217 protein-coding genes, 3 tRNA genes and 1 pseudogene (1 of these 221 running past the window's edge) are annotated in these 215,226 nt (G+C 68.5%); 122 read left to right on the top strand and 99 right to left on the bottom strand.

Annotation, left to right across the window (positions count from 1 at the left end; translation table 11 throughout):
- Nucleotides 1-466: 466 nt before the first annotated feature.
- From ACIQTT_RS10825 to rpmH, 7 genes are all read right to left on the bottom strand, one after another.
- Nucleotides 467-907 (bottom strand): GNAT family N-acetyltransferase, encoded by a 441-nt coding sequence (locus ACIQTT_RS10825; protein ID WP_402789453.1) that lies wholly within the window; start codon nt 905-907, stop codon nt 467-469.
- Nucleotides 908-1,036: 129 nt separating this feature from the next.
- Nucleotides 1,037-1,663, bottom strand: a complete 627-nt coding sequence (rsmG, locus tag ACIQTT_RS10820; RefSeq protein WP_402789450.1) for a 16S rRNA (guanine(527)-N(7))-methyltransferase RsmG — start codon at nt 1,661-1,663, stop codon at nt 1,037-1,039.
- Nucleotides 1,664-1,694: 31 nt separating this feature from the next.
- Nucleotides 1,695-2,186: a protein jag gene (locus ACIQTT_RS10815; RefSeq protein ID WP_402789447.1), complete on the bottom strand. Its 492-nt coding sequence runs from the start codon at nt 2,184-2,186 to the stop codon at nt 1,695-1,697.
- Nucleotides 2,186-3,250, bottom strand: a complete 1,065-nt coding sequence (gene yidC, locus ACIQTT_RS10810) for a membrane protein insertase YidC (RefSeq protein ID WP_402789445.1) — start codon at nt 3,248-3,250, stop codon at nt 2,186-2,188. The genes ACIQTT_RS10815 and yidC overlap by 1 nt, the downstream gene beginning before the upstream one ends.
- A gap of 3 nt (nt 3,251-3,253) precedes the next feature.
- Nucleotides 3,254-3,604: a membrane protein insertion efficiency factor YidD gene (yidD, locus tag ACIQTT_RS10805; RefSeq protein ID WP_247624055.1), complete on the bottom strand. Its 351-nt coding sequence runs from the start codon at nt 3,602-3,604 to the stop codon at nt 3,254-3,256.
- Nucleotides 3,601-3,948, bottom strand: a complete 348-nt coding sequence (gene rnpA, locus ACIQTT_RS10800) for a ribonuclease P protein component (protein ID WP_402789441.1) — start codon at nt 3,946-3,948, stop codon at nt 3,601-3,603. Before rnpA ends, yidD begins: the two co-directional genes overlap by 4 nt.
- A 6-nt stretch (nt 3,949-3,954) precedes the next feature.
- On the bottom strand, nt 3,955-4,092 hold the full coding sequence (rpmH, locus tag ACIQTT_RS10795; protein ID WP_013584598.1) for a 50S ribosomal protein L34: 138 nt from the start codon (nt 4,090-4,092) through the stop codon (nt 3,955-3,957).
- A gap of 239 nt (nt 4,093-4,331) precedes the next feature.
- Between rpmH and dnaA the strand changes: the two genes are divergently transcribed.
- From dnaA to ACIQTT_RS10720, 15 genes are all read left to right on the top strand, one after another.
- The gene (dnaA, locus tag ACIQTT_RS10790; RefSeq protein ID WP_402789438.1) at nt 4,332-5,804 is read left to right on the top strand and encodes a chromosomal replication initiator protein DnaA; all 1,473 of its coding nucleotides are present in this window, start codon (nt 4,332-4,334) and stop codon (nt 5,802-5,804) included.
- Nucleotides 5,805-6,318: 514 nt separating this feature from the next.
- A complete protein-coding gene (dnaN, locus tag ACIQTT_RS10785) occupies nt 6,319-7,464 on the top strand; it encodes a DNA polymerase III subunit beta (protein ID WP_402789435.1) in 1,146 nt (381 codons plus the stop codon).
- Nucleotides 7,465-7,624: 160 nt separating this feature from the next.
- Nucleotides 7,625-8,401: a cohesin domain-containing protein gene (locus tag ACIQTT_RS10780; protein WP_402789433.1), complete on the top strand. Its 777-nt coding sequence runs from the start codon at nt 7,625-7,627 to the stop codon at nt 8,399-8,401.
- 50 nt (nt 8,402-8,451) lie between these two features.
- Complete coding sequence (locus ACIQTT_RS10775) at nt 8,452-10,263, top strand: amidase family protein (RefSeq protein ID WP_402789431.1); 1,812 nt, start codon at nt 8,452-8,454, stop codon at nt 10,261-10,263.
- 90 nt (nt 10,264-10,353) lie between these two features.
- Complete coding sequence (gene recF / locus ACIQTT_RS10770) at nt 10,354-11,529, top strand: DNA replication/repair protein RecF (protein ID WP_402789428.1); 1,176 nt, start codon at nt 10,354-10,356, stop codon at nt 11,527-11,529.
- Nucleotides 11,526-12,053 carry a DUF721 domain-containing protein gene (locus ACIQTT_RS10765; RefSeq protein WP_402789425.1) on the top strand — a complete coding sequence of 176 codons (528 nt, stop codon included), beginning with the start codon at nt 11,526-11,528 and terminating at the stop codon, nt 12,051-12,053. The genes recF and ACIQTT_RS10765 overlap by 4 nt, the downstream gene beginning before the upstream one ends.
- Before the next feature lie 118 nt (nt 12,054-12,171).
- Nucleotides 12,172-14,256, top strand: a complete 2,085-nt coding sequence (gyrB, locus tag ACIQTT_RS10760) for a DNA topoisomerase (ATP-hydrolyzing) subunit B (RefSeq protein WP_402789423.1) — start codon at nt 12,172-12,174, stop codon at nt 14,254-14,256.
- A 74-nt stretch (nt 14,257-14,330) separates the two neighbouring features.
- Nucleotides 14,331-16,889 carry a DNA gyrase subunit A gene (gene gyrA, locus ACIQTT_RS10755; protein WP_402789420.1) on the top strand — a complete coding sequence of 853 codons (2,559 nt, stop codon included), beginning with the start codon at nt 14,331-14,333 and terminating at the stop codon, nt 16,887-16,889.
- Nucleotides 16,886-17,290: a DUF3566 domain-containing protein gene (locus ACIQTT_RS10750; protein ID WP_402789417.1), complete on the top strand. Its 405-nt coding sequence runs from the start codon at nt 16,886-16,888 to the stop codon at nt 17,288-17,290. The genes gyrA and ACIQTT_RS10750 overlap by 4 nt, the downstream gene beginning before the upstream one ends.
- 128 nt (nt 17,291-17,418) lie before the next feature.
- Entirely contained in the window at nt 17,419-18,687 is a 1,269-nt protein-coding gene (locus ACIQTT_RS10745) for a histidine kinase (RefSeq protein ID WP_402789414.1), read from the top strand.
- Nucleotides 18,675-19,364, top strand: coding sequence for a response regulator transcription factor (locus ACIQTT_RS10740; RefSeq protein ID WP_247624043.1), 690 nt, complete (start codon nt 18,675-18,677; stop codon nt 19,362-19,364). Before ACIQTT_RS10745 ends, ACIQTT_RS10740 begins: the two co-directional genes overlap by 13 nt.
- Nucleotides 19,361-20,302 carry a hypothetical protein gene (locus ACIQTT_RS10735; RefSeq protein ID WP_402789411.1) on the top strand — a complete coding sequence of 314 codons (942 nt, stop codon included), beginning with the start codon at nt 19,361-19,363 and terminating at the stop codon, nt 20,300-20,302. The genes ACIQTT_RS10740 and ACIQTT_RS10735 overlap by 4 nt, the downstream gene beginning before the upstream one ends.
- A gap of 85 nt (nt 20,303-20,387) precedes the next feature.
- Nucleotides 20,388-20,461, top strand: a tRNA-Ile gene (locus ACIQTT_RS10730).
- A gap of 25 nt (nt 20,462-20,486) precedes the next feature.
- Nucleotides 20,487-20,559: transfer RNA gene (locus ACIQTT_RS10725), tRNA-Ala, on the top strand.
- Nucleotides 20,560-20,798: 239 nt separating this feature from the next.
- Nucleotides 20,799-21,332, top strand: coding sequence for a hypothetical protein (locus tag ACIQTT_RS10720; protein ID WP_402789408.1), 534 nt, complete (start codon nt 20,799-20,801; stop codon nt 21,330-21,332).
- A 13-nt stretch (nt 21,333-21,345) separates the two neighbouring features.
- On the opposite strand, the gene ACIQTT_RS10715 is transcribed toward ACIQTT_RS10720, so the two are convergent.
- Nucleotides 21,346-21,843, bottom strand: a complete 498-nt coding sequence (locus ACIQTT_RS10715; protein WP_402789405.1) for a DUF3253 domain-containing protein — start codon at nt 21,841-21,843, stop codon at nt 21,346-21,348.
- A 169-nt stretch (nt 21,844-22,012) separates the two neighbouring features.
- On the opposite strand from ACIQTT_RS10715, the gene ACIQTT_RS10710 reads away from it, so the two are divergent.
- The gene (locus ACIQTT_RS10710; RefSeq protein WP_402789402.1) at nt 22,013-22,291 is read left to right on the top strand and encodes a hypothetical protein; all 279 of its coding nucleotides are present in this window, start codon (nt 22,013-22,015) and stop codon (nt 22,289-22,291) included.
- A gap of 83 nt (nt 22,292-22,374) precedes the next feature.
- Here the strand turns inward: ACIQTT_RS10710 and ACIQTT_RS10705 are convergent, their stop codons facing one another.
- A complete protein-coding gene (locus ACIQTT_RS10705; RefSeq protein WP_402791168.1) occupies nt 22,375-23,199 on the bottom strand; it encodes a helix-turn-helix transcriptional regulator in 825 nt (274 codons plus the stop codon).
- 82 nt (nt 23,200-23,281) lie between these two features.
- Here ACIQTT_RS10705 and ilvD point away from each other — a divergent pair, with 82 nt between their 5' ends.
- Entirely contained in the window at nt 23,282-25,186 is a 1,905-nt protein-coding gene (gene ilvD / locus ACIQTT_RS10700) for a dihydroxy-acid dehydratase (RefSeq protein ID WP_402789400.1), read from the top strand.
- Between the two features lie 64 nt (nt 25,187-25,250).
- Here the strand turns inward: ilvD and ACIQTT_RS10695 are convergent, their stop codons facing one another.
- Nucleotides 25,251-25,826 carry a helix-turn-helix domain-containing protein gene (locus ACIQTT_RS10695; protein WP_402789397.1) on the bottom strand — a complete coding sequence of 192 codons (576 nt, stop codon included), beginning with the start codon at nt 25,824-25,826 and terminating at the stop codon, nt 25,251-25,253.
- 120 nt (nt 25,827-25,946) lie between these two features.
- Between ACIQTT_RS10695 and ACIQTT_RS10690 the strand changes: the two genes are divergently transcribed.
- Nucleotides 25,947-26,873 (top strand): hypothetical protein, encoded by a 927-nt coding sequence (locus ACIQTT_RS10690; protein WP_402789394.1) that lies wholly within the window; start codon nt 25,947-25,949, stop codon nt 26,871-26,873.
- 59 nt (nt 26,874-26,932) lie between these two features.
- Here ACIQTT_RS10690 and ACIQTT_RS10685 read toward each other — a convergent pair whose 3' ends face one another.
- The gene (locus ACIQTT_RS10685) at nt 26,933-27,943 is read right to left on the bottom strand and encodes a LacI family DNA-binding transcriptional regulator (protein ID WP_402789392.1); all 1,011 of its coding nucleotides are present in this window, start codon (nt 27,941-27,943) and stop codon (nt 26,933-26,935) included.
- A gap of 191 nt (nt 27,944-28,134) precedes the next feature.
- Here ACIQTT_RS10685 and ACIQTT_RS10680 point away from each other — a divergent pair, with 191 nt between their 5' ends.
- On the top strand, nt 28,135-34,176 hold the full coding sequence (locus tag ACIQTT_RS10680; protein WP_402789389.1) for a GH92 family glycosyl hydrolase: 6,042 nt from the start codon (nt 28,135-28,137) through the stop codon (nt 34,174-34,176).
- Nucleotides 34,177-34,366: 190 nt separating this feature from the next.
- Complete coding sequence (locus tag ACIQTT_RS10675) at nt 34,367-34,816, top strand: NUDIX hydrolase (protein ID WP_402789386.1); 450 nt, start codon at nt 34,367-34,369, stop codon at nt 34,814-34,816.
- A gap of 124 nt (nt 34,817-34,940) precedes the next feature.
- Here ACIQTT_RS10675 and ACIQTT_RS10670 read toward each other — a convergent pair whose 3' ends face one another.
- Nucleotides 34,941-36,056, bottom strand: a complete 1,116-nt coding sequence (locus ACIQTT_RS10670) for a M24 family metallopeptidase (RefSeq protein ID WP_402789384.1) — start codon at nt 36,054-36,056, stop codon at nt 34,941-34,943.
- A 27-nt stretch (nt 36,057-36,083) separates the two neighbouring features.
- Nucleotides 36,084-36,545 carry a hypothetical protein gene (locus ACIQTT_RS10665; RefSeq protein WP_402789381.1) on the bottom strand — a complete coding sequence of 154 codons (462 nt, stop codon included), beginning with the start codon at nt 36,543-36,545 and terminating at the stop codon, nt 36,084-36,086.
- Nucleotides 36,546-36,681: 136 nt separating this feature from the next.
- Here ACIQTT_RS10665 and ACIQTT_RS10660 point away from each other — a divergent pair, with 136 nt between their 5' ends.
- Nucleotides 36,682-37,104: an NUDIX hydrolase gene (locus ACIQTT_RS10660; RefSeq protein WP_402789378.1), complete on the top strand. Its 423-nt coding sequence runs from the start codon at nt 36,682-36,684 to the stop codon at nt 37,102-37,104.
- Nucleotides 37,105-37,142: 38 nt separating this feature from the next.
- Here the strand turns inward: ACIQTT_RS10660 and ACIQTT_RS10655 are convergent, their stop codons facing one another.
- Nucleotides 37,143-37,571: a YbaK/EbsC family protein gene (locus ACIQTT_RS10655; RefSeq protein ID WP_336641871.1), complete on the bottom strand. Its 429-nt coding sequence runs from the start codon at nt 37,569-37,571 to the stop codon at nt 37,143-37,145.
- 65 nt (nt 37,572-37,636) lie between these two features.
- Complete coding sequence (locus ACIQTT_RS10650; protein ID WP_402789375.1) at nt 37,637-38,161, bottom strand: DNA helicase; 525 nt, start codon at nt 38,159-38,161, stop codon at nt 37,637-37,639.
- A gap of 146 nt (nt 38,162-38,307) precedes the next feature.
- Between ACIQTT_RS10650 and ACIQTT_RS10645 the strand changes: the two genes are divergently transcribed.
- Entirely contained in the window at nt 38,308-38,865 is a 558-nt protein-coding gene (locus ACIQTT_RS10645) for a peptidylprolyl isomerase (RefSeq protein WP_402789372.1), read from the top strand.
- Nucleotides 38,866-38,886: 21 nt separating this feature from the next.
- Entirely contained in the window at nt 38,887-39,792 is a 906-nt protein-coding gene (locus tag ACIQTT_RS10640) for a rhomboid family intramembrane serine protease (protein ID WP_402789369.1), read from the top strand.
- Nucleotides 39,793-39,975: 183 nt separating this feature from the next.
- Here ACIQTT_RS10640 and ACIQTT_RS10635 read toward each other — a convergent pair whose 3' ends face one another.
- Nucleotides 39,976-40,215 carry a cell division protein CrgA gene (locus tag ACIQTT_RS10635; RefSeq protein WP_247624028.1) on the bottom strand — a complete coding sequence of 80 codons (240 nt, stop codon included), beginning with the start codon at nt 40,213-40,215 and terminating at the stop codon, nt 39,976-39,978.
- Between the two features lie 102 nt (nt 40,216-40,317).
- Here ACIQTT_RS10635 and ACIQTT_RS10630 point away from each other — a divergent pair, with 102 nt between their 5' ends.
- Genes ACIQTT_RS10630 through ACIQTT_RS10620 form a run of 3 tightly spaced genes read left to right on the top strand, consistent with a single transcriptional unit; the run spans nt 40,318 to nt 41,910 of the window.
- A complete protein-coding gene (locus tag ACIQTT_RS10630) occupies nt 40,318-41,112 on the top strand; it encodes a class E sortase (protein WP_402789366.1) in 795 nt (264 codons plus the stop codon).
- 16 nt (nt 41,113-41,128) lie between these two features.
- On the top strand, nt 41,129-41,284 hold the full coding sequence (locus tag ACIQTT_RS10625) for a hypothetical protein (protein ID WP_391479659.1): 156 nt from the start codon (nt 41,129-41,131) through the stop codon (nt 41,282-41,284).
- On the top strand, nt 41,281-41,910 hold the full coding sequence (locus ACIQTT_RS10620; RefSeq protein WP_402789363.1) for an anthranilate synthase component II: 630 nt from the start codon (nt 41,281-41,283) through the stop codon (nt 41,908-41,910). The genes ACIQTT_RS10625 and ACIQTT_RS10620 overlap by 4 nt, the downstream gene beginning before the upstream one ends.
- Before the next feature lie 61 nt (nt 41,911-41,971).
- Here the strand turns inward: ACIQTT_RS10620 and pknB are convergent, their stop codons facing one another.
- The 7 genes from pknB to ACIQTT_RS10585 form a co-directional block, all read right to left on the bottom strand.
- Nucleotides 41,972-43,666 carry a Stk1 family PASTA domain-containing Ser/Thr kinase gene (pknB, locus tag ACIQTT_RS10615; RefSeq protein ID WP_402789361.1) on the bottom strand — a complete coding sequence of 565 codons (1,695 nt, stop codon included), beginning with the start codon at nt 43,664-43,666 and terminating at the stop codon, nt 41,972-41,974.
- A gap of 54 nt (nt 43,667-43,720) precedes the next feature.
- Entirely contained in the window at nt 43,721-45,493 is a 1,773-nt protein-coding gene (locus ACIQTT_RS10610) for a protein kinase (protein WP_402789358.1), read from the bottom strand.
- Complete coding sequence (locus ACIQTT_RS10605; protein ID WP_402789356.1) at nt 45,490-46,944, bottom strand: penicillin-binding transpeptidase domain-containing protein; 1,455 nt, start codon at nt 46,942-46,944, stop codon at nt 45,490-45,492. Before ACIQTT_RS10605 ends, ACIQTT_RS10610 begins: the two co-directional genes overlap by 4 nt.
- A 73-nt stretch (nt 46,945-47,017) precedes the next feature.
- Nucleotides 47,018-48,403 (bottom strand): FtsW/RodA/SpoVE family cell cycle protein, encoded by a 1,386-nt coding sequence (locus ACIQTT_RS10600; protein ID WP_402789353.1) that lies wholly within the window; start codon nt 48,401-48,403, stop codon nt 47,018-47,020.
- Entirely contained in the window at nt 48,400-49,701 is a 1,302-nt protein-coding gene (locus ACIQTT_RS10595; protein ID WP_402789350.1) for a PP2C family protein-serine/threonine phosphatase, read from the bottom strand. Before ACIQTT_RS10595 ends, ACIQTT_RS10600 begins: the two co-directional genes overlap by 4 nt.
- Before the next feature lie 7 nt (nt 49,702-49,708).
- Nucleotides 49,709-50,245: an FHA domain-containing protein gene (locus ACIQTT_RS10590; RefSeq protein ID WP_402789347.1), complete on the bottom strand. Its 537-nt coding sequence runs from the start codon at nt 50,243-50,245 to the stop codon at nt 49,709-49,711.
- Entirely contained in the window at nt 50,238-50,954 is a 717-nt protein-coding gene (locus tag ACIQTT_RS10585) for an FhaA domain-containing protein (protein ID WP_402789344.1), read from the bottom strand. Before ACIQTT_RS10585 ends, ACIQTT_RS10590 begins: the two co-directional genes overlap by 8 nt.
- Nucleotides 50,955-51,132: 178 nt before the next feature.
- On the opposite strand from ACIQTT_RS10585, the gene ACIQTT_RS10580 reads away from it, so the two are divergent.
- The 3 genes from ACIQTT_RS10580 (at nt 51,133) to ACIQTT_RS10570 (ending at nt 53,122) form a co-directional block, all read left to right on the top strand.
- Nucleotides 51,133-51,215, top strand: a tRNA-Leu gene (locus ACIQTT_RS10580).
- 189 nt (nt 51,216-51,404) lie between these two features.
- On the top strand, nt 51,405-51,791 hold the full coding sequence (locus tag ACIQTT_RS10575; RefSeq protein WP_402789341.1) for a hypothetical protein: 387 nt from the start codon (nt 51,405-51,407) through the stop codon (nt 51,789-51,791).
- Nucleotides 51,792-51,859: 68 nt separating this feature from the next.
- Nucleotides 51,860-53,122 carry a helix-turn-helix domain-containing protein gene (locus ACIQTT_RS10570; RefSeq protein ID WP_402789338.1) on the top strand — a complete coding sequence of 421 codons (1,263 nt, stop codon included), beginning with the start codon at nt 51,860-51,862 and terminating at the stop codon, nt 53,120-53,122.
- Between the two features lie 114 nt (nt 53,123-53,236).
- Here the strand turns inward: ACIQTT_RS10570 and ACIQTT_RS10565 are convergent, their stop codons facing one another.
- The 6 genes from ACIQTT_RS10565 to ACIQTT_RS10540 form a co-directional block, all read right to left on the bottom strand.
- Nucleotides 53,237-54,280, bottom strand: coding sequence for a hypothetical protein (locus ACIQTT_RS10565; RefSeq protein WP_402789335.1), 1,044 nt, complete (start codon nt 54,278-54,280; stop codon nt 53,237-53,239).
- A 333-nt stretch (nt 54,281-54,613) separates the two neighbouring features.
- The gene (locus ACIQTT_RS10560) at nt 54,614-54,973 is read right to left on the bottom strand and encodes a hypothetical protein (RefSeq protein ID WP_402789332.1); all 360 of its coding nucleotides are present in this window, start codon (nt 54,971-54,973) and stop codon (nt 54,614-54,616) included.
- Nucleotides 54,973-55,653, bottom strand: a complete 681-nt coding sequence (locus ACIQTT_RS10555) for a recombinase family protein (protein ID WP_402789330.1) — start codon at nt 55,651-55,653, stop codon at nt 54,973-54,975. Before ACIQTT_RS10555 ends, ACIQTT_RS10560 begins: the two co-directional genes overlap by 1 nt.
- Nucleotides 55,654-55,676: 23 nt before the next feature.
- Nucleotides 55,677-57,476, bottom strand: coding sequence for a hypothetical protein (locus tag ACIQTT_RS10550; protein ID WP_402789328.1), 1,800 nt, complete (start codon nt 57,474-57,476; stop codon nt 55,677-55,679).
- Nucleotides 57,473-57,931: a hypothetical protein gene (locus tag ACIQTT_RS10545; RefSeq protein WP_402789325.1), complete on the bottom strand. Its 459-nt coding sequence runs from the start codon at nt 57,929-57,931 to the stop codon at nt 57,473-57,475. The genes ACIQTT_RS10550 and ACIQTT_RS10545 overlap by 4 nt, the downstream gene beginning before the upstream one ends.
- Before the next feature lie 36 nt (nt 57,932-57,967).
- Nucleotides 57,968-58,387, bottom strand: a complete 420-nt coding sequence (locus ACIQTT_RS10540; RefSeq protein ID WP_402789322.1) for a hypothetical protein — start codon at nt 58,385-58,387, stop codon at nt 57,968-57,970.
- A 12-nt stretch (nt 58,388-58,399) separates the two neighbouring features.
- Between ACIQTT_RS10540 and ACIQTT_RS10535 the strand changes: the two genes are divergently transcribed.
- From ACIQTT_RS10535 to ACIQTT_RS10525, 3 genes are all read left to right on the top strand, one after another.
- Nucleotides 58,400-58,669, top strand: a complete 270-nt coding sequence (locus ACIQTT_RS10535; RefSeq protein ID WP_402789319.1) for a hypothetical protein — start codon at nt 58,400-58,402, stop codon at nt 58,667-58,669.
- A 133-nt stretch (nt 58,670-58,802) separates the two neighbouring features.
- Nucleotides 58,803-59,387 (top strand): hypothetical protein, encoded by a 585-nt coding sequence (locus ACIQTT_RS10530; protein WP_402789316.1) that lies wholly within the window; start codon nt 58,803-58,805, stop codon nt 59,385-59,387.
- Nucleotides 59,388-59,420: 33 nt separating this feature from the next.
- The gene (locus tag ACIQTT_RS10525) at nt 59,421-60,281 is read left to right on the top strand and encodes a hypothetical protein (RefSeq protein ID WP_402789313.1); all 861 of its coding nucleotides are present in this window, start codon (nt 59,421-59,423) and stop codon (nt 60,279-60,281) included.
- Here the strand turns inward: ACIQTT_RS10525 and ACIQTT_RS10520 are convergent.
- Complete coding sequence (locus ACIQTT_RS10520; protein ID WP_402789310.1) at nt 60,250-60,849, bottom strand: hypothetical protein; 600 nt, start codon at nt 60,847-60,849, stop codon at nt 60,250-60,252. The genes ACIQTT_RS10525 and ACIQTT_RS10520 overlap by 32 nt on opposite strands.
- Nucleotides 60,850-60,935: 86 nt before the next feature.
- Here ACIQTT_RS10520 and ACIQTT_RS10515 point away from each other — a divergent pair, with 86 nt between their 5' ends.
- From ACIQTT_RS10515 to ACIQTT_RS10500, 4 genes are all read left to right on the top strand, one after another.
- Nucleotides 60,936-61,697, top strand: a complete 762-nt coding sequence (locus ACIQTT_RS10515; RefSeq protein WP_402789307.1) for a metallophosphoesterase — start codon at nt 60,936-60,938, stop codon at nt 61,695-61,697.
- Nucleotides 61,690-61,890 (top strand): antitoxin VbhA family protein, encoded by a 201-nt coding sequence (locus ACIQTT_RS10510; RefSeq protein ID WP_402789305.1) that lies wholly within the window; start codon nt 61,690-61,692, stop codon nt 61,888-61,890. Before ACIQTT_RS10515 ends, ACIQTT_RS10510 begins: the two co-directional genes overlap by 8 nt.
- Nucleotides 61,887-62,303 carry a hypothetical protein gene (locus tag ACIQTT_RS10505; protein WP_402789302.1) on the top strand — a complete coding sequence of 139 codons (417 nt, stop codon included), beginning with the start codon at nt 61,887-61,889 and terminating at the stop codon, nt 62,301-62,303. Before ACIQTT_RS10510 ends, ACIQTT_RS10505 begins: the two co-directional genes overlap by 4 nt.
- A gap of 65 nt (nt 62,304-62,368) precedes the next feature.
- Nucleotides 62,369-62,686, top strand: a complete 318-nt coding sequence (locus tag ACIQTT_RS10500) for a hypothetical protein (RefSeq protein ID WP_402789300.1) — start codon at nt 62,369-62,371, stop codon at nt 62,684-62,686.
- A gap of 48 nt (nt 62,687-62,734) precedes the next feature.
- Here the strand turns inward: ACIQTT_RS10500 and ACIQTT_RS10495 are convergent, their stop codons facing one another.
- Entirely contained in the window at nt 62,735-63,031 is a 297-nt protein-coding gene (locus tag ACIQTT_RS10495) for a histone-like nucleoid-structuring protein Lsr2 (RefSeq protein WP_402789297.1), read from the bottom strand.
- Nucleotides 63,032-63,040: 9 nt separating this feature from the next.
- Here ACIQTT_RS10495 and ACIQTT_RS10490 point away from each other — a divergent pair, with 9 nt between their 5' ends.
- Genes ACIQTT_RS10490 through ACIQTT_RS10480 form a run of 3 tightly spaced genes read left to right on the top strand, consistent with a single transcriptional unit; the run spans nt 63,041 to nt 65,740 of the window.
- The gene (locus tag ACIQTT_RS10490) at nt 63,041-63,622 is read left to right on the top strand and encodes an HIT family protein (RefSeq protein WP_402789294.1); all 582 of its coding nucleotides are present in this window, start codon (nt 63,041-63,043) and stop codon (nt 63,620-63,622) included.
- On the top strand, nt 63,622-63,906 hold the full coding sequence (locus ACIQTT_RS10485) for a hypothetical protein (protein ID WP_402789291.1): 285 nt from the start codon (nt 63,622-63,624) through the stop codon (nt 63,904-63,906). Before ACIQTT_RS10490 ends, ACIQTT_RS10485 begins: the two co-directional genes overlap by 1 nt.
- Entirely contained in the window at nt 63,869-65,740 is a 1,872-nt protein-coding gene (locus ACIQTT_RS10480) for a DUF262 domain-containing protein (protein WP_402789288.1), read from the top strand. Before ACIQTT_RS10485 ends, ACIQTT_RS10480 begins: the two co-directional genes overlap by 38 nt.
- Nucleotides 65,741-65,743: 3 nt before the next feature.
- On the opposite strand, the gene ACIQTT_RS10475 is transcribed toward ACIQTT_RS10480, so the two are convergent.
- Complete coding sequence (locus tag ACIQTT_RS10475; RefSeq protein WP_402789285.1) at nt 65,744-66,874, bottom strand: aminotransferase class V-fold PLP-dependent enzyme; 1,131 nt, start codon at nt 66,872-66,874, stop codon at nt 65,744-65,746.
- Between the two features lie 127 nt (nt 66,875-67,001).
- Here ACIQTT_RS10475 and dndB point away from each other — a divergent pair, with 127 nt between their 5' ends.
- The 4 genes from dndB to dndE are packed head-to-tail and all read left to right on the top strand — an operon-like array spanning nt 67,002 to nt 72,005.
- Complete coding sequence (gene dndB / locus ACIQTT_RS10470; protein WP_402789283.1) at nt 67,002-68,117, top strand: DNA sulfur modification protein DndB; 1,116 nt, start codon at nt 67,002-67,004, stop codon at nt 68,115-68,117.
- Nucleotides 68,114-69,643: a DNA phosphorothioation system sulfurtransferase DndC gene (gene dndC, locus ACIQTT_RS10465; RefSeq protein WP_402789281.1), complete on the top strand. Its 1,530-nt coding sequence runs from the start codon at nt 68,114-68,116 to the stop codon at nt 69,641-69,643. Before dndB ends, dndC begins: the two co-directional genes overlap by 4 nt.
- Nucleotides 69,640-71,619 (top strand): DNA sulfur modification protein DndD, encoded by a 1,980-nt coding sequence (dndD, locus tag ACIQTT_RS10460; protein WP_402789279.1) that lies wholly within the window; start codon nt 69,640-69,642, stop codon nt 71,617-71,619. The genes dndC and dndD overlap by 4 nt, the downstream gene beginning before the upstream one ends.
- A complete protein-coding gene (dndE, locus tag ACIQTT_RS10455) occupies nt 71,616-72,005 on the top strand; it encodes a DNA sulfur modification protein DndE (protein ID WP_402789277.1) in 390 nt (129 codons plus the stop codon). Before dndD ends, dndE begins: the two co-directional genes overlap by 4 nt.
- 113 nt (nt 72,006-72,118) lie before the next feature.
- Here dndE and ACIQTT_RS10450 read toward each other — a convergent pair whose 3' ends face one another.
- Complete coding sequence (locus ACIQTT_RS10450) at nt 72,119-72,400, bottom strand: hypothetical protein (protein WP_402789275.1); 282 nt, start codon at nt 72,398-72,400, stop codon at nt 72,119-72,121.
- A gap of 142 nt (nt 72,401-72,542) precedes the next feature.
- Between ACIQTT_RS10450 and ACIQTT_RS10445 the strand changes: the two genes are divergently transcribed.
- The 6 genes from ACIQTT_RS10445 to ACIQTT_RS10420 all read left to right on the top strand — a co-directional run bounded on the left by ACIQTT_RS10445 (nt 72,543) and on the right by ACIQTT_RS10420 (nt 77,915).
- Nucleotides 72,543-74,015: a DNA phosphorothioation-associated putative methyltransferase gene (locus tag ACIQTT_RS10445; protein WP_402789272.1), complete on the top strand. Its 1,473-nt coding sequence runs from the start codon at nt 72,543-72,545 to the stop codon at nt 74,013-74,015.
- Between the two features lie 21 nt (nt 74,016-74,036).
- Nucleotides 74,037-74,678 carry a hypothetical protein gene (locus tag ACIQTT_RS10440; protein ID WP_402789269.1) on the top strand — a complete coding sequence of 214 codons (642 nt, stop codon included), beginning with the start codon at nt 74,037-74,039 and terminating at the stop codon, nt 74,676-74,678.
- Nucleotides 74,675-75,064, top strand: a complete 390-nt coding sequence (locus tag ACIQTT_RS10435; RefSeq protein WP_402789266.1) for an HIT family protein — start codon at nt 74,675-74,677, stop codon at nt 75,062-75,064. Before ACIQTT_RS10440 ends, ACIQTT_RS10435 begins: the two co-directional genes overlap by 4 nt.
- A 235-nt stretch (nt 75,065-75,299) precedes the next feature.
- Nucleotides 75,300-75,743, top strand: a complete 444-nt coding sequence (locus ACIQTT_RS10430; protein WP_402789263.1) for a hypothetical protein — start codon at nt 75,300-75,302, stop codon at nt 75,741-75,743.
- Nucleotides 75,740-76,162 carry a hypothetical protein gene (locus tag ACIQTT_RS10425; protein ID WP_402789260.1) on the top strand — a complete coding sequence of 141 codons (423 nt, stop codon included), beginning with the start codon at nt 75,740-75,742 and terminating at the stop codon, nt 76,160-76,162. Before ACIQTT_RS10430 ends, ACIQTT_RS10425 begins: the two co-directional genes overlap by 4 nt.
- A complete protein-coding gene (locus ACIQTT_RS10420) occupies nt 76,155-77,915 on the top strand; it encodes an ATP-binding protein (protein WP_402789257.1) in 1,761 nt (586 codons plus the stop codon). The genes ACIQTT_RS10425 and ACIQTT_RS10420 overlap by 8 nt, the downstream gene beginning before the upstream one ends.
- A gap of 113 nt (nt 77,916-78,028) precedes the next feature.
- Here ACIQTT_RS10420 and ACIQTT_RS10415 read toward each other — a convergent pair whose 3' ends face one another.
- The 3 genes from ACIQTT_RS10415 to ACIQTT_RS10405 all read right to left on the bottom strand — a co-directional run bounded on the left by ACIQTT_RS10415 (nt 78,029) and on the right by ACIQTT_RS10405 (nt 80,576).
- Nucleotides 78,029-79,156 carry a DUF5979 domain-containing protein gene (locus ACIQTT_RS10415; RefSeq protein ID WP_402789254.1) on the bottom strand — a complete coding sequence of 376 codons (1,128 nt, stop codon included), beginning with the start codon at nt 79,154-79,156 and terminating at the stop codon, nt 78,029-78,031.
- Nucleotides 79,157-79,685: 529 nt separating this feature from the next.
- Entirely contained in the window at nt 79,686-79,997 is a 312-nt protein-coding gene (locus ACIQTT_RS10410; RefSeq protein ID WP_402789251.1) for a hypothetical protein, read from the bottom strand.
- 93 nt (nt 79,998-80,090) lie between these two features.
- Nucleotides 80,091-80,576: a MarR family winged helix-turn-helix transcriptional regulator gene (locus ACIQTT_RS10405; RefSeq protein WP_402789248.1), complete on the bottom strand. Its 486-nt coding sequence runs from the start codon at nt 80,574-80,576 to the stop codon at nt 80,091-80,093.
- Nucleotides 80,577-80,661: 85 nt separating this feature from the next.
- Between ACIQTT_RS10405 and ACIQTT_RS10400 the strand changes: the two genes are divergently transcribed.
- On the top strand, nt 80,662-81,462 hold the full coding sequence (locus ACIQTT_RS10400) for an SDR family NAD(P)-dependent oxidoreductase (protein WP_402789245.1): 801 nt from the start codon (nt 80,662-80,664) through the stop codon (nt 81,460-81,462).
- A 56-nt stretch (nt 81,463-81,518) separates the two neighbouring features.
- On the opposite strand, the gene ACIQTT_RS10395 is transcribed toward ACIQTT_RS10400, so the two are convergent.
- The gene (locus ACIQTT_RS10395) at nt 81,519-82,076 is read right to left on the bottom strand and encodes a TetR family transcriptional regulator (protein WP_402789243.1); all 558 of its coding nucleotides are present in this window, start codon (nt 82,074-82,076) and stop codon (nt 81,519-81,521) included.
- An 87-nt stretch (nt 82,077-82,163) separates the two neighbouring features.
- Here ACIQTT_RS10395 and ACIQTT_RS10390 point away from each other — a divergent pair, with 87 nt between their 5' ends.
- The 6 genes from ACIQTT_RS10390 to ACIQTT_RS10365 all read left to right on the top strand — a co-directional run bounded on the left by ACIQTT_RS10390 (nt 82,164) and on the right by ACIQTT_RS10365 (nt 86,941).
- Nucleotides 82,164-82,922 (top strand): SDR family NAD(P)-dependent oxidoreductase, encoded by a 759-nt coding sequence (locus tag ACIQTT_RS10390; RefSeq protein WP_402789240.1) that lies wholly within the window; start codon nt 82,164-82,166, stop codon nt 82,920-82,922.
- Nucleotides 82,919-83,557, top strand: a complete 639-nt coding sequence (locus tag ACIQTT_RS10385; RefSeq protein ID WP_402789237.1) for an NAD(P)-binding oxidoreductase — start codon at nt 82,919-82,921, stop codon at nt 83,555-83,557. The genes ACIQTT_RS10390 and ACIQTT_RS10385 overlap by 4 nt, the downstream gene beginning before the upstream one ends.
- Before the next feature lie 74 nt (nt 83,558-83,631).
- Nucleotides 83,632-84,429: a siderophore-interacting protein gene (locus ACIQTT_RS10380; RefSeq protein WP_402789234.1), complete on the top strand. Its 798-nt coding sequence runs from the start codon at nt 83,632-83,634 to the stop codon at nt 84,427-84,429.
- 45 nt (nt 84,430-84,474) lie between these two features.
- Complete coding sequence (locus ACIQTT_RS10375; RefSeq protein WP_402789231.1) at nt 84,475-85,464, top strand: aldo/keto reductase; 990 nt, start codon at nt 84,475-84,477, stop codon at nt 85,462-85,464.
- Between the two features lie 65 nt (nt 85,465-85,529).
- Entirely contained in the window at nt 85,530-86,180 is a 651-nt protein-coding gene (locus ACIQTT_RS10370) for a hypothetical protein (protein ID WP_402789228.1), read from the top strand.
- Nucleotides 86,177-86,941 carry a hypothetical protein gene (locus ACIQTT_RS10365; RefSeq protein WP_402789225.1) on the top strand — a complete coding sequence of 255 codons (765 nt, stop codon included), beginning with the start codon at nt 86,177-86,179 and terminating at the stop codon, nt 86,939-86,941. The genes ACIQTT_RS10370 and ACIQTT_RS10365 overlap by 4 nt, the downstream gene beginning before the upstream one ends.
- Before the next feature lie 150 nt (nt 86,942-87,091).
- Here ACIQTT_RS10365 and ACIQTT_RS10360 read toward each other — a convergent pair whose 3' ends face one another.
- The 4 genes from ACIQTT_RS10360 to ACIQTT_RS10345 all read right to left on the bottom strand — a co-directional run bounded on the left by ACIQTT_RS10360 (nt 87,092) and on the right by ACIQTT_RS10345 (nt 90,726).
- The gene (locus ACIQTT_RS10360; RefSeq protein ID WP_402789222.1) at nt 87,092-88,666 is read right to left on the bottom strand and encodes a hypothetical protein; all 1,575 of its coding nucleotides are present in this window, start codon (nt 88,664-88,666) and stop codon (nt 87,092-87,094) included.
- A 37-nt stretch (nt 88,667-88,703) separates the two neighbouring features.
- Complete coding sequence (locus ACIQTT_RS10355; protein ID WP_402789219.1) at nt 88,704-89,690, bottom strand: hypothetical protein; 987 nt, start codon at nt 89,688-89,690, stop codon at nt 88,704-88,706.
- Nucleotides 89,687-90,325 carry an RNA polymerase sigma factor gene (locus ACIQTT_RS10350; protein ID WP_402791164.1) on the bottom strand — a complete coding sequence of 213 codons (639 nt, stop codon included), beginning with the start codon at nt 90,323-90,325 and terminating at the stop codon, nt 89,687-89,689. The genes ACIQTT_RS10355 and ACIQTT_RS10350 overlap by 4 nt, the downstream gene beginning before the upstream one ends.
- Before the next feature lie 188 nt (nt 90,326-90,513).
- Nucleotides 90,514-90,726 carry a hypothetical protein gene (locus ACIQTT_RS10345; protein ID WP_402789216.1) on the bottom strand — a complete coding sequence of 71 codons (213 nt, stop codon included), beginning with the start codon at nt 90,724-90,726 and terminating at the stop codon, nt 90,514-90,516.
- Between the two features lie 195 nt (nt 90,727-90,921).
- Here ACIQTT_RS10345 and ACIQTT_RS10340 point away from each other — a divergent pair, with 195 nt between their 5' ends.
- From ACIQTT_RS10340 to ACIQTT_RS10325, 4 genes are read left to right on the top strand one after another with little or no spacing between them, the layout of a single operon-like run.
- On the top strand, nt 90,922-91,833 hold the full coding sequence (locus ACIQTT_RS10340) for an ABC transporter ATP-binding protein (protein ID WP_402789213.1): 912 nt from the start codon (nt 90,922-90,924) through the stop codon (nt 91,831-91,833).
- Complete coding sequence (locus tag ACIQTT_RS10335) at nt 91,830-92,648, top strand: ABC transporter permease (RefSeq protein WP_402789210.1); 819 nt, start codon at nt 91,830-91,832, stop codon at nt 92,646-92,648. Before ACIQTT_RS10340 ends, ACIQTT_RS10335 begins: the two co-directional genes overlap by 4 nt.
- A gap of 10 nt (nt 92,649-92,658) precedes the next feature.
- Complete coding sequence (locus ACIQTT_RS10330; protein ID WP_402789207.1) at nt 92,659-94,011, top strand: sensor histidine kinase; 1,353 nt, start codon at nt 92,659-92,661, stop codon at nt 94,009-94,011.
- Nucleotides 94,008-94,715 carry a response regulator gene (locus ACIQTT_RS10325; protein ID WP_402789204.1) on the top strand — a complete coding sequence of 236 codons (708 nt, stop codon included), beginning with the start codon at nt 94,008-94,010 and terminating at the stop codon, nt 94,713-94,715. The genes ACIQTT_RS10330 and ACIQTT_RS10325 overlap by 4 nt, the downstream gene beginning before the upstream one ends.
- Nucleotides 94,716-94,834: 119 nt before the next feature.
- Here the strand turns inward: ACIQTT_RS10325 and ACIQTT_RS10320 are convergent, their stop codons facing one another.
- A complete protein-coding gene (locus tag ACIQTT_RS10320; protein WP_402789202.1) occupies nt 94,835-96,283 on the bottom strand; it encodes an HNH endonuclease in 1,449 nt (482 codons plus the stop codon).
- Between the two features lie 90 nt (nt 96,284-96,373).
- On the opposite strand from ACIQTT_RS10320, the gene ACIQTT_RS10315 reads away from it, so the two are divergent.
- The 3 genes from ACIQTT_RS10315 (at nt 96,374) to trxA (ending at nt 98,343) form a co-directional block, all read left to right on the top strand.
- Nucleotides 96,374-96,550, top strand: coding sequence for a hypothetical protein (locus tag ACIQTT_RS10315; protein WP_402789200.1), 177 nt, complete (start codon nt 96,374-96,376; stop codon nt 96,548-96,550).
- 62 nt (nt 96,551-96,612) lie between these two features.
- A complete protein-coding gene (gene nhaA / locus ACIQTT_RS10310) occupies nt 96,613-97,935 on the top strand; it encodes a Na+/H+ antiporter NhaA (protein ID WP_402789198.1) in 1,323 nt (440 codons plus the stop codon).
- Nucleotides 97,936-97,971: 36 nt separating this feature from the next.
- Nucleotides 97,972-98,343: a thioredoxin gene (gene trxA / locus ACIQTT_RS10305; protein WP_247623998.1), complete on the top strand. Its 372-nt coding sequence runs from the start codon at nt 97,972-97,974 to the stop codon at nt 98,341-98,343.
- 16 nt (nt 98,344-98,359) lie between these two features.
- Here the strand turns inward: trxA and ACIQTT_RS10300 are convergent, their stop codons facing one another.
- Entirely contained in the window at nt 98,360-98,680 is a 321-nt protein-coding gene (locus ACIQTT_RS10300; protein WP_402789195.1) for a DUF952 domain-containing protein, read from the bottom strand.
- Between the two features lie 51 nt (nt 98,681-98,731).
- Here ACIQTT_RS10300 and ACIQTT_RS10295 point away from each other — a divergent pair, with 51 nt between their 5' ends.
- Nucleotides 98,732-99,292: a TetR/AcrR family transcriptional regulator gene (locus tag ACIQTT_RS10295; RefSeq protein WP_402789193.1), complete on the top strand. Its 561-nt coding sequence runs from the start codon at nt 98,732-98,734 to the stop codon at nt 99,290-99,292.
- 53 nt (nt 99,293-99,345) lie between these two features.
- On the opposite strand, the gene ACIQTT_RS10290 is transcribed toward ACIQTT_RS10295, so the two are convergent.
- Nucleotides 99,346-99,696: a nuclear transport factor 2 family protein gene (locus tag ACIQTT_RS10290; RefSeq protein ID WP_402789191.1), complete on the bottom strand. Its 351-nt coding sequence runs from the start codon at nt 99,694-99,696 to the stop codon at nt 99,346-99,348.
- A 216-nt stretch (nt 99,697-99,912) separates the two neighbouring features.
- Between ACIQTT_RS10290 and ACIQTT_RS10285 the strand changes: the two genes are divergently transcribed.
- Entirely contained in the window at nt 99,913-100,239 is a 327-nt protein-coding gene (locus ACIQTT_RS10285; RefSeq protein ID WP_402789188.1) for a hypothetical protein, read from the top strand.
- 38 nt (nt 100,240-100,277) lie between these two features.
- Here ACIQTT_RS10285 and ACIQTT_RS10280 read toward each other — a convergent pair whose 3' ends face one another.
- Nucleotides 100,278-101,747 carry a leucine-rich repeat domain-containing protein gene (locus ACIQTT_RS10280; protein WP_402789185.1) on the bottom strand — a complete coding sequence of 490 codons (1,470 nt, stop codon included), beginning with the start codon at nt 101,745-101,747 and terminating at the stop codon, nt 100,278-100,280.
- A gap of 303 nt (nt 101,748-102,050) precedes the next feature.
- Between ACIQTT_RS10280 and ACIQTT_RS10275 the strand changes: the two genes are divergently transcribed.
- The 6 genes from ACIQTT_RS10275 to ACIQTT_RS10250 all read left to right on the top strand — a co-directional run bounded on the left by ACIQTT_RS10275 (nt 102,051) and on the right by ACIQTT_RS10250 (nt 108,921).
- A complete protein-coding gene (locus ACIQTT_RS10275) occupies nt 102,051-102,740 on the top strand; it encodes a GntR family transcriptional regulator (RefSeq protein ID WP_402789182.1) in 690 nt (229 codons plus the stop codon).
- 94 nt (nt 102,741-102,834) lie between these two features.
- On the top strand, nt 102,835-104,235 hold the full coding sequence (locus ACIQTT_RS10270; protein ID WP_402789179.1) for a hypothetical protein: 1,401 nt from the start codon (nt 102,835-102,837) through the stop codon (nt 104,233-104,235).
- 589 nt (nt 104,236-104,824) lie between these two features.
- Nucleotides 104,825-106,810 (top strand): hypothetical protein, encoded by a 1,986-nt coding sequence (locus ACIQTT_RS10265; protein WP_402789176.1) that lies wholly within the window; start codon nt 104,825-104,827, stop codon nt 106,808-106,810.
- Nucleotides 106,811-106,916: 106 nt separating this feature from the next.
- Nucleotides 106,917-108,323 (top strand): sigma-70 family RNA polymerase sigma factor, encoded by a 1,407-nt coding sequence (locus tag ACIQTT_RS10260; protein ID WP_402789174.1) that lies wholly within the window; start codon nt 106,917-106,919, stop codon nt 108,321-108,323.
- A 104-nt stretch (nt 108,324-108,427) separates the two neighbouring features.
- Complete coding sequence (locus ACIQTT_RS10255; protein ID WP_402789171.1) at nt 108,428-108,664, top strand: hypothetical protein; 237 nt, start codon at nt 108,428-108,430, stop codon at nt 108,662-108,664.
- A complete protein-coding gene (locus tag ACIQTT_RS10250) occupies nt 108,661-108,921 on the top strand; it encodes a hypothetical protein (protein ID WP_402789168.1) in 261 nt (86 codons plus the stop codon). Before ACIQTT_RS10255 ends, ACIQTT_RS10250 begins: the two co-directional genes overlap by 4 nt.
- Before the next feature lie 25 nt (nt 108,922-108,946).
- On the opposite strand, the gene ACIQTT_RS10245 is transcribed toward ACIQTT_RS10250, so the two are convergent.
- Nucleotides 108,947-110,131 (bottom strand): alcohol dehydrogenase catalytic domain-containing protein, encoded by a 1,185-nt coding sequence (locus tag ACIQTT_RS10245; RefSeq protein WP_402789165.1) that lies wholly within the window; start codon nt 110,129-110,131, stop codon nt 108,947-108,949.
- 130 nt (nt 110,132-110,261) lie between these two features.
- Here ACIQTT_RS10245 and ACIQTT_RS10240 point away from each other — a divergent pair, with 130 nt between their 5' ends.
- Nucleotides 110,262-111,149 carry a dihydrodipicolinate synthase family protein gene (locus ACIQTT_RS10240; protein ID WP_402789162.1) on the top strand — a complete coding sequence of 296 codons (888 nt, stop codon included), beginning with the start codon at nt 110,262-110,264 and terminating at the stop codon, nt 111,147-111,149.
- Between the two features lie 101 nt (nt 111,150-111,250).
- On the opposite strand, the gene ACIQTT_RS10235 is transcribed toward ACIQTT_RS10240, so the two are convergent.
- Nucleotides 111,251-111,361: a MarR family transcriptional regulator gene (locus tag ACIQTT_RS10235; protein WP_402789159.1), complete on the bottom strand. Its 111-nt coding sequence runs from the start codon at nt 111,359-111,361 to the stop codon at nt 111,251-111,253.
- Between the two features lie 18 nt (nt 111,362-111,379).
- Here ACIQTT_RS10235 and ACIQTT_RS10230 point away from each other — a divergent pair, with 18 nt between their 5' ends.
- Entirely contained in the window at nt 111,380-112,423 is a 1,044-nt protein-coding gene (locus tag ACIQTT_RS10230; protein WP_402789157.1) for a zinc-binding alcohol dehydrogenase family protein, read from the top strand.
- A gap of 5 nt (nt 112,424-112,428) precedes the next feature.
- Here ACIQTT_RS10230 and ACIQTT_RS10225 read toward each other — a convergent pair whose 3' ends face one another.
- Entirely contained in the window at nt 112,429-113,121 is a 693-nt protein-coding gene (locus tag ACIQTT_RS10225; protein ID WP_402789154.1) for an aspartate/glutamate racemase family protein, read from the bottom strand.
- 73 nt (nt 113,122-113,194) lie between these two features.
- A complete protein-coding gene (locus ACIQTT_RS10220; protein ID WP_402789151.1) occupies nt 113,195-113,644 on the bottom strand; it encodes a MarR family winged helix-turn-helix transcriptional regulator in 450 nt (149 codons plus the stop codon).
- Nucleotides 113,645-113,758: 114 nt separating this feature from the next.
- Here ACIQTT_RS10220 and ACIQTT_RS10215 point away from each other — a divergent pair, with 114 nt between their 5' ends.
- Nucleotides 113,759-114,943, top strand: a complete 1,185-nt coding sequence (locus ACIQTT_RS10215) for an MFS transporter (protein WP_402789148.1) — start codon at nt 113,759-113,761, stop codon at nt 114,941-114,943.
- A gap of 94 nt (nt 114,944-115,037) precedes the next feature.
- Here the strand turns inward: ACIQTT_RS10215 and ACIQTT_RS10210 are convergent, their stop codons facing one another.
- Nucleotides 115,038-115,856: a shikimate 5-dehydrogenase gene (locus tag ACIQTT_RS10210; RefSeq protein WP_402789145.1), complete on the bottom strand. Its 819-nt coding sequence runs from the start codon at nt 115,854-115,856 to the stop codon at nt 115,038-115,040.
- A 643-nt stretch (nt 115,857-116,499) separates the two neighbouring features.
- On the opposite strand from ACIQTT_RS10210, the gene ACIQTT_RS10205 reads away from it, so the two are divergent.
- Nucleotides 116,500-116,706: a cold-shock protein gene (locus ACIQTT_RS10205; RefSeq protein ID WP_247623963.1), complete on the top strand. Its 207-nt coding sequence runs from the start codon at nt 116,500-116,502 to the stop codon at nt 116,704-116,706.
- Between the two features lie 209 nt (nt 116,707-116,915).
- Here ACIQTT_RS10205 and ACIQTT_RS10200 read toward each other — a convergent pair whose 3' ends face one another.
- The 3 genes from ACIQTT_RS10200 to ACIQTT_RS10190 all read right to left on the bottom strand — a co-directional run bounded on the left by ACIQTT_RS10200 (nt 116,916) and on the right by ACIQTT_RS10190 (nt 119,836).
- Entirely contained in the window at nt 116,916-117,584 is a 669-nt protein-coding gene (locus tag ACIQTT_RS10200; protein WP_402789142.1) for an HAD hydrolase-like protein, read from the bottom strand.
- Nucleotides 117,585-117,751: 167 nt separating this feature from the next.
- Complete coding sequence (gene nucS / locus ACIQTT_RS10195) at nt 117,752-118,447, bottom strand: endonuclease NucS (RefSeq protein WP_400442431.1); 696 nt, start codon at nt 118,445-118,447, stop codon at nt 117,752-117,754.
- A gap of 162 nt (nt 118,448-118,609) precedes the next feature.
- Entirely contained in the window at nt 118,610-119,836 is a 1,227-nt protein-coding gene (locus tag ACIQTT_RS10190; RefSeq protein WP_402789140.1) for an MFS transporter, read from the bottom strand.
- Nucleotides 119,837-119,896: 60 nt separating this feature from the next.
- On the opposite strand from ACIQTT_RS10190, the gene ACIQTT_RS10185 reads away from it, so the two are divergent.
- Nucleotides 119,897-120,961 carry a LacI family DNA-binding transcriptional regulator gene (locus ACIQTT_RS10185; RefSeq protein ID WP_402789137.1) on the top strand — a complete coding sequence of 355 codons (1,065 nt, stop codon included), beginning with the start codon at nt 119,897-119,899 and terminating at the stop codon, nt 120,959-120,961.
- Between the two features lie 127 nt (nt 120,962-121,088).
- Here the strand turns inward: ACIQTT_RS10185 and ACIQTT_RS10180 are convergent, their stop codons facing one another.
- Entirely contained in the window at nt 121,089-122,585 is a 1,497-nt protein-coding gene (locus tag ACIQTT_RS10180) for a hypothetical protein (protein ID WP_402789134.1), read from the bottom strand.
- 173 nt (nt 122,586-122,758) lie between these two features.
- Here ACIQTT_RS10180 and ACIQTT_RS10175 point away from each other — a divergent pair, with 173 nt between their 5' ends.
- The 5 genes from ACIQTT_RS10175 to ACIQTT_RS10155 all read left to right on the top strand — a co-directional run bounded on the left by ACIQTT_RS10175 (nt 122,759) and on the right by ACIQTT_RS10155 (nt 124,516).
- Nucleotides 122,759-123,232, top strand: coding sequence for a hypothetical protein (locus tag ACIQTT_RS10175; RefSeq protein WP_402789131.1), 474 nt, complete (start codon nt 122,759-122,761; stop codon nt 123,230-123,232).
- A 106-nt stretch (nt 123,233-123,338) separates the two neighbouring features.
- Nucleotides 123,339-123,776 carry a hypothetical protein gene (locus ACIQTT_RS10170; protein ID WP_402789128.1) on the top strand — a complete coding sequence of 146 codons (438 nt, stop codon included), beginning with the start codon at nt 123,339-123,341 and terminating at the stop codon, nt 123,774-123,776.
- On the top strand, nt 123,773-124,045 hold the full coding sequence (locus ACIQTT_RS10165; RefSeq protein WP_402789125.1) for a hypothetical protein: 273 nt from the start codon (nt 123,773-123,775) through the stop codon (nt 124,043-124,045). The genes ACIQTT_RS10170 and ACIQTT_RS10165 overlap by 4 nt, the downstream gene beginning before the upstream one ends.
- A gap of 10 nt (nt 124,046-124,055) precedes the next feature.
- Nucleotides 124,056-124,289, top strand: a complete 234-nt coding sequence (locus tag ACIQTT_RS10160) for a hypothetical protein (RefSeq protein WP_402789123.1) — start codon at nt 124,056-124,058, stop codon at nt 124,287-124,289.
- An 8-nt stretch (nt 124,290-124,297) separates the two neighbouring features.
- Entirely contained in the window at nt 124,298-124,516 is a 219-nt protein-coding gene (locus ACIQTT_RS10155) for a hypothetical protein (protein WP_402789121.1), read from the top strand.
- Nucleotides 124,517-124,671: 155 nt separating this feature from the next.
- On the opposite strand, the gene ACIQTT_RS10150 is transcribed toward ACIQTT_RS10155, so the two are convergent.
- Together ACIQTT_RS10150 and ACIQTT_RS10145 are read right to left on the bottom strand one after the other, a co-directional pair.
- Nucleotides 124,672-124,998 carry an L-rhamnose mutarotase gene (locus ACIQTT_RS10150; protein ID WP_402789118.1) on the bottom strand — a complete coding sequence of 109 codons (327 nt, stop codon included), beginning with the start codon at nt 124,996-124,998 and terminating at the stop codon, nt 124,672-124,674.
- Nucleotides 124,999-125,012: 14 nt separating this feature from the next.
- A complete protein-coding gene (locus tag ACIQTT_RS10145; RefSeq protein ID WP_402789115.1) occupies nt 125,013-126,341 on the bottom strand; it encodes an alpha-L-fucosidase in 1,329 nt (442 codons plus the stop codon).
- 85 nt (nt 126,342-126,426) lie between these two features.
- On the opposite strand from ACIQTT_RS10145, the gene ACIQTT_RS10140 reads away from it, so the two are divergent.
- From ACIQTT_RS10140 to ACIQTT_RS10075, 14 genes and pseudogenes are all read left to right on the top strand, one after another.
- Nucleotides 126,427-127,785 (top strand): alpha-L-fucosidase, encoded by a 1,359-nt coding sequence (locus ACIQTT_RS10140; RefSeq protein WP_402789113.1) that lies wholly within the window; start codon nt 126,427-126,429, stop codon nt 127,783-127,785.
- Nucleotides 127,786-127,851: 66 nt separating this feature from the next.
- The gene (locus ACIQTT_RS10135) at nt 127,852-129,111 is read left to right on the top strand and encodes an ABC transporter substrate-binding protein (RefSeq protein WP_402789111.1); all 1,260 of its coding nucleotides are present in this window, start codon (nt 127,852-127,854) and stop codon (nt 129,109-129,111) included.
- A 13-nt stretch (nt 129,112-129,124) separates the two neighbouring features.
- Nucleotides 129,125-130,087, top strand: a complete 963-nt coding sequence (locus tag ACIQTT_RS10130; RefSeq protein WP_402789109.1) for a carbohydrate ABC transporter permease — start codon at nt 129,125-129,127, stop codon at nt 130,085-130,087.
- Nucleotides 130,080-130,964 carry a carbohydrate ABC transporter permease gene (locus ACIQTT_RS10125; RefSeq protein ID WP_402789107.1) on the top strand — a complete coding sequence of 295 codons (885 nt, stop codon included), beginning with the start codon at nt 130,080-130,082 and terminating at the stop codon, nt 130,962-130,964. The genes ACIQTT_RS10130 and ACIQTT_RS10125 overlap by 8 nt, the downstream gene beginning before the upstream one ends.
- Nucleotides 130,964-132,133 (top strand): mandelate racemase/muconate lactonizing enzyme family protein, encoded by a 1,170-nt coding sequence (locus ACIQTT_RS10120; protein WP_402789105.1) that lies wholly within the window; start codon nt 130,964-130,966, stop codon nt 132,131-132,133. Before ACIQTT_RS10125 ends, ACIQTT_RS10120 begins: the two co-directional genes overlap by 1 nt.
- A complete protein-coding gene (locus tag ACIQTT_RS10115) occupies nt 132,130-133,158 on the top strand; it encodes an aldo/keto reductase (RefSeq protein WP_402789103.1) in 1,029 nt (342 codons plus the stop codon). The genes ACIQTT_RS10120 and ACIQTT_RS10115 overlap by 4 nt, the downstream gene beginning before the upstream one ends.
- A 5-nt stretch (nt 133,159-133,163) precedes the next feature.
- Entirely contained in the window at nt 133,164-133,880 is a 717-nt protein-coding gene (locus ACIQTT_RS10110) for a GntR family transcriptional regulator (RefSeq protein ID WP_402789101.1), read from the top strand.
- A gap of 280 nt (nt 133,881-134,160) precedes the next feature.
- A complete protein-coding gene (locus ACIQTT_RS10105; RefSeq protein ID WP_402789099.1) occupies nt 134,161-137,124 on the top strand; it encodes a Na+/H+ antiporter subunit A in 2,964 nt (987 codons plus the stop codon).
- Nucleotides 137,124-137,619: pseudogene (locus ACIQTT_RS10100) on the top strand (Na(+)/H(+) antiporter subunit C); the annotation flags it as partial. The gene ACIQTT_RS10105 and the pseudogene ACIQTT_RS10100, both read left to right, overlap by 1 nt.
- A gap of 157 nt (nt 137,620-137,776) precedes the next feature.
- Nucleotides 137,777-139,333 (top strand): Na+/H+ antiporter subunit D, encoded by a 1,557-nt coding sequence (locus tag ACIQTT_RS10095; RefSeq protein WP_402789097.1) that lies wholly within the window; start codon nt 137,777-137,779, stop codon nt 139,331-139,333.
- A complete protein-coding gene (locus ACIQTT_RS10090) occupies nt 139,330-139,932 on the top strand; it encodes a Na+/H+ antiporter subunit E (protein ID WP_402789094.1) in 603 nt (200 codons plus the stop codon). Before ACIQTT_RS10095 ends, ACIQTT_RS10090 begins: the two co-directional genes overlap by 4 nt.
- Nucleotides 139,929-140,198, top strand: a complete 270-nt coding sequence (locus ACIQTT_RS10085; RefSeq protein WP_247623942.1) for a monovalent cation/H+ antiporter complex subunit F — start codon at nt 139,929-139,931, stop codon at nt 140,196-140,198. Before ACIQTT_RS10090 ends, ACIQTT_RS10085 begins: the two co-directional genes overlap by 4 nt.
- Nucleotides 140,195-140,584 carry a monovalent cation/H(+) antiporter subunit G gene (gene mnhG, locus ACIQTT_RS10080; RefSeq protein ID WP_402789092.1) on the top strand — a complete coding sequence of 130 codons (390 nt, stop codon included), beginning with the start codon at nt 140,195-140,197 and terminating at the stop codon, nt 140,582-140,584. Before ACIQTT_RS10085 ends, mnhG begins: the two co-directional genes overlap by 4 nt.
- Before the next feature lie 212 nt (nt 140,585-140,796).
- A complete protein-coding gene (locus tag ACIQTT_RS10075) occupies nt 140,797-141,711 on the top strand; it encodes an endonuclease domain-containing protein (RefSeq protein WP_402789090.1) in 915 nt (304 codons plus the stop codon).
- 50 nt (nt 141,712-141,761) lie between these two features.
- Here the strand turns inward: ACIQTT_RS10075 and ACIQTT_RS10070 are convergent, their stop codons facing one another.
- The 5 genes from ACIQTT_RS10070 to argG all read right to left on the bottom strand — a co-directional run bounded on the left by ACIQTT_RS10070 (nt 141,762) and on the right by argG (nt 147,605).
- Nucleotides 141,762-142,523: an alpha/beta fold hydrolase gene (locus ACIQTT_RS10070; RefSeq protein ID WP_402789088.1), complete on the bottom strand. Its 762-nt coding sequence runs from the start codon at nt 142,521-142,523 to the stop codon at nt 141,762-141,764.
- 55 nt (nt 142,524-142,578) lie between these two features.
- Entirely contained in the window at nt 142,579-144,450 is a 1,872-nt protein-coding gene (locus ACIQTT_RS10065; protein ID WP_402789086.1) for a YhgE/Pip family protein, read from the bottom strand.
- A complete protein-coding gene (locus ACIQTT_RS10060) occupies nt 144,447-145,343 on the bottom strand; it encodes a hypothetical protein (protein ID WP_402789084.1) in 897 nt (298 codons plus the stop codon). Before ACIQTT_RS10060 ends, ACIQTT_RS10065 begins: the two co-directional genes overlap by 4 nt.
- Entirely contained in the window at nt 145,340-145,966 is a 627-nt protein-coding gene (locus ACIQTT_RS10055; protein WP_402789082.1) for a TetR/AcrR family transcriptional regulator, read from the bottom strand. The genes ACIQTT_RS10060 and ACIQTT_RS10055 overlap by 4 nt, the downstream gene beginning before the upstream one ends.
- 205 nt (nt 145,967-146,171) lie before the next feature.
- A complete protein-coding gene (gene argG / locus ACIQTT_RS10050; protein WP_247633329.1) occupies nt 146,172-147,605 on the bottom strand; it encodes an argininosuccinate synthase in 1,434 nt (477 codons plus the stop codon).
- Between the two features lie 122 nt (nt 147,606-147,727).
- On the opposite strand from argG, the gene ACIQTT_RS10045 reads away from it, so the two are divergent.
- Complete coding sequence (locus tag ACIQTT_RS10045; RefSeq protein ID WP_402789080.1) at nt 147,728-148,435, top strand: ZIP family metal transporter; 708 nt, start codon at nt 147,728-147,730, stop codon at nt 148,433-148,435.
- Nucleotides 148,436-148,641: 206 nt separating this feature from the next.
- On the opposite strand, the gene ACIQTT_RS10040 is transcribed toward ACIQTT_RS10045, so the two are convergent.
- From ACIQTT_RS10040 to ACIQTT_RS10005, 8 genes are all read right to left on the bottom strand, one after another.
- Nucleotides 148,642-149,745 carry a DUF4064 domain-containing protein gene (locus ACIQTT_RS10040; protein WP_402789079.1) on the bottom strand — a complete coding sequence of 368 codons (1,104 nt, stop codon included), beginning with the start codon at nt 149,743-149,745 and terminating at the stop codon, nt 148,642-148,644.
- On the bottom strand, nt 149,745-150,500 hold the full coding sequence (locus ACIQTT_RS10035) for a tetratricopeptide repeat protein (protein WP_402789078.1): 756 nt from the start codon (nt 150,498-150,500) through the stop codon (nt 149,745-149,747). Before ACIQTT_RS10035 ends, ACIQTT_RS10040 begins: the two co-directional genes overlap by 1 nt.
- Nucleotides 150,493-151,575 carry a VWA domain-containing protein gene (locus ACIQTT_RS10030; protein WP_402789077.1) on the bottom strand — a complete coding sequence of 361 codons (1,083 nt, stop codon included), beginning with the start codon at nt 151,573-151,575 and terminating at the stop codon, nt 150,493-150,495. Before ACIQTT_RS10030 ends, ACIQTT_RS10035 begins: the two co-directional genes overlap by 8 nt.
- Nucleotides 151,572-152,558: a VWA domain-containing protein gene (locus tag ACIQTT_RS10025; protein ID WP_402789076.1), complete on the bottom strand. Its 987-nt coding sequence runs from the start codon at nt 152,556-152,558 to the stop codon at nt 151,572-151,574. Before ACIQTT_RS10025 ends, ACIQTT_RS10030 begins: the two co-directional genes overlap by 4 nt.
- Nucleotides 152,549-153,037, bottom strand: coding sequence for a hypothetical protein (locus ACIQTT_RS10020; RefSeq protein WP_402789075.1), 489 nt, complete (start codon nt 153,035-153,037; stop codon nt 152,549-152,551). Before ACIQTT_RS10020 ends, ACIQTT_RS10025 begins: the two co-directional genes overlap by 10 nt.
- Nucleotides 153,024-153,932: a DUF58 domain-containing protein gene (locus ACIQTT_RS10015; RefSeq protein ID WP_402789074.1), complete on the bottom strand. Its 909-nt coding sequence runs from the start codon at nt 153,930-153,932 to the stop codon at nt 153,024-153,026. Before ACIQTT_RS10015 ends, ACIQTT_RS10020 begins: the two co-directional genes overlap by 14 nt.
- A gap of 48 nt (nt 153,933-153,980) precedes the next feature.
- Nucleotides 153,981-155,144: an AAA family ATPase gene (locus ACIQTT_RS10010; protein ID WP_402789073.1), complete on the bottom strand. Its 1,164-nt coding sequence runs from the start codon at nt 155,142-155,144 to the stop codon at nt 153,981-153,983.
- Between the two features lie 124 nt (nt 155,145-155,268).
- Nucleotides 155,269-155,958, bottom strand: coding sequence for a Pr6Pr family membrane protein (locus tag ACIQTT_RS10005; protein ID WP_402789071.1), 690 nt, complete (start codon nt 155,956-155,958; stop codon nt 155,269-155,271).
- Between the two features lie 127 nt (nt 155,959-156,085).
- Here ACIQTT_RS10005 and ACIQTT_RS10000 point away from each other — a divergent pair, with 127 nt between their 5' ends.
- Both ACIQTT_RS10000 and ACIQTT_RS09995 read left to right on the top strand, forming a co-directional pair.
- Nucleotides 156,086-158,239 (top strand): adenylate/guanylate cyclase domain-containing protein, encoded by a 2,154-nt coding sequence (locus ACIQTT_RS10000; protein ID WP_402789069.1) that lies wholly within the window; start codon nt 156,086-156,088, stop codon nt 158,237-158,239.
- A 1-nt stretch (nt 158,240) separates the two neighbouring features.
- Nucleotides 158,241-159,668 (top strand): mechanosensitive ion channel domain-containing protein, encoded by a 1,428-nt coding sequence (locus tag ACIQTT_RS09995; RefSeq protein WP_402789067.1) that lies wholly within the window; start codon nt 158,241-158,243, stop codon nt 159,666-159,668.
- A gap of 146 nt (nt 159,669-159,814) precedes the next feature.
- On the opposite strand, the gene ACIQTT_RS09990 is transcribed toward ACIQTT_RS09995, so the two are convergent.
- Together ACIQTT_RS09990 and ACIQTT_RS09985 are read right to left on the bottom strand one after the other, a co-directional pair.
- The gene (locus ACIQTT_RS09990) at nt 159,815-160,504 is read right to left on the bottom strand and encodes a Pr6Pr family membrane protein (RefSeq protein WP_402789065.1); all 690 of its coding nucleotides are present in this window, start codon (nt 160,502-160,504) and stop codon (nt 159,815-159,817) included.
- A 190-nt stretch (nt 160,505-160,694) separates the two neighbouring features.
- Nucleotides 160,695-161,627, bottom strand: coding sequence for a DMT family transporter (locus ACIQTT_RS09985; RefSeq protein WP_402789063.1), 933 nt, complete (start codon nt 161,625-161,627; stop codon nt 160,695-160,697).
- A gap of 176 nt (nt 161,628-161,803) precedes the next feature.
- Between ACIQTT_RS09985 and ACIQTT_RS09980 the strand changes: the two genes are divergently transcribed.
- The 8 genes from ACIQTT_RS09980 to ACIQTT_RS09945 all read left to right on the top strand — a co-directional run bounded on the left by ACIQTT_RS09980 (nt 161,804) and on the right by ACIQTT_RS09945 (nt 170,041).
- A complete protein-coding gene (locus tag ACIQTT_RS09980; RefSeq protein ID WP_402789061.1) occupies nt 161,804-163,090 on the top strand; it encodes an adenylosuccinate synthase in 1,287 nt (428 codons plus the stop codon).
- A gap of 4 nt (nt 163,091-163,094) precedes the next feature.
- Complete coding sequence (locus ACIQTT_RS09975) at nt 163,095-164,198, top strand: lactonase family protein (RefSeq protein ID WP_402789059.1); 1,104 nt, start codon at nt 163,095-163,097, stop codon at nt 164,196-164,198.
- A gap of 493 nt (nt 164,199-164,691) precedes the next feature.
- Nucleotides 164,692-166,125, top strand: coding sequence for a dihydrolipoyl dehydrogenase family protein (locus ACIQTT_RS09970; protein WP_402789057.1), 1,434 nt, complete (start codon nt 164,692-164,694; stop codon nt 166,123-166,125).
- Between the two features lie 190 nt (nt 166,126-166,315).
- On the top strand, nt 166,316-166,618 hold the full coding sequence (locus ACIQTT_RS09965; RefSeq protein WP_402789055.1) for a DUF427 domain-containing protein: 303 nt from the start codon (nt 166,316-166,318) through the stop codon (nt 166,616-166,618).
- Nucleotides 166,619-166,711: 93 nt separating this feature from the next.
- Nucleotides 166,712-167,599, top strand: coding sequence for an ABC transporter ATP-binding protein (locus ACIQTT_RS09960; RefSeq protein WP_402789053.1), 888 nt, complete (start codon nt 166,712-166,714; stop codon nt 167,597-167,599).
- Nucleotides 167,596-168,276 carry an ABC transporter permease subunit gene (locus tag ACIQTT_RS09955; protein WP_247623916.1) on the top strand — a complete coding sequence of 227 codons (681 nt, stop codon included), beginning with the start codon at nt 167,596-167,598 and terminating at the stop codon, nt 168,274-168,276. The genes ACIQTT_RS09960 and ACIQTT_RS09955 overlap by 4 nt, the downstream gene beginning before the upstream one ends.
- Nucleotides 168,273-169,046, top strand: a complete 774-nt coding sequence (locus ACIQTT_RS09950) for an ABC transporter permease (protein WP_402789051.1) — start codon at nt 168,273-168,275, stop codon at nt 169,044-169,046. Before ACIQTT_RS09955 ends, ACIQTT_RS09950 begins: the two co-directional genes overlap by 4 nt.
- Nucleotides 169,047-169,120: 74 nt before the next feature.
- The gene (locus ACIQTT_RS09945; protein ID WP_402789049.1) at nt 169,121-170,041 is read left to right on the top strand and encodes an ABC transporter substrate-binding protein; all 921 of its coding nucleotides are present in this window, start codon (nt 169,121-169,123) and stop codon (nt 170,039-170,041) included.
- Between the two features lie 147 nt (nt 170,042-170,188).
- Here ACIQTT_RS09945 and ACIQTT_RS09940 read toward each other — a convergent pair whose 3' ends face one another.
- Nucleotides 170,189-171,409 (bottom strand): AI-2E family transporter, encoded by a 1,221-nt coding sequence (locus tag ACIQTT_RS09940; protein WP_402789047.1) that lies wholly within the window; start codon nt 171,407-171,409, stop codon nt 170,189-170,191.
- 64 nt (nt 171,410-171,473) lie between these two features.
- On the opposite strand from ACIQTT_RS09940, the gene ACIQTT_RS09935 reads away from it, so the two are divergent.
- Nucleotides 171,474-171,773 (top strand): chorismate mutase, encoded by a 300-nt coding sequence (locus ACIQTT_RS09935; protein ID WP_402789045.1) that lies wholly within the window; start codon nt 171,474-171,476, stop codon nt 171,771-171,773.
- Between the two features lie 117 nt (nt 171,774-171,890).
- Here ACIQTT_RS09935 and ACIQTT_RS09930 read toward each other — a convergent pair whose 3' ends face one another.
- The 5 genes from ACIQTT_RS09930 to ACIQTT_RS09910 all read right to left on the bottom strand — a co-directional run bounded on the left by ACIQTT_RS09930 (nt 171,891) and on the right by ACIQTT_RS09910 (nt 178,215).
- Nucleotides 171,891-172,484, bottom strand: coding sequence for a short chain dehydrogenase (locus ACIQTT_RS09930; protein ID WP_402789043.1), 594 nt, complete (start codon nt 172,482-172,484; stop codon nt 171,891-171,893).
- 332 nt (nt 172,485-172,816) lie between these two features.
- Entirely contained in the window at nt 172,817-175,285 is a 2,469-nt protein-coding gene (locus ACIQTT_RS09925) for a CHAT domain-containing protein (protein WP_402789041.1), read from the bottom strand.
- 149 nt (nt 175,286-175,434) lie between these two features.
- A complete protein-coding gene (locus ACIQTT_RS09920; protein WP_402789039.1) occupies nt 175,435-176,991 on the bottom strand; it encodes a S8 family peptidase in 1,557 nt (518 codons plus the stop codon).
- 136 nt (nt 176,992-177,127) lie between these two features.
- Entirely contained in the window at nt 177,128-177,598 is a 471-nt protein-coding gene (locus ACIQTT_RS09915; RefSeq protein ID WP_402789037.1) for a hypothetical protein, read from the bottom strand.
- A complete protein-coding gene (locus ACIQTT_RS09910; RefSeq protein ID WP_402789035.1) occupies nt 177,595-178,215 on the bottom strand; it encodes an RNA polymerase sigma factor in 621 nt (206 codons plus the stop codon). The genes ACIQTT_RS09915 and ACIQTT_RS09910 overlap by 4 nt, the downstream gene beginning before the upstream one ends.
- A 122-nt stretch (nt 178,216-178,337) precedes the next feature.
- Here ACIQTT_RS09910 and ACIQTT_RS09905 point away from each other — a divergent pair, with 122 nt between their 5' ends.
- Nucleotides 178,338-178,556 carry an SCO4848 family membrane protein gene (locus ACIQTT_RS09905; protein WP_247623906.1) on the top strand — a complete coding sequence of 73 codons (219 nt, stop codon included), beginning with the start codon at nt 178,338-178,340 and terminating at the stop codon, nt 178,554-178,556.
- A gap of 207 nt (nt 178,557-178,763) precedes the next feature.
- On the opposite strand, the gene ACIQTT_RS09900 is transcribed toward ACIQTT_RS09905, so the two are convergent.
- On the bottom strand, nt 178,764-180,086 hold the full coding sequence (locus ACIQTT_RS09900) for an MFS transporter (protein WP_402789033.1): 1,323 nt from the start codon (nt 180,084-180,086) through the stop codon (nt 178,764-178,766).
- Nucleotides 180,087-180,160: 74 nt separating this feature from the next.
- Here ACIQTT_RS09900 and ACIQTT_RS09895 point away from each other — a divergent pair, with 74 nt between their 5' ends.
- Complete coding sequence (locus tag ACIQTT_RS09895; protein WP_402789031.1) at nt 180,161-180,742, top strand: ArsR/SmtB family transcription factor; 582 nt, start codon at nt 180,161-180,163, stop codon at nt 180,740-180,742.
- 105 nt (nt 180,743-180,847) lie between these two features.
- Here ACIQTT_RS09895 and ACIQTT_RS09890 read toward each other — a convergent pair whose 3' ends face one another.
- The 3 genes from ACIQTT_RS09890 to ACIQTT_RS09880 are packed head-to-tail and all read right to left on the bottom strand — an operon-like array spanning nt 180,848 to nt 182,825.
- On the bottom strand, nt 180,848-181,534 hold the full coding sequence (locus ACIQTT_RS09890) for a hypothetical protein (protein WP_402789029.1): 687 nt from the start codon (nt 181,532-181,534) through the stop codon (nt 180,848-180,850).
- Entirely contained in the window at nt 181,534-182,436 is a 903-nt protein-coding gene (locus ACIQTT_RS09885) for an ABC transporter ATP-binding protein (RefSeq protein WP_402789027.1), read from the bottom strand. Before ACIQTT_RS09885 ends, ACIQTT_RS09890 begins: the two co-directional genes overlap by 1 nt.
- Entirely contained in the window at nt 182,433-182,825 is a 393-nt protein-coding gene (locus ACIQTT_RS09880; protein WP_402789025.1) for a GntR family transcriptional regulator, read from the bottom strand. Before ACIQTT_RS09880 ends, ACIQTT_RS09885 begins: the two co-directional genes overlap by 4 nt.
- 135 nt (nt 182,826-182,960) lie before the next feature.
- On the opposite strand from ACIQTT_RS09880, the gene ACIQTT_RS09875 reads away from it, so the two are divergent.
- Entirely contained in the window at nt 182,961-184,235 is a 1,275-nt protein-coding gene (locus ACIQTT_RS09875) for a hypothetical protein (RefSeq protein WP_402789023.1), read from the top strand.
- Between the two features lie 137 nt (nt 184,236-184,372).
- Here the strand turns inward: ACIQTT_RS09875 and ACIQTT_RS09870 are convergent, their stop codons facing one another.
- From ACIQTT_RS09870 to ACIQTT_RS09860, 3 genes are all read right to left on the bottom strand, one after another.
- Entirely contained in the window at nt 184,373-184,693 is a 321-nt protein-coding gene (locus ACIQTT_RS09870; protein ID WP_402789021.1) for a hypothetical protein, read from the bottom strand.
- An 81-nt stretch (nt 184,694-184,774) separates the two neighbouring features.
- Nucleotides 184,775-185,575: an ABC transporter permease subunit gene (locus tag ACIQTT_RS09865; RefSeq protein ID WP_402789019.1), complete on the bottom strand. Its 801-nt coding sequence runs from the start codon at nt 185,573-185,575 to the stop codon at nt 184,775-184,777.
- Nucleotides 185,568-186,572 carry an ABC transporter ATP-binding protein gene (locus tag ACIQTT_RS09860; RefSeq protein ID WP_402789017.1) on the bottom strand — a complete coding sequence of 335 codons (1,005 nt, stop codon included), beginning with the start codon at nt 186,570-186,572 and terminating at the stop codon, nt 185,568-185,570. Before ACIQTT_RS09860 ends, ACIQTT_RS09865 begins: the two co-directional genes overlap by 8 nt.
- Nucleotides 186,573-186,744: 172 nt before the next feature.
- Between ACIQTT_RS09860 and ACIQTT_RS09855 the strand changes: the two genes are divergently transcribed.
- From ACIQTT_RS09855 to ACIQTT_RS09840, 4 genes are all read left to right on the top strand, one after another.
- Nucleotides 186,745-187,995, top strand: a complete 1,251-nt coding sequence (locus ACIQTT_RS09855) for a class I SAM-dependent methyltransferase (protein WP_402789015.1) — start codon at nt 186,745-186,747, stop codon at nt 187,993-187,995.
- A gap of 409 nt (nt 187,996-188,404) precedes the next feature.
- Nucleotides 188,405-189,715, top strand: coding sequence for a glycine betaine/L-proline ABC transporter ATP-binding protein (locus ACIQTT_RS09850; protein WP_402789013.1), 1,311 nt, complete (start codon nt 188,405-188,407; stop codon nt 189,713-189,715).
- Nucleotides 189,715-190,704 carry an ABC transporter permease gene (locus ACIQTT_RS09845; RefSeq protein WP_402789011.1) on the top strand — a complete coding sequence of 330 codons (990 nt, stop codon included), beginning with the start codon at nt 189,715-189,717 and terminating at the stop codon, nt 190,702-190,704. Before ACIQTT_RS09850 ends, ACIQTT_RS09845 begins: the two co-directional genes overlap by 1 nt.
- 106 nt (nt 190,705-190,810) lie before the next feature.
- Complete coding sequence (locus ACIQTT_RS09840; protein WP_402789009.1) at nt 190,811-191,728, top strand: glycine betaine ABC transporter substrate-binding protein; 918 nt, start codon at nt 190,811-190,813, stop codon at nt 191,726-191,728.
- 404 nt (nt 191,729-192,132) lie between these two features.
- Here the strand turns inward: ACIQTT_RS09840 and ACIQTT_RS09835 are convergent, their stop codons facing one another.
- The 8 genes from ACIQTT_RS09835 to ACIQTT_RS09800 form a co-directional block, all read right to left on the bottom strand.
- Nucleotides 192,133-192,900: an ABC transporter permease gene (locus ACIQTT_RS09835; RefSeq protein ID WP_402789007.1), complete on the bottom strand. Its 768-nt coding sequence runs from the start codon at nt 192,898-192,900 to the stop codon at nt 192,133-192,135.
- Nucleotides 192,897-193,718 carry an ABC transporter ATP-binding protein gene (locus tag ACIQTT_RS09830; protein ID WP_402789005.1) on the bottom strand — a complete coding sequence of 274 codons (822 nt, stop codon included), beginning with the start codon at nt 193,716-193,718 and terminating at the stop codon, nt 192,897-192,899. Before ACIQTT_RS09830 ends, ACIQTT_RS09835 begins: the two co-directional genes overlap by 4 nt.
- The gene (locus ACIQTT_RS09825; RefSeq protein WP_402789003.1) at nt 193,715-194,086 is read right to left on the bottom strand and encodes a DUF1048 domain-containing protein; all 372 of its coding nucleotides are present in this window, start codon (nt 194,084-194,086) and stop codon (nt 193,715-193,717) included. The genes ACIQTT_RS09830 and ACIQTT_RS09825 overlap by 4 nt, the downstream gene beginning before the upstream one ends.
- Nucleotide 194,087: 1 nt before the next feature.
- Complete coding sequence (locus ACIQTT_RS09820; RefSeq protein ID WP_402789001.1) at nt 194,088-194,429, bottom strand: PadR family transcriptional regulator; 342 nt, start codon at nt 194,427-194,429, stop codon at nt 194,088-194,090.
- A 139-nt stretch (nt 194,430-194,568) separates the two neighbouring features.
- A complete protein-coding gene (locus tag ACIQTT_RS09815; RefSeq protein WP_402788999.1) occupies nt 194,569-195,876 on the bottom strand; it encodes a threonine/serine exporter ThrE family protein in 1,308 nt (435 codons plus the stop codon).
- A gap of 33 nt (nt 195,877-195,909) precedes the next feature.
- Nucleotides 195,910-197,265: an anaerobic C4-dicarboxylate transporter family protein gene (locus ACIQTT_RS09810; RefSeq protein WP_402788997.1), complete on the bottom strand. Its 1,356-nt coding sequence runs from the start codon at nt 197,263-197,265 to the stop codon at nt 195,910-195,912.
- Entirely contained in the window at nt 197,262-197,990 is a 729-nt protein-coding gene (locus ACIQTT_RS09805; protein ID WP_402788995.1) for a Type 1 glutamine amidotransferase-like domain-containing protein, read from the bottom strand. Before ACIQTT_RS09805 ends, ACIQTT_RS09810 begins: the two co-directional genes overlap by 4 nt.
- A gap of 104 nt (nt 197,991-198,094) precedes the next feature.
- Nucleotides 198,095-198,694 (bottom strand): TetR/AcrR family transcriptional regulator, encoded by a 600-nt coding sequence (locus ACIQTT_RS09800; protein WP_402788993.1) that lies wholly within the window; start codon nt 198,692-198,694, stop codon nt 198,095-198,097.
- A gap of 108 nt (nt 198,695-198,802) precedes the next feature.
- Between ACIQTT_RS09800 and ACIQTT_RS09795 the strand changes: the two genes are divergently transcribed.
- Entirely contained in the window at nt 198,803-199,513 is a 711-nt protein-coding gene (locus tag ACIQTT_RS09795) for an SDR family oxidoreductase (protein WP_402788991.1), read from the top strand.
- Nucleotides 199,514-199,532: 19 nt separating this feature from the next.
- On the opposite strand, the gene ACIQTT_RS09790 is transcribed toward ACIQTT_RS09795, so the two are convergent.
- Both ACIQTT_RS09790 and ACIQTT_RS09785 read right to left on the bottom strand, forming a co-directional pair.
- Entirely contained in the window at nt 199,533-200,540 is a 1,008-nt protein-coding gene (locus ACIQTT_RS09790) for an NADP-dependent oxidoreductase (RefSeq protein ID WP_402788989.1), read from the bottom strand.
- Nucleotides 200,541-200,739: 199 nt separating this feature from the next.
- Nucleotides 200,740-202,893 carry an alpha-galactosidase gene (locus tag ACIQTT_RS09785; RefSeq protein WP_402788987.1) on the bottom strand — a complete coding sequence of 718 codons (2,154 nt, stop codon included), beginning with the start codon at nt 202,891-202,893 and terminating at the stop codon, nt 200,740-200,742.
- Between the two features lie 51 nt (nt 202,894-202,944).
- On the opposite strand from ACIQTT_RS09785, the gene ACIQTT_RS09780 reads away from it, so the two are divergent.
- Nucleotides 202,945-203,475 (top strand): cytochrome C5, encoded by a 531-nt coding sequence (locus tag ACIQTT_RS09780; RefSeq protein WP_402788985.1) that lies wholly within the window; start codon nt 202,945-202,947, stop codon nt 203,473-203,475.
- A gap of 127 nt (nt 203,476-203,602) precedes the next feature.
- Here ACIQTT_RS09780 and ACIQTT_RS09775 read toward each other — a convergent pair whose 3' ends face one another.
- The 5 genes from ACIQTT_RS09775 to ACIQTT_RS09755 all read right to left on the bottom strand — a co-directional run bounded on the left by ACIQTT_RS09775 (nt 203,603) and on the right by ACIQTT_RS09755 (nt 209,185).
- Complete coding sequence (locus tag ACIQTT_RS09775) at nt 203,603-204,331, bottom strand: SGNH/GDSL hydrolase family protein (protein ID WP_402788983.1); 729 nt, start codon at nt 204,329-204,331, stop codon at nt 203,603-203,605.
- A gap of 138 nt (nt 204,332-204,469) precedes the next feature.
- Nucleotides 204,470-205,471: a magnesium/cobalt transporter CorA gene (corA, locus tag ACIQTT_RS09770; protein WP_402788981.1), complete on the bottom strand. Its 1,002-nt coding sequence runs from the start codon at nt 205,469-205,471 to the stop codon at nt 204,470-204,472.
- A 533-nt stretch (nt 205,472-206,004) separates the two neighbouring features.
- Nucleotides 206,005-207,021 (bottom strand): Gfo/Idh/MocA family protein, encoded by a 1,017-nt coding sequence (locus ACIQTT_RS09765; RefSeq protein ID WP_402788979.1) that lies wholly within the window; start codon nt 207,019-207,021, stop codon nt 206,005-206,007.
- Nucleotides 207,018-208,022 carry a Gfo/Idh/MocA family protein gene (locus tag ACIQTT_RS09760; protein ID WP_402788977.1) on the bottom strand — a complete coding sequence of 335 codons (1,005 nt, stop codon included), beginning with the start codon at nt 208,020-208,022 and terminating at the stop codon, nt 207,018-207,020. Before ACIQTT_RS09760 ends, ACIQTT_RS09765 begins: the two co-directional genes overlap by 4 nt.
- Nucleotides 208,019-209,185, bottom strand: coding sequence for an ROK family protein (locus tag ACIQTT_RS09755; RefSeq protein ID WP_402788975.1), 1,167 nt, complete (start codon nt 209,183-209,185; stop codon nt 208,019-208,021). The genes ACIQTT_RS09760 and ACIQTT_RS09755 overlap by 4 nt, the downstream gene beginning before the upstream one ends.
- Before the next feature lie 190 nt (nt 209,186-209,375).
- Here ACIQTT_RS09755 and ACIQTT_RS09750 point away from each other — a divergent pair, with 190 nt between their 5' ends.
- From ACIQTT_RS09750 to ACIQTT_RS09725, 6 genes are all read left to right on the top strand, one after another.
- Complete coding sequence (locus ACIQTT_RS09750) at nt 209,376-210,611, top strand: ABC transporter substrate-binding protein (RefSeq protein WP_402788973.1); 1,236 nt, start codon at nt 209,376-209,378, stop codon at nt 210,609-210,611.
- A gap of 69 nt (nt 210,612-210,680) precedes the next feature.
- Nucleotides 210,681-211,586 (top strand): carbohydrate ABC transporter permease, encoded by a 906-nt coding sequence (locus ACIQTT_RS09745; RefSeq protein WP_402788971.1) that lies wholly within the window; start codon nt 210,681-210,683, stop codon nt 211,584-211,586.
- Complete coding sequence (locus ACIQTT_RS09740) at nt 211,583-212,497, top strand: carbohydrate ABC transporter permease (protein ID WP_402788969.1); 915 nt, start codon at nt 211,583-211,585, stop codon at nt 212,495-212,497. The genes ACIQTT_RS09745 and ACIQTT_RS09740 overlap by 4 nt, the downstream gene beginning before the upstream one ends.
- Nucleotides 212,498-212,540: 43 nt before the next feature.
- Nucleotides 212,541-213,575 carry an NAD-dependent epimerase/dehydratase family protein gene (locus tag ACIQTT_RS09735; RefSeq protein ID WP_402788967.1) on the top strand — a complete coding sequence of 345 codons (1,035 nt, stop codon included), beginning with the start codon at nt 212,541-212,543 and terminating at the stop codon, nt 213,573-213,575.
- On the top strand, nt 213,575-214,660 hold the full coding sequence (locus ACIQTT_RS09730) for a dihydrodipicolinate synthase family protein (protein ID WP_402788965.1): 1,086 nt from the start codon (nt 213,575-213,577) through the stop codon (nt 214,658-214,660). Before ACIQTT_RS09735 ends, ACIQTT_RS09730 begins: the two co-directional genes overlap by 1 nt.
- Nucleotides 214,657-215,226, top strand: the 5' portion of a protein-coding gene (locus ACIQTT_RS09725) for a hydroxyacid dehydrogenase (RefSeq protein WP_402788963.1). The gene runs 429 nt beyond the window's last position; only the first 570 of its 999 coding nucleotides appear in the window; its start codon is at nt 214,657-214,659; its stop codon lies off the right edge, out of view. Before ACIQTT_RS09730 ends, ACIQTT_RS09725 begins: the two co-directional genes overlap by 4 nt.

Below are 215,226 nucleotides of genomic sequence, written 5' to 3'. Positions count from 1 at the left end.
ACCCGGGAGTGAGCATCGGGAGGGGCCCACGAAGTGGGAGGGTACCCGTTCTGCGAACGAAGGGAGCACCCACCCCACACCCCCACGACACCAAAGCCCTTTACTGAGAACGGCAGACGGCAACAACACATGTTTCACGTGAAACACCCACCGAGCGACACCGATGCTCAATAGCTGGCACCCAGCTACAGCACCTGCAAGAAACCGTGTGGAGGTGGTGTGCTCCCGGGAGTGAGCATCGGGAGGGGCCCACGAAGTGGGAGGGTACCCGTTCTGCGAACGAAGGGAGCACCCACCCCACACCCCCACGACACCAAAGTCCTTCACTAATGACACAGTCCGGAACACCACATGTTTCACGTGAAACACACATCAGCCAACACCGACGGTCACGTCCCTGACACCCACCTCCACACCTGCGAGACACCAAAGGCCACTCACGTATGTTTCACGTGAAACAGCAGGACTAGGACTCCACCCGGCTGCGAACCATGAAGACGTCGACAGCATCCTCGCTCTCGAGCGTGAATCCATGACGCTCATAGAGTCGATGTGCCGCACTCCCCTGCAGCACGTTCAAGCGGAATGACGCGCCAGTGTCCCACTTCTCCAGCACATGCGTCAGCACCGCACCGCCGAGACCCTTCCCTTGCACACTCGGGTCCAGGTAGAAGTGCTCGATCCACACGGCATCGGGCTCCTCGCGCACCGCAACGGACCCGACATCCTGTCCGTCGACGACAATCACCCAGGTATTCTCCGACACGAACGCCCGCAAGAACCGCTCACGAACCCAGGTGGGGTCGTACCTGTGGAGTCGTTCGAGGTCAGGTCGCATGACCACGGCGCGCAACTCGGCAATCCACACCGCATCAGGTGTCGTACTCGGACGCAGCTTCCACCCCATGTAGCTACCTCCTCCGGCTGCGCACGGCGCGACCCATGACGAATCCATGCGGCGTTTCACGTGAAACATCGAAGATCACGAGCGCGACCACACGGCAGGAAGCGGATGTTTCACGTGAAACATCGACCGTCAGGCGCGAACAGAGGCCCGCACGACGCGGGTGATCTCCGGGAGGACACCCTCACCGAGAACCTCGACCCGGACATCGCTGACCTTGTACTTCTTGATCTGCTTCTGGGCGGCCTCGATCTCATTCGCCGCGTTCATCCCCTTGAGGAGAGCGAGCTCTCCCCCATCGCGCACGAGCGGCGCCGTCAGAGGAAGCAGGGTGCGTAGAGCACTGACGGCACGAGCCGTGACCACATCGAAGGCACCGGCGCGGCCCACTTCTTCGGCGCGAGCGCGTAGGATCTCGACGTTGTCGAGGCTGAGCTCGGTGACCTGCTCGGTCAACCACGTGACTCGTCGTTCCATCGGCTCGACAAGGGTCCAGTGCACATCCGGTCGGGCGATCGCCAGCACCAGACCCGGAAGTCCGGCACCGGATCCGATGTCCGCGACTTTGCCGTGGAACAGCGGTGCAGCGATCACGCTGTTGAGAATGTGGCGGGTCCACAGTCGCGGAAGCTCCAGCGGACCGATAAGTCCGCGCTGCTCTCCCTCACGGGCGAGAGCTTCGGTGAACGCGCGTGCGGTGTCGATCCGATCTCCGAAGAGAGTGGCGGCGACCGCCGGTTCTGTCTCGAGACCACTCATGCCGCGTACTCCCGCAATAGATCGAACGGGGTCAACGACGGCGCAGGACCGTGTGACGGTCTGCACCCTCGCCGTACGACTCCGAGACGAGTCCGCGTTCCGCCGCGATGTCGTGCACGAGCTTGCGCTCGTAGCTCGACATCGAGGGCAGTGATGCCTGCGACGCGCCTTCATCGAGCTTCGCCGCCGCAGCATCCACCAGGGTCTCGAGCTGACGACGACGCGTGTCGCGGGAACCGCCGATGTCGAGGATCAGGCGGGAGAACGATCCGGTCTTGCTCTGCACGGCGAGACGCGTCAGCTCCTGCAGCGCCTGCACCGTGTCGGGAGCCGAAAGGAGGCTGAGTCCATCGCCTTCGGCCTCGACGGAGACATAGGCGCGTCCTTGACGAACATCGAGGTTCAGGTCGCCATCGATGTCGGCGATGTCGAGCAGCTCCTCCAGGTAGTCCGCCGCGATGTCGCCCTCGTTCTCGAGCTCGGCCACCGTGGGCTCGACGCTCTCGGTCACGCTCTCGGTCATCAGGAGCCCTTCTTCTTCGCGCGCTTCTTACCCACAGGCTGCTGACGCTTCGGAGCCTCGGCCTTGGCCTTCTCGGCCTCATCGAACAGACGCTTCTGCTCGGCCTCGTAGGCGGCCATCGGAACGACCTTGCCCGAGGAATCGATCGCCTTGCCCTTGCGAGCGAGGCGCTCTTCACGGGCCTTGGCGGCCTCGGAACCAGGGGTCGGCATCTCACGGATGACGAGGAACTGCTGCCCCATGGTCCACAGGTTCGAGATGAACCAGTACACGACGACACCGAGCGGGAAGAAGATGCCCGAGAAGATGAAGCCCAGCGGCAGAACGTAGAGCATGATCTTCTGCATCTGGTACGCCTGGCCCGTCTTGGCCTCGGGCGACAGATTCTTCGAGATGATCTGCAGCTGGGTGAAGAACTGCGAACCGATCATGAGCACGACGAGCGTGACCAGGATGATGATTGCCGTGGTGTTGCCGGCGTCGACCGCGTTGCCGAGCGTCTCGTGCAGCGAGGCGACACCGAAGAGCTTGGCGTCGTAGAACTGTTCGGTGAGCTCGGCGTTGAGCAGGCCCACACCGCCGATGCCGGCCGCGTGGTGCTTGGTGACATCGCTGAGCACGCTGAAGAGCGAGAAGAAGACCGGCATCTGCACGAGGAGCGGGAGACAGCTCGACATCGGCGTCGTGCCGTGCTTCTTGTACAGCGCCATGGTCTCGCGACTCATCGCCTCGCGGCTGAGCTGGTCGCGCTTGCCCTTGTACTTCTCCTGGACTTTCCGCAGTTCAGGAGCGATTTCCATCATCTTTCGCTGGCTCTTGATCTGCTTCACGAAGAGCGGAATCAGAGCAGCGCGAACCACGACTACGAGCCCGACGATCGACAGCACCCAGGTGATGCCCGACGCGGCCGGAAGACCGACGGCGGTCAGCAGCCAGTGCCAGGCGACGAGCACCAGCTCGACCAGCCACTTGAGCGGCCAGAGGATGGTTCCGATCAGATCGAAACCTCCGGAGGAGGGGGCCGGCGACGGTGAGACGCTGGCGAGCAGAAGGTCGAGACCCACCGGTCAGTCCTTTCGAGCGGGAACGACGAAACCATGGGCGGTCAGGTCGTGGCGGAAGTGTTCGTGCGGTTTCACGTCGTCAACGCCCCCGCGGGTCCAGGGATTGCAACGGAGGATGCGCCATGCCGAGAGCAGTGTTCCCCGCACGGCACCGTGCTGTTGCACCGCACCTACAGCGTAAGCCGAACAGGAGGGGTAGTACGCACAGACATCTCCATACATCGGCGAGATCACCTTGCGGTACCCGGTGAGGAACCCGAGCACGAGATTGCGCGGGATCAGCGGGATGCTCCGCATCAGGTCACCCGTGTGCAGGTGTCCGGTGCCGATGGAGGATGCCGGTAGCGCGGTCATCGTGCGCCCGCCGGTGCGAGTCGAGCGAGGCAACGGTCGACATCGGCCTGGAGCTCGGCGTAGGTCGCGGTCGCAGACGAAGGAAGGGCACGGATGACGACATCCGTGCCCTGGGGTACGCGAGACAGCGCTTCGGCGCACACAGCTTTGAGTCGACGTCGGACGGTGTTTCGAACCACCGCCCCACCGACCTGCTTGCTGATGATGAAGCCGAAACGTGCGGCCCTGCTCTCATCCGTCGTCATCATCGAGGTGATGACGCGCGCCCCGCCACAGCGTGAACCGCGACGAACGACCAACCGGTAGTCGCTCCCGCGGGTCAGCCGATAGGCGCGGGCGAGCACAGCGGATTACGCGGAGAGCTCGGTGCGGCCCTTCGCACGACGCGCGGCGAGGATGCCACGACCCGCACGGGTACGCATACGGGCGCGGAAGCCGTGCTTCTTGGCGCGACGACGGTTGTTGGGCTGGAAGGTGCGCTTGCTCATAAGATCACTCCGGGAATGCTGCCACCGGATTCACTGCGACCGGAGACAATTTAGGGAACTGCCGAAAAGGCATAAGTCAACCGACTAAGGGTACGTCGCGACGGCGCACAGAGCAAATCTGCGCGCTTCGCCGCGGTGGATCGGTGAGTACCGCACAGCCATTATCCACAACCTCGAACGCAGGGCGCGGCACAACACGCGCGTTGATTTTCCAGGGCAGGTTGCCGTTCCCGGCTGCGATGACTACCGTTGGCATCCGTAGTTATCCACAGGGGCGAACCGCGTTTCGCAGCCCCTCACCGATCCCCGCCCGGAGCGTCATGTCCTCACCTGCCCAGCCCGACGTCCCGATCTGGACCACGGTGCAGGAGCTGCTGGTCGACGACGATCGCGTGACGCCGCAGTTGCAGGGCTTCCTGAGTCTCGCCGTGCCGGCGGGCGTCATGTCGGCCACTCTCTATCTCGAGGTTCCCAACGACCTCACGGCCGCGCAGATCAACAAACGTCTCCGGTTGCCGATCATGGAGGCCCTCACCCACATCGGTGAAGAGGTCACCTCCTTCCGCGTCGTGGTGAACCACGAACTCGCCGAGCAGCCGACCGCTCCGATCGCCGTCGCCGACTTCGGGCGTCAGGAGAACGTCCGCGTCGATTCCCCGATGGAGCAGCCCACCCCGCTGCGCCACGAGTCCCGCCTCAACCCCAAGTACACGTTCGACAACTTCGTCATCGGCCAGTCCAATCGTTTCGCGCACGCGGCGGCGGTCGCCGTGGCCGAGGCGCCGGCCAAGGCGTACAACCCGCTCTTCATCTATGGCGACTCCGGACTGGGCAAGACCCACCTCCTCCACGCGATCGGCGACTACGCGCAGTCCCTCTACGCGGGGGTCAAGGTGCGCTACGTCTCGAGCGAGGAGTTCACGAACGACTTCATCAACTCGATCGCGAACAACCGCGGCGCCGCGTTCCAGGCGCGCTACCGCGAGGTCGACATCCTGCTCATCGACGACATCCAGTTCCTGCAGGGTCGCGCCGAGACGCAGGAGGCCTTCTTCCACACCTTCAACACCCTCCACGATCACAACAAGCAGGTGGTGATCACGAGCGATGTCGCGCCCAAGCACCTCACCGGCTTCGAGGACCGCATGCGCAGCCGCTTCGAGTGGGGTCTGATCACCGACGTGCAGGCACCCGACCTCGAGACCCGCATCGCGATCCTGCGCAAGAAGGCGCAGAGCGAGGCCCTCCACATCCCGGACGAGGTGCTGGAGTACATCGCGACCGTGGTGTCGTCGAACATCCGCGAGCTCGAGGGCGCACTCATCCGCGTCTCGGCCTTCGCGAGCCTGAACCGCTCGGCGCTCGACATCTCCCTCGCCCAGACCGTGCTGCGCGACATCGTCGACACGGCCGAGGACAACATCATCTCGCCGACCGACATCATCACGGCGACCGCGCAGTACTTCAAGCTCACCGTCGATGACCTGTACGGATCGAGCCGCTCTCAGCAGATCGCGACGGCGCGTCAGATCGCCATGTACCTCTGCCGGGAGCGCACGAGCCTCTCCCTTCCCAAGATCGGTCAGCTGTTCGGCAACCGCGACCACACCACGGTGATGTACGCGTACAAGAAGATCAGCGACCTGATGAAGGAGCGTCGCTCCATCTACAACCAGGTGACCGAGATCACCACGCAGCTCGGTCGACGCTGACGACACACACGCAGTCACGGCCTCGACAAGGGGGACACGGCATCCGTTCGCGGGCCGTGTCCCCCTTTTTTCCTACTTGACGACGATCCGCGGCATCCGATAAATGCCTCTATGCACATGTGGATAACTTGTGGATGGATGTGAATCACATCGGGATGAATGAGGTCGGAAGGACCAAACCTGTGGATAACTTCGGTGGACGGGCCGGAGGGTCGGATGCCCCGAACCCGCGGTTTCCTCAGGGATTCCACAACTGACAAGCGTGTAGTTCCCTACTCGCGACTACTATCCACCGAGTTATCCACAGTATCCACAGCTGTTAACACCGTTAAGGAGTTAACCCGGTTAAGGCGCGATCCGATCACCAGACGGTGGGGAGAACCACCCGGAACGACAGATTCCCGTCGGCGTAGGGATCCGAAGGACTGTGGGGCTAGCATGGGAAGCCCTGCGGTGGGCCCACCTCGCAGCAGTACCGACGACACCGTCCTAGATCGACGACAAGGGAGCACCCGTGAGGTTTCAGGTCAACCGCGATGTCTTCAGCGAGGCTGTGTCGTTCGTCGTCAAGCTGCTGCCGCAGCGCAACCCGCAGCCGATCCTCGCCGGAGTGCTGATCGAGGCGGACGGTTCAGGTCTGACCCTGTCGGCCTTCGACTACGAGGCATCCGCCCGCACCACGATCGAGGCCACCGTCGACACCCCCGGCACGATCCTCGTGCACGGCCGTTTGCTCTCGGACATCGCCAGCCGTCTGCCGAACGCTCCGATCGAGATCGCGGTCGAAGAGGACGGCGGCATCACTGTCACCTGCGGTTCCGCACGTTTCACCCTCGCCGCCATGCCCGTCGAGGAGTACCCGTCGATCCCCGAGGTCGCCGGCTCCTCCGGTGTCGTCCCGGCCGACGACTTCGGCACCGCGATCGCGCAGGTCGGCTTCGCCGCTTCGCGTGACGACGTCACTCCCGTGCTCACGGGCGTGCAGCTCGAGGTGTCGGGCCAGAGCCTGAGCCTCGTCGCGACCGACCGCTACCGCGTCTCGCTCCGCGATGTTCCGTGGGACGGCGAAGCCGCTGCCGATCAGACCGCGCTCGTTCCCGCACGCACGCTCGTCGAGGTCGGAAAGACCTTCGGCCACGCCGGAACCATCCAGATCGCGTTCTCGGGTGCCGGCGACCGCGAGATCATCGCGTTCACGGCGGGCAACAAGACCGTGACCTCGCTGCTGATCAAGGGCAACTTCCCGCCGGTGCGCCGTCTGTTCCCGGAGCAGACCGACCACTACGCGGTCGTCAACACCGCCGACCTCATCGAGGCCGTTCGTCGCGTCGCCCTCGTGCTCGATCGCGCTGCTCCGCTGCGGTTCACCTTCTCGAGCGACAGCGTGACGATGGATGCGTCGGGCAGCGAGCACGCCCGCGCCTCCGAGTCGGTCGACGCGATCCTCTCGGGTGGCGACGAGGTCGTGCTCGGCCTCAACCCGCAGTACCTGATCGAGGCCCTCGGCGCTGTGAAGAGCGAGTTCGTGCGCGTCACGTTCACCTCGAGCGACAACGCCAACAAGCTCAGCCCGGTTCTGATCACGAGCCAGACCTCGGTCGATCAGGCGGGTCTCGACTCGTTCAAGTACCTGCTCCAGCCGAACCTCCTGCTGCGCTGAGCCCCCTTCCCTGAGCCCTGCCTCCGGCCGTTACGCGCCGGAAACCGCACCGCTCAGAGCGCGAAACACCCGACTGCGAGAGTCAGCCGTACCCCCAGAGCACGGCTGCTCCGAACAGCCGTGCAGCCGAGCTCGTCTCTCCAGACGAAAGACGCTCCGCATGCAAGAAATCCCCCCTACCCGATTCCGCCGGTTGCGAGCGCTCGCATCCGGCGTCGCCTTCACAGCCGCGACGTTGCTCGCGTTCGGTACGGCATCCCCGGCCTCGGCCGTGGTGGTCCCGATCGCCTATGAGACCGCGACCCTGACAGCGACTCCGACCTCGGTCTCCGTCGGCGACACCATCACGGTCAGCGCGGTCCTCACCGGGCTCACCGACGCCTATGCGTACGAACTCGACATCGCTTACGACCCCGAACTGCTCGCGTTCGTCGCCGACAGCGAGATCTTCCCGACCGGCGGCTTCGGATCGGCGACCGACTCGGGCAGTGAGATCGCGGTCGCCGCGACCCGGCTCGGCACCTCCCCCGGTCTGACCGGCACGCAGACCCTGGTCACGCTCACCTTCACTGCACTCGAGGCGGGCGACGCCTCGATCGACATCGCGAACGGACGCATCGTCGACTCGAGCACCGCATCGTCGGCGGTCGATTCCGATGCGCCGGGCACGTCGACGACGGTGGAGATCACCGCCGATGAGGACACCGAGCCGGGGCCCGGTGACGGAGGCTCCGGTGGTGGCTCCGATGGCGGCGATCCCGACACCGGTTCGGGTTCGGGTTCGGGTTCGGGTTCCGGTTCCGGATCGGGGACGACGACGGACGGCTCGCTCGCCGTCACGGGCGCGGATGCCGCACCCTGGCTGATCCTCGGTGCGGGAGCCATCGCCGCCATCGCGGCGGGCACCGTCATCGCCGTTCGACGGAGGACCCGATGACCGCGCACGACACCCGAGCAGAGAAGCCGAGAACCAGGAGAGACACCACTGTGAAGAAGACCACCCTGCGGATCGTCGCCGCCGTCTCGGTCGCGGGTTCCACGATCGTCGCGGCCGGGATGGCGAGCGGAGCAGCGACGGCGGCGGCACCGGCCACCGTCAGCCTCCCGCCGTACTACAGCGAGCTCGACGTGACCGGTGACGAGATGGTGACGGCCGCGGACCTGTCCGTCGCCGCCGAATCCCTCGGTCTCACGGCGTCGTCGCCGGACTGGTCCCGAGTGGCCGTCCTCGATACCGATGCCGACGGCGAGCTCACGATCCTCGATCTCGCCGACCTCTCGCAGCGGATCATCTACGATGACGGCCCCTTCGAGCTCGTCGAAGCATCCGTGATCGACATGCAGGCGGCGATGAATGCGGGAGTCGAGACCTCGCAGAGCATCACCCAGGAGTACCTCGACCGCATCGCCGCCTACGACCGCACGGTCGTGCCCGGCGGCAGCCGTGCTCTCAACTCGATCATCACGGTGAACCAGAAGGCGCTGGCCGATGCCGCAGCGGCGGATGAGATCCGTGCATCCGAGGGCATGACGAGCATGCTCCTGGGCGTGCCGATCGCGTTGAAGGACAACTACGACACGGTCGACATGGTCACCACTGGCGGTTGCGCCTGCTGGAACGAGAACCAGACCGCGACCGACGCGTCGATGGTCAGCGGCCTGCGCAGCGACGGCGCCGTGATCCTCGCGAAGGCCAGCCTGGACGAGTTCGCCTACGGATTCGTCTCCGAGTTCTCCTCGTTCCAGGAGCCGGGTGCGACGACTCTCGTCGCGAGCCCGTACAACACGGACAGGACGGCCGGCGGCTCCAGCGGTGGCACGGGTGCGGCGATCTCGGCGAATCTTGCCGGCATCGGCTTCGGTACCGACACGGGTGGGTCGATCCGCGTGCCGTCGTCGTACAACCAGCTCGTGGGCATCCGCCCCACGGTGGGTCTGGCCAGCCGTGACGGCATCATTCCACTGGCACTCTCGCAGGACACCGGTGGGCCGATGGCTCGCTCCGTCATCGATGCCGCCGTCGCTCTCGACGCGGTGGTGGGAGTCGACGAGGCGGATCCGGTGACCGCTCGACAGCAGGGCCTCGTTCCCGAGTCGTACACCTCGTTCCTCGACGAGGATGCTCTGCAGGGCGCGCGCATCGGTTACGTCTCCTCGATGGTGGGGACCAACGCCGGCACCGTGCGGCTCTTCTCGGAGGCGACCGCGGCGCTGACCGCACAGGGCGCGACCGTGGTGCCGGTGACACCTCCGTCCGGGTTCGCCGCCGTTCTGAACGAGGGATCCGGGTCGACGAACGAGTTCCTCCACGATCTCGACGAGTACATCGCCACCCACCTCGGGCCGGACGTCGAGGCGCGGACCCTGACCGACATCCTCGCGACGAACAGCTTCGTGACGTCGCGGCGGTCGATCTACGTCTCGCGAAACGCGGTCACGGACGCGACCTACCAGGGGTGGGCCGGCGAGACCGGTACCCACACCGTTCAGCTCGCGGCCGGTAAGACGCTCGTGACCCAGATGATGGACGATCTCGATCTCGACGCGATCATCTATCCGAGCACGAATGCGTACAGCACCCAGGGAACCAACATGCGGCTGAGTCCCAACACCGGGATGCCATCGGTCACTGTGCCGATGGGGCAGACGGTCGCGGGTGAGACACTGCCCGGCAGCGGCGTGAACCTCGAGTTCCTCGGACGCGACTTCGACGAGGGAACGCTCCTCGGCCTGGCGTACGCGTTCGAGCAGACGGCGGAGGCCCGTACGGCTCCGTCGCTCTACGGCCCGCTTCCGTGAACCACGACCGGCGACTGCTCGATCCCCTTCGAGCAGTCGCCGGTCCGGTGCCGGCGGGGAGATGTCGTACCCCGAAGGTAGGCTGACTCCGTGATCGTGGAGCATCTGAGTCTGGTGGATTTTCGCAATTACGCGACCGCCGAACTCGCTCTGCACCGCGGACCGAACGTCCTCGTCGGTCGAAACGGCCAAGGCAAGACCAACCTCGCCGAGGCCGTGGTGTTCCTCGCCACCCTGGGATCCCACCGTGTCTCGTCCGATGCACCGATGGTGCGCGATGGGCAGGAGTTCGCGATCATCCGCGCGCGACTCTCGCACGGAGAGCGCAAGGTGCTCGCCGAGGTGCAGGTCAACCGGCAGGGGTCGAACAAGGCGCGCATCAACGGTTCCCCCTCGAAGACCAACGAGCTGCCGCGCTATGCGCATGTGGTGCTGTTCGCTCCGGAAGATCTTCAGATCGTGCGCGGCGACCCGTCGTCGCGCCGCCGCTTCGTCGACCAGCTGCTCATCCAGCGCACCCCGCGTCTCGCTGCGGTCCTGGCCGACTACGACCGTGTGCTCAAGCAGCGCAACGCACTGCTGAAGTCGGCCAGGGCGCGCGGCATCCGGGGTGAGGGCCTCAGTACTCTCGACGTCTGGGACGACAAGCTCGTCGCCCTCGGCTCGGAGATCATCGTCGCGCGCCAGCGTTTGGCCAATGACCTGCAGCAGCCGGTCGCCGATGCCTACGCCGCGATCGCCGGTGCCGATCATCGGCCTCAGCTCGAGTGGGCGCTATCGATCCGCGGCGGAGATCCCGAAGAAGACGAAGACACCGCCGCCGCGCCCGAGGACGCCGTGACCCCGGCGGCCGTCGCCGACCAGTTCCGCGCGTCGCTCGCGTCGAAGCGGTCGAGCGAACTCGATCGGGGTCTGACGCTGACGGGTCCGCACCGCGACGATCTGGTGCTGCGCGTCCGGTCGCTCCCGGTGAAGGGCTACGCCTCGCACGGCGAATCCTGGTCCGTCGCGCTCGCGCTGCGTCTCGCATCGGCCGAGCTGCTGCGCAGCGAGTCTCCCGCCGGCGACCCGGTGCTGATCCTCGACGACGTCTTCGCCGAGCTCGATGCCGACCGTCGCCAGCGGCTCGCGGCGCTCACCGCAGGCTACGAGCAGGTGGTGGTGACCGCCGCGGTGGAGGAGGATATCCCCGAGGTGCTGCATGCGCACGTCGTGCGGATCACCGCCGGAACCATCAGTGATGAGCGTGCAGGGGGCGACGAATGAACGACATCGTGAATCCGGCATCCGTTCCGGCATCCGAAGCCTCTGCTCCCGAAGCCCCCGAGACCGTCGCGACCTACCTGCGTCTGCGGGGACTCAAGCCCAGCGCCAAGAACTGGCGCAAGAAGAAGCGCGTCGCGATCGACGATGAGAACGCGCCCTTCGCCCCGGGTCGCGACCCCGGTGCCCTCGGTGCCGTGCTCGACAAGCTCAGCCGCGACTCCGGTTGGCAGATCACCCTCGCCCGTGAAGACCTCGTGCGTCAGTGGGCCGATCTCGCCGGCGCCGACACCGCGAAGCACTCGGAACCGGTATCGCTCGAGCGCGGGCTGCTGACGGTGAAGTGCGATTCCACGGCGTGGGCGAAGAACCTGCAGTACATGCGGGCGACCATCCTCACCGAGATCGGGCGACGGTATCCGGATGCCGGAGTCGAGAACCTCCGCTTCATCGGACCGGACGTCCCCTCCTGGAAATGGGGTCCCAGAGTCGTTCCAGGGCGGGGTCCGCGCGATACCTACGGGTAGGGCACCATGCAAGGGGGTAAAACCTCTCAGAGGGCCACACGCGGCCGTTGAGCGATATTTCGAGAGAAAACCCGGCTAGACTGGGAGTTCGCAATATCGATGTGGAGAATGTCTTCTGATGACGCCTGAATCCCCCGCCGACGAGTCCGAATCGACCACCGGGGGAACCCCCGACCCTTCGACGGGTGCGACCGGAGAAACATCGAACGCACCCGCGAACGAGCTCCCCGAATACGGGGCCGACTCGATCCAGATCCTCGAGGGACTCGAGGCCGTGCGCAAGCGCCCGGGTATGTACATCGGATCCACCGGTCCGCGCGGTCTGCACCACCTCGTCTACGAGATCGTCGACAACTCGGTCGATGAGGCACTGGCCGGCTACGCCGACACGATCCTCGTGACCCTCCTCGCCGACGGCGGCGTGCGCGTGGTCGACAACGGCCGCGGCATCCCCGTCGATCCGCACTCCTCCGACCCGACCAAGTCGACCGTCGAGGTCGTGCTCACGATCCTGCACGCGGGTGGCAAGTTCGGCGGCGGCGCCTACGCCGTCTCGGGCGGTCTGCACGGCGTCGGCTCCTCGGTCGTGAATGCTCTGTCGACGCGCTTCGAGGTCGAGGTCAAGCAGAAGGGCTTCGTCTGGCGGCACAGCTTCGCCGACGGTGGCGCCCCGCAGCAGCAGCTCGAAAAGGGCGAGGCGACCGACGAGACCGGAACGGCGATCACCTTCTGGGCCGACGGATCGATCTTCACCGAGACGACCGAGTACGACTACGACACCCTGCGCACCCGCTTCCAGCAGATGGCGTTCCTCAACAAGGGGCTCCGCATCGAGTTGAGCGACGAGCGTCCCTCCTCGACCTACGAGATCGAGGAGGCCGGGCAGACGATCGAGAAGCAGCCCGGTGACGTCTTCTTCTACGAGCGCGGACTCGTCGACTACGTCGAGTACCTCAACAAGGTTCGTCACGCCGAGGTCGTCACCGAGGAGATCATCGCGTTCGAGTCGGAAGACACCGATCGCAAGATCTCGCTCGAGGTCGCGATGCAGTGGACCACCTCGTACACCGAGAACGTCTTCACCTACGCGAACACCATCAACACCCACGAGGGTGGAACCCACGAAGAGGGCTTCCGCGCCGCGCTGACCACCCTGGTCAACAAGTACGCGCGCGCGAACAACCTGCTCAAGGAGAAGGACGACAACCTCTCGGGCGACGACGTGCGCGAGGGACTGACCGCCGTCATCTCGATCAAGCTCGGCGAGCCGCAGTTCGAGGGACAGACCAAGACGAAGCTCGGCAACACCGAGGCGAAGGCGTTCGTCCAGAAGGTCGTCGGCGATCAGCTCGGCGACTGGTTCGACCGCAACCCGAGCCAGGCGAAGAATGTCATCCGCAAGGCGATCGACGCCGCGACCGCTCGCATGGCCGCGCGCAAGGCACGCGAGACCGCACGTCGCAAGAGCGTGTTCGAGTCGGCCGCGATGCCCGACAAGCTCAAGGACTGCACGAGCAAGGACCCGTCGATCAGCGAGATCTTCCTCGTCGAGGGTGACTCAGCCGGCGGCTCCGCGGTGCAGGGTCGCGACCCGCACACGCAGGCGATCCTGGCGCTCCGCGGCAAGATCCTCAACGTCGAGCGCGCGCGCCTCGACAAGGCCCTCGGCAACAAAGAGGTCCAGGCGATGATCCAGGCCTTCGGCACGGGTATCGGCGAGGACTTCGACATCGAGAAGGCCCGCTATCACAAGATCGTCCTGATGGCGGATGCCGACGTCGACGGCCAGCACATCACGACGCTGTTGCTCACGCTGCTGTTCCGCTACATGCGCGGACTCATCGAGGCCGGTTTCGTGTACCTCGCGATGCCGCCGCTGTACCGCCTGAAGTGGTCGAACTCGCCGCACGAGTACGTGTTCAGCGACGACGAGCGCGACGCGCTGCTCAAGTACGGCCTCGACAACGGCAAGCGCATCCCGAAGGATGCGGGCATCCAGCGTTACAAGGGTCTCGGCGAGATGAACGCCAAGGAGCTGTGGGAGACCACGATGGATCACTCCACCCGCACCCTCCGTCAGGTGACGATCGAGGATGCCGCGGCCGCCGACGAGATCTTCAGCGTGCTGATGGGTGAGGACGTCGAGTCGCGTCGTACCTTCATCCAGCGCAACGCCAAGGACGTCCGCTTCCTCGACATCTAGCGCCACCCTGGGTCCCTGAGCTTGTCGAAGGGTCCCGGATGCTTCGACAAGCTCAGCAACCCAGGAAATGACACATGACTGACGAAGAACGCCCCGTCCCCGAGCACGACCACGGCCGGATCGACCAGGTCGATCTGCAGTCCGAGATGCAGCGCAGCTACCTCGACTACGCGATGGCCGTGATCGTCGGTCGCGCGCTGCCGGATGTACGAGACGGCCTCAAGCCGGTGCACCGCCGCGTGATCTACGGCATGTACGACGGTGGGTTCCGCCCCGACAAGTCGTTCTCGAAGTGCGCCCGCGTCGTCGGCGAGGTCATGGGTCAGTACCACCCGCACGGTGACTCGGCGATCTACGACGCCCTCGTGCGTCTCGTTCAGCCGTGGTCGCTGCGCTACCCGCTGGCGCTCGGTCAGGGCAACTTCGGCTCGCCCGGCAACATGGGTGCCGCCGCCCCTCGGTACACCGAGACCAAGATGGCTCCCCTCGCGCTCGAGATGGTGCGCGACATCGAAGAAGACACCGTCGACTTCACCGACAACTACGACGGTCAGACCCAGGAGCCGACGGTCCTCCCGGCCCGATTCCCGAACCTGCTGGTCAACGGTTCCGTCGGCATCGCGGTCGGTATGGCCACCAACATCCCGCCGCACAACCTGCGCGAGGTCTCGGAGGCCGCTCTCTGGGCGCTCGACAACCCCGGCATCACCCGTGAAGAGCTGCTCGACGGCCTGATCCAGCGCGTTCCCGGCCCGGACTTCCCGACCGGCGCACAGATCCTCGGCACCAAGGGCATCCACGAGGCGTACCGCACCGGCCGCGGATCGATCACGATGCGCGCCGTCGTCAGCGTCGAGGAGATCCAGGGCCGCACGTGCCTCGTCATCACCGAGCTGCCGTACCAGGTGAACCCCGACAACGTCGCGGTCAAGATCGGCGATCTCGCCCGTGACGGCAAGATCACCGGCATCGCCGACATCCGCGACGAGTCGTCCGACCGCACGGGTCAGCGCCTGGTCGTCGTGCTCAAGCGCGATGCCGTCGCGAAGGTCGTGCTGAACAACCTCTACAAGCACACGCAGCTGCAGGAGAACTTCGGCGCGAACATGCTCGCGATCGTCGACGGTGTGCCCCGCACCCTCGCGATCGACGGGTTCATCAGCCACTGGATCGCGCACCAGATCGAAGTGATCGTGCGCCGCACGCAGTTCCGCCTCAACGAGGCCGAGAAGCGGATGCACATCCTGCGCGGTTACCTCAAGGCGCTCGACGCCCTCGACGAGGTCATCGCACTCATCCGTCGATCGCAGACCACGCAGGAAGCGAACGAGGGACTCCAGAAGCTCCTCGACATCGACGAGATCCAGGCCGACGCGATCCTGCAGATGCAGCTGCGCCGCCTGGCCGCGCTCGAGCGTCAGAAGATCATCGACCAGGCGACCGAGCTCGAAGCGCTCATCACGGACTACAAGGCGATCCTCGCCGATGAGGGTCGTCAGCGCACGATCATCCGTGAGGAGCTCACCGGGATCGTCGACAAGTTCGGCGACGAGCGCCGCACGCACATCCTGCACGGCTACGACGGCGACGTCTCGATGGAAGATCTCATCGCCGAGGAGGAGATGGTCGTCACCGTCACGCGCGATGGTTACATCAAGCGCACGCGCAGCGACAACTACCGCTCCCAGCACCGCGGCGGCAAGGGCATCAAGGGCGCCCAGCTGCGCGCGGATGACATCGTCGAGCACTTCTTCGTCACGACGACGCACCACTGGCTGCTGTTCTTCACCGACAAGGGTCGCGTCTACCGCGCCAAGACCTACGAGGTGCCCGAGGCCGGCCGCGACGCGAAGGGCACGCACGTCGCCAACCTGCTGGCGATGCAGCCCGACGAGAGCATCGCGCAGATCCTCGACATCCGCGACTACGCGGTCGCCGAGTACCTGGTGCTCGCCACGCACAACGGTCTCGTCAAGAAGACCCGTCTCGAGGCGTACGACACCAACCGTCAGGGCGGCGTCATCGCGATCCGTCTGAACGACGACGATGCGCTGGTCGGCGCTCTGCTCGTCGATGCCGAGGACGATATCCTCCTCATCAGCCGCAAGGGCATGTCGGTGCGCTTCCAGGCCACCGATGAGGCGCTGCGCCCGATGGGTCGCGCGACCGCGGGTGTGAAGGGCATGAAGTTCCGCGAGGGTGACAGTCTGCTCTCGGCATCCGTCGCCGCCCCCGGCAAGTTCGTGTTCGTGGTCACCGACGGCGGGTACGCCAAGCGCACCGCCGTCGAGGAATACCGCGTCCAGGGACGCGGCGGATTCGGCATCAAGGTGGCCAAGCTGCATGACGATCGGGGCACTCTCGCGGGCGGTCTGATCGTCTCCGCAGACGACGAGGTCCTTGTGGTTCTGTCCAGCGGCAAGGTGGTACGCTCTGCCGTGGCCGAGGTGCCCGCCAAGGGCCGAGACACCATGGGAGTGGTGTTCGCCCGGACGACGGAAGCCGACCGGATCCTCGCGATCGCCCGCAACGGCGAACGTGGCCTCTCCGACGAAGACGAAACGGATGAGGCGGATGCCGCAGCAGACGTCACCGAGACGACAGAGACCCCCGAGGAGAGCACGGACGCATGAGCACGGTAGCCGACAAGCTCGCGAAGAAATCCACCCGTAAGACCGGTGGCAAGCAGGTTCGCCTGCGCCTGGTCTACGTCGACTTCTGGTCGGCCGTGAAGCTCTCGTTCCTCGGAGCGGTGGCCCTCGCGGTCGTCACGATGGTGTCGTTCTTCCTGGTCTTCCTGGTGCTGCAGGCGACGAACGTGATGTCGACCGCTGAGGACTTCATCGCGAGCCTCACCGACAACGCGTTCATCCTCACCGAGGTCGTCGGTCTTCCGCAGGTCATGGCGTTCGCGGCCGTCGTCGCGATCCTCAATCTCATCGTCTTCACGGTGCTCGGCGCCGTGATCGCGGGTATCTACAACCTCGCGGTCAAGGTCACCGGCGGCCTGCTCGTCGGCTTCATGTCGAACTGACCGATTTTCATGGAGGGGCGGATGCTGCGGCATCCGCCCCTCCGTCGTCCCTGGGGTAGGGAAAACCCGAACCCAGGTGTCCGGGTTCCTCGGTGTCCGCGCGATCTGCGCGCCCGTACCTTGGAATCATGACGACACAGACTGCGACCCCGCCGCAGGCGACGGCCGTGAAGCCGCCGCTGAGGATCCCGCTCACCATCCTGCATCTCGCGGGAGTGGGCGTCATCGGCGGCATCATCAACGCGACCCTCATCGGGATACTCGGAACCGGCCTCGGGCTGCTCTTCGCCTTCGGGATCGGAGTGGTCTTCCTCGTCGGCCTGGTCTACGCGCTGTTCGGCGTCGGTTGGTTCGAGGTCGCCCGTGTCGGTGCTCTCTACCGGGTGCCGATCTCCCCCCTCCGTCTGCGGCCTCGCGAACGGCCCGGTTTCGGCGGGTGGCTTCGTGCTCTCGGACGCCAGACGATCGACGGACGCATGTGGCGGGCACTGGCGAACTTCGCCATCGCGGTGATCCTCGGGTTCATCGTGCTGCGTCTCGCCGCCGCGTTCGCGTGGTCGGTCGTGATCTCGTTCGCGCCCCTCACCTCCGCGGAATCGGTGGTCGGCCCGTTCGGCGGTGGCGCTCTGCTCGTCGCCTGGGCCCCGCTCGTCGGCATCCTCGGGATCGCCGCGTCGCTCGCCGGCATGATCGGGCTCGCCCTTCTCCACCGCACGCTGTCGCTCGCCATCGTGGTGCGCAGCCGTGAGGCCGAGCTCACCGAGCAGGTACGCGCGACCACCGCACAGCGTGAGGGAGCCGTGCGCGCCGCCGATGTCGAACGCACGCGCATCGAACGCGACCTGCACGACGGCGTCCAGCCCCGACTCGTCTCGGTCGGCATGACGCTCGGGCTCGCCCAGCAGAAGATCGAGACGGATCCCGATGCGGCGAAGGACCTGATCGCCGAGGCGCACACGTCCACGAAGGCCGCCATCACCGAACTCCGACAGCTCGCCCGCGGCATCCATGCCTCGGTGCTCGATGACCGGGGACTCGACGCGGCCCTGTCGGCACTCGCCGGTCGCTCGCACATCCCGGTATCGCTCGACGTCCGCATGGACGGTCGATGCAGTCGTGAGGCGGAGGCAGCGGTGTACTTCTCGATCGCCGAGTCGCTGACCAACGCGGCGAAGCACTCGCGGGCCAGCGAAGCGCGAGTGACGGTGCGCATCCGCGAGGGCAACACCCTCTGGGCCCGCGTCGAGGACAACGGCATGGGTGGCGCTCAGGTGCAGCCCGGTGGCGGACTCGACGGCATCGCCAACCGCGTGCTCGCCGCGGGAGGGACCTTCCGCCTCGAGAGCCCGCAGGGCGGCCCGACCAGCCTGGAGGTGAACGTGCCATGCGCATCCTGATCTGCGAGGACTCGGTCCTGCTGCGCGAAGGTCTCGTGCGTCTGCTCGAGGACGCCGGCCACGAGGTGGTCGCGGCGCTCCCCGACACCTCGGGGCTGACCGAGGCGGTCGCCACGACGGATCCGGAACTCTGCATCCTCGACGTGCGCCTGCCCCCGACGTTCACCGACGAGGGCATCCGTGCGGCGCTGGGACTGCGGTCGACGCATCCGTCGCTCGCGCTCCTCGTGCTCTCGCAGTACGTCGAGGAGCGCTACGCCTCGGATCTGATCGCCGCACAGGGCGGCCCGCTGGGGTACCTGCTCAAGGACCGGGTCGCCGACGTCGCCGAGTTCCTGCAGTCGGTGCAGCGCATCGCCGAGGGGGCGACCGTGCTCGATCCCGAGGTGGTGGCGCAGTTGCTCACGCGGCGCAATCGCGACGACCGGATGCTGCGGCTCACCGAGCGCGAACGCACCGTGCTGGCGCTGATCGCGGAGGGCAAGTCGAACCAGGCGATCGCCGGACTCCTCTTCGTCTCGGAGGCGAGCGTCGAGAAGCACATCACCTCCATCTTCCAGAAGCTCGGGTTCGAGCAGGACGAGTCGGGAAACCGCCGCGTGCTCGCCGCCCTCGCCCACATCGAGAACACCGGCGGTCCCATCCCGCCGGCCACCCAGAACGGAGCGGCGCGATGAGCACCGACCAGAACGACTACCAGGGCGGACACACCCCGCTCACTCCCCCGCCGGCGTCGGTGCCGGCCCAGCCGACGGCATCCGTCACGCCCCCGAGTGCTCCGTCGGGACCCACCGGTTCGGGTGCACGCTCGGGCGGGGTCACCGCGATCGCGATCATCACCGCGGTGGTCGGCGGGATCGCTCTCGTCGGTACGGCGGGTACCGCGGCGATCGCGGCCACGAGCAACATCAGTGTGGCGAGCAACGCGGGCGGAGACACCGTCCAGGGCATCGACGTCGACGGGATCGAATCCCTCACCGTCGACGCCGATGCCAGCAGCCTGCGCGTGGAGTTCGGTGACGTCGACCAGGCCGAGCTCGCCATCTCGAACCGCCGTGGCCCGGACTGGACCATCGAGCGCGACGGCGACGAACTGGTGGTGCGCAGTCCCGACAATCGTTGGGACTGGTGGTTCGGTGACTGGGGCGGTCGGGGTGAGGTCGCCGTGCTGACCCTGCCCGAGAGCCTGCGGGCCGATGCGATCGACGCGGACCTGACGCTCGACGCCGGGGGCCTCGACGTCGTCGGCGACTTCGGTGCTCTCGACATCGACGTGAGCGCGGGGGCGCTCGACGTCGAAGGGTCGGCGACCGCGTTGGCGGTCGACATGAGCGCGGGCCGTGCCGACATCGTCCTCGCCGACGTCGACGACGCGTCGCTGAGCGTCTCGGCGGGAGATCTCACTGTCGAACTGACCGGAACCGCGCCGACGCGCACGACGGTCGAGGTGAGCGCGGGGTCGGTCGACCTCACCGTGCCGGACGTCGCGTACGACATCACCCAGAGCGTGGATGCCGGATCCCTCGATGCTCGGGTCGAGCAATCCGCGAGCGCCCGACGCAGCATCGAGGTCTCGCTCTCGGCCGGTGGCGTGACCATTCGCCCGGGCCGCTGATCGCCCACGAGCGCGGGGACTCGCCCGGGTCCCCGCGCTCGATTGGGAGTTTCGGCGAATCTCCGGTAAAGTTTCGGAGGTTGACGGGCCCATAGCTCAGGTGGTTAGAGCGCTTCACTGATAATGAAGAGGTCCCAGGTTCAAGTCCTGGTGGGCCCACACATCAACTCAAGAAATACCCCTCGGGGCCTTAGCTCAGTTGGTAGAGCGCCTGCTTTGCAAGCAGGATGTCAGGAGTTCGAATCTCCTAGGCTCCACACTGTGTTGAGACAGTTCGAGAAGGCCCCGCCATGTGCGGGGCCTTCTCGTTTCCACAGGTGTTAACAACTCTGTTAAGAACTTTTCGGGCGTCTGCTGCCGGATTCTGAGTACACCGATACATCGCCGCTCTTCCCGCCTCCGCCCGCACCCTGAGCGTCGGACCGAACCTCCGTACCTCCTCCGAGTGCGGGTGATCGACTCGATCCCGTGGGTCGGCCTCCGTAGCGTGGGACGTATGGACATCAGACGAGGACTCACCATCGGGGCGGTGCTGACGGTCGGCATCGCCCTCACCGGGTGCACGGGTGCGCCGACGGATGTCGAGACGCCTGCACCCTCGACATCCGCTTCGGCCGCCCCGACCCCGACGCCCGCCCCGACCGCGGATGCCGACACCGACGCGGCCCTGCTGCCGATTCCCGTCGACGACATCAAGGACTGGGCGGACACCGCCATCATCTGGGCCGACGACGCCCAGGGGACCGGCACGTTCTCGGGGTGGCTGGGCGAGCACGCCTCCGCGCACCACCTGACGAGCTTCACGTCGGTGCCCGCCGGCACGTACCAGGGGCAGATCGCCTGCCGCGGTGACGGCACGATCACCCTCCAGGCGGGCGAGCTCGAGAGCGACCCGAGCACCGACCCGATCGAGTGCACGAACGCCACCATCGCCTTCGACCTCACCACGACGGGAACCGGGATGAGCGTGGTGCTCGATCTCGACGGAGCCCCCACCGTCTACGCCGTCGCCCTCCAGCGGGTCGAGTGACAGGTCTGCCCTCTCAGTGGATGGCGCTGATCCGCACCGGTCCGCGTACGTGATCGATGCGCACGGGCTCGCCCTTCTGCGTGACGACGATGTCGCCCTGTGCGGCGAGGGAGCCGGCGATCCGGCGCACGTCGTCCATGGAGTCACGCCACGTGTCGCCTCCGACGGTGCGGGCGACATCGCTCGGGCAGATCGACGAGCCCTCCCGTCGACGCGTGAGAGTGCGGATGGCGGCGGCGATCCTCTCGTCGTATCCGCTGCCGGTTCGTTGCTCCCACCACGGGTGCCCGCGCTCGCCGAGCGCGACCTTCGCGTCCTGCACGCGCCCCCGAGCATCCGCCTCCCCGGCTTTGACCGCGCGGCGCGCGGCCATCAGCTCGTCGACCAGCTCCTGCCGGAACGAGTCGGGGATCGTCGGATCCGTCGCGCGCCAGCGTCGCCCGTCGATCACGAAGTGATGGCCGTCCGGGGTGCGCTCGGGCTCGGTGCGGTGGTCGGTGAAGGTGCCCATGGGGTCACTCTGCGCGGAGCTTCAGCCGAGGTGAAGGGTCTTGACGCGCGGGTGGAAAGGCGTCCATCCCCGCTGAGGGGTCAAGACACGCCGTCATCGTCCGCCGGGCACGGCGTGTTCTGACCCCTCGCGAGGATGACACGCAGGTACCGGGACTAGCCTGGCGCGCATGACCGAGAAAAGCGACCTGACCGACGCGAGCACCTTCGACCTGGCCGAGCTCTCGATCGGATTCCTCGCCCCGCCCGAGGTCTTCGACGAACTGCACCGCCGCGTGCAGGAGATGCTCGAGACGGATTTCGAGAACGTCGTGTGGGAGATGCGCATCCGCGAGAACCTCACCGACGACCCCGACCACCGCGATAACTACGCCGGCCTCTACGAGCAGGTCGAGATCGAATCGACGCACGGGCTGCTGGGCAAGCGGATCGAGCCGGGCGAGGGCTGAGTTCCTCGGGACGGGACCCTTCGACAAGCTCAGGGACCCAGTTGCTTGGCTCGCTGAGCCTGTCGAAGCGTCTCAACACGACCTCAGTCGCGGCGACGGAAGAACCTCGCGCGGGCCGCCGCATCCGCGGGGGTGTAGACGACGAGCTGGATGTCGGTCTGGTCGGACGGCCGCAGCTGGTGATGCTCGAACACGAGCCGGCCCAGTGACGGATGCCGGAACACGCGCTCGCGCGATTCGAACCCGCGCACGTCGTGGCTCTCCCAGCGCTCGCGGAACTCCGGGCTCGCCTCCATCAGGCGTCCGACGAGGTCGCGATAGCGCGGATCGCCGAGTCGCGGCCCCGCCTCGGCGCGGAACTCGGCGAGGAAGCGGCGGCTGGTGTCGTCCCAATCGTCGAGCAGGTCGCGCACGGCGGGGTCGGTGAAGATCAGCCAGAGCAGGTTGCGCTTCTCGGGCGGGGTGGTGGCGACGTTCGGATAGAGCGCCTCGTAGGCGGCATTCCACCCGGCGACGCCCCAGTCGGGCGCGAGCGCGTAGGCCGGGTGCTCCTCCAGCGCATCGAGGAAGCGCTGCACGTGGGCCGGTGCGGTTTCGACCGCCTCGCCCGTCCCCGGTCGTGCGGGCGCGAACCCCGCCAGGCGCAGCGCGTAGTCGTGTTCGGCCACGGTCAGGTGCAGCGCGGTGGCGACGGCATCCAGTACCTGCCGCGAGGGATTGATGTCGCGACCCTGCTCGAGCCAGGTGTACCAGGTGACGCTGACGCCCGAGAGGTACGAGATCTCCTCGCGGCGCAGACCGATCGTGCGGCCGCGACCGGCGGGCGGCAAGCCGTAGGCGCTGCGGTCGAGCTGCTCGCGCCGGGCGCGCAGGAACGCCCCCAGCTCCTTGCGCTGCTCCTCGTCCACGGCCACAGAACAAACCTAGTGCTCTCACTACTAGTGTCAGCGCCGTCTTCCGGCATCCGTCCCGTCCCACGAAGGTGGAACCATGCCCACCCCTCTTCGTTCCCGCACCGTCACGCATGGCCGCAACGCCGCCGGAGCCCGTGCCCTCTTCCGCGCCGCCGGCGTCAACGCCGCCGACTTCGGCAAGCCGATGATCGCCGTGGCGAACAGCTTCACCGAGTTCGTGCCCGGCCACACGCACCTGCAGCCGGTCGGACGCATCGTCTCCGACGCGATCTCGGCGGCGGGCGGCATCCCCCGCGAGTTCAACACCATCGCCGTCGACGACGGCATCGCCATGGGCCACGGCGGCATGCTCTACTCGCTGCCCTCGCGCGACCTGATCGCAGACTCGGTCGAGTACATGGTCAACGCGCACCAGGCCGACGCGCTCGTGTGCATTTCGAACTGCGACAAGATCACGCCCGGCATGCTCATGGCGGCGCTGCGTCTGAACATCCCGACGGTGTTCGTGTCGGGTGGTCCGATGGAGGCCGGTCGCGCGACGCTCGTCGATGGCAGCGTGCGCACCCTCGATCTGGTCGACGCGATCTCCGAGGCGGCGAACGACACGGTGTCGGATGCCGACATCCAGCGCATCGAGGAGAACGCCTGCCCGACCTGCGGGTCGTGCTCGGGCATGTTCACCGCCAACTCGATGAACTGCCTCGTCGAGGCGCTGGGACTCGCCCTGCCGGGCAACGGTTCGGTGCTCGCCACCCACACTGCTCGTCGCGCGCTGTACGAGAAGGCCGGCGAGGTCGCGGTGCAGATCACCCGTCGCTTCTACGACGAGGACGACCGTTCGGTGCTGCCGCGTGAGGTCGCGAGCTTCGCCGCGTTCGAGAACGCGATGGCGCTCGACATCGCGATGGGCGGATCGACGAACACGATCCTGCACCTGCTCGCCGCCGCCCACGAGGCCGGGATCGACTTCGGCCTCGACGAGATCGATGCGATCTCGCGTCGCGTGCCCTGCCTCGCCAAGATCGCCCCGAACCCGGCCTACGGCCGCATGTACTACATGGAGGATGTGCATCGCGCGGGCGGCATCCCCGCCGTGCTCGGTGAACTGCGTCGCGGCGGTCTGCTGAAGGAAGACGTCAGCACCATCCACTCGGAGTCGTTCGCGTCGTGGCTCGATGACTGGGACATCCGTGGCGGCAAGGCCACCGACGTCGCGAAGGACCTGTGGTTCGCGGCTCCCGGTGGCGTGCGCTCGTCGAGCGCGTTCTCGCAGTCGGAGCGCTGGGCGGCTCTCGATGAGGACGGCGAGAACGGATGCATCCGCGACGTCGACCACGCCTACTCGGTCGACGGTGGTCTGGCCGTGCTGCGTGGCAACCTGGCCGTCGACGGCGCCGTCGTGAAGACCGCGGGTGTCGACCCGTCGATCCTGGTGTTCTCGGGGCCGGCGGTCGTGTGCGAGTCGCAGGAGGAGGCGGTCGCGAAGATCCTCGGCAAGAAGATCCAGCCGGGCGACGTGGTCGTCATCCGCTACGAGGGCCCGAAGGGTGGCCCGGGCATGCAGGAGATGCTGCATCCGACCTCGTTCCTCAAGGGCCGTGGACTCGGCAAGGTGTGCGCGCTGATCACCGACGGCCGATTCTCGGGCGGCACCTCGGGTCTGTCGATCGGACACGTCTCGCCCGAGGCGGCATCCGGCGGTGTGATCGCGCTCGTCGAGGACGGCGACGTCATCTCGATCGACATCCCCACCCGCGGCATGACCCTCGAGGTCAGCGAGCCCGAGCTCGAGCAGCGCCGTGCGCGCCTGCTGGATGCCGGTGGCTACCGCCCCGTCGACCGGCAGCGCCCCGTCTCGCTGGCGCTGCGCGCCTACGCGGCGATGGCGACGTCGGCCGACCGCGGCGCCGTGCGCGACGTCGAGGCCGTCGAGAACGCCCTGCGCGAGCAGGAGATCCGGCGGGCGTCCACGCTCGTCTGAACCCGACGATGAGGGGTCAGAACACGCCGCGACCCGACCCGGGCGTGCAGCGTGTCTTGACCCCTCACGGGTGGGAGAAGAGGTCGCGCGCCACGGGCCGCTCGCCCTCCGGCCCGAACAGGTGCAGGATCTCGACCGACAGGCCGTCGGCCGGCCCGAACCAGTGCGGTGTCGCGGCGTCGAACTCGACGATCTCGCCCGGGTCCACCTCGTGCTCTTCCGCTCCGAGGATCAGTCGTAGCGTGCCGGCGAGCACGTAGATCCAGGCGTGCCCACGATGTGTCACGAGCGCGGGCTCGCGGGGGCCGAGCACGTGCTTGAACACCTGCACGCGTCCCGGATGCTGCGTCAGCGGTACGGCCACTCCTCCGGCGATCAGCCGCTGGGGTTCGAGGTGTACGCGCGGGTCACCGGTCTCGGGTGCGCCGATCAGCCGGTCGAGCGACACCTCGTAGGCGCGCGCGAGCGGGATCAGCAGATCGAGGGTCGGATGCCGGTGGCCGGTCTCGAGTCGCGACAGCACGCTGATCGAGAGGCCGGCGAGCTCGCCGAGTGACGTGAGGGTGAGTCCGCGTGCCCGCCGGAGGGCGCGCAGGCGCGGGCCGATCGCGGCGAGAATGTCAGCGGTATCGGCATCCATCCCCTCATCTTTGCAGGAACCGCAAACCGTCTGGCTCTCGCCACCGGATGCAACCGACCATGGAGATCCCGCCGAACGAAGGAGCACCATGTCCGCCCTCCCCTCCCACCCCCGCATCCGATGAGGGCCCTGCTCCTCGGCGCCCGCGGTGCCGTCGGCACCGTCGTCCGCCGAGACCTGGAACGCGACGGGCACCGCGTCACCGCCGCCAGCCGTGCCGAGTCCGACGGTGCCCGCATCGATCTGCGCGGCGACCTCTCCCCGCTGGCCGCGCTCGCCGCCGAGCACGACGTGGTGGTGAACGCCTCGGGCATCGAGCGCGCCGACCTCGCATCCGCGACCGGTGCCACGCCCCTCGTCGACATCTCCGCCACCGGCTCCTATCTCGAGGCGCTGCGGCTGACGGCATCCGGACCGGTCGTTCTCGGAGCCGGACTCGTGCCCGGTCTCAGCACGGTGCTCGCGGGATCCCTCGGCACTCGCACGGGCGACGACGTCGATGTGCTCGTGATGCTCGGCAGCGGCGAGCAGCACGGACCCGCCGCGGTCGCGTGGACGGCCGGACTCGTCGGCACCGATCTGCATCGCCCGCCCGAGGGCGGCATGGTGCGCAACTTCCACGAGAGCATCCGTGCGCTCGGGCCGGATGGTCGGGCCCGTCGCTACCTGCGCGCAGACTTCCCCGATCACGTTCTGCTCGGGGGGCCGCATGCCCCAAGCATCCGCTCCTACCTGACCCTCGGATCGGCCGTGATGACCGGTGCGCTCGAGCTGGTCGGGCGGATGCCGGCGTTCCGCGGCGCCCTCACGATGGCGCCCCACGTGGGAACGGATGCCTGGCACGTCGTCGCGCGGAACCGCCGCACGGGCGAGCGGAACGAGGCCTCGGGCCGCGGGCAGTCCGAGGCGACCGGGCGCCTGACGGCGCTCGCCGCCGTGCGCGTGGTCGAGGCGCAGCCACCGCGGCCGGTGACGATGGCCGATCTCGTTCCCCTGGCCGATGCGCTCGCCGCGACAACGCACGCCACCGCCCCTGTTCACCCGTGAGGGGTCACGACATGCCGCACGCGACTGCGCGCCCGAGGCGTGTCTTGACTCTCAGTGAATCACTGCGAGCGGGTCGACGTCCGCTCGATGAGGCGCATCGGCACGACCACGCTCTCAGGTTTGCGGGTGCGGTCGCCGAGGCGTGCGAGAGCCAGGCGCGCGGCCGACCGCCCGAGTTCCTCGACGTCGCCGGTCACGACGCTGATGCCGAGCACCGTCGCCCACTCCGGGTCGTCGAAGCCGATCACGGCGGGCGGGGCATCGGTCGCCGCGATCTCCTCCATGACACCGAGAAGGACGCGGTTGTTGCCGGCCACGATCGCGGTCGGAGGTTCGTCGAGGGCGAGCAGTTCGCGCACGCACTCCCGTGACGATGCGACGTCGTGCGCGTCGGTGCGCAGCAGCTCGCGCCAGGCGACCGGGGACCCGTCGAGCACGTCGCCCATGCCGGCGAGGCGGGCGCGGTACGTGGGCAGCCAGGCGTAGTCGCCGATGAACGCGATGCGTCGGTGTCCGCGATCGATCAGGTGCTGGGCGACGAGGCGCCCGCCTTCGCGGTTGTCGAACACGACGGAGTCGGCGGCGAGATTCTCGGCCGGGCGGTCGACGAAGACGACCGGGATGCCGCGGGCCTGCAGCGTCGCGTAGTCGGCGTGGTCGGTCATCGCCGAGACCGTGATGACCGCCTTGGTCTGCCGGTCGGCGAGGTCGTGCGCGACGCGCTTCTCCTGCTCGGCGGACTCGCGCGAGTTCGCCACCGACAGGTGCATGCCGCGGGGGCGGATCTCGTCTTCGACGGCCTGGGCGAGGGCCGAGTAGAACGGGTTGGTGAAGTCTCCGGTGATGAGTCCGAGCGAATCCGCGAGGCGTCCGCTGGCGAGGAGGCTCGCGGCGGCGTTGCGCTGGTAGTCGAGTTCGGCGGCCGCGGCGAGCACGCTCGTGAGCGTCTTCTCGCTGACGTACGACTCGCCTCCGAGTGCACGCGATGCCGTCTTCAGGCTCACGCCGGCGCGCGCGGCGACCTGCGCGAGCGTGGGGCGGGGTGCGGCCCCGTCTTCCTGTGGTGTCATCTGTTCCTCTGTCGCCTCGAGCGATCTGCTCATTATGACGGGTCATCCGATGGGGGATGCATCTTCCGCCCACGGCATCCGCTGTGTTAGTGTCTCGATCTATGACAGCGATGTCATAAACGTCGCGCAGCCCGCCCCCCGGTATCTGCGACAGGCGAACGACACACCGCAGTGGAGTTTGAGGAGCAACCATGACTGTTCCCCGTAAGAGGAACGAACGACCCGCAGGTCGCATCTGGGCGGCCGCCGGCGCCGCCCTGACGGTGACCCTGGCCATGCTGACGCCGCTCCCCGCGGCGGCTGCAGCAGGAGGGACGTTCTCGTCGTCCTTCGAATCGACGGATGCCGTGCCCGCGCTCGCGGGCACCGGTGAAGCCGTCAACATCACCGGCGACCGCTTCGCCCCGGGCAGCATGCTTCCCGCGATCGCGCCGAACGGCGTCACGGCCTCGGCGCAGAACGCGCCGAACGAAGCCGCCGTGTTCGCCGCCGACGCCAACGCCTCGACCAAGTGGCTCGCCTTCGTGAACAAGGGGTGGCTGCAGTACCAGCTCACCGCCGCTCAGCCGCTGCAGAAGTACACGCTCACCTCGGGTGGCGACGCGCAGGAGCGCGACCCCAAGAACTTCCGCGTGCTGGGCTCGAACAACGGCACCGATTGGACCCCGGTCGACGAGCGGACCGGCGAGATGTTCACCGCGCGCGGCCAGACCCGCACGTTCGAACTGGCTGCGCCGAGCGCGCCGTTCCTCTACTACCGTCTCGACATCACCGAGAACCGCACTCCCACCACGAACCTCATCCAGCTCGCCGACTTCGAGCCCATCGCGGTGAGCAATGGAGCACCCGCCGCGAGCGACCTGCGTCTCGTCGTCGGCAACGGCCCCACGGCATCCGACACCGCCAAGACCGGAGTCGGATTCACCGGCACCAAGGCCGTGCAGTACTCGGGCCGTCACCTCGACGCCGGCGCAGCATCGTCGACCACCACCCTCTACGAGAACGTCGATGTGACCGTCGACGGCGACAGCCAGCTGTCGTACCTCGTCTTCCCCGTGCTCGACGGCGAGCAGACGTATGCGGCCACCTTCGTGGCCGTCGATCTCGCCTTCGACGACGGCACCACCCTCGCCGCCACCCCCGGCGTGACCGACTCGTACGGCTACCCCGTCACCGCCACCGAGCAGGGCCGCTCGAACAGGCTCTGGCCCAACCAGTGGAACAAGGTCACCGTCGACCTCGGAGCCTTCGAGGGCCGCACCGTCGAAGACATCCGCTTCACGTACTCCCACCCGGGCGCGGACGTGAAGAACATCGAGGCGCCGACCGCGGCCACCGCGTTCACCGGCTGGCTCGACGACGTCGAGATCGACGCCGCGACCCCGCTCGACGACTCCGACGGACTCGTGTCGTACGTCGACACCCGCCGCGGCACGAACTCGACCGGCGGCTTCTCCCGCGGCAACAACCTGCCCGCGACGGCATGGCCCAACGGCTTCAACTTCATCACCCCGATGACGAACGCCGACAACACCGGCACGATCTACCAGTACCAGCGCGCCAACAACGCGCAGAACAAGCCCGGCCTCAACGGCATCGGCTTCTCGCACCAGCCGAGCATCTGGATGGGTGACCGCAACCAGCTCGCCGTGCTCCCCGCCGCGAACGCCAACCCGACCTCGAACCTGAACGACCGCAAGCTCACGTTCACGCACGAGAACGAGATCGCGCGGCCCGACATCTACGACGTCACCTTCGACAACGGCATCCGCACCGAGGTGACCGCCACCGACCACGGCGCGATCTACCGCTTCGAGTTCGCCGGTAACGCCAGCTCGATCCTCATCGATCAGCTCGTGAACTCGTCGAAGCTGTCGATCACGGGCGACACGGTCAGCGGCTGGGTCGACGGCGGCTCCGGCTGGCCCGGACGCACCCGCATGTTCGTCTACGGCACCTTCGACCGCGCACCCGCGACGGCCGGCCCGACGACCGTCGGCGACCGCAACGGCACCGCCCGCTACGCCTCGTTCGACACGACCGGTGACCGCTCGGTCGAGCTGCGCATCTCGTCGTCGTTCATCTCGCAGGACCAGGCGAAGAAGAACCACGCCTTCGAGCTCGAGGGCGTCTCGTTCGACGACGCCCACACTGCGGTGAAGGATGCCTGGAACGAGCGCCTCTCCGTCGTCGACGAAGTGCAGGGGGCGACCGACACGCAGCTCATCACGCTCTACTCGAGCCTGTACCGGCTCAACCTCTACCCGAACTCGCAGTTCGAGAACACGGGCACCGAGGCCGACCCGGTCTACCAGTACGCGAGCCCCGTGGCCGGCACGACCGGCTCGGCGAGCGACACCCAGACCAACGCCAAGATCGTCGACGGCAAGATCTACGTCAACAACGGCTTCTGGGACACGTACCGCACCGCCTGGCCGCTGTACTCGATGCTCTACCCCGACGTGACCGAAGAGCTCGTCGACGGCTTCGTGCAGCAGTACCGCGACAGCGGATGGATCGCGCGCTGGTCGTCTCCCGGCTACGCCGACCTGATGACCGGCACGAGCTCCGACGTCGCGTTCGCCGAGGCGTACCTCGCCGGTGCGCTGAGCACCGACACGGCACTCGAGGCCTATGACGCCGCGGTCAAGAACGCGACCGTGCTGCCGGCATCCAACGCCGTCGGCCGCAAAGGACTCGGGCAGTCGATCTTCCTCGGTTACACCGAGGCCACCACCCACGAGAGCGCGTCGTGGGGTCTCGAGGGATACATCAACGACTTCGGTATCGCCGAGATGGCGAAAGCCCTGTCGGAGGACCCGAACACCCCCGCCGACCGCGTCGCTCAGCTGAAGGAGGAGGCGACGTACTTCGAGGCGCGCGCCGAGCACTACGGCGAGATGTTCAACCCGGAGGCGGGCACGTTCACCTCGCGCAACGCAGACGGCTCGTGGACCTCGGGCGCCGACTTCGACAAGAAGGCGTGGGGCGGTGCCTTCACCGAGGCGAGCGCCTGGACCTTCGGCTTCCACGCGCCGCACGACGTCGACGGCCTGGCCGCGCTCTACGGCGGACGCCAGGGCCTGGTCGACGTCATGCACGACTTCCTCACCGTGCGCGAGAAGGCCGACTACTCCGGCATCCACGAGGCGCGCGAGGCGCGTGACGTGCGACTGGGCATGCTCGGCATGTCGAACCAGATCGCGCACCACATCCCCTACGTGCTCGCCGAGGCGGGCGACCCCTCGGGTGCGCAGGAGCTGATCCGCGACATCCAGGACCGCCTCTTCATCGGCGACGACATCGGCCAGGGCTACCCGGGCGATGAGGACAACGGCGAGTTCTCGGCCTGGTACGTGTTCTCGGCCCTCGGCTTCTACCCGCTCGAGGTCGGCTCCGGCGACTACACGATCGGCACCCCGCTGTTCGACAGCGCGACGCTGAACATCGGCGGCAAGAAGCTCGTCATCAACGCCCCCGGGGCGTCCGCGGGCAAGGACTACGTGGCGGGCGCCAGCATCAACGGCACCCCGATCACCGAGACCACCTTCGACGGCGACCTCGTCCGCGCGGGCGGAACGCTCGACTTCACGATGAGCGACACCCCCTCGGCGTGGGGTGCGAAGGACCTCGGTGAGGAGCTCGACGTACCCACGACCCTGGTCGACGCGACGAAGGCCGGACGCGGCGTGCTGAAGGCCACCGACGGAACCCCCGTCGGGTCGCTCGTCGACGACAACATGAGCTCGAACGTGGCGTTCACGGGCGACACCGCCGAACTCGTCTGGACCTCGCAGTCCGGTCCGGTCTCGATCGGCCAGTACACGCTCACGAGTGCGAACAGGGCGAACGCGCCGTCGAGCTGGACGCTCGAGGGCTCGGTCGACGGCACCACCTGGACCGAGATCGACAGCCGCACGGCGCAGTCCTTCACCTGGGACACGCAGACCCGACCGTTCACGACCGCGAACCAGGACGGCTTCACGAGCGTGAGGCTGACGCTGAAGACGGATGCCGCGACGCTCGCGCTCTCGGAGGTCGAGCTGTTCGCCTCGGCATCCGCCGCCGACGGTCTCGCGATCTCGGCGGGCTCGCCGCAGCGCGTCGCCGTCGACACCGAGTTCACGGGAACCCTCGCCACGATCGTCGGGACCGAGACGGATGCCTCCGGCTACACCGTCACGGTCGACTACGGCGACGGTGTCGCGGTGACCGACGTGAAGCTGACGCGCGACGACCTGGGTGGCTGGAAGGTGAGCGCCCCGCACACCTTCACGACGCCCGGAACGTACTCGGCAGCCGTCACGGTGCGGGACTCGGCCGGAGCGGTGGCGCAGACCACCGCGACGGTGACCGCGTTCCGCGACGAGACGCTGGTGGGCGCCTTCAACAACGTCTGCATCGGTGACCTCAACGTCACGGCCGCGAACTGCGACTCGCAGGGTCACGGCTACTTCCGCGACAAGATCAACGCCGACGGCTTCGTGCAGGGTCAGACCCTGACGATCCCGAACACGACGCTGACCTACGACCTGCCCGCGATCCCGGCCGGCCAGCCCGACAACATCACGGGCGAGGGTCAGACGGTCAAGGTGTCGCTCGGCGCCGGTGCCACGCAGATCGCGTTCATCGGAACCGCCACCGAGAGCAACCGCGACTCGGTCGCGACGCTGCACTTCACCGACGGCACGACGCAGCAGGTGACGATCAGCCTCGGCGACTGGGTCGGAGCATCCGGAAACCCCTACAAGGGCAACACGGTGCTGACGATCTCGGAAGGCCGCCTCTCGGGCACGGGCCCCGAGGGCTCGGTGAAGAACACCGCGATCTACGCCACCGCCGGCATCCCGCTCGCGGTCGACGGAGACGGTGCACCGAAGGTCGTCGAGTCGCTCACGATGCCGAAGGAGGCGGGTTCGCTCAACGACGGACGCGTGCACATCTTCGCCCTCGCCTCGGACGGCGACCGTACGGCAGCCGCTCCCCTGAGCGTCACGGCCGGAACGGTCGACGGTCAGGTCACCGACGAGGAGTTCGACGCGACGCTCGCGACGGTCGCCGGTGGTCAGGGCGAGACGTCGGCTCTCGTCAACTGGGGTGACGGAACCCCCGTCGCCGAGGTGACGATCGCCGACGGCGCGGTCACGGGAACGCACACCTACGCCACCGCCGGTACCTACACGGTGACGGTCACGGCTGACGACGGCGTGCGGTCGGCCGATGCGCGGCTCGAGATCGGGGTCGTCGACCCCGAGCCCGAGTACGCTCCCGAGATCCAGGTGCCCGATGGCACGGTGGCCCCTGGTGACCGGGTGACCGTCACGGGTTCGGGCTTCGCCGCCGAGGAGAACGTGTCGGTGCGCATCGACTCGGAGACCCCGGTCGTCGTGAAGTCCGATGTGAACGGTGCGATCAACGCCGAGATCACGGTTCCGGTGGATGCCATCGACGGTGCCCACCCGGTGGTGGCGCTCGGCGACGTCTCGAAGGTCGAGGCTCGCGGAACGCTGCAGGTGGCGGTCGACTCGACCGTCCCGCGCAACACCTCGGTCTCGCTGGCTGCCGGATCGGACGACCCGGTCGCGGGCGAGTCGATCCCGCTGATCGCGACGGTGAAGCCCGCGGGCGCCGCCGGCAAGGTCGACTTCTTCGAGGGCGACGAGATCGTCGGCTCGGCGGAGGTCACCGGTGGCACGGCCACGGCCGACGTCACCATCGCGACCTCGGGTGCGCACACCTACGTCGCCCGGTTCGTGCCGTCCGACGACACGGCGTTCCGCGCCTCGGAGTCTGCGCCGCTCACGATCGACGTGCGAGACACCCCGGTGCTCGAGGCCGAGCTCGTGATCGGAGCGTCGACCGTGCAGCAGGGTGGCACGGTGGAGGTCACCGGTCGTGGGTTCGCGTCGGGTGAGATCGTCTCGCTGACGCTGCACTCCGATCCGATCCACCTGACGGATGCCGTCGCCGACGAGTCCGGAGCATTCCGACTCCAGGTGACCATCCCGGCGAACGCGGAGGTCGGCGCCCACACGCTGATCGCCGTCGGAGCGGACTCGGGCCTCACCGCGGAGGGTGCCCTCACGGTCACCGCCGCCCCGGTCGGTGGCGGTGGTGGCGGAGACGGCCTCGCCGGAACCGGTGGAACCGTGCCGATCGCCGCGATCGCGGTGCTGCTGCTCCTGCTCGCCGCCGGTGGCGTGCTGGTGCTCCGCCGCCGCGTGGAGTCGTAACCCCCGCTCCACTCCCCACAGAAGCCGTCCTCCCCACCCCCGGGGGAGGGCGGCTTCGCCTTTCCTGCCCATGCGGTGGGGCCCTTCGACAGGCTCAGGGACCCAGTTGCTCCTGGGTGCTGAGCTGGTTCCGTGGGTCGCTGAGCCTGTCGAAGCGCCCCTCCACGAGACCGCCCGATACGCTCACGGGATGGATGCCGAGCACGAGACCGTCGTCCGCGTGACGGCGGACGCCCCGTGGCTCCCGCCGGGCGGCCGGGCCGAAGTCGTGCGGCGAGACAGTCCGCCGCGACCGATGTCGATGGTGAGGCTGCTCCTCCGTCGCGGTGACGAGGTCTACTGCGTCCCCCGCTCGGAGACGGGAAAGCTCGACCTCCCGACACGGTCGACGGACGGCGACGACCTCGACGGCTCGGTCACGATCCGCGCGCTCGCCGCGGAGGTCGTCGGTGCCCCCACGGAGACCCGGTTCCTCGGAGCCGTGCGCAACGTCGTCGAGCGCCCGGGAAGCGACTACCCCTGGCCGACCCCGCTCGCGCACTTCGGCGTGTGGGCGTCTCCGGATGCCCCGATCATCGACGGCACCTGGGCCGATCTCTCGACCCTGACCGAGCGCCACTGGCACCCGCTCGTCGTCTGAGCTCTCGTGCGGGACCCTTCGACAGGCTCAGGGACCCAGTGTCGCGCGTGGGACCCTTCGACAGGCTCAGGGACCCGATAAGACTGGGTCGCTGAGCCTGTCGAAGCGTCCCTCCCCGAGACGCTCAGACCGAGCGCAGGGAGTGCTCGGAGGTGTTGAGGCGCTCGCAGCCGTCGGCGGTGAGCACCACGATGTCTTCGATGCGGGCGCCCCACTCCCCGGCGAAGTAGATGCCCGGTTCGACGCTGAACGCCATGCCCTCGCGCAGCACCAGGTCGTTGCCGGGCGCGATGTACGGCTCCTCGTGCACGGAGACGCCGATGCCGTGGCCCGTGCGGTGCAGGAAAGCCTGGCCCAGCCCGGCATCCGTCAGCATCTGCCGGGCGGCGGCGTCGACCTCGGATGCCGTGGCCCCGGGCCGCGCGGCATCCACTGCCGCCTGCTGCGCGCGCACGAGCACGGCGATGCGCTCGGCCGCCTCGGGGTCGGGCGCGCCCACCGCATAGGTGCGCGTGCTGTCGGAGTTGTACCCGCTGGGCACCGCTCCCCCGATGTCGACGACCACGATGTCGCCGTCTTCGATCACGCGATCCGACACCTCGTGATGCGGGTCCGCGCCGTTCGGCCCCGACCCGACGATCACGAACTCGACGGTCTCGTGGCCCTCGGCGACGATGGCGTCGGCGATGTCGGCGGCGACCTCGCGCTCGGTGCGACCGGCGCGCAGCCACTCGGGCACGCGGCGGTGCACGGCGTCGATCGCATCGCCCGCGCGACGCAGCTCGGCGACCTCGGCGGCATCCTTGATCATGCGACCCTCGCGCAGCACGGGCGTCGCGAGCTCGAGACGCACGCCCAGCCGCTCCCCGATCGGGATCACGTGCAGGGCCGGCAGGGCATCCGACACCCCGACCCGCGCCACCGAACCGACGGCGGTCGCGACCAGGTCGTACGGGTTCTCGCCGTCGACCCAATCCGACACCGCGAGTCCGAGCGTGCCGACCGCCGTGCTACGCACCTTCGCGAGCTCCATGCGGGGCACGACCACGGTCGGTGCGACACCGGGACCGATCACGAGCGCGGTCAACCGCTCGATCGTGTCGCCCTCGACCCCGACCAGGTACTTCAGGTCGGGCCCGGGGCCGACGACCACGGCGTCGAGTCCCGCCTCGGCGGCGAGAGCGGATGCCCGATCCAGGCGGGCGGAGTACACGGCTGAGGAGAAGGGGGGAGTGCTCACCCCGCCCACGCTACTCCGCCGCGGGGCTCAGCTGATGGCGAGACGGATGCGCTCGGTGAGCAGTTTCCTGTTCGCCGCGGTGAGCTCGAGCAGCGCGTAGGCGGTCGGCCACATCGTGCCCTCGTCGAGGTTCGAGATGGGCTCGAACCCGAAGGTGCCGTAGCGCACCTTGAACTTGCTCGCGGGCTGGAAGAAGCAGAGCACCTTGCCGTCCTTCCCCCACCCGGGCATGCCGTAGTAGGTGCGGGGCATGAGGTCGGGCGCGACCTCCATCACGAGTTCGTGCAGTGCGGTGGCGAGCTTCTTATCGGTCTCGTCGGGCAGCTTGGCGATCGCCTCCTTGAGGTCGGCCTCCCCCGCCGCGCGCTGCTCCTCGGGCGTCTTCTTCGCGCGGGAGCGCTTCGCCTTCGCCTCTTTCGCGGCGGCCTGCATGGCCTCGCGTTCTTCGGCGGTGAAGTTCTTCGTGTCGCTCTTCGTGTCCTCGGCCATGACGGCTCCTCTCGTCGTTGCGGTGATCTCAGCGTAAGGATGCCGGGGCCCGCGTGGCTTCTCGATTCGTGATCGATCTGCCGAGGCGTTCGAAACACTCGCAGATGACCCGGTGAGGGCCGGTTAGTGTGGGGAGATGGACCTGCGTGTGGCGGCATACGCGGTCGTCACGGACGACGACGACCGCCTGCTCCTCGCGCGCTGGATCGAGGGTCGCCGTGTCGCATGGACGATGCCCGGTGGCGGTCTCGAAGCCGGGGAGTCGCCCGAAGACGCGGTGCGCCGCGAACTCCGCGAGGAGACCGGGTACACGGTGAAGGTCGGCGAGCTGCTCGGCATCCACTCCCGGGTCATCCCCGCGAGCCAGCGCGTGCACAAGGCGGATCAACCGCTGCACACGCTCCGCATCGTCTACCGGGCGACCGTGACGGGCGGCAAGCTACGCTACGAGACCGATGGGTCGACCGACATGGCGGCATGGTTCACGCGCTCGGCGGTGGCCGAGCTGCAGCGGGTCAAGCTCGTCGACATCTCGCTGCGCATGGCCGGGATCTTCTGACCGCAAGCCGCCTCACCGGGCGACGAGCGAGCGGATGCTCAGGCCCGGGGTTCCTCGGGAACCGAGATGTCGGCGACGGTCGCGCCGTAGGCGGCGATGAGGTCGTCGGCCTCGACGAACAGGCTGTACCCGTGCGCTCCCGCTCCCATGGCGATGCGCTGCCCGACGATCGACTCGTCGGCGAAGACGGGCCAGTCGGTGGTGCTGCCGATCGGGACGATGGTGCCCCGTTCGTACCCGGTGGCGGCGAGGGCAAGGTCCGCCTCGGGGAGCCGCAGCTTGTTCACGCCGACGACGGCGCGCAGCTTGGGCCACGAGATCGAGCGTCCGCCGGGGATCAGAGCGAACAGGTAGGTGTCGTCGGCTCGCTTGACCACGAGGGTCTTCACGATGCCGGACGGGTCGAGCCCGAGGAGCTCGGCTGCCTCGAAGAGGCTCCGCGCCTCCGGCCGCTCGCGGATCTCGATGTCGAGACCGCGAGCGGCGGCGGCGTCGGTGACCCGCGCGTGCGGGTCGGTGGAGGATTCGGCGCTCACGCGTCGGGTGCGGAGAGCGGGTCGTCGGCGACCCAGAGCTCGTCGTCCGCACGCAGCGCGGTCCATGCGGCGTAGAGCACCGCGGCTGCCGCGGCTGCGCCGAGGATCAGCGCGACGATCGAGCCGAGGCCCGAGCTCGGCTGCTGCTTCTTCTGGTGCGCCTTCTGCGCCTTCTTGATCTTCTTCGAGACCGGGGCGACGATGCCGTGACGCTTGTTGTTCGCGACGTCCCAGGCGCTGAGGGCAGTGCCCACGACGCCTCCGACGATCGGAACGACCTTGTCGTCGACGACGTGCTTACCGATCTTCACGCCACGGTCGACCACGGGGGCGACACGACGGTTGTAGGTGTCCTGCACGACCGGCACGACCTGCTCCCGGTAGGAATGGCCGAGCTGGTGGCTGGCCTCGCGGGCGACGCCGGCGGCGTGGCCGACGAGCTCCTGCTGCGCCTCCCAGAGCTGGGTCGCGTCCTTCTGAAGACGACGCAGTTGCTTCTTCCGCTTGCGGCTGAGGCTCACGATGCTCTCCTGTCGATGTGGAGTACGGGTTCCCCATCCTGCCAGACAAGTCTGTACAGGGGGAGGGAATCGCCCACCCCTTGACTTATCCCGAGATGTGCAGGAGAACCCGGCTCACACACGGGAAGCTCTGCGAGAATGGACGTATGCCTCACGCTTCCCATGTCGCAACCCTGCACACCAACCACGGTGACATCGTCATCAACCTCTTCGGCGACCAGGCCCCGAAGACGGTCAAGAACTTCGTCGGTCTCGCCGACGGCACCCAGGAGTGGACGCACCCCGCGACCGGCAAGCCGGGCGAGGGTCCCCTCTACAAGGACGTCATCTTCCACCGCATCATCCCGAACTTCATGATCCAGGGCGGTGACCCGCTCGGTCAGGGCGTCGGCGGTCCGGGCTACAACTTCAACGACGAGATCAACGCCGAGCTCAACTTCGACCAGCCGTACATCCTCGCCATGGCGAACGCCGGCCTGCGCCGCAACGCCATCACGGGCGACGTCGAGGGCACGAACGGTTCGCAGTTCTTCATCACCACCGACCCGACCCCGTGGCTCAAGGGCAAGCACACGATCTTCGGCGAGGTCGCCGATGACGCGTCGAAGGCCGTCGTCGACAAGATCGGTGCGGTTCCGACCGCCGCCGGCGACCGTCCGATCGAGCCCGTCGTGCTCCAGTCGATCGACATCGTCGCGGCCTGACGACAGCGATCGCCGATCCGGATGTCGACGCCTGAGTTCGCGAGCAATCGCGACAACTTCTGTTACCGGCATCCGGATCGGCAGAGCTTCGTGCTCTGCCAGCGCTGCCTGCGCACGATCTGCGGCGAGTGCCAGACGCCCGCCGCGGTCGGGGTGATCTGCCCCGAGTGCATGAAGGCCGAGCGCAAGAACCGCACCCCCGCCCAGAAGCGCGCTGAGCGCCGCTGGGGAAGCGGCGGCCGAGGACCGGCCATGGCGATCACCCGCAGCGGGCGCCCGGTCGTGACGTACACGCTCCTCGCGATCACGTCGTTCATCGGGCTGCTGATGCTCATCCCCGACGTCGGGTTGCAGCTCAAGAACATCCTCCAGTTCGCGACGCCGTACCTCTATCCCCAGATCTGGGGATTCCCGTTCGAACCCTGGCGCCTCCTCACCTCGGTGTTCGCGCACGGCGGCTTCATCCATCTCGCGCTGAACATGCTCGCGCTCTGGCTCATCGGTCAGAACCTCGAGGCCATGCTCGGGCGTGCCCGCTTCCTCGCCCTCTATCTGATCAGCGGGCTCGGCGGGTCCGTGATGGTCGCGCTCATCGGCAACCCGATGGTTCCCGTGGTCGGCGCATCCGGAGCGCTCTTCGGCATGATGGCCGCGCTGCTCATCATCGGCCGCCACATCGGGGCGAACGTCACCGGCCTGCTCGTCATCCTCGGGATCAACTTCGTCTACGGGCTCTTCGTCGGCGGGATCTCCTGGCAGGCGCACCTCGGCGGTCTGCTCGTGGGCGCTCTCGTCTCCTTCATCTTCATCAAGACGAAGGAGCGTGCGCGGCGGAGACTGCAGATCGCGGCTCTCGTCGGGGTCGTCGTCGCCCTGCTGGTGATCGTCGCCTTCGTCCCACCGCTCTACATCGCGAGTTGGGCCTGATGAGCGGTTGTTAACAACTCTGTTAACACCTGTGAATAACACCCGTGTAATTCTCCCCAGGTGTGGATAGACCTGTGGATAACTCTGTGGGCTGCTTGTGAGTTCCTGGGGATACAGCACCGCCGGAAACGACGAAGGCCCCTCGCCGGAGCGAGAGGCCTTCGGAAGAAGTGGGTGCTGAGGTCAGCGCCAGCGGGTGGTCATGAGGAAACCGATCAGCGCGATGCCCAGGCCGATGCCGAGGTTCCAGTTGCCGAGACCCGGAATCGGGAACTGCTGGCCCGAGATGTAGAACACGAGGATCCACGCGAGGCCCAGCAGCATGAAGCCGATCATCACCGGCTTGAACCACACGGCGTTGGGAGCGGCGTCGCCTTCGGCGCGCTCGACAGCGGGTTCTTCGGTCTTTCGGTCTCGTGCCATTCCAGCATTGTACCGAAATCAGGTGACGATCCCGAGTGCGGATGCTCGGGAACGCCCCGAAGCTCGCGGCGCGCCCACAGCACGACCGGATAGGATCGCGCCATGACTGCATCCGTCGTGCCTGGGGGGCGACGCGCGCGACGGTCCCGCCGACGTTCGCGCGCCACATTCGCGAGCGTTCTCGGTGAGCTGCTGCTCACCGCCGGAGTGCTCGTTCTGCTGTTCGTCGCCTGGCAGATGTGGATCGGCGATATCATCATCGCCGCCCAGAAGAACGACGAGGGTGCGGCCGTCTCGGCCGAGTGGGCCGCAGGTCCCACGCCCGAGCTTCCGCCACTCGTCGAGGGCGATGACGGGTCGACGTACTACGAGCCGGTGATCCCCGCCGCACCCGCCGACACCGAGCAGCTCGGCCAGATGCACATTCCGCGCTTCGGTGCCGACTACAACTACGGCATCTACGGCGGCACGACGCGCGCCCGCACGCTCGACAACCTCGGCATCGGCGTCTACACGAACTCGAAGATGCCCGGCGAGGTCGGTAACTTCGCGATGGCGGGGCACCGCACCACCTGGGGCAAGCCGTTCAACCAGCTCGACAAGCTGCAGATCGGCGACGCGATCGTCGTCGAGACGAAGGACGGCTGGTTCACCTACCGCTTCCGCACCCTCGAGTACGTCAAGCCGACGCAGACCGACGTGCTCGCGGACGTGCCCCAGATGCCCGAGGTCGCGACCGGTGAGCGTTACATCACGCTGACCGCGTGCTCTCCGCTGTACTCGCTGGCCGAGCGCATCGTCGCGTACGGGGTCTTCGAGAGCTTCCAGCCGCGCGCCGAGGGTCCGCCCCCGGCACTGACCGACCCGCCGCCGCCCCCGGCCGCACCGTCCATCTAGAGGCACGAGGAGAAACATGTACGCCGCAATCTGGCGCCTGCTGCCCGGCCCCTGGTGGATCCGCCTGCTCATCGTGCTCGTCGTCGTCGGAGCGATACTCTACGGGCTGTTCTGGTACGTCTTCCCCTGGATCAGCCCCATCATCAACCCGGGCGAGGTCGACCTCGAATGACCCGGGTGCTCGTGGTCGACAACCACGACAGCTTCGTGCACACCCTGGTCGGCTACCTCCACGAGCTCGGCGCCGAGACCTCGATGATCGAGGCGGATGCCGTCGACGCCCCCGCGCTCGACACGATCCTTCCGGCGTTCGACGCCGTGCTCCTCTCCCCCGGCCCCGGCGCCCCCGCTGACGCCGGAGTCTCTATCGACGCCGTGCGACTCGCGGTCGAACGACGGATGCCGCTGCTCGGCGTCTGCCTCGGGCACCAGGCGATCGCCGAGGCCTTCGGCGCGCCCGTGACCGCAGCGCCCGAGCTCATGCACGGCATGGTGTCGGCGGTAGCTCATGACGGATCGGCACTGTTCGACGGCATCCGCTCCCCCTTCGACGTCGGGCGGTACCACTCGCTCGGGGTCGCGGCATCCGATCTTCCCGACGCGCTGCGCGTGACCGCGCACACCGAATCGGGCACCGTCATGGGCATCGCGCATCGTGAGCTGCCCATCGTGGGCGTGCAGTTCCACCCCGAGAGCGTGCTCACCGAGAGCGGCTACCGCCTGCTGGCGAACTGGCTCGCGATGGCGGGCGATGCGGATGCCGTGGCGCGATCCGAGGGCCTCGACCCGCTGGTCTAGCGCCCTTCGTCTCGCGGCGCTCGCTCAGGGACCGGGGGCTGCGCTCGCTCAGGGACCGTGCTCAGCCGGCGGGGGCGGCCGAGCAGAAGCGCAGCTCGATCGTCGACCCGACCGGCACGTCGCCGGGCGCCGCCGACATCGAGACCACCGTGTTCGGCGCGACACCCGCGGCGCACTCGCCCTGGTCGATCGGACTCGCGACGAGTCCGAGACCCTCGAGCTCGGCCTTTGCGGCATCGATCGTGAAACCGCTGAGGTTGCGCAGCGTGACCTTGCCGCTCGCAACGACGAGGTTGACCACGGTTCCGGGCGCGACCTCGGTATCGGCGGGTTGGCTCGACTCGATCACCGTGTCGCCCGCGATCTCGGGATCATTCCTCTGGATGACCGTGCCGAGCTGGAGCCCGGCATCCGTCAATGCCTGGCGGGCGGCATCGAGAGCCATGCCCTCGATGGCCGGGACGGTGACCGTCTCCTGACCCGTCGAGACGTAGATGGTGACCAGGTCGCCCTTCTCGATGGCGACACCGGCCTGCGGATCGGTGCGGGTGACGTTGCCCTCGGCGATGTCGGAGCTCGTCTCGAGCACCAGCTTCGCCTCGAGATCGAGCTCGGCGAGATCGGCCTGGGCGCGGTCGGAGGCGACGTCGACGAGATCGGGCACGACGCGCGCGGTCTGCGGCACCTCGGGCGGACGCATCGTGACGACCCAGAAGAGCACCGAGGCGATGAGCACGGCGAGCAGGGCCACGCCGGCCCAGATCCACGCCACGGGCGGGCCGGACTGCGTGCGCGCCATCGTCGTGTCGGTGCTGAGCTGACGCAGCGACCGAGCCGTCTCCTGCGCCTGGCGCGGGTTGGCGCCGTAGAGCTCACTCGTGAGTGCGCCCAGCTGTTTGCGGGTCGGGGCCTCGCCCGCGACGGCGGCGTCGAGAGCTGCGCGGAAGTGCGCGGCATCCGGGTACCGCTGGTACGGGTCCTTGGCGAGGGCCCGCAGCACGATCGGATCGAGGGCACCCGGGGAGTCCTCGTTGAGCTCGGTGGGCGGCACCGGGGTCTCGCTGACGTGCTGGTAGGCGACGGCCACGGGCGATTCGCCGCGGAATGGCTGACGCCCCGTGAGCAGCTCGTACAGCACCACGCCGGTGGAGTACAGGTCGGCGCGGGCGTCGACCGGCTCGCCCTTGGCCTGCTCGGGCGAGAAGTACGCGGCCGTTCCGATGATCTGGGTGGTCTCGGCGACCGTCGACGACGAGTCGGAGACGGCCCGGGCGATGCCGAAATCCATCACCTTGACCTTGCCGTCGGGCGTGACCATGACGTTGCCCGGCTTGATGTCGCGGTGCACGACGCCGGCGCGGTGCGAGTAGTTCAGGGCCTCGAGGATGCCGTCGACGTATCGGATCGTGTCGTCGAGGGGCACGGGTCCCGCCGCGATGATGTCTTTCAGCAGCGCGCCCTTGACGAGCTCCATCACGATGTAGGGAGGGTCATCGGACGAGGCATCCGCAGCGGAGTCGCCCGCGTCGAACACGCGCACGATCGAGGGGTGCGACATGCGCGACGCCGCCTGCGCCTCAAGCCGGAACCGGGTGCGGAACGCGGTGTCGCGCGCCAGGTCGGGGTCGAGGATCTTGATCGCGACTTCACGCCCGAGGGTCAGGTCGTACCCGCGGTAGACCTTCGCCATGCCGCCGTGCCCGATGAGCTCGTCGACGCGGTACCTACCCGCGAGAACGCGTGGCTCTGTGGACACGGATGACCCCCCTGGGACAACTGGACGTGATGTGTTGTGGGGTAAAGGCTACCCTCAGTTGCCTGTATTCCCGCCGTCACCGTCGTCGTCGCCGTTGCCCGGGTCGACGACCGCTCCCTGGATCGCGGTGGACTGTCCCTGAGGGGAGGTTCCGGACTCGCGATCGCCGCAGAACGCCTTGTAGGTACCGGTCACGACCTGCCCGGCGGTGCCGGTGTTGATCGAGATTCCCGCGCCCGTCTCGCCGGGTCCGAAGCTCTTCGTGGTCACGGCCGGCTGGCCGGGACCCGCGAACGAGGCGTTCGTGATCGTGACCTCGTACGACGAGAGGGTTCCGGTGCCGTTCGGGCAGGAGAACGCCGTCCAGTTGATGTTCGCCGAGCCGCCTTCGAGGAACGTGCCCGAGAACGTCGGAGCGTTGGTCGGAGCGCCGACTGCAGCCTGATCGGCGTACAGGATCAGAGTGATGTCGCTGCCCACATCGACCGAACCGCGCGGCTCGACGCGCTCGACGGCGCCGACGAGGTCGGCGGACGGCGCGACGGTCGTTCCGGTGACGCAGTTCGGCACGAGGCCAGCATCGCGTGCAGCGGCCAGAGCCGCGTCGCACGACATGCCCGGCAGCTGCAGGGCGTCGACGTCGACCGGTTCGGGATCGGGCGTCTCGCTCTGCGTAGGACTCGGCTTGGGTGTCGGGGTGTTCGAGGTCGACGTGCTCGGAGTCGGGTCGGCGTCTCCGCCTCCCTGGTTCATGAGCGCGAAGACGGTTCCGCCGAGCACGATCACCAGCAGGGCGATCAGTGCGACCAGCGGCCACGTCCAGGGACTGCGCTTCTTCTTCTTCGCGCCGTCGGCCGCTTCGTCGTCGCCGGCTCCGGTGGGGAGCTGCGCCGTGGTCGGCAGCACGCGGGTGGCCCCGTCGTCGCCGTTCGCGGTGAGGATGCGGGTCGCGTCGTCGGCGACTCCGCCCGTCGCGATGGCCGGCACGGCGATCGCCGCGGAGTTCAGGTCGCCGCGGCGCAGCGCCTGGGCGGCGCGCGCGACGGTCGCCGACGACGACGGACGGTCGCTCGGCTTCTTCGCGATCATCGCCATGACGAGGTTCTGCACGGGGATCGGCACGGTCGGCGGCAGCGGCGGCGGCTGCTCGTTGATCTGCGCCATCGCGATCGCCACCTGCGACTCGCCCGTGAAGGGGCGCTTGCCGGCGAGGCATTCGTAGGCCACGATGCCGAGCGAGTACGTGTCGGTCGCGGGGGAGGCCGGGTGACCCGACGCCTGCTCCGGCGACAGGTACTGCACGGTTCCCATGACCTGACCGGTGGCCGTGAGCGGCACCTGGTCGGCGATGCGCGCGATCCCGAAATCGGTGATCTTGACGCGGCCGTCGGGCGTGATCAGCAGGTTTCCCGGCTTGATGTCGCGGTGCACGAGGCCGGCCGCGTGCGCGGCCTGCAGAGCGGATGCCGTCTGAGCGACGATGTCGAGGGTCTTGTCGGCGCTCAGCGCACCGTCGCGCTCGAGCACGGTCGACAGCGCCTCGCCGGGCACGAGCTCCATGACGAGATAGGCGCTGCCGTTCTCCTCGCCGTAGTCGAACACGCTCGCGATGCCCTCATGGTTGACGAGTGCGGCGTGACGGGCCTCGGCGCGGAAGCGCTCGAGGAACCCGGGGTCACCCATGTACTCGTCCTTGAGGATCTTGATCGCGACGGTACGTCCGATGACGTGATCCGTCGCCTCCCAGACCTCACCCATGCCACCGATCGCGATACGCGACTGCAGCTCGTAACGACCACCGAACGACACACCCTGCGTCGGTCTCATCTGCCCAGCACCGCCTCTATGACCTTCTTCGCAATCGGAGCGGCGATCGTGTCGCCGGATCCGGATTGACCCTGTCCTCCGCCGTCTTCGACGACGACTGCCACCGCCACAGCGGGGTCGTCCGCCGGCGCGAAGCCGGTGAACCACAACGTGTGCGGCTTGTTTCCGTTCTCAGCGGTGCCGGTCTTACCGGCCACGTCGATCCCGTCTATTCTTGCACCCTGCGCAGCGCCCGTTGAGACGCTCGCGACCATGGCATCCGTCACCTCGTCGGCGACGTCGGCGTCGAGCGCCCGGCCGAACTCGGTGTCGTCGTAGGAACGCACCACCGACAGGTCGTTGCCGATCACCTGGTCGACCATCCGCGGGTTCATCACGAGGCCGTCGTTCGCGATTCCGGCCGAGATCATCGCGACCTGCAACGGCGTCGCGGTGACCTGCCCCTGCCCGAAACCGGTGAGAGCGGTCTGCGCGTCGTCGAGCGCGCGCGGGTAGCTCGAGGCCGTCGACACGAGCGGCGTCTCGAAGCTCTGGTTGTACCCGAACTTCTCGGCCATCTCGCGGATCGCGTCGTCGCCGAGCTCGACCGCGAGTTCGGCCATCGGGATGTTGCAGCTGAGGCGGATCGCCTCGGCGATCGTGACGGTCTCGCCGCCGCCGCAGGTGCCTCCCCACGCATTCGAGACGCGGTTGCTCGACCCGGGAAGCGTGTATGACGCGGGGTTCGGGAGCGTGGAGTCGGGCGTGAAGTCACCGCTCGCGTAGGCCGCGGCCGCCACGACGAGCTTGAACGTCGAGCCCGGCGGGTTGAGGTCGCCGGCGATCGCACGGTTGGAGAGCGGCTTGAGCGGGTCCTGCACCAGTTGGTCGTACGTCGCGTTCGCGGCATCCGCGTCGTGCGTGGCGAGCAGGTTCGTGTCGAAGCCGGGCGTCGAGACCATCGCGAGGATGCGACCCGTGCTGGGTTCGATGGCGACGACGGCGCCCTGCAGCCCGTCGAGTGCGTCGTAGGCGGCCTTCTGGGCCGCGGCGTCGAGGGAGAGCTCGACGCTGAAGCCGGTCTGCGGCTGCCCGGAGAGGATGCGCTCGATCTCGGAGAAGAACGCGCTCGACCCGGTACCCGAGAGATCGGCGTTCATCGCCTGCTCGATGCCGGTTCGGGAATCCAGCGCGGCGTTGAAGTAGCCGGTGACCGGCGCCCACATGCCGGCATCGGCATACACGCGCTGGAACTGGTAGCGATCGTCGGACGGCACGGAAGTGGCGACGTTCGTGCCGTCGATGATGATCGAGCCGCGCTGGATCTCGTAGCTGTCGAGGCGCGTGCGCTGGTTGTTGTCGTTCTGGGCCAGCGCATCGGCGTCGACGACCTGGATCCAGCTGGTGGCGGCGAACAGCGCGATGAACATGAAGAGCATCACGATGCTCAGGCGACGCAGTTCACGAGTCATACGGCACCCCCTCGGGGTGACGTGCAGCGCGGTTCCTGAGCAAGGAGCGCAGCGACGCGTCGAAGGGCACGAGTCATCCGATCACCACCCTCGGTTGGCGGCGGACGCCGTCGGAGATGCGCAGCAGCAGTGCCACGATGAGCCAGTTGGCGACGAGCGACGAACCGCCCGCGGCGAGGAACGGCGTGGTCAGACCCGTCAGCGGGATGAGGCGGGTGACACCGCCGACCATGATGAAGACCTGCAGGGCGATCGTGAACGAGAAACCGATCGCGAGCAGCTTGCCGAAGTCGTCCTGACCGGCGAGACCGATGCGCACCCCGCGACTGACGAACACCATGTACAGGCAGAGGATCGCGAACAGGCCGATCAGGCCGATCTCCTCACCGAGGCTGGTGATGATGTAGTCGCTGTGGGCGAGGGGAGTGACCCATGGGCGGCCCTGTCCCCAGCCGGTTCCGAGCATCCCGCCGTGCGCGAGGCCGAAGAGCCCCTGCATGGGCTGGTAGCCGGCACGTTCGGGGTCGACCTGGTTCGGGTCGAACAGGAACAGCCAGTTGATGAAGCGCCCGCGCACGTAGCTGAGGATCTGCGTCGCGAGCGCGACACCCGCGGCCACGAGTCCGAGACCGATGACGACCCAGCTGGTCTTGCCGGTGGCGACGTACAGCATCGCCACGAACATGCCGAAGATCAGGGTTCCGGTACCGAGGTCGCGCTGCAGCACGATGATCCCGAGCGAGATGAGCCACACCACCAACACCGGACCCAGCTCGCGCATGCGCGGCCAGGTCATGCCGAGGAAGCGCGTGCCCACCGAGGTGAGGCTCTCACGTGTGCGCACGAGGTAGCCCGCGAAGAAGATCGCGAGGCAGATCTTCGCGATCTCACCCGGCTGGAATGCGAACGCCCCGCCGAGCGACACCCACACGGCCGCATTCGCGTCGGGGATGCGCAGACCCGGCACGAACGGCAGCAGCAGGAACACGATGCCGACGAAACCGAAGATATACGTGTAACGGAAGAGGACGCGGTAGTTGCGAAGCAGGATCACCACGGCGATCGCGCCCGCCAGCGAGATGCCGGTCCAGGCGAGCTGCTTCGTCGAATAGGCATCCCAACCGGTGAACGACTTGGCGATGTCGATCCGGTAGATCATCGCGATGCCGAGCCCCGTGAGCAGGGTGGCGATGGGGACGACGAACGGATCGGCATCCGAGGCCACGACCCGCAGCACGATGTGCAGGGCGAACGCGAGCACGGCGAGACCGCCGCCGATCGCCAGAATGGCCGGGTCGACCGTGCCGAGGGCGCCGAGCTGTACGAGCGTGAGCGCGGAGCCCGCGATCAGCACGGCGAACAGCAGCAGCCAGAACTCGCGGTTGCGCTGCTTCTGCGGGGTGCGGATGCGCTTGAGCGCCTTGATGACGGCGGTGTCGGCGGAGACGTCGGTGCTCATCCGTCACCTCCGTCTTCGGCGGGCGTCTCGGTCGGCGTCGGAGTCGGGAGCGGGGTCGGCAGCGCGTTGGCATCGGCACCCGCCCGCAGACGGTCGACGATGGCCATGGCATCCGACAGCGATCGGGCCGTGATCGTGCGCTCGACCGACGCGCGCTGGTACTCCGGCAGGTTCGCGAGCAGGATGTCGGTGTCTTCGACAGGTGTCGACAGGGTGATCGGGCCGATGTTCTGCTGCACGCCCTGGAAGATCACCACGCTGTCGTCGTCGGCGCCGATGAAGTAGCGGGTCTGCGTCCAGCTGTAGGCCGCGAAGGCGGCGAATCCGAGCATCGCGAGCACCAGGAGCATCGCGGCGATCCATCCGACCCGCCGACGGGTCGCGCGCCGGCGGTCCTCCTCGATGAGCTCTTCGAGGTACTCGGCGGCCGGCTCGAAGTGGCTGGGATCGTTGGCCGCCTGGCGCACGGGGTGCAGCCAGTTGCCGCGCGGGGAGCGCACGGGCGGCACGATGATGCCCGAGGGGTTCGAGGCCGCGCCGACGATCGTGGGCGTGCCGGACGAGAGCGGATGCTGTCCGCCGACGTCGACGAGCACGATGGTGACGTTGTCGGGGGCACCGCCGTCGAGGGCTTGCTTGAGCAGGTTGTCGGCGGTGCGGCCCGGCGCGAGGCCGAGGCGCATCGCCTTGAGGATGCGGTTCTCGTCGACGACCCCGGAGAGGCCGTCGGAGCAGAGCAGCCAGCGGTCGCCCGGCTGCGTCGGCATGACGAACATGTCGAGCTCGGGATCGGAGTCCATGTCGCTGAGCACGCGCATGAGCACCGAGCGGCGCGGGTGGTAGCGGGCCTCCTCGGGCGTGATGCGGCCCGAGTCCACGAGCCGCTGCACGAAGGTGTGGTCGGCGGTGATCTGCGTCAGAGCGTCGTCACGGTAGAGGTAGATGCGCGAGTCGCCGATGTGGCCGATGACCGCGTACTCGTCGACCATGATGATCGCGCTGACCGTGGTGCCGAGGCCTGCGAGTTCGGGGCGATCCTTCGCGGCCCGGATGAGGTCGCCGGCCGCGGTCGTCGCGGCGGCCTGCAGCGATGCCTGCGCGTCGTCGGTCGAGGCGTACGCCTGGTCGAGCGGTTCGAGGCGCTGGATCGCGAGGCTCGAGGCGACGTCACCACCGGCGTGACCGCCCATGCCGTCGGCGACGACGAACAGGTTGGCTCCGGAGTACCCGGAGTCCTGGTTGTTGGAGCGGATCTTGCCCGTATGGGAGATCGCGGCGCTCGAGCCCTCGAAGACCATGCCGGCGTCAGGCTCGCAGCTCGAAGGTCGTGGCGCCCACCTTGATGGGGGTGCCGAGCGACAGCGAGACGGGGGAGTTGCCGACGCGCTGGCCCGCGACGAACGTGCCGTTGGTGGAGTCGAGGTCCTGCACGGCCCACGCGTCTCCGCGCAGGATCAGGCGGGCGTGGTGGCTGGACGTGTAGTCGTCACGGATCACGAGGGCGGACTCGCTCGAGCGCCCGATCGTGAGGGTGTCGTTGCCGAGGGGGAGTTCGAGCCCCGCCTTCGGGCCGGAGGTGATGACGAGGCGCTGCGCGGTCGCGATCGTGGCCGGACCCGTGGACGGCTTGGCGGATGCGGGCTTCGCCGAGGCCGGCTTCGCGAGCGGGGCGGCCGGAGCGGCGGTGCCGGATGCCGGGGCACCCGCAGCGGCTTCGGCCGGGAGCTTGCGCACCTTCACGCCGAAGAGGTCGGCGCGCAGCGAGTAGACCACCCCGAACACGAAGAACCACAGCAGCACCAGGAAACCGATGCGCAGGAGCAGGAGGACCAGTTCACTCATGGATGCCTCCGAACGCGCGGGTGGCGTCGCTGACACGCGCCGGTACCGTCTGCGGCACCACGCGGAAGACGAGATCGGTGCGACCGATCGTGATCGTGGTGTCGGAGGGGAGGGCCGCTTCGCGCAGCTTCTGCCCGTTGACCTTGGTACCGTTGGTGGAGCCGAGGTCGCGCATCATGGCGCGCTCGCCGTCCCAGAGGATCTCGGCGTGCTTACGGCTCGATCCGGCATCCGCGATGGTGATGTCGGCATCCGTTCCGCGTCCGATGACCGTGCGCGCGCTGGTGATGCGGTGACGGCGTCCGTCGACGTCGACCACGGCCTCCCAGCTCACGCGGCCCTCGACCGTTCCGGAGCTGACGCGCACTGTTCCCGTCGACACCTTCTCGTCGGGTTCGAGCGCGATCGAGAGCGGGCCGGCGAAGCTGTAGCCCTGCGACTTCGAGTGCTTCGTGAGGAGGGCGTGCAACTCGTCGGTCAGTGCGCCACCGAGGCCGCGCATGCGCTCGGCGTCGTCGGCGCTGAGGCGCACGACGTAGTTGTTGGGCGCGATGATGCGGTCGCGGCTGACGACCGCCGCCTTCGTATCGGCCTCGCGCCGCAGCGCCGAAGCGATCTCCACCGGCTGGATGCCGCTGCGGAAGGTCTTCGCGAACGCGCCGTTCACGGCGCGCTCGAGACCCTTCTCAAAGCTGTCAAGTAGTCCCACTGGGCTCCTCTGGCATGCCAACTGGTAGGGACATCGTAGCCAGGTGTGCTGAAGATCCGCCCCGCGACGGGCTCGGAGTCGCGGATTTCCGGGGTTTTCTGGGGTGCGCGGGGAGTTTCTCGTGGGGTCACGACGCGTGATAGCCTTACGAGGTTGAGTTCTTCGGAACGAGACACTCGCGCGAGTGGCGGAATGGTAGACGCGCTGGCTTCAGGTGCCAGTGTCCTTGCGGGCGTGGGGGTTCGAGTCCCCCCTCGCGCACAGCGGGTGCGTTTAGGTTATGCACCCGATCTGTTTATGAAAATGGCCCGGTTCCTTTTAGGAAACCGGGTCATTTTCGCTTTCATCAGGGATTTCTGGCCGGACCTCGGTACACGCCGGTCCTCGCGAGGTAGCTGCGGGGACCCCACGTGGTTCGAATCCCGCACGGCTCACATCTATCGTCGAAGCATGTCCTTCTCAAAAGCCAGGCAGCAGACCATCGTGGGTGAAGGCTTGGCCCTGGGCGCGTTGATGCTTGACGTGGAGCAGGTGCACGGGCGGAAGCAGACGCTCGAGTTCGACTTCAGGCGTGCCTGGCGGGACTGGCCGTATCGTCACCTGTTCCCTGTCGTGAAGGCTGGGCCGCACTACGACGACGTGATCCACATCCTGATGGACTCCGCAGGGCGCCGTAGTACCCGCGCAACCTATTGGGAAGGCTCGTGGCAGTTCATCCCGATGGCAAGGTTCGACTGGACCGCTGAAGAGGTCGCGGAACATCTGGAGGAGGAGATCCCGGCGGACGCCTGGTGTGACCTCGCCAGGGCGTGGTTGCAGCCTGAGGGTCGGCGCTAGAGCAGAGCGAGAGCGCAACACTCAGAGAGGTGAGACCCGGCAGCGGTCGACTGTCGTACGGTGTCCCTGTGTTGAGTAACGAGCAGCTGGCGGCGAGTGTCGAACTCGGAGTTGAGACGCGGGCCGTCGAATTCAAGGGAGCAGGGTCGACGGGCTCGAAAGAGTTCGTCGCGACCGTCGCGCGTGCGTGTATCGCGCTGGCCAACCAGCGTGAGGGTGGGCACGTGGTCATCGGCGTGGTCGACAGTGACCCCGGTGGCGCGAGCGGCGGACTCGATGCGGATCAGCTCGCCGAGTGGCTCAACGCAGACAATGTGCTGTCCAAGATCAACACGTATGCTGACCCGCCACTCGTTCTCCGCATCGAGAAGCGCGAGCTCCCCTCGGGTGCCGCTGTCGTCGTCATCGAGGTTGCCGAGTTCGACCAAGTGCCGGTGCTGGCTGCTCGAGATTTCGGGGGCAAGATCACCAAAGGCCAGCTGTACACGAGGTCGATGGCGAAGCCGGAGAGCACCCCATTCCATTCCCAGAATGAACTGAGAGAGGTGTTGCAGCTCGCTACGGAGAAGCAGCTGCAGTCCTTCCTTCGTACCGCGCGTCAGGCTGGTCTCCGGGTGGAACCGGAGGCCGACGATGAGGTTCTCTACCAGGGCGAACTGCGTGCGTTCCTCGAGGACCCCATCACGAGCGGTATTCCTGACGTCCCGCACCTGCAGTTCAGCATTCGCCCTCGTCGGTATGACGGTGACCGGGTACCTTACGAGTCGCTGGGTGCTCTCGTTCGAGATAACGTCGTTCGCAAGCGCGGCTGGCCGTTCCCCTGGTACCAGAGTCCCCAGAGCGGAGCGGAGTGGATCGCCGAGACTCAGGTTGAGGCGTATCCGGAGACGTGGTCGCTGCACCGTTCGGGGCAGTTCGTCGATCTGCATGCGCTTCCGACGGGATTCGAAGCGGATCGAGACGGGTTCAACGGCGACGGCCCCTACCTGCCGATCTGGGCGCCCGTGTTGACTATTGCGGAAGCGGCGATCTTCGCCAGCCGCTTGCAGACGAGTATCGAACGCGGTGAAGAGTTCGAGTTCACGATCTCGCTGCAGGGTGCGCGCGGGTGGGAGCTGGTCGCCGCGGATCCTTCACGAAGTGGTTTCCACCGCCGCTACGCGTTCACCTCGGAATCCTGGTCTCGCACTGTGACGTTCCCGGGCGGTACCGGGGAAGAGGAGGCCAAAGAAATTGCCGCAGGTCTCTCGCGCGAGCTCCTGCTGCGTTTCGGCTGGAGCGGTGTGACCCTGGATATCGTCCGCGGCATCTATCGGCAGGGAAGCCTGTAGCCCCGGCTCGGAGTTCGGGACGGTCTAGCGAGCGGGTAGGACGGGTTGTCGTCAGGGCTTTCATCCTCCCGGGTATGGTCGGCTCCACGCTCTGGGAGGCGTCAGAGGCTACGACTACTTTCCGCGCATGATGTCGATCTGCCGCTGGATGAAGGTGTCGATGTCAATCACCATGTCGATGACCTTCCTCTCGACTGGTTCGAACTCCGTCTCGAACTGGGCGAGGGAGTGGAATGCGCCAACGGGATCGGTGAACTCGCGGATGCGCGCGTGCCAGGTGCACCACTCATCGAGTTTGGCCTTGGTCACGGGAACTCCGCGGGCGGGCGCCTGGCGGAGGTCTTCCGGCCATTCCTCCGCGTAGAGCAGACGAATGATCTGCATAGGTGTGAGTGGCTTCTCATCACTCGGCTTGGCGAACATCTCACCGATGTACGTTAGACGCTGGTGCAGGTCCTCCATCCGGGACTCCACGTAGTCCGCGAGAAGAGCGGGAACACCATCGAGGCGTAGCCCGTCACGTAGCGCTGTGGCCATCAGCGCCTGGAGCCCGCGTCCGGCGGACGTCACCTCCCCCTGGGGAACCGGGATGCCGATGCGCTCGTAGATCCGGGTCGGCAGGTCATCAGGGTCTGCGCTGCTGTGTGCGACCCACGCGGGTGGGAGACGTTCGAGGAGGTCGGCGACCAGCCAGGCATAGAGATGTGTGACCGTCTGCAGCGTCTTTGGTCGGGACTCCTCCCGGTGGTAGAGCTCGTTGCGGTACGCGTGTAGTCGCGAGAGGACGGGAATGTAGTCTGCGGGGATCGTGCCGAGCCAGACAAGCAATCGGAGCTTGGTGTCGAAGTCTCGTGCGATGTCTTTCTTCTGCGTGGATGAGAGTCGGAGCAACACGGCCGCGCCCTTGTCCTCCTGCTCCCTGACCCGTTGACCGAAGTCGTGAAGATCAACGGACACCACTGGCACGCCGTACTCCTCCATGACGGGCCACATGTCGAACCGCCACTCGTTGACGTCGTGCTGAGTGCGCCGAACCAGCAGCGTCTCTACCGCGCTGTCGAACAGCAGGAACGCGACCCGGAGGTCTTCGGGGGTGTCGCGGAGCAGAGCATCCCGGGCGGTGAACACTTGGGCGGCGATCTCTGCGGCACGTCTCATCGCTCGACCGTATCTAACGCTGGCCACGCGAGCTGTCATCATCACGGCACCAGTTCGTCCAGATGATGACACACGCGTGTTGCACTGGAACGGGCACGTCGACTTCCTCGGAGGCTACGCCGCTGCGATCTCCGTCGGCTCTGGCGTCTCCAGCACTTCGTCGACGAGCGTGATGCCGCCGGTCGAGCTCGCGGACTGCATGAGCGTCTCGATCCATCGTGCGTTCAGCTCGGGGTCTGCTCTTCACTCGCCAGGATCCCGCGTCGGTCGAGCCACCTCATCCCCCGCGACAATGCCGCCGTGACTGGCATCACGGCGGCATTGTCAGAAACCCTACGAGGCGTTGCGCTGAGTAGCGTGGAGGAGCTGTGTGGCACTCACGAGGGTCCGCAGCATCAGCACTCCGAGGTCGTCTGCGAGGTCGAACAGGTAGTTGCCGATGCGGACGTTGACCTGGCGGCGGCGGACCCACTCGACGAACCGTTCGATGTCGCCGGGGAGCGGGCCGAGGTCCCACACGGAGTGGAGCACGACCGTGTCTCCAGCCTCGAGGATGCCGACGGCCCGGTACAGCTCGACAGAGTGGTGTCGGCGGAAGTCGGTAAAGATGGCCTCGTCCGGGACCCCCTGCGCGTGCAACGCCTGGCGGGGAACGGTTCCGAGGTCGCTGGTGCGGTAGTAGCCGGTGAGCATCAGGCCGCCTCCACCCACTCCAGGCCGACACTGCCGACTTCGACCAGGACCGACTTCTTCGCGAGCTGTGCCAGGATACGTGCGCGGTCGTCGGGGCCCGTGTAGAGGTCGCCGAGGTCCAGCACGACCAGGCATCCCCGCGTGGCGACGTGGTCGATGGCACAGCCGCGGTCCCCGACGATGATGTTGCGTCCGAGGATGCCCAGGCGGTGCAGAGCGTCGACCTCGCCGTGCTCTGCCGTGGGCGTGTAGCCCACACGCCGCTGGCCGTCAGCCTTGTCGGTGACCTTCATCCCGCTCGCGAGTCCCCGCTCTTCGAGCCCCAACCTCGTCTCACCGGCGTCGACGGCCGTGAGCAGCGCTTCGGTGATGAACGTCGACACGGGCTGGCCGGGCTCGATGGCGAAGTCGCCGATGTGGAGGGTCGCACCCCTCCTGTGCAGCTCGTCGAGGTTCGCTCGCCCTTCCTCGGAGGTCGGCGCGAAGTGGGTGAAGTCGACGATGGCGAGTACGTCGCCGGGCTCCACCGACTTCAGGAGGCGGCGGAGCTGGTTATCGGAGCCGATGTCGAACACGACGTTCTCGGCGTCGACGCCGTAGTCGTAGAGGTCGTCCATGCGGTAGTCGAGCGCGTCGTCGTTGCGCTCAGCGAAGCGGATGTAGCCGTGGATGGTGTGCATGTGTGAGTTCTTTCTCTGGTGGGTCAGCTGGCGAGGTCGCCGGGGAGGGTGATGGTGCCGTCGGGGTTGAGCATCGGGCCGCGTGGGCGGTAGTTGTCGAGGCTGATGGGGGTGAACGACTTCTTGCGGGGGCGGAGGTCCAGCACTTCGCGTTCGGCGTTCTTGCGGACCCAGGCGGCGGTCTGGCGCCGGTTCGCGGAGACGAGCGTGAGAGCGGTGAACACTGCGGCGGCCGCGAAGCCACGGGTGAGGCGGATGGCGGTGTTCTCGAGGTTCTCCTTGCCGCGGTCCTTGACGATGGAGTTCATCCGCTCGATGGTCGCGCGGTCGAACCCGTACACGCGCTTCCACTCAGCGCTGCCGTACCGCAGCGGCTGGAGGTAGCGGGTGGTGTCGTCGGGGACGACCTTCACGCTCGTCTGCGTGCAGATGCGGTCCCTCAGGTGTTCGGCCGGTGCGGTGACGTGCGGCCGGGACTTCTTGGCAGCATCGGGGTGCAGGTCGCGGATGCTGCAGGTGACGCTGGGGGACAGACCCAGCGCCGGGCACTGGATGGCGTAGGTGCCGTCGGGCTTCGGGAGGCCCTTGCGGTGCACCTGGTAGAGGGGCCGCTGCTTTTCGATACGGGCTTCGTAGGTCTCGTCGTCGATGGCTCCGGCGTTGTGTTCGACGGATGCATTGATGAGGCCTTTCTTCATCATCGGGCAGTAGCACTGGCCTTCCACCTGGATGGCACCGCCGATGTTCCCGTTCAACCCGAGCTGCGGGGTGCGGTAGTCGGTGACCGGGTAGTAGCCGAGCGCCTGGGCGGGGAACAGGAGGTTCTCCGGCAGCTGCTGCGCGAAGTACTCCTTGTCTCCGGTGATGCGGCCGGCGGGGTGGCCCCGTTCCTGGAGCGACTGCAGCACTTGGACGGTGTCGTGGGCGACGAGGTCCTTGATGGGGGTGGAGAGCTTCATCCCGATGGCGAGCAGCGGGTGAGGCAGGGCGGCGTCATGGATGCCGGTGGGGTCGGGCGGGATCATGACGGCGAAGTTGGCGGCGTAGCCCCAGGTGAACGCGCGGGCCTTCTTATCGTCACGTCCGCGGAACTCGGGGGCGTGGTTGTACCAGTCGGCTTCCATCTCCATGACGAGGGAGTCCGGCTCGTTCTTCACCTCGCGCTGGCCGGCCTTGCGGTTGAGCTTTGCCCGGCCCCGCTTGCTGACTGCGGGCACCTTCGTCTGGTCTACGGAGATGTCGCCCTTCCACTGCGCCTGGACCTCGACCGGGAGCTCACGGAACGTCATCTCCAGCAGGGCGTTGCACACCCAGTCCAGGCGTGCCCGCTTGATGAGCGACAGCGTCTCGTCCTGCTTCGCCGTCTCGTAGGCACGCTCGGCGGCGTTCATGACCTGCCTGCGGGCCGGCCACGGCTCGAGGAGTTCGAGGAAGCGCTGCATGCAGCGGGTGGTGCGGTTGTACCAGCGCCGCCAGTTCTGGACGTGGGTGTCGGCCGGGCGGATGTGTGCGATGCCGAGAAGCTGGGCAGCCTCGGGGGTGAGGCGCTGGTAGAAGATGTTCGCGACCTCGGTCATCAGCTGGGGGGCGTTCTCGGGCCGCAACAGCAGCATCGCGACGAGCAGCGCCTCGAAGGACAGGTCGGCCTTGCGTCCGCCGGAGCCGTTGTCCTGCTCCTGCCACTGGGTGAGGCGGTCGAGGATGGGCATCAGCCGCAGCGACTGCTGGGCCCGGATGACGTCGTCCGCGGTGAACTTGCTGGTGCGGGTGGACCTGGCGTACTTGGAGGCGTCGCCGTTGATGGGGGTGATGATGGCGGTCATGCGTTGTTCTCCTTGAAGAGCTGGTCGAAAGTGGTGACGATGTCGGTGGAACGGTCGGGGAGGAAGTCGCGGTACTGGTTGAGGGCGCCAGCGGCCTCACGTCCGGTGACGGCGACGAAGTCCTGGGCGCTGATGCCAGCGGCGAGGATGGTGACGAGGTAGGTGGAGCGCAGCCGACGGGGGACAGGACGCGGGGCCGGGAACATGCCGAGGAACTCGCCCACGGCCTTCGCGTGCGGTCCTTCACGCAGAGCGTCAGGAACCACGACGTACGAGTCCGGGTCGCCGTCGAGCACCAGCTCCTCCCGCCACTCGTGCAGGATGGGGGCGACGCGCGCATGCTCGCCCTGCACCGTGACGTGAGTGCCGTGCAGGTCCCGGTAGCGGACCTCCTGGATTTCTAGAGGGGTGAGGCCCGCGCCGACGGCCAGCGCGAAGATGCGGCGTCCGTTCACGCGGCGCCACGCCGTACTGCCAGAGGTGACCGTGGATCAGACCTCCGCCAGCTCCTTGGCGCTGTACGGGGAGGGGCCGAGCTGTTCCCGGGGCCTCAGGGTGGGCCGCTTCCCGGTGACGGCGAGCACCATCTTCGACAGCGACGCGGTGCGACTCATCTCCGCGCTGTGCGCACCCGCGGACGGTGCCTGGGTGAGGTACACCCGCACGTTCGGCTCGGTGAATATGTCTTCCAGCGTGAGTTCGCAGCTGGCTTCCTTCCACGCCCAGAGGATGAAGTCGCGGGCGAAGCGGATGTGCATCTGCACCTGCGTGTGCCTACGCTTCTGCGTGAGGGCGACGATGTGGAGGACCAACGGCCGAATCTCCGTCCAGTACTTGGGGTACCGCGGGCGGTACTGCTCGAGCTCGTCCCGCAGCAGGTGGTTGAAAAGATAACCACTAGGGTCGCACATAGCATTGGATTCATGGTCGGCGTCACCAGAAAGAGCCCCGCTGAGCTCAGCTCGGCTTGGCCCGACGGCGAGAGCGACGACCGGGCCGGAGAGGTCGCCCGGCGCATCGTTCTGGTCCTGCGTGAAGGGGTCGATGAGCATGGTCTGCGAGGGTTCGCGAAGCTCGTCGGCGTGAACCACTCCACCCTTCTCGGCGTACTGGAAGGGCGGACGTGGCCGAGTGTTCAGCTCGTCTCCGGCGCTGAACTTGCCTTGGGTCGTCGGGTCTGGCCCGAGCTGTGATGTGGTTGACATGTAGTTGTCTTGAAAAGGTCCGACCGGATGCGTGAACCACGGGCTGTTCACCCGCGGAATTCCGCGGATCTTCACTAGTACAGCTGTGCTAGCTTTAGCACAGCTGTACTAGAATCAGCCCATGTCGACCCGGTCCAGGCAGTACGCACGCATCCTTGCGGCAACTCGTGAGCGTGTGGAGAGCGGTGGGGGAATTCCGGCGCTCACTCTTCGCGAGGTTGCAGCGACCGCCGAGCTTCCCCTCGGTTCAGTGCGCCACGTGTACCCGTCGAAGGACGCTCTGCTTGAGGCGCTCGCTGAAGACGTCATCGACGTGGCGCGAGAGCACCAGCGACGGGCGATGAGCGAGAAGAACGTCCTCGACAGGGTCGTGATGCTCCTCCCGCAGGATGAGCAGGAGCGGCAGCAGGCACGCCTGGAGGTGAGAATGGGGCTCCATGTTGCGGATGCAACCTTGAGTGAGCCTGCGCGACGGGCGTTCGCTGCGGCGTCTATCGAATCGGCACGGCTCCTGCAGGCGACCTGCGAGCAGGTGATTGAGATCGTCGCCCGTGAGCCTGCTGGCTTCGGCAACCGCATCGACCAAGTCGGCCTCTACGGCCTCGTGGAAGGGCTCCGGCTCCAGATGCTCCGCGGCACCGTCACACTGCCGGAGGTGTTCGGGGCGATCCGATGGCATCTACAGATGCTCGCCCGTAAGCGCTAGACAGATGCAGGTGGTTATGACTATAACCGTTACATGTCTTCTGCGGAGATAGTGAGCGCGCTCGTCGAACAGTGCGTCGAGCTCGGACGCGCCACGCCCTACAAGGAGAGTGACACCCGCTTCGCGACCGAGCCGTTCATCCGATGGAGCCTGCTGACCGCAGCGCTGGATCCTGATCTGGAGGAGATGTTCACCACCCGCAACATCGAGATGTTCATCCAGCAGGCCAAGACGACGTACGCCGCCGGCAGTCTCGGTAACATCCGCTCACGGCTGTTCCGCATCGCGGAACGAATCGCTGACCCACACGACCGCAGACCACCGGTCGTGGCCCTCCCGCCGGCGAATCCCGCGAAGCCATACACGCCACAGGAGGTGGCGACGATGATGTCGTGGGCGAACACCCGTGCGACCGCGAAGCGGCGCGATAGCGCGCTCAACCTTCTGTCGCTCGGGCTAGGCGGAGGACTCTCGACCAACGAGATCGGCAATCTCCGTCACGGCGACGTCTCGGTGGTTGACGGCGCGACCTGGCTTCATGTGCCCGGGCAGCGTGAGCGCGACGTGGTCCTAGTGCAGAGGTGGGCGGACTCGCTGATACTGCACCCTGGTGCCGATCCTGACCAGTTCGTGTTCCGCCCGGACCGCGCGACCAACTGGCGCAACGTCGTCTCCAACTTCGTCAACGGTGTCCCTCACGAGGTGCGCCCGCAGCCCCAACGACTGCGTGCGACGTGGATCGTGGGGCATCTGAGTAGGGGAGTGAACGTGGTCGTTCTCCTGAGGGCTGCGGGCGTGGACTCGCTGGAAGCATTCACGCGGTATCTCAGTTTCGTTCAGGAGCCTGAGCGAGATGTCGCCGTCACCAGCCTCCGCGGTAGTTCGCGTCCATGAAGTCTTCGAGCCTGAGAGTCATGTACTCCGGGTCGAGAGCGGCCTTGTGCGGGCTGACGTAGGGGTAGTGATGAGGGTCGTCAGAGGTGAGGGAGCCGTCCGTGAAAGCCGACGGGCCCGTGATGCCCATGTTGTGCGCGAGTCGGGCGAGGATATCCCCGGGCCGGGTCCTCAGGTCCTGGGCCGCGCCCACGATGGCCGAGATCTGCGACGTCGTCAGAGGGAACGTGTGCGTGACACCTTCGGCGTCCGCGACCTTGTACTCGGTGACGGTGACCTCAGGTACCTCGAACTCCGCGTCGAGGTCGGGGTGCCCCTCCAGCCATTGTTCGACGTGGTCGGTGCGGAACATCGTCTCCGTTCCCAGGGCTGTCGCCTCCGGGAACCCGTGAGCCGCGGTCAGCGACGGCAGAGCATCCCGGATCTCGTGTTCCGTGAGGAACGTGAAGTCCGCGCCCAACGGCAGTTCCGCACGCTGCGGCAGCGGTACCTCCGGGGGCGTATGGAAACGCGAGGCGAACTGCCCGTCGTCGGCTCGGGGGTGCTGGGTCGGATCGAAACCGGTCATGGCAATCATGTACGCGGCACACGAGGAGAACCATGAAGGCGCTGGAACACGCCACCACCATCACGCTCCCAGACACCAGGGTCGCCGTGCTCGGCGACGTGCACGGCAACGTCGGATGGTTGCGGACGATCGCCTTGTCCCTACGCGCCCTCGCCCCGGACATCACGACCATCCTGCAGCTCGGCGACTGGTGGATGGACCACGTCGCTGTCGATGATGTCTTCGCCGACACCAGCATCACGCGGGTCTATGTCACACTCGGCAACCATGAGCCGTGGGACATGGTCACACCGATCCAGAACGCACATCCCGGTGCCGCGGTGCGTGTCTCGGAGGTCACCTGGCTGCTGCCCCGTCCGGCACGCCTGTCCATCGGCGGGCGTACCGTCCTCTCCCTCGGCGGGGCGGCCTCCGTGGACCGGCTGTGGCGGATCGAGGGCGCGGGATGGTGGGCGGATGAACGGATCACGGATGCTCACGTGGATGCGGCCATCGCGGGCGGACCCGCTGACCTGATGCTGACGCATGAGTCACCCGCGCGGACGCCCGTCCGAGCTGTGCGGGAAGTGCTCCGCACGAACCCGATGGGGTTCCCGGACGAGACGCTTGCGGAGTCGAAGGCGTCTCGTGCCCGCGTCGCTCAGGTGTGGGACGCGGTGCGCCCGGATCTGCTGATGCACGGCCACATGCACGTCGTCGGCGGTGGCGTGACCGATGACGGGCGACGTGTAGCTAGCCTCGGGCGTGACGTACGCGAGGGCAATCTCGGGTTTCTGGACCTGCGAACCCTCCGGATGGAGACACCGAGTGTCCGCCAGATTCGAGCGGCGGCGTACCCCGATGAGTGAGAGCAGGTCGCGGGAGGAGCGTCTCGCGGGTGTCCTCGAGGCGTTCCACTCGTGCCGCCTCGACGCCCTGAAGCCGTCGCGTGCGGCGATCCGCGATGGCTGGGACTACATCGAAGGCCGCCGCACCCTCGACGAGATCATCGACGACGTCGTCCGCCGCCATACCCGCGACACCGACCAGGAGCAGCCGTGACCGAGGAGGAGCCGACCGCGTGGGCCGAGCACCTCGGCCCGTGCTACACGGCGGCGGGTATGGCCCGGAGACTGGGGTGGACGGAGACCGATGTGCGGGAGGGCGGTAACGATCTCACCCTCCTCATGCTCCCCACCGACGACGAGGACGTCTACCTGTTCCCAGTGCTCCAGTTCAGGGACGGGAAGTTCTGGGACCGCTTGGACGAGATACTCATCATCTTCCAGACCATGACCGACGACCGCTGGATGTGGGCGTTCTGGCTGACCCCCGCGTTACCCGGAGAGCGCTCGCCCGAGGAGATCGAACGGATCCGTGACGTGAGCACCGAGGTCGCGTTCCACGGGATGCCTCACAACTGGTGGTGGATCACGGAAGCGGAGACCGCAGGGGCCGAAGACAGGGACGGTTGATGACCGAAAGTGAGAACACGAACCCCTGGGCGGAGATCCTCGGTCCCTGCTACACGGTGGCGAGCATGGCGCGCACGCTCGGCTGGACGGAGGCAGAGGTCGTTGAAGCCGGCGACGTTCTCCGCCTACTGATGCTCCGCACTAGTGACGACGTCGTACTCCTCCCAGCCTTCCAGCTGCAGGACGGGCACGTCGTTGACGGGCTGACGGAGGTCCTCCGCATCCTCGAGACGGGAACGAAAGGCCGATGGACCTGGGCTCAGTGGCTGAACACGGAAGTTCCTGATGCGAACCCGCGCCGCAATATCGACTACCTCAGAGCCGGTCGGCTGGAGGAGGCGATCCGCGATGCACGGCACGACGCTTGGGCCTGGAACAGCTGAGGAGTCTCAGATGGCGCGGCCGTCTCCCGGGACGCGGCCTAGGTCTTGTCATGCCTCCCTGTAAGCGGCGACGACGTTCGCGGCGATGCGTCCGCGGTCGCTGACGGTGTAACCGTTGTCGCGGGCCCATTGACGAATCGCGTTGAGGTCCTCGGTCGAGCGGCCACTGGAGCGTGATGACGACCGTGTCTGTCGAACTCGGCGACTGACAGGGGACGCCAGGCGTGCACTCGACGCACATGCTGGGCGCACTGACCATCGACCATGTCGGGCGAGCGAGAACAACACGAGGCTGAGACCCGTCCAGGGGTGTCGTGTCGCATCAACCGCGCGAGCACCGCGCATAGACACCGCATGACCCGCTACACCCTGAGCCGCGACGGCGAACGAACGATACGCAACGACGGCGGCGACACCATTGGCACCTACTTCGAGGAGAAGCGCGGCTTCACTCGCCAGTGGTTCACGTCGTGCGTCGCCTGCCCCTGGGAGAGCGATATCACCTCAGGATTCGACCGCGCCGCCACCGACCTCCTCGACCATTGGGGCGAAGCACATGCCTGCCGCTTCTGCCACCTCGCCGCGCAAGAGGACGTTCGCCGGATCGGATCCGTCGCCGTGTTCGAGGACGGCTATCCGGTGACGCCCGGCCACACGCTCATCATCCCCATCGCCCATCGCCGCACGTACTTCGACCTCACCGCTCGGGAGCTCCGTGACACCCACCTCGCGCTGGCGACGCTTCATGACGAGTTCGGGCACGAGGGTGTCACCGACTTCAACGTCGGGTGGAATGCAGGCATCGCTGCAGGTCAGACCGTGGCCCACGCTCACTGCCACCTCATCCCCCGTCGGCCCGGTGACGTCGAGGACCCGACCGGTGGTGTCCGTGGAGTCATCCCGGAGAAGCGCACGTACGTCAGGAAGGAACGCTGATGCTGCACTCAGACCGCCTCGGCGTCGTGGAGCCAGATCAGTGGAACCTGCCTGCGGACGTCGACAAGCTGGCCCGCCACGTGTTCAACACTGACCCGGAGAACATCTTCTACGGCCGCGACTATGACGACGCGCACCCGCGCAACAGCATGCAGGCCGAGTACCGAGAACGCGCCATCCTGCATGCGATGGCACTGCTGGCTCTCTCGGCTCCTCTACCCTGTACCCAGACGCAGGAGGATGCAGATGAATACGGTGGGGAAGGTCGGGACGGCGTCCGTTGACGCGCTCAACGTGACGCTGGAACAGGTGCTGAATCGGCACGCGCCGTTGAGCGTCCCGCGGTATCAGCGTGGGTACGCCTGGGAAGACAAGGCTGTGGACGCGTTCATCGACGACATCCAGGTCATGCTCGACAGCACCGACCCGAACGCGAGTCACTTCTTTGGCAGCGCCGTGTACATGCAGACGACGGACGAGTCGCAGGCGCAGAGAGTTCGATACGAGGTCATCGACGGTCAGCAGCGCCTGGCGACTCTGATGCTGGCGCTGTCCTGCGTCGTCGACGCGGCAGAGCTGTTGCTCGACGACTGTGACGGCAACGCCGACCTTGAGACGAAGGTCGAGGAGTTCCGCCGGGTCACCCAGGAGGAGACGCTCTGCTGGACCGACGAAGACGTACTCGGACGAACCATCCTTCGCCCACGGCTCACCCTCTCTGAAGCCGACGAAGAGCTGTTCGAGGCCATCATCATGCGCACCGAGCTACCCGAAGACCTCCCGCGTGAGAGCCACGCCTTCCTGCTGAATTCACGTTCGCGACTGCGCGCAGCCATCAATCTCTTCGTCGGAGAGGGCGACGACCTCGAAGAGCGCCTCGCCCGACTGGACAGCTACAAGCACGCGCTCGTTCGCCGCTCACACCTCATCCGGATCATCGCGCATCAGCGCACGCAGGCGTACCGACTGTTCTCTGTCCTCAACAACCGGGGCAAGGTGCTGTCCATCGCGGATCTGCTGCGTAGCCAGACCATGGAGCTCGTCGTCGATCACGAAGAGCAACATGAGGAGCTCGCGAAAATCTGGGATGGGATGTTCGCACACCCCAGCAAGCGGGTCGGGGAGTTCTTGAAGGCATACTTCGCCTCGAGGTTCGGGTACCGCCCACAGAAGCAGCATCTGCTGGATGAGCTGACGTCGAATCTGGACCTCAATGACCCCGCGACGACGGCCGCCGCAGCCAAGCAGGTGGTGAAGACGGTCAAGACGCTCAGCTCCGAGCTGACGACATATGACCAGCTGGCGAGGGGCGAGTGGCCGGCGGGTATCTCCAAGCGCCCCAACAAGCCTGTCTCCGACTGGTACCGGGGACGCCTTGCTCGAGTGATGGGCCCGGTCAAGCACAAGCTCGCCCTCCCCGTCCTTCTCGCGGCGGCGCGCACCCTCGACGAAGTCGACTTCGGTGAGGTCGTCTACATGATTGAGGTGTTCGCGTTCCGCTACAAGATCATCAGCGGAGGCCACGCAGGCCCTCCCGGCGGGGTCTACGTTCGCGAAGCCCAGTTGATGCGGGAGGCGGCCGCGACCTCTACGAAGTACAAGATGACCGGTCTCCGCAACAGCCTGAGGGAGCTCATCGCCGAGAAGGCAGACGACGACCGCTTCGGCGCCGGTCTTGCTCGGCTCACGTACGACAAGCCGACGGATAGGGCCGCGTTGTCCGAGCTCCTCACGGTTCTCGAGGATCTGCACCCGTGGTGGAAGCGAACCGGCCAGAAGAACCCGAACTCCAACCCGAAGCCCGGCGTGGGGGTGAAAGCCGTGGTCTCATCTGAGATCTCTCTCGACCACATCTACCTTCACAACACGCCACCGGCCAAACAGGTGCCGGAGTTGGAGGAGGTGAAGCATCACCTCGGGAACCTCGCATTGATGAGTAGGCAACATAACAACGACGCGGGTAGCGCCTCGCACGCGGTGAAGACCAAGGTGCACTACGCCGCGAGCGACGTCACGATGACGAGAGAACTCGCCGACACACTCGTCTGGGACCGTGCTGCGGTCGACGAGAGGCAGTCTGCCCTCATCGCGATGGCCTGCAGGGTGTTCACTTTCTGAGGGTCAACGGACGAGGTCCCGAAGTCGGCTGACGACTGCGTCGATGGGAATATCCGCCTGCTCGTACCCCCAGGACAGGCGCAGGGCGCCGGCGACCCGCGCGTCGTCGAAGCCGCCGGCCGTCAACACATGGCTGGGCTCGTAGCTCTGGGAGGTGCATGCAGAGCCGTTCGAGATCGCCGCGACATCCTTCAAGGCGACGATGGCCGCTTCGGAGTCGATGCCAGGCACCGAGAAGTTGAGGGTGGTGTCGACGGTTCGCTCGAGGTCGCCGTTGTACTGCGGGTTCAGCGGAGCAAGCGCACCCATGATGATCTCGCGCACCACGAGCGCACGGGCGTGGCGCTCGTCTGACTCTTTCAATGCGAGCGTGGAGGCAAGTCCGAGCCCAGCGATGAGGGCCACCGGTAGTGTCCCGGGGCGCAGGCCACGCTCCTGGCCGCCACCGAACATCAGAGGCTTGAGGGGCGGACGCTTGTAGCCCCGGCGCCGGGTCAACAATGCGCCTACGCCTTTCGGCGCGCCGATCTTGTGACCAGAGAGAGCGATGAGGTCGATGCGGCGGTTGCGCAAAGGTTCGATGACCTTCCCGAACGACTGGGCAGCGTCCACATGGAACAGGGCGTCGTGGTCACCCAGAACTTCGGCGATCTCGTCGAGAGGCTGAATGACGCCGGTCTCGTTGTTCACGGCCATCGTCGACACGAGGAGCGTGTCGGGACGCAGCGCCCCGCGGATGCTGTCCGGGTCTACCCACCCTCCCGCGGTGGGCGCGATGAGTTCAACCTCGAAACCGCGGGCCGCGAGCACTTCCAGAGGCTCCAGGACCGCCTTGTGCTCGATCTGCGTTGAGATGATGTGTATCTTGCCGACCTTCACACCGTGCTCCGCAAGACCGAGGATGGCGAGGTTGTTGCTCTCGGTCGCTCCGCTGGTGAAGATGACCTCGCTCGGGTCGGCGGCGAGGACGGCGGCGACCTCGGTGCGTGCCAGCTGGACCCGTTCTTTCGCGGACTGACCGAAGACATGGGTGCGACTACCGGAGTTGCCGAACTCCAACACCATGAACCGCATGACTTCCTCAGCGACGCGAGGGTCCACGGGCGACGTTGCGTTGTAGTCGAGGTAGGTCACGCGGCGACCGTCAGCCCCGTCGGAGGAGTGCTCTGGCATAGACTGATTCTAGGTTGTACGGAAGTGAGTATGGACTGTTCCCGATACATGTTTGGAGAGTGTCCTCCGTACATGCTTGAATGAGGGTATGGCCACCATCGAGCTCCCTGAAGCGCCTTCGACGACCGCGCGAGCGGGTGAGTTCGAGTACAACTTCCCGGCCATCCGCGGCGTCCAAGCCGGACGCGAGTACTACATCACGATGTGCCCGCTGCGCCTGATCCCGCGGCTGTTCCTCTTCGACGAAGACGAGCTTCCCGCGGAGATGAGAGCACAGCGCACCCTCAACCGCTCGCGCGTCCCCGAGATGGCCCGGTACATCACTGAGAATCCCGACAACTACATCTTCTCTGCCCTCACCGCGTCCGTGGACGCAGACGTCACGTTCCGCTCACTGATGCCGGAGCAGTCGGGGCCGGCAGAGCGAGTGGGAACCCTCTCCATTCCAATGGAAGCCAAGTTTGTCATCAACGACGGACAGCACCGCCGCGCCGCCATCCAGCAGGCCCTGTCGGAGAACTCCGCGCTCGGTGACGAGACCATCGCGATTGTGATGTTCATGGACGTCGGGTTGGAACGCTGCCAGCAGATGTTCGCGGACCTGAACCGGTACGCCATCCGGCCATCGAAATCTATCGGCGTTCTCTATGACCACCGAGACCCGATGGCCGCGGTCACCCGCCTCGTCATCGACCAGATCCCGCTGTTCAAGGATCTGACGGAGACAGAGTCGAACAACCTCTCCCCTCGTTCCCGGAAGCTGTTCACACTCTCCGCGCTGCACACGGCGACGGGTGCGCTCCTTGAAGGAGTGGAGGCGGAGACGCTCACCGAGCGGGTGGATCTGGCGGTCCGCTTCTGGAAGGCTGTTGCCGACCAATTCCCGCTGTGGAAACAGGTGCTGCGCGGTGACGTGACTGCCGGCGAGGTCCGAAAAGACTTCATCCACACGCACAGTGTCGTCCTCCACGCACTCGGCATCGTCGGGAACACCCTCCTCATCGAGCACCGCGACGAGGACTGGGCGGAGCTCCTCGCTGGACTTCAAGGATTGGACTGGCACCGTAGCGCCGAAGATCCGTGGGAAGGCCGCGCAACGACTGGCGGACGAGTCACGAAAAGCCGCGCGAACGTGCAGCTCACCAGTGAGTACATCGCCCAGGTTCTCGGCCTGGAAGAAAAGAACGACGGAGATAGCGCATGACCATCCAGCTCCCCATCCGACCAAAGTCCGCATTCGACGACCTCGGTTTCGCCGGCACTGTTGACTCGCTCGTCGCGCAAACCCGGGAACTGTACCTCGCTGACGCGGTCCCGTGGGTTGTCGGCTACTCCGGTGGGAAAGACTCCACCGCCGTGCTGCAGCTGGTGTGGCTGGCGTTGAAGTCGCTGCCCGAAGAGCAGCGCATCAAGCCCGTCCACGTCATCAGCACGGACACCCTCGTCGAGAACCCGGTCGTGGCCGCGTGGGTCACCCACTCTCTTGACCAGATGGCGGAGCAGGCACGCTCTCAGGGCCTGCCCATCACACCGCACCGGCTTACCCCGGCCGTCACCGACACCTTCTGGGTGAACCTCATCGGCCGCGGCTACCCGGCGCCTCGACCGAAGTTCCGCTGGTGCACGGAGCGGTTGAAGATCAAGCCGTCGAACACCTTCATCCGCGAGATGGTGAAGTCCCACGGTGAAGCAATCCTTGTCCTCGGAACGAGGAAGGCAGAGAGTTCGGGACGTGCGGCACGGATGAAGGCTCTCGAGTCGCAGCGCGTACGCGACCTGCTGAGCCCGAACGCGTCCCTGCCGAACTGCCTGGTGTACTCCCCCGTGGAGAACTGGTCGAACGATGACGTGTGGACGTTCCTCATGCAGGCCGGAAACCCGTGGGGGTACTCCAACAAGGAGCTGCTGACGATGTACCAGGGCGCCTCCCAGGACGGCGAGTGCCCGCTGGTCGTCGACTCGAGCACACCCAGCTGCGGTGACAGCCGGTTCGGCTGCTGGACGTGCACGCTGGTCGAGAAGGACAAGTCGATGTCTGCGATGATCCAGAACGACGAGGAGAAGGAGTGGATGCTCCCGCTCCTCGAACTCCGCAACGCCCTCGACGTCGCCGATGACCGGGACCTGCGCGATTTCCGCCGGATGAACGGTTCCGTGCAGCTGTTCCACGACCGTCCGATCCCCGGGCCGTACACGCAGAACGCCCGTGAGGACTGGCTGACTCGTCTCCTGGACGCGCAGACCTGGATTCGCGAGAACGGCCCGGACTACGTCCGAGACCTGGAGCTGGTCACGCTCGCAGAGCTGGAAGAGATCCGCCGCCTCTGGGTCGTTGAGAAGCACGAGTTCGAAGACCGCGTGCCTCGCATCTACCAGGCGACCGTCGGAGAGCCCTACCCCGGGCGTCCACTCGACGAGCACCTCCCCCTTGGCGAGGACATGATTGCGGCTCTCGAAGAGGTCGCAGGTGAGGACCGCATCCACTTCGAGATGGTGCGCGAGCTTCTCGACATCGAACAGCGTCACCGCGCCCAGGTGCGCCGTGCCGGGCTGTTCGACTCCCTGGATAAGGCCATCCGTCGTGGCTTCTTCGACAACGAAGAGGACGCCGTCGACCGTGCCCGCCAGCGCAAGGCACCGGCAGCAGGCGATGACGCTCCCGCGGGCCCGGACCCCGTGGACCTTGCAGACGGCTACGTCCGCAAGGTGACGGTGGACGCACCCGCGTGATCCTCAACACCCTCACCCTGACCAACTTCGGCACGTTCGCAGGTACGCAGACACTCGACCTCACGCCTCCGGACCGTGAGCACCCCATCGTCCTCGTCGGTGGCCTGAACGGCGCCGGCAAGACCACCGTGCTCGAAGCCATCCAGCTTGCCCTGTACGGGCCGCTGATGCAGACGACCGCGCGCGGGAAAGGTAGCTACGACAACTACCTGCGCGGACTCATTCACCGAGGCCCCGACGTCGAGGAGGGCGCTGCCGTCGAGCTGGAGTTCACGGCCTACCAGCAGGGGGAAGAGCGCCGGTACTGGATCCGCCGCAGCTGGAAGCCCGCGGGTGCGTCCTTGCGCACCATCCTCCTCGTTTCCGTCAACGGCCGGCATGACCGCGTCCTGACGGAGACATGGCAGGAGTATGTGGAGACGTTTCTGCCCCGAGGAATCGCAGGACTGTTCTTCTTCGACGGCGAGCAGATCGAGGCGCTGGCCAGCGGTGAACGATCCCGTGAGGTCCTGCGCTCGGCCCTGGACGCGCTCCTGGGCTTGGACCTGGTCACCCGCCTCAGTACCGACCTCGGTGTTCTCCGTCGTCGGCAGCAGACCGAGCAGCTGTCGCCGGAAGCGACCACTGCAGTCACCGAACTGGAAGCGGCGGTCACCGACGCCCGGAAGGCGGAGGACGCCGCCACGCAGGCTGTCGCCCGGCTGCGCAACGATGCAGAACGGGCTCGAACGTCCTACCAGCGCGCCGACGAGGCGTATCGCGCCGCCGGCGGCCAGCTCGCTGAGAAGCGCGCGGATGCCGAGCTGGCAGCCGAGCAGAGCATCGCTCATCGGACGTTCGTCGAAGGGGAGCTACGCGCCACGCTCAGCGGTGAGGCACCGCTCCTGCTCGTGTGGGACGCGCTTCGCGACCTGCGAGAACAAGCGCTCACTGAGTCGCAGGCCACGCAGGACGAGCTGTTGCTGAGCGCTTTGGACGAGCGTGATGCGACGGTTCTCTCCTGGTTGGGTGAGATCGGTGCACACGGTGACGTCGTCGCTGAGCTTCGCGGGCGGCTGGACTCCGACCGCGCGGGACGTGTGCGTAGAACGACGACCGAGTCTTTCACCGGCGTTCGCGACACTGACGGCCTCACCGCTCTCGTCACGCACAGCCTCCCGACGGCGCAGGCTCGAATCCACGAGTTGCTCGAGACCCATCAGACGGCGGTCACCGCCGTCGATGAGGCTGAAGCACGCTTGGTTTCCATCCCGCACCCGGATGCGATTGCGCCGGTCGTCACCGCCAGAGAGGAGGCGTCTGCTGCCTTGGGTCGCGCGGACAGCGCGTTGTCGGTGGCGGAGGATGCTGCACAGCGCGCGGCTCTCGACCGTGAACGAGCAACAGCGTCGCACCTGAAGGCCATAGAGCAGATGTCGAGTGCGGACCTCGCGGCCGATGACGGGCGCCGCATCGTTGACCATGTGACGCGTGCGCAGGAAACTCTCGACCGTGTCCGAGTCGCGGCGACCCGACGACAGCTAAACCGTATCTCCAGCCTCATCCACGAGGCGCTGCAGGTTCTCCTGCGCAAGGACAAACTCATCACCGAGGTGTCCATCGACGCGGAGACGACCTCTGTACAGCTCCTCGGGTCGGACGGCTCCCCGTTGCCTTCGAGCGACCTTTCCGCTGGCGAGCGACAGCTGCTTGCCGTCTCGCTGCTGTGGGGCCTCGCACGAGCCGCCGGACAGCCGCTGCCCGTCGTCATTGACACCCCGCTGGGTCGACTGGATCGCTCACACCGCGGCCGCCTCCTTGAGCGCTACTTCCCGAATGCCAGCCACCAGGTGATTCTGTTGTCCACGGACACGGAGATCAACGAACGCTCGCACGAGCAACTCTCACCATTCATCGGACGGGAGTATCGCCTCGAGTTCGATGCGGCCACCAGTTCGACATCGGTTGCCTCCGGCTACTTCTGGGAGGAACGATGACTATCGACAACATCCGCGTCACTCAGCAGGCGCGCGACCAGCTCATCACGTTGAAGCGGCGTACCGGCATCGGTCAGTGGAACGTACTGTGTCGATGGGCGCTCTGCCGTTCCCTGGCAGAGCCCGCGACACCTCCGAACGTGAAACTGGTCTTCGATAGCAACGTCGAAATGACCTGGAGGACGTTCGCCGGCGACCAGGGTGAGATCTACTGGGGTCTGCTGCGGATGCGCGCTCACCGAGACGGCCTGGAGCTGGACGAGGAGACCCTCGCACAGCAATTCCGTCTGCACCTGCACCGTGGGATCGGGTACCTCGTCGGGGACGCCTCGTTGAAGGACCTGACGGCGCTGGCTCGAATGGGTGACAGCGGACAGTTGGCGTAAGCGGCGGCGGCAGCCTGTTCAGGGCCTCAAGCTTCTGTCCATTGCCCGAGGCCAGTTGTAGGGTCTTCGTGCAAGCGGAAGGGGATGCGGTGTATTCGCTGGCGACGGATCTGTCAGAGAGCCGAGTAGAGTTCCTGATTCGCTCTCCGTGGCCTGACGATGTCGGCGAGGTTGCGGCTTGGCTTCGTGCGGCACCCGTCGGGCGCTTCACGGATGATCCAGAAGGGGGTGACATCACCCCAGCGACTTTCGCCACTCATGAGGACCGAGTCGCCGGTTTCAGCTGGTTCGTGACCTATCCCGATGCCGTCCGCCTCCTCGACGCGTTCGACAGTCTCGGTGACCTCGTTAGTACCCTCCTCGGTGTGCCCGGGGATCAAGAACGGGGGCTTCATCGCTCTGGTTACTGGCTGACAACTCGGTTCGCCATTGAGACATATGCACATGACGTCCACAGTCCAGGACGTGGCCAGCCGTTGAGACCGACTCTGCAGGTCTACGTCGCCGATGCCGCGATAGCTGCCGTACAGGAAGCGATTGCGAAAGGGCACGCCGACGACTGACATCCAGATCCAGAGGTCTCGGACGGCGTTAGCTCGTACTGCGCTGTCCCGGCCCGTGGCCGGTGCTCTCGCTGACCAACTCATACCGGAGGGGTCTACCGTCTTCGACTACGGGTGCGGACGCGGTGACGACGTCGTCCGGCTCCGTGCATTGGGCGTGGATGCTGACGGGTGGGATCCCGCGTTCCGGCCGAACGCGGTGAGACGGCCGGCTGATGTCGTGAACCTCGGGTACGTCGTGAACGTCATCGAGGACATCGACGAGCGCCGGGCGGCGCTACTCGCGGCCTGGGCGCTGGCGACGCGTGTGCTCATCGTTTCCGGACGCACGTTCGGCGAGGACCGTGCTCCGGCAGGCGTGAGCCACGGGGATGGACTGCTGACCGGGCGCCGCACGTTCCAAAAGCTCTACACGCACACCGAGCTCGGGGAGTGGGTAGAACAGGTCACCGGTGAGCGGGCGTATGCGGCGGCACCTGGCGTTTTCTACCTTTTCCGAGACCTGGACGATGCGCAGGCGTACGTGCGCTCGCGGGTCGCGATCTACCGTCCCCGTCGACAGATCGACACCCTGGCCCTGTATGAGACGCACCGCGACGCCCTCGAGCCGCTCTTCACGTTCATGACCGTGCACGCCAGAGCACCTCGTGCTCATGAACTCCCGGATGCGGACACGGCAGGGGTCACGGACGCCGTGGGCAGCCTGGCTCGTGGCACTCGAATCATCCGTTCGGTGACCTCCGCGGCCTATTGGGAAGACGTCTCCACACAGCGGCGGAACGAACTGCTGGTCATGCTGGCCCTGGGCCGGTTCAGGCAGGAGGATCTGTTGCGCGATGCGACCACGCGCACCGATGTGAGGGCCCTGTTTCCGTCGGCAGACGGCGCGCGCAGAGATGCTGACCGATTGCTTCTGGCGTGCAGCGACCCGGCGCTTCGACAGGTGAACGCGCTGGCATCTAAGGTCGGCAGGATCAGTCCCACCTCGCTGTATGTCCACGCCCCAGCTCTCGCCGAACTTCCACCGATTCTTCAGGTGTTCGAGGTGTGCGCCAGGCTTCTCTCCGGTGCGAGCATCGGAGTGAACATCATCCGGCTGTCCTACGTCGCCGATGAGGTCGAGTACCGGGCATACGAGCGATTCGAGGAGACAGCGCACCCGCCACTGAGCTTCTCCGCACGAGTTCGGATCGGGAAGCTCGATGTGCGCTGGATAGCGCCGGAGGCGGTGGGGGAGCGGCCGGTCCTTCATCAGAAGGAACAGTTCGTCAGCCCTGAGCACTCACGTCGCGAGCTGTACGCAGCATTGTCACGAGCGGAGCAACGAGCGGGACTATACGACGAGCCGGACCGGATCCGCACAGAAGCGGGTTGGGCGAAGACGCTGAGGGAGCGGGGGCTGATGGTCGCGGGTCATCGTCTTCGCCGGGTTCGGGGTGATGTCTGACCCGAGAGGTAGCCTGCCTGTATGCAGCAGATCATCGCGGGAGTGGCGGAGTTCGTCTGGGCAGCGAGCCCCACGCCCACACCGACGCCCGTGGACGAGGTGAAGCTCTCCGTGTCGCTGGACGCCTTCACCTGGCTGGGCCTGCTCGTGGGCCCGGCGGTGACTGCCGCCATCATTGGGCTTGTCAGCTTGTGGCCGGCCAGTGGCCTCCGTAGGAAGGAGACCGTTGCCGCGGCCGGTAGAGAGTTCCAGACCCGGGCATTGAACGAGTTCTACTCACCCATCTGCGAGATGCTCGATGAGGTTCGGATTCTCCGGGATGCGTTGAAATCCCGAATGAACGGGGGAGAGGACTGGCACCTCCTTGACAACGTTGAGGACATTCGCCAGAACCCGGGATCGTGGTCACTGTTCGACTCGATTGTGAAGACCAATCGCCGTATCCGGAAGATCTTGGACGAGAAGTCCGGTCTGGCACTGGACGATGTCACGGAGTCCGGTCGGTGGCGAGTGCACCAGACCATGCTCGAGGGTGCTTTCGGAGATCCGGAGTATGTCGCCGACGCGAAGCTCAGCTACTTCCCGAAAGAGTTCGAGGCACAGCTCCGCACCGGACGGCAGAAGCTCACCGCGCAGCTGCGCCCCGAGGAGAAGAAGAAATGACGACAACATCCTGCCGGTTCTGCGACATGCAGAAAACGGAGACCGTGCGTGACTTCGGGACCGTCTACGCGGTGCTCGATGGATACCCCGTCTCGCCAGGGCACCACCTCATCATCCCGTTCCGCCACTGCCGCGAAGTCTTCGACTTGACCGAGCAGGAGATGCTGGACACCCGCACCGCGCTGAACACCCTGCGCGAAGAGCTTGTCCTCGACGGGTGGGAGGCGTTCAACGTCGGGTGGAACGCGGGCGCTGCGGCCGGGCAGACCGTCGGTCACGCACACTGTCACCTGATCCCCCGCCAGGCGGGGGACGTTGCCGATCCAGTGGGCGGCATCCGCGGGGTCGTTCCCTCTCGCCGGAACTACTTGGCGAACGCCGGGTGACAAGACCTGTGCAAGGATCGCCGTCCTCGCACCCCCTATACATTCAGGAGGCCTCGCGCTTCTCCTGAACCCAGCAGTATGCTGGACAGCACAACTGAACAGACCATCAACGGAACTACCGACCGTGAACGCCGTAGGCGACCACAGTCAGACCAGTAGGGACACGAAAATGATTAGCCCCCAGGCAGGGGCTGCTGTCGCATATCTTCAGCAGCTCACCTTTAGACCCACCGGCGTGGATGTCTTCGACCTCGACCGTATCGACCGAGCTCTCGACCAGATCCTGGCTCATCCCGCCAATGACGCTCCCGCCGCCTTTCAGGTGCGCGACGCCCGTGCGAACGCGGCGAAGGTGCTCAAGAAGCGTCAGACGTACACCGTCTACGCTCTCGACGATGACAATCTGCACGTCGCGGACCGAGCATCCGTGGAGTACGCGGCGCGGCGCCACACTGACGTCGGCTCCGAAACCGAGACGTTCAACATCCACTGGTGGATGGCCACGACCACCGCGCTGACGGACGACCAGCGCTCCATCATCTTCCTTCTCGCAGACGGTGAAGATGCGGAGTCTCTGGCGGCTCGCGCCGGAATCCCCGTCGCACGGATGAGAGAGCAGATCTCACGTGCCCGCCGCGTTGCTCGTCTTGCGTACGATGCGGAGGTGCGGTTCGCATGAATCCCCGCCGCATGCTCCTCACCCCCTGGCTCATCCGCGCTTGCATTCCCGACGGGACCGTCGGCACGTACACCCTCTGGGACAGCGCCGGACCCGTCTACATCGGACGTAGCGACACGTGCCTGCGCCGCCGTCTCCTCGAGCACGCCGCCAAGTGGCCCGTTGGCATCTACTTCACGTTCGATGTCTCCCACTCCGTCCATGACGCGTTCACGATGGAGTGCAGCCTCTTTCATGCGCTCGGCGACACGACCACGAACATCGACCACCCGCCGCGGCCACGGCTGGGAGACCCGCCTTGCCCGTTCTGCGCGAGCTCCTTCCACGCCACCCGCGGCAACCGGCTGCAGATGGCACCCACCAAGACACCTATCCAGACTCTCTCGACCACCAGCTCAGAAGGACACAGCCATGACTGACCTCCAGATCGCCGATGCCCCGTTCACCTCCGACTTCATCGAAGTCGACAAGGCCCTCGAAAGCATGCGTGACTCCGGGTTCGACCTCACCGCAGCCGTCGGTGAGCCCGTCGACAACTCGATTGAGGCACACGCCACCATCGTGCGCATCGAACCGCGGTACTCCGCGAACAAGTCGCACATCACGGACCTCGCGTTCGCGGACAACGGCCGCGGCATCGAAGGGGACGGTCTCGCTCGTGTGCTGAAGATGGGCTACTCCACTCGGTATGGTCAGCGCGCCGGACTCGGACGATTCGGTGTCGGTCTGAAGCTCGCCGCCCTCAGCGTCGGACGTCGCATCGAGGTGTACACGAAGCCGGTCGGGCAGGAGAAGTACTTCCACGCGTACATGGACCTGGACGACATCGGGACCGGGGAACAGACGCAGATCGAGTCGGAAGAGGTCGACGCCTGGCCGTCCGAGTACGCCGACCTCATGCAGAACGCGAACGGTGAACCTTTCGAGAGCGGCACGCTCGTCCTGTGGCGGAAGATCGACCGCCTCAGCAGCGGCGGTACCTACGGCGAGTCCCTGGACAAGAAGCTGGCGGACCTGCGGAAGTTCATCTCCCGTGCCTACCGTCGGTTCATCGACCAGGGCCTCCAGGTCTACCTTCTCGGGAAGCCCGTCACGCTCCACGACCCGACCTTCCTCCTCGACGACCCGCGCATCATCAAGCAGTACGCGAAGCGTGAGGACATCTCCGCCGACCAGACGCGTGGCGTGGTCATCGAAGAGACCGATCTCAAGATCGACGGTCACGATGTCCACGTCGTGGTCACCGTGGTCCCCGAGATCTTCCGTCACCGCTCCGGTACCGGTGGTGACACGGACCTCGACAACCGCGACATCCGTGAGTTCCAGATCAATCAGGACAACGAGGGTCGCATCAGCATCCTCCGCAACGGCCGGGAGATCTACTACGACATCGTTCCGCGGATGCTGCCGGCAGGTGTCAGCCGGGGAGACCGCTACATCGGTGTCGAGGTGTCGTTCCCGGCGGAACTTGATGAGTACTTCCAGGTGCGTCATGTGAAGCGCGGCACCGAGCCCGTGGACAAGCTCCGCAACGCCCTGCGCACCTGGCTGCAGCGGCCGATCCGGGCGGCTCGGAAGGAGATCCGCAAGCACTGGTCGGACGTGGAAGTTGCCGAGCATGCCGTGGAGCTCAGCCGTCGCTCCGCCGCTGTTCAGCAGGCTGTGGATCAGGCGGAGCAGACGTCACCGCGGGGTCAGGCTGGGCTGAACCTGACGCCCGCTCAGGAGTCGGAGGTCGTTGAGAAGATCATCGAGGACCTCGACATCGCCGACGCTGACGCAGATGGCGCAGAGGTGAAGGAGCGCGTCCGCACCCAGATCGCGTCTCAGGCCATCACGCTGCTCGACGGGAACTGGCCGGGCAAGGAACTCATCGAGCTCGACCACCTGAACGGTAAGGTCGTGCTCCGCATGAACCAGCGGCACCCGTTCTTCGCCCACATCTACGGCCCGCTTCGCGACGCAGTCGCCAAGCCCGCAGACGAGCTCGACGCGTCCGAACTGCACAGCCTGCTCCGGCGTGCGGTGGATGGCCTCGACGTGCTGTTCTTCGCCTACGCGAAGGCCGAGAATATGCAGCGCGACCCTGAGCAGTTCGACGACCTCCGCACGTACTGGGGCCAGCACGCACACGCGTACATCAAGGGCCTCATGCGGATCGAAGACATCTAAACCCGCGCGAGAGATGGCGGGCGAACAGAACCCGCGACGGTGTCAGGGGCTGACTACAACGGGGCGGCCCCGTCGAGAACTGAATCTCGACGGGGCCGCCTCGTGTTGCTCAGTCAGCGCGTCAGCTTAGCCGACGGCGACGCAGCGTGAAGACCACACCGAGGGCCACGAGCGCAGCTCCCAGCGGTGCCAGAACGAACACCCAGGGCCCGAGAGCCGTGCTCGGGAGGGTTCCGTCGCCGCCTGTTGCCGGGTCGGGATCCTTCAAAGTTGATGCGGTACGACTTGATGTCGAGCGGGACTCCGTCGGGGTTGTCGACGACCTTCGAAGCCACGATCTGCCCGGTGCGCAGGTCAGCGCGGTTGACGAGCTGGATCTGTGCGATATGTCCGAGGTTGCCGTTCTCTGCGGAGAAGGTCAGCTCGGAGACAGGGTTACCGTCGGCGTCGAGGAAGACCGGCTCCGACCACGCGACGTTGTCCGGCCCGGTCGACTGAATCTCCGACAGGACGATGCGGGTGCCCCTGAAGTACTCGTTGCTCGTGTACGACTGGCCGCTACGGATGTCGAAGGTGCCTTCGTCGATGAGCGTGTCACCGTCGTAGGCCTGGTAGTTGATGGTGAAGGTCGGGTTCAGGACGGTGTTGCCCTGAAGGTCCTTCGTGACCTGGAAACGTCCGAAGTTCTGGCCCACGACGTTCGCACCTCCTGAGTAGCGGGTTGCGGAGCCGTTGGTGGACCCCGACTCTTCACCGTCGATGGTGTAGTTTGCGGAGTTCGTGTAGGTGCGCGCCTTGCCCTGGTCGAGGACGTTCACACGCCACTGCACCAGGTAGAACGAGCCGTCCGTTCCGCGTGACCCTTCACCGAGCTCAGCGTCCTGCCCAGCCCCCGCGACGGACGTGAACGTGGCGGTCAGAGAGTCCGCACTCCACGTCACCTCGTCGGCGGGCTTGGTGTTGTAGTTGACGACCTCACGGTCCCACTCGTTGTAGCTGAGCGATCCGCCTTCGAGAACCTTAGGGAACCCGTTTCCGTTGACGACCTCGAACTGGATGGTGTCGAGAACGTCGGTGACGGTGATCAGCTTTCCGGCTTCGATGCCCTGCTCGCCGGCCGGAACGCGGACGGTCCAGATGATGGTGTCGGTGGCGTTGTCGTAGCTGCCCCACTTCGCGAGGCTCTCACCGGTGAACGCGCAGTTGTCGGTGCACCACGCCCGGTTCGGATCGACGACCACGGTCTGGCTGAAGCCGCCGGAGTCGAAGGTGTGCTCCTCGGACTCCTTGTTCTTCAGCTGCGAGGAGACGTCGAACCAGAAATCCCCACGAACCAGTTCGACTGACCGAGACTGCTCAACGCGGCCTCGTTCTTTGTCGCGTCGGATGTGCTCACTGTGCCCCCTGGAATCGTTCAGGATCCATCATGCCGAAAGACGACATCATCGTCGCTCGCGGTCACGCCTGTCGGAAGTGCGACAACCAGCGGAACCGAATGTTTCCGGGGGCTCAGGCAGAGGTAGAGAAAACCGCGCTGGGGTCGAGGAGAAAAGGCCGAAGAAGGCGAGAGAAAAGGGGCGCTGAGGCTGAAGCAGTGAGCCGCGGGATCGCGCGGCTGTCAGAGGTAAGCGAAACGCACCACAGCGAGTTGAAAGGCCCGGTTCCTGTGGAACCGGGCCTTTTTCGTTCCCACGGGGCGTTCTCGTCGGGTGCGAACTTCTCCCTCGAAGACCGTCGTCCAAGACGGCGGCGACGCCCTCGGCGGCGGGCCTAGCGTGCGCTCAGCGTGAACGCCAGCACTGTGCCCAGAATCGTGCCGATCAGCAGCGCGACCCCCGCCCAGCCGACGATCACGGCGCGTTCTCGGGAGTGCCGAGAGGCATGGAAGCCTGCTCCGATCCCGCCCGCGAGTGCTGTCGCCATGGTGACGAAAGCCACCGCAGCCTGCACGCCGTAGTCGGGAGGGGGCGGCGCGGGGTCGATGAGGGGAATCGCGAACCGGAACGTCGCCACCAGTGCGAGTATGAGCAACGAGACGATCGTCATCGCCGCGATCAGAACCCATGCTGTTGCGGAGCGCATCCTCCCATCATGCCTATGAGCGTGTCGGAGAGTTTCTGCGCGTCTTCGAACAGGGGTCGCCTCGGCGGCGTCACGTGAGAGCTCCGCGTCTTCCTACGCCGGGCTCCACACGCCCCCGGGACCGATCCCTTCCGCGACCTTGCGGCTGATCGTGCCGAGCTGTCGGGCCTGAGCATCCGTGAGCGTGTCGAACACGAGGCGGCGAATGAGGGCCTGGTGGGCGGGCGTCGACTGGACGACCACCTGCGCGCCGGCGTCGGTGAGGATGCCGAGGGTGAAGCGTCCGTCGCTCGGGTCGATCTCGCGGCGCACCCACCCCTTCGTCTCGAGTCGGGAGACCGCGCGCGACAGGCGCGACAGCGTGCAGCTGGCGTAGGCGGCGAGGACGCTGAGCCGCAGGGTGCGCTCGGGTGCGCTGTGCAACGCGAAGAGGATGCCGTGCTCGAAGTGTGTGAGCCCGCTGTCGCGCTGCAACTGGGCGTCGAGGGCGGTGGGCAGGCGCTCGAGCAGTGTGGCGAGCGAGGCCCAGATCGCGAGCTCGTCGGTGCTCAGTCCCGCATCGGCGTTCGTCTTCGGCATGGCCTCAGGCTATCCCGAAGTGACTTGCTTGAGCAAGTGAAAACCAGTAGCGTCACTTGCTCAAGCAAGTGAAAGGACATCGAACATGGATCTGCGACTCGCAGGCAAGAAGGCATTCGTCAGCGGCTCGACCCAGGGGATCGGCTACGCCATCGCCGCAGCGCTCGCTGCGGAAGGCGTGCAGGTGACGCTCAACGGTCGCGACGCCGAGCGCCTCGACAGCGCCGTCGCGCGGCTCGGGGCGGAGCATCCGGAATCCCACCCGACCGGTCTCGTCGCCGACTTCGCGAAGCCCGACGAGGTCGCGCGCCTTCTCGCCGACCTCGCCGACCTCGGAGACGTCGACATCCTCGTCAACAACGTCGGACTGTTCGGTCTGGCCGACTTCTCGGCGACCTCCGACGACGACTGGTCGCGCTACCTCGACGTGAACGTCATGAGCGCCGTGCGCCTGTCGCGACAGGTGCTCGGAGGCATGCTCGAGCGCAGGTGGGGGCGCATCATCTCGATCAGCAGCGAGTCCGGTGTGAACGTTCCCGCCGACATGGTGCACTACGGCGTGACCAAGGCGGCGATGATCGCCCTGAACAACGGTCTCGCCAAGCTGACGCGCGGCACCGAGGTCACCGTCAACACGGTGCTCGGCGGACCGACGTACTCCGACGGCGTCGCCGCGACCGTGGCGGCGGTGGCCGAGGCCCAGTCGCTGCCGGCCGACGCCATGAAGCAGGCGATCATCGGCCAGAACGCCACGACGCTGCTCGAGCGCTTCCTCGACCCGACCGAGATCGCGAGCCTCGTCACGTACCTCGCGAGCCCCCTGGCCTCGGCGACCAACGGTGCGGCGGTTCGAGCCGACGGGGGAGTGCTCACCGCGATGCTGTGACACACGAACCTCGACCCGCCTTCGCGCGCTCTCTCGAGCGCCGGGGGCGGTTCGCGCTACTCGGGACGCAGCATCCGCTCCACCGCGGTGACGACGGCGACCCGATGGGCAGCCAGGCGCTGAGCATCGTTCGGATCGCCGTCGATCGCCGTGAGACCGACGGGCGAGAGGAACCACGCCTGCGCGAGCGCGTACACCAGAACGAGCGCGTCGACGGGCGTGAACGGAGCGGGGGCGGACGCCTCGACGAGGTCGACCTTGTCGGCGTAGGTGTCGAGCGGCTCGCTGGTGGCGCCGGGGCGTTCCAGCTGCGCCCACATGCTCAGGCGCAACACGTCGGGGTGCCGTCGATGGTGGTCGAAGACGTCTCCCGCCCAGCCCGGAAGGTCGTCCGGCCGCGGAGGCACGTCGTCTGCGAGCGAGCGCAGCGCCGTGCGCAAAGCGATATCGAACAGGCCGCTCTTGTCGCCGAAGTACGCATAGATCATGCGCACGTTGCTACTCGCGGCCTGCGCGATGCGATCGACCCGCGCGCCGGCGAGGCCCCGCTCCGCGAACTCCTCGATCGCGGCTGCGAGGATGCGTGCCCTTGTGGCTTCGGAATCTCGTGCCATCGGAACCTCCGGTCAGGGCCGTTTGACCCACTTACTGGTCCAGGGCTAGCCTACAAGTAAGTAGTTATTTACTTATGGAGGAATGAGATGTCGACATCAGGAATCGCCGTCGTGACCGGCGCGGGTCGCGGACTCGGCCAGGCCACGGCACGCGCCCTCGCCGAGCGGGAGTACCGCGTGGTCGTGGCCGCACGGAGTCTCGAGGCCGCTCAACCGGTCGTCGATGCGATCGTCGCGAACGCGGGAGAAGCCCTTCCGCTCGCTCTCGACGTCGCCGATCCCGCCTCGATCGATGCCGCGCGCGACGAGCTCCTCGCGGGGATATCCGAGGCGTGGCCCGACGCGAAGATCGAGGTGCTCGTGAACAACGCGGGTATCGGGCTCTTCGCGCCGCTCGAGGGGATCACCGCCGACGACGTCGATCGCACGTTCGCGGTGAACGTGCGCGGCCCGCTCCTGCTGATCCAGGCACTCGTCCCGCACATGCCGCCCGGGGCGCGGATCGTGAACCTGTCGAGTTCGCTCAGCCGTCACGTCAGCCCCGCCACCGCCGTGTACGCCGCGTCGAAAGCGGCGATCGAAGCACTCTCGCGCAGCCTCGCGTCGGAACTCGGCCCTCGCGGCATCCGCATCAACACGATCGCGCCCGGGCCGACCGCCACCGACTTCAACGGCGGCGCGATGCGCGACAACGCCGAGATGCGGCACGGCCTCGGGCAGCAGACCGCCCTCGGCCGCGTCGGCGAGCCCGACGAGATCGCGCACGCGGTCGCGGCCTTCGTGTCGTCGGATCTGCGCTGGGTCACCGGCGAGCGGCTCGAGGTCTCGGGCGGGGTACTGCTGTGAGCACGGTCGCCGTGTTCGGGGCATCCGGTCAGACCGGCAGTCGCATCGTCGACCGCCTCGCCGGCGACGGTCGGCACGTGCTCGCGATCGGACGACGGATGCCGACCGTCGGACGCGAGGAGAAGGTGCAGACCGCGAGCGCCGACCTCACCCGCACCGGGGTCGCCGAACTCGCCGCCCTGCTCACGGGCGTCGATGCCGTCGTGTTCGCCGCTGCCGGAGATCCTCTCCGCGTGGATCGCGACGGAGCGCTCCGGGTGATCGAGGCGGCGGAGCGCGCGGGAGTGCGACGGTTCGTGCTGATCAGCGGCATGGGGGTCGGTCGCGATCGCCCGGCGGAATACTACGGCGGGTTCTGGAGCACGTACTTCGGGGCGAAGGAGGCGTCCGAGCACGGTCTGCGCGCATCCGGCCTGGAGTGGACCATCCTCCAGCCGGGCGAGTTGCTGAACCGCGCGGCGACCGGGCGCGTCGCACTCGCCGCCACCGGCACGCTGCCCATCGGCGCGGTGACGCGGGACGACGTCGCGCACGTCGTCGTCGCCGTCATCGACGACGACGACGCGGTCGGGCGCACGTGGGAGCTCGTGGAGGGGCGGCATCCGATCTCCGAGGCCGTCGCTCGGGCGATCTGACCTCGCTCACCCGCCCCTCACCCCTCGCATCCCGGGCAGACTGGAGGGAACGTTCGACACACCGGGAGATGTAGATGACCGACCAGCCTCGCAAGGCACCCACCCAGGCCGTCCTCACCGTGCAGGAGGTCGAACAGATCAGTCCCGATCTGATCCGCATCACGGCCGGCGGCGAGGGCTATGCGGACTTCAACGACAACGTCTACTCCGACAAGTACGTGAAGATCCTCTTCGCCGATCCTCGCCACGGCCTCGTGCCGCCGTACGACCTGGCGCAACTGCGCGAGGAGAGCCCCGAGAAGCTCCCGACGCGGCGCACCTACACTGTCCGCTCGGCCGATCCCGTAGAGCAGAAGCTCGTGATCGACTTCGTCGTGCACGGCGACGAGGGCGTCGCGGGTCCGTGGGCGCGTCGGGCGCAGCCGGGCGACACCCTCGTCGTGAGCGGTGCCGGCGGCGGGTATCGGCCCGAGCCGTCGATGCCCTGGCATCTTCTCGTCGGCGACCACACGGCGCTGCCGGCGATCTCCTCGGCGATCGAAGCGATGGATGCGGATGCCGTCGGCCACGTGCTCCTGACGGTCTCCGACCCGTCGGACCGCGTGCTTCCCGCGGCGCCGGCGGGCGTGAGCGTGCGCTGGACCGAGACCGACGAGGAACTTCTCGCAGCCCTCGCCGACCTGCCCTGGGCCGACGGGACTCCCGGGGTCTTCGCGCACGGGGAGCGCGGCACGATCAAGGAGGTGCGCGCACTGCTGAAGCAGCGCGAGGTGCCCCGCGAGTCGCTCTCGATCTCGGCGTACTGGGCGCGGGGTCGCGCCGAGGACCAGTTCCAGGCCGAGAAGCGCGAGCCGATCGGGCAGATCGAGTAATCGCCGTCCCGGCATCCGTCCACACCCACGAGAAGGAAGAACCTCATGATCGAGCCCGGTGACCACGTGCGACTCGGGCGATCGGGGCTGCGCATCTCGCCCGTCGTGCTCGGATGCATGAGCTTCGGCGCCCCGGATCGCGGCGCGCACGGCTGGTCGCTCGACGAGGAGTCGAGTCGCCCCCTCATCCGCCAGGCCCTTGAAGCCGGGATCACGACCTTCGACACCGCCGATGTCTACTCCGACGGCACGAGCGAGGAGTTCGTCGGCCGCGCGCTCGGTGACTTCGCCCGCCGCGACGAGATCGTGCTCGCCACCAAGGTGCACGGGCGCATGGGCCCCGGCGCGAATCAGGCCGGCCTCAGCCGCGCACACATCCTCTCGGGCATCGACGCGAGCCTGCGGCGCCTCGGCACCGACTACGTCGACCTGTACCAGATCCACCGGTGGGACCCCGAGGTGCCGATCGAGGAGACGATGGAGGCGCTGCACGACATCGTGCGCTCGGGCAAGGCGCGGTACATCGGCGCCTCGTCGATGTGGGCGTGGCAGTTCGCGAAGGCGCAGCACGTCGCGGTGCAGAACGGATGGACCTCGTTCGTGTCGATGCAGGACCAGTACAACCTGCTGCAGCGCGAGGAGGAGCGCGAGATGCATCCGTTCTGCCTCGACTCCGGCGTCGGAGTGCTGCCGTGGTCGCCGCTCGCGCGCGGTCGGCTGACCCGCGACTGGGACGAGACGACGAACCGCACCGCCAAGGATGCCTTCGGCGCGACGCTCTATCACCGCGAGGAGGAGTCCAACCGAGCGATCGTCGAGGCCGTCGCCCGCGTGGCATCCGATCGGGGCGTCTCCCGCGCGCAGATCGCGCTCGCCTGGGTCCCGCAGCAGTCGGCGGTCACCGCGCCGATCGTCGGCGCCACCCGCGCGGCCCACATCGACGACGCGGTGGCGGCCGCCGGCATCCGCCTCGAACCCGCCGAGATCGACGCGCTCGAAAGCGCCTACACGCCCCGCGAGGCCGAAGGGTTCTGAGACGGCGGATCGGTACTCTCGACAGATCCCCTCGAGGGTGACGTGACCAAGGACGGTGATACCCGATGACGGAGTCGGATGCTTCGCAGATCGCCGTGCATCGAGCACCGGCCCGGTGGGAGCCCTGGTGGGCGGCCTCGAGCGCCCTGTTCATCCTCGCGACGCTCACGGCGGCGTTCCGCTCCATGCCCGGAAACCTCAGCGGTACCGTGCTCCAGGCGACGAACGGGATCGTCACCGTCGCCTTCACCGCCGCGCTTATCTGCGCAGCGGTGGCGTTGTCGGTGCATCCCTGGGCCGTGCGCGCCCGCCGGTCGGTCTCTATAGCGCTCGTCATCCTCGCGATATGGGTCGTCGTGGGACCGCCGCTGCTGCTTCTGATGTTCGGTGACTCCAATGCCGTGCCGATGTTCGCCGACGCTCTCGTGAAGCTCGTCCTCGGGGGAGTGGCCGTGTCGGGGCTCCTGCGCAGCACGCTCGCGGCGCCGTGGCGGTCGGTGCCCGCGATCGCGCTCGCCGCGGTCGTGCTTGCCGGCCTCATGGGGTACTTCATGCTGTCGGGAGCGGTCGACGACATGAACGCGATCTTCGTCGTGATCAACGTCGCCGACCTGACCCGCACGATCGCCACGGGCGCTCTGGCCGCTGTGTCGCTGCACGCCGCTCGATCGCGTGCCGATTCGGTCGTCGTGTTCGGAGGCGAGGATGACGTGTGAGCGATGACGACGAGCTCCGAGCGCTGCGCGCGCGGGCGTACGGACGGGACGCCGACATCGACGGCGATCCTGCAGCACTCGCCCGATTGCGGGCGCTGGAGGCGGATGCCGTGCCGGTTGGGGTGATGCCGCAGCGGGCCGTCGAGCCATCGCCGGTGGCGGAGGTCGCCGTGGTTCCTCCCCCCGCTGCTCCCCCTGCCGCTCCTGAGGACATAGACGCACCGCCGCGCGCCGATGACGCGAGCGCGGAGCCCGAGCATCCGTCGCCCTCCCGCCTGCGCACCCTCTTCACGCCGCGACCGTCGGCACCCTGGCTGTGGCTCGGGGCGGCGTGCATCGCGCTCGCCGCGTTCGGATCGGCGGCCATCGCGGTGGCCGTGCGCTCGGCCGACCCGCGTTTGGTGGCCGAGATCGCGGTCGACCCGGATGCCTCGTGGCCGGAGTCCTTCGGCGAGACCGGCCCGGACTTCGCGCTGTTCGAGGAGTTCGCCGGTCTCACCATCGTTCGGGGGCTGGAATGGCTGCCGACGGATGAGTCGGATGCGAGCTGCATCGTCGCCATCGACACGACCGAACTGTTGAACGATTCCGGGGGCTTCCAGATAGCCGGGTGGGCATGCGAGGCCGGCTCCTTCCCCGCCACGTTGCGCTTCGAGGTCAGCCCGTCTCAGCCGCAGGAGCTGCGCGACCGGTTCGGCGACGGCACGGGTCTCGAACTGATCATGCGCGGCGATCGCATCGAGGTCTTCGCCGATCGGTAGAGGCGACGGAGTGTGTCGGGGTGGGGCCCTTCGACAGGCTCAGGGACCCAGTCGTGTGTGGGGTCCTGTAACGGCTGGGACCCTTCGACAGGCTCAGGGACCCGGTTGGTACCTGCGTCACATTTATCCGCCGAGCAGGACGACCGCCGCTCAGAGCGTTCTGAACTCGATCGATCGGGTGCGGCTGCGCATGCGGCGGATCGTGAAGACGCGGTTCTCGCGCACCCAGCGTCCGGGACCCTCGGTCGGTCCCAGCGCCTCCGTCAGGTACTGCTCCACCGACGCCAAGCGCGCGTCGTCATCGTCCGGCCGGGTGCCCGGCGCGCGCGTGCCCGCCGCCATGAAGAACGTTGCGCGCGGGCCGGGCGACGCGTCGAGGTGCACACGCACCGCCGAGGGGAAGAAGCGCGGCGGCGAGTCCGCGGCCCTGTCGAGCGGGGAGCGATCGTCGAGGTAGCGGTGGCGAGTCGCCCAGGCGGTGGCCTCCGCGCCCTGGAGCCAGTCGGCCGCGGCGTCGCGCAGCTCTGTCGCCGAGTACTCCGGCGACAGGCTCAGGCCGAGACTGCGGTTCGTGGCGGTGACCGCGGCGGTGAGGTGCCCGAGGTTCCAGTGCTTGTCAGTGCCGGACGGCTTGCCGACCCGCTTCGTGACCGCGGCGCGCAGACGCCGCTCGAACCCGGCATCCGGTTCGGCGGTGAAGACGAGATGGACGTACGGATGCCGCTCCGCGAGTTCCGGTCGCACGTCGTCGCCGGCCAGGCCGTTCGCCTCGAAAGCCGCGAGGATCGCGTCGGCGTCGCGCGATTCCCGTCGCCAGAGATCGTCGATCAGGGCGGGGATCGCGGTCAGCAGGTGGTCGGGGGAGTACTCCGGCGCTTTCGGTCGCAGTGCCTCCGGCGCGGTCGCCGGGGTTGTGTCGCTCGTCGCCGGGGTTGCCGTGCCCACCGGCGCCGCCGGGCCCGCCGTGGCGAACGCGGCATCGATGTAGGGGCGTCGACTCGTCGGGGCGCCGGGTCGAAGGGTGAACTCGCGGACGCCGCGCGACCATCGCCCCTCCTCCGTGGCGGGGCCGAGCGCCTCCGCGACGTAGCTCTCGATGTCGGCGAGACGACCCGCATCATCGCCGGCACGGGAGCCGGGCGCACGCGTGGTGGAGGGGAGGAGAAGCGTGACGCGCGGGCTCTCCTCGTCGTCGAGGTCGAAATACGAGCGGGGCACGAAGTGCTCACGCGAGGCGTCGGCCGCCTGCTCCGACGGCGACCGACCATCGATGAAGCGGTGACGGAGCGCCCAGTCCTCGGCATCCGTTCCCTCGAGCCAGTCGACCGCCGCCGCACGCATCTCGGTCACCGCGTACACGGCGAACAGTCGCACCTCCACGCGCGTCGCCGAGGCGATCAGTCCGGCACGGAAGCGGCCGATGTTCCAGGCGCGGTCGTCGCCCGATGCCTTGCCCAGGCGCTTCGTGACGGCGGCCCTCAGCTTGCGTTCGAGCGTCGCCTCTCCCGCCTCCGCGAGCCGGAACCGAAAAGGTGCAGCCGGCCGTACCGCGGCGACACGGGCGTCGTCGTCGACCATCAGGCCCACCGCGGAGACCGCGGCGAGAAGGTCGTCGGGCCGCCGCGAGTCCCGACGCCAGACCTCTTCGAGGAAGTCGGGCAGCGCCGTCATCAGGAACTCGGCGGAGTAGAGAGGGGCCTCGTCGATCGCTCGCGTATCGCTCATAACCCCACCAGGCTAACGGCGTGCCTGCCGGCGCGCGCTACCCCTCGTCCCAGAGCGTGTACCCGGTCACGCCCGCGGGGATGAAGTCGAGGGGCTCGGTGAGCTCGTCTTCGGTGCCGACGATGCGCCCGGTGTCGCGTGAAACGAGGACGGTGATCCGGTAGAGGGAGTTGAGCGGTGCGGTGACTTCGAGGCCCACGACGTCGCGGCCGAGCCGATCGGTCGTCCGGCCGAGAACCGTCACGCCGCCGGCGTCGACGAGCATGTCGAGGAGGGTCGCGTGCTGCTCGTCGGTGAGGGTCCACTGCCACAGCAGCGAGACGATGCCCGTCGCGATCTCTCCCGACGTCGGATCCGGGTCGCCGCTCAGGTACGGGGCCACCGCGGCCTCCAGCTCGTCGCGACTCGATCCGTCGAGGGCGGCCGTGGCGGGTGGGATGTTGAACTGCTCGGGCGTCATCGTGACGCGGTCGATCAACTCGCCCGGCTCGTACGGGCTCTCGCCGAGGCCGGCGGGTCGCTCGCCGTCTTCCCAGTAGGGTTCGCCGGCGACGATCGTCGTGACACCGCCCTCGTCGAGCGTCCAGTCCATCGTGATGTCCTGGGGGATCACCTCGATGTTCTTCTCCGACATGTCGATGCTCCAGCCCCACGTCACGACCTCCACGTGCGGTGCCTGGGCCGGGCCGTCACCGTCCGCGAGCGCCGCGTGCGCATCGGCGACCACGGCGTCGAGCGGCTCGGCATCCGTATAGACGAGGGGCGGAGGGGTGAGGGCGACCGCCCGCTGGTCAGGGGCGAGCACGTTCACGGCGATGAGCGCGATGATCGCGCAGCTCGCGACCGCCGTCGTCAGACCCGCGGCCCAGAAACCACGCCGGTGCGGCGCGGGCCGCGGGGCGACGTCGCCGCGGATGATCCGCTCCCGCAGCGCGATGTCCTGAGCGCGTAGCGCGGTGTCGCGGGCGGGCGAGGGGTGCGCGAGCGCGAAGAGCTCGTCGAGCCGGTCGTCGGTGAGGGTCATGCGTCGACCTCTTTCGCTTCGAGCTGCCGGCGCAGTTTGGCGCGCGCCCGGGTGAGCGTCGTCCAGACCGCGGCCGCGCTGCACCGGAGCACCTGCGCCACCTCCCCGGCGCTGAGCTCGTCCCAATAGGTGAGAACGACGACCTGGCGTTCGCGCGCACTCAGCGTGACGATCGCCTCTCGCAGGGCGAGGGCCTCGAGCGGATGCAGCGCGTCGGAGGTGTCCTGCAGACCACGGGTGAGCGCGTCGATCGCCCGGCGCTTCGACCGATCGCGTCGCGCGGCATCGCGCAGCTTGTTGTCGGCCGTGCGGAGCAGCCAGGCGATGCCCATCGGGTTCTCGGGTCGGAGCTTCTTCCACGCCACCACGAAGACGTCGGCGGCGATCTCCTCGACCTCGCTGCGGTCGTCGAGGAAGCACGAGAGATGGCGCCGCACCCGGGGCAGGTGCTCGTCGAACAGGATGCGGAAGGCGACGGCCTTGCTCCGCGGTGCCGGTGCGCCGGGTGCGCCGGGTACGCCGGTCGTTCCTGTCGCGCCCGTGCGAAGGGCGTGCGCACGCTCGTGCGCGATCCGACCGTCGACCTCGGCGAGCACGACGCTCAGGCGCGCGCGAGGGTCCGACCGCAGACGCATCGCCACCCCGCTCCGTCTCTTCCCTGCTCCCTCACGGTACCGGGAGGAAGCACTCGTGCGCCCCGTGTCAGCCCCTCGACGGGGCGCACGAGCCGGCCCCCCGACCCTCAGTATCGAACGGGGGCGCGGAGTCGCGGCATCCGCTCTTTGGCTCGAACGGACGATTCCTTACACACTTCTCTTCGGGGTCATGCGCGCCGATCGATCGCCGTGAGCACGACGTTTCCGATCGTCGCGACGACGACGATCGCGAGGCCGAGGAAGAAGACGGCGACCAGCAGGGTGGGCACCGGTTCGGCGTCGATCAGCGGATGCCGGAGGGTCCACAGCCGCACGACCACGGCGGTCGCCACCGCCGCGAGACCCAGCACCAGCAGCATCACCCACACGAGTCTTTGCACGGTCTCCCTCTCCGCGAGCGACGCTATCGCGCGGGTCGTGCGCTCTCGCGCCGCGCTCTTTGCACGAGTGACGGATTCCTGACAGGCGCGGCGGGAGGGTGCCACGGCATCCTCCGCAGGTCGTACGCCCGTCATCCGCAAGACGGTACCTGCGGCGGATGCGCTGGGGTCGCCGCCGCTCGTAGCGTGGAGCACATGATCACAGCAGAAGGCCTCACGAAGAGGTTCGGAGACAAGACGGCCGTCGACGACGTGTCGTTCACGATCAAGCCCGGAACCGTCACGGGCTTCCTCGGCCCCAATGGCGCGGGCAAGTCGACGACGATGCGGATGATCGTCGGCCTCGACCGCCCCACGTCGGGCCGCACGACCGTCGGCGGCCGCGAGTACCGCAAGCTGCGGGCACCGCTGACCGAGGTGGGTGTACTGCTCGACGCGAAGGCCGTGCACACCGGCCGCACCGCCCGCAACCACCTGCGTGCGATGGCGGCGACCCACGGCATCCCCGCGTCCCGTGTGGACGAGGTCATCGACCTCGCCGGCATCGGATCGGTCGCCCGCAAGCGCGCCGGCAAGTTCTCGCTCGGAATGGGTCAGCGCCTCGGCATCGCGTCGGCGCTGCTCGGCGACCCGCACACGCTCATCCTCGACGAGCCGGTCAACGGCCTCGACCCCGAGGGTGTGCGCTGGGTGCGCCAGTTCGTGCGTCACGCGGCATCCGAGGGGCGCACCGTGCTTCTCTCTAGCCACCTGATGAGCGAGATGGCGCAGACCGCCGATCACGTCATCGTGATGGGGCGCGGCAAGGTGCTGGCGGATGCTCCGCTCGAAGACCTCGTGCGGGCGTGGACCACGAACCGCGTGCGCGTGCGCACCCCGCACGGTGCCGCGCTCGCGCAGCTCGTCGCGGGACCGGACGTCGAGATCGTGAGCACCGCTCCCGACCTGTTCGACATCACGGGTCTGCCCGCCTCGCGCATCGGCGACCTCGCCGCCGAGCGCGGCGTCGCCCTGCATGAACTCACCCCGACCACCGGATCGCTGGAGGACGCGTACCTCGCGCTCACCGGCGAGGCCGTCGAGTACCGGACGAAGGAGATCGCATGACCGCCCCGGCCCTCACCCAGCCCCGCGCCGCCGTGCCGCACCAGGTCGATCGCCGTTACCGCCTGACCTTCGTACGCGCGCTGCGCGGCGAGTGGATCAAGCTCACCACCGTGCGCTCCACCTGGTGGTCGATCGCGATCGCCGCGGCGCTCACCATCGGCATCGCGGTGCTCTTCGCCTCGGCCGTCGACATGCCCGGCTTCGATCCGATCCAGGCGGTCGTCTCGCCGATCCAGTTCACGATGCTGCTCGCCGGCATCCTCGGTGCGATCGCCGTCACCGGTGAGTACTCGACGGGCATGATCCGGTCGACGCTCACCGCCAACCCGGGCCGCGGCTCGGTGCTGGCCGCCAAGTCGGTCGTGCTCGCGATATTCCTCTTCGTGTCGTCGCTGATCATCTTCGGCATCACAGCGGCTGCCGTGTCGGCCGTCGTGGCCGGTCGCGACCAGAGCATCGACTGGTCGGACTTCGACCTGTCGTTCGGGCCGATCCTCACGGCGTCGCTGTCGATGGCCGTGTTCGCGCTCATCGGTGTCGCCTTCGGCTTCATCCTGCGCTCGGGCGCCGGGGCGATCGCCGCGACCGTCGGGCTGCTGTTCGTGCTGCCGATCGTCGCGAGCATGTTCTCGATCGCCGGCGAGGCCTGGAAGTGGGTGTCGGATGCCGGGATGTACTTGCCCTCCGCGGCCGCGCAGAGCCTCATCCTCTCTGGCGGACCGCTCGAGACCCCCGTCGCGTACCTGACGCTCGGCGCCTGGGTCGTGGCGACGTTGCTCACCGCGTGGGCCGTGCTGCGCACCCGCGACGCGTAGAGTCTGGCGAGTGATCACGACGCGCAGCCGCAGCGCCTCGGTCCGGGCCTCTGTCCGGGACGACGAGGAGCTGCGGCTGCCGCGTCCGCCCGGGGTGTTCCGGCGCTTCTGGGCGCGGCATCCGCGCGTCGCGGACGTGCTGATCACCCTGATCTGCCTGTTCCTGTCGCTCACGCCGGCCAATCGGATCGATCCGTCGCTCCCCTCGCCGATCGGGCAGATCCTCGCGGTTCTCGTGCCGGTGTCGGTGGTTTTCGCGTGCGCGACGCTGATGTGGCGTCGGCGGTTGCCGCTGCTCCCCTTCATCGCTTCGTTCGCAGTCGAGGTGCTGTTCCTCTTCGGCACCCTCCCCGGCGGCACGCCGCTCGCCCTCGTCACCAGCTACTCGCTCGCCGTCTACGTCTCGGCGCGCGCCGCCTGGACCGGGTTCGGGATCGGCGTGGGCGCTTTGGCGGTGCTGGCCGGGCTGCTGAGCTTCTCGGGCGCGATCACGTTCCAGGTGGCGATCAATCCGGTCATCAACGTGCTCGTTTTGGGACTCATCGGCACCCTGATCGGCGTGAACGTCGGGGGACGCAAGCGCTACCTCGCGGCCGTCATCGACCGGTCGCGGCAGTTGCTCGTCGAGCGCGACCAGCAGGCGCAGCTCGCGGCGGCAGCCGAGCGGGCGCGCATCGCCCGCGAGATGCACGACATCGTCTCGCACTCGCTCACCGTGATCGTCGCGCTGTCGGAGGGGGCGGCCGCGACCCCCGATCAGGAGCAGGCGCGGGCGGCGGCGACCGCGACCGCCGAGACCGCGCGCGGGGCGCTCACCGAGATGCGGGCGATGCTGGGGGTGCTGCGCGAAGACGCGAGTCCTCTGCCGTTGGCTCCGCTCTCGGCTCCGGCGCCCGAGGAGACGGTGGCCGCGGCGCAGCGCGCCGGGTATCCGGCCACTCTCGCCACGGTCGGGACTCCCTCGCCCCTCCCTGCGGTCGTCGCGCACGCGGTGTCGCGCATCGTGCAGGAGGGTGTCACGAACGCCATGCGGCACGCGCCCGGGGCGAGCATGATCGCTGTGCGTGTCGTGCATGCCGTCGACGCTGTGCGGATCGAGATCTCGAACGATGGGGTGGTTGGTGCGGGTGCGGGTGCGGGTGCGGGTGCGGTGGCGGGCTCGGGCGGGGTGGCGGGCTCGGGCGGGGTGACCGGCACCGGCGGATCCGCCGGCTTCGGACTGCGCGGCCTCGACGAGCGCGTCGCGCACGTGCGGGGGACGATCGCGCATGGGTCCGCCGACGGAGGACGATGGATGTTGCGGGCCGAACTGCCTCTCGATGAAGTGCGCACGGCTCCGAACACTGCGGGGGAGGAAGCATGACCGAGAAGATCAGGGTGCTGCTGGTCGATGATCAGCAGCTCATCCGCCTCGGCTTCCGAATGGTGCTGGAGGCCGAGGAAGACATCGAGGTGGTCGGCGAGGCAGGCGACGGCGAGGTGGCGATCGCGCAGGCGGCGGCGCTGCAACCCGACCTCGTGCTCATGGACATTCGGATGCCCGGCCTCGACGGCATCGCCGCGACCGAGCAGATCGTGCAGCGGCATCCGCAGACCCGCGTTCTCGTGCTGACGACCTTCGACCTCGACGAGTACGCGTTCGGCGCGATCAGGGCGGGAGCGAGCGGATTCCTGCTCAAGGACGTGCAGCGGCACGAGTTGCTCTCGGCGCTGCGCGCGGTGCATCGCGGCGACGCGGCCCTGTCGCCACGGATCACGCGGATGCTGCTGCAGCACGTGACTCAGACATGGGGTGCTTCGTCCGCCGCGCCCGCCTCGGCGGCGGAGCCTTCCGTCAACGCGACAGATGCGGCCGCATCTCTTCTCGCGTCGCTCACCGACCGAGAGCGCGATGTCTTCCTGGCACTCGCCCGCGGTCTCAGCAATGCCGAGATCGGTGACAGCCTCTTCGTCACGGAGTCGACGGTCAAGACGCATGTCGGTCGAGTGCTCGCCAAGCTTGGCGCTCGCGACCGGATCCACGCCGTGATCCTCGCGCACCGAGCCGGGCTCGTCGTCGGCGACTGATCGAGAGTCGCGGCGGATTGACGCCCCGCGACGTCGATTGGACGTGCGACGTCGACGAGACGTGCGACGTCGACGAGGCGCAGCTGGGAATGACGGGGTGACACGGCGCGCAGCACGCGTCAGACGAACATGACCCGTCGCGGAGCGCGGTCCGAATGGATGCGGCCGAGAGGGCTGGTCCATTCGATGGTGCCGTCGGGTCTGGAGCGCGCGGTCCAGCGGTGGTCGGGGTCGATGTCGGGGTGTTTGAGTTGGTGGTGACTCGTACAGAAGTGGGCGAGGTTGTCGATCCTGGTTCTGCCGCCCTTGGCGTGGTCGTGGTTGTGGTCGATCTCGCACCGGTGGACGGGCATCCGGCATCCGGGGAAGCGGCAGTGCTGATCCCGCGCGCGGAGGTGCCGGCGCATGCCCTCGGTAGGGGTGTAGGTGTCGGTTTCAGTGACCATGCCGCCGGGGTCGAGGAAGAGCCGGCTCCAGCCGTTGTTGCGGCCGGCGAGGGTGCGGGCGATGGTGGGGTCGAGGGGGCCGTAGCCGTCGAGTTCGGCGGGCTGGTCGTCGATACCGGCGAGGGTGGTCGCGGCGATCGTCACCTGGATGCGCGCTTGGATCCCGGCGAGGTCGTTGCCGAGCGCGGGGCTGGGGGAGGCTGCGAGCAGGAGGTCGCTGAACAGGTCGGCCCGGACCTGATCGATGGTCCGCTCGTCATCAGCAACGGTATTGCCAGCAACGCCGATGCTCTCGGGAGCCGCCGGGGATGCGAGCGGATCGCCGGCGAGCGGGTCGGTGGTGAAGGTGGAGTCCTCTCCGAAGATGACGCCGGCGAGAGGGTCCTCGGGGTCGATGTGTTCGGGCAGGATCACGTCTTCCGGGTCTTCGCCGTCGAGGAACATCGGTGAGGGAGCGTCACCGCGGGCCCGGATCACCTCTCGTGCCATGCGCGTGATGCGGTCTTGAATCGCCACGGCGAGCGTCTCGGGCAGTACCGCGGTGAGCAGTGCGAGCCCGTCGTCGAGCGAGCGCACGGAGACACTGCGTTCGGAGGCTGCACGTCGGTGCCGTTCGAGCAGCGTCTCGCCGGCTAGGGCCGCGGCGACCTGCCGGGCGTGCGCGCGTGTGCGGGCGGGAGAGTCGGCCTCGGCGACCACGAGCACCGCGGTCTCGTAGAGGCCCAGCACCGCGGCATCCACCCGACCGTTGCGCACCGCCTCACGCACCACCGACGCCGCCCGCACCATCTCGCGCACATGCGCGGCCGTCACTCGCCCCGCCCCGAACGCTGCGGTGAGCGTGGGCATGGCCTGCAGGGCGAGCGCGTCGGCGAACGCGAACTCCACCGAGCCGCGCGACAGGCGCCCCGCCGCCGAGTACTCCGCGATCATCGACCGGTAGATCGCATCGCGGTGGTACGGATGCTCCGCGACCTCGGCATCGTGCTCACCGATCCGCTCGCTCAGCAACGCCGCAGCCTGCGCCTCGAGCTGCGCGATCCGCCGCCGCACGTCCACCCATGCATCGAGCAGACGACCGCGCTCGACCCTGTCGAGAGGAGTCGCGGCATCCGATGTCATGCTCTGAGTGTAGTACATATGTTCGAATCAATCAAGCATTCACGTACCGCGAACCGGGTATCGCTCAGGCCCGACCGATACCCTGGCCCCATGCCCTCCCTCCTCGTCGCCGGTTCGACGCGCGCTCCGCGCCGCCTGGCGTCGGCGACCCCGATGGGGGAGTGGATGCGTGTCGTGATGCACCCCGGCACCAACGGGTGGACCAGCGTCTGGGGAACGATCTCGCACGGCGAGATCGCCGGCTGCCCGCCACCCCGTCGACCCTAGGCCGCGCCTCACCGGGGCGGCCGAGCGTTTCGTCGACCATCCCCACTTCTCGAGGTACTCCCATGTCTTCTTCCCGTCTTCGTCTCGCCCCGCACGAGCTGTGGCGCGGCATCCGCTCGACCGCGCGCAGCGACGTCCTCGGCGGCGCGCTGCTGCTCGCCGCAACCGTCGTCGCTGTCGTGCTCGCGAACTCGCCGGCCGCGCCCTGGTACGAGGGGGTCCGCGACTTCACCTTCGGCATCCCCGAGCTCCATCTCGATCTGAGCGTCGGCGCCTGGGCCGCCGACGGTCTGCTGGCGATCTTCTTCTTCGTCGTCGGTCTCGAGCTGAAGGAGGAGTTCGTCGCGGGCAGGCTGCGCGACCCCCGGCGAGCGGCACTCCCGATCGCTGCCGCGGTCGGAGGCGTCGCGGTTCCCGCGCTGTTCTTCGTGATCGTCAACGCGTCGAGCGGTGCGGAAGTGCTGCGCGGTTGGGCCATCCCCACCGCGACCGACATCGCCTTCGCGGTCGCGGTGATCGCCGTGGTCGGAAAGTTCCTGCCGCCGGCTCTCCGCGTCTTCCTGCTCACGCTGGCCATCGTCGACGACCTCATCGCGATCACGATCATCGCCACCTTCTACACCGAGAGCATCAGTCTGCCGCTGCTCGTGCTCGCCATCCTTCCCCTCGCAGGCTTCGCTCTGGCCGTGCAGAAGGGAATCCGCGCCTGGTGGATCCTGCTGCCCCTCGCCGTCGCCGTGTGGGCGCTCGTGCATGCGGCCGGTGTGCACGCCACAGTGGCGGGTGTGCTGCTGGGCTTCGTCGTGCCGGTGCTGCCGACCGAGCGCGCCCGAGTGGTCGTCGCCGGCGATCCCGGCAAGATCCCCTCGGGCGAGCCGGAGTACAACGGCATGGCCGCGCACTTCGCCGACCGATGGGGAGTCGTCGCGACGCTCTTCGCGGTGCCCGTGTTCGCCTTCTTCGCGGCAGGCGTGCACATCGGCGGCTGGGCGGGGCTCACCTCCGCCCTGCGCGACCCGATCACGATCGGCATCATCGTCGGCCTCGTCGTCGGCAAGCCCGTCGGCATCCTCATCACGACGTTCCTGCTGAGCCGCATCCCCGCGCTCCGTCTCGACGTGTCGCTGCGGTGGCCCGACCTCGCCGGGATGTCGTTCCTCGCGGGTATCGGATTCACCGTCTCGCTGCTCGTCGGCGAACTCGCGTACGGCTCGTCGTCGGTCGCCGACGAGCACGTCAAGATCGGTGTGCTGCTCGGGTCGTTCCTGGCCGCAGTCGTCGGCGGTGCGGTGCTGGCCGTTCGGAACTCTCGTGCGCGTGCGGAGCTGGATGCCGCAGGCGGTCGAGCGGACGCCGACGGCCCCCGCGCGCCGGAGCATCCGTAGGCTGGTCGGAAGCCACCCGACGAAAAGGACATCCTCATGGCAACGACAGCGCTCAGTAGTGCGGACTTCGCGCAGACGGTCGAGAAGGACGGCATCGTGCTCGTCGACTTCTGGGCGGAGTGGTGCGGCCCCTGCCGCATGTTCGGCCCGATCTTCGAGGGGGCGTCGGAGCAGCACCCCGACATCACCTTCGCGAAGGTCGACACCGAGGCCAACCAGGACCTCTCGCGCGCCGCGGGCATCGTCTCGATCCCGACGCTGATGGCTTTCCGCGACAACATCCTGGTCTTCTCGCAGGCCGGCGCCCTGCCCGCCCCGGCTCTCGAGAACCTCATCGGCCAGGTGCGTGCCCTCGACATGGACGCCGTTCGCGCTCAGATCGCCGAGGCGGAGGCGGCGGCCGAGTAGTCGCGAGGCGCATCCCTCACCGCACGATCGGGGTCTCGGCGACGATCACCTCGATCGACATCGGCAACTCGCCCAGGATGCGGGGTGCGCCGTCGACCCATTCGACCCGCACGCCCTGTACCTCGAGCGCTTCGACGTCGATCTCGATGTCGAGGAGTGGAAGGCGGAGATCGCCGAACCGTCGCGCGACCACCTCCGTCACTCGATCGGCCGTGGTCGCGTGGATGAATCCCACGTCGTCGAGATGCGTCCCGCGCGTCGAGACGACGTACTCACCGAATCCGCGACTCATCTCCCAGTCGTCCTGGATGGCGATGTGATGGATGTGATTGCCCAATGCTCCTCCTTAATGAAACCCAACCGTTGCATTAAACGCTAGGCTACTCCCATGACAGGAAAGCGCGGACGCCCCTCGGCCGCCGAGAGGCTCCAACGTCACGAGCGGATCGTCGAGCTCGTCGTCTCGCTCCTCGCGTCGGAAGGGTACGACGCCGTGACCTTCGACCGCATCGCCGCCGACGCGCACGTCGCCAAGCGCACTCTCTACACCGAGTACGGTGACCGGCTCGGACTGATGCGCGCAGCGGTGCGCCGACAGCACGCCTATCCCGATGTGGCATGGCGGTCGGTGGGCGGGGTGCGCGAAGCATCCGTCGCCGTGGTGAGCCACCTCCTGGCCGACGATGCGATCGCCGTCCATCGCGCGCTGATCGGCGCGGCAGGAGCCGACGCGACGCTCGCCGCGGAGTTCAACGACGAGGGGCCGGGTCGGGCGCAGCGATTCCTCGGCGAGTACCTGCCGCCGGATGCCGTCGTCCCCGCCGACCTCCTCTTCTCCGCGCTGCTCGGCGAACTGCACCGCCGGCGCCTGCTCGGGCTCGATGCGGCACCGTCGACCGCGACGATCTCATCGCACGTCGACCGCACGCTCACCGCTCTCGGGCTCTGACGACGGGCGCTCGGGGCGTCCCCGCCATCACATCCCGCGCACGCGACCCGCGATCACCCGCCGGCGTGCCCGATGGCCCCGCCGAAGTACACCTCGACGGCGTGCACGCGGCCGTCGCGTACCTCGAGCGACTCGACGTTGCGCCACAGTATGCCTTCGACGGCATATTCGTAACGGTGCAGCACGAGACCATCGATCGGGATGATCTGGAGGGTCTGCGCCGGTGAGCTGAAGTGTCCGGCGGTCGGGAAGCACCGCTCCAGCCAGGTCGCCTTGTCGATGTGGTCGTCCTGAGGGCTGGTGAACACGAAGTCATCTGCCATGATGCGCTCCGCCGCCGCACGATCCTGCTCGCGGAATGCCCGCATGAACTCCTGGACGACCTCGACGGCGCTGCTCGACATGTCGCGAGCGTAAGGTGCGACGCATGCCGTCGCAAGAGGATGCGGAGGTGACGTCTCGCGAAAGAACAGGTGCCTCGGCGCGATGACGACGCCGACCGCATCACCGGATCGGCTAGAGTTACGCTGCCTCTCCACTCCTCGGGCGGAGTCGAGGTGATGGGGGATGTACGCCCGGTATCCGTCCGGCTTTACCCGAAGCCATGAAGGAGAACCCCGGTGGGGAACACTCGCGTTCGCGCGCGCCTTTCGCGCACCCTTTCGATCCTTACCCTGGCGGCTGCGCTCGCCGCAGGACCGATATTCGTCGCGCCCGCCGAACCCGCAGCCGCGGCATCCGCCTTCACGCATGTCGCCACCGATCGAGCCCTGACGGGCGAGACGCCCTCGCCACACACCGAGGTGAGCGACAGTACCGGGCTGACGCCCGCACATCTCGCCATCGGCGGCCTGAGCGCGGTACTGCTGCTCGCCGTGATGGGTGGTCTCGTGCTCGACGTGCGTCGTCGCCGCCCGTCGCGGCGCCATCGGATGCCGGGGGTCTGAACGCCCGGCATCCGATTCCGCGGGACTGACCCGGCCACTCAGGCCGCGTCGTCCTCTCGATGACGGCGAAGCCGCGAGAGCGGCAGGAGTGTCGCACCGATCAGGAGGATGCCGAGGCCGACGAGCGCCAGGGTGACCGGCGCATCGGATCCCGTGGCGGCGAGGTTGGTCGCACGGCCGGCCTGAGCGCTCGTGCCGCCGGCAGCGGGAGGTTCGCTACCCTCGGCGACTCCACCTCCACCTTCACCTCCACCGTTGCCGCCGTCGCCTGCCCCGTCGTCGGCAGGAATGACACGGATGTGGATGGAGGCCGACGAAACGACGCCGTTCACGTTCGTCACCTCGTACTCGACGGGATCGACGTCGCCGGCGAAGCCTGCGGACGGGGTGAAGGTGATGGTGCCGTCGTTCAGGACGAACACGCCCTGCGGCGTGGTCACGATATCGGTGGTGGCGCCGGACGAGTCGCGAAGATGAAGTGTCGTCGGATCGAGCGCGGGCTCGCCCTCCGCAACGTCGTTGTCGAGGGGGTGGACGTCCACGGCAGCCCCCATCGCGGTGATCGCGCTGTCGTCGACGAGCGTCGACGGCGTGGTGTCGACGGAGGACTCCTGCAGGATGTCGCCGGAGAAGGTCAGCATCCCTGCACCGGTGCCGGGGTCGGCGGCCGTCCAGGAGAAGGCGCTCGTACCGGCCGCGGTGAAAGTCCAGGAGCGTCCGTCGCTCGCGACGGTCGCCGGACCGAAGACATGGGCGACGGGGGCGATGCCAGCGTCGAACCCGCGAACGGGGGAGGGCTGCGTCGATCCTGCGGTGACCGCGGGAAGCGCGACGGACTGGCGGCCCGCGTCGATGTACTGGTCGGGCGCGTCCAGCGATCCGGCGATGCCGGAGAGCGACGAGACGTCGGCGATCCGATTGCTCACCAGGAGCAGGTACCTCATCGATGAGAGCCCTGCGAGGGCCGTGACATCCGAGATGCGGTTGAAGTGCAGGTGGAGGCGCTCGAGCGAGGTGAGGCCGGCAAGCGCGGTCACGTCGGTGATCTGGTTGCTCGCGAGATCGAGGAACGACAGGTTCGTGAGGGGGGCGAGCGGGGACAGGTCGGTGATCCGGTTGCCGGTGAGCAGCAACGTCGACAGAGAGGTGAGGGGAGACAGTGCCGAGAGGTCGTCGATCCCCGTGCCGGAGAGGTTGAGCTGCACCAGTGTCGTGACGAGGCCGAGCTCGCCGATGTTCACGAGATCGTTTCCGTTGAGGTCGAGGTACTGGAGGCTGGTCAGCTGTCGGATGCCGTCCAGGTCGGTGATGCCCGCGCCGATGCACGACAGCGTTGAGATCGAGGACGCCTGCGTGTCGGTGATCGGATCGGTTGCTCCCTGCCCGAGTGCGCCGTTCACGCACGCCGTCAGGTTCGGGTCGGCGAAGGTCGCGTCGGCGGCGACCGCCGGCGCTGCCGCGCCGCCTATCACGAGCGAAAGTGAGAGCGCGACAGCTCCCCAGGCCATTGCGCCATTCCGATGCGAGTTCTCCGTCATGTGCGTCCCCAAGATTCCGGGCCGCATGGAAGCGATCGTTGACGAGGCGACCCCCACTCATCACGAAAATGATACATCAATATTGCAAATATTAAAATATCAATGTACGGTTCTTGTGTCGGAAGCACCCCGCTCTCCGGCCTCCGGGGTGAAGGCGACTCCCCATTCCCCACGCGGCCGCTCGGGGGCCGCGGCCTTCACCCCATCCCGGGAGCCTTCGTCCGCTCGCACATAGATGTACTAGTGGGCTAATCTTCATCTCGGAGGTGCACCATGCCCGTGCCCCGGTCAGCCGGTCCGAAACCCGAGCGGCGTTTGTACCGCGACGAGGCTCACGATCGCATCCGCAACGCCATCCTCGACGGCACCCTCAAGCCGGGGGAGGCCCTCGATGACAAAGAGCTGCAGGCGTGGCTCGGACTCTCGCGAACTCCTATCCGCGATGCTCTCCTTGCCCTGCAGATCGAGGGTCTGGTCGAGATCCACGCACAGAGTCGAACGCGGGTCGTGCAGCCCGAACCCGGCGAGGTGGAGGACAGCGTGCAAGCGCTCGGCGCCATCATGGGCGGTGTCATGCGCGTGACCGTCCCCGCGTTGACCGATGAAGCCCGAGAGCGTCTGATCGCTCAGACGGAGATCGCCTCGACAGCCGTCAGAGCGCAAGATGCCGGGGCTCACCTCGACGCCGCGCTCGACGTGTACGAGGCCCTCATCGACCACTGCCCGAACCCGACGTTGGTCAGGATCGCGCGCGCATCGCTCGTTCCGCTCACTTTCCGCTACCGGGCGGCGTTGGGCATCCGCACTCCCAATTGGGAGTTGCTCGATGCCACGTGGGCCAAGGTGCGCGAGGGCTTCATCGCCGGCGACAACGTGCTCGCCGAACTCGCGTTCGAGGAGATGCACCGACTTCCACTGCCGACCAGAGCGTGGGCGCCGGCGGAGTGGAAGCAGACGGAGTAGCCACCGCGACGACGGCCATCACTCTTCTTCGACCTCTCGCCATCGCTAGAGTGTGCGCGGGGAAGACCGCGAAAGCGATGAGGGGATTCACGGGATGACGGTTTCGACGCGCAGGATTCGTGGTGCACGAGGGTGGGCTCTCGCAGCCCTCGGCGGGGTGTTCGCGCTCACCCTGGCAGTGGGAGCGGCAGCGGGGCCGGCGCAGGCCGCGGAGGTTCCGCTCGCGGTGGCCCCCGGGACGTGCGTGCCCGCCGACGTCTACGTGAACAGTGGCGAAGATCCGCTCGCGCTGCAGCGCTACGGCGCGGATGCCGTGACCGGCGCCCTCGCGCTCGAGGCGAGCGTCGCGCTCGACCGCTCGTTCGGCGACATCGCCTGGAACGCCGACGAGACCGTACTCTACGGGGTCGACTGGACGGACCCGCAGCACCTCTTCACGATCGATGCGGCGACGGGCGTCTCGACGGACGTCGGCGAGATCCTGTTCGACGATGGCAGTGCCCCCTTCGAGGACAACTGGCTCAACTCGCTCTCCGCCACCACTGACGGCCGGCTCCTCGCGGCGGGGTATCTGTACACGAGCATCTGGTTCCTCGACCCGGTGACCGCACGCCTCACCGATGCCCCGGTGAGTTTCCCGACGCTGGCCGACGGCGAGACGTACCTCGCCTCGGGCGGGGACTTCCTCACCCTCGACAACGGTCTGATCCTCGGCCTCGCCCATGACGGCGCTGGGCGCGGGTTCCTCGTACTGTTCGACTTCGCCGCCGGCACCAGCACGGTCGTCGGCGAGGTGCCGCTGTCGTTCGGTGCGGCGCTCTCGGGCGGGCGCGTGTACCTGGCGGCATCGACCGGCGAGATCCTCGTACTCGACGGCATCCCGACCACGGCATCCGAAGCGCCGCTCGCGACCTCCGTCGTCGCCACCACCGAACTCCCCCTCTACGGTGCGACCTCGCGCCAGGATTCGGGCGCGTGCTCCGTCGCAGCGCTGACGTTCATGAAGGACCTCACCGGCAACGACGACGCCGACGGCTCGGGGACGGTGACCGTCGGCGACACCCTGAGTTACTCGCTCACGGCGACCAACACGGGCGAGACCGCACTCACCACCGTCACGGTCGATGACCCGCTCACGGGCCAGAGCGCCTCGTGCGAGCGGTTGGAGGTCGGTGCGACGTGCGAGCTCGTGGCGACGCACCGGGTGACCGACGCCGACCTCGCCACCGGCCAGGTCGTGAACACCGGCCGGGCGAGCTCGGGCGAGACGGACGCGGTCGAGGATGCCGTCACCACGCCCGTCGTGGCCGCTCCGGCCCCGCAGCCCGGCACGCGACCCGGCACGGGCGGGAACGCTGCGGGCCCCGTGATCCCCGAGCTCGCCGAGAGTGGAAGTGCACCCTCGACCGTCGGTCTCGCCGCCGCCGGTCTGCTCCTCGCCGCGGGAGCGCTCCTCGCGCGGCACCGCCGAACCGAGCCTCGAACCCACCGCTGAGGCTCCCCGGGAGTGGATGCAGGAGCATCCGATGACGCGCGACATGCTCGGAGTGAAGACGGCAGAGATCCGTCGCCACCTCGTATTCGGAAGGGTGGCGCTGGTCGCGCAGCACCCTCCTCGCGGGGGGGGGGGGGGGGCTGTTCATCTCGGCGAAAACCGCGAAAAGCCAGCTGCGAAACCTCTATCGCAAGCTGGGCGCGACCGGGCGCGAAGACGCGTTGCGCCGGGCGGTTTACTGACCCGGGGCGGGGCCCTGCAAGCGGGGGGTCCCGCTCGTTGCTCGTCTAGAAGAGGAGGCCCCCCGGGCGCTCCGTCGTGTGCGGAACGGGCTGCACATGAGTTCCACTGAATGAGCGTTCAGTGGTAAAGAAGTATTCACTTGCATATATCTTTGAGCCTCCAGTAGCCTCCGAGACGACGGTGCGTCAGATTCTCTGCGCTCATCCGTTGTTATCTACGTGTCGGCTACCCGGGCCGACCTGGTCGGCCCACCCTGCCGACCGAGGGGAGGGGCGCCGTCGTGCGCCCGGAGATGAGGAACCTGATGGGGGAGTACACGAAAGACGCGCGCTCGACGCGCAGACGAATGACTCGCGGACTGGGGATCGCCACGGTCCTCGGCGCCGCAGCAGCGGTGGCGCTGTCACCGTTGGCGGCGTCGGCCGCGCCGACGCCCGACGCCGGCCCGACGATCGGCGGCGCGACCGTGAGCGACACCGTCGTCGGTGTGCGGTTCACGAGCGTCTCGGCCGACCTCGGCCCGTCGTACGCGCTCGGTGACGACGGCAACGCCTACGCCTGGGGCCTCAACTCGATGGGGCAGCTCGGCGACGGCACCACCACCAACCGGCTCACCCCGGTGCGTGTGGCCGCGCCCGCCGGCGTGACTTTCACCGAGGTCGCGGGCGGTGAGGGCTTCGCGATCGCCCTCGACCCCGCAGGCCAGGCCTACTCGTGGGGACAGGGTCCCTACGGCCAGCTCGGAGACGGAGACACCCAGAGCCGCATCGCGCCCGTCGCGGTGCAGATGCCCGCGGGCGTCACCTTCACCGACGTCGATGCGGGCTCGTACCACGCGCTCGCCGTCGGCTCCGACGGCCTGCTCTACGGCTGGGGCTACAACGGTCAGGGGCGCGTCGGCGACGGCACTACCACTCAGCGCACCGCGCCGGTGCAGCTCGCGACCCCGGCCGGCGTCACCTTCACGACCATCGACGCGGGGAGCACGTATTCGCTGGCCCTTGCGAGCGACGGGTCGATCTACGCCTGGGGCCAGAACTACTCCGGCCAGCTCGGCGACGGCGCACAGAGCGACCGGGCGACACCGGCTCTCGTACAGACGCCGGTCGGCGTCACGTTCGCGCAGATCTCGGCGGGCAACGGCCACTCGCTGGCACTCGCGTCCACCGGCGAGGTCTACGCCTGGGGATCGAACCTCAGCGGCCCGATCGGCAACGGCGACACCTCGGGAGACCCCGTGCTCACCCCGACCGTCGGCGCGATTCCCGCGGGGGTGACGATCGCGCAGATCAGCGCGGGTTCGTCGTACTCCCTGGCTCTCGACAGCACGGGGCAGCTCTACTCGTGGGGAGCCAACAGCAACGGCACGCTCGGCACCGGCACCACGACCGGCCGCTACGTTCCGGGTCTCGCCCAGCTACCTGCGGGGGTGACGTTCACCTCGATCGACGCCGGCTCGCAGCACGCGCTCGCCACCGGCTCGGACGGCAAGACCTACTCGTGGGGCATCAACACCATCGGCGTGCTCGGCGACGGAACGAGCCAGAATCGCCGAGCCCCCGGCCTCGTGCGCACCGAGGTCACCGTGACCGGTGTCACCTTCGACGGCATCCCCGGCACCGACCTCGTGCAGAGCGACGGCGCCTGGAGCGTCACGACGCCGGCGTACTGCGGACCCTCCGACGTGGCCGTCTCGTACACGCAGTTCGGGGTCGCGGCATCCGTGGTCTTCGATGACGGCTACGTCTTCGGCTCCGCGCTCGCGATCACCGAGAGCCCCACGCCGTCGGTCGTCGTGGCCGGTCAGTCGGCGACGCTGACGGCCGCGGCCGACGGCGACGATGCGCCGACCGTGCAGTGGCAGCAGGCGCTCACGGCGGGAGGCCCGTGGGAGGACATCGTGGGGGAGACCTCGACGTCGATCACCGTGAACCCCGCCGACACCACGTACTACCGCGCCGTGTTCACCAACTGCCTGGGTCAGGCGATCACCGAGCAGGCGACCATCAGTCTGCGCGCCTCGACCGGCGACCCGGGAACCGACGACCCGGGCACCGAGAACCCGGGCACCGAGAACCCCGGAACGGACGAGCCGGGCACCGAGAGCCCCGGCACCGATGAGCCGGGAACCGATGAACCCGGCACCGAGAACCCGGCGGGCGGCGGCAGCAGCGCACCCGGCGAGGGTTCCAGCTCGAACGGCAACGCCTCGGCGGACGCGACTCTCGCGCTCACCGGCGGCGGAGTGCCGTGGGCTCCGCTCGCGATCGGCGGGGGCCTGCTCCTCGTCGGTGCGGCCGGCATGCTCCTGCGCGGGAGGCGATTGGTCTGACGACCGCACGCGTCGAATCGGCGGCACCGGGTGACCGGTGCCGCCGATTCGCGTCGGCGCAGGGCCCGCGGGAGTGCGGGACAATGATGATCGGGGAGGTCGTCAGATGGCAGTACGGGCACGGCAGCGAGCGATCGATCCGGCGCTCCTGCGCGAATACGCGGAGGACGACCGGCTCAGCGCGGCCGCCAACGCGGGCGATCGCGCGGCCGCCGGCATGTTCCTGCTCCGCAACCAGCGGATGCTTCTCACCACCGCCCGTCGTCTCGCCACCGGCGGCATCGACCCCGACGACCTGCTCGCCGACGCTCTCGTCGGTCTGCTCTCGCTCTGGAAGACCGGTACCGGTCCGAAGGAGAAGGCGGGTGCGTACGTGATCCGCTCCATGCGCAACCGGATGATCGACGAGTTCCGCTCGCCGCGCTCCCGCGTGCTGCCGCTCGTCGACGCCGAGGACAACCTGCCGACGGTGATGCAGGACACGCGTCATATCGAGCTCGACGCCGAGTACCGTCGCGTCCGCAAGGCCCTCCTGATGCTCCCCGCCGATCAGCAGCAGGTGCTGCGGGCCACGATCATCGACGGTCGCAAACCCGCCGAACTCGAGGGCGAACTCGATCGCTCGGCCGCGTCGATCTATGCGCTGAGCCTGCGCGCCCGCAGGGGACTGCGCCGGGCGATGCTGCGGGTGGTCCTCGAAGAAGACGATCCGCCCACCGAGTGCCGTCACGCCGCCACCCGTCTGCCCGCGGTGATCACCGAAGACGTCGACGACGCCGCGGACTCCGCCGGCATGGAGCACATCCGCGATTGCCCGCGCTGCCGCGCCGCGTGGGGTCGGTTCACCACCACGGCATCGCTGCTGGGTATCGTCACCGTGTTGCTGATCGGTAACGTCGTGCTCGCTCCGACCAGCGCCGAGGCATCCGAAGAGCCCGCGAACGAGGCCGACCCATCCGCCGGATCTTCGTCGGGAGGGTCGTCGTCGGGAGGGTCGTCGTCGGCCGGATCGAGCGCGTCGAGCCTGGTCGGTGGGGCCGCGGCATCCGTCTGGCAGGTGCTAGGCCACATCTGGCCGGTGCTCGCGATCGTCGGGGGTCTCGGCATCCTGGGCGTGGTCGTCGTACCGCCCGTGATCGAACAGATCGCCGCGCCCGCCCCGGTCGTCTCGGAACTCGTCGTCACCTCCGACATCACCGGGCCGGGCACGGCGACCCTCGCCGTCTCGCTCACCGGGCGCGAGGAGTCGTCGACCATCTCGCTCACCCTCCCCGAGGGGCTCGCGGTCGTCGCGACGCCGACCGGATGGGACTGCCGACCGGCGGATGCCGCGCTCGTCTGCACCGTCGAGGGGCAGCCGGACGGGGTGTTCGAGATCAGCGACGACCGTGACGAGCAGGTGGGCGATTACCGCCTCGAGGTCGCGGCCGTCATCGGCGACCAGACGCTCTCCGGCAGCGCCTGGGGCCAGATCGGCCCCGAGGCGCAGACCGTGCGCGCGTCGATCGACTGAGACCGGCATCTACGCGCCGAGCGGATGCCTGTCAACGGGCATCCGTTACACGCTCGTCGCGGGCACGCTGGAACCCTCACGACCGACGACGAGAGGAGCACGACATGTCGAATCCCGAGGGGCTCATCAACTCCTTCAACGCCGAGGAATCGGCGATCCGTCCCGAGGAGGAGGACCTGATCGCGGAGGAGCACGCCGAATCCGACGACGAGGTGTCGGCGGAGGAGCGCATCGCCGGCCAGGATGCGATCGGCGGCGGCGTCAACACCGATCCCGATCTGGGGCTCGCGAGCTCGCCGTCGGATGTCTCCGCCGCCGACTATCCGGGCGAAGCCTCGTGAGCGGCGCCGAGAGCTCCTCGCCGGTCGGTATGCCGACCGGCGCCGAAGCCGAGGAGAACATCGCAGAGCTCCTCGAACAGCGACGCGGCGAGGATGCCGGCCTGAACGACGTGCCCGCGGGCGGTGCGGGAGCGGACTCGGGCGGCACCGGCGCCGTCGGCGTCGACGACGCGACCGACGAGGCGGCCTCCGCGGAGGCGAAGTCGTACGACTCCCATCACAACGACGAGCCCGGGGTCGGCAACCGCCGCTCCTGACCGCCCCGCGCGGGCGCCCCGACGGTCACCCGGCCGAAGGGTGCAGCACGACCTTGATGCAGCCGTCCTCCTTCTTCTGGAAGGTGCGGTAGAGCTCGGGGGCGTCGTCGAGCGGCGCGTGGTGGGTCGTGAGATCCATCACCCCGAGCGGGTCGGCGGCGTCTTCGACGAGGGGCAGCAGCTCGTCGGTCCAGTGCTTCACATTGCACTGCCCCATCCGCAGGCTGAGCTGCTTGTCGAACATCGTCTTCAGGGGCAGGATGTCGGCGTCGCCGGCGTACACGCCGCTGAGCGACAAGGTTCCGCCGCGCCGCACCGCGTCGATCGACGCGTAGACCGCCGCGAGCCGATCGATGCCGGCCTTGTCGAGCAGTTGACGGGCCGCAGCGTCCGGGAGCAGCCCGACGGCCTTCTGGATGAACGCGACGCCGCCGCTGCCGTGCGCCTCGAGCCCGACGGCATCCACCACGGAATCGGTGCCGCGGCCGTCCGTGAGATCCCGCAGTTCGTCGACCACGGTGTCGGTGAGGTCGAAGGTCTCGATGCCGTGCCGCTCGGCCATCGCGCGCCGCTCCGGTACCGGATCCACCGCGAGCACGCGGTATCCGCGGTGGCGACCGATCCGTGCGACGAACTGCCCGACCGGACCCAGCCCCATGACGGCGAGCGTGCCGCCCTCGGGAACCCGGGCGTACTCCACCCCCTGCCAGGCGGTGGGCAGGATGTCGCTGAGGAACAGGTAGCGCTCGTCGGGCAGGTCCGAGCCGACCGCGATGTGGTTGTAGTCGGCGAGGGGGACGCGCAGATACTCGGCCTGCCCGCCCGGCACCTGGCCGTAGAGCTTGGTGTAGCCGAACAGCGCGGCACCGCTGCCGTACTCGCGCACCTGCGTGGTCTCGCACTGCGACTGGAGGCCCCGGCGGCACATGAAGCACTCCCCGCACGAGATGTTGAACGGGATCACGACGCGGTCGCCGACCTTCAGCGTCGTCACGCCCGCTCCCACCTCGACGACGACGCCCATCGGCTCGTGCCCGAGGATGTCGCCCCGATCGATGAACGGACCGAAGACCTCGTACAGGTGGAGGTCGGAACCGCAGATCGCCGACGACGTGACGCGGATGATGGCATCCGTCGGTTGCTGGATGACGGGATCCGGGACCTCCTCCACCGTCACCGTGTGCGTCTTCTGCCAGGTCAATGCCTTCATCGTCGTCTCCGCTCCGTGGTCGTGCTTCCACCGTCGTCGGTGCCGAGGCATCCGCCCACCCGGTTGACAGGTGCCCGGCGGACGCTTCGCCGGAAGCTGCAGGAGCGGATGCCCCCAATACGCTGGTCGGGTGCTCACCGGTCTCAGTGCTTTTCCGCTCACCCCGATCCGCGACGACCGGATCGATCTCGCCGCCTACGCCGGACTGATCGACCGCCTCTCCGACGCGGGCGTCGACTCCATCGGCGCACTCGGCTCGACCGGCTCGTACGCCTATCTCGACCGGGAGGAGCGTCGGACGGTCGCCCGCGCCAGCGTCGAACATGCCCGGGGGATCCCGGTGGTGGTCGGGATCGGCGCGACGCGCACCTCGCACGTGCAGGCGCTCGCCGAGGACGCGCAGGATGCCGGGGCATCCGCCGTGCTCCTCGCCCCGGTGAGCTATCAGCCGCTCACCGACGACGACGTCTTCGGGTTGTACGCCGACGTCACCGCCGGCCTCTCGGTGCCGCTCGTCGTCTACGACAACCCCGGCACGACGAGGTTCACGTTCTCGCTCGAGCTGTACGCGCGGATCACGGAGTTGCCGCAGGTCGCGGCGATCAAGATCCCGCCGGTCGGAGGGGTCGATGCGTCGCGTGCCCGCGTCGCCGAGATCCGTGCGGTGGTGCCGGAGCACGTGCGCATCGGCATCTCGGGCGACGGCGCAGCGGCGGCCGGTCTGCTCGGCGGGTGCGACACCTGGTTCACGGCCGTCGGCGGAACGCTGCCCGGTGCGATGCTCGCGATCGCGCGCCCAGCGCTCGCCGGTGATGACGCGGCGCTGGCGGAATCCGAACGTCTGCGGCCGCTGTGGGATCTCTTCGCCGTGCACGGAAGCGCGCGGGTGACCGCGACGATCGCCGAGCATCTCGGTCTGGTCGCCGCGCCCTCGCTGCCTCGGCCCCTGCGCGGACTCGACGGCGCCGATCGCGCGCGGGTGGTCGCCGTGGTGGAGGAGCTGGGGCTGCGCGACTGAGGCGAGTGTCCGCTCTCAGGCCTCCGGGAAGCGCTCGATGTTCGCCTCGACCCAGTCGCGCGGTCCGCGCAGAGGGCGAGCGGCATCGATGCCGAGCTCGGTCAGGGCGTACTCGACGCGCACCGGCACCTCGGCGAAGCCTCGCGGGTGAGCAGGCCCCTGTCTTCGAGGCGGCGGAGCGTGGCGGTGAGGACCTTCGGGCTGATGCCCATGATGGATATGGTCTAGCCATGGCACACGAGACGCCCACCGCGGCACACGCAGAAACCCCCGAGACGATGCTCGCGATCGACGCGCCCGGTGGCGCGGCATCCGATCCCTCCTCGATGGTCGATGCGACGATCCCGACGCCCGTTCCGCACGGCCGCGACCTGCTCGTCGCCGTCGACGCCGTCTCGGTCAACCCGGTCGACGTCAAGAACCGCGGTCGTTCGAAGAAGGGCGACGCCCCGCGGGTGCTCGGGTTCGACGCCGTCGGTCGCGTCGTCGCCGTCGGCGAGGACGCCCGCCGCTTCGCCGTGGGCGAGCGCGTCTTCTACGCCGGTCAGATCGACCGGCCGGGATCGGACGCGCAGTTCCAGCTCGTGAACGAGAACATCGTCGGTCGCGCTCCCGCATCGCTGTCGGATGCCGAGGCCGCCGCCGTACCGCTCACGGCGATCACCGCCTGGGAGGCGCTCTTCGACCGGCTGCGGCTCGACGCCGACAGCGAGGGGACGCTGCTCGTGATCGGTGCCGCCGGCGGTGTCGGATCGCTGATCATCCAGTTCGCCAAAGCGTTGACGCGACTCACGGTGATCGCCGTGGCCTCGCGGCCGGAGTCGGTGGAGTGGGTGACGCGCATGGGCGCCGATCATGTCGTGGGGCGAGACTTCGCGGCATCCGTCCGGGAGATCGCACCGGCCGGCGTCGATTACGTGTTCACCTCGTTCACACCGGGCAACATCGATGCGATCGCCGAGGTGATCCGGCCACGGGGCGAGGTCGTCTCGATCGACGAGACCGGCGGCAGCATCGACGCGCTCAAGGGCAAGAGCGTCACCTGGCACTGGGAGCTCATGTTCACCCGCCCCATCCACGAGCCCGACGACGACTACCAGCACGAGCTGCTCACGCGCGTCGCGGCGCTCCTCGACGCCGGCGAGGTGCGCACGACGCTCACGACCACGCTGTCACCGCTCGATGCGGCGACCCTGCGCGAGGCGCACGCGCTCGTCGAGACCTCGCAGACCATCGGCAAAGTCGTCGTGACCGGGCCCTGGGGTGCCGAGTAGGGGCGCTACTCCGTCAGAGCCGCCGCGACTGCGGCATCCACGTGCAGCGAGGTCGTCGGGAACACCGGCACCGGAACATCGTCGTCGGAGAGCAGCAGCTCGATCTCGGTGCAGCCGAGGATGACGCCTTCGGCGCCGCGCGCGATCAAACGGTCGACGACCCCGACGTACGCCTGTCGCGATGCGTCGCGGACGATGCCGTGCACCAGTTCGTCGTAGATCACGGTGTGCACGATGCGTCGGTCGGCGGCATCGGGCACGATCGTGCGGATGCCGTGGGCCGCGAGTCTCTCGGCATAGAACGGCTTCTCCATCGTGAAGGCCGTGCCGAGCAGGCCGATGGTGGTGAGCTTCACGCCTGACACCGCGGTGCCGGCGGCATCCGCGATGTGCAGGAACGGGATGTCGACGGCATCCGTGATCCGGTCGGCGACCAGGTGCATCGTGTTCGTGGCGAGGACGAGCAGGTCGGCACCGGCCGCTTCGAGCGCTCGGGCGCGCTCGGCGAGGAGGGTGCCCGCGGAGTCCCAGTCGTCCTGCGCCTGCAGCGCCTCGATCTCGGCGAAGTCCAGCGAATCGAGCAGGATGCGCGCCGAGTGGTAGCCGCCGAGTCGTGCGGCGACCCGCTCGTTCGCAAGGCGGTACCACTCGAGGGAGGACTCCCAGCTCATGCCGCCGAGAACGCCGATCGTCTTCATCCGATCAGGGTATCGGCGCCCTTCGTTTCGTCGCTGCGCTCCTCGCTCAGGAACCGGGTGCGAGACGAAGGGCCTACGCCAGCGCGGAACTCCCCTGCAGGGCGTGCACGACCGGGGCGAGCTCGGGCTGCTCCATCGCATCGCCGAGGGTGCGTTCGAGAGTCTCGTCGTGGATCGGATGCGCCTGGTCGTACAGCGCACGCCCGGCGGCGGTGAGCTCGGTGTAGATGCCGCGGCGGTCGTCGGCGCAGAGGATGCGGGTCAGAAGTCCGCGGTCCTCGAGCCGGGTCACGAGGCGGGTCGTGGCGCTGGGGCTGAGGGCGGTCGCGCGCGCGAGCTGCTGCATCCGCATGTGCCAGCCGTCCTGACGGCTGAGCGCGTCGAGGACCGTGTACTCGACCACCGAGAGATCGACGGATGCTCCGAGCGCGCGTTCCAGCTCGGCCTCGATGATCCCGTGCAGGGCGGCGAGTGTGCGCCAGCCTCGTGCGCGGATCTCGACGGCGTCGTCCGAGATGCCCATGGTGACCTCCGAAAGTCGTTGCTTGCGCAAACTACTTGCGCGTGCAATCATTGTGTTCCGGACGCAATATCCCGCGTCTGCAACTACCTTATCAGAGCACCTCGGAGCACCACCATGCCACTCGGACTCATCGCACTCGCCCTCGGCGCCTTCGGGATCGGACTCACGGAGTTCGTGATCATGGGCCTGCTGCCCGAGGTCGCCGCCGACTTCGCCGTGAGCGAGGCGACGGCGGGCTGGCTCATCTCCGGTTACGCGCTGAGTGTCGCCGTCGGGGCTCTCGTCGTCACCGCCGCCACCGTGCGGCTGCCGCGCAAGGCCGTGCTCATCGGACTGCTCGTGCTGTTCATCGCCGGCAACGCCCTCACCGCGATGGCCCCCGACTACACCGGGGCCATGATCGGGCGCATCGTCGCCGCCCTCTGCCACGGAGCGTTCTTCGGCATCGGCTCGGTCGTCGCCTCCGAGCTCGTCGCCCCCGACAAGAAGGCCGGCGCGATCTCGATCATGTTCACCGGCCTTACCGCGGCGAACGTGCTGGGCGTGCCCTTCGGCACCTTCATCGGCCAGCAGTTCGGCTGGCGGGCGACGTTCTGGGTGATCACCGTCATCGGTGTCGTCGCCCTGATCGGCATCGCCGCCGTGGTCAAGGCGCCCCGCGTCGACGGTGCCGTCGTGAGCCTGCGGCAGGAGCTCTCGGCGTTCCGGTCCGGCCAGGTATGGCTGTCGCTCGTCGTCACGGTGCTCGCCTTCGGCGGCATGTTCGGCGCCTTCACCTACGTCGCGTACACGCTCACCGGAGTCTCCGGTTTCGACACCGCCGCCGTGCCATGGCTGCTCGTGCTCTTCGGCGTCGGCCTCGTCGCCGGTAACGCGATCGGCGGACGCCTCGCCGACCGCTCGATCGACCGCACGCTCCTGATCTTCATCGCGGCGCTCGTCGTCGTGCTCGTCGCGTTCGCGCTGCTCGCCTGGTCGCAGCCCGCGACGATGGTGATCCTCGTCGCGATGGGCGGCTTCGGCTTCGGCACCGTGCCCGCGCTGCAGAGCCGCATCATGCAGTTCGCCGGCGGTGCGCCGACGCTCGCCTCGGGCGCGAACATCGGTGCGTTCAACATCGGCAATGCACTCGGTGCCTGGGCGGGCGGGGTGGGGATCGCGGCCGGGCTCGGCTACACCTCCCCCATCTGGATCGGCGCGGCGATCACGGCATCCGCCCTGGTGATCATGCTGTTCGCGGCAACCGCCGCGCGGCGGGCGCAGACTCCGGTCGAGGTGCGCGAGTCCGTCGCGGTCTGAATCCAGGCCCTTCGTCTCGTCGCTGCGCTCCTCGCTCAGGAACCGATCTTCGGCACCGATCCCGGAGCGAGCGCAGCGAGACGAAGGGCGCGGGTCACTGCGCGCGCATGAACTCCTCGGCCTGGCGCACCTGCTCGACCGACGGGCGGATGCCGGTGTACAGAACGAACTGCTCGAGTGCCTGGCGCGTCGCGACCTCGGCACCGCTGATGACCGTCTTCCCGGCCGCACGCCCCGCGCGCACGAGCGGCGTCTCGGCGGGCAGCGCCACGACGTCGAAGACGACGGATGCCGCGGCCACCGCCTCCTCCGAGAACGACAGCGTGTGCTCGTCGGGCCCGCCGGCCATGCCGATCGGGGTGATGTTCACGATGATGTCGGCGGTGGTGTCACCGGCATCCGCCTGCCAGGCGAAGCCGTACAGGTCGGCGAGGGCGCGCCCCGCCCGCTCGTTGCGCGCGACGATCGTCACGTTCGCGAAGCCGGCGTCGCGGAAGGCGGCAGCGGTGGCCTTGGCCATGCCGCCCGATCCCTTCAGCAGCACCGAGCCCGCGGCATCCAACCCGTTCTCCTCGATGAGCTGCGCGATGGCCGAGTAGTCGGTGTTGTACGCGGTGAGCACGCCCTCGTCGTTCACGATCGTGTTGACCGAGTCGATCGCCGACGCCGACTCGTCCATGCGGTCGACGAGCGCGATGACGTCCTCTTTATAGGGCATCGAGATCGCGCACCCGCGGATGCCGAGGCCGCGCACGCCCGCGATCGCCTGGGCGAGATCGGTCGGCGCGAAGGCCTTGTAGATCCAGTTGAGGTCGAGAGCCTCGTAGAGGAAGTTGTGGAAGCGCGTGCCGTTGTTGCTCGGTCGAGCAGACAGCGAGATGCACAGCGTCATGTCCTTGTTCAGCATGGTCACCCGCTCAGGCTACTCAGCTTCGAGCGCCTCGCGGATTCGGGAGAGGCGGAACGCCGGAGGTGCCTCCGTGCTGTCCGCCCCGCCTCTTCCCGAAACCTGCGATCCTTGCGGATCAATCTCCCCACCCTTGCCGCTTCCGCCATGGCCCCCGTCGTGGCGTGTTCGTGCTTCCTCCCCTATGGTGAAGATGCATGCACATGGGGATCGATCGTCTCCGTCTTTCCCCAGAAGACGGGAAGCCTTCCCCAGAGGCAAGACGATCCGTGCATGCGATTGGGCCCTCTCGAGTAGGTCAGTCCCCAATGGGCTACTCGAGGGGGCCGCTATCGACATGATTGCACTTTTTTTGAGATTTGTCCCCCAAATGGGGGACAAGAGTCCGAAAAAAGATGTACAGTAGACGCTGACGCACCCTCCGGTCGTCTTCGGCCCTCATCGCTCCCCCCGCGGTGAGGGCCACACCATTTTCTGAGCGAGGGTCCGTCTCCGGGGGCGTCGGGGAGCGGCGCCCCCGCTACGACGCTCATGCAACATTTGGATTACCTTCTGATTGCGTCTATTGCCCTCGGGGTCTCCTCCACTAGCGTTAGCGATGTCGGTGCATCCCTGCGTCGGCTATTTTTTCCAGCAGAACAGGCAGTACATGAGCACCCAGGGCACGGTCAAGTGGTTCAACTCGGAGAAGGGCTTCGGCTTCATCTCCCCCGACGACGGAGGCGCTGACGTCTTCGCGCACTACTCCGCAATCGATTCCTCCGGCTACCGGTCTCTCGAAGAGAACCAGCGAGTCGAGTTCGACGTGGCGCAGGGCCCCAAGGGCCTGCAGGCAGAGAACATCCGCCCCCTCTGAACGGGGCAGGAGCATCGCTCCCCGACCGGATCCGTCGCCATCGGTGACATCCGGCGGGGAGCTTTGTGCTTTTCGGGGCGATTCCGGGGCGCGGGGCGTGGCGGTCGGCGTGTACTAACTCAGGAAGAACGGGCGATTTCCGCCGGATCCGGCCCGAATCGCGCCCGATCGGTCGAGTCTTCCTGAGTTGGGTACGCGACCGATCGGCGTCAGGCCGACAGCAGCAGGGCGCGCAACTCGTCGACGGATGCTGCGCGGAACGCCGCGTCGTCTCCCTCGTGAGAGTCGCTGAAGCCCCACTCGACGAAGATCACCGGAACGCCGTTGGCGTTGCCGCCCTCGACGTCGTGGTGACGGTCGCCGATCAGCACCGGGCGTGAGACGTCGGCGCCGCGCTCCTCCAGGCGACGCAGCGCCTCGGCCACGATGTCGGTCTTCGAGGCCAGGGTCGACTCGTCGGGCGTCGCTCCGACCGTCGTGACGAAGTCGGCGCGCAGGTCGAAGTGATCGATCAGGGCGTCGACCTGGTTCTCGGGCTTCGAGCTCGCGGTCGCCTGCGGGATGCCGGCGGCGTGCACGTCATGGATCAGGTCGGTCACCCCGGGGTAGGTGGTGACGTCGGTCGTATAACCGTCGGCCTTGCCGAGCGTGCGGTAGAACGACACCGCCTCGGCGGACTGTTCGGGCGTCATGCCCGCCTGGTCCTGGAACGACTGGAACATGGGCGGCCCGATCCAGTGCACGAGCTGCTCGCGCGTCGGCGCCGGGTGCCCGAAGTGGGTGAGGGCGACGTTCAGACGGCGCAGGATGCCGACCGAGGCGTCGACGATCGTGCCGTCGACATCCCACAGCACGCAGGAGTAAGGGGAGGAGGCCATGCCCTCCAGCCTATGGGGCGCGGGGCGCGTGATCGCGCACGGTGCACGGACGTGCAGGGGCGCTCGGTGCGCGAAAACGGAGATCGTTCGCGTGAGGCCCGGCGCGTCGGCATCCGACACACCGGGCGTCGGCGCGATGGTCTCCGTTTTCGCGCGCGAGGAAGACGTCAGAAGAGGCGGGGGATGCCCGACTCGATGCCCTTCATATCGTCGTAGTCGAGAACGAGGCAGCGGATGCCGCGGTCCTCGGCGAGCACGCGGGCCTGCGGCTTGATCTCCTGCGCGGCGAACACGCCCTGCACGGGGGAGAGGTGGGGGTCGCGGCCGAGGAGCTCGAGGTAGCGGGTGAGCTGCTCGACGCCGTCGATGTCGCCGCGGCGCTTGATCTCGACCGCGATGGCGGCGCCGTCGGCATCCCGCACCAACAGGTCGACGGGCCCGATCGCCGTCGGGTACTCGCGGCGCACGAGCGTCGCACCCTCGGAGATGCGCTCGACCTGCTCGGCGAGGAGCCGCTGCAGGTCGGCCTCGACGCCGTCCTTCTGCAGGCCGGGGTCGATGCCGAGTTCGTGCGAGGTGTCGCTGATCACTTCGTAGATCTGCACGCGCAGCGCGTCGCCGGTCTTCTTGTGCGTGACCCGCCACACCTCGACGACGCCGGCGCTCGCTTCTTCTTCGCCGGGCTCCTCGGTGGTGAGGGTGCACGGCGGGCTCATCCAGTTCAGCGGCTTGTAGCTGCCGCCGTCGGAGTGCACGAGCAGACTCCCGTCTCCCTTGTGCACGAGCAGACGCGTGGCAAGCGGAAGATGGGCATTGAGCCGACCGGTGTAGTCGACCGAGCAGCGGGCGATGACGAGACGCACCCGACGAGCCTACTTCGTCGCGGGCGTGCTTCTCGCGCTCCTCCGCCGCGGCGCACACTACGGAGGAGATCTCCCGTTGCGCAGGATCGGTTCCGGCATCCGCTCCTGCGTTGCGCGAGATCTCCTCCGGCACGGCGGGCGGATGCCGCGCGGCCGACGCGCCTACTTCGTCGCGGAGACCTTCTCGTCGGCGCGGAGCGGGCGGGCGGCGCCCGAGAACAGGCCGGATGCCACGATCAGCACGACCAGGATGAACAGCGTGTTGAGCAGGCCGATGTGCTCGCTGATGAAACCGAGCACGGGAGGGCCGCCGAGGAAGGCGACGTACCCGATGGTCGCGGCGGCGCTCACGCGGGCGGCGGCCTTGGCGGGGTCGTCGGCGGCGGCCGACATGCCGATCGGGAAGCCGAGAGAGGCCCCGATGCCCCAGAGGGCTGCGCCGACGAGCACGAGCGGCAGGTTCGGCGCGAGGATGAACAGGAGCACGCCGGCGGCGGCCGACACCGAGAGCACGCGCAGCACGACGACTCGGCCGAAGCGATCCACGAGCGGTCCGCCGAAGAGGCGCACGACGGTCATGCCGACCGAGAAGACGGCGAGAGCGATCGCCCCGGTGCCCGTGCTGAAGCCGTGGCCCTGCTCGGTGCCGAGTGCGATCCAGTCGTTCGCTCCGCCCTCGGCGAAGGCCATACCGAGCATCACGACGCCGAGCAGATAGGTGCGCGGTTCGCGCCAGGCCTCGAGCGAGGTGTGCAGGCGCTCGCGGAACGCCGGCTTCTCGGCGGGCTCGGGGTCGAGGGCGGCTTCGCGCACGGGAACCTGCAGGAACGTCGCGACCGCGACCAGAGCCAGCAGCATCCCCATGATGCCGGCATGGGTGGCGACGGTGAGTTGAAGCCAGGCAGCGAGGGCACCGATGCCCGCGCCGATCACGGTGCCGAAGCTGAAGAAGGCGTGGAAGACCGGCAGCACGGTCTTGCCCATCTGCTGCTCGATCGCCGTCGCCTCGACGTTCATCATGACGTCGAGGCATCCGTTGCCGTACCCGAACAGCACCATGCCGATCAGCACGACCGGCACCGAAGCGAAAACGGTCGAGCCGAAGCCGACGAGGGCGATGCCGCCCGAGAACATGAACATGGTGGCGAGCATGCCGACGCGTGCCCCGGTGCGGGCCATGACGGCGGGGCTGGTCGAGATGCCGATGATCGAGGCGATGCCCATGCCGAGGAGGATGAGTCCGACCTGCGCGTTGTCGAGATCGAGATCGGCCTTGATGCTGGGTACGCGCGACGCCCAGGTCGCGATCGAGAGGCCGCTGGCCATGAAGATCGCGAAGATCGCCGCGCGCCAGCGCACGAACTGCGAGCGGGTGAGGGCGGTGTCCATGATCGAGAGTGTATCGAATCGATTCGACGCGCGGAAAGGCGGGCGGGCTATTCTCGAAGTATGAGCAGTCAGGAGCCGCCTCGGCGCGCGACCATCGCCGACGTCGCCCGTGAGGCAGGGGTTGCGACATCGACGGCATCCGTCGTCTTCAGCGGCAAGGCCAAGGTCGCCGACGCCACCCGCGAGCGCGTGCTCGCCGCCGCCGCCGACCTCGGCTACGCGGGCCCCGATCCTCGCGCCGCCTCGCTGAGGCTCGGACGCAGCGGCATCGTCGCCGTCGTCTTCGAGGGGCACCTGCGCAACGCCTTCCTCGACCCCGTCACCACCGCCATGATGGACGGCCTCGCCGACGGGCTCGCCGAGCTCAGCGCCGGCATCCTGCTCATGCGCGACGAGCCGGGCGAAGACGGCCCCGGCCTCGCCAGCGCCCCGGTCGACGCGTACGTGCTGATCGGATGGTCAGGTCGCACGCGCGAGTCGGTCGAGGTGGTGCGAGGGCGCGGGCTGCCGGTCGTCGTGATCGAGGGCGACCCGGGCGACGGCACGATCCCCCGCATCGCACTCGACAACGCGGATGCCGCGGTCGCGGTAGCCCAGCACGTGCACGATCTCGGGCACCGCGACGTCGCGATCGTGACGCTCACGCTCGGCCCCGATCGCGAGCGTGGACCGGTCACCGCCGAGCGGCTCGCCGCCGCGACCGTCGGGGTGACCGTCGATCGGCTCGAGGGCATGCGCCGAGTCTTCCCCGGTGCTCCCGCGATCTCGGCATCCGGCAGTTTCATCGACGAGGGCATCGTCATCGGACGGATGCTGCTCGCCGACGCCGCCACCCGGCCCACCGCTGTGCTCGCGCAGAGCGACCTGCTCGCGGTCGGTGTGATCCGCGCCGCGGAGGAACTCGGCCTGCGGGTGCCGGAGGACGTCTCGGTCGCCGGGTTCGACGGCATCGCGATCGACGGGCTCGCCGGGCAGTCGCTCACCACCACCGTGCAGCCCGCCGTCGAGAAGGGTCGTGCCGCGGGCGAGCAGATCGCGCGGATGCTCGGCGGCGAGGCCGGGGAGACGCAGAACCTCGTGTGCGTGTTCCGGCCGGGAACGACGACCGGGGTTCCGGCGCGCTGAGGTCTCGCGGGGTGGGGCCCTTCGACAGGCTCAGGGACCCAGTCGCGGAAAACGGGTTGCCGGGAACTGGGTTGCTGAGCGAAGAACTGGGTTGCTGAGCCTGTCGAAGCACCCGCCCCGCAACACGTCAACTGCGCTGCGGCCCCAGGGGCAGTTCCGTCTCGCCGAAGTCGAGGATCCGGTAGCGGCCGCAGTCGACGATCTCGTCGGGGATCGCCTGGATCGGCAGGTCCCACTCGACCGTCTGCGCATCCTCGACGAGGAACGACACGGTTCCGGCATCGAAGTCCTCGCGGTTCACGAGCCACGCGTAGCCGTTGAGCTGATGGTCGACCTGCACGAGCTGCGACGGATCGTCGAGGTGGAGCTTGGGCAGACGCACGGTCCAGAACTGCCCCGCGCCGGTGCGGGCGGATGCTTCGACCCAGTCGGTCACGCACGCGGCATCCGCATCGGGGGCGTTCGCGGCGTCACTCAGTCGGGGGATGCTGAGGCCGCCGGCGACCACCAGGATCACTGCCGCGACCGCCGCCGCCTGCCGCCGGAGTCGCGCGGGTAGTCGAACGGTGCGCGGCATCGCCACGAGTGCGAGCACCGGCGCGAAGGCGAGCGGTTGGAGGTAGCGCGCGGCGTGCGTGCCGAGCGCGATCGCGCCCACGGCGACCAACAGCGGTACGACCCAGGCGGCCAGAGCGACGAACCGCGAGCCGGGGTCTTCGGCCCGCACGGTCTGCACGACGGCCAGCGTGATCAGGGCGATGACGACGACGAGCGCGACGACCCCGAGAGGGGTTGAGAGTCGCGCGATGAGCAGGTCTCCGTAATAGCCGATCGATTCGCGCCAGAGGTCGGGCTGGGCGTATCCGGCACCGGTGTTCGCGATCCATGCCGAGAACGGAATACGCGCGGCGAAGCCGAGTGCCGTGCCGCCGATGAGTGCAGCGAGAACGGTCAGCATCCGCCGTCGCGTGGCTGCGCGCAGGGCGCCGATGATCGCGATCGTGCCGAGCGGTACGGTCGCCCAGGCCGCGAACAGCGGGTTCGACAGCGTCGAGACGAGGGCCACGGCGCCGAGCGCGAGAGACATCGGCACGAGGCGGGCGCCGTCGAGCATCCGTCGCGCGATACCGATCGCGAGCACGACCCCGACGACCGTCGCGGAGTAATAGGTGGTCGTGAGCTGCAGCGAGGCGAGTTCGAGGGCGTCACGCGAGGCCGAGGTCTCGGTCATCGCGAGCACACCGAACGCGGCGAGAGCGATCACCGACCAGGCGACCGGCGCGCGTCCCTCTCGCCGTCGCCCGGCGACGAGTCGCAGCGCACCGTAGAGGGCGAGCAGGTTCACGACCCCGCTCACGGCGAAGAGTCCATTCGTGTCCAGCGGCAGCGCCACGTCGAGACCGGCGAAGACCGCCGTCTCGGGCAGGAACAGCACGCTCGACATCGCCCAGTCGAACGGATCGCCGGCGAGCAGCGAATGCGAGAGCATCGCGACGATGAGAGAGTCGCCGTCGCGGAACAGCAGCTCGGCGCGGGCCGAGGAAGCGACGGATGCCGCGGCGATGAGGGACACGGCGGCAGCCAGCACCCATCCCCCGAGCTCTCGCACCCATGTCCGCCTCACGGGCTTACTCTGCCACGACAGTGTTCTCGCGGGGGACGCTTCGACAGGCTCAGCGACCCAGTTCTTGTCAGCGACGCAGTGGCGTGGGATGAACACGAACTGGGTCCCTGAGCCTGTCGAAGGGCCCCGCCCCACGCAACCGCCCGATGGGGCCCCGGTTGTATAGTCAGCGCATGCGGAGGATCTGCGCCGGCGTCGGCATAGCGGGGATGCTCGCTGTCGGGCTCACCGGGTGCAACCTCCCTTTCCCCGGCGAATACACGGACGCGCCGCTGAGGTTATCGAAAGTGGATGGACATCCGGCCATCGCATACTGCGGTGATCCCGGTACCCTCGTCTTCGTCGACATGTGGTGGGCGCAACGGTCGGACACCTCGTATGGTGAGGTCGCCTTCAAAGCGTCAGGAACGGCGGAGATTGTCACCGGAACGATCATCGGGCCTTCCTCCCTCCCCACCGGAATGACCGTCGCGGACGACTCAGGATTCCCCGCAGACTTGGACAACATAGACGTCACTGTCGAGGTCGACGGTATGAAGTCGAGCGTTCAGTTCTTCTTCGAGGATGAGGTCGCGTCGATCGAGGACTGGCAGCCGGACGGATGGATGCGCGCGGACGGTTCGTACAGTGCGGAGCCGTGCGGGTGAACCACGACGGTGGCGGGGTCGACGGGTCGTGCGGAATCGCGCGACGACGCCTCAGGGGAAAGTTCACCGACGCCGGAGCGCCTGCGCCGGTATCGGCCTAGCGGGGATGCTCGCTGTCGGGCTCACCGGGTGCAACCTCCCTTTCCCCGGCGAGTACACGGACGCGCCACTGAAGCTGTCGAAGGTGGACGGAAATCTTGCCGTTGCATACTGCGGTGATCCCGGCACGCTCGTCTTCGTCGATATGTGGGTCGCGCGGCGGTCGAACACCGCGCGAGGCGTCGTATCTTTCGAAGCCTCGGGTTCAGTGGAAATCGCTACCGGTGCGGTTATTGACACCGCTGCGCTCCCTGCGGGCCTCACCGTCACCGCCGACTCCGGGTACCTCTCGGATCCGGACAACATCGCTGTAACTCTCGAGGTTGACGGCGTGCAGTCTTTCGCTCAGTTCTATTTCGAGGACGACGTCGCGTCGATCGAGGACTGGCAGCCGAAGGGATGGATGCGCGCGGACGGCACATACAGTGAGGAGCCGTGCGGATGAGTGACTTCGAGCCGAGCATCGTGGTGCCGCTCGTCGCGGGAATCGTCGCCTTGGTGGGAGGGCTGCTCCTCGTCCGGTATCGGCGGTCGTTCTTCGACGAGACCGCAAAGATCCAGCGCGGGCTCGTCGGCCGGCCGACCTCTCGTGCGTTCGAGCGTCTGCAAAGTCCGTTCTGGATCGGAGTCGTGGGCGTGGGAGCATCCGGTATGGGAATCGTGCTCATCGTCGCGTGCGTGGTTGCGTTCGTGCGTGCATCGGCGGGTGGGTGAAGATGTGACCGTGAATCCCGACTTCATCATCGGGGGAGTGCTTGTCGTTGTTGGTGTCATAGCAATCTTTTCGCGCCGGGTCTTTGTGCGCGTCATTTATAAAGGACTTCGCTTCTTCTATGGACAGCCAACGGCAGACGACTCGATTCGCGGACGCCCGCTCGTGCGCATCGCCCTGGTCGGCGCGTTCATGGTCGTCGCCGGCAGCGTGATGTTGGTGACGGCGTTCATCGGGTTGTCCTGAGGAGCATCATGGATCTGACCGGCATCATCGCCAACCTCGTGATGGGGTCGCTCACCATCGTCATCGGCGTGCTCATCGTCCGGCATCGCAAGGCGCTCAACAAGCTCGTGTTCGAGAAGCAGACGGAGTTCTTCGGGCGTCGGTTGGCGCAGATGTCAGCGGGTCGTCAGACGCCGACGATGATGGGGTCATCGGTTGAGGGTTTGTCGGGCTCGGGGTGTGCATGATCGTTTTCGGCGTGATGGGGATCGTTCGCCTGGGATTAGGGAGCGTGCGCGTGGGGGACGCTTCGACAGGCTCAGCGACCCAGTTCCTCTTAGCGACCCGGATGCGTGAACGGAGACTGGGTCCCTGAGCCTGTCGAAGGGCCCGCCCCGCGGAACTACGAGACCTGGGTGCGGAGGTCCCAGACCTCCTCGATCGGGGTGAAGCCCTCCGTGCCGTCGGGTCCGCGGAAGAGCTCGACGAAGCGGCCGATGTCCTTCTGCCACTCCGCGTTCGCCGGGTCGTCGTCGAGGGCGGCGATCGCGGCATCCCAGTCATCGCACTCGACCACATGGAACAGCCGCTGTCCCGACCGCCAGATCGTCCAGTCGTGGATGCCGATGTGCGCGAACGTCGCGGCGAGGGCATCCGGGATCCGTGCGTGGTGCGTGCGGTAGTCGTCGATCGCGCCGTCGCGGATCTCGGAGTGCAGGGCGATGCGCATGTGAGGGCCTTTCGTCAGTCGCGCGGGCGGAAGGAGATCGCGACGGGGGTCGCGGCATCCGCCACCTCCACCACGATGGCATCTCCGTCGCGCGACGCCGAGACCGGCTCGTCGCCGATGCGCGCGCTCGCCTCGTCGAGCAGGCCGTCGGGATCGGGCAGGCGGATGCTTCTGCGCTGATCGGTCACGGCGTGCACCGCGTCGTCGGTGCGGGTCCAGCGCAGCCACGGCTCGTCGGACGGCTGCAGGCGCGGCTCGGGCCGGGCGCCGAAGACCGCGTGCCCGAACCGCTGGTTCCACTCACCGAGTCCCTCGAGCGTCTGCCGCTGGGCGTCGGGGATGCGACCGGATGCCTCGAGGCCGATGTTCAGCAGCAGGTTGCCGCCGCGCGACACGACGTCGACGAGCAGGCGCACGGCCTCGTCGGCGGTGAGCAGGTGCTCCGGACCCTCGTTGCGGTTGTGGCCGAACGAGAGTCCGATGCCCCGGCAGTTCTCCCACGCCTCGCCGACCTCGACCGCGGTGCCGTGCACGTATTCGCTGGTGCGGAAGTCCCAGTGCGATTCGCCCCACCGGTCGTTGACGACACCCTCGGGCACGGCGTCGTAGAACGTCCGGAACGCGTGCGCGAGGCTCTTCGGCCCGGGCTCGATCCCGGCCTGCGGCCAGCGGATGTCGCCCCAGAGGATGTCGGGGCGATACCGGTCGATGAGGTCGATGACGTGGTCGTGCGCGTACTCGGCGTAGGCGCGGTCGTCGGGGGCCGGGGCGTCATCGCGGTCGATCGGCGGCAGGTCGGAGAAGTGCCAGTCGAGACCGCCGGAGTAGTAGACGCCGAAGCGCAGTCCCTTCGCGCGGGTCGCCTCGGCGAACTCGGCGATGAGGTCGCGCTGCGGTCCGCGGGCGACGGTGTTGCGCCCATCGGTGGCCGGCGCATCCCACAGGGTCACGCCGTCGTGGTGCTTGGTGGTGGGGATGAAGTACCCGGCGCCGGTCGCGGCGACGACCGCGAGCACCTCGTCGGCATCGAACTGCTCGGCCTTCCACTGGTCGAGGAAGTCGTCGTAGGGGGCTCCGCCGTGCACCTCCTGCTGATGCCGCCGCGCGGGCGACCCCTCGATGCGGATCGTGTTCGCGTACCACTCGGCGTAAGGGTTGTGGGCGTACCACTCCTCGCGCGGCACCGCGCCGAGCTCGCCGGTCGGCTCGGCCCACGCCGGCACCGAGTACGGCCCCCAGTGCACGAAGATCCCGAGCGCCGAGCCGCGGAACCACTCCGGCAGCGGCCGCTCGAAGGCGCGGTACTCCGCGGGGCGAACAGGATCGGTCTTGAACATGGCCATCATCGGCACCTTTCGTCACACCCTTGTGAACTGCTTCGGCTATCACCTATCCTATAGGAAATCTGGAACTCGACGAGGAGCTTCAATGACAACGGCAGACTTCCGACGCCCCACCACCCGTATCCCCGGCGGTGAATGGTTCAGCGGCGCGGGCTTCGGCATCTTCGTGCACTGGGATCAGGCATCCCAGCAGGGCATCGAGATCTCCTGGCCGCTCGTCGGCCGCTCGATCATCCCCGGCGTGGATGCCGTCGACGACGCGGTGACCGTCGCCGAATACCAGGCCACCGCGCCCACGTTCGAGCCGCAGAACTGGGATGCCGTCGACCTCGCGCGCCGCGCGAAGGCGGCCGGTGCCACCTACATCGTCTTCACCGCGCGCCACCATGCCGGATACAACATGTTCTTCACCGATCAGTCGGACTTCGGCGTCGAGCACGGTCCCTTCGGCCGCGATATCACCCGCGAGTTCGTCGACGCCGTGCGCGCCGAGGGCCTCAAGGTCGGCATCTACTACAGCCTCCCCGACTGGAATCACCCCGACTACCCGGCGTTCCGCGACGAGGACCTGCCCTACAAGCTCGAGCACTGGCCCGCCGCCGGCATGCCCGAGTTCGCCGACACCCCGGATGCCACGGATCGTCACCGTCGCTCCAGCCCCGAGGAGTGGTCGCGCTACCTCGAGTACGTGCGGGCGCAGCTGCGCGAACTGCTCACCAACTACGGCACGATCGACCTGCTCTGGTTCGACGGCGACTGGGAGCGCTCGGCCGCCGAGTGGACAGCCCCGGGCCTGCGTCGCTTGATCAAGGAGCTGCAGCCCGACGTCGTGATCAACGACCGCCTCCCCGGGCAGGGCGACTACCGCACGCCCGAGCAGGGGTTCCCGCTCACGGTGCCCACCGGGCCGTGGGAACTCTGCCTCACGATCGGCGACCACTGGGCGTGGCGCGAGCACGCCGACAACGAGAAGTCGGCGCGGTCGCTGCTGGTGACCCTCATCGACGTGGTCGAGCGCGGCGGCAACCTGCTGCTCAACGTCGGCCCCGGCCCCGACGGCACCCTGCCCGAGATCGAGAACGCGCGCCTGCAGGAGTTCGCCGACTGGATGGACGCGCACGCCGAAGCCGTGATCGGCGTGGAGCCCACGCAGGGCATCGACTTCCACGGACCGACCACCGCCCGCGAAGGGCGCCTCTACCTTCACCTGACCGCGATCCCGGTCGACGAGGTCATCGTGCGCGGTCTGCCCGTGCGGCGCATCACCCGCGTGCACCGGCTCGCCGACGGCCTCGAACTGCAGCACGACGCCAGCTTCGAGGTGCACGAGGCATCCACCGCCGGCGACGACTCCGGCGAGCTGCGCATCGTCGCGCCGGCATCCCCCAGCGGTGCCCTCATCGACGTCATCGCCATCGACTTCTCCACCGACGAATCCGAGTGACCCGAGCAACACCCCCCTCAACAACACACGCATCAGTTGCAGCATCCAATGAAGGAGGCAGTCAGTATGAATGCAGTCTCGAACCGGCGCGCTAAGCGCCTCATCCTCACCGGCGTCGCCGGCCTCAGCGCCCTCGCTCTCGCGGGGTGCGCGAGCGGCGGAGGCGGGGGAGGCGGCGGCGAGGCCGGCGGCCCGCTCGTGCTCTACACCTGGGCCGCGAGCGAGGGCGACCAGGCCCAGTGGGCCGACTTCATCTCGGGCGCGCAGGCCGAAGATCCCGACCTCGACATCTCGGTCGAGGGACCGAGCTTCGCCGACTACTGGACCAAGGTGAAGACCCGCCTCTCGGGCGCCAACCCGCCCTGCCTGCTCACCACGCAGGCCGCCCGCGCGCAGGAGCTCGGCGACCTGCTCATGCCCCTCGACGACCTGATCGAGAAGAGCGGCTTCGACATCGAGAACATCGACGAGTCGATGCTCAGCGGCATGACGGTCGACGGAACGATCCGCGCGATCCCCTACGACGCCGAGCCCATCGTGCTCTTCTACAACGTCGAGGCGTTCCAGGCCGCGGGCCTCGACCTGCCGGGTGCGACGTACACGCGCGACCAGTTCGTGGCGGATGCCAAGGCGCTGACCGACGGCGACAAGAAGGGTCTCGCTCTCGCGCCCGGCATCTTCATCCCCAACGCCTGGTCGCTGGCCGACGGCGTGCCCGCGGTGACGGAGGACGGCGAGCTCGACCTCGAGAACCCGGAGTTCGTCGAGCAGATCCAGAGCTTCTTCGACCTCGTCGCCGTCGACGGCGTCGCGAAGGCTCCCGAGGCGGCCGACGGCTCGGAGGTCTCGCAGCAGGCGTTCACGAGCGGTGAGGTGCCGATGCTCATCGAGGGCCCGTGGATGTACGGCAGCTTCGCGGATGCCGCGGACTTCACCCTCGGCGTCTCGATCGTGCCCTCGACCAGCGGTGAGGCATCCGCCATGACCGCCGGGAGTGGCTTCGGCATCGCGGCGAACTGCGAGCGTCCCGACGAGGCCTTCGCGGCCATCGAGGCGCTCACCTCCCTGTCGGTGCAGGAGAAGCAGGCCGAGGCGCGCGGCATCGTTCCCGCCCGCATCGAGGCGCTCCCGGCCTGGGCCGAGGGCAAGACCGAAGGTTCTTCGGAGGTCGTCGAGGCGCTGCTCTCGAACGCGACCCCGCAGCGCACCACCCCGACCTGGAACCAGGTCGAGACCCTGATGACCCAGTACGGCGTGCAGGGCTACCGGGGTGAGCTGACGGCCGAGGAGATCATGGAGACGATCACGAACTCGGTGGGCGGCTGAGCGGATGGCGATCATGAGCGACCGGAGCGAGGCCACGGCCTCCTCCGTGATGCCCGGCGTGGCGGGGGTGCCGCTCGGCGCCCCCGCCCCGCCGGGGCCCCGGCTGCCGCGTCGGCGCGGGAACGGGTGGGTGGCGGTCGCGTTCCTCGCCCCCGGGATGATCGGGTTCGTCCTCTTCATCCTCACCCCGCTGTTCGGGTCGGCCTTCATCAGCCTCTTCGACTGGAAGCTGTTCGGGAGCCCCGACTTCATCGGCCTCGAGAACTACGTCAAGCTGTTCCGCGACCCGACCTTCTACACGGTGCTCGGCAACACGGTCATCTTCGCCGTGGTCTACACGGCGCTGAACCTGTTCGTCGCTCTCACCATCTCGCTGTGGCTCAACACCCGCATGAAGGCCGCGGGTGCGTGGCGGGTGATCTTCTTCCTCCCGGTCATCACCCCGATGGTCGCGAACGCCCTCGTCTGGCGGCTGCTGCTCTCGCAGGACGGGCTCGTGAACTCGATGCTCGCCACCGTCGGCATCGACGGCCCCAACTGGCTCTCCGACTCGGCCTGGGCGCTGCCCTCGGTGATCGCGATGTCGGTGTGGCAGTCGTTCGGCTACAACGTCATCGTGCTGTCGGCCGGACTCAGCGCCATCCCGAAGGAGCTGCTCGAGGCATCCCGCATCGACGGCACCAGCGCGTGGCAGCGCCTGCGCTACATCATCCTGCCGCTGCTCTCGCCCTCGCTCTTCTTCTGCTCGACCATGACGATGATCGGGGCGTTCCAGGTGTTCGTCCAACCGCTCTTCCTCACGCAGGGCGGACCGGGCGAGAGCACCAACACGTTCGTGCTGTACCTCTACCGCAACGGCTTCGTCTTCGACCGGCTCGGCTACGCCTCCGCCCTCGCGTGGATTCTCTTCGTCGTGGTGATGCTCATCACGGCCCTGCAGTTCGTCGGCCAGCGCAAGTGGGTGAACTATGAGTGACCGTGACCTCTCGGCGACCGCGCTGCTGATCCTGCCGCGGCGTCGGCACCAGCGCCGAGCATCCGCCAAGGAATGGCTCAACACCGCGGCGATCGCGGTGGTCGCGCTGATCTTCGCCTTCCCCTTCATCTGGATGTTCCTCACGGCGCTGAAGCCCGAGAACGAGGTGTTCACGGCGACGCCGCAGATCTTCGGATCCGAGATCCGCTGGGCGAACTTCGTCGAGGCGTGGACCGTCGTGCCGTTCGGACGCTTCATCCTCAACGGGCTGTTCGTCGCGATCGCCGGCGCCGCGCTCTCGGTCGTTGTCGCCGTGCTCTCGGCCTACGCCTTCTCGCGGCTGCGCTTCAAGTTCCGCGACAAGCTCTTCCTGCTGTTCGTGCTCACGCTCGTGCTGCCGCAGGAGGTGCTCGTCGTGCCGCTGTTCATCATGATCAACGCCTGGGGCTGGAACGACACCTACGGGGCGCTCATCATCCCGTTCGCCTTCACCGCGTTCGGAACCTTCCTCATGCGGCAGTTCTTCCTCACGATCCCGATCGAGTACGAGGAGGCCGCGCTGATCGACGGCGCCTCGCGCCTGCGCACCCTGTGGTCGGTGCTGCTGCCGCAGCTGGTCGCACCGCTGAGCGTGCTCGCGGTCTTCTCGTTCATCGGCTACTGGAACTCGTACCTGTGGCCGCTGATCATCATCAACACACAGGACATGGCGACCGTGCCGCTCGGGCTGGGGATGTTCACCGGCCAGTTCGGCACGCAGTGGTCGCTACTCATGGCGGCGTCGACGCTCGCCGTCATCCCCTCGTTGATCCTCGTGCTGCTGCTGCAACGGCAGCTCATCAAGGGGGTCACCCTGGGCGGACTCGGAGGACGATGATGAACGCATCGCAGAACACCGGCTCGAGCATCCTCGACGCCACCACCGCGGCCCACGCTGCTTTCGCCGACGTGACGGCGGGCAGCCGGATCGTGCACGTCGAGGCGCAGCTGGTCGACCTGCCGGTCGAGACCGTGCGCACCGACGCCCTGCAGACCTTCGTCAAGCAGGAGACGATCTTCGTGCGGATCCGCACGGCCGACGGCACCGAGGGCACAGGCTACAGCTACACGATCGGCACGGGCGGCGGGGCGGTGCTGAGCCTGCTGCGCGAGACGCTGCTGCCCGCGCTGATCGGCCTCGAGGCCGAGCGGCCCGAGGCGGTGTGGCTCGCGCTGTTCGGCATCACCCGCGCCACCACCGTCGGACCGATCACCGCGCTGGCGCTCGCCGCGGTCGACACGGCGGTGTGGGATGCCAAGACCCGGCGTGCGGGTCTGCCGCTGTGGGTCGCGGGTGGGGGCGCATCGCCGTCGATCCCGATGTACGACACCGAGGGCGGATGGCTGCACCTCACCGTCGACGAACTCGTCGCGCACGCGGTCGCCTCGAAGGAGCGCGGCATGGGCGGGGTGAAGATCAAGGTCGGAAAGCCCCGCGGTCACCAGGACCTCGAGCGCCTGCGCGCCGTCCGCGACGCCGTCGGCGACGACCTCGACATCATGGTCGACGCCAACCAGTCGTTCACGGTGTCGGAAGCGGTGCGCCGTGCGCGCCTGTTCGAGCAGGTCGACGTGTTCTGGTTCGAGGAGCCGCTGCCCGCGGAAGACATCGAGGGCCACCGCCAGCTCGCCCGGTCGACCTCGGTTCCGATCGCGGTCGGCGAGAGCATGTACTCGATCGGCCACTTCCGCGAGCACCTGCAGCGGGGCGGCGCGTCTATCGTTCAGCCCGATGTCGCCCGGGTCGGCGGAATCACGCCCTGGCTCAAGATCGCGCACCTGGCCGAATCGTTCAACGCCCCCGTCGCTCCGCACTTCCTCATGGAGCTGCACGTGTCGCTCGTGTGCGCCATCCCGAACGCCCTCTACCTCGAGCACATCCCGCAGCTGCGGGCCGTCACCACCGACGAGTTGCGCATCGAGGGCGGTCGCGGCTGGGCGCCGACCACGCCGGGCCTCGGCATCGCGTGGGACGACGCGGCGCTCGGGCGGTTGATCGTCTCGTGACCCGTCCCCTCCCCGTGCGCATCGGTCGCGGCGGACTCTCGGCCCCGCCGATCGGGTACGGCGCGGCCGCGCTCGGCAACCTCTACAGCGCGCTCGCCGACGACGCCTGGCCCGAAGTGGTGCCCGCGGCGTGGGCCGGCGGCATCCGCTACTTCGACGTCGCCCCGCACTACGGGCTCGGTCTGGCCGAACGGCGGTTGGGTGAGAGCCTGCGGGCGCTGCCGCGCGAGGAGTTCATCGTCTCGACGAAGGTCGGACGGCTGCTCGTGCCGCAGGATGCCGCGGGCCGCACCGACATCGACAACCTGTTCGCCGTGCCCGCCGATCATCGGCGCGTGCGCGACTACTCCCGTGACGGCGTACGGCGCTCGATCGACGACTCGCTCACGCGCCTCGGCCTCGACCGGATCGACCTGGTACTGGTGCACGACCCCGACGACTTCGAGCGCGAAGCCCTCGACGGCGCCTTCCCCGCGCTCAGCGAGTTGCGCGACCAGGGCGTGATCGGCTCGTTCGGAGCGGGCATGAACCAGAGCGCGATGCTCGCCCGGTTCGTGCGCGAGACGGATGCCGACGTGATGATGGTCGCCGGGCGCTGGACGCTGCTCGACCAGTCCGCAGGCTACGACCTGCTGCCCCTCGCCGCCGAGCGCGACGTGTCGGTGCTCGCCGCGGCGGTCTTCAACTCCGGCATCCTCGCAACCGACACCCCCGGGCAGGAGAGCCTGTTCGATTACGGTCCCGCCGACCGCGCGGTCGTCGAGCGCGCGCAGGCGATCGCGCGCATCGCGCACCGGCACGGCCACACGCTGCCCGAGCTCGCGGTGCAGTTCCCGCTGCGTCATCCGGCCGTCGCCGCCGTCGTGGTGGGCGGGGCCAGCGCCGGCCAGCTCGCCCAGAACAGCGTGCTCGCCGATCGGCCGGTGCCGGAGGAGGTGTGGCGCGAACTGCAGGAGCAGGGCCTGCTCGGAGCGGATGCCTCCGCGCGGCAGCCGCAGGCGCGAGAAGGGCAACCCGTACGATGAGACTCATGTTCAGCGACGACGAAGCCCGGGGACCACGGGCTCTGCCCGCCCGCCGCGCCCTCGTCGACGACGTCTACGACGCCGTGCTCGGGCTGCTCATGGACCGTGTCATCGAACCCGGTGCCCGCGTGAACATCGACGCGGTCGCCCGCGACCTCGACGTCTCGCCGACCCCGGTGCGCGAGGCCCTCACCCGCCTCGAATCCGAGGGGCTCGTCATCAAGCGCGCGCTCAAGGGGTACGTCGCCACCCCGCTGCTCGACGCCGACGGGCTGCGCGACCTCTACGACATGCGCGAGCTCCTCGAGCCCGAGGCCGCCCGCCGCGCGACGACGCACATCGACGCGGAGACCGAGGCCGAGCTCACCGCATCCGTGGCGCAGATGCGCACGGCATCCGCGCCCGACGACGATGAGCACTTCGAGAACTACCGCCGCTTCATCGACGAGGACCTGCACTTCCACCACCTCATCGCCGAGCACGCGCAGAGCCCGTTGCTGTCGGAGGCGATCGTGCGGCTGCGCTCGCACATGCACCTGTATCGGCTGAACTTCCGTCACGACTTCGAAGACGACACGGTCAGCGAGCACGAGAAGATCCTCGCGGCATTGCGTGGACGCGACGCCGAGGGCGCGGCATCCGCCATGCTCGCCCACATCACGAACTCGTACGCCCGCCTCGGGCCGGTGCTCGCGGCGCGCAGCGACGACGCGGCGGAGTAGTTCCGAGGCGGGGCGCTTCGACAGGCTCAGCGACCCAGTTCCTGCGCGCCGATAGTGGGTCCCTGAGCCTGTCGAAGGGTCCCACCCTCGCGGAGTTGCGCCGCCCTTCGTCTTGCTTCGCTCGCTCAGGAACCGGGTTTATCGGTTCCTGAGCGAGGAGCGAAGCGACGAGACGAAGGGCCGCGGCCTAACGGTTCCCTAACGCCAGGTAGAATAGAACCAGACACCCGCCCGCCTGTGCCGTTTTCCCCCGGCCGACGAGCCCCGAGGAGCCGCGTATATGCTGACGCTCCTCGCCGTGTTCCTCCTCGGGTCTCTCCTGATGCCCGTTCTGGTGCGCTGGCTGGGGTCTCAGGCATTCGCGATCGCCGCTCTCATTCCCGCGGCGGCATTCGTCCACGCGCTCGTGATGACACCGCAGGTGATCGACGGCGACTCCCCGTTCGTCTCGGTGTCGTGGATCCCGCAGCTCGGTCTGAACCTGTCGATGAACATGGACGTGCTCGGCTGGGTGCTCACGCTCATCGTCACGGGCGTCGGTTCGCTGGTGCTCCTCTACTGCCGCTGGTACTTCCACGACGACTCGGCCGGGATCGGCCAGTTCGCGGGCGTCCTCCTCGGTTTCGCCGGGGCGATGTACGGCCTCGTGCTCACCGACGACCTGGTCATGCTCGTCATGTTCTGGGAGGTGACGAGCATCCTCTCGTACCTCCTCATCGGTCACTACCGCCGTCGCGCGGCCAGCCGTCGTGCCGCGCTGCAGGCGCTGCTGGTCACCACGCTCGGCGGGCTCGTGATGTTCGTCGGGGTCGTGCTGCTGGTGGTGGATGCCGGCACGTCGAGCATCCGCGAGATCCTCGCCGAGGTGCCGACCGGACCGATGGTCGATGCCGCGATCGTCATGCTCCTGATCGGCGCGATCAGCAAGTCGGCGATCTTCCCGTTCCACTTCTGGCTCCCCGGTGCGATGGCCGCTCCCACCCCGGTGAGCGCGTACCTGCACGCCGCCGCGATGGTGAAGGCGGGTATCTACCTCATCGCGCGCTTCGCGCCGATCTTCGCCCTGAGCGCACCCTGGCGTCCGATCGTGATCAGCCTCGGCATCCTGACCATGCTGATCGGGGGGTTCCAGGCGCTGCGCGAGACCGACCTCAAGCGCATCCTCGCCTTCGGCACCGTCAGCCAGCTCGGCTTCTTCGCGGTCGTGGTCGGCTACGGCACGCAGGCCGCGGCCCTCGCGGGCCTCGCGCTGGTCATCGGCCACGCGCTGTTCAAGTCGGCGCTGTTCCTCATCGTGGGCGTGATCGACCGTCAGCTCTCGACGCGTGACATCAACGAGCTCTCGGGCGTGGGCCGTCAGGCCCCGGTCATGACGACGGCGGCGTTCATCTCGGTCGCGTCGATGGCGGGCGTCGCCCCGACCCTCGGTTTCGTGGCCAAGGAGTCGACGCTCACCGCGCTGCTCGACGATGCGATCGGCGGATCCCCGTGGGGTCTCGTCGCTCTGATCGGCGTGATCCTCGGATCCATGCTCACCGCGGCATATGGTGTGCGCTTCCTCTGGGGGGCGTTCTGGACCAAGCGCGACGCGCAGGGCGATCGGATGCCGGACACCCTCTGGCCCGACCCGCCGGTCGGCTTCCTGTCGGCGCCGATCATCCTCGCGGGTGTCACTCTCGCCGCGGGCATCGGCGCTCCCGCGCTCGACGTCGCGCTGCAGGGATATGCGGTGACAGCGACCCCCGGCCTCGACGCCGAGGGGCTGGCCGTCGAAGGCCCGGGGCACCTCGCCCTCTGGCACGGCTTCGAGCCCGCGCTCGGCATCTCGATCCTGTCGATCCTGCTCGGTTTCGGGATCTTCGTGCTCTCCCGACGCACCGGCTGGGATCGCAAGGCGCGACTGCTGCCGTTCACCGCGGCCGACGTCTACTACTTCGTCATGCGCGGCGTCGACCGTCTCTCGGTGCTCAGCACGACCCTCACCCAGCGCGGTTCGCTGCCCGTGTACGTCGGCACGATCTTCGTGGTGTTCGTCGCCGCCGAGGTCACGGCGCTCGTCGCGAGCGACATCGACCGCTTCCAGCTGTCGGCCTGGCACACCCCGGCGCAGATCGTCGTGGCGCCCATCATGGCGGCCGCCGGCCTCTTCGCGGTGCAGGCGCAGAAGCGCTACACCGGCGTCGTGCTCGTGTCGGTCACGGGCCTCGGCATGGTGGTGCTGTTCGCGACCAGCGGCGCCCCCGACCTCGCCCTCACGCAGATCCTCGTCGAGACCGTCACGATGGTGACCTTCGCCCTGGTGCTGCGGCGTCTGCCCTCGAAGATGGGCGAGCACAACGCCTCGGTCGGTCGGATCCCCCGCGCGCTGCTCGCGGTCGGCGTCGGTCTCACGATGGCGCTCGTCGCCGTGGTCGCCACGCAGTCGCGCATCCACGAGCCGATCTCGACCTCGTTCGCGCAGCTCGCCTACGAGATCGGTCACGGCAAGAACGTCGTCAACGTCGCTCTCGTCGACCTGCGTGGCTGGGACACGATGGGGGAGCTGTCGGTGCTCGTGCTCGCCGCGACCGGTGTCGCCTCGCTCGTCTTCGTCACCCATCGCGCCGACATGCTCGCCGCCACACTCAAGCTGCCGCGGTCGAAGCGCCGCCGCACGCAGAGCCGTCCGCTCGTCGAGACGACCGAGGGCATCCGCTTCCAGACCACCGAGAACCAGAGCAGCCCTCGGGCCTGGCTCGTCGGCGGCACGAAGATGAAGCCCGAGAACAGGTCGATCCTGCTCGAGGTCGTGGTGCGGGTGCTCTTCCACACCATCATCGTGGTGTCGATCTTCCTACTCTTCTCGGGCCACAACCTCCCCGGCGGCGGATTCGCCGGCGGTCTCGTCGCGGGAATGGCGCTCGTCATGCGCTACATCGCGGGCGGTCGCTGGGAGCTCGGCGCCGCCGCGCCCACCGATGCCGGACGCCTGCTCGGTGCGGGGCTGATCCTCGCCGTCGGCGCCGCCCTGATCCCCCTGTTCTTCGGCCAGGCCCCGCTCACCAGCACGTTCTGGGAGTGGGAGATCCCCGGGTTCGGGCACATGGAGTTCGTCACTTCGACGGTCTTCGACGTCGGTGTCTACCTCGTCGTCATCGGCCTCGTGCTCGACGTGCTGCGCAGCCTCGGCGCCGAGGTCGACCGTCAGACCCAGGCGCTGCGCGATGCGCCGATGGTCTCGCGTGAGAGGCGGGGTGCCAACTGATGGACGTCTCCCTCACCCTCATCGTGATCATGGCCGTGCTCTTCGCGTGCGGTGTGTACGCGATGCTCGAACGCAGCCTGACCCGCGTGCTCATCGGCTTCCTGCTGCTCGGCAATGCGACGAACCTGCTGCTGATGATCGTCATGGGCGTGCCCGGCAGCGCACCGTTCTACGGCGTCGACGGCGAGATCAGCGACCCGCTCCCGCAGGCCCTCACCCTCACCGCCATCGTCATCACGTTCGCGGTCTCGGCGTTCCTGCTCGCCCTCATCTACCGCTCCTGGCAGCTGGGCCAGGCCGACACCGTCGAGGACGACGAGGCCGACATCGCGCTGCGCGAGCGCACCGACGCCGACGAAGACCTCATGGACGACGAGTCCGAGACCGACGACGACGAGGCCACCACCGACTTCGTCGGCGTGCAGACCGCGCCGATCACGGTGCTCCACATGCGCGACCACTCGTCGATCCAGGACGACGCGCCCGTGGATCGGGCATACGGCTCGTACGGGACGGATGCCTCCGCGAGCGTCCTCGATGCCGAATCGGCGCCTCCCGACGACGAGGACGTGGAGACCGAATCCGTCGATGAGACGGATGCCGAAGCATCCGACGAAAACGCCCCCGAGCACACCGATGAGGAGGATCGCCGATGAGCGTTCTGGTTCCACTCCTCGTCGGACTCCCGCTGCTGGGCGCCGCGATCACCCTCGTCTTCGGTCGCAACGCGCGCCTGCAGGTGTTCGTCACCGTCGTCACGCTCGCCGCCGTCTCGGTGATCGCCGCCGTGCTGCTCGTCGCCGTCGACGCCGGCGACACCCCGATCGCGGTGTCGGTGGGCGGATGGCCCGTGCCGTTCGGCATCGTGCTCTACGTCGACCGGCTCGCCGCTCTCCTCGTGCTGATCTCGAGCATCGTGCTGCTCGCGGTGCTCCTCTTCTCGATCGGCCAGGGTGCTGCCGACGGCACCGACGAGACGCCGATCTCGATCTTCAACCCCTCGTACCTGATCCTCGCGGCGGGCATCTTCAACGCTTTCATCGCGGGTGATCTGTTCAATCTGTACGTCGGGTTCGAGATCCTGCTCGTGGCCTCGTACGTGCTGATCACGCTGGGCAGCACCGAGTCGCGCATCCGCACCGGCGCCGTCTACATCGTCGTCTCGCTGGTGTCGTCGATCCTGTTCCTCGCGTCGATCGCGATGATCTACGGTGCGGTCGGCACGGTCAACATGGCGCAGATCGCCGAGCGCATGGCCGAGCTGCCGCAGGAGACGCAGCTCGTGCTGCACCTCATGCTCGTCGTGGCGTTCGGCATCAAGGCCGCCATCTTCCCGGTGTCGTTCTGGCTGCCCGACTCCTACCCGACCGCGCCCGCCCCGGTCACCGCCGTCTTCGCCGGATTGCTGACCAAGGTCGGCGTCTACGCGCTCATCCGCACCGAGACGCAGCTGTTCGCCTCGAACAGCATCGACACGCTGCTGTTGATCATCGCGCTGGCGACCATGGTCGTCGGCGTGCTCGGCGCCGTCGCGCAAGCCGAGCTCAAACGAATCCTGTCGTTCACGCTCGTGAGTCACGTCGGGTACATGATCTTCGGCCTCGCGATCGCGACACCCGCAGCCATCGGCGCGACGGTCTACTACATCGTTCACCACATCGTCGTGCAGACGACCCTGTTCCTGGCCGTGGGGCTGGTCGAACGAAGAGCGGGGAGCACCTCGATCCTGCGGGTCAAGGGGCTGCTGAAGATCGCGCCGGTGATCGCCGTGCTCTACTTCATCCCCGCCATCAACCTCGGCGGGCTGCCGCCCTTCTCGGGGTTCATCGGCAAGTTCGCGCTCTTCGAGGCCGCGGCATCCGTCGGCACCCCCCTCATGATCGTGCTGATCATGGGCGGTATCGTCACCTCGCTCCTCACCCTCTACGCCCTCATGCGCGCCTGGAACCTGGCGTTCTGGCGCGAGGAGGAGGACTCGACCGAGACCGAGGGGCGCATCTCGTACCTCGGCAACGCGCCCGCCGCCGATGAGCAGCAGGAGCGTCGTCGCATCCCGAAGATCATGACGCTCGCGACCGCCGGCATGGTCGGGGTCACCGTCGCGCTCACCGTCTTCGCCGGGCCCCTCTACGAGCTCTGCGACCGCATCGGCGAAACGCTGCTGCAGCCCGTCAACCTCGTGCAGCTCGAAGAGGAGGTGGGCGGATGAGTCCCGAGGGCAAGCGCCACTTCTGGCGCGACCTGCGCGCCCAGCTGCCGTTCCTCGCCTGGCTGGTCGTGCTGTGGATGCTGCTGTGGGGGCAGTTCACGCTGCTGGCGTTCGTCTCCGGACTCGTCGTCGCGGTGTTCGTGACCCGGGTGTTCCGCCTGCCGACCGTCGAACTGTCGGGGCGCGTGAACGTGTTCTACGCCGCGCTGTTCGTGGTGCAGTTCCTCTGGGCGCTGCTGCGCGGCGCCGTCACCGTCGCCGTGCAGGTCTTCGACTTCCGCAAGCAGCCGGGCACCGCCATCATCGCGGTGCCGCTGCGCTACGCCGACGACCTCGTCATGACGCACGTCGCGGTCGTGTCGTCGCTCGTGCCGGGCTCGCTCGTCGTCGAGGCCGATCGCGACCGCCGCGTCCTGTACATGCACGTGATCGGCGTGGACGGGATGGACGACGTCGAGAAGCAGCGCCGCATCGTGCTGCGCTGGGAGCAGCGGGTGGTGCGTGCGCTCGGTGACCCCGCGCAGTATCGTGCGCTCAAGGCCGATGAGCGTGCGCGCGCGACCGCCGCCGGGTCTTCGACGAAGGGCGGTGCCCGATGAACATCCTGCTGCTCGTGATCATGGTGGTGTTCGGCATCGCCGCGATCCTCACCGTCATCCGCATCTTCCGTGGGCCCACGATCCTCGACCGCGCCGTCGCCTCCGACGTGCTGCTCACCGAGGTCATGTGCGTGCTCGGCGCCGAGATGGCGATCAACGGCCATACCCGCAGCATCCCGGTGCTGCTCATCATCGCCGCGATCGGCGTCTTCGGATCGATCTCGGTCGCCCGCTTCGTCGCACGAAGGGACAACACGACGCCATGAACATCTTCGGTCTCGTCATCCCCGACGCCGTCATCGACGTCGCCGTGCTCGTGCTCATCCTGCTCGGCGCGCTGCTCTGCCTCTCGGCCGCCGTCGGGCTGCTGCACTTCCGCGATGTGCCCTCACGACTGCACGCCGCCACCAAGCCGCAGGTGCTCGGCCTCGTCTTCATCTGCCTCGCGGTCGCCCTCGCGCAGCGCAGCGTCGGCGGCATCCTGCTGGGTCTGCTGCTGGTCGCACCGATCGTGCTCATGCAATTCGCGACCGCCCCGCTCTCGGCCCACATGGTCGGACGTCAGGCCTACCGCAACGGCTCCGCCGATCAGCGCCACCTCGTCGTCGACGAGCTCGCCGACGCCAAGCAGACCCCGCCCGCTGCGGGGTAGCGCGGGCGCGTCGGGCGTACCCAACTCAGGAACTTCGACCGATTGCTCGCCGATTCCGCCCGTTTGCACGTGCGTGGTGCAGTTCTTCCTGAGTTAGGTACATTGAGGGGCGGGTGTCGACTCCTCCTGCACGGAGCGGGGGAAGATCGGAGTTCCGTGAGATCGGTGTCTGGTCGCCCCTCTGGCTAGCCGCAGACGCGCAGGATGTCGTGGTGACGCCCACTCCCCGCGACCTCGCTCATGCGCTCTTCGTGCCGATGGTCTTCACGCGCGACGATCTGTTCGATCGGGGACACACCCGACGGTCGATCTCTCGCGCAGTCGACGAGGGTCGTTTGCGCCGCTTGCGTCGGGACCGCTACGCCGAATGGGACATTCCGGAAGCGGTTGCGCATGCGTCAGCCATCGGCGCACGGCTCACGTGCATCTCGCTGTTGCGGATGCTGGGCGTCTTCGTCCTGTCGTCGTCAGAGACGCACGTGCGGCTTCGGCGTAATCGCTCGCGCTTCGATGCAACGCACGCGAGGCGATGCCGACTGCATTGGTACGACGGCGAGCGGGACGCGCTTCTCCACGTGACGGGGCTCAAGGAAGCGATTGTGCACTCGCTTCGCTGCCAGACGCCGCGCGCGGCGATCGCCACGTTGGACAGCGTTGTCCACCACGGACTGATGACAATGACAGAACTACGTCGGCTCTTCGATGTGCTCCCACCTGGGTTCAGTGCGATTCTGAACCTGGTGGATCCGACGGCCGAGTCCGGCCCGGAGTCCTTCGTGCGCTTGATGCTTCGGACTCTGGGCGTCGACTACGAATGTCAGGTCGTGATCGTCGGTGTCGGGCGAGTGGATTTCGTGGTCGACGGGTGGCTGATCATCGAGTGCGACAGCAGGGCCTTCCACGAGGGCTGGGAGAAGCAGAGGCGGGACCGTCAGCGGGACCTTGCGGCGATGAGGCTCGGCTACGTGACGGTTCGACCTCTCGCGTCCGATGTCCTCGGCGATCCGGCGTCGGTGCAATATGCGTTGCGAGACGTGATCGAGCGGCTGGGCCCGCGACTCTCCGGTCGCCGCGGTACCCAACTCAGGAAGAATTCGCGACAAGTGCCTGAAAAGCGTTCGGTATGACTGTTCGGAGAAGTTCTTCCTGAGTTAGGTACAGGCCGAACCGACGCCCCTCACAACTCGGCGGCGAAACCCTCGATCAGGCGGGCGGCGGGCTCGGAGTCGCTGATCATCGTGCCGTGCCCGTGGTCGGGGATCACCTCGAGCCGCGCCCCGGGGATCGCGTCGACGATCTGACGGCACCAGCTCATCGGTGCGAGCGGGTCGTCGGCTCCGCGCAGCACCAGCACCGGGCGGTCGATGCGCGCGAACGCCTTCTCGGGCTGGTGGGCGATGGTCGCCCGCATCTTACGGAACAGGTGCGGCCCGCCGCGCAGGTACTCGCGCGCTCCGCGCCAGATCACCAGCGGTCGCTCGCCGACCAGGTCGCGCAGCAGGTACGTGGCCTGGGCGGCGAGGTTGCGCTTCGTGCGGTCGACGGTGGGTCCGGCGAGCACGACACCCGAGACGAGGAGCGGATGCCGCGCGGCGAGCTCCGCCGCGATCTGGCTGCCCATCGAGTGCCCGATCACGATGACCGGGCCCTCGCCGGTGTGGCGCAGGTACGCCGCGACGAGGTCGGCGTGACGTTCCATGGTGAGAGTGCGGGTGGGCTCGGGCGCCTCGCCGAACCCCGGCAGGTCGAGGGCGACCACGCGCCCGTCCAACCGCTGCACCACGTCGAGGTAGACGCTGCGACCCATGCCGATGCCGTGCAGCAGAAGGTAGGTGTGGGTGCCCTCGCCGAAAGTCTCGGCGATCAGCGTCGCCCCGGCGTGCTCGAACTCGAGGAGCGTGACGGGGGTCCCGGCGGGGGCGAGATAGCTGGTGGGCACCAGACAACGCTAGTCGAGGGCGACGGGTCGTTCCGAACCGTCGCCCTCGCGCGAGTCAGCCGATGAGGCTGGGCTGCAGGTCGCGCAGCGTGCGCCGATGCGTCATGCGCGTCACGCCGATCATCGCGAACAGCAGCGCACCGACCAACCAGATGCCGAGCACGATCAGGTCGCCGCCCGCTCTGGCGAGGTCACCGCCGTACATCAGCTGTCGCATCGCATCGACGACGTAGCCGAGCGGTAGCACGTGGTGCAGCGCGGCGAGCGGGGCGGGCAGTGTCTGCCAGGGGAACGTGCCGCCGGCGGTCACGAGCTGCAGCACCATGAGCACCAGTCCGAGGAACTGCCCCACCGAGCCCAACCACACGTTGAGCGCGAGGATGATCGCCGCGAACGTCGCCGAGGCGAACACCAGCACGCCGAGGGTTCCGAGCGGATGGTTGAACGTGAACCCGAGGGTGAGCGCGAGGATGCCCATGAGCCCCACCATCTGCACCGCGCCGAGTGCCGCGGGCGTCAGCCAGCCGGCCAGCGTGACGCGGATCGGGGAATGCAGAGCCGTGATCGCGCGCCGCGAGATCGGCTTCACGATGAGGAACAGCGCGTAGATGCCGATCCAAGCCGAGAGGGCGGCGAAGAACGGGGCGAGCCCGGCGCCGTAGTCCTCGGCCGAGGCGACCTTGTCGCTCGACACCTTCACCGGGTCGGCGATCGTGTCGGCCTGCAGGGAGCGCAGTTCGGGGGTGGATGCCGGGATCTGGTCGACGCCGGACGCCAACCCGTCACGCAGCTCGGCCGCGCCGCTGGCGAGAGTGCTCAGTCCGTCGCGCAGCTGCGCCGCGCCGTCGTTGGCGGATGCCGCGCCCTCCGCGACCGTGCCCGCACCGGTGGCGAGGCTGGAAGCGCCGGTCGAGAGCGTCGCCGCTCCGGAGGCGACCTGCGCCGCGCCATCCGCCAGCTGATCGATCTTGCCGACGTCGGCCTGCACGGTCGCATTGCCGTCCTGCAGCCGGGTCGCGAGCGGGTCGAGCTTGGCCAGCACCTGGTCGATCTCCTCGGGCGTGAGGCCCTGATCGGTGAGGATCGTCGCGATGTCGGTGCGCACCTGGGGGAGAGCATCCGTCGCCTGCTGCACGACCGAACCCGCCCGGTCAGCGATGTCGGCGAGCTGGCGATTGCCGTCGCTCACCTGCGCGGCGCCGTCGGCGAGGGACTGCGCCCCGGTCGCCAGGGTCTGGGCGCCGGAGGCGAGCTGCGCGGTGCCGTCGGCCAGCTGTGCCGTGCCGTCGGCGAGGGTCGCGCTGCCCGTGGCGGCGGTGTTCGCGCCGTCGGTCAACTGCGTCGCCCCGTCGGTCGCGGTCACGAGACTGTCGCGGATGTCACTGAGCCCGGTGAGCAGCCGCTCGGCCGCCTCGCTGCCGACCATCTCGGCCACCGAGCTGCGGATCTTCTCGACCGCCTGTGTGCCCATCGACGACGCGAGGTAGTTGTTCGCGTCGTTCGTCTCGAGGTCGATCCGGGCCTGGTGCGGGTCGTCGCCCGCGGCCGAGGTCAGCGCCGTGGAGAAGTCGGAGGGGATGGTCACGGTGAAGTCGACGGTGCCGTGGCGCAGGGCATCCGCTGCTTCGTCGGCCGTCATCCGCTGCCAGTCGAAGGCGTTGCCCTCGATGAGGTTGTCGGCGACGTCTTCGCCGTAGTTGACAGTGTCGCCGTCGGCGGCGTCGGATGCCGTGGACGGCGCCCCCGCATCGTCGACGACGAGAGCCACCGGCACCTCGGGGAACTTGGCGTACGGGTCCTGGTTCGCCCAGAGGTAGAGGCCGCCGTAGAGGATCGGCACGCACACGAGCGCGATGAGCGCGATGATGCCCATCTTGCTCGCTGTCAGCCGCCGCAGTTCGGCGGCGATCATTGCGGGAACCTTCATGAGGCGGCTCCGTTCGGGTCGTCTTCGTTCGTGTCGTTGTCGGGGTCGGGATCCTGGGCGGGGGACGCTTCGACAGGCTCAGCGACCCAGTCCTGGGGCTCAGAGACCCCGTCTTCGCCCTCGTCGCTCTCACTGGGTCCCTGAGCCTGTCGAAGGGCCCCGCCCCGCGCGGCCCCGCCGTCGTCGAAACCGCTCGCCGCGGCATTCGCTTCCGGCTCGGCATCCGCTACCGGCTCGGCATCCGCTCCCGGCTCGAGCACGAGCGGCTCGACCGGCCCCGAGGCGTTGACCGCGCCGAGTTCTTGCATCCGCTCGAGCGCCACGGCGGCGGAACCTCCGAGGATCACGAGCATCGCGAACCCGCGCTCGGCGAATTCCGCGGCGATGCGCCACCAGCCGTCGGGCGAGCCACCGTGCCGGTCGGGCGACACGAGAACGACGGCATCCGTCCCGTCGCGCAGAACCGCGAGTTCGCACAGGATGCGCACGCGCGCCGAGGGGTCGATGTTGCCGATCGGCACCGAGGCGAGCTCGGCGTATCCGAGCTGCGACAGCCAACGCTTGGCGTGCAGGGGCGTCGCGCCGAGCCCGGCGAACATCAACTCCTCGCCGACGACGCCCGCGAGCGAGATGTCGGGGTGCGGATCGCTGACGTCGGGGGCGTCGACGAGGGCGACCCGGCGGCGCAGTTCCTTGGCGCTCTCGGAATCGTCGATCGTGACGCGGCCGGTCTCGGGGCGCATGCGTCCGCTCGCGATCAGGCCGAGGACGGTCGGGCGCTGCTCGGTCTCGGCGAGGGCGTACCGCACCTCGCCGGTGTGGAACTCGAGAGTGGTGGGAGGGAGGGCCTGGCCGTTCTTGCCCTTGCTCACGTCGTGCAGGGTGATTCTCATGCGGGGGCCTCCGTCGGGACGGTGACGATGTCGGGGTGGGCGGCGAGCAGCTCGTCGGCTTCGCGCCACGAGAGTCCGGCGATGCTGAGCACCGCGCGCACGGCGAGGTTCGCGGCGCCCGTGCTCGCGGCATCCGTGCGGGAGATGACCGTGCGCGCGATCTCCTCGATGAGGCGGGCGAGGGTGGGGGCGGCGAGGTCGCTGCGGAAGCTGCCGTCGTCCTGGCCACGACGCACCAGGGCGGCGACCGTGCGGCGCAGAGGGGCGAGGGCGTCGGCGGTGTGCTGCACGTGCGCCTCGTCGAGCGCGAGGGCGGCGGCGACCTGCACGTGTGCGGCCTCGTGCCAGAGGCGGGCGGTGAGGCGGGCGAGGGCGAGGCGGGCGTCGGCGTCGGTCACGGATTCGGCGATCGCGTTGAAGCGCTGGGCGCCGGTCGAGATGAGTTCGCGGATGAGGGCTTCACGGTCGTCGAAGTGGCCGTAGAGGGTGCGGCGCGAGAGGCCCGCGCTGCGGGCGATCACGTCGACCGAGGCGTAGGGGTCGACGGAGAGCGCGGAACGGGCGGCGTCGAGGATGCCGGCGCGGTTCTCGACGGCGTCGCGGCGGGGTGCGCGGGTGGTCATGGATTCGAGTGTACTTAATGTGCACAGTTGTGTGCAAGATAACTCGACGGACTCACAGCATCCGGTCGGCCCTTCGTCTCGTCGCTGCGCTCCTCGCTCAGGAGCCGGTCGAGTCGGTTCCTGAGCGAGCGCAGCGCGACGAAGGGCGCACGGAAAAGGGGGCGGATGCCGCAGCATCCGCCCCCTGATCGAAACCCGCGAGGGGTCAGTCCGTGCCGGAGTCGAACGCCGCGCCCTCGGAAGCCGTGTCGACCGCGTCGGCGAGGTTCTCGTCGACCTCTTCGACCGCACCCGTGATCTCGCCCGACTCCCCCGCGGTCACGCGACCGACGAGCTCGCCCGTGGCGCCGCCGACGAGGCCGAGGCCCGCGTACTGCTCGAGGCGGGCACGCGAGTCGGCGATGTCGAGGTTGCGCATGGTGAGCTGGCCGATGCGGTCGACCGGGCCGAAGGCCGCATCGCCGACGCGCTCCATCGACAGCTTCTCGGGGCCGTACGACAGGTTCGGCGAGACAGTGTCGAGGATGGTCCAGTCGTCGCCGCGGCGCAGGCGGATCGTCACCGAGCCGGAGATCGTGAGGCCGACCCAGCGCTGGATCGACTCGCGCAGCATGAGCGACTGCGGCTCGAGCCAGCGGCCCTCGTACATGAGGCGTCCGAGTCGGCGGCCCTGCTCGTGGTACGTGGCGAGGGTGTCTTCGTTGAGGATGCCGTTGACCAGGCGCTCATAGGCGATGAACAGCAGCGCCATGCCGGGGGCCTCGTAGATGCCGCGCGACTTCGCCTCGATGATGCGGTTCTCGATCTGGTCGCTCATGCCGAGGCCGTGGCGTCCGCCGATCGTGTTCGCCTCGCGCACGAGGGCGACCGGGTCGGAGAACTCGACGCCGTTGAGCGCGACCGGGCGACCGGCCTCGAACGTGACGGTGACGTCTTCGCTGTCGATCGCGACCGACGGGTCCCAGAACTTGACGCCCATGATCGGGTCGACGGTCTCGAGCGAGACGTTCAGGTGCTCGAGGGTCTTGGCTTCGTGCGTCGCGCCCCAGATGTTGGCGTCGGTCGAGTAGGCCTTCTCGGCCGAGTCGCGGTACGGGAAGTCGCGGGCGACGAGCCAGTCGCTCATCTCTTTACGACCACCGAGCTCGGTCACGAAGTCGGCGTCGAGCCACGGCTTGTAGACGCGCAGGCGCGGGTTGGCGAGCAGGCCGTAGCGGTAGAACCGCTCGATGTCGTTGCCCTTGTAGGTGGAGCCGTCGCCCCAGATGTCGACGCCGTCCTCCTTCATGGCGCGCACCAGCATCGTGCCGGTCACCGCGCGCCCGAGGGGAGTGGTGTTGAAGTAGGTCTTGCCGCCCGAGCGAATGTGGAACGCACCGCACGACAGTGCGACGAAGCCCTCCTCGACCAATGCGGTCTTGGCGTCGACCAGGCGCGAGGCCTCGGCGCCGTACTCGAGTGCACGGCCCGGGATCGAGTCGATGTCGTCTTCGTCGTACTGCCCGAGGTCCCCGGTGTACGTGTAGGGCACGGCGCCCTTCTCGCGCATCCACGCGACGGCCACGGAGGTGTCGAGTCCTCCGGAGAAGGCGATGCCGACGCGTTCGCCGACGGGCAGGGACTGGAGGACCTTGGACATGCTCTCCAGTCTACGGCGGGCGGCGTGTCGCTCTCGAATGCGTGACGGCATCCGCCCCGCCTGTGAACGGATGCCGCGGCGCGGCCTTCCGTGCAGGAGGAGTGAGGTGGGAGAGTGTGCTCATGGGCGGAGCAGTGCTGTGGGGCGTGGTCGCGGCGGCGCCGCTGTTCATCGGTGCCGTGCTCGCGATGCTGCGGAAGTGGCCGCCGCGCTGGCTGGGCATCGTGCTCGGCTTCGGCGCGGGCGCGCTCATGGCCTCGATCGCCTTCGAACTCTGGGAGGAGGGTCTCGATCGCGGAGGCCCCTTCCCCCTCGTCATCGGCGTCGCCCTCGGCGCGATCAGCTACTACGTCGCCGCCCGCATCCTCGACGCGCGTGCCGCGAAGACGAAGGAGCAGGCGGGCGGCGGGCAGCTCGCCGTCGGGGCACTGCTCGACGGCATCCCGGAGCAGCTCGTGCTCGGCATCGGCCTCGCGTCCGGCGAACCGGTGAGCATCGCGCTCGTCGTCGCGATCCTCGTCTCCAACCTGCCCGAGTCGATCGGCTCGGCCGCCGACCTGCTCGACGGCGGCATGAAGCGCTCGCGCGTACTGCTGCTGTGGGCCGGCGTCGCGGTGATCTGCGCCGCCGCGACCGTCGCGGGCTTCGGCCTCGCGAGCATCACCGGTGACGCGTTCCGCACCGCGGCCAGCGGTTTCGCGGCCGGCGCGCTGCTCGTGATGCTCGTCGACTCGATGGTGCCCGAGGCCCAGTCCAAGGCCAAGGAGTCCACCGGACTGGCGACCGTGCTGGGCTTCGCGCTCGCCGCGGGTCTCGCGCTCGCGAGCTGAGCGCCTCGGCGGGCGCGAGGGGTCCACGACACGCCGCGCCGCAGCATCCGGTCGCGGCGTGTCGTGACCCCTCACCGGGGGTGGGACGCTTCGACAGGCTCAGCGACCCAGTGAGGCGAGGCTCAGCGACCCAGTGAGGGGAGGCTCAGCGACCCAGTGAGGGGAGGCTCAGCGACCCAGTGAGGGGGCAGCCGCCCGCCCGGGCCTCAGAATCCGGGGTACTCCTGGATCTTCGTCTCGAACTCGTCGCGGTCGTCGTCGCTGAGCACGGCGCTGGCGATGACGAACAGCTGCAACCCCTCGACCGGCTCGCCGGTGCGCGCATTCTGCGCCTCGCGCTCGGTTCTGAAGCCGCCGTCCGTGTCGTTCGAGAGGTCGTAGATCGTCGCGTAGAAGCGCAGCGGATCGGGGTAGTTCTCGGTGTACGACTCCCACGTGTGCTGGGTGCGCGGATCGTCGCTGCCGTAGAGCTTCTCGATCATCGTCGGATCGATGCCTGATCCGGTCGGGTCGTTGAAGGCGTACAGGCCGTACATGCCGTGCTCCTGCACGACCTGATCGATCACGGCCATGACCTGCTGTTTGCGGTCGTAGTCCTGGATGGGCTCGTTGGTCGCCCAACCGGCCGAACCGTACTCGTAGAGCATCGACTCGCCGCCGTAGCCGTTGCGCTCGGGGCGCAGGTCCTCATCGGTGAACTGCGTCCAGGTGTACCCGAACTCATCGCTCAGGCGCTGACGCACATCGGCGAAGAGGCTGTCGGCCTCGGCGCGCACCTCCTCGAGCGACTGCTGGTTCAGCACATCCTGGTTGTCGGTGTCCTTGATGCCGGGGTAGGCCTCGGCGTGCTTCTGCTCGTCGGACTTCGCCCCGTCGTAGTTGCCGCTGGCCGACGATTGCAGGGCGCTCAGCCCCCCGACGGTGGCGACGTTGAACAGCACCGCGATGACGAGGGCGATCGCGCCGAGCATCCGCCCCCGTCTCGTGGCGATCGCCGCGACGATGACCGCGACGAGCACGAGCTGCACGGCGAGCAGGGTGACGCCGTAGAGCAGGTCGGTGCCGCCGGCGAGCATCGTGCCCAGCAGCACGATGGCGAACAGGATGCTGGCGAGCAGGGCGATCCATCCGATCGCGTTCGCCGACCGGCGCTCGTCGTCGCCGTCGGCCATCGATACGAACGTCGGGAACGCCGGTGCCTCCTGCGGTCCCGTGCCGCGGCGCGCACCCCGGTAACCACCGGGCGGCGGAACGGGTGGCGCACCCTCGGTGCCCGCCAGATAGCGGGCGCGCTGGCTCTCGTGATCCATCACCATGGCTTGTCCGTTCCCGATCCGGGCTCGTCGCCGCCCTGCTGCTGGTCGCGCTCCTGCGTGCCCTGGTCGAGCTTGTCCTTGAGGTCTTCGAGCTTCTGCTCGTCGGGCTGCTGCGGCTGCTCCTGCTCCTCCTCGCCCTCCTGCGGGTCGGGCTGCTGCTCCTGCTCCTGCTGCTGCTTCTCCTTGAGCCGCTCCTCGGAGTCGTCGAGGCTCTCGCCCATGTCGCGATCCGGATCCGACGACTGGTTCTCGGCCTCTTCGCTGTTGCACTCCTCGGGCGTCTCGACGACGATCGTCAGCGCCTCGGCGTACAGCTGGGCCGCGCCGGCACCGTCGCCGCCCTCGCGGGCCGCGTCGCCCATCCGCTCGATCACGAGCGAGAGGTTGATGCGCACGTCGCAGACCTCGAGGCCCGTGGCCAGGTCGAGCGCCTCCTCGAGCTTCGTGCGCGCCTCGGGCAGCTCCTCGGCGCCCGCGAGCGCGGTGCCGATGTTGAAGGGGGCCTTGTAGGGCTCGAACCAGTTGAGGAACTCCTGGCCCTCGGCTGCCGCCTCGGAGCCCGCGTAGTCGTCGACGACGTAGGCGCTGATCGCCTGGTGCGCGAACGCGTACATGCTGAGGATCTTGCCCACGAAGATCAGCGACACCAGCACGAGGGGCAGCGAACCGATCGCGATCCACCGACGGATGCTGCGGCGCCGGCGGTTCGAGGCGAGCAACTGTGCGGCCGCGGCCTGCGGATCACTCATGGGGCGCCTCCTTTCCGTCGGCGGGGCGCTTCGACAGGCTCAGCGACCCAGTTCCCGGGGTCGGCGACGCGGTGCGGAGCCCGCGCAGGCGTGCGATCAGCATCGCCGCGCGCGCCAGCTCGATCCCGAGCAGCACGATGAGCACGAGCGCCGCGATCCAGTAGAGCTCGGTCACATTGCCGACCTCGCCCGATTCCGCGTAGTTCGTCGTGGTCGTCGGAGCCTCGGGCAGCTGCGGCTCGGTGTCGGCCGTGCGATGCTCGTACTCGACGCCGAGTTCGGCGGCCAACGCCTGCAGGTTCTGCTCGTCGACGACCGACAGCGCGTCGGAGCCCTGGTACTGGATGTACCCGGCATCCGTTCCGTCGACCCCGCCGCTGGTGATGCGCATCGGGCCGCCCTCGGCGGTGCCGTAGCCGAACACCGCGCCGGCGTCGGTGTAGGCCGCGCTGCCGGCGAACGACTCGGGGTCCGACGACACGGTCTGCTCGCCGTCGCCGAAGTAGAACACCATGCGCGAGCGGTCGGGCGACGACTCGGCCGCCGACGCGAGCGTCTGCTCGAGCAGGGTCGCGGCGATGCCGATGGAGCTTCCGCGCGACTGGCTCGTGACCTCGGGGCGCAGCACGTCGAGAGACCCGACCAGCGCCGTGGTGTCGGTGGTCAACGGCATCCGCAGTTCGGCGGCGGCGTCGAAGGTGAGCAGGGCGAAGCGCGCGCCCGGATACTCGGCGATGATCGTGCGCACATCGGCGCGCACGCCGTCGAGGCGCGGCTCTCCGTCGGCCCAGTCCTCGGCGACGATGCTCGCGGTCGTGTCGACCACCAGCACGATGTCGGTGTCGGTCGCGAGAGTCTGTGTCGCGCCGCCGGGGATGCCGGGGCGCAGCAGCATCACGAAACAGGCGAGCACCGCGGCCAACCGCAACGCCCAGAGCAGGCGGTGGTTGCGCGTGTGCGCGGTCGAACGCCCGGCGTCCTTGGGCGCGCGCACGAGCACCCAGATCACGAGCGCGGCGATCGGCGCGAACAGCAGCAGGAGCAGGAAGACGTTGACGGCGGGTTGGAAGATCACAGTCGCACCCTCCACAGCAGCACCACGAACGACAGCAGCGCGATGGAGACGACCACGATCCACAGATCGGGGGCGTCGGTCCACACCACCTGCGCCTCGCCGCGGAGCTCGGTCGCGTCCTGCTCGCGCACCTGCTCGACGATGTCGCCGACCGTGGTCGTGTCGCGCAGTCCGTAGGCCTGACCGCCGGTGGCTTCGGCCGCGGCGGCGAGCTCGGCACTCACGTCCGCGTCCTTGCCCTCGACAGGGTTCAGCGCGAACACGCGCACGCCCTTCGACGCGGCGTAGTTCGCCGCCTCTTCGAGCGTCACGATCGACGCGCCGTTGATCTCGTTGTCGGTCGCGAAGATCACCGAGCGCGAGCGCTCGTCATCGGGGTGGTCGAATCCCATCGCGCAGGCCGCCAGCCCGTCGCCGATCAGCGAGGCGCCGTTCCCGTTGAGCGTGCCGACCCAGTGCTCGGGGATCTGATCGACGTAGTCGAAGCTCTCGCGCATGCTCTCGAGGTGCGTGCGGATGAAGTCGTAGTCGTCGGTGAGCGGGAAGATCTGCACCGGGGAGCTGTTGAAGATCGTCAGCCCGATGCGCTCGCCCTCGAACCCGTCGAGCAGCTCTTCGAACACCGTGAGGACCTCGACGTCGACCTCCGACATCGACCCCGAGACGTCGAGGCACAGCATGATGTCGCGGCTCGTGTTCACGGGCTGGATCGTCTGCGACGACATCGGCCGGGCGGCCACGACGCCGGCCGTGACGACCGTGAGCGCGCCTAGGAGCAGGATGCCGCTCAGCGCGATGATCCGTCGGGAGAGCGCTTCGCGGAACGCGGGCAGAGCGCGCAGGCGTTCCGCGCGGGCGATGCGGGCGCGGTCCGCTCCCGTGGACTGTCCGCGACTGCGGAGACCGAGTGCGAGCCCGATGCCGAGAGCTGTGACCACGACCCCGGCCGCGACGATGATGAGCCAGCCGTTCGCTAGTGCCATGAGCGCACCACCGTCCGCGCCGCCTCGGCGCCGGCGAGGGGATCGATCGGCGGGCCCTGGCGGAAGATGCTCGGGTAGTAGTGGCGGCGCATCGCGTCGATCAGGGCGGGGTGCACCCCACGGGCGACGAGATCGTCGAGCGCCAGCACCGGCGCCTCGAGACCGCTGTACTCGTTGACGAACGTGCGCACCACGCGGCTCAGCTCGAGGTTGGCGTTGCGGGGCGAGAGCCGCTTCTCGCGGTAGTCGGTCTCGATCTGCTGCACGCGGTCGAGGTACTCCACTCGCAATTGGCTGAGCACGTCGCCGGTGAGCAGCTGCGGCTGCTCGATGCCGAGCCGGTCGGCGGGGCGGCGCTGCTTCGTGAGCGCGATCACGAGCCACGCACCAACGATCAGCAGGGCGAGGATGCCGAACGCGAGCAGCACCCAGCCCCAGCCGTACTGCGCCGGAGGATAGAGCTCGTCAGACCCGGGCATTCGACCTCCCGCTGGATCGGCTGAGCGCCCCGTGGAGCAGGCGCAGCAGCTGCGGGACGGCCGATTCCTGGCCCTCGAGCACGGCGTGGCCGATCTCGAGGCGCTTCAGGGTCTCGGCGAGGTGCGCCTCCTCGGCCTGCGCCTGGGCGGTGAGCTGTCGCACGATCGCCGCGTCGCCCTGTACGAAGTCCGGAACGTCCCAGCTGCTGTCGACGTCGCTGCGGATGCGGCCGGTCGCGTGGTCGAGCACCGGATCCGCGTCTCGCAGGGTGAGCCACAGCACGTCGTGCTGCACGCGCAGCCGGCGCAGCATCCGCTCGGTCTCGTCGGTGATCGGCGCCTCGTCGGTGATGACGACGACGATCATGCGTCGCGACACCGTGCGGGTGACGTACGAGAGCAGGCCGTCGCGGTCGTTGGGGACCGTGCTCTCGTCGGTCGCCCGGCTGATCGTGAGCAGGGCGTGCTCGAGCGCGCCCTCGCTGCGGCCGGGCGCCAGGCGACGGGCGCGCGAGGCGTCGCCGTACACCGTCGTGAAGTCGTCGCCGTGGCGCAGGGTGAGGATGCCGAGGGCGCCGGCCGCCATGATCGCGAGGTCCTTCTTCGGCCGTTCGTCGGCTGCGAGGGCCGTCATCGACCGTCCCGTGTCGACCACGAACAGCACGGTGTGCATGCGCATCGCCCGTGATCTCTTGACCAGCGGCGTGCCCAGGCGGGCGGTCGCGCGCCAGTCGATGTCGCGCACCTGGTCGCCGTACTCGTACTTGCGCAGGTCTTCGAAGTCCAGGCTCCGTCCGCGCAGCAGCGACGCGTGCGCACCGTCGAGCGCGTGCATCGACTTGCGCGACGAATGCAGGAAGAGCTTGCTCTTCACCTGCGTGATCAGACTGGGCATGGGCTTCTGTTCCGGTGCGGGGCGACGGTTCCTGGCTCGGCGACCGGGTCAGGGGGTGGGCACCGAGGCGAAGATCTGGTCGATGATCTCCTCGCTGCGGATGCCCTCGGCATCGGCCTCGAACGTCAGTAGCACGCGGTGGCGCAGCACGAGATGGCGCAGCTCGCGGATGTCTTCGGGCAGCACGTGCGAGCGGCCCTTGAGCAGCGCGAGGGCGCGCGACGCCTGCAGGAACGCGATGCTCGCGCGGGGGCTCGCACCGTACTTGATGAACCGGGCGCGATCCTCTCCGATGTACGGCGCGGGATTACGGGTGACGTACGCGATCGACACGATGTAGTTGCGGATCGCGGGGTCGACGTAGATGCGGCCGGCGACGTCTTGCAGCATGTGCACGTCGTCGAGCGAGATCGCGCTCGAGACGTGGCGGTCGGGGTCGAGCACGCCCGAGTCGATGCGGCCGAGGATCTCGAACTCCTCGGCGGGGCTCGGGTACTCGACGATCTCCTTGAGCAGGAAGCGGTCCATCTGCGCCTCGGGCAGCTCGTAGGTGCCCTCCTGCTCGATCGGGTTCTGCGTCGCGATCACGAGGAAGGGCTTGGGCAGGTGGTGCACCTCGCCCCCGATCGTCGTCTGGTGCTCCTGCATCGCCTCGAGCATGGCGCTCTGGGTCTTGGCGCTCGAGCGGTTGATCTCGTCGAGCAGCACGAAGTTGGCGTGCACGGGGCCGAGGACGGTGCGGAAGGAGCCGGTCGCCGCGTCGTAGATCTGGTTGCCCGTGATGTCGCTGGGCAACAGGTCGGGCGTGCACTGGATGCGCTTGAACTGCGCCTTGACGGTGTCGGCGAGGGTGCTCGCGGCGGTCGTCTTCGCCAGTCCCGGCACGCTCTCGAGCAGGATGTGACCGCCGGCGATGAGCGAGATGAGCAGGCTCATGCGCAGGCGCTCCTGGCCCACCATCTTCGCGGAGTACGCGTCGGAGACGACCTTCAGCACGTCGCTCGCCCGCGAGATCTCGGCGTCGGACGGGGCCGCCTTGGGCCCGGCATCCGCCTTCGGGGTCGGCGCCGACGGGGGCGTCGCCGGTGCGGCGGGCGGAGGGGGAGGCGTCGCGGCGTCGCGCAGCTCGCTGCGGAGTACGGGCGCGGGCGGCGCAGGAGGGGGCGGAGGGGCCGAATTCGTCGACGGGTCCGGCGCGTAGGGCTCGTTCATCTGCAGTCTCCTCGATCACGCGGGGAAACATCGCGTCCTTCCCCCGCACCAGGGTAACCGCATCCTCCGACACCTCGGCTCGGAGCCGATGGGGAGGAGTCCCCATCGGCGAGCGACCGCCGGATCAGGGAACGCGGATGCCGCGGCGACGACCCACCCAGACCACACCGGCGGCGACGGCGATGATGCCGATCGCGATCCCGATGATGTAGACGACGACGGAGCCCCATCCGCCGGGACCGTGCGGATCGAGGAACGGGTACGGGTACCACCACGGGTTGCCGGTGATCGGGCCGGTGATGAAGTTCGCGCGCACCATCGTGTACACGGTCCAGGCCAGGGGGAAGATCACCGCGACGAGGGCCGCGGACCACGGGAGCGCGCGCCGCCGCGGCGCGAAGAGCACGTCGAGGAGCATGACGAGCGGGACGATCACGTGCAGCGTCTCGTTCGTCCAGACCTCGGAGACGCCGTCGAGGTTGATGTACCGCAGGAGCAGGTTGTAGACGACGCCGGTCACGATCATGTAGGTGCTCGTGCACACGAGCAGCGTGGCGAGCCAGCGGGGCTCGGGAGTGTTCTCACGGCGGGTGCGGAGCATCCAGATCGCCGCGATCGTCAGCGAGACGACGGCGCCGATGTTCGAGAGCACGGTGAAGAAGCTGAAGAAGTTCGCGACGACGGTGGGAACGTGCGAACCCCACTCGGTGGTCGACGCCTGCGCGTTCGTGATCGACACCGTGATCTGCCGCACGAGCGCCGCCGTGCCGAGAAGGGCTGCGGCGATCCGCAGGTAGGGCCACCAAGTCGTCATTTTTCCTCCGCCGCCAATGTATCGGGAGAGGACCGATGACATCAGGCGAAAAAACCATTTGCACGGAGTTGGTATATCGATAACCTCCGAGTGGGGACGCGCTCACGGATGACGACGGAGGACGCGGATGAGCGAGCAGGGCACGGTCGGGGAGAAGACGGAACGGCGCCTGCGGCGCCTGCGCCCGGGACTCAGCATCCAGTCGAAGTTGCTGATCATGCTGTTGGCGGTGAGCCTCGTCTCGTCGGTCATCGTCGGCGCCGTCGGATTCATCAACGGGCGCCAGTCCCTGCACGACGCCGCGGTCGATCAGCTCATCACGATCCGTTCGATGCGCGCGGCCGAGGTCACCGACGCGATCGAGGCGGTCAAGAAGGATGCCTCGCTGCAGTCGCGCAACCTCAGCGCGCAGACCCTCTCGACCACCGTGAACGCGGGGTACGAAGAACTCGAACAGCGCGAGGTCACCCCCGACGAGCGCACGCAGCTCGAGTCGTACTACTCCGACACCTTCATCCCCACGCTGGAGCAGCGCGCGGGCGAGCAGTACGGCGACAGCGCCTTCATCCCCGAGTCGAATGCCGGGCAGTTCCTGCAGACGCGCTTCACGACGCAGAACCTCGACTTCGACGCCGACTACGACACCCTGCTCGACGACAACGACGCCGATGACGGTTCGGCCTACTCGGCGGCGACCGAGCGCTACGGCGACTACCTCAGCCGTCTCGTGAACCAGGCCGACTACGAGGATGCGCTGCTGCTCAACCTCGACGGCGACATCGTCTTCTCGGCCTACAAGGGAGTCGAGCTCGGCAGCAACCTGAACACGGGTCCGTATCGCGACACGATGCTCGCGCAGGCGTATGCGGATGCCATCGCCACCAACTCGGTCAGCACGGTCGTGCTCACCGACTTCGAACGGTGGATCCCCTCGCTGAACGTGCCCACGATGTGGGTGGTCTCGCCGATCGGCAACGACAGCCGCATCACCGGCGCCCTCGCCCTGCAGGTGTCGATGGAGACGATCAACGACCTGACGACGGGGTCGGGGGAGTGGAAGGAGCAGGGCCTCGGCGACTCCGGCGAGGTGTACCTCGTGGGTCTCGACGACCTCATGCGCAGCGATTCGCGGCGCCTCATCGAAGACCCCGACAGCTACGAGCAGCTCGCGATCAACGGCGGCACGCCCCCGAGCGTCGCGAAGCGGATCGTCGAGGTGCAGGGCACCATCCTGCTCCAGCCCATCAACACCCAGGCGGTGGCGAATGCCCAGGCCGGGCGCACCGGCACCACCACGGGCCCCGGATATCTCGGCATCGACAGTGTCACCGCCTATGCCCCGCTCGAGGTGGAGGGGCTCGACTGGGTCATCATCGCCCGGATCGATTCGTCGGAGGCGTTCGCGCCCGTGACCGACTTCACCCGCACGGTGCTGCTGTCGCTCCTCGGCATCCTGCTCGGTGTCTCGCTGCTGTCGCTGTTGCTGGCGCAGGTCTTCACCCGGCCCATCCACCGCCTCGTCGGCGCGGTGCACCGGGTCGCCGAGGGCGATCTCGACGTGCAGGTGCCGCAGGGCGCGCGCGACGAGTTCGGCGATCTGGGCAGCGCCTTCAACGACATGGCGTCGAGTCTGCGCATCAAGCAGGACCTCATCGATGAGCAGCAGGCCGAGAACGAGAAGCTGCTGCTCACCCTCATGCCCGAGAGCGTCGCCGCGAAATACAAACAGGGCGACGAGGCGATCTCCGAGGCGCACGAGAACGTGTCGGTCGTGTTCGCCGAGCTCGTCGGCTTCGACGACTACGCGCGCGGGCTCTCGGCCGAACAGGAGATCGGCCACCTCAACACCCTCATGCGGGGCTTCGACGAGGCCGCCGAGAAGGCCGGCGTCGAGAAGGTGCGCACGTTGCGCGGCGGCTACCTCGCCTCGTCGGGGCTGATCGTGCCGCGCGTCGACAACGTGCGCCGCAGCGTCGAGTTCGCGAAGAACCTGCTCGGAGTGATCGAGCGCTTCAATGCGCAGAACGGCTCGTCGATCGGCCTGCGCGCCGGCGTCGACACCGGCACGGTCACGAGCGGACTCGTCGCACGCACGAGCCTCGCCTACGACCTGTGGGGCGACGCCGTGAACCTCGCCTACCGGGTGCGATCGGTGACCGGCGAGCCGGGCGTCTACGTCAGTCAGACGGTCTACGACCGCACCCGCGAGATCTTCTCGTTCACCGAGGCCGGCACGGTCGAGGCCCGCGGCACGACCGAGACGGTCTGGAAGGTGGCCTGACATGTTCGAGGACGCGTTCCGCGACGGGTGGGGATGGTGGGTCATCGCGCTCGCGGTGGGTGTCCCCGTGCTGCTGGTCGTGCTCACCGAGCTCATCAACGGACTCCGTCGGCGCAACAACGCGCTCGCCGGTCCGCTGCGGCTGCTGCGCAATGGGGTGATCCCGGTCGGTGCACTGTTCGCGCTACTGGCGTTCGCGATCCAGTCGCCCGCCGAGCAGGTGTGGACCCGCGTGGTGGCCACCGTGTTCGGGTTCCTCCTGATCCTGCTGCTGCTGTCGTCGTTCAACGTGGCGCTGTTCGCGCACGCCGCCGAGGACTCGTGGCGCAAGCGCATCCCGACGATCTTCGTCGAGATCGCCCGACTGGTGTTGGTCGCGCTGGGCCTCGCCCTGCTGTTCTCCTGGGTGTGGGATGCCGACGTCGGTGGTCTCTTCACGGCCCTGGGCGTCGGGTCGATCGTGATCGGCCTCGCGCTGCAGAACGCGGTCGGCGGCGTGATCTCGGGCTTGCTCCTGCTGTTCGAGCAGCCGTTCAAGATCGGGGACTTCCTCGATGCGGCGGGTGTGCGCGGGCGTGTCGTGGAGGTCAACTGGCGTGCGGTGCACATCGACACCGGCTCCGGCATCCAGATCGTGCCGAACTCCAGTCTGTCGGGGGCGTCGTTCACCAACCTCAGCGAGCCCGACGGGCCCTACTCCGCGTCGACCTCGGTGACCTTCTCGACCGACGATCCGCCGCACGAGGTGATGGCGTTGCTCGTCGAGGTCGCCGAGGCCCTGCCGATGAAGGTCGCGCGGGAACGGGCATCCGTCAGCTATTCCGGTGCGGGCGCGTACGGCGTCGCGATCCCGGTCGCGGGGCCGGCGGATGCTTCGCGCGCGCTGTCCACCTACCTCTCCTGGCTCTGGTACGCCGCCCGCCGCCACGGTTTCGCGCTCGACGGCGACGCGACCGACCCGATCGCCGAGCCCGGGCGTCTCGCCGAGGCCCTGCGATCGATCGCCGCGACCCTGCACCTGCGCGACGACGACCTCGAGGCGCTGCTCACGGCCTCGTCGCTCGAGCGCTACGGGGTCGGCGAGATCGTGCTGCCGAGCGGAGTCGTGCCCGACGAGGTGAGAGTCGTGGTGTCGGGGCGCGCGATCCTGTCGCTCGAGGTCGACGGCGGACGGGTGGAGTTCGCGGCGGCCGAGAAGGGCGACATCATCGGTCAGACCGCACTTACCCGTGAACGCACGCAGGCGGTCACGGTCGCCGGCGAGATCCTCACGGCCGTGGTGCTGCCGCTCGCGACGGTCGACGAGCTGATCCGCACGCGCCCGCGTCTGGCGGCGGAGATCGGCGAATCGCTCGAACTCAAGCGCACGCTCGCCGCTGATCGGCTGGCAGCGCTGAGTCTGTCGCGGGGGTCGATCGGATCGCGGTGAGGCCGGATTGCTGGCCGGGTGGTGCTCGGGTGTCAGGCCGTTTGGCCGTGTCAGGCAGATTCGACGCGGACCGGCCTGATCCGGACGAACGGCCTGACCTCGCGCCGGCCTGACCTCGCGCCGGCGTGACCTCGCGCCGGCGTGCCCTAGTGCCGGCGCCGGGCGCCGCGGAGGCGCCCGATCCCGACGACGATGAGCGAGATGACGACGATCGCGGCTGCGATGGCGGCGACGTAGAGGCCCACCGAGCCCCAGCTCGAGGTGTTCGGGTTGAGGAACGGGTACGGGTACCAGTAGGGCGTGGCGGTGAACGGGTCGGTGATGAACGGTCCGCGCACCAGCGTGTAGGCGCCCCACGCGAGCGGGAAGACGACGGCGAGGAGGGCGGTGACCCAACCGAGCGCGCGGCGGCGCGGTGCGAAGAGAACGTCGAGCAGCATCACGATCGGGAGTACGACGTGCAGGGACTCGCTCGTCCATGCCTCGGTCGCGCTGTGCGAGGGGATGTTGCGCAGCAGCAGGTTGTAGACGATGCCGGTCGTGATCATGTAGGTGCTCGCGTAGGCGAGCAGCACGGCGAGCCATCGGGGTTCGGTGCTGTCGCTGCGGCGGGTGCGCAGCAACCATCCGGCGGCGATCAGCAGCACGACGGCGGCGATGAGGCCGGACAGTGTGGTGAAGAAGCTGAAGAAGTTCGACACCGCCGTGGGGACATCGCGGCCCCATTCGGTCGTCGCCGCCTGCGCGGTTGCGATCTCGCGTGTGAGTTGCCGCGCGAGTGCCGCGAGCGCGAGTAGGGCGGCGACGATCCGCACGTAGGGCCACACAGTTTTCATCGTTCCTCCGACGTTGTGTGCTCGACACTCTGGCGGTCGAACCGTCGGACACCGTAGCCGCGAATCGCACGTTGGTCGGCATCTCTGGGCGGTTTCCCACTCTGGGGCCGGGCTTCTCGGAATATCGCTAAGTGGGGCGCCCGGATTCGGGCGGATTCGCTGAGGTGATCGGTATATCGATACGCCTGAATCAGCCCTTCAGCTGCCCCCACCGCAACCGCGTCACCAGCACGCCCAGCAGGCAGAGCGCGCCGCCGAGGAACATCAGCGGGGTGGGCACCTCGCCGAGGATCGCCCACGACATCAGGATCGCGACCGCGGGAACGACGTAGGTCGTGGCGGAGGTCTGCCCGGCGGTGCTGCGCTGCAGCACGTACGCCCAGGTCGTGAAGGCGATCGCCGTGGGGAAGATGCCGAGGTAGACGACCCAGAGGGTCGAGCCGAGGGGAGCGCTCTGCAGCGCGCCGATCAGGCTGCCCGTCCACGGCAGCAGTGCGACGGTGCCGGCCATCGCGCCGAGCCAGGTGAGCGTCGTCGCATCGGACCCGGCGCTCAGCAGATGCTTCTGCAGAAGGGTGCATCCCGCGTACATGACCGCCGCGAGCAGGGCGAGCAGTAGCCCGGTGAGGTCGGGGCCCTCGCCCTCGGCCGCCTGTGAGTTCATGCCGATCAGCACGACGCCGAGGAACGCGATCGGCGCCCCGATGATCAGCGGCTTCGGGAACCCCTCGCGCAGGAAGAGTCCGCTGAACACCACGACCATCAGCGGTGCGAGGTTCACCACCATGGCCGCCGTGCCCGCGTCGAGCGTGCGCTCGGCGGCGTTGAGCGCCAGGTTGTAGACGCAGAACCAACCGACGCCCCACACCGCGATCAGCCACCAGTACCGCCGCGCGGGCAGACGGACGCCGTGGCGCACCGCGATGATCGCGAGCACCGCGCTGCCGACTGCCATGCGCAGCAGTGCGAGCGCACCGGGGTCGAAGTGCGGACCCGCCCCGCGGATGCCGATGAACGCCGACGCCCACAGCACGACCGTCACGAGGGCGGCGATCAGCACGAGCGGTCCCTGCCGGGGCTTCGTGCCCGGCAGGTCGCCGGTGAGGGGAGCGTTCTTCGACATGCTCCGATGGTGTCAGGGGTCTCCGACATCCGCGATGCACGGGAGCGACAGCATCCGTCCATATCCCGCCACGACCCGCGCCGGGGGCGATGTCGGCCCCTTCGATAGGATGGGGGAGCCCGACAAGGGCCAGCTCATCAGCCGGTGCAAACCCGGCGAAAGCAAGGGGGACACCCATGCCAGGAATCGTTATCGTCGGCGTGCAGTGGGGCGACGAAGGAAAGGGCAAGGCCACCGATCTGCTCGGTGACCGCACCGACTGGGTCGTGAAGTTCAACGGCGGCAACAACGCCGGGCACACCGTCGTCGTCGGCAACGAGAAGTACGCCCTGCACCTGCTGCCCTCCGGCATCCTCTCCCCCGGCGTCACGCCGGTGATCGGCAACGGCGTCGTCGTCGACCTCGAGGTGCTGTTCCACGAGCTCGAGGCGCTCGGTGGCCGCGGCATCGACGTGTCGCGCCTCAAGGTGAGCGCCAACGCGCACATCATCACCCAGTACCACCGCACGCTCGACAAGGTCACCGAGCGCTTCCTCGGCAAGCGCATGATCGGCACCACCGGTCGCGGCATCGGACCGGCGTACGCCGACAAGATCAACCGGGTCGGCATCCGCGTGCAGGACCTGTTCGACGAGAACATCCTGCGCCAGAAGGTCGAGGGAGCCCTCGACCAGAAGAACCACCTGCTGGTGAAGATCTTCAACCGCCGCGCCATCACCGTCGACGAGATCGTCGAAGACCTGCTCTCCTACGCCGAGCGTCTGCGCCCGATGGTCGCCGACACCGGCTACCTGCTCGCCGAGGCGCTCGACCGCGGCGACGTCGTGGTGTTCGAGGGCGGCCAGGCCACCATGCTCGACGTCGACCACGGCACCTACCCGTTCGTGACGTCGTCGTCGGCGACCGCGGGCGGCGCGGCCACCGGTTCGGGCGTCGGTCCCGGTGCTCTCGACCGCATCGTCGGCATCGTCAAGGCCTACACGACCCGCGTCGGATCGGGCCCGTTCCCCACCGAGCTGTTCGACGAGCAGGGTGAATGGCTGCGCTCGCGCGGCTTCGAGTTCGGCACCACCACCGGGCGTCCGCGCCGCGTGGGCTGGTACGACGCCCCGATCACCCGATACGCCACCCGCGTCAACGGCATCACCGACCTGGTGCTCACCAAGCTCGACATCCTCACCGGACTCGAGCAGATCCCCGTGTGCGTCGCCTACGACGTCGACGGCGAGCGCTTCGACGAGGTGCCGGTCAACCAGACCGACTTCCACCACGCGACGCCGATCCTCGAGTACTTCCCCGGCTGGAACGAAGACATCTCGGTCGCCCGCACGTTCGAGGATCTGCCGAAGAACGCGCAGGACTACGTTCTCGCGCTCGAGAAGATGAGCAACACACGCATCTCGGTGATCGGTGTGGGCCCGGAGCGCGACCAGGTGGTCGTGCGCCACGACCTCGTCGACTGACCCCGTGACCCGTTTCTGGCTCGGGGGCTACGGCCCCGAGATGGACGGCTCCGCCGAGGGCATCGGGTTCCTCGCCGGCGACGACGGCCGCGAGGCCACGACGCTCGGGTACCGCGACCTCGCGGCGACGGCATCCTCGCCGTCATGGCTGGCGCAGCATCCGTCGCTCGACGTCGTCTACGCGGCACTCGAGCACGACGGCGCGGTGCAGGCCTTCGTGCGCTCGGGCGAGGGATCTCTCGCGCCGCTCGGCGCGCCGGTGCCGGCGGGCGAAGCGGTGTGCCATCTCGCCGTGTCGCGCGACGGGTCGACGCTGATCGCCAGCTGCTACGGCGACGGCCGGGTCGTGCGGTTCGGCCTCGCGCCCGACGGGCGCATCGTCCCGGCGAAGGCGGATGCCGCGGCGGCGCTGCGCGCGGCCCTGTTCGGCGAGGACGAAGACCCCGACGCGGTGCGCGAGGAACCCGGGGTGGGGGCTGCGGCATCCGACCCCTACGGTCTGCCCGACCGCGCCTCGCACGCCCACTCGGCGGCGTTCCTGCCCGACGGGCGCATCGTCACGACCGACCTCGGCTTCGACCTCGTGCGCTTCTGGCGGCTGTCGGGGACCGGGTTGCGCCTCGACCACGAAGTGATCCTGCCGCTCGGCGTCGGTCCGCGTCACATGGTGGTGCACCCGAGCGGACATCTGCACATCATCACCGAGTACTCGTGCGAGGTGTTCACGCTCGCCGAGACCCCGAGCGGGGCATGGGCCGTGGTGTCGTCGACCCTGTCGAGCCCGATCGCCGAGGTCGGCGTGGACTTCCCCGCCGAACTCGCCCGCACCCGCGACGGTGCCTTCCTCTACACGGCCCTGCGCGGCAGCAACACGATCGCGGCGCTGCGCGTGCTCGGCGGCGGGGAGCGCCTCGAATCCATCGCGCTCGCCGACTCCGGCGTCGTCTGGCCCCGCCACCACCTGGTGTTCGAGGGCAAGCTCGTGGTCGCCGGGCAGCGGTCCGACTCGATCAGTCTGATCGACCTCGACGAACGCACAGGCGCGCCCCTGGGCATCCGCCACCAGGCACCGGCCGCGACGCCGACGCACATCCTGCCCGTGCGCTGACGCCGTCGGGCTGGCGCGGTTGCGGCCCGTCGCGCGGGGTTGCTGGGCCCGGCGTGCTCTGGTGCTCGCTGGTTGCGCGGGGTTACTGAGCCTGTCGAAGCATCTCGCCCCGCATGACTCCTCGGTTCGGCCGCGTCGCGCCGCCATCCGACCGCTTCGGGCCGCATCGTCCCCGATTCTGAGGAGTTGTGCGACGGGTCGCGCGTACCCAACTCAGGACGAACGGGTCGAATCCGCCGGAATCTGCCCGTTCTCGGGCCGATCAGGCCGATTTGTCCTGAGTTGGGTACACCGCGGCCCGAAGCCCCTGCACAGAACTCCGGAGATTCCCGCTGATCGGGCGGATTCAACGCCGCCGCGCACCGTTCGACACCAGATCTCCGGAGTTGCGAACCCACGGCGGCGCATACCGTACCCGGCGCGTCGGGGAACAACCACCCCGTGACACGACGTTGCTGTTCAGCGAGACTGTTGCGCGGAGAGGTGCGAAGCGATGACTGCAGACAAGACGAACGAGTACGACCTGATCGTGCTGGGCGGAGGACCGGTCGGCGAGAACGTCGCGGACCGCGCGGTGCAGGGAGGTCTCACGGCGATCATCGTCGAGAGCGAGCTGGTCGGCGGGGAGTGCTCGTACTGGGCGTGCATGCCGTCGAAGGCGCTGCTGCGCTCGGCCCAGGCGCTGCGCGCGGCCCAGCACGTCGCCGGCGCGAAGGAAGCGGTCACCGGCGCCCTCGACGTGCGCGCGGTCTTCGCCCGCCGCGACTCCTTCACGAGCAACTGGTCGGATGACGGCCAGGTGAAGTGGCTCGAGTCGGCGCACATCGATCTGGCGCGCGGGCACGGGCGCCTGACGGGCGAACGCGAGGTCACGGTGACCGATCCCGACGGAGGAACGCGCGTGCTGCACGCCCGCCACGCGGTCGCGATCAGCACGGGATCGGATGCCGTCGTGCCGCCGATCCCCGGCCTGCGCGAGGCTTCTCCGTGGACGAGCCGCGAGGCCACGAGCGCCGAGGAGCTTCCGGATTCGCTGGCCGTGATCGGTGGCGGCGTGGTCGCGGTCGAGATGGCGACGGCCTACGCCGCGCTCGGATCGACGGTCACCCTGATCGCGCGCAGCGACCTGCTGGGCGGGATGGAGCCGTTCGCGGGCGAGCGGGTCGCGGCGGGGCTGCGCGAGCTCGGCGTCGAGGTGCGGCTGAACACGGGCACCACGGCGGTGCGTCGCGACGACGCCGGCGTCACGATCACCCTCGACGACGACAGCGAGGTCACCGCGAGCGAGGTGCTCGTCGCGACGGGACGCTCGCCGCGCAGCGGCGACATCGGCCTCGAGACGGCGGGCCTCGAACCCGGCAAGTGGATCGAGGTCGACGACACCCTGCGCGTTCCGGGTTCGGACTGGCTGTACGCGGTCGGCGACGTCAACGGTCGGGTGCTGCTCACGCACCAGGGCAAGTACCAGGCGCGTGCGGCGGGCGACGTGATCGCCGCCCGGGCGAAGGACGAACCGGTGGATGCCGACGACTGGGGTCGCCATGCGGCCACCGCCGACCACGCCGCGGTGCCGCAGGTGACGTTCTCGATCCCCGAGGTGGGGTCGGTCGGGCTCACCGAGAAGGCCGCGCGCGATGCGGGCCACGAGGTGAAGGTCATCGACTACGACCTGGGCTGGGTGGCCGGGGCGAGCCTCTACGAGGACGGGTTCGCAGGCCAGGCCCGGCTCGTCGTCGACACCGCGCGCGACGTCGTGCTCGGTGCGACGTTCGTCGGCCCCGAGGTCGCGGAGCTGGTGCAGGCCGCGACGATCGCGGTGGTCGGCGAGGTGCCGATCAAACGCCTCTGGCACGCCGTGCCCTCGTACCCGACGGTGAGCGAGGTCTGGCTGCGATTGCTCGAGGGCTACGGGCGGGCTTCGGCATGAGCCGCTGGGCCGTGGCGCCGAGGGTGGCGCTGCGGCATCCGATCCGAATCGCCCGACGCTCCGAACAGAGAGCGACATCGGATGCTTCGGCGCGCGCTTTATTTCTCACATTGACGGCCGCGCGCACAACCCCCGCCGCAATGTCGGCGACCTCTTATACGCTCTAACCCACATCCCAGGAGGCAGAACCATGAAGGCTGTACTCGCAGGAACCGTGATCGCCGAGGCCGACGAAGCCGACCTCTTCCGCATCGAGGGCAACTGGTACTTCCCGCCGGCGTCGATCACGCCGGGCACGCTCGTCGAGAGCCCGACGCCGTACACGTGCCCCTGGAAGGGGGCGGCCCAGTACTTCTCCGTCGAGGTCGGCGGAGAGCTGCACAAGGACCTCGCGTGGTCGTACCCGACGCCGTATCCGACAGCGTTCGAGCGCGTCGGCGGCGACTTCTCGGGCTATGTCGCGTTCGACCCGAGCGTCGAGGTCTCGGCCTGACCGGCGACGGCATCCGCTCGTCGTCGTAGATACCGCCGCACACATGCCCGCCATCGTCGCGCCCTGCATCGATCCCCCGACGGGAGACCACCCATGATCGAATTCCGCAACGTCACCAAGCAGTTCCCCGACGGCACCGTGGCCGTCAACGACTTCAGCCTCGTGCTGCCGTCCCGCAAGACGACGGTGTTCGTGGGCTCGTCGGGCTGCGGCAAGACGACGCTGCTGCGCATGATCAACCGGATGGTCGAACCGACCTCGGGTGACGTCGAGATCGACGGCGAGAGCGTGCTCGGCGGCGACCCCGTGCAGCTGCGCCGTCGCATCGGCTACGTCATGCAGAACTCGGGACTCATGCCGCACTTCACCGTGATCGACAACGTCTCGACCGTGCTGCGCCTCAACGGCGTGAAGAAGTCCGAGGCGTACGCGCGCTCGCGCGAACTGCTCGACACGGTCGGACTCGACCAGAAGCTCGCCGAGCGCTACCCGAGCCAGCTCTCGGGGGGTCAGCAGCAGCGCGTCGGTGTGGCCCGTGGTCTCGCCGCCGATCCGAACATCCTGCTCATGGACGAACCGTTCGGCGCCGTCGACCCGATCGTGCGCGCCGACCTGCAGCAGGAGACGCTGCGCCTGCAGCACGAACTCGACAAGACGGTCGTGTTCGTCACGCACGACATCGACGAGGCGTTCCTGCTCGGCGACCAGGTCGTCATCCTCGACAAGGGCGCGCGGGTCGTGCAGGTGGGCTCGCCGAGCGAGATCATCGAGAACCCGGCCGACGAGTTCGTCGCCTCGTTCATCGGCGCGGATCGCGGACGCCGCGCGCTGCACCTCAAGCAGACGCCGCAGGGCACCGTGGTCGTCGACTCCGAGGGGCGCACCCAGGGGGCGCTCGTCGCCGAGACCGAGCACGCCGACGGTCCGTTGGCAGGGCCGGATGCCGCGGCCCTCGGCGCCGTGCAGGGCGGTCAGCCGTGAACTGGGTCGTCAACAACTTCGGGCTGATCCTCGAGCTCACCGCGGTGCACCTGCGGCAGAGCATCGTGCCAATCGTGCTCGGGTTCGTCCTCTCGCTGCCGCTGGGCTGGGTGGCGTGGCGGTATCGGCTGGTGCGCGGCCCGATCATCGTGCTGACGGGCCTGCTCTACACGATCCCCTCGCTCGCGTTGCTGATCCTGCTGCCCGCCACGCTCGGGTACTCGGCGATCAGCGAGACGAACCTCGTGATCGCCCTGACGATCTACGCGATCGCGATTCTCGTGCGTGCCGTCTCCGACGGCCTCGACTCGGTCGACGACGACGTGCGCCAGGCGGCGACGGCCACCGGCTTCGCGCCCTTCCGTCGCTTCTGGGCGGTCGAGTTCCCGCTCGCCGGCCCCGTGATCCTCGCCGGTCTCCGGGTCACCGCGGTCAGCACGATCTCGCTCGCCACCGTCGGCATCCTGATCGGCGTCACGAACCTCGGCTACCTCTTCACGAACGGCCTCGAACGACGCATCATCGCCGAGGTCTTCGCCGGCGTGATCGCGGTCGTCGTCATCGCCCTCGTGATCGACCTGATCCTGCTGCTCATCGGCCGCGCGCTCATGCCGTGGACCCGAGCGGCCTCGAAGGCCACCGCGAGCCGCGCGATCGCCGTGGGGGCTCCCGCATGAACCTCTTCGCCGAAGCCTTCGCCTGGATCTTCGCCCCCGCGCAGTGGACCGGCACCTACGCGCTGCCCAAGCTGCTCGGCGAGCACCTCGCCCTCACCGCCATCTCGGTGCTGATCGCCGCGGCGATCGCGATTCCGATCGGGTGGCTGATCGGTCACACGGGCCGTGGCCGCGAGGTGGCGGTCGCCGTCTCCGGTGCCGCGCGAGCCATCCCCTCGTTCGGACTCATGGTGCTGCTCGTGCTCCTGCTCGGAGTGCTCCGCATCCCCGAGGCCGCGATCATCACGTTCGTGCTCCTCGCGATCCCGTCGCTGCTCGCCGGTGCCTACACCGGCCTCGAGGCGATCGACCGGCGCACGCTCGACGCCGCCAAGGCGATGGGCATGACCGGCTGGCAGGTGTTCTGGAAGGTCGAGGTGCCTCTCGGACTGCCCCTGCTGGTCGGCGGCATCCGCTCGGCGCTCCTGCAGGTCATCGCGACCGTCACGATCGCCGCCTACGTGAACCTCGGCGGGCTCGGCTGGCCGATCATCCAGGGCATCCCGCTGCGCCGGTTCGATCAGGTGCTCGCGGGCGCGATCATCGTCGCGGTGCTCGCCCTGATCGTCGATCTGCTCCTCGCCTCCGCGCAGCGCGCTGCGGTTCCCGCCGGGCTCCGCGGCGGCGGACCGCGCGCCGACGGCAAGCGATCGAGTCGGAACGCGACTACCCGCACCGGCTCGGCCACGGCATCCGCCACCACCTCCGAACCGGCACCCGCCACCGCCTGAGCACCCGCCCGGCGTCATCCACCTGAATCCCACAGCACTCGAAGTCCCAGCAGTTTCCAGAGAAGAGGAAGTCCATGTTCACAGCACGAGGCAAGCGCTCCGTCCTCGCCGTCGGCCTTGTCGCCGCGGCCGCGCTCACCCTGTCGGCCTGCGGCGGCAGCAACCCGCTCGACGAGCCGTCCGACAGTGCCGGCTCCGGCGGCGGCGACACGATCGTCGTCGGCTCGCAGGCGTACTACTCGAACGAGATCATCGCCGAGATCTACGCCCAGGCACTGTCGAACGCCGGTTTCGACGTCGAGACGCAGCTCAACATCGGTCAGCGCGACGCGTACATGCCCGAGGTCGAGTCCGGCGCGATCAACGTCTTCCCCGAGTACACGGGCAGCCTGCTCGAATACCTGTCGGACGACGAGATCGACGTCACCAGCCCCGACGACGTCTACGCCGCCCTGCAGGATGCCCTGCCCGACAGCCTGACGGCTCTCGACTTCGCCGAGGCATCCGATCAGGACACGTACACGGTGCTCAAGAGCTTCGCCGACGAGTACGGCATCACCTCGATCGCCGACCTGTCGAAGGCTCCGTCGCCCGTCACCATCGGTGCGGCTCCCGAGTTCGAGCAGCGCCCGTACAGCCCGGCCGCGGCCAAGGAGGTCTACGGCGTCGACCTGCAGTTCTCGGCCACCGGCCCGAGCACGCTCGAGTCGCTGCTCGCCGGAGAGATCCAGGTCGCCGACATCTACACCGCCGACCCGGCCTTCGAGACCGAGGACATCGTGGCGCTCGAAGACCCCGAGAACCTGATCATCTCGTCGAACGTCGTGCCGATCGTGTCGAGCGACATCGCCGACGAGGTCTCCGACGTGCTCAACGAGGTCAGCGCCAAGCTCACCGCCGAGGAGCTCGTGTCGCTGAACGTGCTCAGCACGGTCGACCAGCAGTCGTCGAAGGACATCGCCAAGAAGTGGCTCGAGGACCAGGGCCTGATCTGACCTCCTGACCGCATCACGAGAAGTGCCCGGGCCCTGGTGGGCCCGGGCACTTCTGCGTTCGCCCGCGGCATCCGTCCCCGGCATCCGTCTCGGCATCCGGGGGCGGGAGGTGCGCGAGGGAGGGAGCAGAGCGGAGAACCCGCCCCGCTACACCCGGGCGTCCTGCTTCGGCACCCAGACCTGCTTGATGATGATCAGGATGGATGCCGCGACCGGCACCGCCACGAGAGCCCCGAGCAGACCGAGCAGCGTGCCACCCGCGAGGGCGCCGATCACCACGAGCGAACCGGGGATCGCGATCGCCTTGTTCATGACGCGCGGAGTGATCACATACGCCTCGATCTGCATGTAGACGAGGTAGACCGCGGCGAAGATCAGCGCACCGATCGGGTCGGTGAAGAGCGCGAGGACCGTGCCGATGATCCAGAACATCACCGATCCGACGAGCGGGATCAGCGTGATGCAGAATGCGACGGTCGCCATGAGCGGCGGGAACGGCAGACCGAGGAACGTGTAGAGCAGGAAGGCCAGGATCGCGTTGAAGAACGCGAGCACGACCATGCCCATCACGTAGCCACCGACCGAATCGGTGATCTGATCGGTGATGTCGCCCGCACGCTCGCGGTCACGAGCCGGGATGAGACGCAGCATGCTCTGCTTCATACCGGGCAGCGTCGCCACGAAATACAGGGTGAGCACGAGCACGACGATCACGCCCGAGATGCCGGAGGCGATGGATGCTCCGACCTGCAGCGCGCCGCCACCGATGCTGGCGATGTTGCCCGGGTCGGTGAGGAACTTCTGCAGGTCGGCGACGAGGCCCTGGAACTGATCGCCGAACTGGTCGTCGAGCGTGGCGTAGAGATCGCTGCGCTGGAAGTCGGCGATCATCCCCGGCACCGACCGCACGAAGCTCGCCACCTGCTCGATCACGATCGGCAGCACCATCCACAGGATCAGCGCCACGACCACGATGAGCGAGAGGATCACGATGACCACCGAGATCGCCCGCGAGAGCCCGCGCCGCTCGAGGAAACGCACGGACGGATCCAGCCCGAGAGCGGCGAACAGGGCGAGGGCGATGTAGATGAGCACGGTCGACAGGCTCGTGACCGCGAGCCCCAGCACGATCGCGCCGAGACCGCCGAGCGTCACCAGGAAGCCGAAGACGAAGGGGCGATCGATCCGCGTCCAGAATGAGCGGCTGGGTGCCATCGGCTCGATCACGACCGCCCGCTGAGGACGCGACGACGACGCCTCCTCCGAGGACGCCGGCGACGCCGGTGCCGACGATGCGACCGGCGGATGCTCGTCGGCCGCAGCGGCGTCGTCGGAGGGCGCGGATGCCGGCGGCTTCTCGTTGCTCATGTGCTCACGATAGCGGTGCACGGCATCCGATCACGGGCGTTCTCGCGCGCTCTAGAGTGGAGGCATGACCGCGCCACAGGACCCGAAGGCCGAACTGCTGCGCCTGCGCGCCAGCATCGACAACATCGACGCCGCGCTGATCTTCATGCTCGCCGAGCGCTTCCGGGCGACTCAGCAGGTCGGTCACCTCAAGGCCGAGTACGACATGCCCGCCTCCGACCCCGGCCGCGAGGAGCAGCAGGTCGCCCGCCTGCGCGCGCTCGCCGAGGAGGCGCACCTCGACCCCGAGTTCGCCGAGAAGTGGTTCAACTTCGTGGTGGCCGAGGTCATCCGCCACCACACCGAGGCAGCCGAGTCGCGCTGACCCCTGCGGGGGCGCCGCGGGCGCGAGAAAACGGAGAGGCATCGTGCTCCGCGTGGCGTGCCGACGACGGACACGCCGCGCGCACCGGCATCCGTCTCCGTTTTCACGCGTCGCGGGTCAGACCGTGATCGTCCGGCCCGTCTCGAGCCCCTCGACGGCCAGCGTGTAGGCGCGACCGATCTCGTCGTCGCCGACCGGGCGGTGGCCCGCGAACAGCCGGTGGTAGCCGGGGGAGTTCTCGAGCACGTCGGGCGAGACCGCGTTGATGCGGATGCCGCGGGGCGCCTCGGCAGCCGCCGTGATGACGAACGATTCCAGCGCGCCGTTGGCCATCGCGGCCGCGGCGCCGGTGGCGATCGGGTCGCGCGACAGCACGCCGCTGGTGAGCGTGACCGATCCGCCGTCGCGCAGGTGCGTGAGCGCCTGACGCACGACCTCGATCTGCGGCAGCGTCTTGCCGAGGAACGCGGCCGTGTAGTCGTCGCGGTCGAGCTCGGTGAGGTGCTTGAACGGCACGGATCCCGCGGCCACGACCACGGCGTCGATGTCGGCGACCTCGGCGAACAGGGCGGCGATCGACGCGGCATCCGCCAGATCGACGCGCACGTCACCGCTGCGCGACGCGCGGATCACCTCGTGCCCGCGGGATTCGAGCGTGTCCGAGACGACGCGGCCGATGCTTCCGGATGCTCCGATGACGACGATCTTCATGACCCCAGTCTTTCACCGGGCCGGTTTCATGTGGCGGGACCCTTCGACAGGCTCAGGGACCCAGTCTCAGGAACCGGCGGGCAGACGAAGGAAGGGCCCGGCGTTCCCCGTCCGCCGGACCCTTCCGAGGCCATCACGGAGCCGAGCCGCGGTGATCTCTGAGCAGTCGGTGTCGGTTGTCGTCCTCCCGCACTCCCCAGTGCACGGATGAACCCCCCTCGACCGCGCCCTCCCGCTCCGATGCTCGGAGCCTTTCGCGTTCGACACCTTCCGAAGAACAGGAGCGCCTCGCGCCCCTCGTGATACATCGCGTCGAGAAAAAATTCGAAACTTCAGAACCCGGCGCCGTGGCACTGGAATGGCGCCCGATGCCCGGTGTCCTGGGCGGCGATGGCGAGCGCCGGGGCGGGCTCCATGCCGTCAGCGAGGTGTCCGTGCACCGCGGCGAGCAACTCGCAGGCGACGTCGTCGGGCACGGTGACGGGCGCGGCGATCACGCAGCGGGTGCCGGCGTGCAGCCACACCCGCGTCATGCCGAGCGCCTCCTCGCCCCAGCGCACCGCCGATCGGCCCAGCTCGCACGCCGAGAGGATGACCGTCTCGGGGGCCGTCGGGATCAGGTCGACGTCGTACCCGAACAGCGTGCCGTCGGCGAGTTCGAACCCCGAGAACAGGGGGTTGTCGGCGGAGTGCCGCCCGTGCGCCGCGATGTGCAGCAGATCGGATGCCCCGGCTAGCTCTGTCACGGCCGACACCGTCGCCTCGCCTCCGAGGAGCGTGGTGGTCGCGGCATCCGTCGTCACCCAGGCCGCGCCCGCTCGCTGCACCTCTTCTGCGGCGCGGGGCACGCGCGGACCGGTGGCGAAGCCGATGCGTTCCGGGCGAAGGCTCGTGGCGCGGTGCGTGCGCACCTCGGCCCACCGCGACGCCGAGGTCGCGACCGTGAAGGGCACACCGTGCATGCCGGGCAGCATCGCCCACGGCACACCGGCGAGCACTCCGGGCAGCGTGATGACGACGCGCTGTGCATCCGCCGGGTTCACTGCGGCGCGCACCGGGGAGAGGAGCTCGTCGTCGAGGGTCTGCAGGCGCACGGCGAGCGAGCGCTCGATCAGCGTGGACAGGGGGCCGCCCCGGGTGAGGGCGGCGACGTCGAGGTCGGCGCGGAGTCCGTCCATCGCGGCGCGCACCCGCGGCCACGACAGCTCGACGACCGACGCTCCGGATGCCGTCGTCGCCACGCACAGCAGCTCGTCGCCCGTGTAGAGGTAGGCGAGTAGCGCCGTACCCGGGTCGAGATGTGCGCGGGCGCCGGGCAGATCGAGGCGTCCGCGCGTCTCGCCCGCGCCGGTGGCCGCCCACTGCCGCTCGCGCACCCGGTCGCGCAGCACGCGCACGCGGGCGTCGGTGGTCCAGTCGGAGCCGGCGAGATCGGCGCGCAGCATCCGCAACTCGGCGAGATCGGATGCCTGTGCGTCATCCACCGGCGGACGCACCGGGGCGACCTGGTGGCTGAGGTGGCGGGCGCGCTCCGCCCACTCGAACAGCACCTCGGGGTCGCGCGTGCGCGCCGCCGCCCGGAGCCCCGCGAACATCAGATCGGTACCGTGCATCGCCACCGAGGCCTGCAGGTCGAGCGCGCCGAACGACTGCTGCCACGAGGTGAGCAGATCGAGTCCCTCGGTCGCCGCGCGCAGGGCCTCCGAGTGGCGACCGCCGGCCGTCGCTCGGGCTGCGCGCACCTCGTGCGCCCTCAGCCGCAGCGGTGTGGGGGCGCTCGCATCGATGCGAGGCATCCGTCCGCTGCCGTCGCGGCGCGCGTCCAGCCGCAGGGCGGTCGCCTCGGTGCGGAAGCCGCCGCTGGCGAGAGCGGATGCCGTGCGCTCGATGTCGTCGTCGAGGCGCGCACTGCGGCCCGAGGGGCGCGTGCGCAGGCGCGACTCGAGGCGTACAGCGTCGGCGCGTGCCGCCCACCCCGCGCTGCCGAGGGTGGCGAAGCGGCGAGCCGCGGTGCGTGCCATGCGTTCGGCCGCCACCGGATCGTGCCGCATCAGGGAGCGCGACAGGTGGAATTCTGCCTCGCCCCGGGCCTGCGGCATCCGCTGCGCACCGAACTGCGCGGCGACCCGGGCGAGCAGGGTCTCGGCCTCGGTCGTCAGCCCGGCATCGCGCAGCACCTCGGCGCGGTCGAGATCGCTGATCGCCGTCGCGAGGTCGCTGGTCGCCGCGAACACCGGACGCGAGGCGGTCATGAGCGACAGCGCGGTCACCAGGTCGCCGCCGAGCAGCGCTGCGTAGCCGAGGTTGTGGCGGGCCTCGGCGAGGGGCTCCTCGTCGCCGTTCGCCTCGTAGACCGCGACGGCCCGGTGCAGATCGTCGGTCGATGCCGCGAGCTCGTGCCGCTGCATCCGCACCATCGAACGGTTCATGAGGCAGTTCGCGAGTTCGGTGCTCTCGTCGCCGGTCGCCCCCAGGGCGTCGATCGCACGGCTGAGCATGACCTCGGCCTCGGCGAGGGCGCCGCCGTGCATGAGCAGCGTGCCGAGTTGTCCGCTCAGCAGGGCGACGGTCGCGGCACTCAGACCCGCGCGATCGAGCGCCTCGCGGCACAGCTGCTCTGCCTCGGACGGATGCCCCGTCTGCGCCTGCACGTACGCTCGGGTGCCGTCGATCCGTGCGCGCAGGTCGGCGTCGTCGGTGCGGGTCGCCGCGTCGTCGAGGGCGCGTCGGGCCGCCGCGAACCGTCGGGCGTTGGCCGCTTCGACCCCGCGCCGGTGCAGTTCGCTCGCGGACAGGGGCATCCCCCCAGAATGCCGGGTGTCGGCACCCGGGGGGAAGTCCCGGTCCGCGGAAAGCCGAGCCACCCCTTTCCGCGCGAGTCACCCCTGTGCGTACCGCCCGGACAGGGGTGGCTCGACCGCAGAGGGGTGGCTCGGCGAGGGAGAAGCGGCTAGTCGACCGGCGAGGGGAGGTCGGCGACCACCGAGGTCACCGCCGCGTCGACGGCATCCGCATCGACATCGGCGACCGAGACCTCGCCCAGGAAGGCGGCGATCCGGCCGGCGACGTACGGGGCCGCGAACGACGTGCCGCTCCACACCGCGAAGCCGCCGCGGTAGTCGTCGGGGTCGATCGTCTCGCGCCGCAGCCCGTCGATATCGGCCCGCGTCATCGCCTGCTGGCCACCCACGAACGCCGGCGACGTGCTCACGACCGCGGCCCCCGGGGCGTACAGCCGCACCCACGGCCCGACGTTCGAGAACAGCGCCACCGAGCGTGCCGAGGGGTTGAGGGCCCCGACCGAGACGAGCGGCGCCCAGTGGTCGCGGGCGATGCCGTTGTCGGCCCCCGGCCACGCCCACAGCGACGCGGGGAACGACGGGCGGTCGATCGCATCGTTGCCCGCCGAGCACACGACCACGCAGCCGAGCTCCCGCGCCTTGGCGAGCAACGCGTAGAGCGTGCGGCTGTAGAGGCCGTCCTCCGGGGTCTCGTGGTAGTACCCGAGCGACAGGTTGAGCACGTCGATCGGATGCCCCGTCTTCGGGTTCTCGCGATACCTCCGCAGAAGCTCGATCACCTGCGCGAGCGTCGTCAGCAGGTCGCTTTCGTCGACCACACCGAGCGCCCCGGCGACGCGTACCGAGAGGATGTCGGCATCCGGAGCGGTCTGCCGAACGATGCCCGCGATGAACGTGCCGTGCCCCGCGACCGCATCGATCTCGCCATCGAGCTGCCCGTACAGGTCGGGGTAGCGCTCGGGATCGGCGTCGTCGGTCAGGCCGATCGGCACCCCATCGAGTTCGACCTGACGCGTGACGATGTCATCGGGCAACCAGTCGTGCACCCCGCAACCGGTGTCGAGCACCGCCACCACGGGGCGGCGGCCCTTCGTCGGGTCGGGTCCGCGCCGGGGCGCAGGGCCCAACCAGCTCACCGGCTGCCGCGCGCCGCGACCCGGCTCGAGGTAGTCGTCGCTGCCGCCCGCGCCGGCCCCGCGCACGGGGTTCGTGCGGCTGAACGGGTTGGTGCGGCTGAAGGGGTTGGTGCGGCTGAACGGGTTGAGGCCGACCGGGTCGATCGACAGCACGTGCTCGAGACTCGTGCGCGGCATCGTCGAGCGTGACATGCGGCGGGCGCGCTGCAGCACGCGCCAGGCATCCGGAGCGACGGGTGATTCACCGCCTGTGGGCTCTTCGGGAGTGGTCAGGCGCGCGCGGAGGAAACCGGGGACTCCTGGCAGCAGCTCGCCGGCGTTCTCACGATCGGATGCCTCGATCTCGAGCGTCCATCCGAAGGAGTCGGCCGCGTCGCGCAGCGTGCGCAGCTCGCGGTCGTACTCCTCCCCGTTCTCGAGGTCCTGCGTGATCAGCAGGCGCGTGGGCAGGTACGCGGTGGGGAACGCGCGGATGCCGTCGACCGGCTCCACACTCGGATCCAGGGCGTTGCCCCGCTTGATCGATCCCTCCGCGCGGTCCTGCCAACTCCACCCTCTCGGCTGCTCCATGCGTCATCCCTTCCTGCGCGGGTCCTTCCCCGCGTTCCATCCCCGGTGCCCGTCGGGTCGGCGGGCACCGCCACAGCTCACAGCGGTTACAGCGATACGGCGTTACAGCGATACAGCGATACAGCGGTTACGGCGGTCAGAGTTCGAAGCGCGGCGTCGCGAGTGTGCGCGCCTCGCCGCCGACGGTCGTGGTCAGACGCACCGTGGTCATGCCTGCGGGCACCTCGTCGAACACGAACCGGCCGGTCTCGGCCGGTTCGGTCGTGCGGATCGTCTCACCCGCAGAACCCTCGTCGCCCTGCACGAGCACGATCTCGGCGGTCGCCGTGTCGACCCATCCGTCGACGCGGCGCAGGCCGCCCGCGCTCGCCGTGACGTGCAGCAGGATGCTCGTCGTGCCGTCGCTGAACTGCAACGTCAGAGCATCCGTGTCTCCCCGCACCGCACCGAGGTGATCCTCGATGAGCGTGAGCAGCGCGTACTCCTGGTTCAGGCCGTCGGCGGCGACGGCCGCGATGATCCGATCGACGAGAGTGTCGGGAACGGGGTCGGCATCGCGCCACATCGCCCGTAGTTCGGCGAACAGCGCGTCGTCGTGGGCGCTCATGCGATCCCCTCCGTTCGCGGTGCGGTGTCGAGCAGGGAGCGCAGTTTCGCGAGGCACCGCTGCCGGGTCGGGCCGATGCTCCCCACCGGCATCGCGAGATCCTGGGCGAGGCGGGCGTAGTCCGGGCGGTCCTCGAAAGCGACCACCCGCAGCAGCCGCTGGCAGCGCTCGGCCAGGCGGCGCACCGCGTCCCAGAGGCGCCGTCGCTCATCCGCGATCGTCGCGCGCTCTTCGGCCGAGTCCTGCACCGGCAGAAGCGCGTCGAGGTCGTCGGCATCCGTCGTGTCGGTGCGTCCCTGGGCCTTGCCCACCCGCCAGGCCTCGCGACGCGCGGTCGTCGTGAGCCAGGCCGAGACCGCCTGCGCATCGGCGATCGAGGCGTGACCGCGCACCAAACGCATCCATGTGGTCTGCACCACGTCTTCGGCGAGGGTGCGCTCGAGTCCATACGCCCGGACGACATGCCACAGCACGGGCGTCATCAAACGGACGAGCCCGTCCATCGCGCGACCGTCGCCCTCGCGCCATGCGTCGAACAGGTTCGCCGCATGCTGCCAGCGAGGGGGACCGTCGTCCGACGCAGGATCGAGCGCGGTGCCGGGAGCACCGTCGATCATGAAAGACATTGTGAGCACACCTACCAGGAGCACGGCAAGTGCTTTCTGATACATGACGCGATTGGTCGGAGTCCATCAATTCGGGAGCGGATGCCGCCACCCCGGGCCGATACGGTGGAGGGGTGACCCTTCTCGCCGTCATCCTGTTCCTCAACGCCGCTTTCAACGCGATCGCGTGGCCGCAGTTCCTCCGCCGGGTCGCGAAGGACCCGCGTGCCAAGGATGCGAACGGCAAGGCCACGAAGTTCCTGATCGTGCACATCGTGCTGATCTCGATCGCGCTGACCCTCGCGCTACTCTCGCTGCTCGCCGGCATCGCCGCGCTCACGGGCGCGCTGTAACTCGGGCCTCGATCGCCCCGGGGCTTCGACAACGCCTACCCGGCACAACTTCGGAGATCCAGGGCGACACGCCGGGCGACGGCATCCGGCACCGGGGTGTCGTGCTCGAATCTCCGATGTTGTGCGGGCCGGGGCCGTTCGGCCGGGGAGGGGGCGCCCGGCAGGGCCGGGGCGAAGTCGCCGGGGCCGGGGGCGGATGCTGACGCTTCAGGCCTCGTACCGGCGGGCGTGCTCGGCCCACCGCGCCTCGACGGGCAGGGCGCGCAGCGCGCGGTTGCCGATCGCGAGCACGACCGCGATCGCGCAGAGCGCCGCGCACACCAGGATCGTGTTCTGACGGCCGACCCAGGCCAGTCCGAATCCGGCGATCAGCGGTCCGAGGGGCATCGCCCCCATGCCCAGCACTCCGGCGGCGCTGTTCGCGCGCCCGAGCAGGTGGCTCGGGGTCGCGACCATGAAGTAGCCCATCATTCCGGCGTTGAGGGCGGGCACGAGCAGCACCGCCGTGCCCAGCACGGCGATGATCGCCCACGGTTCGACCACCCACGACAGCACCACGGTGGCGACCGCGACCACCGCCAGGGCGGTGATGGTCAGGATTCCGGCGCCGATGCGCGGAACCAGCAGCGGAGCGATCACGGCGCCGACCAGCATCACGGCACCGACTCCGGCGCTGAGCGCCCCGATCAGCAGCTCGGAGTGTCCGGCCTGTTGCAGGGCGTAGATCGTCGTGGTGATCGCGGCGTTGAAGCCGAGATTCACGATCGTCGTGATCGCGAGCACTCCGCCGAGATCCGGGCGGGAGAGCAGCCAGCGGAACGCCTCGCCCAGCTCATGGACTCCGCTGCGAAAACCCGGATCGCCCGCGGCATCCGCGGCGTGTTCGGGCGCGACGCGCCGAGCATCCGTCTGTGCGTCTCCGTTTTCGCGCGTCGTGCGCGAGCCACCCCGCACGAGCACCCACGCGGTGCCTGCGGCGATCAGGTGGCAGAGCGTCATGACGAGGCCGACCAGCCACCCTCCGACGCCGAGCAGCACGCCACCGAGCGGTCCGCCCGCGAGTTGCAGCGCGGCATCCCGTCCCTGGTTGGCGGCCTGCGCGCGGCCCATGGCGTCGTCGGGGACGAGTTCCTTGAGCGCGCTCTCGCCGGCCACGTCGAAGAGTCCGCTGCGCGCCGCGAGCAGCAGGTTGATCGTGAACAGTGCGGCGAAGGTGAGGGCGTCGGCCCCGGCGAGCAGGGTGAAAGCCGCGGCGAGGGCGATGCCGAGCAGCGAGCCGATCAGCATGAGCACGACGCGGCGGTGGCGATCGGCGAGGACCCCGCCGACGAGGGTCGTGAGCAGTCGGGCGACGAGTCCGGCCCCGGCGATGATGCCGGCCTGTGCGGGGTCGTCGGTGACGATGAGGGCGAGAAGCGGGATCGCGAAGCCCGACAGTGCGGAGGCGAGGCCCTTGCTCGTGTCGCTCACGAGCCAGGTGAGGTAGCGGGTGTTCCGCCACAGGCGGTGCGGGGCGGTCGCGGTGGTCATGGCTCGATGGTAGATCCGCAAGAACAGTTGCGCAACTACTATTGCGCAAATTCGGGTGCGGATAGACTCGGCGAATGGCTGACGACGAGACGACGGCGGATGCCGAGTGGATGACCTCGGCGATGCTCAAGGCGTTCGCGAATCCGTTGCGCCGCCGCATCCTGCGCCTGTTCTCGCGCCACGAGCACCTGCGCGCCGCCGACATCGCCGCCGAGCTCGAGGTGCCGGCCAACAGCGTCAGCTTCCACCTGCGGGCGCTGGCGGATGCCGGGCTCATCGTCGAGGCGCCCGAAAACGCACGCGACCGCCGCGACCGAGTGTGGACGAGTCGCAAGGGTGCGCTCAACGTCGGCGGCCCCGAGAACCCCGTCGTCGACGAGGCCCTCGGAACCGCCGTGATCTCGGCCATCGCCGAAGAGCACCAGGACCTGTTCCGCCGCGTGATCGCGTGGACGCCCGAGTACGTCGCCGGGCGCACGGCCGAGGTGCACGCGACCTTCTCGCAGCGCACGATCCGGCTCACCGAGGCGGAGTTCGAGAAGGCGATGGAGCGGGTGAACGCGGTGCTCGACGAGGCGCAGAAGGCGCACGACGACGCCGACCCCGCCGGACGCCACTGGCAGATCGACGTGATCGGCGCCGACGACACGATCTGATCGGTACCGCGGGGTGGGGCCCTTCGACAGGCTCAGGGACCCAGTTCCGGGTCCGACCCAGTTCTGGGTTGCTGAGCCTGTCGAAGCATCCCCGACGTGTGGGCGCTAAGGCTTCGCCCGGCGGAAGGCGAGGAACGAGATCGCCGTGAGCACCGCGACCGCCACCAGGCCCCAGAGCGCGAGGCCGAGGGCTCCGGCGTCGAGGATCGCCCTCCACACCTGCTCCCACAGCTCGAGGCGCGTGGCCAGGAACGCCAGCCCGATCAGCACGAGCGACAGCCCCACGCTCACGATCGTGAGCACCGTCGGCCCCCAGCTCTTGTAGATCGTCGCGCCCGTGAATCCGAGCACGAAGAGGAACAGCGCCAGCGTGAAGTACACGGTGAACGCGCCGAGCGGGCCCGCCTCCCACAGCCAGGGCAGGTAGAACACGTAGCCGTTGACGCCGTAGCCGTTGGTCAGGGTCTCGATCGCCCCGCCGAGCAGGAAGATGATGCCGAGGAACGCGCTGCCGAGGATCGCCGTGATCATGGTTCCGGTGAAGAACTCGCGGCGGGTGACGCTCATCGCCTGCGAGAACGGGAACGTGAGCGTCATGGCCGAGAGGCCGATCGCGAAGAAGTACCAGAGCGGCGCCTGGCCGCCCCCGCCGTACTTGGGGGTGTCGACCGGGATCATCGCGTAGATGAGCACCGAGATCACGACGGCGGATCCGAGGATGATCAGCGGTACCCAGACGAAGGTCTGCCGGTTGATGAGCTGCAGGCGGACGACGTTGAGCGTGCGTCGCATCAGAGTGCCCCTTCCTTCACGGCCGAGGGGTTCTCGGCCTTCTGGGTGAGTCGGACGATCAACTGCTGGAGCGAGACGGGCGCGAGGTCGAGCCCGAGTCCGGTGACCTCGGCGCGCTCGGTGGGAGAGAGGGCGCCGAGCACGGTGACGGATGCCACGCGCCCGAGCGACTCGCGGTGGAGCACTTCGCGGTCGCCGACCCAGGAGTCGACCGCGGCGGCGTCGCCGACGACGGTCACGGCACGGTCGCGCACGGCATCCGTGTCGTCGTTGAGGAGGATGCGCCCCTGGTCGATCACGATCACCTTCTCGATGAGGTTCGAGACCTCGTCGATCAGGTGCGACGACAGGATGATGGTGCGGGGATGCTCGGCATAGTCCTCGATGAGGCGGTCGTAGAAGATCTGCCGGGCGACGGCGTCGAGACCCAAGTACGGCTCGTCGAAGAACGTCAGTTCGGCGCGCGACGCGAGACCGATGATGACTCCGACCGCCGAGAGCTGACCGCGCGAGAGCTTCTTGATCGTCTGTTTCATGGGCAGTTGGAACTCGGCGATGAGCTCGTCGGCGAGGGCCTGGTCCCAGTTCGGGAAGAACAGGCGGGCGGCCGTGAAGGCGTGCCGAGGGTAGGCGTCGTCGGGGTACTTCTGGCTCTCGCGCACGAAGCAGATGTGGCTGAGCACGCGGGAGTTCTCGTACGGGTGCTCGCCGAACACTCGCACCGTGCCCGAGGTCTCGAAGTTCTGGGCGGTGAGGATCGACATGAGTGTCGTCTTGCCGGCGCCGTTGCGGCCGAGGAGGCCGTAGATGTGGCCGCCCTCGAGCGAGAGCGACACGTCGTCGAGCGCCCGGGTGTCCTTGTAGCGCTTGGTGAGGTTCTGCACCTCGATGACGGTGGTCATGCGGGGGTCTTCCCTTCTCGTGCGGTGGATGTGCGGGCCGCGCGCTCGGCGAGCATCGCGGCGAGGTCGTCGGCGTCGAGACCGAGTGTGCGGGCCTCGGTGATCAGCGGGTCGATGTACCGGTCGGCGAAGGCGGCGCGGCGCTCGCCGAGGAGGCGCCCGCGGGCACCGTCGGCGACGAACATGCCGATCCCGCGGCGCTTGTAGATGACGCCCTTGTCGGTGAGCATCGCGACTCCTTTCGCTGCGGTGGCGGGGTTGATGCGGTAGAACGCGGCGAGCTCGTTGGTCGAGGGCGCCTGGGCCTCCTCGGCCAGCGAACCGTCGACGATCGAGTCCTCGATCTGCTCGGCGATCTGGAGGAAGAGGGGCTTGCCTTCTTCGATCACGCGTCCTCCGTCGGTTAGGTGGTTACTTACCTGACTAACTAACCCCCTAACCGGGCGGCTTGTCAACCCCACCGTGCAAGTCGGGGCGGGTAGATTCGTAAGGACCCCCGACGAACCCCACGCGAAGGACACCCCATGGCACGACTTCAGGACGGATGGGGCGACGAGCTCCTCACCGCACGCGACAAGGGACTTCCCGGGCGAGCGATCGGCCTGACCGTCGACGAGTTCCTCGCGACCGGCCCCCGACTGTCGGAGTTCTGGACGCCGATCATCGCGCTCGACGACTCCGCGATGCGCCACAATCTCTTGGTCATGGCCGCCTGGACCGAGGCCCGCGGCCTGCAGCTCATGCCCCACGGCAAGACGACCATGGCCCCCGCGCTCTGGCAGCGCCAGCTCGACATCGGATGCCCCGGCATCACCCTCGCGACCATGGGCCAGGTGCGCACGGCCCGCACCTTCGGCCTGGAGAGCGTCATGCTCGCGAACGCCGTCGTCGACGCGCGCTCGCTGCGGTGGCTCGCGGCCGAACTGGCCGATCCGGACTTCCGCTTCGTCAGCTGGGCCGACTCCCTCGAGACGGTCGACGCGATGGAGCGCACCCTGCGCGGGACCGACCTGCCGCGCCGCGTCGACGTGTGCGTCGAGCTGGGTGCCGAGGGCGGACGCACCGGCGCCCGCAGCGTCGAGGCGGCGATCGAGATCGGGCGTCGGATCGCGGCATCCGATGTGCTCCGCCTCGCCGGCGTCGGCGGCTACGAGGGTGCGCTCGGGCACGACCGATCGGATGCCGCGCTCGCCGCCGTTCGCGCCTACCTGGCCGACCAGCTCGTCGTGCACGAGGCCCTCGGCGACCTCTACGACGAGGGCGATGTCTTCGTCACAGCGGGCGGCAGCGCCTATTTCGACCTGGTCGCCGAGGTCTACGCGACCGCGATCGCCCGCGACTCCCGCACGCGGTTCACGCTGCGATCGGGCGCGTACATCGTGCACGACGACGGCTTCTACCGCGGCATCTCGCCTCTCGACGAGACGTTCCCCGGCACGGAGGCGGGCGGGGTGTTCCGCTCGGCGATGCGCGGCTACGCGCGGGTCGTCTCGCACCCCGAGCCCGCGCTCGCCCTGCTCGACGGCGGCAAGCGCGACTTCCCCTTCGACGAGGGGCTGCCCGTCGTGCACGGGGTCGCCGGAGATCTCGGTGAGGCGCTCGCGCCGCTCGCCGGGGCATCCGTCACCGCGATGAACGACCAGCACACGTTCGTGCGCGGCGCGGACGTCGCGATCGGCGACGTCGTCGCCCTCGGCCTCTCGCACCCGTGCACCGCGTTCGACAAGTGGCACTTCCTGCCCGTCGTCGAGTCGGCCGAGTCGGATCGCGTCGTGGAGCTCGTGCGCACGTTCTTCTGAGTCGTGCGCGGTGGGTCCCGCAGGCAAGGCTCAGGGACCCAGTTGTGAACCCTGGGTCGGCCCTCGTCGACCCAGGGTCAGCGCGTCACCCCTGGGTCGCTGAGCCTGTCGAAGCGTCGCAGGCCCCGGCGGCCGCGTCAGTCGAGGTCGCGCGGAGTGCGAAACGCCGCGGTCGCTGAGATCGCCGCTGACGCCAGGAGGCCGGCGAACAGCGCGACGGGGGCCAGGGCCAGTCGATAACCGGTGAGGGTGAGAAGCGTGCAGCCCAGGCCGCCGATGGACGGCAGGATGATTCCGAGTGCGTACGCCCATCGGGCGGAACGCGGCCGCGCATTCGCGCCGAGCCATTCGTCACGGCGTCGCTCGGGAGTGCGGAGCCGCCAGAGCGTGACGATCGGCAGGGCGACCGCGACCGCTACCGCGAGCGAGATGACGATCATCTCGTTCCATTCGGCCATGCCCCTAACGTAGGTGATTCCGCGGGATGGGGCCCTTCGACAGGCTCGGGGATCCAGCGCGGCTCAGGGACCCGGTGGACTTCACCCCGGGATGTCGCGGCGTTGCAGGACGAGGGCGGATGCCGCGATCAGCACGACGCCGAGTCCCCACACCAGGGCGAGGCCGCCGAGGTCGACCCCGTTGAGCAGGGGCGGATGCCGGTAGACCCACGCGTAGGGCGAGAGGGCGTTGAGCCACTCCACGTCGGGCGACTGCTTCGCCACCGCTTGGAAGACGTACCCGAGCACCGCGATGCCCGCGCCGACACCGGTCGCGACGGCTCGGCGCCCGGTGAGAGCACCGGCGAGCAGCGCCCCTGCGGCGCTGAGGAACGCGAGTGCCACGAGCGCCGCGCTCGCCCCGATGATGCGCACGGGGTCGATGCCGAGCTTCGACGGCTCGTTCATCGCCCATACGAGCAGCCCCGCGAAGAGTCCCAGCCAGGCCAGCCGTACGAGCACCGAGAGGGTGGATTGGAGGGCGTACGGCATCCGCCCGATCCCGTGCGCGAGGTCGAGTTCGAGGCGCCCGGACTCGGCCGCGCCCGCGATCGCCGCCGACCCCCAGACGACCGCGGCGATCGTCAGCAGCAGGAACCCCATCAGTCCGTAGAAGGTGCTCTCGGTGTACCCCGCGCCCGTCGAGATCTGGTCGTACCCCAGCGTCGTGACGAGCTGCTTCGGCAGGCTGTCGAGCAGCGCTTTCAACTGCCCGTCGCCGCCCAGGCTCGGATACAGCGGCAGGTAGAGGAACAGCACGGCCGCGATGCCGAGCGACCACGCGGCGAGGCTGCGCCACGATTCGCGCAGGCTGCGCCGGAACACCGGCAGCACCCTACGCATGGTCGCCCTCCTCCCGCCGCTCGCGACGCGTCTGCGGGCGGTGCTCGGCGGGTGCGGCGTCGGCCGGCTCGGTGGGCGAAGCGGATGCCGAAGCACCCCCGTACAGTCGCAGCACCGACTCCTCGAGATCGGGCTCCTCGACCGTGAGATCCCGCACCTCGAACGGTGCGAGCGCCTTGACGAACGGATCGATCGCGCCGTCGACGGTCGCCGACAGGTGCAGGATGCCGTCGCCCTCGCGCACCTCGACACCGGTCAGTCCCGGAAGCCGATCGAACGACGAGGCGGCGGGCGCGGAATCCGTCGTCGCGATCGTCGCGCGTACCCGCCGCACCGATCCGAGGCGGAGCGAGGCGACATCTCCCTCGGCGACGATGCGGCCGTTGGCGAGCACGGCGACCTCGTCGGCCGTCTGCTGGATCTCGCTGAGCACGTGCGAACTCAGCAGCACCGTCTGCCCGGCATCGCGCGCTTCGCGCACCATCTGCAGGAACTCACGCTGCACCAGCGGGTCGAGACCGCTCGTCGGCTCGTCGAGGATCAGCAGCTCGGGGCGGTGCATGAACGCCTGCAACAGGCCGAGCTTCTGCTTGTTGCCCTTCGAGAGCGTGTGCACGGGGCGGCCGAGGTCGACCCCCAGCCGGTCGGCGAGATCGTGCACGTCGTGCGGCGAGACCGTGCCCGAGACCTCGGCGTAGAAGTCGAGCATCCGCCGGCCGGTCGTGCGCGCCTCGAGTCGGAGCTCGCCCGGCACGTAGCCGATGCGGCGGCGCAGGGCCGCCCCGCCCTGGCGCGGATCCTCACCGAGCACGCGCGCCGTGCCCGAGGTCGGGCGGATGATGTCGACCAGCGTGCGGAGCGTCGTCGTCTTGCCCGCGCCGTTCGGTCCGATCAGGCCGAAGATCGTGCCCGGTCTGACCCGCAGGTCGAGGCTGTGCAGCGCGGTGTGGCGCCCGTACCTCTTGTGCAGCGCGGCGATCTCGATGGCGTCGCTCATGGCGAGCCTCCTCCCACTGCTTCGCACGCTAGAAGCGCGGGCGGGGGGTGTCAAGAGCGCCCGTCATCGGTTCCTGAGCGAGAGGCCCGTCGTCTCGCTTCGCTCGCTCAGGAACCGGTCCCTGAGGGCGGAGCGCAACGACGAGACGAAGGGCGCCGCGTACAGTGAACAGGTGCCGGAGTTCCCTTACAGCCGCCTTCGTCGCCGGCCCGATGTCGAGGCCGAGAACCTGCAGGCGTACGACGCGACCGACCTGCTCCTCGCGGGTCACGCGCGTGCGCTCGCCGCGGAACGCGGCCTCGCCGGTTCCGAGATCGCGGTCATCGGCGACGAGTACGGGGCGATCACGCTCGCACTGACGGATGCGGGGCTGCGCGGCATCCGCGTGCACCAGGATCTGGCGACCGGTCGCCGTGCGCTCGACCGCAACGCCGCCGACCTCGGGATCGACGGCTTCGTCGCCCACGAACTCGACCGCTCGCTGCTCGACGGCGCGCGACTCGTGCTGCTGCAGTTGCCGAAGGCGCTCGCCGAGCTCGAGGAGATCGCGGATGCCGTGGCCCGCTGGGCCGCACCCGATGCGGTGCTCGTCGCCGGCGGGCGCGTGAAGCACATGACCATCGCGCAGAACGAGGTGCTCGGGCGCAGCTTCGGCGTCGTGCAGGCGCAGCGCGCCGAGCGGAAGTCGCGTCTCGTCGTCGCATCGGAGCCGAAGGAAGTGCCGGTCGCGCCGCTTTTCCCGGTGACGGCCAGGCATGACGGGTTGACGCTCGTCGCGCACGGCGGGGCGTTCGCCGGGGCGAAGCTCGACATCGGGACGCGGGTGCTGCTCGACGTGCTGCGGCTGTCGCGGGGCGGGGCCCTTCGACAAGCTCAGGGACCCAGTGCGGCTCAGGGGCCCAGTACCGCTCAGGGACCCGGTACCGCTCAGGGACCCAGTGCAGAGAGCTGGGTCGCTGAGCTTGTCGAAGCGTCCCCCACGGGGCACCGCGTCCTCGACCTGGGCTGCGGCACCGGCGCGCTCGCCGTCTCGTACGCCCTCGCGCACCCGGACGCCCGCGTGGTCGCGACCGATCGCTCGGCCGCGGCCGTCGCCTCCGCCCGTGCGACCGTCGTCGCGAACGGCGTCGCCGACCGTGTCACCGTCACCCACGACGATGCGGCCTCCGAGGTGCCGGCGGCAGCCGTCGACGTCGTGCTGCTCAACCCGCCGTTCCACCTCGGGGCGAGCGTGCACACGGGGGCGGCGACGCGCCTGTTCGAGGCCTCCGCTCGTGTGCTCCGACCCGGCGGAGAGCTCTTCACGGTGTTCAATTCGTCACTCGGCTACCGGGCCGAACTCACCCGTCTGGTGGGGCCGACCGAGCAGCTGCACCGCACGCCGAAGTTCACGGTGACGCGCAGCATCCGCCGCCCCCGCTGAGGGGTCAGAACACGTCGCCATCGGATGCCGCCGCAGGGCGTGGCTCGACCCCTCAGGAGAGGCGAGAATCGCTCCCGACACGCACGCCCGAGATTCGCTAGATGCCCGAGCAATTCCCCGGTCAGCCGCGCATTCTATGAGTATGCCGAGATGCGGGATTTGCCCCTGACCGGCCATTTCGTTACGTTGGTCTGTGGGCCTGACGGCCCGAAGACCAGTCCGCGACCACGTCCTTCTTTCGATGAGCTGTGCTGCGAAGAGGCGTGGGCGTACGGTCGTTGCTCTATCGCGGTGGATCCGAAATCCGCCGTCCGTGCCGCCACAGCAGACATGTCGAACGGCCTCGAGAGCATCACCCGGGCGTAACCGAAGCAGGCTCAGCCACCCGAAGGCGAGCCGCAGGGGAAACGTGTCCGAAACCGTTCTAGAAGCGCGCAATCTTTTCAAAGTGTTCGGGAAGAATCCGAACCAGGCCGTCCGCCGGCTGAAGGCGGGCGAGAGCCGAACGCAGGTCGCCGAGGCGGGAACCGCCGCCGTCATCGACGCCAGCTTCACCGTCAACCGCGGTGAGATCTTCGTCATCATGGGGCTCTCCGGCTCCGGCAAGTCCACCATCATCCGCATGCTCAACGGCCTGCACCCCGCCACCGACGGATCCGTCACGGTGAACGGCGACCCGATCACCGGCATCCCGGCGCAGCAGCTGCGCGAGATCCGTCGCGACCGCGTATCGATGGTCTTCCAGCACTTCGCCCTGCTTCCGCACCGCACGGTCGCCGCGAACGTCGCCTACCCTCTCGAACTGCGCGGCGTCGCCAAGGCCGAGCGCCTGGCCAAGGCCGAGGAGATCCTGTCGCTCGTGGGCCTCGAGGGCCAGGGCGAGAAGATGCCGTCCGAACTCTCGGGCGGAATGCAGCAGCGCGTCGGCATCGCCCGCGCGCTCGCCGCCGACAGCGAGATCCTGCTCATGGACGAGGCGTTCAGCGCCCTCGATCCGCTCATCCGCCGCGAGATGCAGGAGCAGCTGCTCGAGCTGCAGCAGAAGCTGCACAAGACGATCGTGTTCATCACGCACGACCTCAACGAGGCGATGTTCCTCGGCGACCGGATCGCGGTGATGCGCGACGGCCGCATCGTGCAGATCGGCACGCCGGAAGACATCCTCACCGACCCCGCCAACGACTACGTCGAGCAGTTCGTGCAGGATGTCGACCGCGCACGCGTGCTCACCGCCGGCAACGTCATGGAGCGCCCGCGCCCCGTCGTCGCCGAGGGCGCCGGCCCCCGTACCGCGCTCCGCCAGATGCGCGACGCGTTCATGTCGGCGACCTACGTCGTCGGCCGCGACCGCAAGCTGGTCGGGATCGTCACCGACCGGGATGCCGTGAAGCTGGTGCGCAAGGGCACCGCCAGCCTGCGCGACATCATCAAGCCCGTGCCGCAGAGCGTGAGCGAGGACGAGGTGCTGATGAACCTCTTCGTCCCCGCCGTCGAGTCGTCGCTCCCCCTCGCCGTGACCGATGCCGAGGGCCGCCTGGTCGGCGTCATCCCGCGGATCACCCTGCTCGCGGCGCTCGGCCCCGGGCCGAACGCCACCGGTGAGCTCACGCTGCCGCTGCAGCCCATGCCGCAGGCCGAGGTCGACGCGGTGCTCAACGACGGATGGACGGCGGAGCCCGCGACGGGCTCGGACGCATCGACCGTCGGGGAGGTGCGCTGATGGACGGCTTCCGCATTCCTCTCGGTTCCTGGGTCGCGACCGGCGTCGACTGGGTCAGGGACAACCTCGACGGCCTGCTCAGCGGGATCTCGTTCGTGGTCGGCTTCCTCGTCGATGGTCTGACGCGCGCGCTGCTCAGCCCGCACTTCATCGTCATCATCGTGATCGCCGCGCTCATCGCGTGGCTGGTGCGCTCGTGGCAGCTCGCGATCGGCACCGTGATCTCGTTCGGGCTCATCGTCGCCATGAACCTCTGGGTTCCCGCGATGCAGACGCTCGCGCTGGTGCTCGTCGCCGCCGTGATCGCGATCATCATCGCCATCCCGCTCGGCATCTGGTCGGCCCGCAACGCCACCGTGCGCACGATCCTCAAGCCCGTGCTCGACTTCATGCAGACGATGCCCGCCTTCGTCTACCTGATCCCCGCCATCGTGTTCTTCAGCATCGGCGTGGTGCCGGGCGTCGTCGCGACCGTGATCTTCGCTCTGCCCCCGGGCGTGCGACTGACCGAGCTCGGCATCCGCGGGGTCGATTCCGAGACCGTCGAGGCCGGGCAGGCGTTCGGCGCCAAGCCGGGGCAGATCCTGCGCGGCATCCAGCTGCCGCTCGCGATGCCGACCATCCTCGCCGGCGTCAACCAGGTCATCATGCTCGCCCTGTCGATGGCGGTCATCGCCGGTATCGCGGGCGCCGACGGCCTCGGAAAGCTCGTCGTAGAAGCGATCTCGACCATCAACATCGCCAAGGGCGTCGAAGCGGGTCTGGGCGTCGTGCTCATCGCCGTGTTCCTCGACCGCGTGACCGCGGCGCTGGGCACGCTGGGTGAGAACCCGTCGTCGCTGCTCGGCATGCTCGCGCGTCGCCGTGCCTCGCACCGGGTGACGGCATCCCCCTCGGCGTCCGCCGGTTCCGGAGACGCGACGGATGCCGCCGACGAGGCCGAGCGCCACGTCGCGTCGCCCCGCCGCGCCCCGGTCACCACCGCCTAACCCCCCCGCGGGATCGATATGTCACCTTCCCAGGCTCGGGAAGACGGCATATCGATCCCGCAGCACCACCGCACACAGTGATCCATACGGAACGAGAGAGATACACATGAAGAAGAAGCTCCTGACCATCGCGGCGATCGGCGCCGCAGCATCCCTGACCCTCGCCGGTTGCAGCGGCGACGGCATGGGCGGCACCGGAGGCGGCTCCGACAGCGGCAACGCCGGCTCGGGCGACAAGGGCACGATCACGCTCGGCTACCTCCCGGCGTGGACCGACGGTCTCAGCACCGCGTACCTGCTGCAGGACCAGCTCGAGAAGATCGGCTACAACGTCGAGATGAAGACGCTCACCGAGGCGGGCCCGCTCTACACGGGTCTCGCGCAGGGCGACGTCGACATCTACCCGTCGGCCTGGCCCGAGCTCACCCACAAGTCCTACATGGACGAGTACGGCGACAAGATCGAAGACCTCGGCGCCTACTACGACAACGCCAAGCTCACGATCGCGGTTCCGGAGTACTCCGAGCTGAACTCGATCGAAGACCTCGCGGGCAAGGGCGCCGAGCTCGACGGCAAGATCTACGGCATCGAGCCGGGTGCCGGACTCACGGCGCAGACCCAGAAGATGCTCCCCGAGTACGGGCTCGACGGCGAGTACGAGCTCGTCACCTCGTCGACCGCCGCGATGCTCACCGAGCTGAAGTCGGCGACCGACAAGCAGGAGGACATCGTCGTGACGCTGTGGCGTCCGTTCTGGGCCAACGACGCCTTCCCCGTGAAGGACCTCGAAGACCCGATGGGTGCCATGGGCGAGGCCGAGGCCCTGCACTTCCTGGGAACGAAGGGCTTCGCCGAGGAGTTCCCCGAGGCCGCTGAGCTGATCGAGCAGATCAAGCTCGACGACGCGCAGTACGGTTCGCTCGAGGACCTCGTCGTGAACGAGTACGGCGAGGGCAACGAAGCCGAAGCGGTCGACGCGTGGCTCGAGGAGCACGGCGCGGACTTCGACTGGGTCGTCAGCTGATCTGACGTTCCGTCGCGCCCCGCGCTGCAACGCGACGGGCGGATCTCTCACCGATGGGCGGAGGATTCTTCTCGAATCCTCCGCCCATCGGTGTTTTCTCCGCCCGGGGCGGGGTCGATCCGCACGTTCGTGGGGACTTCACACGCACCTGAGGAGCAGTTCGCGCGAGCGGTCCTCAGGTGCGTGAGATCTGCTCAGTACCGCGTGCGCCGGGCCCTTCGTCCGACGGCGGACGCCGCCGCTCAGCGCACCGTGCCGCAGCGGGCGAACGTCGCGATGGCTCCGGACGGGCTGAACCGACGCGTACCCAATTCAGGAAGACCGCACACAAAACCGCCCCGGACGGCCGTTCCGGGGCGGTTTCGATCGATTGTTCCTGAGTTGGGTGCGACTGCCGGCCCGGATCAGCGCACCTTCTTGCGGTAGGCGAGCATCGCGAAGGCGTAGGCGACGATCAGGATGCCGACGCACCAGGCGAGGGCGACCCAGATCTCGGACCCCACGGGCTCCCCGGCGAACAGCGCCTGGATCGTGTTCACGATCGACGTGACCGGCTGGTTCTCGGCGAACCAGCGCACGGGTCCGGGCATCGTGTCGGTCGGCACGAAGGCCGAGCTGATGAACGGCAGGAAGATCAGCGGGTACGAGAACGCGCTCGCCCCGTCGACCGTCTTGGCGCTGAGGCCGGCGATGATCGCCAGCCACGTGAGCGCCAGGGTGAACAGCAGCAGGATGCCGATCACCGCGAACCACGCCCCGACGCTCGCCCCGGTGCGGAATCCCATCAGGAAACCGACGCCGAAGATGATCGCCAGCGTGATCGCGTTCGCGACGAGCGAGGTGAGCACGTGCGCCCACAGCACGCTCGATCGGGCGATCGGCATGGAGTGGAATCGCTCGAAGATCCCGCTCTGCAGATCGGTGAAGAGGCGGAACGCCGTGTAGGCGATGCCCGATGCGATCGCGATCAGCAGGATGCCGGGGAGCAGATAGTTCACGTAGTTCTCCTGCCCGGTGCTCTGACGCAGAGCCCCGCCGAAGACGTACACGAACAGGAGCATCAGGGCGATCGGGGTGACCGCCGTGGTGATGATGGTGTCGGCGCTGCGGAAGATGTGCCGCATCGACCGTCCGGTGAGGGTCGCCGTGTCGGCGACGAAGTGCGTGCTCATGAACGGTCCTCCTTCGTGGATGCTTCGGGGTGGGACGCTTCGACAGGCTCAGCGACCCCGTCTTTGCGTGTCCGAGGGCCGACCAGCGAGAGGAAGATCTCCTCGAGCGTCGGCTGCTTCTCGACGTACTCGACCTTCGCGGGAGGCAGCAGTGCCTTCAGCTCGGCGAGCGTGCCGTTCGCGATGATGCGTCCCTCGTGCAGGATCGCGATGCGATCGGCGAGCTGCTCGGCCTCGTCGAGGTACTGGGTGGTGAGCAGCACGGTGGTGCCGGTGTGCGCGAGCTCCTTCACGACCTGCCACACCTCGAGTCGGGCCTCGGGGTCGAGGCCCGTCGTGGGCTCGTCGAGGTAGATGACCGCGGGATCGCCGATCAGGCTCATCGCGATGTCGAGGCGGCGGCGCATGCCGCCGGAGTAGGTGCCGACCTTCCGGCCACCGGCATCCGTCAACCGGAAGCGGGCGAGTAGATCGTCGGCGATCCGCCCGGCGTCGAGAAGGTGCCGCAGCTTCGCGACGAGCACGAGGTTCTCACGCCCGGTGAGGATCTCGTCGACGGCGGCGAACTGGCCGGTCAGGCTGATCGACTCGCGCACCTTCAGCGGTTCTCTCGCGACGTCGAATCCGCGTACGGTCGCCGTGCCGGCATCCGCCGTCAGCAGCGTCGAGAGGATGCGCACCATGGTGGTCTTGCCGGCGCCGTTCGAGCCGAGCAGCGCGAAGATCGACCCCGCCGCGACCTCGAAGTCGACGCCCCTCAGCACGTGGAGGTCCTTGTAGGACTTCTCGATGCCGGTGACGCTGATGGCTGCGGTCATGACTCCTTCTCCTTGTCGAGTGCGTCGTCGACGGCCTTGATCAGGCGCGCCCGCTCCTTGTCGATCCACTGCTTTCCGCTGTACGCGCGGGCGAAGTTCTCGGCGAACTCCACCGGGTCGTCGCCGACGATGGCGCTGATCGGGGTGCCGTCGATCGCGGCGCGCTCCCACAGGTCGGCGTAGTCGGCGATCATCTGCACGAGGGTGTCGCCCTCGGTGATGCCTCCGTAGTACATGAAGTACCGGTGGAAGGCATCCGCCGTCGCGCGGTAGGGCTCGGGCAGGGCGTCGAGCCGAGCCTTCGCCTGCTTGTACTGCTTCTTCTGCTCGAGCGATCCGGTGAGCGCTTCGATCCACTTCGCGGTCATGTCAGTTCTCCTCGTCGGTGTTGTTCGTGTTGAGTCGTTCGATGTGCTGCGCGAGGAAGTTCCAGGTCTTCCAGAACTCCTCGAGCTCCTGGGTGCCGGCCGCGTTCAGCGAGTACACCTTGCGCGGCGGCCCCTTCTCGCTCGGGACCTTCTCGACGTCGACGAGCTTCTTCTGCTCGACGCGCACGAGCAGGGCGTAGATCGTGCCCTCCGCGATCTCGGTGAATCCGTGATCGCGGATGCGGGTGGTGATCTCGTACCCGTAGGCCGGCTGCTCGGCGAGGAGAGCCAGGACGATGCCCTCCAGGGTGCCCTTGAGCATCTCGGTCATCTGTTTGCCCACCAGGATCTCCTTCCGTCATGCGTGGTACTCAGTGTTGCTGGGTACCGGTACAAAGTAACACTAGGTACTGGTACTTAGCAACACCGAATAGTGGTGCCCTCGGAACTCCGGGGCAAGCGGGCCAGCGGGGCGCGGGCGCCTAGTGCCGCCAGGGCAGCAGGCGATCCCACACGCCGCGCGGGGCCTCGGCGACGGCGGCCGGCGGCGGCACCACGAACTGCACGATCTCCTCGGCTCCGTGATGCACGACGCGGTAGAGGGCGGTGCCGATGAGCACGCCCAACGCGATCGACATGACCGACACGAGCGCCTCGACGAAGTCTGTCAGGCCGCTGTCGGTCGCCACGGCTTCGGTGAGCCCGACGAGGCCGGCGGCCCCGGGGACGAGCAGCCAGAAGGCGGGAAGGAAGGTGATCTGCACGGGCGCGCCGTGGCGCAGGGAGGCGATCCAGAACACCACCACGGTCATCGCGACGGCGCCGATGAAACCGCCGATCGTCGGACCCAGGAGCTCCGACCCCGCCCACTGGCCGGCGTACGCCACCACCAGCGCCAGCAGCACCCAACCGAACGTCGAGGCGGGCGCCGAGAAATGCAGGTAGTTGCCGAGAGCGAAGACCAGGATGCCGATGAGCGCCACCCACCACGGCAGGAAGGCGCTCGCGGCGAGGGGTTCGTACGAGCGGGATTCGACGCCGATCACGGTGCCGGCGGCGAGGATGCCGAAGGCCAGCAGAGCGAGTTGCACGAAGCCGTAGACCAGCCTCGACGCCCCCGAGATCATCTGCCCCGCGGCGAGCTCGACGGTCGCGGTGGTCAGCACCCCGCCGGGCAGGAACGTCACCAGCGGCGCGATCAGCAGGCGGATCGGGTCGCCGATCTCGATCACCTCCGCGAGCAAGAAAACCGCCGTCGCGCACACGAACGCGGCGGCGATCGGCAGCACGAGCTGCAGTGTGGGCGAGCGCACGAGCTTGAGCAGTCCGATCCCCGCGCCGAGCGCGAACGCGACGATCGCGCCCTGCCAGGTGGGGGTGAGCAGCAGCGCGAGGCCGGTCGTCAGCACGGCGTGGCCGAACGTGCGGGTGACCCAGCCGAGGCGCGGGCGCATCGCGCCGATCTCGTTCAGACGACGGATGCCGTCGAGCGGCGGCACCTCGCCGGCCCTGGCCCGCGCGATCAGCTCGTAGAGAGCGGCGATCTGATCGAAGCGGAACGAGGCGTTCGTCGCCGAGCGGATCGCGACCCGCGACTCCTCGTCGTCGCCCGTCTCGACGAGGATGATCGTCGGCAGCACCACGAAGTCGGTGTCGTCGCCTCCGTAGGCGTCGGCCACCTCGGTCATGGTGTCGCGGATGCGGTCGACCGATTCGGCCGAGGCGTTCATCCCCTGCGCCAGCCCGAGCAGGAACTGGCGCAGGGCCGAGCGGCCGACGGCATCCGTCATGCCGCCGGCCCGCCCTGCGCGTGCGCCGTCATGTCACGCGAACAGGAACGACAGCGTGACTCCGACGATGATCGCGACGCCGACGTACACGAGGTTCGGCAGCTGGAACGAGTGGTCGAAGACGTACTTGCCCATCTTCGTCGTGCCGGTCTGGTCGAAGGCGACGGTCGCGACCTGGCTGCCGTTGGCGGGCAGCGTGTAGATGCCCATCGTCGATGGCCAGAGCCCGACCAGGAGAGGTGCGGGCAGACCGATCGTGATGCCGATCGGCACGATCGCGTTGGTCGCGCTCGATTGGCTGGTGGTGAGCATCGCGACCGCGAAGAGGGCGAGCGCGAACAGCAGCGCCCCGAGGAACGCCGACGATCCCGAGACCACCGATCCGAGCCCGTCGACGATGAGGGTCTGGTTCGCGGCGACGAAGGTGTTGGCGAGCCAGGCGATTCCGAAGAGGGCGATCGCACCGACGAGGCCGGCCGGGAATGTCGGCTGCTTCGGAACATCGGATGCCTTGACCTTGCAGAACACGAAGATCAGCGCCGCGATCACACCCATCACGACCTCGATGATCACGGTGACGCTGAGTCGCACCGGGTCGCCGGAGTCATCGGTGCCGATCACCGGACGCAGGCCCTCGAAGAGTCCGAAGAACACGATCACACCGACGCCGATGAGGAACAGCGCAGCCGAGAGCACGGCGGTCGGCGCGAGCTTGTGCTCGTGAGCATCCACCGTCGGCGGCTTGATCTGCTTGTCGGCGAGACGACGTTGGAACTCGGGGTCGTCCTCGAGGTCCTTGCCGTGGCGCAGCATGACGAGAGCGGCGACGAACAGGCCCGCGATGGATGCGGGCCACATGATGAGCAGCAGTCCACCGAGGTCGACGCCCTGAGGGGCGAGCAGCACGACCATCGACGCGGTCGCGGCCGAGACGGGAGAGCAGAGGATGCCGACCTGCGAGGCGACCGCCGAGACCGACAGCGCGCGTTCGGGGCGGATCTTCTGCTGGTACGACACGTCGTAGATGACGGGCAGGAGCGGGTAGAAGATGTTGCCGGTGCCCGCGCCGACCGTGAAGAGGAACGACATGGCGGGGGCGAGGAACACCACCGACTTCGGCCTGCGCCGGATCACCTTCGCCGCGACCGACACCATCCAGTCGATGCCTCCGGCCGCCTGCATCGTGGATGCCGCGGTGATGACCGTGATGACGATGAAGACGGCATCCACCGGGGCGTTGCCGGGTGCTTCGCCGAAGACGAAGATCAGCACGGCGACGCCGACGAGCCCCCAGACGCCCAGGCCGATCCCGCTCGTGCGGGTGCCCATGTAGATGGCGAGGATGACGACGATCAGCTGCGCGATGAGGATCCACACGTTGTCGTTCATGACGACGGCCCCCGCGTGATGGGGCCGGTGCCCGTGAGGATCTCGGTCGCGAGCTCGGTCTCGACGATGCGTCCGTCGATGGCCTCGACCCGCAGGGCCAGGGGGTTCTCGACCGGGCTGATCGCGGTGACGAAGTCGGCGTTCTCGAAGTGCAGCGACTGGAGATTACCGACCGCGTAGCCCGTCGCGAGCTCGCCGCTCAGCAGCGAGTCGTGGAAGAGCGGGCGCCGCTGATCCTCGGCGTCGTAGTGCGGGCAGAAGCTGCCGTGCAGGAAGCCGAGTCCCTCGGGGAGCACCTGGAGGGTCGGGCCGTAGCTGTCTGTGGTTCCGCCCTCGAACCAGCAGATACCCCCGGCGCTGCCGCCCGTGAACACGACGTTCGAGTCGGGGTCATCCCACATCTCGCGCATGATCTCGTCGAGGCCCTGCCGCTTCCATACGTCGAGCATGTTGGCGGTGTTGCCGCCGCCGACGTGGATCACGTCGAAGCCCTTCACGAAGCCTGCGAGATCGTCGACGGCCCGGTGGAAGAGCGGAAGATGGTGCGGTGCGCACCGGTCGGAGTCGTACGTCGAGTAGAAGCTCACGATGTAGGCGGCGTCGTCTCCTGTCGCCGTGCCGACGAAGAGGACCCGGGGTCGCTTCTTGCGCGTGAGCCCGAGGATGTAGTCGTGCGTCGGATCGTTCCGACGCTCCATCATCGCCTTGCCCGCTCCGGTTGCCACCACATGAGACATGAGCCACCCCGCCCTCTCGACTGCAGATGCGGCCAAGATATCGGTGTGCCGATTCGCGCACCAGCCCCTCTTCGCGCGGCGGCGGGCCGGGATCAGCGCGGGAGGATCGCTGCGATCTGCGTGCGCACGCTCTCGACGATCTCCGCCACGCCGGCCTCGGCGCCGCGGGACGCCATGCTGACGAACAGGATCGAGGTCGCCACGTGCGCGAGGACGGATGCCTCGGCCTCAGGGATCTCGGCGAGGCGGGTGAGGGTCTCGGCGAGAGCCCGCTCGGTCTCGCCCGCGATGCTCAGCGCGGCGGCGTGGTGGGGTTCGGTCGGGTCGCCGAAGGCCATCTCGCGCAGATAGGTGCGCCCGTTCTCGACCTGTGCTCGGTTGCACTCGATGACGGGCGTCAGCAGCGCCATCATCCCGTCGAGTGCCGTGCGCGCGTTGGCCGCGGCGGCGAGGCCGCGTTCGTGGGCGCCGGCGTAGAGCGAGTTCTGGACGAGGAGCAGCAGCTCGCCCTTGGTCTTCGCATACAGGAAGAGGGTGCCGGTGCCGATGTCGGCCGCGTCGGCGATCTGCTGGGTGGTGACCTCGTCGACGCCGTGCTCGGCGAACAGCGCACCGGCGGCGGCGACGATGCGCTCGAGCTTCGCCTGTTTGTTCCGTTCCCGCCTGCCGAGAGGCGCAGTCTCAGTGGGCATGCGGTTCCCCTCGGAATAGATACTGATCAAACTCAGTTATGAGTTTAGTCGCTATCGTGTGCGCACGGGCGACAGGAATCATTGTTCCACGACCCGAAGGAAGTCCTCATGACCTCGCTCACCCACGCCGTCGTCCTCGTCACCGGAGCGAACGGAGGCATCGGCACGCGTCTGGTCGATGAAGCCCTCGCCCGCGGCGCGGCGAAGGTCTATGCGACCGCCCGTCAGCCCCGCGACTGGGCGGATCCGCGCGTGGTGCCGCTGGCGCTCGACGTCACGGATGCGGCGTCGATCGCGGACGTCGTCGCCGCGGCATCCGACGTCACCGTGCTCATCAACAACGCGGGCGCCTCGACCCCCACCCCCGGCATCCTCACCCACACCGACGAGGAGATCCGCCACAACGTCGAGACGAACTTCCTGGGACCGCTGTTCCTCGCGCGCGCGTTCGCACCCGTGCTCTCCGCGCGCGAAGAGGAGACCGCCATCATCGACATCCATTCGGCCCTGTCGTGGTACGCCGTCGCCGGGATCTACTCGGCGACCAAGGCGGCCCTCTGGTCGGCCACCAACTCGCTGCGGCTCGAGCTGCAGCCCGCGGGTGTGCAGGTCGTCGGGGTGCACGTCGGCTACGTCGACACCGCGATGGCGGCGCACGCCACGAGCCCCAAGCTCGACCCGGCCGATCTCGTCACCCAAATCTTCGACACGCTCGAGGCCGGTGGCTACGAGGTTCTCGCCGATGACACGTCGGTGCAGGCCAAGGCCGGGCTCTCGGCTCCGCTCGAGGTGGTCTACCCGCAGCTCGCGCAGGGCTGAGGGCGAGTGCGGGGGCGGGTCAGGCGCCCGCCCCCGCACCTGTGACGACGACCTTGCCGCGCAGGCCACCGCGCGTGAGCGCGGCCAGGGCCTGCGGGGTCTCGTCGAACGGGAACGTCGCGCCCACGACGGGGCGGATGCTGCCGCTGTCGACGAGTGCGGCGATCTCTCGCAGCTGCGAGCCGTCGGCCCTCATCCACAGGAACTCGTAACCGACGCCGCGCTTCTTCGCCTGCGCGCGGACCTTGCGGCTCAGGGCCGCGATCGCGAGGCGGAGGAGGGGGTTGAGCCCCGCCGCGCGCGCGAAGGCGGGGTCGGGAGGACCTGCGATCCCGATCGCCTTCCCTCCGGGGCGCAGGACGCGCAGCGACTTCTCGAGGTTCTCGCCGCCGAGGCTGTCGAGCACGAGGTCGTAGCCGGAGAGCTCCTGCGCGAAGTCCTGGGTACGGTAGTCGATCACGACATCGGCGCCGAGGTCGCGCACGAAGTCCGCGTTCTTCGCCGAGGTCGTGGTGGCGACGTGCGCTCCGAGGTGCGCGGCGAGCTGGATCGCGATCGTGCCGACTCCGCCCGCACCCGCATGGACGAGCACCTTCTGGCCCGCTGTCAGCCCGCCCCTCTCGACGAGTGCCTGCCACGCCGTCAGCGCCACGAGCGGCAGTGATGCCGCCTCGACGATGCCGATCGACGTGGGCGCGGGGGCGACGTCGTCCTGATCGATCGCGATGCGCTCGGCGAAGGTGCCGATCCGATGGTCGCGGGGGCGGGCGAACACCCGGTCGCCCACGGCGTATCCCGTGACCTCCGACCCGATGCGCAGCACGGTTCCGGCGACATCGTGACCGAGGACGAGGGGCAGTGGGGAGGGCAGGATCGCCTTGAATTCTCCCGCGCGGATCTTCTCGTCCAGCTGGTTGACGCCGGCCGCGTCGACGCGCACGAGGACGTCGCGCTCGCCGAGTTCGGGCTCGGGAGCTGCGACTTCGTGCAGCGGCTGTGAGTAGGTGTCGAACGCGAACGCGCGCATGTGGCGTCTCCCAAGGTCGAGTTTACTCAATTATGAGTCAACTCAGTTTCCTTGTCAACGCGAGTGTGTCGCGTCACAACTTCGGAGATCGGAGGAGACACGCCGACGCGACGACATCCGTCGCGGGGTGTCGTGGTGCGATCTCCGAAGTTGTGCCGGGGCGGGTCGGATGGTGCAGGGCGGGGGCGGATCCCGCGGACTACACGGCCGTGAACTGCAGGAGCAGCGCGTTGCCGGGGTTGAGCACCGGCAGGGGGAGGCCCTGCGCGAGCACCGCGCCCGTGAGGGTGAGGTCGGATGCCGTGAGCCAGGCCGGGTCGGCGACCTGGTGGCGGTGCGCCCCGCCGATCTCGTCGCGCACCCGCACGCGGTAGGTCGTGGCGGGGTCGAGGCCGGGGATCGGTACGCGCGGCGACTGCGCAGTCGCGCTGGTCTCGGTGCGCACCCACGCGAACACGGCGTCTCCGCGGTCGGCGCTCACGACGCCGTCCAGCAGGGCGCCGGGGTCGACGTCGTCGCCGCGCACCGTCACGCCCGAGTGCAGGAGGCCGCGCAGCTCGCGGTAGAGGGCGGTCCACGCGGCGATCGCGGCGCGGTCGTCGTCGGATGCCGTCGTCAGGTCCCACTCGAGACCGGCGTGGCCGAACAGGGCGGTCGCGGCACGGAACGCGAACGACGCGTGCCGACCGGTGGTGTGCGAGACCGTCGGGCCGACGTGCGCGCCGATCAACTCCGGCGGCAGCAGCGTCTGCGTGCCGCGCTGGATGCTCTGGCGCTCGATCGGGTCGTTGCAGTCCGACGCCCAGACGCGGTCGGTGCGGGCGAGGGTGCCGAGGTCGGTGCGGCCTCCGCCCGAGGCGCACGATTCGATCTCGAGACGCGGATGCCGGCGACGGATCTCGTCGAGCACGCGGTACACCCCGAGCGTGTGGGCGTGCACGCGGCGCCGGCCGCGCGCATCGAGCGAGGCGTGCAGGTCGCGGTTGTGGTCCCACTTGACGAAGTCCACACGGGCGCGGGTGATCACGTCGTCGAGGCGCTCGACGATGTAGTCGACCACGTCGTCGCGCGAGAAGTCGAGCACGAACTGGTGGCGCGACGCGAGCAGCGGGTTCTCGCCGAGCAGCCAGTCCGGATGCTGCCGCGCCAGATCGGAGTCGGGGTTCACCATCTCGGGCTCGAACCACAGGCCGAACTCGAGGCCGAGATCGTGCACGCGTGCCGACAGAGGTGCGAGGCCCTCGGGCCACACGTCGTCGTCGATGAACCAGTCGCCGAGGCCCGCGTGGTCGTCGCGGCGCCCGCGGAACCAGCCGTCGTCGAGCACGAACCGCTCCACGCCCAGCTCGGCGGCGGTCGTCGCGAGCGCGGTGAGGGTGTCGAGGTCGTGGTCGAAGTACACGGCCTCCCACGTGTTGAGCAGCAGTGGTCGCGGCGTCTTCGGGTGGCTCGGGCGCGACCGGATCGACGCGTGGAACCGGGCGGTCACGCCGTCGATCCCCTCGTCGCTCCAGGCTGAGAGCAGCTCGGGCGAGCCGTACGTCTCGCCGGGCTGCAGACGCACCTCGCCCGCATCGACGAGTTCGCCGCCTCCGAGGACCGAGCGGTGGGCGCCGGCGCCCTCGGGCAGACGCTCGACCAGCATCTCCTGGTTGCCGCCCCACGCGAGGTGCGCTGCCCAGACCTCACCCGAGCGGAAGCGGAAGCCCTCGGTGCCGGTGAGGGTCAGGAACGAGGAGTCGTGGCCGGGGCGACCGCGGCGCGACGACCGCAGCCAGGTGCCGTCGTGGATCGCGGCGCGCTGCGACACCTTCTCGTTCGTCCAGCGGCCCGTGAAATCGGCGACCTCGGCGGCGCGGGCGGGCAGCGGCAGCAGCGAGCGCACGGCGGCGACGTCGACCGGATGCTCGGCGCCGATGTTCTCGAGGGTCACGGAGGAGTGCAGCACGCCGGCGTCGTCGAGCACGAACGTGAACGTCGCCTCGACGGTGGCGCGGGCATCCACCAGCACGAAGCTCGCGCTCGCGGCATCCGTCTGCACCGTCCGGGTCAGCGTGAACCCGTCGATCACGGCATCCGCTGCTGTCGCCTCGATCGCCGGGGTGCCCGACCAGCCGTGCGCGCGGCCGGGCGCGATCGAGAACGAGCGGGCGATGTCGAGCGAGCTGTTCATCACGGCCGGGGTGGCGGTCGCGAGGAGGCCGGGGACGTCGGCATCCGTCAGTGGCGCACCCCAGTGCGCGATGGTCGGGGCGCCGAACTGGTCGGTCATGACGACGAGGCTCACGCCTCCGTTGCGCAGGTGCGTGGCTTCCGGAACGGCGCTGTCCGGAACGGGGTTACTTGACGACATGAATTAATCATAGCCAGACCGGAGACGGGAGTTGTCGGCAAGGATGGGAACATGACCACTGCACTCGACGAACTCCTGGCCGCCGTCATCGAGAGCGGCCACCTCGACGAACCGGTCGCCGAGGACGGCATCGTGCACGGCCGCGCCCACCTCGAGGCCGCCGGCACCGACGTGAACGTCAACATCGACCCCGAGATCGAAGACGGCGACGCGGATGCCGAGGCCGACACCGACGAGCTGGTCGCGGGTGTCGAGCGCATCCTGTCGATCACCGAGAAGCGCTGGCGCGCGATCGTCGACGAGGCCGCGTCCGACATCGAGGAGGCCGTCGGCGAGTCCGAGGTCAGTGAGCGCATCGACCTGCGCGATGACATGGAGGCCACCTCGGTCGTCGTCTTCGCGGATGCCGTGCTCGTGTCGTTCGACGCCCCGAGGCAGTTCCCCGACTCGCGCATCCTCGTGCAGCTCGACGAGGAACTCGAGGTCGACGGCGTCGAGGTCGCCGAAGACGACGGGGTCGAGACGATCTCCTTCGCCTCGGGCGACGCGCTGCTCGACCACATCAGCCGCGACGACGCCTGAGCGCGTCCGGGGGCGCTTCGACAGGCTCAGCGACCCAGTGACTGGGTCCCTGAGCCTGTCGAAGGGTCCCGCCCCGCGCCTCCTGGGTCCCTGAGCCTGTCGAAGGGCCCCGCCCCGCACAACCGCGTCAGCTGTAGATGCGCGCCGCGCCGACCTGCGCCTCGAGCAGCGGCAGCGTGCGTGAGCGCTCCGGCTTCGGGCGGATGCCGAGCACCGTCGCGATCTCGAGCGCGAGGGCGGCGTGCCCGGCCGCGTTCGGGTGGAACGGGTCGCCCATCAGACCCCACGGGACGCCGCCCGCGCCGAGCTCGATGAGCCGGGCGTACTGATCGACGAGGATGACGTCCTCGCTCGCGGCGACCTGCCGCACGGCATCCGCGAATTCGGCGACACGAGCCCGCTCCGGAGCGTTGGCGATGTCGATCGGCGGCGGGGTCTGCAGCACCGCGACCGCGCCGAGTGCACGCACCCGGGCGACGAACTCGCGCAGCGAGGCGGCGTACTCCTCGGGCGAGATGACCGGCTGCGGTCCACCGGTCGAGAGGTCGTTCGTGCCGATCATGAGCGTCACCACGTCGGGTCGCCACGACGACACCCGGCGCTCGAAGTCTCCGAGGATGTCGACGATCCGGTGCCCGCTGATCGCCGAGTTCACGACGATGTCGCGCACCCGCTCGAGCTCACCGCGAACGAGTTCGTGCAGGTGCTCGGCGTAGCTGCGGCCGCCCTGCGTGAAGACGAGCCCGTGGGTGATCGAGTCTCCGGTGATCACCCAGGTCAGCGGGTCGCCGCCCGCGAGCAGGCCGGAGAGGCGGGCGAGATCGGACGCGGCGGTGGGGGCGGTGGTGTCGGACACGCCTCCGACCCTATCCACAGCATCCGACGTCGTGCATGAGGCCGCGCAACGGGAGGAGATCTCGCGCTCCGCAGGATCGAAAGAGCGGATGCCTCCTGCGGAAGCGGAGTTCTCCTCCCGTCGCGCGTCGCGCCCCGCTCAGAGCCAGCGCTTGTACTTGAACACCCCGAAGAGACCGATCGCGAAGGCGGCCATCGCGCCCAGCGCGAGCGGGTAGCCGAACGCCCAGTGCAGCTCGGGCATGACCTCGAAGTTCATGCCGTAAACGGTGCCGACGAGGGTGGGGGCGAAGATGATCGCGGCCCACGAGGAGATCTTCTTGATCTCGTCGTTCTGCGCGATGCTCGTGTCGGTCTGCCGCCGCGCGACGAGAGCGGAGTGCACGCGCAGGGCGTTCTCGAGGATCGCGCGGAACGAGTCGACCCGCTCGTTCACGCGGATCGTGTGGTCGAGCACGTCGCGCAGCGACCGCTGCAGCTCCTCGTCGATGCGGTACTTGTCGGACCCTCGGCGCAGCCACTCGAGCATGCCGGTGAGCGGGTGCACCGCCCGCTGGAAGTTGATGACCTCGCGCGAGAGCTCGTAGATGCGGCGCGAGAGGGCGTCGTCGTCGCTGTCGCCGAAGAGCTGGTCCTCGATCTCGTCGATGTCGTTCTCGAGTCCGGCGACGATCGGCTCGTACTCGTCGACGACCTCGTCGAGGATCGCGTAGAGCACGGCCTCGGGGCCCATCGCGAGCAGCTCGGGGTGCGCCTCCATCCGCCGCCGCACGGCCGCGAGGTTCGGCGACTCGGCGTGCCGGATCGTCACCACGAAGTCGGGTCCGATGAACAGGTGCAGCTCGCCGAACTCGACGGACTCCTGCTCGTCGCGGTAGCGCGCCGGCCGCAGCACCGCGAAGAGCGTGTCGCCGTAGCGCTCGACCTTGGAGCGCTGGTGGCCCGAGAGCGCGTCTTCGACGGCGAGCGGATGCAGATCGAACTCGCGCGCGACCGAGGCGACCTCTTCGGGGCTCGGTCGGTAGAGGCCGATCCACGCGATGCCGCCGACGGAGTCGAGGATGCGGTAGGTCTCGTCGAGGTTCTGGGGGGTCTCCACGCGACGTCCGTGGACGTACACGCCGTTGTCGATCAGGGCCATGGGAGTGCTTCTTCTCTCGCAGACGCACGCCGACCGGGGTCGGGTGCGCGGGTTCGTCAGGATGCGGAGGACGCCACCCGGGACTGCGGAGATCGACGTGCGAACGCGGAGCGGATGCTCAACGCGCGAGCGCAGGGAGTCGCGACGCAGCGAGGGCGGCGTCGTTACTATCGTCGGACATCGCCATCACCGCCTTTCGGGACTCATCGGGTCACTCGACCCAAGGGGAGAGCATACTCCTCGGTTCTGCGGGGTCACTGAGTCCGAGGTGTCTCGGGGTGGGACGCTTCGACAGGCTCAGGGACCCAGTGTGGAGAGAGTCTGGGTTGCTGAGCTTGTCGAAGCATCCCGGGGCGCGTGCTCGGGAGGAGTTCTCTCGTGACGGAGGAGGGTTCTCGGCATCCGCTCCTGTGATGCGCGAGTTCTCCTCCGTTGGGGTGTCTCGGGGTGGGGCCCTTCGACGGGCTCAGGGACCCAGTGGTTCGAGCAACTCTGGGTTGCTGAGCTTGTCGAAGCATCCCAGCCGCCAGTGGCTAGAGGGCGACGACCTCGCCGCCGCGCAGAGCGGACGCCTGGGCGGCCTTCACGATCTCGACGGTGCGGATGCCGACACCGGCGTCGGGTTGCGGCTGACGCCCGGCGCGCACGGCGTCGACGAACTCCTCGAGCAGCAGGGCGTCGAGGTCGGCGCCGATCGGGTCCCAGGTCTCGCCCGCGGCGTCGTGACCGGCCACACCCTTCGCGAACGGGCTGACGGTGACGGTGCCGCGCTCGGCGACGACCTGCAGGGTGAGTCCGCCCCAGGTCGCCGAACTCATCGGCCAGCTCCACGAGCAGTCGATCGTGGCGATCACGCCGCTCGGGTACTGCAGGGTCACGAGCCCGCCGGTCTCGACGGTGAGGTCGCGCTCGCCGTGCAGGATGCCGTTCGACACGGCCCTCACCGACGCAGCGCGTTCCCCCAGGAGGTCGTCGAGCAGATCGGCGCAGTGCACGACGTGGTCGACGAGAGCCCCGCCGCCGGCCAGCGACGGGTCGGTGAACCACGCGCGGTCCTGCGGCAGTTTGCCGTTGTTGATGCCGGTGGCACCGAGCACCCGGCCGAGGCGTCCGCTGCGCAGCTCGGCGATCGCATCGCGCACGGCGGGTGCGAAGCGCACCGGGTAGGCGACCATGAGGATCACTCCGGCCGCGTCGCAGGCGGTGCGCATCGCGACGGCATCCTCGACCGTCGTCGCGAGCGGCTTCTCGCAAAGCACGTGCACTCCTTCGGCGGCGGCGCGCTCGACCAGCGCCCGGTGCCGGGAGTTCTCGGCCGCCACGACGACGGCATCAGGCTTCCAGGCGAACGCCTCGTCGTAGGAGTCGACGTAGGCGACGCCCAGCTCGGCGGCCAGCGCCGCGCCCCGCAGGGCGTCATCGGGCGCGGACGCCCCGTCGGGGTCGGTCGCGATCAGCTCGACGTCGGGCATCGCCGACAGCGCGTGCACGTAGCTGAGCGCGTGGGTGTGTGCGAACGACAGCACGGCGATCCGCAGGGGCGTGGTCATCGGACGACCTCCTCGGTCGGCGAGGGAACAGGGGCGACGGGCGCCCCGGCGGCGATCGATGCGATCGCCGCCTCGGCCACGGCGACCGCGCGGATGCCGTCGGCCGGGGTGACCCGCGCCACCCGTCCCTCGCGTAGCGCTGTCACGAAGTCGGCGATCTCGGCGAAGTAGGGGCTGTCCTGCGGCGACATCGGCGGCAGGTAGTCGGTGGCGCCGGGGTCGGCGACGGCATCCGTTCGCAGCGTGCGATCTTCGGCGCTGTCGTATCGCAGGCGCCCTTCGGAGCCGGCGACCTCGACGCTCGTCCGGAACGGGATGCCGGGGGCGACCCAGCTGCCGTGGATGTGGCTGATGACCCCGTTCGCGTGCGTCAGCACGATGTGCGAGGTGACGGGAGCGGGCACGCGGTCGTCGATCGTCGGCGGGTTCTGCACCGCGAACACCTGCGAGACGTCTCCGGCGAACCACAATGCCTGGTCGATGTCGTGGATCATGAGGTCGCGGATCAGCCCCCCTCCCGCGTTCTCGGAGAAGAACCACGGCGACTGCGGCGCGGCACCGGCCCGGCTGAACCGCTGCACGGCGAGGGTTCCGACGCGCCCCGCGTCGACGGCGGCCTTGATCTGCGCGTACTCGCCCATGTAGCGCACCACGTGCGCGGGGAAGAGGCGCACACCCGCCGCGGCGGCGGCATCCGCCACCCGGGCGGCATCGGTCGACGTCGCCGCCAGCGGCTTCTCGCAGATGACGTCGCGGCCGGCGGCGATGGCGCGGAGCGCGAAGTCGGCGTGCGTGCTGCTGGGAGTCACGATGTCGACGAGCTCGACCAGGTCGATCAGCTCGTCGACATCGGCGACGAGCTCGAACCCGTACTCCTCGGCGATCTCCTCGGCACCCGCCAGCGAGGTCACGTAGCCCTGTGCGCCCAGCGCCCTCCAGGCGTCGGCGTGCACGCGCGAGATGCCGCCGGCTCCGATGAGTCCGACCTTCAGGGTGCTCACTTCGTCTCCTCGGGGGTGCGCGATGCCGTGTCGTGCGGCAGCGGTGTGATGGGCGGGACCGGCATGTCGTCGATGCCGTAGATGTCGGCGGCGTGCCGCTGGAAGGCGTGCACGACCGCGCCGTGCGCCGCGGCTTCGCCGCCGAGTCGCGCTTCGGCGAGGGGCACCTGGAACGGCAGTCCGAGATGCCGGGGGAGCGCCTGGCGCAGTGGGTCGAGCAGCTGCTCGTGCGCCGCCGACAGACCGCCGCCGATCACGATCATGGCGGGGTCGACGGTCATCGTGAGGGTCGCGATGCCGTGCGCGAGCTCCTCGATGAAGGCATCCAGCTCGTCCTGTGCCGCACGGTCCCCGGCCCGCGCGGCGGCGAACACCTCCGCGGCCGTCGGGGCGGTGCGCCACGAGATCTGCCCGGTCTCGGTGTTGAGGCCGCGGAAGGCGAGACGGCCGATGTCGCCCGCGGCGTTGTGGATGCCGCGCCGCGGGCGCCCGCCGAGGATGAGCCCCATCGAGATGCGGTTGCCCACCGAGAGGTAGATGACGTCGTCGACGAGCTGTGCGACCCCGAGGTGGTGCTCGGCGACCGCGGCGAGTCGCACGCCGTTGTCGACCGAGACGGGGCAGCCGAACGCCTGACGCAGCTGCGCACCGATGTCGGCGCCCGACCACTCGGGGATCACGACCGAGAGCACCACGCGGCCGGCGTCGTCGACCAGGCCGGGGAGCGAGACGCCGATGGCCCGCACGCGGGAAGAGGCGACGGATGCTCCGCCCAGTGTCTGCCGCACGTCGTCGATCACGGCCGCAAGCTTGGCGGCGCCGTCGGGGTGCGCTTCGACCCCGGGGAAGCTGCGCTGGGCGATCACGCGGCCGGCGAGGTCGGACAGGAGCACGCGCACGCTCGCGACGCCGATGTCGACTCCGACGACGGTGCCCGCCTCGGCGTGGAACGAGTAGTGCCGTGCGGGGCGGCCGGCTCCGCCGACGCTCGCGACGGGGGCGTCGACGATCAGCCCCGAATCGCTCAGCACCGACACGGCGTTCTCGACCGAGGTGCGCGAGATCTCGAGCGACCGCGAGAGGTCGTTGACCGTCGAGGGCCCGCCATCGCGGAGCTGCAGCGCGGATCGCGCGACGATCGACAGCTGGCCTGACACGCCCATGTGCGGTCCTCTCTTCTTCGATGGCGTCGGTGTGCGAACAAGTTAGCACACCGGATTCTCAGATCAGGCTCGGACGTTATCGAGCCGGAAACACAGTGGAAACAACCATCTGAGAACTTGTCCTTGACGAATTATCCCATCCCGATGTCATAATGAACCGTACTCAGCACGGTTCAAGCAAAGGAGCACCATGCGCGTCAGCAAGATCACCGGCGTCGTCGCGGGAGTCGCGACCGCCACCCTGTTGGCCGGATGTTCGGCCGGCGGAGGAAGCACCGCTGAAGGAGACCAGAGCATCACGGTCTGGCTCTACCCGGTCATCGCCGACGAGGCGGTGCACAAGGACTTCTGGGACTCGACGATCGAGGCCTTCGAAGCCGAGAACGACGGCATCGACGTGAACTACGAGATCTTCCCGTGGGCCAACCGCGACGAGTCCCTGCAGACGACGATCGCCGCAGGCAAGGGTCCGGACGTCGTCTATCTCATCCCCGACCAGCTGTCGGCCTACCAGTCGTCGATCGCCCCGCTCAACGACCTGCTCAGCGAGCAGCGGCAGGACGACCTGCTGCCCAACGTCAAGGAATCCGTCACGATCGACGGCGACATCCTGGGGGCCCCGATCCTCACCAGCGCGCAGCCCCTCATCTGCAACGCCGCCGCGTTCGAGGCCGCAGGTGTCACCGAGTACCCCGAGACCTGGGACGACATCATCGACATCGCGCCGAAGTTCACGGCGGCCGACATGTACGTGCTGAACTACCCGGCGTCGGCCGAGAACACCCTCAACCTCACCTTCTACCCGCTGCTCTGGCAGGCCGGCGCACAGGTCTACGACGACGGCGAGGTCGGCTTCGACAGCAAGGCCGGCGAAGAGGCGCTCACCTTCATCACCGATCTGGCCGAGGCGGGCGCGCTCGACCCCGAGGCGATCACCACCAACGTGCCGCTCGAGCAGACCGCGATCGCGCAGGGCAAGGTCGCCTGCACCTGGAACAACGGCGTGACCGAGGTCGCTCCGTTCTGGGGCGAGGAGAACGTCAAGGTGCTCGCCCCGCTCACCGACGAGGAGTCGGTGGCCTACGGCACGGTCGGGTCGCTGTCGGTGCTCAAGGGATCGAAGGCGCAGGATGCCGCGGCGAAGTTCGCCGAGTACGCCACCAGCGCCGAGGTCGTCGAGCCCTACCTGCTCGCCGCCGGATACTTCTCGGCGCTCCGCACCACCGAGCCGCTCTACGCCGACGACCCGCTCCTCGGCGAGGTCGAGAAGTACGTGCCCGACACGACGGTGGGCGAGCTGAACGAGAGCTCGCGTGCGCTCATGGGCGTGCTCGCCCCCGAGATCCAGGCAGCGCTGCTGGGACAGAAGTCCCCGGCCGACGCGCTGAAGGATGCCGCGACCGCCGCGGCCCCGCTCATCAAGTAGTGACCACGGGGGTGCGCCGCGGCATCCGTTGCGCACCCCCGCCGCTTCCCGACCTGACGTGAGGTTCTCATGACGACGGCAACCATGCCGAAGAAGCCGCAGGGCACGGTGACCCGCCTGCTCGCCCGGCGCGAAGCGCGGGTGGCGTTCCTCTTCGTGCTCCCCGCCTTCCTGCTCTTCATCGCGTTCCGCTTCGGCCCCAGCATCGCCGGTGTCGCGCTGAGCTTCTTCGACTACGACATCTCCGGTGAGATCGCGTGGCGGGGTCTCGACCACTTCCAGCGCCTCGTGGCCGACCCGCTGTTCTGGCGGGCGATGGGCACGACGCTCATCTACACGGTCTTCGCCGTGCCGATCTCGCTGGCGCTGTCGACGATCATGGCGCTGGGGGTGCGACGCGCGTTCCGCGGGGCGCGGTTCTTCCGCTCGATCTTCTTCCTCCCCGTCATCACCTCGCTCGTGCTCGCGGGCAGCATCTTCGTCTGGATCTTCTCCAGCAACGGCCCGTGGTCGCAGCTCATGGCGCCGCTCGGGCTCGGCGGCTCGTGGCTCGGCAGCACCGTGCTCGTCATCCCGGCGATCGTCGTCGTGGGGGTCTGGTCACGGTTCGGCTACGGGATGATGATCATCATCGCCGCCCTGCAGGACGTGCCGCGCGAGCTCGAGGAGGCGGCACTGGTCGACGGAGCCGGCGCCTGGCACCGCTTCCGGTACATCGTGTTCCCGTACCTGCGCCCCACCTTCTTCTTCCTCGCGGTGATCGAGACGACCGCCGCGTTCCAGGTCTTCGACGTCATCTACGTGATGACCCAGGGCGGCCCGGCGAACGCCAGCTACTCGCTCGTCTACCTGCTCTACGACCAGGGCTTCCGGTACTTCGACTACGGCTACGCGGCCGCGGTCGGCGTCGCCCTGTTCGTCATGACCCTCGCGGTCGCCCTCATCCAGCGCCTCGTGATCGGAAAGCAGAAATGACCGCCCTGATCCAGCCGCCCACGCAGACGCCCGTGTCGGCGCCTCCGAAGAAGCCGGCCACCCCGCGCCGCAGCCGTTCGTTCCGCGCCCTCGAACCCACCCGCATGGGTGTGGTCGTGCGGTGGATCTGGCTGAGCCTCGCCGGCATCCTGAGCTTCTTCCCCTTCTACGCGATGGTGGTCCTGAGCCTGAAGCCCGGGATGGTGGTCGACCTGCCGGGCTCGCTGATCCCCTGGACCGACATCTCGTTCGAGTCGTACGAGCAGGTGCTCGGCGGGCAGAACATCCTCGGCTGGCTGTTCAACACGCTCGTCTACTCGCTCGTGTCGGTCGTCGCCGTGCTGTTCCTGTCGGCGCTCGCCGGGTACGCGTTCGCCAAGAAGCGCTTCCGCGGCAAGGAGGTGATGTTCTGGTCGTTCCTCGCGATGGTGATGGTGCCGTTCCACGTCACCCTCATCCCGACGTTCATCCTCATGGCGAACCTCGGCGGCATCGACACCTACTGGGGCCTCATCCTGCCGACGCTCGCGAACGCGCAGGCCGTGTTCCTCATGCGCCAGTTCATCCAGGGACTGCCCGACGAGCTGTTCGAGGCCGCGCGCATCGACGGCGCGGGCGAGTTCCGCATCTTCCTGCGTATCGTGCTGCCGCTGTGCAAGCCGATCCTCGCGACCCTCGGCATCTTCGTGTTCCTGTGGCACTGGAACGACTTCCTGTGGCCGCTCATCATCGCCAAGTCGAACTCGATGTTCACCCTCACCGTCGGCATCTCATCGCTGCAGCAGCAGAACGTCCCGCTGAGCACCATGCTCGCGGGGTCGGTCGTCGCGCTGCTGCCCATCTTCCTCGCGTACCTGATCGCTCAGCGCTACGTGCAGGAGGGCGTCACGGGCACCGGCATCAAGGGCTAGAGCGCCGAGACGAAAACCAGCTGAGAAGAAGGGAAAGCACCACATGCCTCAGCGTCACTTCACCTCCGAGGCCGACCTCGAGGAGGCCCTCGCGACACCGAGCGACGCGCTCGTCGACGACCTCGCGAGCGGTTCGGGCGACCTCGTCATCCTCGGCGCCGGCGGCAAGATGGGCCCGACGCTCGCGATGCTCGCCCGGCGGGGGATGGATGCCGCGGGCCGCGGATCGGATGCCGTCTACGCCGTCTCGCGCTTCGGCGACGCCGCGATCCGCGAGCGTCTCGAGAGCGCAGGGGTGAAGGTCGTGCCCTTCGACCTGATCGAGGAGGACGACTTCTCCACGCTCCCGGATGCCCCGAACGTGGTGTTCATGGTGGGGGCGAAGTTCGGCGCCGCGACCAACGCCTCGTGGGCGTGGGAGGTCAACGCGGCACTCCCCGACCGGGTCGCCCGCCGCTACCGCGACAGCGCGATCTCGGTGCTGTCGACCGGGAACATCTACCCGTTCGTGCCCGCATCGTCGGGCGGAGCATCCGAAGAACTCGCTCCCGCGCCGATCGGCGAATACGCGCAGTCGTGCCTCGGGCGCGAGCGCGTGTTCGAGTTCGGGGCGCAGGAGCGCGGCACGAAGGTCGCGATCATCCGCCTCAACTACGCCGTCGACCTGCGCTACGGCGTGCTCGCCGACATCGGCAGTGCCGTGAACGCCGGCGAGCCGGTGTCGGTCGCCACCGCCAACGTCAACGTGATCTGGCAGGGGTATGCGAACGAGGTGGTGCTGCGCGCTCTGAATCACGCCTCCACCGATCCGTTCACGATCAACCTCACCGGCCCCGAGTTGCTCAGCGTCGAGTCGATCGCTCGCCGCTTCGGAGCACTGTTCGAGCGCGAGGTCACGCTCGTTGACGACCCGCAGCCGACCGCACTGCTCAGCGATGCACGCCGCTGCATGGCGCTGTTCGGGTACCCGGCGGTCTCTGCCGAGACCCTCATCGGCATGCAGGCCGACTGGATCGCGAGCGGCCTGCCGATGATCGCGAAGCCCACCAAATGGGCCGTGCGGGACGGGAAGTTCTGATGGCGTCCTCCGCTGCGCGCGCCGCCACCGTGCCGGCGCTGCGTCCCGAAGCCGCGGCCACCCTGGCTCGCGGTGCGGTGATCCCCGCGCATCCGCTCGCCCTGACCGCCGATCGTGCGCTCGACGAGCGCCGCCAGCGCGCCCTCTCGCGCTACTACCTCGATGCCGGGGCCGGGGGCCTCGCCGTCGGGGTGCACACGACGCAGTTCGAGATCCGAGACCCCGAGCACGCCCTCTTCGAGCCGGTGCTCGCGCTCGCGGCCGAGGAGATGGATGCCCGGAACGACCCGAGTCTGGTGCGCATCGCGGGCGTGGCCGGCGACACCGCGCAGGCGGTGGCCGAGGCCGAGCTCGCCCGCTCACTCGGCTACGACGCCGTGCTCATCAGCCCGCGCGTGGCGGGCGCCGACGAGCGCGCGCTGCTCGACCGTGCGCGCGCCGTCGGCGAGGTGCTGCCGCTCGTGGGCTTCTACCTGCAGACCGCGATCGGTGGTCCGGTGCTCGACCGCGACTTCTGGCGCGAGTTCGCGGCGATCCCCGCGGTCGTCGCGGTCAAGGCCGCGCCTTTCGACCGCTACCGCACGCTCGAACTGGTGCGCGGGGTCGCGGCATCCGGTCGTGCCGACGAGATCGCGCTGTACACCGGCAACGACGATGCGATCGTCGCCGACCTGCTCGCGGAGTTCCACGTCGATTCCCCGGACGGCCCGCGCACGCTGCGTTTCGTCGGCGGGCTGCTGGGCCAGTGGGCGGTCGGTACCCGGGCGGCGGTGGCGCTGCTCGAGAAGGCGCACCGCGCCATGGCGGGGGATGCCGGGGCCTATCGCGAGCTGAGCCTCGCAGCCGCCGACATGGTCGATGTCAACCAGGCCGTCTTCGACCCGGGCAACGATTTCCACGGCGTGATCGCCGGGGTGCACGAGATGTTGAGGCAGCAGGGTCTGCTCGAGGGCACCTGGTGCCTCGACCCCGCCGAGGGGCTCTCGCCGGGGCAGGCCGAGGAGATCGAGCGGGTGCGCCGGGCGTACCCCGAGCTGAACGACGACGCCTTCATCGCCGCCCACCGGGAGGACTGGTTGCGATGAGCGGGCGTCCGGTCGTGGTCGCGGTGGTGCCCGAGGCATTGTTCGCGGAGTTCTTCTCGTCTGCCGACGCGGGGCGCCTGGCGGCGGTGGCCGAGCGGCTCGGCGGAGCGTTCGAGCGGGTGGACCGCCTGACCGACGCGCCGCTCGACGACGTGCGCGTCGCGATCACGAGCTGGGGCATCGAGCCGTTCGACTCCGCCGTGCTCGAACGGATGCCGCGGCTCGAGCTCGTCGCGCACACGGGCGCCTCGGTCAAGGCGTTCGTGACCGCGGAGCTGTTCGACCGGGGTATCGCCGTCACGCAGGCGGGGGCGGGCATGGCCCGATCCGTCGCGGAGGTGTCGCTGGCCTTCACTCTCGCGTTGCTGCACCGGGTGCCCGAGATGCACAACGGTCTGCGCGACGGCGGCTGGTACGACCCGGCGGTCGGCGCGCAGCACGAGATCCTCGACGCACCGATCGCCGTGATCGGGGCCTCGCGCACCGGCCGCGCCTACCTCGAACTGATCCGGGTGCTCGGGGCGCGTCCGCTGCTCGTCGACCCCACGCTCGATCGGGCCGCGGCA

The organism is Microbacterium sp. NPDC090225 (assembly GCF_044772365.1).
GTDB lineage: Bacteria > Actinomycetota > Actinomycetes > Actinomycetales > Microbacteriaceae > Microbacterium.
Note: the sequence above shows the minus strand (reverse complement) of the source record. Positions and strands in the feature narration are given on the sequence as shown.

Bases quoted from the DNA above. Each gene is read 5' to 3' on its own strand.
- ACIQTT_RS10020 (WP_402789075.1), bottom strand. From the start codon at position 153,037: ATGCCCGGGTCTGACGAGCTCTATCCTCCGGCGCAGTACGGCTGGGGC.
- ACIQTT_RS10660 (WP_402789378.1), top strand. From the start codon at position 36,682: ATGGACCTGCGTGTGGCGGCATACGCGGTCGTCACGGACGACGACGAC.
- ACIQTT_RS10750 (WP_402789417.1), top strand. From the start codon at position 16,886: ATGAGCACGGTAGCCGACAAGCTCGCGAAGAAATCCACCCGTAAGACC.
- ACIQTT_RS10735 (WP_402789411.1), top strand. From the start codon at position 19,361: ATGAGCACCGACCAGAACGACTACCAGGGCGGACACACCCCGCTCACT.
- ACIQTT_RS10695 (WP_402789397.1), bottom strand. From the start codon at position 25,826: ATGGATGCCGATACCGCTGACATTCTCGCCGCGATCGGCCCGCGCCTG.
- ACIQTT_RS10215 (WP_402789148.1), top strand. From the start codon at position 113,759: ATGCCACTCGGACTCATCGCACTCGCCCTCGGCGCCTTCGGGATCGGA.
- ACIQTT_RS10825 (WP_402789453.1), bottom strand. From the start codon at position 907: ATGGGGTGGAAGCTGCGTCCGAGTACGACACCTGATGCGGTGTGGATT.
- rpmH (WP_013584598.1), bottom strand. From the start codon at position 4,092: ATGAGCAAGCGCACCTTCCAGCCCAACAACCGTCGTCGCGCCAAGAAG.
- ACIQTT_RS09985 (WP_402789063.1), bottom strand. From the start codon at position 161,627: ATGTCGAAGAACGCTCCCCTCACCGGCGACCTGCCGGGCACGAAGCCC.
- ACIQTT_RS10350 (WP_402791164.1), bottom strand. From the start codon at position 90,325: ATGCGTCTGCGGTCGGACCCTCGCGCGCGCCTGAGCGTCGTGCTCGCC.
- ACIQTT_RS10815 (WP_402789447.1), bottom strand. From the start codon at position 2,186: ATGACCGAGAGCGTGACCGAGAGCGTCGAGCCCACGGTGGCCGAGCTC.
- ACIQTT_RS09740 (WP_402788969.1), top strand. From the start codon at position 211,583: ATGACCGCCCTGATCCAGCCGCCCACGCAGACGCCCGTGTCGGCGCCT.
- ACIQTT_RS10420 (WP_402789257.1), top strand. From the start codon at position 76,155: ATGACTGACCTCCAGATCGCCGATGCCCCGTTCACCTCCGACTTCATC.
- ACIQTT_RS10740 (WP_247624043.1), top strand. From the start codon at position 18,675: ATGCGCATCCTGATCTGCGAGGACTCGGTCCTGCTGCGCGAAGGTCTC.
- ACIQTT_RS10600 (WP_402789353.1), bottom strand. From the start codon at position 48,403: ATGAGCACCGACGTCTCCGCCGACACCGCCGTCATCAAGGCGCTCAAG.
- ACIQTT_RS10235 (WP_402789159.1), bottom strand. From the start codon at position 111,361: ATGGGCATCAGCCCGAAGGTCCTCACCGCCACGCTCCGCCGCCTCGAA.
- ACIQTT_RS10590 (WP_402789347.1), bottom strand. From the start codon at position 50,245: ATGAGTGAACTGGTCCTCCTGCTCCTGCGCATCGGTTTCCTGGTGCTG.
- ACIQTT_RS09895 (WP_402789031.1), top strand. From the start codon at position 180,161: ATGGCTGACGACGAGACGACGGCGGATGCCGAGTGGATGACCTCGGCG.
- ACIQTT_RS10055 (WP_402789082.1), bottom strand. From the start codon at position 145,966: ATGACCACCCGCGCACCCCGCCGCGACGCCGTCGAGAACCGCGCCGGC.
- ACIQTT_RS10715 (WP_402789405.1), bottom strand. From the start codon at position 21,843: ATGGGCACCTTCACCGACCACCGCACCGAGCCCGAGCGCACCCCGGAC.
- ACIQTT_RS09845 (WP_402789011.1), top strand. From the start codon at position 189,715: ATGGACGGCTTCCGCATTCCTCTCGGTTCCTGGGTCGCGACCGGCGTC.
- mnhG (WP_402789092.1), top strand. From the start codon at position 140,195: ATGAACATCTTCGGTCTCGTCATCCCCGACGCCGTCATCGACGTCGCC.
- ACIQTT_RS10090 (WP_402789094.1), top strand. From the start codon at position 139,330: ATGAGTCCCGAGGGCAAGCGCCACTTCTGGCGCGACCTGCGCGCCCAG.
- ACIQTT_RS10110 (WP_402789101.1), top strand. From the start codon at position 133,164: ATGTTCAGCGACGACGAAGCCCGGGGACCACGGGCTCTGCCCGCCCGC.
- ACIQTT_RS10010 (WP_402789073.1), bottom strand. From the start codon at position 155,144: ATGAACGAGCCCTACGCGCCGGACCCGTCGACGAATTCGGCCCCTCCG.
- ACIQTT_RS10625 (WP_391479659.1), top strand. From the start codon at position 41,129: ATGTACGCCGCAATCTGGCGCCTGCTGCCCGGCCCCTGGTGGATCCGC.
- ACIQTT_RS09785 (WP_402788987.1), bottom strand. From the start codon at position 202,893: ATGTCGTCAAGTAACCCCGTTCCGGACAGCGCCGTTCCGGAAGCCACG.
- ACIQTT_RS09970 (WP_402789057.1), top strand. From the start codon at position 164,692: ATGACTGCAGACAAGACGAACGAGTACGACCTGATCGTGCTGGGCGGA.
- ACIQTT_RS10675 (WP_402789386.1), top strand. From the start codon at position 34,367: ATGGATGCCGAGCACGAGACCGTCGTCCGCGTGACGGCGGACGCCCCG.
- ACIQTT_RS10555 (WP_402789330.1), bottom strand. From the start codon at position 55,653: ATGCACACCATCCACGGCTACATCCGCTTCGCTGAGCGCAACGACGAC.
- ACIQTT_RS10680 (WP_402789389.1), top strand. From the start codon at position 28,135: ATGACTGTTCCCCGTAAGAGGAACGAACGACCCGCAGGTCGCATCTGG.
- ACIQTT_RS10190 (WP_402789140.1), bottom strand. From the start codon at position 119,836: ATGGACACCGCCCTCACCCGCTCGCAGTTCGTGCGCTGGCGCGCGGCG.
- ACIQTT_RS10535 (WP_402789319.1), top strand. From the start codon at position 58,400: ATGGTCGGCGTCACCAGAAAGAGCCCCGCTGAGCTCAGCTCGGCTTGG.
- ACIQTT_RS10040 (WP_402789079.1), bottom strand. From the start codon at position 149,745: ATGGATCACGAGAGCCAGCGCGCCCGCTATCTGGCGGGCACCGAGGGT.
- ACIQTT_RS10325 (WP_402789204.1), top strand. From the start codon at position 94,008: ATGACCGAGAAGATCAGGGTGCTGCTGGTCGATGATCAGCAGCTCATC.
- ACIQTT_RS10095 (WP_402789097.1), top strand. From the start codon at position 137,777: ATGAGCGTTCTGGTTCCACTCCTCGTCGGACTCCCGCTGCTGGGCGCC.
- ACIQTT_RS09930 (WP_402789043.1), bottom strand. From the start codon at position 172,484: ATGAAGATCGTCGTCATCGGAGCATCCGGAAGCATCGGCCGCGTCGTC.
- ACIQTT_RS10485 (WP_402789291.1), top strand. From the start codon at position 63,622: ATGCTGCACTCAGACCGCCTCGGCGTCGTGGAGCCAGATCAGTGGAAC.
- ACIQTT_RS10410 (WP_402789251.1), bottom strand. From the start codon at position 79,997: ATGCGCTCCGCAACAGCATGGGTTCTGATCGCGGCGATGACGATCGTC.
- ACIQTT_RS10275 (WP_402789182.1), top strand. From the start codon at position 102,051: ATGCCCGTGCCCCGGTCAGCCGGTCCGAAACCCGAGCGGCGTTTGTAC.
- ACIQTT_RS09935 (WP_402789045.1), top strand. From the start codon at position 171,474: ATGACCGCGCCACAGGACCCGAAGGCCGAACTGCTGCGCCTGCGCGCC.
- ACIQTT_RS10390 (WP_402789240.1), top strand. From the start codon at position 82,164: ATGTCGACATCAGGAATCGCCGTCGTGACCGGCGCGGGTCGCGGACTC.
- ACIQTT_RS10165 (WP_402789125.1), top strand. From the start codon at position 123,773: ATGAGTGACTTCGAGCCGAGCATCGTGGTGCCGCTCGTCGCGGGAATC.
- ACIQTT_RS09885 (WP_402789027.1), bottom strand. From the start codon at position 182,436: ATGACCACCGTCATCGAGGTGCAGAACCTCACCAAGCGCTACAAGGAC.
- ACIQTT_RS10015 (WP_402789074.1), bottom strand. From the start codon at position 153,932: ATGCCCAGTCTGATCACGCAGGTGAAGAGCAAGCTCTTCCTGCATTCG.
- ACIQTT_RS09735 (WP_402788967.1), top strand. From the start codon at position 212,541: ATGCCTCAGCGTCACTTCACCTCCGAGGCCGACCTCGAGGAGGCCCTC.
- ACIQTT_RS10380 (WP_402789234.1), top strand. From the start codon at position 83,632: ATGACCGACCAGCCTCGCAAGGCACCCACCCAGGCCGTCCTCACCGTG.
- ACIQTT_RS09765 (WP_402788979.1), bottom strand. From the start codon at position 207,021: ATGACCACGCCCCTGCGGATCGCCGTGCTGTCGTTCGCACACACCCAC.
- ACIQTT_RS10185 (WP_402789137.1), top strand. From the start codon at position 119,897: ATGAGCAGTCAGGAGCCGCCTCGGCGCGCGACCATCGCCGACGTCGCC.
- ACIQTT_RS10720 (WP_402789408.1), top strand. From the start codon at position 20,799: ATGGACATCAGACGAGGACTCACCATCGGGGCGGTGCTGACGGTCGGC.
- ACIQTT_RS09990 (WP_402789065.1), bottom strand. From the start codon at position 160,504: ATGAAAACTGTGTGGCCCTACGTGCGGATCGTCGCCGCCCTACTCGCG.
- ACIQTT_RS09810 (WP_402788997.1), bottom strand. From the start codon at position 197,265: ATGAACGACAACGTGTGGATCCTCATCGCGCAGCTGATCGTCGTCATC.
- ACIQTT_RS10690 (WP_402789394.1), top strand. From the start codon at position 25,947: ATGAGGGCCCTGCTCCTCGGCGCCCGCGGTGCCGTCGGCACCGTCGTC.
- ACIQTT_RS10125 (WP_402789107.1), top strand. From the start codon at position 130,080: ATGAGTGACCGTGACCTCTCGGCGACCGCGCTGCTGATCCTGCCGCGG.
- ACIQTT_RS09995 (WP_402789067.1), top strand. From the start codon at position 158,241: ATGTTCGAGGACGCGTTCCGCGACGGGTGGGGATGGTGGGTCATCGCG.
- ACIQTT_RS09945 (WP_402789049.1), top strand. From the start codon at position 169,121: ATGTTCACAGCACGAGGCAAGCGCTCCGTCCTCGCCGTCGGCCTTGTC.
- ACIQTT_RS10630 (WP_402789366.1), top strand. From the start codon at position 40,318: ATGACTGCATCCGTCGTGCCTGGGGGGCGACGCGCGCGACGGTCCCGC.
- ACIQTT_RS09795 (WP_402788991.1), top strand. From the start codon at position 198,803: ATGACCTCGCTCACCCACGCCGTCGTCCTCGTCACCGGAGCGAACGGA.
- ACIQTT_RS10065 (WP_402789086.1), bottom strand. From the start codon at position 144,450: ATGAAGGTTCCCGCAATGATCGCCGCCGAACTGCGGCGGCTGACAGCG.
- ACIQTT_RS09730 (WP_402788965.1), top strand. From the start codon at position 213,575: ATGGCGTCCTCCGCTGCGCGCGCCGCCACCGTGCCGGCGCTGCGTCCC.
- ACIQTT_RS09980 (WP_402789061.1), top strand. From the start codon at position 161,804: ATGCCAGGAATCGTTATCGTCGGCGTGCAGTGGGGCGACGAAGGAAAG.
- ACIQTT_RS10315 (WP_402789200.1), top strand. From the start codon at position 96,374: ATGCCCTCCCTCCTCGTCGCCGGTTCGACGCGCGCTCCGCGCCGCCTG.
- ACIQTT_RS10200 (WP_402789142.1), bottom strand. From the start codon at position 117,584: ATGGCCTCCTCCCCTTACTCCTGCGTGCTGTGGGATGTCGACGGCACG.
- ACIQTT_RS10480 (WP_402789288.1), top strand. From the start codon at position 63,869: ATGAATACGGTGGGGAAGGTCGGGACGGCGTCCGTTGACGCGCTCAAC.
- ACIQTT_RS10265 (WP_402789176.1), top strand. From the start codon at position 104,825: ATGACTCGCGGACTGGGGATCGCCACGGTCCTCGGCGCCGCAGCAGCG.
- ACIQTT_RS10025 (WP_402789076.1), bottom strand. From the start codon at position 152,558: ATGGCACTAGCGAACGGCTGGCTCATCATCGTCGCGGCCGGGGTCGTG.
- ACIQTT_RS10340 (WP_402789213.1), top strand. From the start codon at position 90,922: ATGATCACAGCAGAAGGCCTCACGAAGAGGTTCGGAGACAAGACGGCC.
- ACIQTT_RS10575 (WP_402789341.1), top strand. From the start codon at position 51,405: ATGTCCTTCTCAAAAGCCAGGCAGCAGACCATCGTGGGTGAAGGCTTG.
- ACIQTT_RS10360 (WP_402789222.1), bottom strand. From the start codon at position 88,666: ATGAGCGATACGCGAGCGATCGACGAGGCCCCTCTCTACTCCGCCGAG.
- ACIQTT_RS09910 (WP_402789035.1), bottom strand. From the start codon at position 178,215: ATGATCGACGGTGCTCCCGGCACCGCGCTCGATCCTGCGTCGGACGAC.
- dnaA (WP_402789438.1), top strand. From the start codon at position 4,332: ATGACTACCGTTGGCATCCGTAGTTATCCACAGGGGCGAACCGCGTTT.
- ACIQTT_RS10175 (WP_402789131.1), top strand. From the start codon at position 122,759: ATGCGGAGGATCTGCGCCGGCGTCGGCATAGCGGGGATGCTCGCTGTC.
- ACIQTT_RS10440 (WP_402789269.1), top strand. From the start codon at position 74,037: ATGCAGCAGATCATCGCGGGAGTGGCGGAGTTCGTCTGGGCAGCGAGC.
- ACIQTT_RS10640 (WP_402789369.1), top strand. From the start codon at position 38,887: ATGTCGACGCCTGAGTTCGCGAGCAATCGCGACAACTTCTGTTACCGG.
- ACIQTT_RS10745 (WP_402789414.1), top strand. From the start codon at position 17,419: ATGACGACACAGACTGCGACCCCGCCGCAGGCGACGGCCGTGAAGCCG.
- ACIQTT_RS10290 (WP_402789191.1), bottom strand. From the start codon at position 99,696: ATGTCGAGCAGCGCCGTCGAGGTCGTCCAGGAGTTCATGCGGGCATTC.
- ACIQTT_RS10610 (WP_402789358.1), bottom strand. From the start codon at position 45,493: ATGAGACCGACGCAGGGTGTGTCGTTCGGTGGTCGTTACGAGCTGCAG.
- ACIQTT_RS10270 (WP_402789179.1), top strand. From the start codon at position 102,835: ATGACGGTTTCGACGCGCAGGATTCGTGGTGCACGAGGGTGGGCTCTC.
- ACIQTT_RS10220 (WP_402789151.1), bottom strand. From the start codon at position 113,644: ATGGGCATCTCGGACGACGCCGTCGAGATCCGCGCACGAGGCTGGCGC.
- ACIQTT_RS10435 (WP_402789266.1), top strand. From the start codon at position 74,675: ATGACGACAACATCCTGCCGGTTCTGCGACATGCAGAAAACGGAGACC.
- ACIQTT_RS09925 (WP_402789041.1), bottom strand. From the start codon at position 175,285: ATGCCCCTGTCCGCGAGCGAACTGCACCGGCGCGGGGTCGAAGCGGCC.
- ACIQTT_RS09825 (WP_402789003.1), bottom strand. From the start codon at position 194,086: ATGACCGCGAAGTGGATCGAAGCGCTCACCGGATCGCTCGAGCAGAAG.
- ACIQTT_RS10450 (WP_402789275.1), bottom strand. From the start codon at position 72,400: ATGAAGCCCCCGTTCTTGATCCCCGGGCACACCGAGGAGGGTACTAAC.
- ACIQTT_RS10205 (WP_247623963.1), top strand. From the start codon at position 116,500: ATGAGCACCCAGGGCACGGTCAAGTGGTTCAACTCGGAGAAGGGCTTC.
- ACIQTT_RS10260 (WP_402789174.1), top strand. From the start codon at position 106,917: ATGGCAGTACGGGCACGGCAGCGAGCGATCGATCCGGCGCTCCTGCGC.
- ACIQTT_RS10130 (WP_402789109.1), top strand. From the start codon at position 129,125: ATGAGCGACCGGAGCGAGGCCACGGCCTCCTCCGTGATGCCCGGCGTG.
- ACIQTT_RS09965 (WP_402789055.1), top strand. From the start codon at position 166,316: ATGAAGGCTGTACTCGCAGGAACCGTGATCGCCGAGGCCGACGAAGCC.
- ACIQTT_RS09890 (WP_402789029.1), bottom strand. From the start codon at position 181,534: ATGCGACGCACGCTCAACGTCGTCCGCCTGCAGCTCATCAACCGGCAG.
- dndE (WP_402789277.1), top strand. From the start codon at position 71,616: ATGACTATCGACAACATCCGCGTCACTCAGCAGGCGCGCGACCAGCTC.
- ACIQTT_RS10150 (WP_402789118.1), bottom strand. From the start codon at position 124,998: ATGCGCATCGCCCTGCACTCCGAGATCCGCGACGGCGCGATCGACGAC.
- dndB (WP_402789283.1), top strand. From the start codon at position 67,002: ATGGCCACCATCGAGCTCCCTGAAGCGCCTTCGACGACCGCGCGAGCG.
- argG (WP_247633329.1), bottom strand. From the start codon at position 147,605: ATGTCCAAGGTCCTCCAGTCCCTGCCCGTCGGCGAACGCGTCGGCATC.
- ACIQTT_RS10395 (WP_402789243.1), bottom strand. From the start codon at position 82,076: ATGGCACGAGATTCCGAAGCCACAAGGGCACGCATCCTCGCAGCCGCG.
- ACIQTT_RS10085 (WP_247623942.1), top strand. From the start codon at position 139,929: ATGAACATCCTGCTGCTCGTGATCATGGTGGTGTTCGGCATCGCCGCG.
- ACIQTT_RS09745 (WP_402788971.1), top strand. From the start codon at position 210,681: ATGACGACGGCAACCATGCCGAAGAAGCCGCAGGGCACGGTGACCCGC.
- nhaA (WP_402789198.1), top strand. From the start codon at position 96,613: ATGTCTTCTTCCCGTCTTCGTCTCGCCCCGCACGAGCTGTGGCGCGGC.
- ACIQTT_RS09835 (WP_402789007.1), bottom strand. From the start codon at position 192,900: ATGAGCACGCACTTCGTCGCCGACACGGCGACCCTCACCGGACGGTCG.
- ACIQTT_RS09865 (WP_402789019.1), bottom strand. From the start codon at position 185,575: ATGCGTAGGGTGCTGCCGGTGTTCCGGCGCAGCCTGCGCGAATCGTGG.
- ACIQTT_RS10665 (WP_402789381.1), bottom strand. From the start codon at position 36,545: ATGGCCGAGGACACGAAGAGCGACACGAAGAACTTCACCGCCGAAGAA.
- ACIQTT_RS10765 (WP_402789425.1), top strand. From the start codon at position 11,526: ATGAACGACATCGTGAATCCGGCATCCGTTCCGGCATCCGAAGCCTCT.
- ACIQTT_RS10000 (WP_402789069.1), top strand. From the start codon at position 156,086: ATGAGCGAGCAGGGCACGGTCGGGGAGAAGACGGAACGGCGCCTGCGG.
- ACIQTT_RS10780 (WP_402789433.1), top strand. From the start codon at position 7,625: ATGCAAGAAATCCCCCCTACCCGATTCCGCCGGTTGCGAGCGCTCGCA.
- ACIQTT_RS09950 (WP_402789051.1), top strand. From the start codon at position 168,273: ATGAACCTCTTCGCCGAAGCCTTCGCCTGGATCTTCGCCCCCGCGCAG.
- ACIQTT_RS10685 (WP_402789392.1), bottom strand. From the start codon at position 27,943: ATGACACCACAGGAAGACGGGGCCGCACCCCGCCCCACGCTCGCGCAG.
- ACIQTT_RS09840 (WP_402789009.1), top strand. From the start codon at position 190,811: ATGAAGAAGAAGCTCCTGACCATCGCGGCGATCGGCGCCGCAGCATCC.
- ACIQTT_RS09790 (WP_402788989.1), bottom strand. From the start codon at position 200,540: ATGCGCGCGTTCGCGTTCGACACCTACTCACAGCCGCTGCACGAAGTC.
- ACIQTT_RS10520 (WP_402789310.1), bottom strand. From the start codon at position 60,849: ATGACCGGTTTCGATCCGACCCAGCACCCCCGAGCCGACGACGGGCAG.
- ACIQTT_RS09830 (WP_402789005.1), bottom strand. From the start codon at position 193,718: ATGACCGCAGCCATCAGCGTCACCGGCATCGAGAAGTCCTACAAGGAC.
- ACIQTT_RS10500 (WP_402789300.1), top strand. From the start codon at position 62,369: ATGGCGCGCACGCTCGGCTGGACGGAGGCAGAGGTCGTTGAAGCCGGC.
- ACIQTT_RS09870 (WP_402789021.1), bottom strand. From the start codon at position 184,693: ATGGCCGAATGGAACGAGATGATCGTCATCTCGCTCGCGGTAGCGGTC.
- ACIQTT_RS10595 (WP_402789350.1), bottom strand. From the start codon at position 49,701: ATGGTCTTCGAGGGCTCGAGCGCCGCGATCTCCCATACGGGCAAGATC.
- ACIQTT_RS10370 (WP_402789228.1), top strand. From the start codon at position 85,530: ATGACGGAGTCGGATGCTTCGCAGATCGCCGTGCATCGAGCACCGGCC.
- yidD (WP_247624055.1), bottom strand. From the start codon at position 3,604: ATGACCGCGCTACCGGCATCCTCCATCGGCACCGGACACCTGCACACG.
- ACIQTT_RS10510 (WP_402789305.1), top strand. From the start codon at position 61,690: ATGAGTGAGAGCAGGTCGCGGGAGGAGCGTCTCGCGGGTGTCCTCGAG.
- ACIQTT_RS10645 (WP_402789372.1), top strand. From the start codon at position 38,308: ATGCCTCACGCTTCCCATGTCGCAACCCTGCACACCAACCACGGTGAC.
- ACIQTT_RS09860 (WP_402789017.1), bottom strand. From the start codon at position 186,572: ATGAGCGACGCCATCGAGATCGCCGCGCTGCACAAGAGGTACGGGCGC.
- ACIQTT_RS09920 (WP_402789039.1), bottom strand. From the start codon at position 176,991: ATGGAGCAGCCGAGAGGGTGGAGTTGGCAGGACCGCGCGGAGGGATCG.
- ACIQTT_RS10400 (WP_402789245.1), top strand. From the start codon at position 80,662: ATGGATCTGCGACTCGCAGGCAAGAAGGCATTCGTCAGCGGCTCGACC.
- dndC (WP_402789281.1), top strand. From the start codon at position 68,114: ATGACCATCCAGCTCCCCATCCGACCAAAGTCCGCATTCGACGACCTC.
- ACIQTT_RS10005 (WP_402789071.1), bottom strand. From the start codon at position 155,958: ATGACGACTTGGTGGCCCTACCTGCGGATCGCCGCAGCCCTTCTCGGC.
- ACIQTT_RS10710 (WP_402789402.1), top strand. From the start codon at position 22,013: ATGACCGAGAAAAGCGACCTGACCGACGCGAGCACCTTCGACCTGGCC.
- ACIQTT_RS09940 (WP_402789047.1), bottom strand. From the start codon at position 171,409: ATGAGCAACGAGAAGCCGCCGGCATCCGCGCCCTCCGACGACGCCGCT.
- rsmG (WP_402789450.1), bottom strand. From the start codon at position 1,663: ATGAGTGGTCTCGAGACAGAACCGGCGGTCGCCGCCACTCTCTTCGGA.
- ACIQTT_RS09960 (WP_402789053.1), top strand. From the start codon at position 166,712: ATGATCGAATTCCGCAACGTCACCAAGCAGTTCCCCGACGGCACCGTG.
- ACIQTT_RS10035 (WP_402789078.1), bottom strand. From the start codon at position 150,500: ATGAGTGATCCGCAGGCCGCGGCCGCACAGTTGCTCGCCTCGAACCGC.
- ACIQTT_RS10255 (WP_402789171.1), top strand. From the start codon at position 108,428: ATGTCGAATCCCGAGGGGCTCATCAACTCCTTCAACGCCGAGGAATCG.
- ACIQTT_RS10405 (WP_402789248.1), bottom strand. From the start codon at position 80,576: ATGCCGAAGACGAACGCCGATGCGGGACTGAGCACCGACGAGCTCGCG.
- corA (WP_402788981.1), bottom strand. From the start codon at position 205,471: ATGGCCCTGATCGACAACGGCGTGTACGTCCACGGACGTCGCGTGGAG.
- ACIQTT_RS10145 (WP_402789115.1), bottom strand. From the start codon at position 126,341: ATGGCCATGTTCAAGACCGATCCTGTTCGCCCCGCGGAGTACCGCGCC.
- ACIQTT_RS10525 (WP_402789313.1), top strand. From the start codon at position 59,421: ATGTCTTCTGCGGAGATAGTGAGCGCGCTCGTCGAACAGTGCGTCGAG.
- ACIQTT_RS10550 (WP_402789328.1), bottom strand. From the start codon at position 57,476: ATGACCGCCATCATCACCCCCATCAACGGCGACGCCTCCAAGTACGCC.
- trxA (WP_247623998.1), top strand. From the start codon at position 97,972: ATGGCAACGACAGCGCTCAGTAGTGCGGACTTCGCGCAGACGGTCGAG.
- gyrA (WP_402789420.1), top strand. From the start codon at position 14,331: ATGACTGACGAAGAACGCCCCGTCCCCGAGCACGACCACGGCCGGATC.
- ACIQTT_RS10060 (WP_402789084.1), bottom strand. From the start codon at position 145,343: ATGAGAATCACCCTGCACGACGTGAGCAAGGGCAAGAACGGCCAGGCC.
- ACIQTT_RS10320 (WP_402789202.1), bottom strand. From the start codon at position 96,283: ATGACATCGGATGCCGCGACTCCTCTCGACAGGGTCGAGCGCGGTCGT.
- ACIQTT_RS10560 (WP_402789332.1), bottom strand. From the start codon at position 54,973: ATGCTCACCGGCTACTACCGCACCAGCGACCTCGGAACCGTTCCCCGC.
- ACIQTT_RS09750 (WP_402788973.1), top strand. From the start codon at position 209,376: ATGCGCGTCAGCAAGATCACCGGCGTCGTCGCGGGAGTCGCGACCGCC.
- ACIQTT_RS09915 (WP_402789037.1), bottom strand. From the start codon at position 177,598: ATGAGCGCCCACGACGACGCGCTGTTCGCCGAACTACGGGCGATGTGG.
- ACIQTT_RS10635 (WP_247624028.1), bottom strand. From the start codon at position 40,215: ATGGCACGAGACCGAAAGACCGAAGAACCCGCTGTCGAGCGCGCCGAA.
- ACIQTT_RS10280 (WP_402789185.1), bottom strand. From the start codon at position 101,747: ATGGCCTGGGGAGCTGTCGCGCTCTCACTTTCGCTCGTGATAGGCGGC.
- ACIQTT_RS09780 (WP_402788985.1), top strand. From the start codon at position 202,945: ATGACCACTGCACTCGACGAACTCCTGGCCGCCGTCATCGAGAGCGGC.
- ACIQTT_RS09755 (WP_402788975.1), bottom strand. From the start codon at position 209,185: ATGGGCGTGTCAGGCCAGCTGTCGATCGTCGCGCGATCCGCGCTGCAG.
- ACIQTT_RS10605 (WP_402789356.1), bottom strand. From the start codon at position 46,944: ATGACTCGTGAACTGCGTCGCCTGAGCATCGTGATGCTCTTCATGTTC.
- ACIQTT_RS10045 (WP_402789080.1), top strand. From the start codon at position 147,728: ATGGGCGGAGCAGTGCTGTGGGGCGTGGTCGCGGCGGCGCCGCTGTTC.
- ACIQTT_RS10155 (WP_402789121.1), top strand. From the start codon at position 124,298: ATGGATCTGACCGGCATCATCGCCAACCTCGTGATGGGGTCGCTCACC.
- ilvD (WP_402789400.1), top strand. From the start codon at position 23,282: ATGCCCACCCCTCTTCGTTCCCGCACCGTCACGCATGGCCGCAACGCC.
- ACIQTT_RS09800 (WP_402788993.1), bottom strand. From the start codon at position 198,694: ATGCCCACTGAGACTGCGCCTCTCGGCAGGCGGGAACGGAACAAACAG.
- ACIQTT_RS10495 (WP_402789297.1), bottom strand. From the start codon at position 63,031: ATGCGCGGTGCTCGCGCGGTTGATGCGACACGACACCCCTGGACGGGT.
- gyrB (WP_402789423.1), top strand. From the start codon at position 12,172: ATGACGCCTGAATCCCCCGCCGACGAGTCCGAATCGACCACCGGGGGA.
- ACIQTT_RS09815 (WP_402788999.1), bottom strand. From the start codon at position 195,876: ATGACGGATGCCGTCGGCCGCTCGGCCCTGCGCCAGTTCCTGCTCGGG.
- ACIQTT_RS10540 (WP_402789322.1), bottom strand. From the start codon at position 58,387: ATGTGCGACCCTAGTGGTTATCTTTTCAACCACCTGCTGCGGGACGAG.
- ACIQTT_RS10120 (WP_402789105.1), top strand. From the start codon at position 130,964: ATGAACGCATCGCAGAACACCGGCTCGAGCATCCTCGACGCCACCACC.
- ACIQTT_RS10375 (WP_402789231.1), top strand. From the start codon at position 84,475: ATGATCGAGCCCGGTGACCACGTGCGACTCGGGCGATCGGGGCTGCGC.
- ACIQTT_RS10355 (WP_402789219.1), bottom strand. From the start codon at position 89,690: ATGACCCTCACCGACGACCGGCTCGACGAGCTCTTCGCGCTCGCGCAC.
- ACIQTT_RS10425 (WP_402789260.1), top strand. From the start codon at position 75,740: ATGAATCCCCGCCGCATGCTCCTCACCCCCTGGCTCATCCGCGCTTGC.
- ACIQTT_RS10565 (WP_402789335.1), bottom strand. From the start codon at position 54,280: ATGAGACGTGCCGCAGAGATCGCCGCCCAAGTGTTCACCGCCCGGGAT.
- ACIQTT_RS09875 (WP_402789023.1), top strand. From the start codon at position 182,961: ATGGCACGACTTCAGGACGGATGGGGCGACGAGCTCCTCACCGCACGC.
- ACIQTT_RS10490 (WP_402789294.1), top strand. From the start codon at position 63,041: ATGACCCGCTACACCCTGAGCCGCGACGGCGAACGAACGATACGCAAC.
- ACIQTT_RS10245 (WP_402789165.1), bottom strand. From the start codon at position 110,131: ATGAAGGCATTGACCTGGCAGAAGACGCACACGGTGACGGTGGAGGAG.
- ACIQTT_RS10140 (WP_402789113.1), top strand. From the start codon at position 126,427: ATGACAACGGCAGACTTCCGACGCCCCACCACCCGTATCCCCGGCGGT.
- ACIQTT_RS10170 (WP_402789128.1), top strand. From the start codon at position 123,339: ATGCTCGCTGTCGGGCTCACCGGGTGCAACCTCCCTTTCCCCGGCGAG.
- ACIQTT_RS10225 (WP_402789154.1), bottom strand. From the start codon at position 113,121: ATGAAGACGATCGGCGTTCTCGGCGGCATGAGCTGGGAGTCCTCCCTC.
- ACIQTT_RS10230 (WP_402789157.1), top strand. From the start codon at position 111,380: ATGGCACACGAGACGCCCACCGCGGCACACGCAGAAACCCCCGAGACG.
- ACIQTT_RS10620 (WP_402789363.1), top strand. From the start codon at position 41,281: ATGACCCGGGTGCTCGTGGTCGACAACCACGACAGCTTCGTGCACACC.
- ACIQTT_RS10105 (WP_402789099.1), top strand. From the start codon at position 134,161: ATGCTGACGCTCCTCGCCGTGTTCCTCCTCGGGTCTCTCCTGATGCCC.
- ACIQTT_RS10335 (WP_402789210.1), top strand. From the start codon at position 91,830: ATGACCGCCCCGGCCCTCACCCAGCCCCGCGCCGCCGTGCCGCACCAG.
- ACIQTT_RS09900 (WP_402789033.1), bottom strand. From the start codon at position 180,086: ATGACCACCGCGACCGCCCCGCACCGCCTGTGGCGGAACACCCGCTAC.
- ACIQTT_RS10530 (WP_402789316.1), top strand. From the start codon at position 58,803: ATGTCGACCCGGTCCAGGCAGTACGCACGCATCCTTGCGGCAACTCGT.
- ACIQTT_RS10135 (WP_402789111.1), top strand. From the start codon at position 127,852: ATGAATGCAGTCTCGAACCGGCGCGCTAAGCGCCTCATCCTCACCGGC.
- ACIQTT_RS10295 (WP_402789193.1), top strand. From the start codon at position 98,732: ATGACAGGAAAGCGCGGACGCCCCTCGGCCGCCGAGAGGCTCCAACGT.